The 230,686-nt window shown below is 71.2% G+C and carries 182 protein-coding genes, 1 tRNA gene, 29 pseudogenes and 1 riboswitch (2 of these 213 only partly in view); of the genes and pseudogenes, 131 read left to right on the forward strand and 81 right to left on the reverse strand.

What is annotated here, in order from left to right:
• Both WJ438_RS29735 and WJ438_RS29740 read left to right on the forward strand, forming a co-directional pair.
• Window positions 1-283: the final stretch of a response regulator gene (locus WJ438_RS29735; protein ID WP_406727954.1), read on the forward strand. 404 nt of this gene lie to the left of the window's left edge; 283 of the gene's 687 nt are visible here — the last part of the coding sequence; its start codon lies beyond the left edge, outside the window; the stop codon is at window positions 281-283.
• A 247-nt stretch (window positions 284-530) separates the two neighbouring features.
• Window positions 531-3,662 carry an efflux RND transporter permease subunit gene (locus WJ438_RS29740; protein WP_406727955.1) on the forward strand — a complete coding sequence of 1,044 codons (3,132 nt, stop codon included), beginning with the start codon at window positions 531-533 and terminating at the stop codon, window positions 3,660-3,662.
• 63 nt (window positions 3,663-3,725) lie between these two features.
• On the opposite strand, the gene WJ438_RS29745 is transcribed toward WJ438_RS29740, so the two are convergent.
• Complete coding sequence (locus WJ438_RS29745) at window positions 3,726-3,923, reverse strand: DUF397 domain-containing protein (RefSeq protein ID WP_406727956.1); 198 nt, start codon at window positions 3,921-3,923, stop codon at window positions 3,726-3,728.
• On the reverse strand, window positions 3,902-4,747 hold the full coding sequence (locus tag WJ438_RS29750) for a Scr1 family TA system antitoxin-like transcriptional regulator (protein ID WP_406727957.1): 846 nt from the start codon (window positions 4,745-4,747) through the stop codon (window positions 3,902-3,904). The genes WJ438_RS29745 and WJ438_RS29750 overlap by 22 nt, the downstream gene beginning before the upstream one ends.
• 157 nt (window positions 4,748-4,904) lie before the next feature.
• Between WJ438_RS29750 and WJ438_RS29755 the strand changes: the two genes are divergently transcribed.
• Window positions 4,905-5,204, forward strand: coding sequence for a hypothetical protein (locus WJ438_RS29755; RefSeq protein ID WP_406727958.1), 300 nt, complete (start codon window positions 4,905-4,907; stop codon window positions 5,202-5,204).
• A 151-nt stretch (window positions 5,205-5,355) separates the two neighbouring features.
• Complete coding sequence (locus WJ438_RS29760; protein WP_406727959.1) at window positions 5,356-5,763, forward strand: hypothetical protein; 408 nt, start codon at window positions 5,356-5,358, stop codon at window positions 5,761-5,763.
• Between the two features lie 190 nt (window positions 5,764-5,953).
• Here the strand turns inward: WJ438_RS29760 and nadA are convergent, their stop codons facing one another.
• Window positions 5,954-7,138, reverse strand: a complete 1,185-nt coding sequence (gene nadA, locus WJ438_RS29765) for a quinolinate synthase NadA (protein WP_406727960.1) — start codon at window positions 7,136-7,138, stop codon at window positions 5,954-5,956.
• 364 nt (window positions 7,139-7,502) lie between these two features.
• Here nadA and WJ438_RS29770 point away from each other — a divergent pair, with 364 nt between their 5' ends.
• Complete coding sequence (locus WJ438_RS29770) at window positions 7,503-7,859, forward strand: iron-sulfur cluster assembly accessory protein (protein WP_109377461.1); 357 nt, start codon at window positions 7,503-7,505, stop codon at window positions 7,857-7,859.
• 116 nt (window positions 7,860-7,975) lie between these two features.
• On the opposite strand, the gene WJ438_RS29775 is transcribed toward WJ438_RS29770, so the two are convergent.
• Window positions 7,976-9,412 (reverse strand): hypothetical protein, encoded by a 1,437-nt coding sequence (locus WJ438_RS29775; RefSeq protein WP_406729849.1) that lies wholly within the window; start codon window positions 9,410-9,412, stop codon window positions 7,976-7,978.
• A gap of 772 nt (window positions 9,413-10,184) precedes the next feature.
• Window positions 10,185-10,394, reverse strand: coding sequence for a hypothetical protein (locus WJ438_RS29780; RefSeq protein ID WP_406727961.1), 210 nt, complete (start codon window positions 10,392-10,394; stop codon window positions 10,185-10,187).
• A gap of 131 nt (window positions 10,395-10,525) precedes the next feature.
• On the opposite strand from WJ438_RS29780, the gene WJ438_RS29785 reads away from it, so the two are divergent.
• Window positions 10,526-11,500 carry a carbohydrate kinase family protein gene (locus WJ438_RS29785; protein WP_406727962.1) on the forward strand — a complete coding sequence of 325 codons (975 nt, stop codon included), beginning with the start codon at window positions 10,526-10,528 and terminating at the stop codon, window positions 11,498-11,500.
• A 34-nt stretch (window positions 11,501-11,534) separates the two neighbouring features.
• Here WJ438_RS29785 and WJ438_RS29790 read toward each other — a convergent pair whose 3' ends face one another.
• Window positions 11,535-12,935 carry a cysteine desulfurase/sulfurtransferase TusA family protein gene (locus tag WJ438_RS29790; protein ID WP_406727963.1) on the reverse strand — a complete coding sequence of 467 codons (1,401 nt, stop codon included), beginning with the start codon at window positions 12,933-12,935 and terminating at the stop codon, window positions 11,535-11,537.
• Between the two features lie 368 nt (window positions 12,936-13,303).
• On the opposite strand from WJ438_RS29790, the gene coxB reads away from it, so the two are divergent.
• From coxB to WJ438_RS29810, 4 genes are all read left to right on the forward strand, one after another.
• Window positions 13,304-14,263: a cytochrome c oxidase subunit II gene (coxB, locus tag WJ438_RS29795; RefSeq protein ID WP_406727964.1), complete on the forward strand. Its 960-nt coding sequence runs from the start codon at window positions 13,304-13,306 to the stop codon at window positions 14,261-14,263.
• Window positions 14,260-15,996, forward strand: a complete 1,737-nt coding sequence (gene ctaD, locus WJ438_RS29800; protein WP_406727965.1) for a cytochrome c oxidase subunit I — start codon at window positions 14,260-14,262, stop codon at window positions 15,994-15,996. Before coxB ends, ctaD begins: the two co-directional genes overlap by 4 nt.
• Window positions 15,993-16,391 (forward strand): cytochrome c oxidase subunit 4, encoded by a 399-nt coding sequence (locus tag WJ438_RS29805; protein WP_406727966.1) that lies wholly within the window; start codon window positions 15,993-15,995, stop codon window positions 16,389-16,391. Before ctaD ends, WJ438_RS29805 begins: the two co-directional genes overlap by 4 nt.
• 129 nt (window positions 16,392-16,520) lie before the next feature.
• Complete coding sequence (locus WJ438_RS29810) at window positions 16,521-17,780, forward strand: Ig-like domain-containing protein (RefSeq protein WP_406727967.1); 1,260 nt, start codon at window positions 16,521-16,523, stop codon at window positions 17,778-17,780.
• Between the two features lie 40 nt (window positions 17,781-17,820).
• Here WJ438_RS29810 and WJ438_RS29815 read toward each other — a convergent pair.
• Window positions 17,821-18,221: pseudogene (locus WJ438_RS29815) on the reverse strand (hypothetical protein).
• A gap of 200 nt (window positions 18,222-18,421) precedes the next feature.
• Here WJ438_RS29815 and WJ438_RS29820 point away from each other — a divergent pair.
• The 6 genes and pseudogenes from WJ438_RS29820 to WJ438_RS29845 all read left to right on the forward strand — a co-directional run.
• Window positions 18,422-19,033 (forward strand): heme-copper oxidase subunit III, encoded by a 612-nt coding sequence (locus WJ438_RS29820; RefSeq protein ID WP_406727968.1) that lies wholly within the window; start codon window positions 18,422-18,424, stop codon window positions 19,031-19,033.
• 78 nt (window positions 19,034-19,111) lie between these two features.
• Window positions 19,112-19,924: a c-type cytochrome gene (locus tag WJ438_RS29825; protein ID WP_406727969.1), complete on the forward strand. Its 813-nt coding sequence runs from the start codon at window positions 19,112-19,114 to the stop codon at window positions 19,922-19,924.
• A complete protein-coding gene (locus tag WJ438_RS29830; RefSeq protein WP_406727970.1) occupies window positions 19,921-20,979 on the forward strand; it encodes a Rieske 2Fe-2S domain-containing protein in 1,059 nt (352 codons plus the stop codon). The genes WJ438_RS29825 and WJ438_RS29830 overlap by 4 nt, the downstream gene beginning before the upstream one ends.
• Window positions 20,976-22,625, forward strand: coding sequence for a cytochrome bc complex cytochrome b subunit (locus WJ438_RS29835; RefSeq protein ID WP_406727971.1), 1,650 nt, complete (start codon window positions 20,976-20,978; stop codon window positions 22,623-22,625). Before WJ438_RS29830 ends, WJ438_RS29835 begins: the two co-directional genes overlap by 4 nt.
• Before the next feature lie 165 nt (window positions 22,626-22,790).
• Entirely contained in the window at window positions 22,791-23,855 is a 1,065-nt protein-coding gene (gene trpD, locus WJ438_RS29840; RefSeq protein WP_406727972.1) for an anthranilate phosphoribosyltransferase, read from the forward strand.
• A gap of 179 nt (window positions 23,856-24,034) precedes the next feature.
• Window positions 24,035-24,453 (forward strand): annotated as a pseudogene (locus tag WJ438_RS29845) (aminotransferase class V-fold PLP-dependent enzyme); the annotation flags it as partial.
• A 22-nt stretch (window positions 24,454-24,475) separates the two neighbouring features.
• Here WJ438_RS29845 and WJ438_RS29850 read toward each other — a convergent pair.
• Window positions 24,476-24,757, reverse strand: coding sequence for an Lrp/AsnC family transcriptional regulator (locus WJ438_RS29850; RefSeq protein ID WP_406727973.1), 282 nt, complete (start codon window positions 24,755-24,757; stop codon window positions 24,476-24,478).
• Window positions 24,754-25,488, reverse strand: a complete 735-nt coding sequence (locus tag WJ438_RS29855; RefSeq protein ID WP_406727974.1) for a rhomboid family intramembrane serine protease — start codon at window positions 25,486-25,488, stop codon at window positions 24,754-24,756. The genes WJ438_RS29850 and WJ438_RS29855 overlap by 4 nt, the downstream gene beginning before the upstream one ends.
• A gap of 157 nt (window positions 25,489-25,645) precedes the next feature.
• Between WJ438_RS29855 and WJ438_RS29860 the strand changes: the two genes are divergently transcribed.
• The 5 genes and pseudogenes from WJ438_RS29860 (at window position 25,646) to WJ438_RS29880 (ending at window position 31,182) form a co-directional block, all read left to right on the forward strand.
• The gene (locus WJ438_RS29860; RefSeq protein WP_055573821.1) at window positions 25,646-25,885 is read left to right on the forward strand and encodes a hypothetical protein; all 240 of its coding nucleotides are present in this window, start codon (window positions 25,646-25,648) and stop codon (window positions 25,883-25,885) included.
• 65 nt (window positions 25,886-25,950) lie between these two features.
• A complete protein-coding gene (locus WJ438_RS29865) occupies window positions 25,951-27,300 on the forward strand; it encodes an NYN domain-containing protein (RefSeq protein WP_406727975.1) in 1,350 nt (449 codons plus the stop codon).
• Window positions 27,301-27,631: 331 nt separating this feature from the next.
• Entirely contained in the window at window positions 27,632-28,699 is a 1,068-nt protein-coding gene (locus tag WJ438_RS29870; RefSeq protein ID WP_406727976.1) for an NlpC/P60 family protein, read from the forward strand.
• 239 nt (window positions 28,700-28,938) lie between these two features.
• Window positions 28,939-29,960, forward strand: a pseudogene (locus WJ438_RS29875) (NlpC/P60 family protein).
• 32 nt (window positions 29,961-29,992) lie between these two features.
• A pseudogene (locus WJ438_RS29880) lies at window positions 29,993-31,182 on the forward strand (hypothetical protein).
• Between the two features lie 43 nt (window positions 31,183-31,225).
• On the opposite strand, the gene WJ438_RS29885 reads toward WJ438_RS29880, so the two are convergent.
• A complete protein-coding gene (locus tag WJ438_RS29885) occupies window positions 31,226-32,503 on the reverse strand; it encodes a glycosyltransferase 87 family protein (RefSeq protein WP_406727977.1) in 1,278 nt (425 codons plus the stop codon).
• A 113-nt stretch (window positions 32,504-32,616) separates the two neighbouring features.
• Between WJ438_RS29885 and WJ438_RS29890 the strand changes: the two genes are divergently transcribed.
• A complete protein-coding gene (locus WJ438_RS29890) occupies window positions 32,617-33,759 on the forward strand; it encodes a glycosyltransferase family 4 protein (RefSeq protein WP_406727978.1) in 1,143 nt (380 codons plus the stop codon).
• Window positions 33,760-33,918: 159 nt separating this feature from the next.
• Here WJ438_RS29890 and WJ438_RS29895 read toward each other — a convergent pair whose 3' ends face one another.
• Window positions 33,919-35,730 carry an AMP-dependent synthetase/ligase gene (locus WJ438_RS29895; RefSeq protein ID WP_406727979.1) on the reverse strand — a complete coding sequence of 604 codons (1,812 nt, stop codon included), beginning with the start codon at window positions 35,728-35,730 and terminating at the stop codon, window positions 33,919-33,921.
• Between the two features lie 298 nt (window positions 35,731-36,028).
• Between WJ438_RS29895 and WJ438_RS29900 the strand changes: the two genes are divergently transcribed.
• The 6 genes from WJ438_RS29900 (at window position 36,029) to WJ438_RS29925 (ending at window position 41,276) form a co-directional block, all read left to right on the forward strand.
• Window positions 36,029-36,826, forward strand: coding sequence for a metallophosphoesterase (locus WJ438_RS29900; RefSeq protein WP_406727980.1), 798 nt, complete (start codon window positions 36,029-36,031; stop codon window positions 36,824-36,826).
• Window positions 36,827-36,964: 138 nt separating this feature from the next.
• Complete coding sequence (locus WJ438_RS29905) at window positions 36,965-37,447, forward strand: SRPBCC family protein (protein ID WP_406727981.1); 483 nt, start codon at window positions 36,965-36,967, stop codon at window positions 37,445-37,447.
• Window positions 37,448-37,512: 65 nt separating this feature from the next.
• Window positions 37,513-38,727, forward strand: coding sequence for an ArsA family ATPase (locus WJ438_RS29910; protein WP_406727982.1), 1,215 nt, complete (start codon window positions 37,513-37,515; stop codon window positions 38,725-38,727).
• Between the two features lie 101 nt (window positions 38,728-38,828).
• Complete coding sequence (locus WJ438_RS29915) at window positions 38,829-39,347, forward strand: DUF5304 domain-containing protein (RefSeq protein ID WP_406727983.1); 519 nt, start codon at window positions 38,829-38,831, stop codon at window positions 39,345-39,347.
• 128 nt (window positions 39,348-39,475) lie between these two features.
• Complete coding sequence (locus tag WJ438_RS29920) at window positions 39,476-40,429, forward strand: ROK family glucokinase (RefSeq protein ID WP_406727984.1); 954 nt, start codon at window positions 39,476-39,478, stop codon at window positions 40,427-40,429.
• A gap of 91 nt (window positions 40,430-40,520) precedes the next feature.
• Window positions 40,521-41,276, forward strand: a complete 756-nt coding sequence (locus tag WJ438_RS29925) for an endonuclease/exonuclease/phosphatase family protein (protein WP_406727985.1) — start codon at window positions 40,521-40,523, stop codon at window positions 41,274-41,276.
• A gap of 33 nt (window positions 41,277-41,309) precedes the next feature.
• Here the strand turns inward: WJ438_RS29925 and WJ438_RS29930 are convergent.
• Both WJ438_RS29930 and WJ438_RS29935 read right to left on the reverse strand, forming a co-directional pair.
• Window positions 41,310-41,941: pseudogene (locus WJ438_RS29930) on the reverse strand (hypothetical protein).
• A complete protein-coding gene (locus tag WJ438_RS29935; protein WP_406727986.1) occupies window positions 41,934-42,731 on the reverse strand; it encodes an alpha/beta hydrolase in 798 nt (265 codons plus the stop codon). The pseudogene WJ438_RS29930 and the gene WJ438_RS29935 overlap by 8 nt, the downstream one beginning before the upstream one ends.
• A 230-nt stretch (window positions 42,732-42,961) precedes the next feature.
• Here WJ438_RS29935 and WJ438_RS29940 point away from each other — a divergent pair, with 230 nt between their 5' ends.
• The 4 genes from WJ438_RS29940 to WJ438_RS29955 all read left to right on the forward strand — a co-directional run bounded on the left by WJ438_RS29940 (window position 42,962) and on the right by WJ438_RS29955 (window position 46,883).
• Window positions 42,962-43,801 carry a lysophospholipid acyltransferase family protein gene (locus WJ438_RS29940; RefSeq protein WP_406727987.1) on the forward strand — a complete coding sequence of 280 codons (840 nt, stop codon included), beginning with the start codon at window positions 42,962-42,964 and terminating at the stop codon, window positions 43,799-43,801.
• 30 nt (window positions 43,802-43,831) lie between these two features.
• Window positions 43,832-45,097: a MacS family sensor histidine kinase gene (gene macS / locus WJ438_RS29945; RefSeq protein ID WP_406727988.1), complete on the forward strand. Its 1,266-nt coding sequence runs from the start codon at window positions 43,832-43,834 to the stop codon at window positions 45,095-45,097.
• Window positions 45,094-45,801: a response regulator gene (locus WJ438_RS29950; RefSeq protein ID WP_406727989.1), complete on the forward strand. Its 708-nt coding sequence runs from the start codon at window positions 45,094-45,096 to the stop codon at window positions 45,799-45,801. The genes macS and WJ438_RS29950 overlap by 4 nt, the downstream gene beginning before the upstream one ends.
• Before the next feature lie 86 nt (window positions 45,802-45,887).
• Window positions 45,888-46,883, forward strand: a complete 996-nt coding sequence (locus WJ438_RS29955) for a 2-hydroxyacid dehydrogenase (protein ID WP_406727990.1) — start codon at window positions 45,888-45,890, stop codon at window positions 46,881-46,883.
• On the opposite strand, the gene WJ438_RS29960 is transcribed toward WJ438_RS29955, so the two are convergent.
• The gene (locus tag WJ438_RS29960; protein ID WP_406727991.1) at window positions 46,835-48,805 is read right to left on the reverse strand and encodes an anthranilate synthase family protein; all 1,971 of its coding nucleotides are present in this window, start codon (window positions 48,803-48,805) and stop codon (window positions 46,835-46,837) included. The two genes, WJ438_RS29955 and WJ438_RS29960, sit on opposite strands and share 49 nt — an antisense overlap.
• 323 nt (window positions 48,806-49,128) lie before the next feature.
• On the opposite strand from WJ438_RS29960, the gene WJ438_RS29965 reads away from it, so the two are divergent.
• On the forward strand, window positions 49,129-50,481 hold the full coding sequence (locus tag WJ438_RS29965) for a class II 3-deoxy-7-phosphoheptulonate synthase (protein ID WP_406727992.1): 1,353 nt from the start codon (window positions 49,129-49,131) through the stop codon (window positions 50,479-50,481).
• 193 nt (window positions 50,482-50,674) lie between these two features.
• Entirely contained in the window at window positions 50,675-50,908 is a 234-nt protein-coding gene (locus WJ438_RS29970) for a bacterioferritin-associated ferredoxin (protein ID WP_406727993.1), read from the forward strand.
• A 70-nt stretch (window positions 50,909-50,978) separates the two neighbouring features.
• Here the strand turns inward: WJ438_RS29970 and bfr are convergent, their stop codons facing one another.
• A complete protein-coding gene (gene bfr, locus WJ438_RS29975) occupies window positions 50,979-51,458 on the reverse strand; it encodes a bacterioferritin (RefSeq protein ID WP_406727994.1) in 480 nt (159 codons plus the stop codon).
• A gap of 184 nt (window positions 51,459-51,642) precedes the next feature.
• Here bfr and WJ438_RS29980 point away from each other — a divergent pair, with 184 nt between their 5' ends.
• Window positions 51,643-52,290: a sulfite oxidase-like oxidoreductase gene (locus tag WJ438_RS29980; RefSeq protein ID WP_406727995.1), complete on the forward strand. Its 648-nt coding sequence runs from the start codon at window positions 51,643-51,645 to the stop codon at window positions 52,288-52,290.
• Between the two features lie 30 nt (window positions 52,291-52,320).
• Here the strand turns inward: WJ438_RS29980 and WJ438_RS29985 are convergent, their stop codons facing one another.
• From WJ438_RS29985 to thiO, 5 genes and pseudogenes are all read right to left on the reverse strand, one after another.
• Window positions 52,321-53,196, reverse strand: a complete 876-nt coding sequence (locus WJ438_RS29985; protein WP_406727996.1) for a deoxyribonuclease IV — start codon at window positions 53,194-53,196, stop codon at window positions 52,321-52,323.
• Window positions 53,197-53,244: 48 nt separating this feature from the next.
• Window positions 53,245-55,212, reverse strand: coding sequence for a Stk1 family PASTA domain-containing Ser/Thr kinase (gene pknB, locus WJ438_RS29990; protein WP_406727997.1), 1,968 nt, complete (start codon window positions 55,210-55,212; stop codon window positions 53,245-53,247).
• A gap of 188 nt (window positions 55,213-55,400) precedes the next feature.
• Window positions 55,401-56,195 carry a thiazole synthase gene (locus WJ438_RS29995; protein WP_406727998.1) on the reverse strand — a complete coding sequence of 265 codons (795 nt, stop codon included), beginning with the start codon at window positions 56,193-56,195 and terminating at the stop codon, window positions 55,401-55,403.
• A 2-nt stretch (window positions 56,196-56,197) separates the two neighbouring features.
• Window positions 56,198-56,445, reverse strand: a pseudogene (gene thiS / locus WJ438_RS30000) (sulfur carrier protein ThiS).
• Window positions 56,442-57,635, reverse strand: a complete 1,194-nt coding sequence (thiO, locus tag WJ438_RS30005) for a glycine oxidase ThiO (RefSeq protein ID WP_406729850.1) — start codon at window positions 57,633-57,635, stop codon at window positions 56,442-56,444. Before thiO ends, thiS begins: the two are co-directional and overlap by 4 nt.
• Window positions 57,623-57,733: riboswitch (TPP riboswitch) on the reverse strand. It overlaps the preceding gene by 13 nt.
• A gap of 49 nt (window positions 57,734-57,782) precedes the next feature.
• Between thiO and WJ438_RS30010 the strand changes: the two genes are divergently transcribed.
• The 6 genes from WJ438_RS30010 to WJ438_RS30035 all read left to right on the forward strand — a co-directional run bounded on the left by WJ438_RS30010 (window position 57,783) and on the right by WJ438_RS30035 (window position 62,888).
• Window positions 57,783-58,133, forward strand: a complete 351-nt coding sequence (locus tag WJ438_RS30010; RefSeq protein ID WP_406727999.1) for a hypothetical protein — start codon at window positions 57,783-57,785, stop codon at window positions 58,131-58,133.
• A 32-nt stretch (window positions 58,134-58,165) separates the two neighbouring features.
• Window positions 58,166-59,407 carry an NAD(P)/FAD-dependent oxidoreductase gene (locus tag WJ438_RS30015; RefSeq protein ID WP_406728000.1) on the forward strand — a complete coding sequence of 414 codons (1,242 nt, stop codon included), beginning with the start codon at window positions 58,166-58,168 and terminating at the stop codon, window positions 59,405-59,407.
• Between the two features lie 107 nt (window positions 59,408-59,514).
• On the forward strand, window positions 59,515-59,880 hold the full coding sequence (locus WJ438_RS30020; RefSeq protein WP_109377886.1) for an Rv2175c family DNA-binding protein: 366 nt from the start codon (window positions 59,515-59,517) through the stop codon (window positions 59,878-59,880).
• 208 nt (window positions 59,881-60,088) lie between these two features.
• Window positions 60,089-60,769 carry a thiamine phosphate synthase gene (gene thiE / locus WJ438_RS30025; protein WP_406728001.1) on the forward strand — a complete coding sequence of 227 codons (681 nt, stop codon included), beginning with the start codon at window positions 60,089-60,091 and terminating at the stop codon, window positions 60,767-60,769.
• 137 nt (window positions 60,770-60,906) lie between these two features.
• Window positions 60,907-61,863 carry a methylenetetrahydrofolate reductase [NAD(P)H] gene (gene metF, locus WJ438_RS30030; RefSeq protein WP_406728002.1) on the forward strand — a complete coding sequence of 319 codons (957 nt, stop codon included), beginning with the start codon at window positions 60,907-60,909 and terminating at the stop codon, window positions 61,861-61,863.
• A 23-nt stretch (window positions 61,864-61,886) separates the two neighbouring features.
• The gene (locus WJ438_RS30035) at window positions 61,887-62,888 is read left to right on the forward strand and encodes a hypothetical protein (protein ID WP_406728003.1); all 1,002 of its coding nucleotides are present in this window, start codon (window positions 61,887-61,889) and stop codon (window positions 62,886-62,888) included.
• A 30-nt stretch (window positions 62,889-62,918) separates the two neighbouring features.
• Here WJ438_RS30035 and WJ438_RS30040 read toward each other — a convergent pair whose 3' ends face one another.
• Entirely contained in the window at window positions 62,919-64,451 is a 1,533-nt protein-coding gene (locus WJ438_RS30040; RefSeq protein WP_406728004.1) for a phytoene desaturase family protein, read from the reverse strand.
• A gap of 442 nt (window positions 64,452-64,893) precedes the next feature.
• Window positions 64,894-65,523 (reverse strand): TetR/AcrR family transcriptional regulator, encoded by a 630-nt coding sequence (locus WJ438_RS30045; protein WP_406728005.1) that lies wholly within the window; start codon window positions 65,521-65,523, stop codon window positions 64,894-64,896.
• A 192-nt stretch (window positions 65,524-65,715) separates the two neighbouring features.
• On the opposite strand from WJ438_RS30045, the gene WJ438_RS30050 reads away from it, so the two are divergent.
• From WJ438_RS30050 to WJ438_RS30060, 3 genes are all read left to right on the forward strand, one after another.
• Window positions 65,716-66,339 carry an SAV_6107 family HEPN domain-containing protein gene (locus WJ438_RS30050; RefSeq protein ID WP_406728006.1) on the forward strand — a complete coding sequence of 208 codons (624 nt, stop codon included), beginning with the start codon at window positions 65,716-65,718 and terminating at the stop codon, window positions 66,337-66,339.
• A 195-nt stretch (window positions 66,340-66,534) separates the two neighbouring features.
• Window positions 66,535-67,305, forward strand: a complete 771-nt coding sequence (locus WJ438_RS30055) for a methyltransferase (RefSeq protein ID WP_406728007.1) — start codon at window positions 66,535-66,537, stop codon at window positions 67,303-67,305.
• 292 nt (window positions 67,306-67,597) lie between these two features.
• Window positions 67,598-68,011, forward strand: coding sequence for a DUF3040 domain-containing protein (locus WJ438_RS30060; RefSeq protein WP_406728008.1), 414 nt, complete (start codon window positions 67,598-67,600; stop codon window positions 68,009-68,011).
• A gap of 254 nt (window positions 68,012-68,265) precedes the next feature.
• Here the strand turns inward: WJ438_RS30060 and WJ438_RS30065 are convergent, their stop codons facing one another.
• The 4 genes and pseudogenes from WJ438_RS30065 to WJ438_RS30080 form a co-directional block, all read right to left on the reverse strand.
• The gene (locus WJ438_RS30065; protein WP_406728009.1) at window positions 68,266-70,668 is read right to left on the reverse strand and encodes a DUF3488 and DUF4129 domain-containing transglutaminase family protein; all 2,403 of its coding nucleotides are present in this window, start codon (window positions 70,666-70,668) and stop codon (window positions 68,266-68,268) included.
• Window positions 70,665-72,028 (reverse strand): annotated as a pseudogene (locus tag WJ438_RS30070) (DUF58 domain-containing protein). The gene WJ438_RS30065 and the pseudogene WJ438_RS30070 overlap by 4 nt, the downstream one beginning before the upstream one ends.
• Window positions 72,028-73,101, reverse strand: a complete 1,074-nt coding sequence (locus tag WJ438_RS30075; protein WP_406728010.1) for an AAA family ATPase — start codon at window positions 73,099-73,101, stop codon at window positions 72,028-72,030. The pseudogene WJ438_RS30070 and the gene WJ438_RS30075 overlap by 1 nt, the downstream one beginning before the upstream one ends.
• Window positions 73,102-73,358: 257 nt before the next feature.
• Window positions 73,359-73,907, reverse strand: coding sequence for a beta-class carbonic anhydrase (locus WJ438_RS30080; RefSeq protein WP_406728011.1), 549 nt, complete (start codon window positions 73,905-73,907; stop codon window positions 73,359-73,361).
• A gap of 431 nt (window positions 73,908-74,338) precedes the next feature.
• On the opposite strand from WJ438_RS30080, the gene rsmH reads away from it, so the two are divergent.
• From rsmH to WJ438_RS30160, 16 genes and pseudogenes are all read left to right on the forward strand, one after another.
• Window positions 74,339-75,322 carry a 16S rRNA (cytosine(1402)-N(4))-methyltransferase RsmH gene (gene rsmH, locus WJ438_RS30085; RefSeq protein ID WP_406728012.1) on the forward strand — a complete coding sequence of 328 codons (984 nt, stop codon included), beginning with the start codon at window positions 74,339-74,341 and terminating at the stop codon, window positions 75,320-75,322.
• A 103-nt stretch (window positions 75,323-75,425) separates the two neighbouring features.
• Window positions 75,426-76,022: pseudogene (locus tag WJ438_RS30090) on the forward strand (septum formation initiator family protein); the annotation flags it as partial.
• The gene (locus WJ438_RS30095; protein WP_406728013.1) at window positions 75,934-77,901 is read left to right on the forward strand and encodes a peptidoglycan D,D-transpeptidase FtsI family protein; all 1,968 of its coding nucleotides are present in this window, start codon (window positions 75,934-75,936) and stop codon (window positions 77,899-77,901) included. The pseudogene WJ438_RS30090 and the gene WJ438_RS30095, both read left to right, overlap by 89 nt.
• A gap of 245 nt (window positions 77,902-78,146) precedes the next feature.
• Window positions 78,147-79,723 (forward strand): annotated as a pseudogene (locus WJ438_RS30100) (UDP-N-acetylmuramoyl-L-alanyl-D-glutamate--2,6-diaminopimelate ligase).
• Window positions 79,724-79,727: 4 nt separating this feature from the next.
• A complete protein-coding gene (gene murF / locus WJ438_RS30105) occupies window positions 79,728-81,158 on the forward strand; it encodes a UDP-N-acetylmuramoyl-tripeptide--D-alanyl-D-alanine ligase (protein WP_406728014.1) in 1,431 nt (476 codons plus the stop codon).
• The gene (gene mraY / locus WJ438_RS30110) at window positions 81,158-82,249 is read left to right on the forward strand and encodes a phospho-N-acetylmuramoyl-pentapeptide-transferase (protein ID WP_406729851.1); all 1,092 of its coding nucleotides are present in this window, start codon (window positions 81,158-81,160) and stop codon (window positions 82,247-82,249) included. Before murF ends, mraY begins: the two co-directional genes overlap by 1 nt.
• A pseudogene (murD, locus tag WJ438_RS30115) lies at window positions 82,231-83,648 on the forward strand (UDP-N-acetylmuramoyl-L-alanine--D-glutamate ligase). The gene mraY and the pseudogene murD overlap by 19 nt, the downstream one beginning before the upstream one ends.
• Window positions 83,649-83,728: 80 nt before the next feature.
• Entirely contained in the window at window positions 83,729-85,081 is a 1,353-nt protein-coding gene (gene ftsW, locus WJ438_RS30120; RefSeq protein ID WP_406728015.1) for a putative lipid II flippase FtsW, read from the forward strand.
• A 6-nt stretch (window positions 85,082-85,087) separates the two neighbouring features.
• The gene (gene murG / locus WJ438_RS30125) at window positions 85,088-86,182 is read left to right on the forward strand and encodes an undecaprenyldiphospho-muramoylpentapeptide beta-N-acetylglucosaminyltransferase (protein WP_406728016.1); all 1,095 of its coding nucleotides are present in this window, start codon (window positions 85,088-85,090) and stop codon (window positions 86,180-86,182) included.
• 49 nt (window positions 86,183-86,231) lie between these two features.
• Window positions 86,232-87,026, forward strand: coding sequence for a cell division protein FtsQ/DivIB (locus WJ438_RS30130; protein WP_406728017.1), 795 nt, complete (start codon window positions 86,232-86,234; stop codon window positions 87,024-87,026).
• A gap of 279 nt (window positions 87,027-87,305) precedes the next feature.
• Window positions 87,306-88,499, forward strand: coding sequence for a cell division protein FtsZ (gene ftsZ / locus WJ438_RS30135; RefSeq protein ID WP_406728018.1), 1,194 nt, complete (start codon window positions 87,306-87,308; stop codon window positions 88,497-88,499).
• Window positions 88,496-89,224, forward strand: coding sequence for a peptidoglycan editing factor PgeF (gene pgeF / locus WJ438_RS30140; protein ID WP_406728019.1), 729 nt, complete (start codon window positions 88,496-88,498; stop codon window positions 89,222-89,224). Before ftsZ ends, pgeF begins: the two co-directional genes overlap by 4 nt.
• Before the next feature lie 6 nt (window positions 89,225-89,230).
• Window positions 89,231-89,962, forward strand: a complete 732-nt coding sequence (locus WJ438_RS30145; RefSeq protein WP_406728020.1) for a YggS family pyridoxal phosphate-dependent enzyme — start codon at window positions 89,231-89,233, stop codon at window positions 89,960-89,962.
• A gap of 129 nt (window positions 89,963-90,091) precedes the next feature.
• Entirely contained in the window at window positions 90,092-90,733 is a 642-nt protein-coding gene (locus tag WJ438_RS30150) for a cell division protein SepF (RefSeq protein WP_406728021.1), read from the forward strand.
• Between the two features lie 50 nt (window positions 90,734-90,783).
• Window positions 90,784-91,074, forward strand: coding sequence for a YggT family protein (locus WJ438_RS30155; protein WP_406728022.1), 291 nt, complete (start codon window positions 90,784-90,786; stop codon window positions 91,072-91,074).
• Window positions 91,075-91,126: 52 nt separating this feature from the next.
• Entirely contained in the window at window positions 91,127-92,377 is a 1,251-nt protein-coding gene (locus WJ438_RS30160) for a DivIVA domain-containing protein (RefSeq protein ID WP_406728023.1), read from the forward strand.
• Window positions 92,378-92,625: 248 nt separating this feature from the next.
• Here WJ438_RS30160 and ileS read toward each other — a convergent pair whose 3' ends face one another.
• Window positions 92,626-95,775, reverse strand: a complete 3,150-nt coding sequence (gene ileS / locus WJ438_RS30165) for an isoleucine--tRNA ligase (RefSeq protein ID WP_406728024.1) — start codon at window positions 95,773-95,775, stop codon at window positions 92,626-92,628.
• 652 nt (window positions 95,776-96,427) lie between these two features.
• On the opposite strand from ileS, the gene WJ438_RS30170 reads away from it, so the two are divergent.
• The 6 genes from WJ438_RS30170 (at window position 96,428) to WJ438_RS30195 (ending at window position 102,022) form a co-directional block, all read left to right on the forward strand.
• Entirely contained in the window at window positions 96,428-97,366 is a 939-nt protein-coding gene (locus WJ438_RS30170; RefSeq protein ID WP_406728025.1) for a TraR/DksA family transcriptional regulator, read from the forward strand.
• A gap of 88 nt (window positions 97,367-97,454) precedes the next feature.
• Window positions 97,455-98,081: a signal peptidase II gene (gene lspA / locus WJ438_RS30175; RefSeq protein WP_406728026.1), complete on the forward strand. Its 627-nt coding sequence runs from the start codon at window positions 97,455-97,457 to the stop codon at window positions 98,079-98,081.
• A 55-nt stretch (window positions 98,082-98,136) separates the two neighbouring features.
• Window positions 98,137-99,081, forward strand: a complete 945-nt coding sequence (locus tag WJ438_RS30180; protein ID WP_406728027.1) for an RluA family pseudouridine synthase — start codon at window positions 98,137-98,139, stop codon at window positions 99,079-99,081.
• Window positions 99,078-99,545 (forward strand): GNAT family N-acetyltransferase, encoded by a 468-nt coding sequence (locus WJ438_RS30185; protein WP_406728028.1) that lies wholly within the window; start codon window positions 99,078-99,080, stop codon window positions 99,543-99,545. Before WJ438_RS30180 ends, WJ438_RS30185 begins: the two co-directional genes overlap by 4 nt.
• 102 nt (window positions 99,546-99,647) lie before the next feature.
• Complete coding sequence (locus WJ438_RS30190; RefSeq protein WP_406728029.1) at window positions 99,648-101,234, forward strand: Na+/H+ antiporter; 1,587 nt, start codon at window positions 99,648-99,650, stop codon at window positions 101,232-101,234.
• 41 nt (window positions 101,235-101,275) lie between these two features.
• The gene (locus WJ438_RS30195) at window positions 101,276-102,022 is read left to right on the forward strand and encodes an SDR family NAD(P)-dependent oxidoreductase (protein ID WP_406728030.1); all 747 of its coding nucleotides are present in this window, start codon (window positions 101,276-101,278) and stop codon (window positions 102,020-102,022) included.
• Window positions 102,023-102,029: 7 nt separating this feature from the next.
• Here WJ438_RS30195 and WJ438_RS30200 read toward each other — a convergent pair whose 3' ends face one another.
• Window positions 102,030-103,187, reverse strand: coding sequence for a mechanosensitive ion channel family protein (locus tag WJ438_RS30200; RefSeq protein WP_406728031.1), 1,158 nt, complete (start codon window positions 103,185-103,187; stop codon window positions 102,030-102,032).
• A 144-nt stretch (window positions 103,188-103,331) separates the two neighbouring features.
• Between WJ438_RS30200 and WJ438_RS30205 the strand changes: the two genes are divergently transcribed.
• Complete coding sequence (locus WJ438_RS30205; protein WP_406728032.1) at window positions 103,332-103,907, forward strand: dienelactone hydrolase family protein; 576 nt, start codon at window positions 103,332-103,334, stop codon at window positions 103,905-103,907.
• A gap of 47 nt (window positions 103,908-103,954) precedes the next feature.
• Here WJ438_RS30205 and WJ438_RS30210 read toward each other — a convergent pair whose 3' ends face one another.
• The 4 genes and pseudogenes from WJ438_RS30210 to WJ438_RS30225 all read right to left on the reverse strand — a co-directional run bounded on the left by WJ438_RS30210 (window position 103,955) and on the right by WJ438_RS30225 (window position 108,761).
• Window positions 103,955-105,640: an alkaline phosphatase D family protein gene (locus tag WJ438_RS30210; RefSeq protein WP_406728033.1), complete on the reverse strand. Its 1,686-nt coding sequence runs from the start codon at window positions 105,638-105,640 to the stop codon at window positions 103,955-103,957.
• Between the two features lie 90 nt (window positions 105,641-105,730).
• A complete protein-coding gene (locus WJ438_RS30215) occupies window positions 105,731-106,543 on the reverse strand; it encodes a thioredoxin domain-containing protein (RefSeq protein WP_406728034.1) in 813 nt (270 codons plus the stop codon).
• A 100-nt stretch (window positions 106,544-106,643) separates the two neighbouring features.
• Window positions 106,644-107,351: a hypothetical protein gene (locus tag WJ438_RS30220; protein ID WP_406728035.1), complete on the reverse strand. Its 708-nt coding sequence runs from the start codon at window positions 107,349-107,351 to the stop codon at window positions 106,644-106,646.
• Between the two features lie 83 nt (window positions 107,352-107,434).
• A pseudogene (locus WJ438_RS30225) lies at window positions 107,435-108,761 on the reverse strand (DUF2252 domain-containing protein).
• A 259-nt stretch (window positions 108,762-109,020) separates the two neighbouring features.
• On the opposite strand from WJ438_RS30225, the gene dnaE reads away from it, so the two are divergent.
• Window positions 109,021-112,560: a DNA polymerase III subunit alpha gene (dnaE, locus tag WJ438_RS30230; protein WP_406728036.1), complete on the forward strand. Its 3,540-nt coding sequence runs from the start codon at window positions 109,021-109,023 to the stop codon at window positions 112,558-112,560.
• A 135-nt stretch (window positions 112,561-112,695) separates the two neighbouring features.
• Here the strand turns inward: dnaE and WJ438_RS30235 are convergent, their stop codons facing one another.
• Entirely contained in the window at window positions 112,696-112,857 is a 162-nt protein-coding gene (locus tag WJ438_RS30235; RefSeq protein WP_406728037.1) for a hypothetical protein, read from the reverse strand.
• Between the two features lie 222 nt (window positions 112,858-113,079).
• Here WJ438_RS30235 and WJ438_RS30240 point away from each other — a divergent pair.
• The 4 genes and pseudogenes from WJ438_RS30240 to WJ438_RS30255 all read left to right on the forward strand — a co-directional run bounded on the left by WJ438_RS30240 (window position 113,080) and on the right by WJ438_RS30255 (window position 117,179).
• Window positions 113,080-114,281: pseudogene (locus tag WJ438_RS30240) on the forward strand (NYN domain-containing protein).
• A 183-nt stretch (window positions 114,282-114,464) separates the two neighbouring features.
• Window positions 114,465-115,439, forward strand: a complete 975-nt coding sequence (locus WJ438_RS30245) for an ABC transporter ATP-binding protein (protein WP_406729852.1) — start codon at window positions 114,465-114,467, stop codon at window positions 115,437-115,439.
• A 116-nt stretch (window positions 115,440-115,555) separates the two neighbouring features.
• Window positions 115,556-116,374, forward strand: a complete 819-nt coding sequence (locus WJ438_RS30250) for an ABC transporter permease (RefSeq protein ID WP_406728038.1) — start codon at window positions 115,556-115,558, stop codon at window positions 116,372-116,374.
• A 58-nt stretch (window positions 116,375-116,432) separates the two neighbouring features.
• Window positions 116,433-117,179, forward strand: a complete 747-nt coding sequence (locus WJ438_RS30255) for an AAA family ATPase (protein ID WP_406728039.1) — start codon at window positions 116,433-116,435, stop codon at window positions 117,177-117,179.
• A gap of 155 nt (window positions 117,180-117,334) precedes the next feature.
• Here the strand turns inward: WJ438_RS30255 and ybaK are convergent, their stop codons facing one another.
• The 4 genes and pseudogenes from ybaK to WJ438_RS30275 form a co-directional block, all read right to left on the reverse strand.
• Window positions 117,335-117,835 (reverse strand): Cys-tRNA(Pro) deacylase, encoded by a 501-nt coding sequence (gene ybaK, locus WJ438_RS30260; protein ID WP_406728040.1) that lies wholly within the window; start codon window positions 117,833-117,835, stop codon window positions 117,335-117,337.
• 87 nt (window positions 117,836-117,922) lie between these two features.
• On the reverse strand, window positions 117,923-118,663 hold the full coding sequence (locus WJ438_RS30265) for an LON peptidase substrate-binding domain-containing protein (RefSeq protein ID WP_406728041.1): 741 nt from the start codon (window positions 118,661-118,663) through the stop codon (window positions 117,923-117,925).
• A gap of 11 nt (window positions 118,664-118,674) precedes the next feature.
• Window positions 118,675-119,747: pseudogene (locus tag WJ438_RS30270) on the reverse strand (hypothetical protein).
• A gap of 444 nt (window positions 119,748-120,191) precedes the next feature.
• On the reverse strand, window positions 120,192-121,769 hold the full coding sequence (locus WJ438_RS30275; RefSeq protein WP_406728042.1) for an oxidoreductase: 1,578 nt from the start codon (window positions 121,767-121,769) through the stop codon (window positions 120,192-120,194).
• A 202-nt stretch (window positions 121,770-121,971) separates the two neighbouring features.
• Here WJ438_RS30275 and hisD point away from each other — a divergent pair, with 202 nt between their 5' ends.
• The 8 genes and pseudogenes from hisD (at window position 121,972) to hisF (ending at window position 127,764) form a co-directional block, all read left to right on the forward strand.
• Window positions 121,972-123,297, forward strand: a complete 1,326-nt coding sequence (gene hisD, locus WJ438_RS30280; protein WP_406728043.1) for a histidinol dehydrogenase — start codon at window positions 121,972-121,974, stop codon at window positions 123,295-123,297.
• Window positions 123,294-124,391: pseudogene (locus WJ438_RS30285) on the forward strand (histidinol-phosphate transaminase); the annotation flags it as partial. The gene hisD and the pseudogene WJ438_RS30285, both read left to right, overlap by 4 nt.
• Before the next feature lie 46 nt (window positions 124,392-124,437).
• Window positions 124,438-125,031: an imidazoleglycerol-phosphate dehydratase HisB gene (gene hisB, locus WJ438_RS30290; RefSeq protein WP_406728044.1), complete on the forward strand. Its 594-nt coding sequence runs from the start codon at window positions 124,438-124,440 to the stop codon at window positions 125,029-125,031.
• Between the two features lie 2 nt (window positions 125,032-125,033).
• Window positions 125,034-125,192: a hypothetical protein gene (locus WJ438_RS30295; RefSeq protein WP_406729985.1), complete on the forward strand. Its 159-nt coding sequence runs from the start codon at window positions 125,034-125,036 to the stop codon at window positions 125,190-125,192.
• Window positions 125,193-125,194: 2 nt separating this feature from the next.
• Complete coding sequence (gene hisH / locus WJ438_RS30300; RefSeq protein ID WP_406728045.1) at window positions 125,195-125,836, forward strand: imidazole glycerol phosphate synthase subunit HisH; 642 nt, start codon at window positions 125,195-125,197, stop codon at window positions 125,834-125,836.
• Window positions 125,837-125,840: 4 nt separating this feature from the next.
• Window positions 125,841-126,563: a bifunctional 1-(5-phosphoribosyl)-5-((5-phosphoribosylamino)methylideneamino)imidazole-4-carboxamide isomerase/phosphoribosylanthranilate isomerase PriA gene (priA, locus tag WJ438_RS30305; RefSeq protein ID WP_406728046.1), complete on the forward strand. Its 723-nt coding sequence runs from the start codon at window positions 125,841-125,843 to the stop codon at window positions 126,561-126,563.
• 16 nt (window positions 126,564-126,579) lie between these two features.
• A complete protein-coding gene (locus WJ438_RS30310) occupies window positions 126,580-127,011 on the forward strand; it encodes a Rid family hydrolase (RefSeq protein WP_406728047.1) in 432 nt (143 codons plus the stop codon).
• Window positions 127,008-127,764: pseudogene (hisF, locus tag WJ438_RS30315) on the forward strand (imidazole glycerol phosphate synthase subunit HisF). Before WJ438_RS30310 ends, hisF begins: the two are co-directional and overlap by 4 nt.
• An 85-nt stretch (window positions 127,765-127,849) precedes the next feature.
• On the opposite strand, the gene WJ438_RS30320 reads toward hisF, so the two are convergent.
• Both WJ438_RS30320 and WJ438_RS30325 read right to left on the reverse strand, forming a co-directional pair.
• The gene (locus WJ438_RS30320) at window positions 127,850-128,248 is read right to left on the reverse strand and encodes a VOC family protein (RefSeq protein ID WP_406728048.1); all 399 of its coding nucleotides are present in this window, start codon (window positions 128,246-128,248) and stop codon (window positions 127,850-127,852) included.
• Window positions 128,249-128,312: 64 nt separating this feature from the next.
• Entirely contained in the window at window positions 128,313-128,948 is a 636-nt protein-coding gene (locus WJ438_RS30325; RefSeq protein WP_406728049.1) for a TIGR03085 family metal-binding protein, read from the reverse strand.
• Window positions 128,949-129,163: 215 nt separating this feature from the next.
• Between WJ438_RS30325 and hisI the strand changes: the two genes are divergently transcribed.
• The 11 genes and pseudogenes from hisI (at window position 129,164) to lgt (ending at window position 138,229) form a co-directional block, all read left to right on the forward strand.
• On the forward strand, window positions 129,164-129,580 hold the full coding sequence (hisI, locus tag WJ438_RS30330; protein WP_406728050.1) for a phosphoribosyl-AMP cyclohydrolase: 417 nt from the start codon (window positions 129,164-129,166) through the stop codon (window positions 129,578-129,580).
• 11 nt (window positions 129,581-129,591) lie between these two features.
• Window positions 129,592-131,115, forward strand: a complete 1,524-nt coding sequence (locus WJ438_RS30335) for an anthranilate synthase component I (protein WP_406728051.1) — start codon at window positions 129,592-129,594, stop codon at window positions 131,113-131,115.
• Window positions 131,116-131,167: 52 nt separating this feature from the next.
• Window positions 131,168-131,805 (forward strand): annotated as a pseudogene (locus WJ438_RS30340) (TIGR02234 family membrane protein).
• Between the two features lie 145 nt (window positions 131,806-131,950).
• A pseudogene (locus WJ438_RS30345) lies at window positions 131,951-132,115 on the forward strand (HGxxPAAW family protein); the annotation flags it as partial.
• A 162-nt stretch (window positions 132,116-132,277) separates the two neighbouring features.
• Window positions 132,278-132,730: a DUF2752 domain-containing protein gene (locus WJ438_RS30350; RefSeq protein WP_406729853.1), complete on the forward strand. Its 453-nt coding sequence runs from the start codon at window positions 132,278-132,280 to the stop codon at window positions 132,728-132,730.
• A 179-nt stretch (window positions 132,731-132,909) separates the two neighbouring features.
• Complete coding sequence (gene trpC / locus WJ438_RS30355) at window positions 132,910-133,719, forward strand: indole-3-glycerol phosphate synthase TrpC (protein ID WP_406728052.1); 810 nt, start codon at window positions 132,910-132,912, stop codon at window positions 133,717-133,719.
• 22 nt (window positions 133,720-133,741) lie between these two features.
• A pseudogene (locus WJ438_RS30360) lies at window positions 133,742-133,840 on the forward strand (hypothetical protein); the annotation flags it as partial.
• A gap of 206 nt (window positions 133,841-134,046) precedes the next feature.
• Window positions 134,047-135,333 carry a tryptophan synthase subunit beta gene (trpB, locus tag WJ438_RS30365; RefSeq protein WP_406728053.1) on the forward strand — a complete coding sequence of 429 codons (1,287 nt, stop codon included), beginning with the start codon at window positions 134,047-134,049 and terminating at the stop codon, window positions 135,331-135,333.
• Window positions 135,330-136,148, forward strand: coding sequence for a tryptophan synthase subunit alpha (gene trpA / locus WJ438_RS30370; protein ID WP_406728054.1), 819 nt, complete (start codon window positions 135,330-135,332; stop codon window positions 136,146-136,148). The genes trpB and trpA overlap by 4 nt, the downstream gene beginning before the upstream one ends.
• A gap of 137 nt (window positions 136,149-136,285) precedes the next feature.
• Window positions 136,286-137,062 carry a DsbA family protein gene (locus WJ438_RS30375; RefSeq protein WP_406728055.1) on the forward strand — a complete coding sequence of 259 codons (777 nt, stop codon included), beginning with the start codon at window positions 136,286-136,288 and terminating at the stop codon, window positions 137,060-137,062.
• Window positions 137,063-137,143: 81 nt separating this feature from the next.
• The gene (lgt, locus tag WJ438_RS30380; protein WP_406728056.1) at window positions 137,144-138,229 is read left to right on the forward strand and encodes a prolipoprotein diacylglyceryl transferase; all 1,086 of its coding nucleotides are present in this window, start codon (window positions 137,144-137,146) and stop codon (window positions 138,227-138,229) included.
• A gap of 76 nt (window positions 138,230-138,305) precedes the next feature.
• On the opposite strand, the gene WJ438_RS30385 is transcribed toward lgt, so the two are convergent.
• Genes WJ438_RS30385 through WJ438_RS30410 form a run of 6 tightly spaced genes read right to left on the reverse strand, consistent with a single transcriptional unit; the run spans window position 138,306 to window position 145,274 of the window.
• Window positions 138,306-139,148, reverse strand: coding sequence for an HpcH/HpaI aldolase/citrate lyase family protein (locus tag WJ438_RS30385; protein ID WP_406728057.1), 843 nt, complete (start codon window positions 139,146-139,148; stop codon window positions 138,306-138,308).
• An 8-nt stretch (window positions 139,149-139,156) separates the two neighbouring features.
• Window positions 139,157-140,365 carry a CaiB/BaiF CoA transferase family protein gene (locus WJ438_RS30390; RefSeq protein WP_406728058.1) on the reverse strand — a complete coding sequence of 403 codons (1,209 nt, stop codon included), beginning with the start codon at window positions 140,363-140,365 and terminating at the stop codon, window positions 139,157-139,159.
• On the reverse strand, window positions 140,362-141,768 hold the full coding sequence (locus tag WJ438_RS30395; RefSeq protein ID WP_406728059.1) for an ADP-ribosylglycohydrolase family protein: 1,407 nt from the start codon (window positions 141,766-141,768) through the stop codon (window positions 140,362-140,364). Before WJ438_RS30395 ends, WJ438_RS30390 begins: the two co-directional genes overlap by 4 nt.
• A complete protein-coding gene (locus tag WJ438_RS30400; protein WP_406728060.1) occupies window positions 141,756-142,937 on the reverse strand; it encodes an ADP-ribosylglycohydrolase family protein in 1,182 nt (393 codons plus the stop codon). Before WJ438_RS30400 ends, WJ438_RS30395 begins: the two co-directional genes overlap by 13 nt.
• Window positions 142,938-142,944: 7 nt before the next feature.
• Window positions 142,945-144,240: an ADP-ribosylglycohydrolase family protein gene (locus tag WJ438_RS30405; RefSeq protein WP_406728061.1), complete on the reverse strand. Its 1,296-nt coding sequence runs from the start codon at window positions 144,238-144,240 to the stop codon at window positions 142,945-142,947.
• Window positions 144,237-145,274, reverse strand: coding sequence for an ADP-ribosylglycohydrolase family protein (locus tag WJ438_RS30410; protein ID WP_406728062.1), 1,038 nt, complete (start codon window positions 145,272-145,274; stop codon window positions 144,237-144,239). The genes WJ438_RS30405 and WJ438_RS30410 overlap by 4 nt, the downstream gene beginning before the upstream one ends.
• 294 nt (window positions 145,275-145,568) lie before the next feature.
• Here WJ438_RS30410 and WJ438_RS30415 point away from each other — a divergent pair, with 294 nt between their 5' ends.
• The 3 genes from WJ438_RS30415 (at window position 145,569) to WJ438_RS30425 (ending at window position 152,862) form a co-directional block, all read left to right on the forward strand.
• The gene (locus tag WJ438_RS30415; RefSeq protein ID WP_406728063.1) at window positions 145,569-146,300 is read left to right on the forward strand and encodes a VIT1/CCC1 transporter family protein; all 732 of its coding nucleotides are present in this window, start codon (window positions 145,569-145,571) and stop codon (window positions 146,298-146,300) included.
• Between the two features lie 474 nt (window positions 146,301-146,774).
• The gene (gltB, locus tag WJ438_RS30420) at window positions 146,775-151,406 is read left to right on the forward strand and encodes a glutamate synthase large subunit (RefSeq protein ID WP_406728064.1); all 4,632 of its coding nucleotides are present in this window, start codon (window positions 146,775-146,777) and stop codon (window positions 151,404-151,406) included.
• A complete protein-coding gene (locus WJ438_RS30425) occupies window positions 151,399-152,862 on the forward strand; it encodes a glutamate synthase subunit beta (RefSeq protein ID WP_406728065.1) in 1,464 nt (487 codons plus the stop codon). The genes gltB and WJ438_RS30425 overlap by 8 nt, the downstream gene beginning before the upstream one ends.
• Before the next feature lie 161 nt (window positions 152,863-153,023).
• Here WJ438_RS30425 and WJ438_RS30430 read toward each other — a convergent pair whose 3' ends face one another.
• Together WJ438_RS30430 and WJ438_RS30435 are read right to left on the reverse strand one after the other, a co-directional pair.
• On the reverse strand, window positions 153,024-153,929 hold the full coding sequence (locus WJ438_RS30430; RefSeq protein ID WP_406728066.1) for a chitosanase: 906 nt from the start codon (window positions 153,927-153,929) through the stop codon (window positions 153,024-153,026).
• Window positions 153,926-154,855 (reverse strand): rhomboid family intramembrane serine protease, encoded by a 930-nt coding sequence (locus tag WJ438_RS30435; RefSeq protein WP_406728067.1) that lies wholly within the window; start codon window positions 154,853-154,855, stop codon window positions 153,926-153,928. Before WJ438_RS30435 ends, WJ438_RS30430 begins: the two co-directional genes overlap by 4 nt.
• 166 nt (window positions 154,856-155,021) lie before the next feature.
• On the opposite strand from WJ438_RS30435, the gene WJ438_RS30440 reads away from it, so the two are divergent.
• A complete protein-coding gene (locus tag WJ438_RS30440) occupies window positions 155,022-155,744 on the forward strand; it encodes a vWA domain-containing protein (protein ID WP_406728068.1) in 723 nt (240 codons plus the stop codon).
• Between the two features lie 10 nt (window positions 155,745-155,754).
• Here WJ438_RS30440 and WJ438_RS30445 read toward each other — a convergent pair whose 3' ends face one another.
• A complete protein-coding gene (locus WJ438_RS30445) occupies window positions 155,755-156,672 on the reverse strand; it encodes a hypothetical protein (protein WP_406728069.1) in 918 nt (305 codons plus the stop codon).
• Window positions 156,673-156,797: 125 nt separating this feature from the next.
• On the opposite strand from WJ438_RS30445, the gene WJ438_RS30450 reads away from it, so the two are divergent.
• From WJ438_RS30450 to WJ438_RS30465, 4 genes are all read left to right on the forward strand, one after another.
• Window positions 156,798-157,160 carry a chorismate mutase gene (locus tag WJ438_RS30450; RefSeq protein WP_406728070.1) on the forward strand — a complete coding sequence of 121 codons (363 nt, stop codon included), beginning with the start codon at window positions 156,798-156,800 and terminating at the stop codon, window positions 157,158-157,160.
• A gap of 102 nt (window positions 157,161-157,262) precedes the next feature.
• A complete protein-coding gene (gene pepN / locus WJ438_RS30455; protein WP_406729854.1) occupies window positions 157,263-159,776 on the forward strand; it encodes an aminopeptidase N in 2,514 nt (837 codons plus the stop codon).
• Window positions 159,777-159,999: 223 nt separating this feature from the next.
• Window positions 160,000-161,436 (forward strand): pyruvate kinase, encoded by a 1,437-nt coding sequence (gene pyk / locus WJ438_RS30460; RefSeq protein ID WP_406728071.1) that lies wholly within the window; start codon window positions 160,000-160,002, stop codon window positions 161,434-161,436.
• A gap of 300 nt (window positions 161,437-161,736) precedes the next feature.
• A complete protein-coding gene (locus WJ438_RS30465) occupies window positions 161,737-163,185 on the forward strand; it encodes an NF041680 family putative transposase (protein ID WP_406729855.1) in 1,449 nt (482 codons plus the stop codon).
• Window positions 163,186-163,194: 9 nt separating this feature from the next.
• Here the strand turns inward: WJ438_RS30465 and WJ438_RS30470 are convergent.
• Window positions 163,195-163,800: pseudogene (locus WJ438_RS30470) on the reverse strand (helix-turn-helix domain-containing protein); the annotation flags it as partial.
• A gap of 105 nt (window positions 163,801-163,905) precedes the next feature.
• Window positions 163,906-163,978: transfer RNA gene (locus WJ438_RS30475), tRNA-Leu, on the reverse strand.
• Window positions 163,979-164,083: 105 nt separating this feature from the next.
• Here WJ438_RS30475 and WJ438_RS30480 point away from each other — a divergent pair.
• The gene (locus WJ438_RS30480) at window positions 164,084-164,737 is read left to right on the forward strand and encodes an ANTAR domain-containing response regulator (protein ID WP_406728072.1); all 654 of its coding nucleotides are present in this window, start codon (window positions 164,084-164,086) and stop codon (window positions 164,735-164,737) included.
• Window positions 164,738-164,811: 74 nt separating this feature from the next.
• Here the strand turns inward: WJ438_RS30480 and WJ438_RS30485 are convergent, their stop codons facing one another.
• From WJ438_RS30485 to WJ438_RS30520, 8 genes and pseudogenes are all read right to left on the reverse strand, one after another.
• Window positions 164,812-165,528, reverse strand: a complete 717-nt coding sequence (locus tag WJ438_RS30485) for an ABC transporter ATP-binding protein (RefSeq protein ID WP_406728073.1) — start codon at window positions 165,526-165,528, stop codon at window positions 164,812-164,814.
• Window positions 165,525-166,423, reverse strand: a pseudogene (locus WJ438_RS30490) (ABC transporter ATP-binding protein). Before WJ438_RS30490 ends, WJ438_RS30485 begins: the two are co-directional and overlap by 4 nt.
• A gap of 5 nt (window positions 166,424-166,428) precedes the next feature.
• Window positions 166,429-168,254 (reverse strand): annotated as a pseudogene (locus tag WJ438_RS30495) (branched-chain amino acid ABC transporter permease).
• A gap of 5 nt (window positions 168,255-168,259) precedes the next feature.
• Window positions 168,260-169,192 carry a branched-chain amino acid ABC transporter permease gene (locus WJ438_RS30500; protein WP_406728074.1) on the reverse strand — a complete coding sequence of 311 codons (933 nt, stop codon included), beginning with the start codon at window positions 169,190-169,192 and terminating at the stop codon, window positions 168,260-168,262.
• A 107-nt stretch (window positions 169,193-169,299) separates the two neighbouring features.
• A pseudogene (locus tag WJ438_RS30505) lies at window positions 169,300-170,534 on the reverse strand (branched-chain amino acid ABC transporter substrate-binding protein).
• A 786-nt stretch (window positions 170,535-171,320) separates the two neighbouring features.
• Complete coding sequence (locus WJ438_RS30510; RefSeq protein WP_406728075.1) at window positions 171,321-171,731, reverse strand: hypothetical protein; 411 nt, start codon at window positions 171,729-171,731, stop codon at window positions 171,321-171,323.
• A 135-nt stretch (window positions 171,732-171,866) separates the two neighbouring features.
• On the reverse strand, window positions 171,867-172,358 hold the full coding sequence (locus tag WJ438_RS30515) for a PaaI family thioesterase (RefSeq protein WP_406728076.1): 492 nt from the start codon (window positions 172,356-172,358) through the stop codon (window positions 171,867-171,869).
• A 92-nt stretch (window positions 172,359-172,450) separates the two neighbouring features.
• Window positions 172,451-174,730 carry an FdhF/YdeP family oxidoreductase gene (locus WJ438_RS30520; RefSeq protein ID WP_406728077.1) on the reverse strand — a complete coding sequence of 760 codons (2,280 nt, stop codon included), beginning with the start codon at window positions 174,728-174,730 and terminating at the stop codon, window positions 172,451-172,453.
• Window positions 174,731-175,056: 326 nt separating this feature from the next.
• Here WJ438_RS30520 and polA point away from each other — a divergent pair.
• Window positions 175,057-177,782, forward strand: a pseudogene (gene polA / locus WJ438_RS30525) (DNA polymerase I).
• Between the two features lie 375 nt (window positions 177,783-178,157).
• Window positions 178,158-178,580, forward strand: coding sequence for a hypothetical protein (locus tag WJ438_RS30530; RefSeq protein ID WP_406728078.1), 423 nt, complete (start codon window positions 178,158-178,160; stop codon window positions 178,578-178,580).
• Here WJ438_RS30530 and WJ438_RS30535 read toward each other — a convergent pair.
• Window positions 178,498-179,358: a DUF4184 family protein gene (locus WJ438_RS30535; RefSeq protein ID WP_406728079.1), complete on the reverse strand. Its 861-nt coding sequence runs from the start codon at window positions 179,356-179,358 to the stop codon at window positions 178,498-178,500. The genes WJ438_RS30530 and WJ438_RS30535 overlap by 83 nt on opposite strands.
• Window positions 179,359-179,634: 276 nt before the next feature.
• Here WJ438_RS30535 and WJ438_RS30540 point away from each other — a divergent pair, with 276 nt between their 5' ends.
• Complete coding sequence (locus WJ438_RS30540; protein WP_406728080.1) at window positions 179,635-181,611, forward strand: lytic transglycosylase domain-containing protein; 1,977 nt, start codon at window positions 179,635-179,637, stop codon at window positions 181,609-181,611.
• Here the strand turns inward: WJ438_RS30540 and hrpB are convergent.
• Both hrpB and WJ438_RS30550 read right to left on the reverse strand, forming a co-directional pair.
• Window positions 181,533-184,066, reverse strand: a pseudogene (hrpB, locus tag WJ438_RS30545) (ATP-dependent helicase HrpB). The gene WJ438_RS30540 and the pseudogene hrpB sit on opposite strands and share 79 nt — an antisense overlap.
• 4 nt (window positions 184,067-184,070) lie before the next feature.
• Window positions 184,071-184,892, reverse strand: coding sequence for a class I SAM-dependent methyltransferase (locus WJ438_RS30550; protein ID WP_406728081.1), 822 nt, complete (start codon window positions 184,890-184,892; stop codon window positions 184,071-184,073).
• Between the two features lie 405 nt (window positions 184,893-185,297).
• Here WJ438_RS30550 and rpsA point away from each other — a divergent pair, with 405 nt between their 5' ends.
• From rpsA to WJ438_RS30570, 4 genes are all read left to right on the forward strand, one after another.
• Entirely contained in the window at window positions 185,298-186,800 is a 1,503-nt protein-coding gene (gene rpsA, locus WJ438_RS30555) for a 30S ribosomal protein S1 (protein WP_406728082.1), read from the forward strand.
• Between the two features lie 272 nt (window positions 186,801-187,072).
• Window positions 187,073-188,011: a PAC2 family protein gene (locus WJ438_RS30560; protein ID WP_406728083.1), complete on the forward strand. Its 939-nt coding sequence runs from the start codon at window positions 187,073-187,075 to the stop codon at window positions 188,009-188,011.
• Window positions 188,012-188,117: 106 nt separating this feature from the next.
• Complete coding sequence (gene coaE / locus WJ438_RS30565; RefSeq protein ID WP_406728084.1) at window positions 188,118-188,738, forward strand: dephospho-CoA kinase; 621 nt, start codon at window positions 188,118-188,120, stop codon at window positions 188,736-188,738.
• Between the two features lie 50 nt (window positions 188,739-188,788).
• Window positions 188,789-189,169, forward strand: a complete 381-nt coding sequence (locus WJ438_RS30570; protein ID WP_406728085.1) for a tetratricopeptide repeat protein — start codon at window positions 188,789-188,791, stop codon at window positions 189,167-189,169.
• A 28-nt stretch (window positions 189,170-189,197) separates the two neighbouring features.
• On the opposite strand, the gene WJ438_RS30575 is transcribed toward WJ438_RS30570, so the two are convergent.
• Window positions 189,198-189,461 carry a DUF6343 family protein gene (locus WJ438_RS30575; RefSeq protein ID WP_406728086.1) on the reverse strand — a complete coding sequence of 88 codons (264 nt, stop codon included), beginning with the start codon at window positions 189,459-189,461 and terminating at the stop codon, window positions 189,198-189,200.
• Window positions 189,462-189,582: 121 nt separating this feature from the next.
• On the opposite strand from WJ438_RS30575, the gene WJ438_RS30580 reads away from it, so the two are divergent.
• The gene (locus tag WJ438_RS30580) at window positions 189,583-190,281 is read left to right on the forward strand and encodes a class I SAM-dependent methyltransferase (RefSeq protein ID WP_406728087.1); all 699 of its coding nucleotides are present in this window, start codon (window positions 189,583-189,585) and stop codon (window positions 190,279-190,281) included.
• 47 nt (window positions 190,282-190,328) lie between these two features.
• On the opposite strand, the gene WJ438_RS30585 is transcribed toward WJ438_RS30580, so the two are convergent.
• Window positions 190,329-190,796: an RNA-binding S4 domain-containing protein gene (locus tag WJ438_RS30585; protein WP_406728088.1), complete on the reverse strand. Its 468-nt coding sequence runs from the start codon at window positions 190,794-190,796 to the stop codon at window positions 190,329-190,331.
• Between the two features lie 122 nt (window positions 190,797-190,918).
• Between WJ438_RS30585 and WJ438_RS30590 the strand changes: the two genes are divergently transcribed.
• From WJ438_RS30590 to pip, 5 genes are all read left to right on the forward strand, one after another.
• Window positions 190,919-191,572 (forward strand): ArsR/SmtB family transcription factor, encoded by a 654-nt coding sequence (locus WJ438_RS30590; RefSeq protein WP_406728089.1) that lies wholly within the window; start codon window positions 190,919-190,921, stop codon window positions 191,570-191,572.
• The gene (locus tag WJ438_RS30595; RefSeq protein ID WP_406728090.1) at window positions 191,569-192,000 is read left to right on the forward strand and encodes a hypothetical protein; all 432 of its coding nucleotides are present in this window, start codon (window positions 191,569-191,571) and stop codon (window positions 191,998-192,000) included. Before WJ438_RS30590 ends, WJ438_RS30595 begins: the two co-directional genes overlap by 4 nt.
• A 115-nt stretch (window positions 192,001-192,115) precedes the next feature.
• The gene (locus tag WJ438_RS30600) at window positions 192,116-192,892 is read left to right on the forward strand and encodes a hypothetical protein (protein WP_406728091.1); all 777 of its coding nucleotides are present in this window, start codon (window positions 192,116-192,118) and stop codon (window positions 192,890-192,892) included.
• A 34-nt stretch (window positions 192,893-192,926) separates the two neighbouring features.
• Entirely contained in the window at window positions 192,927-193,682 is a 756-nt protein-coding gene (locus tag WJ438_RS30605) for a uracil-DNA glycosylase (protein WP_406728092.1), read from the forward strand.
• A 37-nt stretch (window positions 193,683-193,719) separates the two neighbouring features.
• The gene (gene pip / locus WJ438_RS30610) at window positions 193,720-194,787 is read left to right on the forward strand and encodes a prolyl aminopeptidase (RefSeq protein WP_406728093.1); all 1,068 of its coding nucleotides are present in this window, start codon (window positions 193,720-193,722) and stop codon (window positions 194,785-194,787) included.
• Here the strand turns inward: pip and WJ438_RS30615 are convergent.
• From WJ438_RS30615 to WJ438_RS30625, 3 genes are all read right to left on the reverse strand, one after another.
• A complete protein-coding gene (locus WJ438_RS30615; protein WP_406728094.1) occupies window positions 194,694-195,161 on the reverse strand; it encodes a GNAT family N-acetyltransferase in 468 nt (155 codons plus the stop codon). The genes pip and WJ438_RS30615 overlap by 94 nt on opposite strands.
• Window positions 195,158-195,577, reverse strand: coding sequence for a RidA family protein (locus WJ438_RS30620; RefSeq protein WP_406728095.1), 420 nt, complete (start codon window positions 195,575-195,577; stop codon window positions 195,158-195,160). Before WJ438_RS30620 ends, WJ438_RS30615 begins: the two co-directional genes overlap by 4 nt.
• Window positions 195,578-195,773: 196 nt before the next feature.
• Window positions 195,774-199,295: a S8 family serine peptidase gene (locus WJ438_RS30625; RefSeq protein WP_406728096.1), complete on the reverse strand. Its 3,522-nt coding sequence runs from the start codon at window positions 199,293-199,295 to the stop codon at window positions 195,774-195,776.
• A 441-nt stretch (window positions 199,296-199,736) separates the two neighbouring features.
• Between WJ438_RS30625 and WJ438_RS30630 the strand changes: the two genes are divergently transcribed.
• Window positions 199,737-200,516: a nucleotidyltransferase family protein gene (locus tag WJ438_RS30630; RefSeq protein WP_406728097.1), complete on the forward strand. Its 780-nt coding sequence runs from the start codon at window positions 199,737-199,739 to the stop codon at window positions 200,514-200,516.
• On the opposite strand, the pseudogene WJ438_RS30635 reads toward WJ438_RS30630, so the two are convergent.
• The 3 genes and pseudogenes from WJ438_RS30635 to WJ438_RS30645 all read right to left on the reverse strand — a co-directional run.
• Window positions 200,492-200,880: pseudogene (locus WJ438_RS30635) on the reverse strand (DEAD/DEAH box helicase); the annotation flags it as partial. The gene WJ438_RS30630 and the pseudogene WJ438_RS30635 overlap by 25 nt on opposite strands.
• Before the next feature lie 22 nt (window positions 200,881-200,902).
• Window positions 200,903-202,249, reverse strand: coding sequence for a DHA2 family efflux MFS transporter permease subunit (locus tag WJ438_RS30640; protein WP_406729856.1), 1,347 nt, complete (start codon window positions 202,247-202,249; stop codon window positions 200,903-200,905).
• A gap of 52 nt (window positions 202,250-202,301) precedes the next feature.
• On the reverse strand, window positions 202,302-202,553 hold the full coding sequence (locus tag WJ438_RS30645) for an NADPH-dependent FMN reductase (protein ID WP_406728098.1): 252 nt from the start codon (window positions 202,551-202,553) through the stop codon (window positions 202,302-202,304).
• Between WJ438_RS30645 and WJ438_RS30650 the strand changes: the two are divergent.
• Window positions 202,476-202,844 (forward strand): annotated as a pseudogene (locus tag WJ438_RS30650) (DUF899 family protein); the annotation flags it as partial. The gene WJ438_RS30645 and the pseudogene WJ438_RS30650 overlap by 78 nt on opposite strands.
• 142 nt (window positions 202,845-202,986) lie before the next feature.
• Complete coding sequence (locus WJ438_RS30655) at window positions 202,987-203,199, forward strand: hypothetical protein (RefSeq protein WP_406728099.1); 213 nt, start codon at window positions 202,987-202,989, stop codon at window positions 203,197-203,199.
• Here WJ438_RS30655 and WJ438_RS30660 read toward each other — a convergent pair.
• Both WJ438_RS30660 and WJ438_RS30665 read right to left on the reverse strand, forming a co-directional pair.
• Complete coding sequence (locus WJ438_RS30660; RefSeq protein WP_406729857.1) at window positions 203,189-203,563, reverse strand: hypothetical protein; 375 nt, start codon at window positions 203,561-203,563, stop codon at window positions 203,189-203,191. The two genes, WJ438_RS30655 and WJ438_RS30660, sit on opposite strands and share 11 nt — an antisense overlap.
• 50 nt (window positions 203,564-203,613) lie before the next feature.
• Complete coding sequence (locus WJ438_RS30665; protein ID WP_406728100.1) at window positions 203,614-204,351, reverse strand: ATP-binding protein; 738 nt, start codon at window positions 204,349-204,351, stop codon at window positions 203,614-203,616.
• A 188-nt stretch (window positions 204,352-204,539) separates the two neighbouring features.
• Between WJ438_RS30665 and WJ438_RS30670 the strand changes: the two genes are divergently transcribed.
• The 3 genes from WJ438_RS30670 (at window position 204,540) to WJ438_RS30680 (ending at window position 206,644) form a co-directional block, all read left to right on the forward strand.
• Window positions 204,540-205,400: a helix-turn-helix domain-containing protein gene (locus tag WJ438_RS30670; protein WP_406728101.1), complete on the forward strand. Its 861-nt coding sequence runs from the start codon at window positions 204,540-204,542 to the stop codon at window positions 205,398-205,400.
• Window positions 205,401-205,424: 24 nt separating this feature from the next.
• Entirely contained in the window at window positions 205,425-205,706 is a 282-nt protein-coding gene (locus tag WJ438_RS30675) for a DUF397 domain-containing protein (RefSeq protein ID WP_406729858.1), read from the forward strand.
• A 131-nt stretch (window positions 205,707-205,837) separates the two neighbouring features.
• Window positions 205,838-206,644, forward strand: a complete 807-nt coding sequence (locus WJ438_RS30680) for an SAM-dependent methyltransferase (RefSeq protein WP_406728102.1) — start codon at window positions 205,838-205,840, stop codon at window positions 206,642-206,644.
• Between the two features lie 84 nt (window positions 206,645-206,728).
• On the opposite strand, the gene WJ438_RS30685 is transcribed toward WJ438_RS30680, so the two are convergent.
• On the reverse strand, window positions 206,729-208,225 hold the full coding sequence (locus WJ438_RS30685) for a glutamate synthase subunit beta (protein ID WP_406728103.1): 1,497 nt from the start codon (window positions 208,223-208,225) through the stop codon (window positions 206,729-206,731).
• 168 nt (window positions 208,226-208,393) lie between these two features.
• Window positions 208,394-208,873 (reverse strand): DUF1772 domain-containing protein, encoded by a 480-nt coding sequence (locus WJ438_RS30690; protein WP_406728104.1) that lies wholly within the window; start codon window positions 208,871-208,873, stop codon window positions 208,394-208,396.
• A 190-nt stretch (window positions 208,874-209,063) separates the two neighbouring features.
• Between WJ438_RS30690 and WJ438_RS30695 the strand changes: the two genes are divergently transcribed.
• From WJ438_RS30695 to WJ438_RS30705, 3 genes are all read left to right on the forward strand, one after another.
• The gene (locus WJ438_RS30695; protein WP_406728105.1) at window positions 209,064-209,696 is read left to right on the forward strand and encodes a uridine kinase; all 633 of its coding nucleotides are present in this window, start codon (window positions 209,064-209,066) and stop codon (window positions 209,694-209,696) included.
• Window positions 209,697-209,842: 146 nt separating this feature from the next.
• Window positions 209,843-210,271, forward strand: a complete 429-nt coding sequence (locus WJ438_RS30700; protein ID WP_406728106.1) for a CBS domain-containing protein — start codon at window positions 209,843-209,845, stop codon at window positions 210,269-210,271.
• A 104-nt stretch (window positions 210,272-210,375) separates the two neighbouring features.
• The gene (locus tag WJ438_RS30705) at window positions 210,376-211,170 is read left to right on the forward strand and encodes a methyltransferase domain-containing protein (protein WP_406728107.1); all 795 of its coding nucleotides are present in this window, start codon (window positions 210,376-210,378) and stop codon (window positions 211,168-211,170) included.
• Between the two features lie 66 nt (window positions 211,171-211,236).
• On the opposite strand, the gene WJ438_RS30710 is transcribed toward WJ438_RS30705, so the two are convergent.
• Together WJ438_RS30710 and WJ438_RS30715 are read right to left on the reverse strand one after the other, a co-directional pair.
• Complete coding sequence (locus WJ438_RS30710) at window positions 211,237-212,193, reverse strand: carbohydrate kinase family protein (protein WP_406729859.1); 957 nt, start codon at window positions 212,191-212,193, stop codon at window positions 211,237-211,239.
• Window positions 212,194-212,201: 8 nt separating this feature from the next.
• On the reverse strand, window positions 212,202-213,110 hold the full coding sequence (locus WJ438_RS30715; protein ID WP_406728108.1) for a pseudouridine-5'-phosphate glycosidase: 909 nt from the start codon (window positions 213,108-213,110) through the stop codon (window positions 212,202-212,204).
• Window positions 213,111-213,209: 99 nt separating this feature from the next.
• On the opposite strand from WJ438_RS30715, the gene WJ438_RS30720 reads away from it, so the two are divergent.
• The gene (locus tag WJ438_RS30720; protein WP_406728109.1) at window positions 213,210-213,638 is read left to right on the forward strand and encodes a VOC family protein; all 429 of its coding nucleotides are present in this window, start codon (window positions 213,210-213,212) and stop codon (window positions 213,636-213,638) included.
• An 8-nt stretch (window positions 213,639-213,646) separates the two neighbouring features.
• Here the strand turns inward: WJ438_RS30720 and WJ438_RS30725 are convergent, their stop codons facing one another.
• Together WJ438_RS30725 and WJ438_RS30730 are read right to left on the reverse strand one after the other, a co-directional pair.
• Window positions 213,647-214,210, reverse strand: a complete 564-nt coding sequence (locus WJ438_RS30725; protein WP_406728110.1) for a methylated-DNA--[protein]-cysteine S-methyltransferase — start codon at window positions 214,208-214,210, stop codon at window positions 213,647-213,649.
• A gap of 63 nt (window positions 214,211-214,273) precedes the next feature.
• A complete protein-coding gene (locus WJ438_RS30730; protein ID WP_406728111.1) occupies window positions 214,274-215,146 on the reverse strand; it encodes a glycerophosphodiester phosphodiesterase in 873 nt (290 codons plus the stop codon).
• Window positions 215,147-215,436: 290 nt separating this feature from the next.
• Here WJ438_RS30730 and WJ438_RS30735 point away from each other — a divergent pair, with 290 nt between their 5' ends.
• From WJ438_RS30735 to aroQ, 7 genes and pseudogenes are all read left to right on the forward strand, one after another.
• Window positions 215,437-216,300 (forward strand): MHYT domain-containing protein, encoded by an 864-nt coding sequence (locus WJ438_RS30735; RefSeq protein ID WP_406728112.1) that lies wholly within the window; start codon window positions 215,437-215,439, stop codon window positions 216,298-216,300.
• A gap of 62 nt (window positions 216,301-216,362) precedes the next feature.
• Window positions 216,363-218,497 (forward strand): annotated as a pseudogene (uvrB, locus tag WJ438_RS30740) (excinuclease ABC subunit UvrB).
• 171 nt (window positions 218,498-218,668) lie between these two features.
• On the forward strand, window positions 218,669-219,247 hold the full coding sequence (locus tag WJ438_RS30745) for a TerD family protein (RefSeq protein ID WP_055597847.1): 579 nt from the start codon (window positions 218,669-218,671) through the stop codon (window positions 219,245-219,247).
• 52 nt (window positions 219,248-219,299) lie between these two features.
• Window positions 219,300-221,310, forward strand: a pseudogene (locus tag WJ438_RS30750) (TerD family protein).
• A 315-nt stretch (window positions 221,311-221,625) separates the two neighbouring features.
• Window positions 221,626-222,606: a TerC family protein gene (locus WJ438_RS30755; RefSeq protein ID WP_406728113.1), complete on the forward strand. Its 981-nt coding sequence runs from the start codon at window positions 221,626-221,628 to the stop codon at window positions 222,604-222,606.
• 369 nt (window positions 222,607-222,975) lie between these two features.
• Window positions 222,976-224,097, forward strand: a complete 1,122-nt coding sequence (locus tag WJ438_RS30760) for a calcium:proton antiporter (RefSeq protein ID WP_406728114.1) — start codon at window positions 222,976-222,978, stop codon at window positions 224,095-224,097.
• Between the two features lie 218 nt (window positions 224,098-224,315).
• Window positions 224,316-224,789: a type II 3-dehydroquinate dehydratase gene (gene aroQ / locus WJ438_RS30765; RefSeq protein ID WP_406728115.1), complete on the forward strand. Its 474-nt coding sequence runs from the start codon at window positions 224,316-224,318 to the stop codon at window positions 224,787-224,789.
• Between the two features lie 80 nt (window positions 224,790-224,869).
• Here aroQ and WJ438_RS30770 read toward each other — a convergent pair whose 3' ends face one another.
• Together WJ438_RS30770 and WJ438_RS30775 are read right to left on the reverse strand one after the other, a co-directional pair.
• A complete protein-coding gene (locus WJ438_RS30770) occupies window positions 224,870-225,526 on the reverse strand; it encodes an MBL fold metallo-hydrolase (RefSeq protein ID WP_406728116.1) in 657 nt (218 codons plus the stop codon).
• Between the two features lie 10 nt (window positions 225,527-225,536).
• Window positions 225,537-226,226, reverse strand: a complete 690-nt coding sequence (locus WJ438_RS30775) for a maleylpyruvate isomerase family mycothiol-dependent enzyme (protein ID WP_406728117.1) — start codon at window positions 226,224-226,226, stop codon at window positions 225,537-225,539.
• Window positions 226,227-226,449: 223 nt separating this feature from the next.
• Here WJ438_RS30775 and uvrA point away from each other — a divergent pair, with 223 nt between their 5' ends.
• Window positions 226,450-229,401, forward strand: coding sequence for an excinuclease ABC subunit UvrA (gene uvrA, locus WJ438_RS30780; protein ID WP_406728118.1), 2,952 nt, complete (start codon window positions 226,450-226,452; stop codon window positions 229,399-229,401).
• Window positions 229,402-229,536: 135 nt separating this feature from the next.
• On the opposite strand, the pseudogene WJ438_RS30785 reads toward uvrA, so the two are convergent.
• Window positions 229,537-230,444, reverse strand: a pseudogene (locus WJ438_RS30785) (carbohydrate kinase family protein).
• On the reverse strand, window positions 230,441-230,686 hold the end of the coding sequence (locus WJ438_RS30790) for a LacI family DNA-binding transcriptional regulator (protein WP_406728119.1). The gene runs 852 nt beyond the window's last position; only the last 246 of its 1,098 coding nucleotides appear in the window; the start codon falls outside the window, past its right edge — the gene reads right to left on this strand; it ends in the stop codon at window positions 230,441-230,443. The pseudogene WJ438_RS30785 and the gene WJ438_RS30790 overlap by 4 nt, the downstream one beginning before the upstream one ends.

The raw sequence follows: 230,686 nt of genomic DNA on the forward strand, positions 1-230,686 counted from the left end.
CCTGATCGCCCGCTTCCTCGCCCAGGAGGGCACCACCGACGACGCCGACCGCGACCCGGCCCGCGCACAGCGGCTCGACTCGCTGACCGTGCGGGAGCGCGAAGTGCTGATCCAGGTCGCCGGCGGTCACTCGAACGACGAGATAGCCGCACGCCTGGAGGTCAGCCCGCTGACCGTGAAGACGCACGTCAACCGGGCCATGGCCAAGCTGGGCGCCCGCGACCGGGCCCAGCTGGTGGTGACCGCCTACGAATCAGGGCTGGTACGTCCAAGGGTGGAGTGAACGCCACCGCGTGTACTGCGCCGGGAGTAGCCGCCGCCCGAGGAACAGGACCTCGGGCCTACGGATCGGCCCTTGCTGATGCGCGAGTGTGGAGAGCGGGCGTCCGACCGCGTCCTCCCTGCCCCTCCGGGTACGTCCCGTACTCCTGACCGTACCGTCACCGGCGTTCCACAACGCCGGTGACGGTACGTCAGGCCGTGCCGGTGCCCGTACTGCTGACCGCTCACAGAAGAGAGACCCGTCACCCATGTCCTGGCTGGCCAGATTCAGCCTCGCGCAACGGGCGCTGATCGGACTGATGTCGATCATCGCGCTCGTGTTCGGGGCGATCGCGATACCTCAGCTCAAGCAGCAGTTGCTGCCCACCATCGAACTGCCCATGGTCTCCGTGGTGGCCCCGTACCAGGGCGCGTCCCCCGACGTGGTGGAGAAGCAGGTCGTCGAGCCCATCGAGGCCCATCTGGAGGCCGTCGACGGCATCTCCGGTGTCACCTCGAAGGCCAGCGAGGGCAACGCCGTGATCATGGCGTCCTTCGACTTCGGCAACGACACCAAGCAACTCGTCGCCGATGTCCAGCAGGCCGTCAACCGGGCCCGCGCCCAGCTTCCGGACGCCGTGGACCCGCAGGTCGTCGCTGGTTCCACCGACGACATCCCGACCGTGGTCCTCGCCGTCACCTCCGACAAGGACCAGCAGGCCCTCGCCGGCCAGCTCGACCGGACCGTGGTGCCCGCGCTGAAGGACATCGACGGCGTCGGCCAGGTCATGGTGGACGGCGTGCGGGACCTCCAGGTCACCGTCACCCCCGACGACGCGAAGCTGGCCAAGGCCGGTCTCACGCCGCAGGCGCTGACCCAGGCCCTCCAGGCGGGCGGCGCGACCGTCCCGGCCGGTTCCTTCGACGAGGACGGCGCCAACCGCACCGTCCAGGTGGGCGGCGGCTACACCTCGATCCAGCAGATCGAGGACCTGATGGTCACCGGCGAGCCCGGCAAGGGCAAGCCGGTCCGCCTCGGTTCGGTGGCCGACGTGGAGCAGCGGGAGGCCACGGCCGACTCCCTCACCCGCACCAACGGCAGCCCCAGCCTCGCCGTGGTGGTCACCATGGACCACGACGGCAGCGCGGTCACGATCTCGAACGCCGTGGACGACCTGCTGCCCGGCCTGCGCGAGGACCTCGGTTCGGGCGCCGAGCTCACCGTCGTCAGCGATCAGGGCCCGGCGGTGTCCCAGGCCATCGAGGGCCTGACCACCGAGGGCGCGCTCGGCCTGGTCTTCGCGGTCCTGGTGATCCTGGTCTTCCTCGCGTCGATCCGCTCGACGCTGGTCACGGCGGTATCCATCCCGCTCTCCGTGGTCCTCGCCCTGATCGTGCTGTGGACGCGCGACCTGTCGCTGAACATGCTGACCCTGGGCGCGCTGACCATCGCGATCGGCCGGGTCGTGGACGACTCCATTGTTGTTTTGGAGAACATCAAGCGGCACCTCGGCTACGGCGAGGAGCGCCACACGGCGATCATGAAGGGGGTGCGCGAGGTGGCCGGCGCGGTGACCTCCGCGACGCTCACCACCGTCGCCGTCTTCCTGCCGATCGGCCTGGTCGGCGGCATGGTGGGCGAGCTGTTCGGCTCCTTCAGCCTCACCGTCACCGCCGCGCTGCTGGCGTCCCTGCTGGTGTCGCTGACGGTCGTCCCGGTCCTGTCGTACTGGTTCCTGCGGCCCCCGAAGGGCACCCCCGAGGACGCCGAGGAGGCCCGCCGGCTGGCCGAGGAGAAGGAGGCGAAGAGCCGCCTCCAGCGCGGCTACCTCTCCGTGCTGCGCTTCGCCACCCGGCGCAGGCTGGCCAGCGTGGCCATCGCGGTCGTCGTCCTGATCGCCACGTTCGCCATGGCGCCGCTGCTCAAGACCAACTTCTTCGACCAGGGCGAGCAGAAGGTCCTCACACTCCGTCAGGAGCTGAAGCCGGGCACCAGCCTCGCGGCGACCGACGCCCAGGCCGAGAAGGTCGAGAAGCTGCTCGGCGAGACCGAGGGCGTCAAGGACCACCAGGTCACGATCGGCTCGTCCGGCTTCATGGCGGCCTTCGGCGGCGGTACGGACACCAACCAGGCGACGTACCAGGTGATGCTGGAGGACTCCGCCTCCCACGAGGACGTGCGGGACAGCCTCGAGAAGGGTCTCGCCGGCCTCGACGGCATCGGCACCACCACCGTCGCGGCCGGCGACGGCTTCGGCAACCAGGACCTGAGCGTCGTCGTCAAGGCGGCCGACCCGCAGGTGCTGCGCAAGGCGGCCGACCAGGTGCAGGAGGCCGTGGCCTCGCTGGACGACGTCACCGACGTCACCAGCGACCTGGCGCAGAGCGTGCCGCGCGTCTCGGTCGAGGCCGACTCCCGTGCCGCCGCGGCCGGTTTCAACGACCAGACGCTCGGCGCGGCCGTCGCCCAGGCGGTACGGGGCACCCCGGCCGCCAAGGTGGTCCTGGACGACACCGAGCGGGACGTCGTCATCCGGTCGGAGCGGTCGGCCACGACCCTGGCCGAGCTGAAGAAGCTGCCGCTCGGCCCGGTGAAGCTGGGTGACATCGCCACCGTCGAGCTGGTGGACGGCCCGGTGTCCATGACCCGGATCGACGGCCAGCGCTCGGCCACCGTCACCGCCCGACCGACCGGCGACAACACCGGCGCGGTCAGCGCGGAACTCCAGACCGAGATCAACGCGCTCACCCTCCCGGCGGGCGCGACGGCCGAGATCGGCGGTGTGTCCGAGGACCAGGACGAGGCGTTCGCCAGCCTGGGCCTGGCCATGCTGGCCGCGATCGCGATCGTCTTCCTGCTGCTGGTCGGCACCTTCCGGTCGCTCGCCCAGCCGCTGATCCTGCTGGTGTCCATCCCGTTCGCGGCGACGGGCGCGCTCGGCCTGCTGCTCGTCACCGGCACCCCGATGGGCGTCCCGGCGATGATCGGCATGCTGATGCTGATCGGCATCGTGGTGACCAACGCGATCGTGCTGATCGACCTGATCAACCAGTACCGCGACCGCGGCTACGGCGTCGTCGAGGCGGTGATGGAGGGCGGCCGTCACCGGCTGCGCCCGATCCTGATGACGGCCCTGGCGACGATCTTCGCCCTGCTCCCGATGGCGCTCGGTGTCACCGGCGAGGGCGGCTTCATCGCCCAGCCGCTCGCGGTGGTGGTGATCGGCGGCCTGATCACGTCGACGCTGCTGACCCTGCTTCTGGTCCCGACCCTCTACGCGATGCTGGAGCTCCGCAAGGAGCGGCGCGCGAGGAAGCGGCGCGCGAAGAAGCGGGCGGCGAAGAAGGGCGTGACTGCGCAGAAGGAGATTTCGGAAGAACCGGAGCCGGCCCAGGTCTGACTTTCATCAGTACGACGAAGGGGCGCCCCGTGAACTCACGGGGCGCCCCTTCCGCATGCGTGCCTACGACTTGAGCGAGTTGACGAAGACGTCCCAGGCGGCGGCCGGGACGACGATGACGGGGCCGTGGGGGATCTTGCTGTCGCGCACGGGGACGATGCCGGGGAAGTCCCCTGTGATCTCGATGCATTCGCCCCCGTTGGCGTTGCTGTAGCTGCTTCGGCGCCAGCGGGCAGAGATCAGCTCGGGGCTGTGTCGCATGGCTTGTAGTCCTCCATCGCCTGTCGGATCAGCTCCGCCGAGGCGGCCGGCGAGAGGGCCTTGGCGCGGAGCACTTCGTAGTGCCGTCGCCACTTCTTCACCGAGTCCCGGTCCTCGTAGAGGTGACCGACCTCGATGCCCTCTTCGTAGGCCACGGTTGAGCCGTTGGGAAGGGTCAGCAGGGTCAGCGCGCCGCCCATCAGGTAGTGCGCACCAACGCTGAAGGGCATCACCTGGACCTTGCTGTCTGGAGTATCCATCTGTTCGAGCAGCCAGGCCAGTTGCCTGTACATGCTTTCCCGGCTGCCGAAGGTACGCAGGAGCACGGACTCGTCGATGATCGCCCATCGCAGCGGGGGCTTGGCCGAGCGGATCCTCTCCTGCCGGGACATCCGCGCGTTGACACGTTCCTCCACCTGGTCGGGCAGCAACTCCTCCCGCAGGCTGAGCTGGGCGTCGGCGTACTCCCTGGTCTGCAACAGCCCTGGCAAGGCCTGCGCCCCGAAGTTCTCAATGACCTCCGCCTGTGCCTCGAAGTCCATGAACCGGCGGTACTGGTCCGGATGCGCCTCGCGCTTGGCCAGCTCGTACAGCCCGTGGAAGTGCTGGTCCGTGCCGAACGCGGCGTCCAGCCGGTCCGGCAGGTCCGGCGGCGGCATCAGCTCCGCCGTCTCGACGCGGGCCAGTGTGCTCTTGCTGGAGTTGAGGATGTCCGCGAGCTGTAGCAACGACAGCTGGGCGGCCTCGCGGTGACGGCGTTGCTCGGCGCCGAAGTAGTGGCGGGCGGACAGGTAGGGGCTCAAGGTCTGTGGCTTGAAGGTCATCGGCTGCCTCTCTGGCTGATCGTCCCGTTCTCCACGCTGGGACGCGGCGCTCCTGTTGCGGGCGGGTGCCTCAGCGCGACGATGACGGCACAGACAGTAAGGAATGTAGATCCGGCCCGCAGCGAAACGGCCGGATCTCACCGGAGGGAGCGACAGGATGATCCGCGACGGACGGGACGGTACGCCACTGCGGCTGCTGCCGTGGACGACACCGGAGGGTGCCCCCTGCTACCTGAGCACGGACGATCCGTACAGCCGACTGTCCTGCCTGGCCGACGATTTGGAGGCCGACCTGCTCGATTCCGCCGAGACGGTCCTGACCCAGGCCAAGCCGCTGCTCGCCGACGAGCGCGCGGGGGAGCGGGAGTTGCGCTTCGCGGGCACACGCCTCGCCGAAGCACTCGCGGACGCACTGCGGATCGCGGTGAGCCGCGGCGCCCGCTTGCCGGAGCTTTGAACGGGTCAGCCAGCGGTACCGTCCGGTGCCGTGGTGGGGTCGGGCAGCTCGTGCCCTGGCTCCGCTGGTGGAGCCAAGGGCAGTGATCAAGAATTCTCAAGATCCCCGACAGAATCGCCCCTTGTCAGTGCGGTGCGCTTCACTGCCCGCCATGGAGCTCACGCAAGCGACCGTCAACGGCCTGCTGGCCCGACTCGGCCCGGAGGGCGGCTACCTGTACCTGCCCAGTGACCTGGACCCCCAGGAGCTGACCGACCTATGGGCGTTCGGCTACCAGAACCGGGCGAGGGTCGGAGTGAGCCTCGCGGAAGTCCTCACGACTGAGGCCGTGCCGAAGCTGCAGCGCCTGCTGGATCGGGAGAAGCTGTTGCTGGCCATCAAGTCCCCCGAGAGGCCGTCCATTCGGCGCTGGGGCGCTGTGCAGTCGGAGCTGGTGCTCATGGCAGACGTGAATCCCCGGGAGCGGGTCGAGCAGCTGCTCTCGTTGCTCGACCGAGGTGACACGTTCGCCGAGAACTTCGACCGGTGGATCGCACTGCGCCGCGAGCATGCCGCCTGACGGATTCAGGCATCGAGCCCTCATGGCATTCTGCACGGCCCTCGACTGATGACCTGCCGAGGAATCGTGCCAGGCCGGTACCAGGCCGGCCTCCGGCCCGGTACCGGCCGGAGGCCCACGACATGTGGGCGCGGGCATCCCCTCGCCCACCTCATGATGCCGCCCCTCACTCCCGAGGGACGGCTCGCCCTTACGGCAGTGCCAGCATGCGCTCCAGGGCCAGCTTGGCGAACGCCTCGGTCTCCTTGTCGACCTCGATGCGGTTGACCAGGTTGCCCTCGGCGAGGGATTCCAGGGCCCAGACCAGGTGGGGGAGGTCGATGCGGTTCATGGTGGAGCAGAAGCAGACCGTCTTGTCGAGGAAGACGACCTCCTTGCCCTCGGGGGCGAAACGGTTCGCCAGTCGGCGCACCAGGTTCAGCTCCGTGCCGATGGCCCACTTGGAGCCGGCCGGGGCCGCCTCCAGGGCCTTGATGATGTACTCGGTCGACCCGACGTGGTCCGCCGCGGCCACGACCTCGTGCCGGCACTCGGGGTGGACCAGCACGTTCACGCCCGGGACGCGCTCGCGCACGTCGTTGACCGAGTCCAGGCTGAAACGGCCGTGCACCGAGCAGTGGCCCCGCCACAGGATCATCTTCGCGGCCCGCAGCTCGTCCGCCGTCAGCCCGCCGTTCGGCTTGTGCGGGTTGTAGACGACGCAGTCCTCCAGGGACATCCCCATGTCCCGCACCGCCGTGTTGCGGCCGAGGTGCTGGTCGGGGAGGAAGAGGACCTGCTCGCCCTGCTCGAAGGCCCACTCCAGGGCGCGCTTCGCGTTGGAGGAGGTGCAGATGGTGCCGCCGTGCTTGCCGGTGAAGGCCTTGATGTCGGCGGAGGAGTTCATGTACGAGACGGGGACGACCCGCTCGGCTGTCCCGGCCTCGGTCAGCACGTCCCAGCACTCCGCGACCTGCTCGGCGGTGGCCATGTCCGCCATGGAGCAGCCGGCCGCGAGGTCCGGCAGGACGACCTTCTGGTCGTCGCCGGTGAGGATGTCGGCGGACTCGGCCATGAAGTGCACGCCGCAGAACACGATGTACTCGGCCTGCGGGCGCGCGGCGGCCTCCCGCGCCAGCTTGAACGAGTCGCCCGTGACGTCGGCGAACTGGATGACCTCGTCGCGCTGGTAGTGGTGGCCGAGCACGAAGACCTTGTCCCCGAGCTTCTTCTTGGCGGCGCGGGCGCGTTCCACCAGGTCCGGGTCGGACGGCGAGGGCAGGTCGCCGGGGCACTCCACACCCCGCTCGCTCCTCGGGTCGGCCTCTCGGCCGAGGAGCAGCAGGGCGAGGGGCGTCGGCTGTACGTCGAGCTCCTGGGTCTGGGCGGTGGTCACGACACGCACCCTTTCTGTCTGTTCTGCGGCTCGCCGGGCCCGTGAAACACGGCCCGGCGGGACAAGCGGGACACTGGTTCGACGACTTCTCGTCGAATTGACGCTATCTATCATATCCGGTTCACGTCAGTTTGACGACGGCCATAGCGTCCATGTGACGTGAATCCCGGCGCCCCGCCGTTCATTCCCGAAGTCCCGCCGGAACAATTCGAAGGGGCCCACGCGAACCGTTTTCCGCCCGCCGGGGCGTGTGCGAGCATGAAGACGGAGCCGAGAGAACAAGCTCCCGGCCCGGAATGAATCCGCGGCCCCGCCGGTTGCAACCGTCGGCAAGCAGTCTCCGTACAACCCGGGAGAGATGTAGATGTCCGTATCGGACGAGACCACCACCGCCACCGACGGCATCATCGTGACCGACGCCGCCGCGGCGAAGGTCAAGGCGCTGCTCGACCAGGAAGGCCGTGACGACCTCGCCCTGCGCGTCGCCGTCCAGCCCGGCGGCTGCTCCGGCCTGCGCTACCAGCTCTTCTTCGACGAGCGTTCCCTCGACGGCGACGTGGAGAAGGACTTCGACGGGGTGAAGGTCGTCACCGACCGGATGAGCGCCCCGTACCTGGGCGGCGCCACCATCGACTTCGTCGACACCATCGAGAAGCAGGGCTTCACCATCGACAACCCGAACGCCACCGGCTCCTGCGCCTGCGGCGACTCCTTCAGCTGAGCCGGGCCCGTTCCGTGCGGGACCCTTCCCGGAAGGAACGGCACGGCACATGACGAAGGCGGCGGCCCCCTCCGACGGGGCCGCCGCCTTCGTGCTGTCCGGACGTTCTCAGCGCTTCATCGCGTCTTGCCGGACCCGGAGGGTGCCGTGGGCAGCCGCGCGCCGTCCTTGTGCAGCGGCACCGGCTCGCCGTCGGCGTCCACCACCTCACGGGCCGCCAACGGCGCGTCGAGCCGCACCGTCTGCTGGTACTGCTTGGCGATCAGGATGCACACCTTGCCCGGCCAGGGCGTCTCCGTCACGGTGACGGTGACCCGGTCCCCGCGCTCGTTCGCCGTCGTCTCGTAGTCGGCGCAGACCCCGCCCGCGAAGGTCACCGTCAGCTCACTGCCCTCGGCGGTGTAACCCTCGACCCGGACATCGCGCGTGGACGGCGCCGAGGTCGGCTCGTCACCGCCGCCCGGCTTTGTGGACCCGGTGCCGGACTCCCCTGGCCGCGCCCGGGGGGCGAGGTACTCCGGGTCGACCGCCGGATAGGTCACCGTGCCGCCGTCCTGCGCGGCCGTGGGCCGGACCTCGAAGAGCCAGGACGGTACGAGCGTCTGCCGCCCGTCCACCGAGTGCGAGGCCAGCCCGAACACCGCCTTCTCGACGGTGACCGTGTCCTTGGCCGGCAGGGGCGTCGCCGTGACACACGGCTCCGGCTGCTCCTGCTGCTCGCCCTCCAGCGGTACGGGAGTGGCGCAGCCGCCGATCTCCGCACGGTCATCGGCGCCCGGTGCCGTGTTCATCAGTTCCAGCGCCTTCCCGGCGCTCACCACGGGGTACGTGTCCCCCTTCACCGGCGTCGACAGCCGGCCGCTGCCGCCGACGATCTCGCCCCCGGCACCGACGACCACACCGGTCGTCCAGCCGTGCGTCGGCAGCCCGCCGATCTCGGGTTCCGCGTTCACCACCCGCTTGACGCCCATGACCTGGCTCGCGTCGAGCTTCGCGTCGTCCTGGCCCAGCGCCTTCAACACGGGCGCGGCGGCCTTCCTCGCGGCCTCCTCGGTCACCGCCGGGGTGCCGTCGGCCGGGGGCGTCCGGCACGCCTCGCCCTTGCAGTTGTCGGTGCCCGGCGCGTACCGGCTGAACGTCCAGGTGCCAGGGGCGTCCCGGTCCACCCGCAGCGTGGGTCCACTGCCGTCCTTGCCGCCGATCCGCCAGGCACCGCCCTCCGCCACCGGCTTCCCGTCGACGTCGAGCGCCTTCGCCAGCCCGGCCACCTGCGCCTGGGTGATCTGCCCCCGGGCGAGGTACACCGGCGCCGAGTCGGGACCGTCGGGGAGAGCGCCGTCGGCGCGGTAGGTGGCGCCGTACGGGTTGGGCTCCCCGGGCGCGATGCCGTGCGGCCCGCCCTCGGCGTAGGCGTCGAGGGTGAGCGGCGGGGGAGTGGCGTCCCCGTTCGCCCCCGGCGTTGTACCACTGCCCGAGCCGCCGGAGGCACTGGCGGCGAGGTAGGCTCCGCCGCCCCCGACCAGCAGCACGGCCGCGGCCACCGACGCGATCAGCACCGGCGACCGCCGCCACCCGGCTCCGCCGCGACCGTCCCCACCGCCGTCTCCGTCACGACCGGCGTCGCCCCCGGACTCCGTGTCGTCCGCCGATGGCGTTTCGGGCTTGTTTTCCGGGGTCTTCGCGTCCTCGAAATCCGGCGGTTCGGTGGCGCCGGCCTTCACGTCGCCGCTTTCCGGGCCCTTGCCGCCGTCCGCCTCCGGGGCGGCGGCTTCCGGCGCCGGGGTCTGCGGCTCGGCGGTGTCGGCCTTCGCGTCGCCGGAGTCAGGGCCTTCGGACTCCGGTTGCCCGGCCCGGGGCCGGTGGGTCTCCGTGGGACCGCTCTCCGGGCCCTTGCCGCCGTCAGCCTGCGTGGCGCCGGCTTCCCGTGCCGTGGTCGTCTCCGTGTCGTCCGCCGCCGGTTCCGGCGCCTTCCCGGCACCGGCCTCGACGGCGGCCTCGGGCGTGGCGGAGCCGGACGCGGGGGTTCGGTCCGGAGCCTGCTCCGGGGCGTCCTCCGTCGCGCCGTCGGCCGAAGCGCCCCCGGTGTCGCGCGCGCTGCCGGAGGCCCTCGCCCCGGCGTCGTCGTTGTCGGGTCGCTCGGTGTTCACCGCATCGCTCCTTCGGCTGCACAGCTGTCCCTGAAGACCCTTCCCGGTCGCACCGGGACTGCTGGTGGGTCGTATCCCGCATCCCCTTTACGGGGGACAGCGATGGGACGCAGCGGGGGAGCGCACGGTTCCCCTCCGGTTCCCCGGAAGCCGTGATCCTGGCCGACGAAGGCTCGGCTCAGTCGCCGTACTCCGACATCGCGTCCAGCAGCCGCGCCGAGGACGACGGCACGGACACGCCGTGGATCAGGGACGGGGGCACCGGCCGGGCGTCGCCGCGGTCCGGCGCCGTCCAGCGGGGAGCCATCCGGGCGCAGTCGTCGCGCAGTGACTCCAGGTCGCCTTCGAGGTCGGCCTGCGTGGGGGCGTGGACCTTGAGGTTCGTCATAGCCGCACCGTACGCATGTCGAAGGTCACGAAGAAAGGGCTACTATCGGGTAGTTTCGTCGGCTTCAAACGGACGGCTCCCACCCGATAGCGTGAGGTGTCAATCCCCCCTCCCTCAGGAGAGTCCACGCCGTGCGCATCGCAGTCACCGGCTCCATCGCCACCGACCACCTCATGACGTTCCCCGGGCGCTTCTCCGACCAGCTCGTCGCGGACCAGTTGCACACGGTCTCGCTTTCCTTCCTGGTCGACAAGCTCGACGTGCGCCGGGGCGGCGTGGGCGCGAACATCGCCTTCGGCATGGGCCAGCTCGGCACCCGGCCGATCCTCGTCGGCGCCGCGGGCTCCGACTTCGACGAGTACCGGGCCTGGCTGGACCGGCACGGCGTCGACACCGCGTCCGTCCGCATCTCGGAGACGCTGCACACCGCCCGTTTCGTGTGCACCACGGACGCCGACCACAACCAGATCGGCTCCTTCTACACGGGCGCGATGAGCGAGGCCCGGCTGATCGAGCTGAAGACCGTCGCCGATCGGGTGGGCGGCCTCGACCTGGTCTCCATCGGCGCCGACAACCCGGAGGGCATGCTCCGGCACACCGAGGAGTGCCGCACCCGGAACATCCCGTTCGCCGCCGACTTCTCCCAGCAGATCGCCCGGATGAGCGGCGAGGAGATCCGGGTACTGCTGGACGGGGCGACCTACCTCTTCTCCAACGAGTACGAGAAGGGGCTCATCGAGACCAAGACGGGCTGGACCGACGCCGAGATCCTCGCCAGGGTCGGCCACCGCGTCACCACCCTCGGTGCCCGGGGCGTACGCATCGAGCGCGCCGGTGAGGACCCCATCGAGGTCGGCTGCGCCCAGGAGGAGCGCAAGATGGACCCGACCGGCGTGGGCGACGCCTTCCGCGCCGGGTTCCTTTCCGGACTGGCCTGGGGCGTCTCACTGGAGCGCGCCGCGCAGGTCGGCTGCATGCTCGCCACCCTGGTCATCGAGACCGTCGGCACCCAGGAGTACCAGCTGAGCCGCGCCCACTTCATGGAGCGCTTCGCGCAGGCCTACGGCGACGAGCCCGCGGCCGAGGTGCAGAAGCACCTGGCCTGACGCCCCGGGCGGGCGCCCATTTTGTTCGGGGCTCTCAGGAGAGCCGGCGGACCACATAGGCCGAGCCGTGGTCCGCCGGCTCCTCGCCCGCGTACTCCTGCCCGCGCATCTCGCACCACGCCGGGATGTCCAGCCGGGCCGCCTCGTCGTCCGCGAGGACCCGTACCGTGCCGCCCACCGGCACGTCGCCGATCACCCTGGCCAGCTCGATCACCGGGATCGGACAGCGCCGGCCCAGCGCGTCCACCACCAGGGCGCCGCCTCCCCCGTCGGTGCGCTCCGCAGCCCCTGCGGCCCCGGCCGCCACCGGCGCCCCCAGCTTCTCCCGCACCTCCGCCACCACTCGGGGCAGGACGGTCAGGAACCGCTCGACGTCCTCGGACTCCGTCCCCGGCGGCAGCGAGACCCGGACGTTGCCCTCGCTGAGCACCCCCATCGCCCTCAGCACATGGCTCGGGGTGAGCGTGCTGCTCGTGCACGAGGAACCGGACGAGACGGAGAAGCCCGCGCGGTCCAGCTCGTGCAGCACTGTCTCCCCGTCGACAAAGAGACACGAGAAGGTAACGATCCCCGGCAGCCGTCGCTCCGGATCACCGACCACCTCCACGTCCGGCACCAGGGCCGGCACCCGCGTCCGGATCCGCTCCGTCAGATCCCGCAGCCGGGCCGCCTCCTCGGCCGCCTCGGCGCGCACCGCCCGCAGCGCCGCCGCCGCGGCCACCACCGCCGGGATGTTCTCGAACCCTGCGGCCCGCCCCGACTCCCGCTCGTCCAGCGGCCCCTGGGGAGCGAACCGCACCCCCTTGCGCACCACGAGCAGCCCGACGCCCGACGGGCCGCCCCACTTGTGGGCGCTCGCCGTGAGCAGCGACCAGTCGCCCGCCACCGGCCCCCAGCCCAGCGACTGGGCCGCGTCCACCAGCAGCGGTACGCCGGCCGCCCGGCACGCCTCGGCCACCTCGGCCACCGGCTGCACGGTCCCCACCTCGTGATTGGCCGACTGGAGACAGGCCAGCGCGGTGTCCGGCCGCAGAGCCGCCGCGTACGCCGCGGGATCCACGGCCCCCGCACGGTCCACCGCGACCTCGGTGACCGACCCGCCCCCGGCCTCGTGCACTTCCGCCGCATGGAGCACCGACGAGTGTTCGACCGCGGACACGACCAGGTGCGGTCCGACACGTCGCCGTCCGGCCAGCGCCCCCTCGACCCCGACGTGCACCGCCCGCGTGCCGGACGGGGTGAACACCAGCTCGTCCGGGCGGCATTCCACCGCCTCGGCGGCCGCTTCGCGCGCCGCGTCCAGCAGCAACCGGGCCCGCCTGCCCTCCCGGTACAGCCGTGCGGGATCCGCCCACCCCTCGTCCAGTGCGGCCTGCAGGGCCTGACGGCCGACGGGGTGGAGGGGAGCGGCGGACGCGGCGTCAAAGTAGGCCATAAGGCAACGTTAAGTCGTGGCCCGGCCGCTGAACGGCGAGGGGGTCATGCGCCTCCGCGGTTCCGCCACGGGGAAGGACGAACGACCCGCCTCCTCCGTACCCACATCAGCCCCGCCCCACACCCGCCCCGCCTGCCGAGTCTCCCCGTACGAGCGGTACTTTCAGGCGAGAGGGCGCTCCCCTTCCCGTCCCTTCGGGGTGACGGGCGGCGCGTATGCCCCCCTCCCCGCGAGCCTCCGAAAGGCGTCGGCTAGGGTTTGGTCCGCATAAACATCCAAACCCCTGCCCGACGCAGGGCGGCGACCGACCAGCGAGAAGGCCAGGCCGCAGCCGTACAGCGCGGGCGAGACTCTCGGGAAGGCGCTACGTGAGTCCCAACGGCTCCGACCGCTCGCCGCGGCGCCCGACGCGGCGGAAGCTGCTGCAGGCACTGACCGCGGGCCTGGTCCTGGCAACCGCCACCGGTTGCACATGGGAGGACTTCCCCCGCCTTGGTATGCCCACCCCCACGTCAGAGGGGGCCGAGCGAATCCTCTCCCTGTGGCAGGGATCCTGGGCCGCCGCGCTCGCCATCGGCGCGCTGGTGTGGGGCCTGATCCTGTGGAGTGCTTTCTTCCACCGGCGCAGCCGCACCAAGGTCGAGGTACCTCCGCAGACCCGGTACAACATGCCCATCGAGGCGCTGTACACCGTGGTTCCGCTCATCATCGTGTCGGTCTTCTTCTACTTCACGGCCCGGGACGAGTCCGAGCTGATGAAGCTCGAGGCCAAGCCCGACGTCACCGTCAACGTCGTCGGCTTCCAGTGGAGCTGGTGCTTCAACTACGTCGAGAACGTCGACGGTTCCTCCGGCGACGCGAAGACCGCCAAGGAACTCGACGCGATCCCGGACCGCTACAAGGAGGCATTCCCGGCCAACGCCGGCGGTGTCAACGACTGCGGTGTCCCCTCCACGCGGAACCCGCAGACGAACAACCCGGGCCCCACCCTGTGGCTGCCCGAGGGCAAGCGGGTCCGGTTCGTCCTGACCTCGCGCGACGTCATCCACTCCTTCTGGGTGGTGCCGTTCATGATGAAGCAGGACGTCATCCCGGGCCACACCAACGCCTTCGAGGTGACCCCCAACCGTGAGGGCACCTTCCTCGGCAAGTGCGCCGAGCTCTGCGGCGTCGACCACGCCCGGATGCTGTTCAACGTGAAGGTCGTCTCCCCCGAGCGCTACGAGGCGCACCTCAAGGAGCTCGCGGAGAAGGGGCAGACCGGTTACGTTCCCGCCGGCATCGCGCAGACGAGCCACGAGAAGAACCGGGAGACGAACAAGCTGTGAGCATCCTCAACGAACCCCAGGGTGCCGCGGTAGCTGTGGACTCCTATGAGAACGAGCTGCCAGTACGGCGCAAGCAGCCCGGCAACATCGTGGTCAAGTGGCTGACGACCACGGACCACAAGACGATCGGCACCATGTACCTGGTGACGTCGTTCGTGTTCTTCTGCATCGGCGGTATCCTGGCGCTGGTGATGCGCGCCGAACTCGCCCGGCCCGGTCTGCAGATCATGTCGAACGAGCAGTTCAACCAGGCGTTCACGATGCACGGCACGATCATGCTGCTGATGTTCGCGACGCCGCTGTTCGTCGGATTCGCGAACTGGATCATGCCGCTCCAGATCGGCGCGCCCGACGTCGCCTTCCCGCGGCTGAACATGTTCGCCTACTGGCTCTACCTGTTCGGCTCGCTGATCGCGCTCGGCGGCTTCCTCACCCCGGACGGGGCCGCCAGCTTCGGCTGGACCGGCTACGCCCCGCTGTCCGACGCGGTCCGCTCGGTGGGCGCCGGCTCCGACATGTGGATCATGGGTCTGACCCTCCAGGGCTTCGGCACCATCCTCGGCTCGGTCAACTTCATCACCACCATCATCTGCATGCGCGCCCCCGGCATGACGATGTTCCGCCTGCCGATCTTCACCTGGAACGTGCTGCTCACCGGCGTGCTGGTGCTGCTGGCCTTCCCGGTGCTGGCCGCCGCGCTGTTCGCGCTCGAGTACGACCGGAAGTTCGGCGCGCACATCTTCGACGCGACCAACGGCGGGGCGCTGCTGTGGCAGCACCTGTTCTGGTTCTTCGGCCACCCCGAGGTGTACATCATCGCGCTGCCGTTCTTCGGCATCGTCTCCGAGATCGTCCCGGTCTTCTCCCGCAAGCCGATCTTCGGCTACATGGGGCTGGTCGGCGCCACCATCGCGATCGCGGGTCTGTCGGTGACGGTGTGGGCGCACCACATGTACGCCACCGGCGGCGTGCTGCTGCCGTTCTTCTCCTTCATGACCTTCCTGATCGCCATCCCCACCGGGGTGAAGTTCTTCAACTGGATCGGCACCATGTGGAAGGGGTCGCTGAGCTTCGAGACGCCGATGCTGTGGTCCATCGGCTTTTTGGTGACCTTCCTGTTCGGCGGGCTGACCGGCGTCATCCTGGCCTCGCCGCCGCTGGACTTCCACGTGACCGACTCGTACTTCGTCGTGGCGCACTTCCACTACGTGGTGTTCGGCACGGTCGTCTTCGCGATGTTCGCCGGCTTCCACTTCTGGTGGCCGAAGTTCACCGGCAAGATGCTCGACGAGCGGCTCGGCAAGGTCACCTTCTGGACGCTGTTCATCGGCTTCCACGGCACCTTCCTGGTCCAGCACTGGCTGGGCGCCGAGGGCATGCCGCGCCGCTACTCGGACTACCTCGCGGCCGACGGCTTCACCGCGCTGAACACGGTCTCCACGATCGCCTCGTTCCTGCTCGGCATGTCGCTGCTGCCGTTCTTCTACAACATCTGGAAGACCGCCAAGTACGGCAAGAAGATCGAGGTCGACAACCCGTGGGGCTACGGCCGCTCCCTGGAGTGGGCCACCGCGTGCCCGCCGCCGCGGCACAACTTCCTCACCCTGCCGCGGATCCGCTCCGAATCCCCGGCGTTCGACCTGCACCACCCGGAGATCGCCGCCCTCGACCAGCTCGAGAACGCCGGTCCCGGTGAGAAGGTCCTCTCCGGCGGTAAGGAGGCCGGCAAGTGAAGATCCAGGGCAAGATGTTCATGTGGCTGAGCCTCTTCCTGCTCGTCGTGGCGGTCGTCTACGGCGTGTGGTCGAAGGAGCCGGCGGGCACCACGGCCCTCTTCCTGGCCTTCGGCCTGAGCATCATGGTCGGTTTCTACCTGGGCTTCACCGCCCGGCGGGTCGACGTGGGCGCGCAGGACAACAAGGAGGCGGACGTCGCCGACGACGCCGGCGAGGTCGGGTTCTTCAGCCCGCACAGCTGGCAGCCGCTCGGTCTGGGCCTTGGTGGCGCCGTCGCCTTCCTGGCCATCGCCGTCGGCTGGTGGCTGATGTACTTCGCGCTGCCGCTGATCCTGCTCAGCATCTGGGGCTGGGTCTTCGAGTACTACCACGGTGAGAACCGCACCCAGTAGCACATGTTGCGCGCCGCAGGGCCCGGACACTCCGTCAGGAGCGTCCGGGCCCTGCGTCTGCCACATCAAGCGTCACTCGTTCGAGTCGCCCGGCGCGCCGGAGTTGACAAGGCTCCCTAGCGTGAGCTCATGAGACGTGATCCGCGAATTCGCACCGCCGTCGGCTGCACGCTGCTGGTGATCGCCCTCGATGCGGGCGTCGCCGGTTGCTCCGCCGCCGGCGATCCGCTGTCCGCCGAGCCCTATGACGCGGCGGACCAGATCTCCTTCAGCGGCCCCACCGCCGAGAGCGGGACGGCCGACCCGGACAAGCCCCTGGAACTCGTCGCCGAGGACTCCGGCGGACGCATCACCGACGTCACGGCCGTGGACACCAAGGGCCGCCACGTGGCGGGCGAACTCGCCGCCGACGGCAGCCGCTGGCACAGCACCTCCCCGCTCGTCGCCGACGCGAGCTACACGGTCCGGGTGAGCACCGAGGACGAGGGCGGGGCCCCCGGCCGCAAGGTCCTCACCCTCGTCACCGGCAAGCCCACCACCAAGCGCCTCGGGGTCACCTTCGGCCCCGAGGCGGGCACCTACGGCGTCGGCCAGCCGCTCACCGCCGAGCTGACGGCACCGGTCGAGGACCCCGCCCAGCGCGCCGTCGTGGAGCACGGCCTGAAGGTGTCCTCCACGCCCTTGGTGGACGGCTCCTGGCACTGGGTGGACGACAAGAAGCTCCACTTCCGCCCGAAGGACTACTGGCCCGAGAACGCCACCGTCCGGATACGCAGCACCCTGGAGGGCATCAGGATCAACGACCGTCTCCGGGGCGACAGGGCCGAACCACTGACGATCAGGACCGGCGACCGCGTCATAGCCGTCACCGACGTCGCGTCGCACCAGCTGACGGTCTACAAGAGCGATGAGAAGATAAGGACGATCCCCGTCACCGCCGGCAAGCCCGGGTTCGAGACGCGCAACGGCGTCAAGGTGGTCCTCGGCAAGGAACGCACCGTACGGATGCGCAGCAGCTCCATAGGCATAGCCGAGGGCTCGTCCGAGTCGTACGACATGTCCGTCGACTTCGCCACCCGGGTGACCTGGAGCGGCGAGTACGTGCACGCCGCCCCCTGGTCCGTCGGCTCCCAGGGGTACGCCAACGTCAGCCACGGCTGCGTCGGCATGAGCACCGGCGACGGCGAGTGGTTCTTCAACACCGTCCGCAGGGGTGACCTCGTCACGGTCGTGAACTCGGGCGGCGACGAGATGGAGCCGTTCGGCAACGGCTTCGGCGACTGGAACCTCAGCTGGACCGAGTGGCGCGCGGGCAGCGCCCTGACGGGCGGCGCCGCGGCAGGCCACGCCCCCGAGGAGAAGGCGCGACTGCGCCCGCAGCCGGCATGAGGGCCGCACCGCGAGCGCCGCGTCCGTGAGGACCGCGCGTTCAGGCGTTCAGGGCGCTCTTCTGCCGTAGCAGGGAGGCGAGGGCCGAGGCGAACTCCACCGGCTCCACCGGCAGCGTCACAGCCGCCTCCGCACGGCTCCAGGTGGCCAGCCAGGCGTCCTGGGGTCGGCCGATGAGCAGCAGCACCGGCGGGCACGCGAAGATCTCGTCCTTGATCTGCCGGCACACGCCCATGCCGCCCATGGGAGTGGCCTCGCCGTCCAGGACGCAGACGTCGATGCCGCCCCGGTCCAGCTCCTTGAGGACGGCCGGGGCGGTCGCGCACTCCAGGAACTCCACGACGGGCACGTCCGGGCCGGCCGCCGGCCGGTGGCGAGCCGCACCTGCTCCCGGGTGTGGGCGTTGTCGCTGTAGACCAGCACCGTGGCGGTCGCCTGCATTGTTCCTCCACGCTTCTGAGGGGGCTCGGCATCGTCGGGAACCGCGCGTGCCGATGGCGCGGATGCTACCCCTTCCGGCAGCTTGTCAACACTGGTTCGGACGCCGCTTCGGTGGGCCATCCGGGCCCTGCACGAGGGGCGAACGCGCCTAACAGCACCCCCGGGGTGAGGGCGGGATAAGCGACCGACATAATGTCGGCGTGGCGACAGTAACGACAGTAGACACCGGGCACGCGCACCCGTCGGTCAATCGACCGAACCTCACCAGCGTCGGAACCATCATTTGGCTGAGTTCCGAGCTGATGTTCTTCGCGGCCCTCTTCGCGATGTACTTCACCCTGCGATCGGTGACCGGACCCGACTTCTGGTCGGAGAAGGCCGACACCCTGAACTTCCCGTTCTCGGCGACGAACACCACGGTCCTGGTGCTCTCCTCCCTCACCTGCCAGCTCGGCGTGTTCGCAGCCGAGCGCGGTGACGTGAAGAAGCTCCGGGCGTGGTTCATCGTCACGTTCATCATGGGCTCGGTCTTCATCGGCGGTCAGGTACTGGAATACACCGAGCTGGTCAAGCACTACGGCCTGACCATCTCCTCCGACCCGTACGGGTCGGCCTTCTACCTGACCACCGGCTTCCACGGCCTGCACGTTCTGGGCGGCCTGATCGCCTTCCTGTTGGTCCTTGGCCGGACCTACGCGGCTAGGAGGTTCACCCATGACCAGGCGACGGCGGCCATCGTCGTGTCCTACTACTGGCATTTCGTCGATGTCGTCTGGATCGGCCTTTTCGCCACGATCTACATGATCAAGTAGGCGGGCTCGTATCCGCGCGCTCGAAGAGCGCAACCACCAGAAGCATCGACGCAGAAAATCCTGACACCGGGGTAATCCGTGAAAAAGCTCTCCGCACGACGACGCCACCCGTTGGCGGCGCTCGTCGTTCTGCTCCTCGCGCTGGCATGCACCGGGGGGCTGTACGCCGTGTTCGCACCCGCGAGCAAGGCGCAGGCCGACGAAACCGCCCAGTCCCTCGCCATCGAGGAGGGCAAGAAGCTCTACGCCGTCGGCTGCGCCAGCTGCCACGGCACCGGCGGTCAGGGCACGACCGACGGCCCCAGCCTGGTGGGCGTGGGTGCCGCGGCCGTTGACTTCCAGGTGGCCACCGGCCGGATGCCGGCCGCCACCTCGCAGAGCGCGCAACTCCCGCGAAAGAAGGCCGTCTACAACCAGGCCGAGATCGACCAGCTGGCGGCGTACATCGCCTCCCTGGGCGCCGGCCCGGCCATTCCCACCGAGGAGCAGTACAGCCCCGAGGGTGCCGACATCGCCAAGGGCGGTGAGCTGTTCCGCAACAACTGCGCGCAGTGCCACAACTTCACCGGCAAGGGCGGTGCGCTCACGCACGGCAAGTACGCCCCGAGCCTGGACGACGTGGACCCCAAGCACATCTACGAGGCCATGCTGACCGGCCCGCAGAACATGCCCTCCTTCCCCGACGGTTCGCTGTCGGAGCAGAATAAGAAGGACGTCATCGCCTACGTGAACGCGGTCAACGGCAAGGAGACCGCGAGCCCCGGCGGCACGGCGCTCGGCGGGCTCGGCCCGGTCTCCGAGGGTCTGTTCGCGTGGATCTTCGGACTCGGCGCGCTGATCGTGGTCGCCGTCTGGGTCGCCGCTCGGACCGCAAAGGCCAGGAAGTCATGAGTAGCCAAGAGACTCCCGAAGAGAAGCTGCCCGCAGCGCAGGGCCCCGCGCACGGCGCGGTCCGCGTCGCGGACGAGAAGAACCCGTTCGCCGACCCCGGGCTGCCTCCGCACGAGCCCCGGGTCCAGGACATCGACGAGCGGGCCGCCAAGCGGTCCGAGCGCACGGTCGCCCTCCTGTTCACGCTGTCGATGCTGGCCACCGTCGCCTTCATCGTCGCGTTCGTGACGATCCCGATCGACAAGAACGTCTACATCTTCCCGCTCGGTCGGATCGGCGCGCTGAACTTCGCGCTCGGTACGACCCTCGGCGTCGCCCTGTTCGCCATCGGCGCCGGCGCGGTCCACTGGGGCCGCACGCTGATGTCGGACCACGAGCTCACCGACGAGCGGCACCCGATCTCCGCTCCGCCGGAGGTCCGCGAGAAGGTCATGGACGACTTCCGCCAGGGCGCCAAGGAGTCGGTGATCGGACGGCGCAAGCTGATCCGCAACACCATGTTCGGCGCGCTCGCCCTGTTCCCGCTCTCCGGAGTGGTGCTGCTGCGTGACCTCGGGCCGCTGCCCGAGGAAAAGCTGCGCCACACCCTGTGGTCCAAGGGCAAGCTGCTCATCAACATGAACACGAACGAGCCCATGCGGCCGTCCGACATCATCGTGGGCTCGCTGACCTTCGCCAAGCCCGAGGGCCTGCAGGAGCAGGACCACGAGTTCATGACCGAGATCGCCAAGGCCGCCCTGATGATCGTCCGTATCCAGCCGGACGACATCAAGGACAAGCGCGAGCTCGAGTGGTCGCACGAGGGCATCGTCGCGTACTCGAAGATCTGCACCCACGTGGGCTGCCCGATCTCCCTGTACGAGCAGCAGACGCACCACGCGCTGTGCCCCTGCCACCAGTCCACCTTCGACCTCTCCGACGGCGCCCGGGTGATCTTCGGTCCCGCCGGACACGCCCTGCCGCAGCTGCGTATCGGTGTGAACGACGAGGGCTACCTCGAAGCGCTCGGCGACTTCGACGAGCCCGTCGGTCCTGCATTCTGGGAGCGCGGATGAGTACCACGACCAGCAGCACGAACCCGTCGGGCGCGAACCGCTCCCGCGGGAAGGCGCCAGGCGAACGGGTCGCCGACTGGGCGGACAGCCGGCTCGGGATCTACTCCCTGGCCAAGGCCAACATGCGCAAGATCTTCCCCGACCACTGGTCGTTCATGCTGGGTGAGATCTGCCTCTACAGCTTCATCATCATCATCCTCACGGGTGTGTATCTGACGCTGTTCTTCCACCCGTCGATGAACGAGGTGGTGTACCACGGCAGCTACGTCCCGATGCAGGGACAGCTGATGAGTGAGGCCTACAAGTCGACGCTGGACATCAGCTTCGACGTCCGTGGCGGTCTGCTGATCCGGCAGCTCCACCACTGGGCCGCGCTGATCTTCGTGGCCGGCATGTTCGTGCACATGATGCGCGTGTTCTTCACCGGCGCGTTCCGCAAGCCGCGGGAGGTCAACTGGCTGTTCGGCTTCCTGCTGCTCGTCCTGGGCATGTTCACCGGGTTCACCGGCTACTCGCTCCCGGACGACCTGCTCTCCGGCACCGGTATCCGCTTCACGCAGGGCGCGATCCTGTCCGTGCCGATCGTCGGCACGTACATCTCGTTCTTCCTCTTCGGCGGGGAGTTCCCGGGGGACGACTTCATCGCCCGGTTCTACTCGATCCACATCCTGCTGTTGCCGGGCATCATGCTCGGCCTCGTGGTGGCGCACCTGATCCTGGTCTTCTACCACAAGCACACGCAGTTCGCGGGCCCCGGCAAGACCAACAAGAACGTCGTGGGCATGCCGCTGCTGCCGGTGTACATGGCCAAGGCCGGAGGCTTCTTCTTCCTGGTCTTCGGTGTGCTCTGCGTCGTCTCGGCGGTCGCCACGATCAACCCGGTCTGGAACATCGGCCCCTACCGGCCGGACCTGGTCTCCACCGGAGCCCAGCCCGACTGGTACATGGGCTTCTCCGAGGGCCTGGTCCGGGTGATGCCGGGCTGGGAGATCAACTTCTGGGGCCACACGCTCGTCCTGGGTGTGTTCATCCCGTTGATGGTCTTCGGGCTGGTCCTGGTGTCCATCGCCGTCTACCCGTTCATCGAGTCCTGGGTCACCGGGGACAAGCGCGAGCACCACATCCTGGACCGCCCGCGCAACGCCCCGACGCGCACCGCCTTCGGCGTCGCGTGGATCACCTTGTACTTCATCTCCCTCGTCGGCGGTGGCAACGACCTGTGGGCCACCCACTTCAACCTGTCGATCAACGCGATCACCTGGTTCGTCCGCATCGGGTTCTTCGCCGGGCCCGTGGTGGCGTTCATCGTCACCAAGCGGATCTGCCTCGGCCTGCAGCGCCGGGACAAGGACAAGGTGCTGCACGGCCGCGAGTCGGGCATCATCAAGCGCCTGCCGCACGGTGAGTTCATCGAGGTCCACGAGCCGCTCAGCCAGGAGCAGCTGCACACCCTCACGACGCACCACCAGTACTCGCCGGTCGAGATCGGCCCGCTGGTCGACGAGAACGGCGTCGAGCGCAAGGTGAAGCCGACCGAGCGACTGCGCGCCAAGCTCAGCAAGGGGTACTACGGCGAGGAGTCCCAGATTCCGAAGCCGACGGTCGAGGAGTACAAGGAGATCACGAGCGGCCACGGCCACCACTGATCACCTGTTCCGCTGAACACCTGTTCAGTGGGCCACACCCAAGTCGCCACACGACGCCGAAGGGCCCCCGTCCGCAGACCGGACGGGGGCCCTTCGGTGTGCTCCGGGCTGGATAAGGTGGGAGACGAACCCCCTAACCACCTGTCTATGACCCAGGAGCGGCAGATGAGCGCTGTGACCCCCGCAGGAGGCAATACCGCGGCGGGCCGCTCCTGGCCCGCTCTGCTGAACGGACTGCTGGACGGACACGACCTGTCCGCCGACGACACCGCCTGGGCGATGGATCTGATCATGCGCGGTGAGGCCACCGACGCGCAGATCGCCGGGTTCGCCGTGTCCCTGCGGGCCAAGGGCGAGACGGTCGACGAGATCGCCGGCTGCGTCCGGGCGATGTACGACCACGCCATCGCGATCGAGGTGCCGGGGGAGACCGTCGACATCGTCGGCACCGGCGGCGACGGCGCCAAGACGGTGAACATCTCCACGATGTCCTCGATCGTCATCGCGGGCACCGGGGCGAAGGTCGTCAAGCACGGGAACCGGGCCGCCTCCTCCGCGTCCGGCGCCTCGGACGTCCTGGAGAAGCTCGGCGTCAACCTGGAGCTGACCCCGCGGCGGGTCGCCGAGGTCGCCGAGCAGGCGGGGATCACCTTCTGCTTCGCGGTGAAGTTCCATCCGGCGCTGCGCCATGTGGCCGCCGCGCGAGGACAGCTGGGCATCCGGACGGTGTTCAACTTCCTGGGCCCGCTGGCCAACCCGGCCCGGGTGCGGGCCCAGGCCGTCGGGGTCGCCGACCCGAGGATGGCGCCGATCATGGCCGGTGTGTTCGCCGAACGCGGCCACTCCTCGCTGGTGTTCCGCGGTGACGACGGTCTCGACGAGCTGACGACCACCGGCACCTCGCGGGTGTGGGTGGTCCGGGACGGCAAGGTGACCGAGGAGCGCTTCGACCCGCGCGACGTCGGCATCGAGCCCGTGCCGCTGGAGGCGCTGCGCGGCGCCGACGCCTCGTACAACGCGGAGGTCGCCCGGCGGGTGCTGGACGGAGAGCGGGGCCCGGTGCGGGACGCGGTGCTGCTGAACTCGGCGGCGGCGCTGGTGGCGCTGGAGCCGGGCACCGGGACCCTGGTGGAGCAGATCCGGGCCGGGATGGCCAAGGCCGCCGACTCCATCGACTCGGGAGCCGCCAAGCGGGTCCTGGAGCGCTGGGTGGCGGTCAGCAACGCGTGAACCGCCGCCGCGTCCGGCCATTGGCCGGCCGCCCAGCCGCACCTGACGCGACATGGGCGCGGTCCGGAACCGTCCGGGATCCGGACCGCGCCCTGCGCGTGGTGGACCGTGTGGCAGGATGTCGGACCAGGTCATGAGTGACAGCCATCAGGCCCCGGCCGGCTGTCCGGCAACCCTCCGTCCGCGGCGCCTCCAACATCACCGGCGAGCTGTGGCCCGTACGGGAGCTGGCCGCCGCCCACGCGCACGGCGCCCGGATCGTCCTGGACGCCGCCCAACTCGCCCCGCACCGCGCGGTGAGCTGCGTGACCTGGACGTCGACTGGGTCGCCTTCTCCGGGCACAAGCTGTACGCCCCGTTCGGCTCCGGTGTCCTGGCCGGCCGCGCCGACTGGCTGCGGGAGGCCGAGCCCTACCTCGCGGGCGGCGGCGCCAGCCGCACCGTCACCCGGCGCGAGGACGGTTCGCTGGACGTCCTGTGGCACGACGGCGCGGCCCGGCACGAGGCGGGCTCGCCCAACGTCATCGGCGCCCACGCCCTCGCCTCGGCCTGCAAGGCGCTCGGCGAGGCCGGGTTCGACGCGCTGGCCGCCCGCGAGGGGCGCAACCGCCTCAGCCGTCTCAGCTGTCCAGGCCGATCGCGAACGCGGCCTCCAGGTCGTGCTGCGAGTACGCGCGGAACGCCACGTGCGTGTCGGTCCCCTCCACGCCCGGGATCTTGCTGATCCGGCCCGGGATGACCTCCGCCAGGTCCTCGTGCTGCCGGACCCGCACCATGGCGATCAGGTCGTAGGTGCCGGTGACGGAGAAGACCTCGCTGACGCTGTCCAGCGCGGCGATCTGCTCCGCGATCTCGGGGATCCGGTCCACGCTGGTCTTGATGAGGACGATCGCGGTGATCACGGCTGGTTCTCTCCCTCGGGGGCCGGAGCTGGGGCGGCTCTCACTGTAGTCGTCCCTCTGAAACGCGCCCACGCGCAGCAGAAGCCCAGCCCGAAGCCCACCAGGTGCGCCAGATACGCCACCCCGGGACCGTCGGAGGCGGGCATCGCCGCCAGCCACTGCAACACCGCCCAGAACGGCAGCACGACCCAGGCCGGGAAGCGCACCGGCAGGAAGAACAGGAACGGCAGCAGACTGGTCACCCGCGCCCGGGGGAACAGGAAGAGAAACGCGCCGAGGACCCCCGAGATCGCCCCCGAGGCACCGACCAGTGACTGCTCGGAGTCCATGTGGGCGGCGGCGTACCCGAGCAGGGCCAGGTAGCCGCAGCCGGCGTAGAACAGCAGGAACTGCAGGCGGCCCATCCGCGCCTCGGCCATCGTCCCGAAGACATGGAGGAAGAGCATGTTGCCGAGCAGATGCACCCAGCTGCCGTGGACGAACAGGGCCGTGGCGGGGGTGAGGGCGGTGCCGGGGGAGCCTTCGAACAGTTCTGCGGGGATCACGCCCCAGCGACGGAAGTGGCTCCGCTGCGCGGCCAGCAGCTCCTCCCCGGACCCGTACGCCGGATCGAGCCCCGAGGCCGGCCCGATCAGGAAGACCAGGCAGCACAGGACGATGAGGGTGTGGGTCACCGGTGCCGACGGGCGCCTCAACGCCCTGGCGGCCGACGTCCCCCAGTGACGGATCATGGACACAGAGCATGACGTAACGGGACGCAACCGCACAGACCGCCTCGCCGCCGTGGACGGGCGGGCGGCGAAGACCCGCCAGGCCGTAGGGTTACGTGCCACACGCGCCGGGGTGCCCGGCGCGTCACGGACACTGGAAGGAAGGCGAAGAACCACGATGACGGTCCCCCTGCCGACTGCCTCGACGCGGTGGCGCTGCACCCTCTGCGGCAACCTCACCCGATTCGACGTGACCCGCTCGTCCAGGGTCGTCGAGTACGTCCACCTCGACCTGGCGGGGGAGCCGAAGGTCGAGGAGCGCGAGGTCCTCGGTGAGACGATCGAGTCGGTGCGGTGCCGCTGGTGCAACGCCGTGGATCAGGTGGAACTCGTCGACAGGCCGGGTGCCGGCTCTTGAGTGGAGTGGGCCCCGCTCGGAAGACCCCGCGCGCGGGGTCACACAAAGGCATTGGGGTGTGACGGATGGTGGAGACCGCGGGCGGGAGGCCGGAGGACGGCGCCGCTGAGGTGCTCGACCGCCCGTTGCCCGACGGTGTGCGCCGCCGGGTCGTCCAGATCGTCTCCGACGGCTTCGGCGGGCTGACGGTCACCGAGCTGCCCGCCCGGCTCCGGCAGTACGCCCGGTTCACCCCGAACCGCCGCGCCAAGTTCGCCGGCAACGTCATGGCCGCCGCGCTGGAGAGCGAACCACTGTTCCGCCAGCGCATCGCGGAGCGGCTGAGAGAGGCCCAGCCGGAACTCTCCGGCGCCCTCGACTCAGGCTCCCCGCCCCCGGCCGCGGATCCGCTGGACGTGGCGGCCGCGGCCTATGTCATACGGCCGCCCGGCTGGGTCAAGCTGGTGACCGCCGCCGGCGAGGAGGCCCAGCGGGCCGACGCCGAGCGCGCCGACGAGGAGAACCGGGCCGAGGTGGAGCGGCTGCGCGCCGAACTCGCCCGCGCCCGCGAGCACGCCAGGTCCGAGACCGAGCGGCTGCGCGGCGACCTGGACTCGGCCAGGAAAGAAGTGGACTCCCTGCACCGCAAGCTGCGGTCCGCGCTCAGTGACGTCAAGCGCGGCGCGGCCGCGCTGCGCAAACTGCAGGGGGAGCTGGAAGCCGTCCGCGCCGACGGGCAGGCGCAGGTGTCCGCCGCCGAGAGCGAGAGCCGGCGGCTCAAGGCGCGTCTCGGAGAGTCGGAGGCCGCCCTGGAGGCCGTCCGCCGGGCCGCCCGGGAGGACCGCAGCGTCGAGGACATGCGGGTACGGCTGCTCCTGGACACCGTGCTGGAGGCCGCCCAGGGGCTCCGGCGCGAGCTCGCGCTGCCCCCCGTGTCCGTCCGGCCCGCCGAGACCGTGGACGCCGTCGAACCGGGGCGCATGTCCCCCAAAGACATCGCGGCCCGCGCGCTGTCCGAGGGCGACCCGGCCATCCTCGATCAGCTGCTGGCGCTGCCGCAGGCGCATCTCGTCGTCGACGGCTACAACGTCACCAAGACCGGTTATCCCCAGATGCCGCTGGAGAAGCAGCGCCTGCGGGTGCTCGGCCAGCTCGCCCGGCTCGCCGCGCAGACCGGCGCCGAGGTGACCTGCGTCTTCGACGGGGCCGAACTGGCCGCCCCCGTGCTGCTGGCGCCGCCGCGCGGGGTGCGGGTGCTGTTCTCCAAGCCCGGCGTCACCGCCGACGAGCTGATCCGCCAGCTGGTCCGGGCCGAGCCGCCGGGGCGGCCGGTCATCGTCGTCTCCACCGACCGCGAGGTCGCCGACGGAGTCGCCCGCGCGGGTGCCCGCCCGGTTGCGTCGGCGGTCCTGCTGAAGCGCTTCTCCCGGGCGTAGGGCACAGGGCGCGAAGCCCGGCGGTGGCGGCGGCACGGTACGTCCCATCCAGAACGTAAGTCCCAACCGCAACGTACCTGTGGATTGCCCGAATTGATGTGGTATTCGCGCGACGTAGCGTCAATCCCATATCACTGCAGGTGAGTTGAGGGTAAAGAAACGCACTGTGACGTAGATTTTGTGCCCGAGGATTTGAACTGATCACAAGAGAATCACTAGGGTCAGGCCTCGAACCTCCGCTCGGGTGATCGTTCACATGGGGTGGCGACGGCGGAGGCCCCCGCCCACCGGCGTGTCGGTAGGCGGCTGGAGGAAGAAGGAGCTCGCCTCCGTGGCGTCCCACCGTCGTCCCAAGCAGCCGAACCGGGCACGTGTGACCGTGCTCACGACCGCTGCCGCAGCTGCCGTCGTCCTGAGTTCGCAGGCCGCCAACGCGGCCCCCAGCGAGAAGCCGAGCAAGGACGAGGTGAAGGCCAAGGTCGACAAGCTCTACCAGCAGGCGGAGCAGGCCACCGAGAAGTACAACGGTGCCAAGGAGAAGCAGGAGAAGCTCCAGAAGGAGATCTCCACCATCCAGGACAACGTCGCCAAGGGTCAGCAGGAGCTCAACGAGCTGCGTGACGGCCTCGGTTCGATGGCCAGCGCCCAGTACCGCAGCGGCGGCCTGGACCCCTCGCTCCAGCTCTTCCTCTCCGCGGACCCGGACGACTACCTCGACAAGGCGTCCACCCTCGACCAGCTCAGCACCCAGCAGGTCGACGCGCTGAAGAAGATCCAGGAGAAGCAGCGCGAGCTGGCCCAGCAGCGCTCCGAGGCCTCCGGGAAGCTCGAGGACCTCGCCTCCACCCGCACCGAGCTGGGCAACAAGAAGAAGGAAGTCCAGGGCAAGCTGGGCGCCGCGCAGAAGCTGCTCAACACCCTCACCGCCGAGGAGAAGGCGCAGCTCGCCGAGGAGGAGGAGCGCGCCACCCGCGCCAGCGAGCGGCAGGTCCTCAAGGCCACCGACACCGGCACCGGCACCTCCGCCCCGGTCTCGAGCGGCTCCGGCCGCGCCGGCGCCGCCTTCGCCGCGGCCCAGAGCAAGCTCGGCACCCCCTACGTCTACGGCGCCACCGGCCCGTCCTCCTTCGACTGCTCGGGCCTCACCTCCTGGGCGTACGCCCAGGCCGGCGTCGGCATCCCGCGCACCTCCGAGGCGCAGACCGGCGCGGGCACCAGGATCTACTCGGCCAGTCAGCTCCAGGTCGGCGACCTGGTCTTCTTCTTCAACGACCTGCACCACGTGGGTCTCTACGCGGGCAACGGCCAGATCATCCACGCCCCGCGCAGCGGCACCGTCGTCCGCTACGAGTCGATGAACACCATCGGCGGCCCGTTCATGTTCGGTGTCCGCGTCTAGGGCCGGACAAGCCCAGGGTCTGTCGGACCCGCCTCGTACTCCCGCCGGTCGCGGCGGGGCCGCGTGCCTCCGTTCGGGGGAATCGTGGCCCGCCGTCCGGCCCCACGCCCCGCCTGTGACCTGCGGTCAGAGGCGGGGCGTCACCGTGCGTGGCCGTCGAGGTCATTGGTCGGCCGCCCGCCTCGGGGGCTACTGTCTGCCGCGTTTCCCTGTCCGTCAGCGGAAGGAGCGCGGTCCCCGTGGGGTCCCATCGACGCCTTGCACCCTCCCCCGGTCTCGACCGGGGCACCACCGTCGCCGTAGGTCTCCTGTCCGCGGCGGCAGCCGCCCTGGGCACCGTACCGGCGACGGCCACCCCGCACGACGACCTCCGGGCCGACGTGGACCGCCTCTACGAGGAGGCCGAGCGGGCGACCGAGGCGTACAACAAGGCCGCCTCCCGCGCGGACACCCTGCGGGAGCGGGTCAACACCGCCCAGGACGGGATCGCCCGGCAGCAGGAGCGTGTCAACACCCTGCGGGAGTCGCTCGGTTCGCTGGCCGGCGCGCAGTACCGCTCCGGCGGGCTCGACCCCTCCCTCACGCTGCTTTTCTCCGAGGACCCGGAGGACTACCTCGAGCGGGCCTCGGTGCTCGACCGGCTCACCGTCCGCCAGGCCGGCTGAAGGAACTCCAGAAGGCCAAGCACTCCCTGGACCAGGACCGCGCCGAGGCGTCCCGCGAACTGGGCGAGCTGGAGCGGAGCCGCAAGGCGGCCGCCGCCCACAAGAAGACCGTGGAGCGCAAACTCGCCGAGGCCAGGCGGCTGCTCGACGCCCTCTCCGACGGCGAACGCGCCGCCTACGACCGGGCCACCCGCTCCGGCCGCGCCGATGTGCCCGGCCCGGTCGGCCCGCTCGGGGCCGCGGCCGCCTCCGGCCGCGCGGCGGCCGCCGTCGCCGCCGCCCGCTCCGCCCTCGGCTCGCCCTACGTCTGGGGCGCCAACGGGCCCTCCGGCTTCGACTGCTCCGGCCTGATGCAATGGTCGTACGCGCGCGCCGGGGTGGCCCTGCCCCGTACCTCGCAGGCCCAGCGGCACGCCGGCCGGCAGATCCCGCTCTCCCAGGCCCGGCCCGGCGACCTGGTGCTCTACCGGTCCGACGCCAGCCATGTCGGGATGTACGCGGGCAACGGTCAGGTGATCCACGCGCCCCACCCCGGCGCCCCCGTGCGCTACGACCCCGTCGGGATGATGCCGGTCTCTTCGGTCACCAGGGTCTGACCGGAGCGGCCCGCACCCGTACCCTCACGAGGGTGGCTGGTCGAGGGTGGGTGCCGGGTGCGCCGGTGGCGGCGCTGTGTCTGCTGCTCGTCTCCCTGGTCGGATGCGGCAACCGGCCGGCCGTCGACGGCGCCCGCGCCGAGGTGCAGGCACTGCTCGACCGGCGGGCCGGGGCCGTCCTCGGCCACGACGCCGCCGCCTACGCCCGTACCGGCACCCGGGCCGGGTACGACAGCCTGCGTGAGGTGCCGCTGGCCGACTGGACCTACAGCGTGACCGCGATGCGCCGCACGGGCGACACCGCCACCGTCGACGCCGACCTCGGCTACCGCGTCGCGGGCTACGACCGGGCCCCGGTCACCACCGCCCGCACCCTGCGCCTGACCCGGCACGACGACGGCCGGTGGTCCGTCGCCTCCGACCGGCCGGCCGAGAAGGCCGGCCGGCAGCTGTGGGACCAGGGCGCGGTGCGTGCCGTGCACGGGGAACGGAGCCTGGTGCTCGGTGTCGGGCAGCCCGACGGGAAACTGCGCGACTACGCCGAACTGGCCGACCGCGCGGTGCCGTCGGTGGCCAACGCGTGGGGCCCGCGGTGGGAACGGCGCGTCGTCGTCCTGGTCCCGGGCTCCCTGGAGGACATGGCGGGGCTGCTGGACTCGCCCGCCTCCTCCTACCGGGGGATCGCGGCCGTCACCACCGGCGAGACCGGCGCCGACGCGAGGGCACCCGCGGACCGGGTCATCGTCAACCCGGACGCCTTCGGGCTGCTCGGCGACTCGGCCGGCAGGTCGTGGTCACCCACGAGACCACCCATGTCGCCACCCGCGCCCACACCACCGCCTCGACCCCGCTGTGGCTGTCGGAGGGCTTCGCCGACTGGGTCGGCTACCGGGGTGGCGACCGCGTCCCGGCCGAGGTGGCGCCGGAACTCGCCCGTGCGGTGGGATACGGAGAAGTGCCCTCCGGGCTGCCGGCCGACGACGACTTCGGCTTCTCCGGCGACGCCGACGGCCTCGCCCGCGCCTACGAGAGCGGCTGGATGGCCTGCCGCCTCATCGCGGAGCGCTGGGGCGAGGAACGCCTCGGCGCGTTCTACCGCGCCGTGGGCGCGCACGCGGAGCGGGACGGCGCGGTCGCGGACGCGATGCGCCGGACCCTCGGCACCACACCGGAGGCCTTCACCATCGCCTGGCAGGACTACCTGCGCGAGCAACTCGGCTGACCTGGTCCCGGGCGTCCGTCGCACGGGGAACCCAGCCCCGGGATCAGGAGGAAACCGGTGCCCTCGTGGTGCTCCGGGGAGGGGGAGCGGAGGCCGAGGGTGGGAGCCTTCGGGGGACCGTCGCGCGCCACAGGGTGCGGGCGGCGAGGAAGGTGGCGGCCACCAGCAGGCCGTTGCGGAGGAACAGCAGGGCGATGCCGAGCGGATCACTGGCCACGACGTGCGCGAACCACAGCGGGAACTCCAGCACCGTCACGAACGACGCGGCCAGCACCAGGGCCACCGGCAGCCGCATCCGGCTCTCACGGTGGCACAGGCAGACCGCGGCGAGCCCGACCAGCCACACCAGGTACTGCGGGCTGATCACCCGGCTGGTCGTGGTGAACATCAGCACCGCCACGAACGCGGCGTCGGCGAGGGTGTGCGGCTCGAAGCGGGTGGCCAGCAGACGCCACAGCACCAGCCAGGCCAGGGCCGCCCCGGTCAGGACCATGGCGCCCGTGCTCACCCAGGTCACATAGGGGCCGAGGAACTCCACCGAGCCGTAGTTGAGCAACACCCGGCCGTCCCAGCCGTGGTGCCGGGCGACATGGAAGACCAGCGCGCCCAGCGACTCCACCTCCGTGCCCCGGTCGCGCTGAGAACCCAGGAACGCGAACGCGCCCGGCATGAGCACCGTGAAGGCGCCCGCCACCGCGACACCGGTCACCGCGGCCGACACCCACGCGGAACGCCGGCGGACACCGAGCAGCAGCATCACCGGCCACACCTTCAGCAACGCGCCGAAGGCCGCCAGCGCCCCCAGCAGCCGAGGACGCCGGGCACCGGCCAGCAGCGCGGCCACCGCCACCGCGGTCACCATCACGTCGTAGCGGGCGTACACCGTCGGCCCGAGCAGCGGCACACCCGCCACCCACACCCAGGCGCCGCGACGGCTCCGGCCCGGCCGTCGGCCCGCGTACAGCAGCAGTACCAGGGTGGCCAGGTCGGCGAGGAACACCAGGACGAAGAACGCCGTGGCGTACTCCAGGAACGGCAGCAGGCCGGGGGAGAGGATCGCCAGCGCCGCCGCGGGCGGGTACTGCCAGGTCACGTCGTCCAGCGGGAACGTTCCGGTGCGCAGGACGTCGTACCAGCCCCGGTAGATCCCGGACACGTCGCTGGTGACGTCCGGGCCGGGGAAGACGACCACCTTCAGGACCCACAGCAGCAGGACGGTCCTCGTCAGTCCCCAGAGGACCAGCGGCCAAGCCGGGGATCCGCGCGAGCCCCTCGTGTTCACGTGATCCCTGCCCGTCGGTGTGCGGTCCTGAGGGACCATGATGTCCCGGCGGTCTGTGAGCGTGCCACAGCGGCCCGCCGTACCCCCTCGCCGTACTCGTCGTGCTCACCGGTCCGGTGCCGGGTCCCGGCGGTTCGGTAGGGTCGGCGACGATGCACAAGACCCTGATCGTGACCAACGACTTCCCGCCCCGGCCCGGCGGCATCCAGGCATTTCTGCACAACATGGCGCTGCGGCTCGACCCGGAACGGCTCGTCGTCCACGCGTCCACGTGGAAGCGTTCCCGGGAGGGCGTCCGGGCGACCGCCGCCTTCGACGCGGAGCAGCCCTTCACCGTCGTACGCGCCCGTACGCCGATGCTGCTGCCGACCCCGCAGGCGACCCGGCGTGCCGCCGCCCTGCTGCGCGAACACGGGTGCACCTCGGTGTGGTTCGGGGCGGCGGCGCCGCTCGGGCTGATGGCGCCGGCGCTGCGCCGGGCGGGCGCCGAGCGGATCGTGGCCACCACCCACGGCCACGAGGCGGGCTGGGCCCAGCTTCCCGCCGCCCGGCAACTGCTGCGCCGGATCGGCGAGTCCACGGACACGATCACCCATCTCGGCGAGTACACGCGCGCGCGGATCGCGGGGGCGCTCACGCCCGGGGCGGCCTCGCGGATGGTGCGGCTGCCGCCCGGGGTCGACGAGAAGACCTTCCATCCCGGCTCCGGCGGCGACGAGGTCCGGGCCCGGCTCGGCCTGACCGACCGTCCGGTGGTCGTCTGCGTCTCCCGGCTGGTGCCGCGCAAGGGGCAGGACACGCTGATCCGCGCCATGCCCGCGATCCTGGCCGCCGAGCCGGACGCCGTGCTGCTGATCGTCGGCGGCGGGCCCTACGAGAAGGACCTGCGCCGGCTCGCCCAGGACACCGGAGTGGCCGGCTCCGTCCGCTTCACCGGCGCCGTGCCCTGGTCCGAGCTGCCCGCCCACTACGGCGCCGGGGACGTCTTCGCGATGCCCTGCAGGACCCGGCGCGGCGGACTGGACGTGGAGGGGCTCGGCATCGTCTACCTGGAGGCCTCCGCGACCGGCCTGCCCGTCGTCGCCGGTGACTCGGGCGGCGCCCCCGACGCGGTCCTCGACGGCGAGACCGGCTGGGTCGTCCGGGGCGACACCCCCGCCGAGTCCGCCGACCGCATCATCACCCTCCTCGCCGACCCCGAACTCCGCCGCCGCATGGGGGAGCGGGGCAGGGCCTGGATCGAGGAGAAGTGGCGCTGGGACCTACTGGCCGACAAACTGAAAACCCTGCTCTGACCGCACCCCGGCCCCTCCGGCCGAAACCCGGCCCCTCCGGGGGCACCTCCCTGCTCGAAGAGCTCGGGGGAGTTCGAGGAGCGGGGGGCCAGGGGCAGAGCCCCGGGGCTGGAAGGGACGGCGGGGGCGAAAACACCGTCACCAGCCAGAACCGACGGCCTACTTCGCGTAGATCGCCTCGATCTCGTGCGCGTAATCCTTCGCCACCACATTCCGCTTCAGCTTCAACGACGGAGTCAAATGCCCCGACTCCTCCGTGAACTGCACCGGCAGCACCCGGAACTTCCGCACCGCCTCCGCCTTGGAGACCGCCGCGTTCCCGTCGTCGATCGCCGTCTGGATCGCGGCGAGCAGATCGGGGTCCTCGGTCAGCGACGCCGCCGTGGCCCCCTTCGGCTTGCGGTGCTCCGCCGCCCAGCGGACCAGGAACTCCTCGTCGACGGTGACCAGCGCACCCACGAACGGCCGCCCGTCGCCGACCACCATGCACTCCGCGACCAGCGCGTGCGCGCGGATACGGTCCTCGATCACGGCCGGCGCGACGTTCTTGCCGCCCGCGGTCACGAGGATCTCCTTCTTGCGCCCGGTGATCCGCAGATACCCGTCCTCGTCGAGGGTGCCGATGTCGCCGGTGTGGAACCAGCCGTCGGCCAGCGCCTCCTCGGTCGCGCCCGGGTTGTTCCAGTACTCCTTGAACAGGTGCTCGCCGTGCAACAGCACCTCGCCGTCGTCGGCTATGCGGACCACCGAGCCGGGCAGCGGCTGTCCGACCGTGCCGATCTTCTGCCGCTCCCAGGGGTTGAACGTGGTGGCCGCGCAGGACTCGGTGAGGCCGTACCCCTCCAGTACCGTGAAGCCGATGCCGCGGAAGAAGTGGCCGAGGCGCTCGCCCAGCGGCGCGCCGCCGGAGATGGCGGCCTCACCGCGCCCGCCGAGCACCGCGCGCAGCTTGCCGTACACGAGCCTGTCGAAGACCTTGTGCTTGATCCGCAGACCGAGGGACGGGCCCGACGGCGTGTCCAGCGCCTTGCTGTACGCGATGGCGGTGTCCGCCGCCTGGTCGAAGATCCGGCCCTTGCCGTCGGCCTGCGCCTTGGCGCGCGCCGAGTTGTAGACCTTCTCGAAGACCCGCGGCACGCCCAGGATCAGCGTCGGCCGGAACGCGGCCAGTTCGTCGGTGAGCTGCTTGATGTCCGGGACGCAGCCCAGTTTGATCGGCGCCATCATCGGCGCGATCTGCACCAGCCGGCCGAAGACGTGCGCGAGCGGGAGGAAGAGCAGTACCGAGCACTCGCCGGTGCGGAACAGCGGGCGCAGCCGCTCCACGATGTTGCCGCACTCGGCGAAGAAGCTGCGGTGGGTGAGCACGCAGCCCTTGGGACGGCCGGTGGTGCCGGAGGTGTAGACGATGGTCGCCGGGTCGTCGGCCCTGGCGACGGAGCTGCGCTCCTCGACCGTCTCGTCGGTGACGTCCTGACCGAGCCGTCCGAGCTCCTCGAGGGCACCGCCCGCGATCGCGCCGCCCTCGATCTGCCACACGTGCTTCAGCGCGGGCAGCCGGTCGCGCAGCGACTCCACCGCGGCCGCGTGGCCGTCGGTCTCCACCACGCAGGCGGTGGCGCCGGAGTCGCTGAGGATCCAGGCCACCTGCTCCGGTGAACTGGTCTCGTACACCGGCACGGTGACCGCGCCGGCGCTCCAGATCGCGAAGTCCAGCAGTGTCCACTCGTAGCGGGTGCGGGACATCAGGCCCACCCGGTCGCCGGGCTGGACACCGGAGGCGATGAGCCCCTTGGCGGCCGCCCGTACCTCGCCGAGGAAGACGGTGGCCGTCACGTCCTGCCACACGCCGGCGACCTTGCGGGCGATGACGGCGACATCGGGGTGCTGCGCGGCGTTTCTGCGGACGATGTCGGTCAGATTGCCGTCCGCGGGGACCTCGTACAAAGCCGGAAGGCTGAACTCGCGCAAGACTGCTGCTCCTCTTAGGGCGCCGGCGCCACGACGTTGTGCGATGCGACGACGGTGCGGTCCAAGGCTCGGGCGGGTGCTCGAGGGATCAGCTGTCGAAAACCCGAGCATGAGTGGACTGCCCGGACGTTACCCGCCGGTATGGGTCTGCGACAGGGGGCCCCGGCGAGATGTTCGCTGCGTCACACAGCTGGGTGTTCCCTCGCGCACAGTATTCCACCGCCTCCCCGCCGAGCCAGTTACCGCAGGTCCGGCCACCACTGTTCACACAGGACGGACACGCCTACCCTTGATCGGCATGGCTTCCGGACCAGAAGGAGACCGGCGCACACGCGTCCATGTGGTCAGCGATGTGCACGGCAACGCCCGTGACCTGGCCCGCGCCGGTGACGGCGCGGACGCCCTGATCTGCCTGGGCGACCTGGTGCTCTTCCTCGACTACGCCGACCACTCCCGCGGCATCTTCCCCGACCTGTTCGGCGTCGAGAACGCCGACCGCATCGTGGAACTGCGCACCGCCCGTCGCTTCGAGGAGGCGCGCGTGTTCCAGTCCCGGCTGTGGGCGGGCATCGGCACGGACCGCGCCGGGGCGATCGAGAAGGCGGTGCGCAAGCAGTACGCCGAGATGTTCGCCGTCTTTCCCGCGCCCACGTACGCCACCTACGGCAATGTCGACATACCGGCTTTGTGGCAGGAGTACGCGGGACCCGGCACCACCGTCCTCGACGGCGAACGGGTGGAGATCGGCGGCCGGGTGTTCGGCTTCGTCGGCGGTGGGCTGCGTACCCCCATGCGCACGCCCTACGAGATCAGCGACGAGGAGTACACGGCGAAGATCGAGGCCGTCGGCGAGGTCGACGTGCTGTGCACGCACATCCCGCCGGAGGTCCCGGAGCTGGTGTACGACACCGTCGCGCGCCGCTTCGAGCGCGGCAGCCGGGCCCTGCTGGACGCCATCCACCGCACCAGGCCGCGGTACGCGCTGTTCGGGCATGTGCACCAGCCGCTGGTCCGGCGCATGCGGATCGGGGCCACCGAGTGCGTGAACGTGGGGCACTTCGCGGGCAGCGGCCGGCCCTGGGTCCTCGAGTGGTGAGGATGCCCCGGGTCGGATGAGTGGCGGTCGGATCAGCTGCACCCGCCGGGTGCGCGATAGCCTTCCGCTGCACGGGCGTGCGCGTGGGCCGCGCACGGCGATCCGAACCACGGGCCCGCATCTGGAGGAGCCACGGCGATGGCGGAACACACCAGCTCGAGCATCACGATCGAGGCGGCACCGGCCGATGTCATGGGGGTGATCGCCGACTTCGCCCGCTATCCGGACTGGACCGGCGAGGTGAAGGAGGCCGAGGTCCTCAAGTCCGACGACCGGGGCCGGGCCGAGCAGGTGCGCCTCGTCATGGACGCCGGCGCGATCAAGGACGACCAGACCCTCGCGTACACCTGGACGGGTGAGCACGAGGTCTCCTGGACGCTGGTGAAGTCCCAGATGCTGCGCTCCCTGGACGGCTCCTACCTCCTGACGCCGGCCGGCGCGGGCACCACCGAGGTCACCTACCGGCTCACCGTCGACGTCAAGATCCCGATGCTCGGCATGATCAAGCGCAAGGCGGAGAAGGTCATCATCGACCGGGCCCTGGCGGGACTGAAGAAGCGGGTGGAGTCGGGCGGGGAGCCGCCGGCCACCGAGGCCGGCGGGAAGCCGGCGGCGGACTAGGGCCTGTCCGGGAGGGGAGCGGCGCCGGCCGGGCCCGGGCACGGGCCCGGGTACCGTTCACCCTCATGCGTACCCTCCTGATCACGGGCCCCGGCGGCAACGGACGTACCACCGTCGCGGCGGCCACCGCGCTCGCCGCCGCCCGTGCGGGCGCCCGCGTGCTGGTGCTGGGCACCGACCGGGCGGACACGCTGGGCGCGGTACTGGGGACGCCCGTGGGCGCCGAGCCCGTCGAGGTCGAGCAAGGGCTCACCGCCCGGCGGGTCGACGCCGGTGCGGACTTCCGCGCCGACCTGGCCGCCCTGCAGGACCGGGCCGCCACGGTGCTCGACCTGCTCGGCGCGTCCCGGCTCGACCCCGAGGAGCTCAGCCCGCTGCCCGGCGCCGAGGAGCTCTCCGTGCTGCGCGCCCTGCGGGACGCGGCGCTGTCGGAGACGTACGACCTGCTCGTCGTCGATCTCCCGCCCACCCCGCAGGCCCTCGCCCTCCTCGCCCTCCCCGAGGAACTCCGCCGCTGCCTGCGCCGCCTGCTCCCGCCGGAACGCCGGGCCGCCCGCGCCCTGCGTCCCGTACTCGGCCGCCTCGCCGGGGTCCCGATGCCCGCGGAGTGGCTGTACGAGACGGCCGCCCGCTGGGACACCGAGCTGGCCGCGGTCGAGGCCGTCCTCGCCGATCGGGACACCGCCGTACGGCTGGTCGCCGAACCCGGTCCCGCCGGCGCCGACGCGGTACGCGCCGCGGGCCTGGGCCTCGCCCTGCGCGGACTGCGCACCGACGCGCTGGTCGCCGGGCGCCTCCTGCCCGGGGACGTCGAGGACAGCCGGCTCGCCGGCCTGGTCGCCCAGCAGTGCAAGACCCTGGACGAGTGGCGCGAGACGTACGACGTCCACCCGGTCGCCCACCTGGGACGCGACCCGCGAGGCCCGGACGACCTCGCCCAGCTCGCCGTACCCGGCGTGCTGGGCGTCAAGGGGACGCACGCCACGGTCGAGTGGCCCGTCACCGGCCTTCTCCACTCCCGGCCCCCCTCGAGCGGGGAGCCTCCCGCCACCGACGACGGCGTACTGGTCTGGCACATCCCACTGCCCGGCGCCCGGCGCGAGGAACTGGACCTGCTCCGGCGCGGCGACGAACTCACCGTCACCGCCGGGCCGTTCCGGCGGACCGTCCCACTGCCCTCCGCGCTGCGCCGCTGCACCGTCGACGGCGCGGCCCTGCGCGAGGGCGAGCTGCGCATCCGGTTCCGGCCGGATCCGCGGCTGTGGCCGCGGACCCCGTGAAGCCGGTACGGCCGTTCGGGTAACGTCGGAGGGGCCCACCGTAGTCAGGAGTCCCTCATGAGCGATCAGCTCCCCCGTCCGACGCCGCCGGGGACGCGCCCGTGGACGACGAGGTACGCGCCGTGGACGAGGCGTACACCGCCTCCGACGCGGACGCCTGGGCGACGGCGTGCGCCGAGGACCTCGAGGAGGAGAAGGCCCGCCGCCGCGCCCAGTACGGACCGCCCCCCGGCTCGGCGGCCGAGGAACTGCGCAAGCTCGTCGACGCGGTCGCCGAGAAGTTCGGCCAGCTCACCGGCGGCCTCCAGTCCCCCCTGTTCGGCGCGGTCGCCGGACCGGCCGCGCAGCAGGTGGTGCGCCAGGTCGTCCAGCAGGCCAAGGCGGCCGTGGAACCGGTCGTCGAACGTAACCCGGATGTCTTCGACCACCTCGCCGCCGCGGGCAATGAACTCCTCGCCGCCTACCGCTCCGCGGTCCAGGACCAGGAACGCCGCTGGGCGACCCGGGACACCCGTGCCTGGAACCCGGACGAGGCCCGGGACGAGGGTGGGAAGGGTGACGCGGGCCGGGACCGGGGCGACGAGCCGGGGCCCGGCGAAGAACGCATCGACCTGGACTGATCCGGTGGGCGGCCCCGCCGGTGCCGGAGACCCGTACCCGGCGGCAGCCCGTGCCCGTGCCGGAAACCCGACCGCAGGGCCTCGGGTACCGTGGGCGGTAGCGGGGCTCGACCGGAACTGAGGGATTCATGGGACTCACCATCGGCGTCGACATCGGCGGCACCAAGATCGCGGCCGGCGTGGTCGACGAGGAAGGCAACATCCTCTCGACCCACAAGGTGCCGACCCCGGGCACGCCCGACGGCATCGTGGACGCCATCGCCTCCGCGGTGGAGGGAGCACGCGCGGGCCACGACATCGTCGGCGTGGGCATCGGTGCGGCCGGATACGTCAACCGCCAGCGCTCGACGGTGTACTTCGCCCCCAACATCTACTGGCGCAACGAGCCGCTCAAGGAGAAGGTCGAGGCCCGCACGGGTCTTCCCGTCGTCGTGGAGAACGACGCCAACGCCGCGGCCTGGGGCGAGTACAAGTTCGGTGCAGGCAAGGGCCACCGCAACGTCATCTGCATCACGCTCGGCACCGGCCTCGGCGGCGGCGTGATCATCGGCAACAAGCTGCGCCGGGGCCACTTCGGCGTGGCCGCCGAGTTCGGGCACATCCGGATGGTGCCGGACGGGCTGCTGTGCGGCTGCGGCTCGCAGGGCTGCTGGGAGCAGTACGCCTCCGGGCGCGCCCTCGTCCGGTACGCCACCCAGCGCGCCAACGCGACCCCCGAGAACGCGGAGACGCTGCTCTCCCTGGGGGACGGCACCCCCGAGGGCATCGAGGGTAAGCACGTCTCCATGGCCGCCCGCCAGGGCGACCCGGTGGCCGTCGACTCCTACCGCGAACTGGCCCGCTGGGTCGGCGCCGGCCTCGCGGACCTGGCCTCCCTCTTCGACCCGTCCGCCTTCATCGTCGGCGGCGGTCTCTCCGAGGAGGGCGAACTGGTCCTCGGCCCGATCCGCAAGTCCTACAAGCGCTGGCTGGTCGGCGGCAACTGGCGCCCGGTGGCCGAGGTTCGCGCCGCCGAACTCGGCAACAAGGCCGGCCTGGTCGGTGCGGCGGACCTGGCCCGGGAACCCGACCCCATCATGTGACACCCCCTCACCCACCCGGCGGCGCCCGCCTGTTCCCCTTCGGGGACCACGGCGGGCGCCGCCGTAGCGGGTCGGGCGTATCTTGATCCGCATGGCGACGACTCCGCTGCTGCCCGATTCCCGGACCGAGGCCGATGGTTCGGCCGTTGTCCGGGTGCTGAGTTACAACATTCGTTCGATGCGGGATGACACCGACGCGCTGGCCCGGGTGATCGGGGCGTGTGCGCCCGATCTGGTGCTCGTGCAGGAGGCGCCGCGGTTCTTCCGGTGGCGCAAGAAGCTGGCGCGGCTCGCCTCCGCCTCCGGACTGGTCACGCTGTCCGGGGGCGCCACGGCAGCCGGGTCCGCCGTCCTGTGTTCGCTGCGGGCGACCGTCGAGCGCACCGAGGACGTGCTGCTGCCGCTCACCCCGGGGCTACACCGGCGCGGCTTCGCCACCGCCGTCGTACGGTTCGGCGGTGCCCGGCTGGGGGTGCTGAGCTGTCATCTGTCGCTGGCGAAGGACGAGCGGTACGAGCAGGGCGGCATGCTCCTGGACCGGCTCGCCGGGATGGGTGTGGAGCACGCGGTCGCGGGCGGTGACGTCAACGAGCGGCCGGACGGCCGCACCTTCCGGCGGCTGGGCGCCTCCCTCACGGACTGCTGGGCCGCCGCGCCCTGGGGCGGTGAGTACACCTCGACGCCCACCGAGCCGCATCAGCGCATCGACGCCCTGTTCGCCACGAAGGGCGTCGAGATCCTGGGCTGCGGTGTCCCGCTCGACCAGCCGGGGGTGACCGAGGCCGATCTGAGGGCGGCCACCGACCACCTGCCGGTCCTGGCCGCCCTCAGGGTGCCGGCCGGGTAGTCCGCGGAGGCCGCGTGGGCGAGGGGCCCGCTCTCAGACCACCGCGCCGCGGCCGGGATCGTCGTCGTCCTCGTCGCCGGTGCGCATCCGCATCACCAGGGTGGCGAAGCCGCCCAGGAAGCCGCCGATGCAGAGCGTGGTCAGCCACCAGGTCATCTCCCAGCCGAGCAGGATCGCCAGCATGAGCAGCACCGGGCCGCCCAGCACCCCCAGCCAGGCGAACTTGGAGGTGATGTCGGACTCGGGCAGCGGCGGCGGCTCCGGCGGTACGAAGTGGCCCTCGTCGCCGTCGTCGAAGTCGTCGTCCGAGGGCTCGGACACGCTGTAGTCGCGCGGGCCGACGCCCGGCGCGAAGGCGATGGAGCCGCCCAGCGGCTTGGCCGGCTTCTCCCGGTCTTCGTCGGGGCCCCGGCCTGCGCCGCCCCCTCGTCATTGGTGTCGGACTCCAGCAACGCGAGGTCCTCGACCGACTTGAACGGCTTGACGCCCGCCGGGTCCGGCGGCTCGTCCCCGTACCCGGCGACGATCGCCGCCCACGCGGCGTCCTCGTCGAAGGGGACGGCCTGCTCCTCCGGACCTCGGCCGTCACGGCCCTGGCCGGCCTCGCGTGCCTCCCGGTCCTCGCGCCCTTCGCGGTCCTCGCGGTCCGAGTCGTGCTCAGCCACCTGTGGTCGTCCCTTCCTTGCCGAGACCGGGCTCGTTGACGGCGCCGGGTGCGAGCCGGCCGATGAACGCGGTGCTCTCCTGGAAGATCCGCTCCGCGTCGTAGTCCAACGTCGCCACGTGATAGCTCTGTTCCAGCAGGATCTCCGTCACGTCGAGCGACGAGACCCGGCCGAGGATCCGGGCCGAGTCCGCGGGCGGCACCACATGGTCCTGCGGGCTGCGCAGAAGCAGCAGAGGCTGGGTGACCTGGGGCAGTTCGCCGTCGAGCAGACGCAGGAAGGTGCGCAGGGAGTGGGCCGCGTGCAGCGGCACCCGGTCGTACCCCAGCTCCGTGACCGACGGGTTCGCGATGTCGCTCGCGATCCCCTTCGTCGCGGGGATCAGGTGGCGGACCACGGGCAGCGCGTGCGCGGTCAGTCCGTGCACCTTGTTCGCCGGGTTGACGACCATGACGCCGCTCACCGCGTCGCCGTGCCGCGCGGCCAGCCGCAGGGCGAGCGCGCCGCCCATGGACAGGCCGGCCACGAAGACCCGAGCGCACCGGTCCCGCAGCAGCCGCAACTCGCGGTCCACCTCCGCGTACCAGTCCTGCCAGCCGGTCAGCCGCAGGTCCTGCCAGCGGGTGCCGTGCCCGGGGAGCAGGGGCAGCGAGACGGTCAGGCCGTGTTCGGCGAAATGCTCCGCCCAGGGGCGCAGCGACTGCGGTGAACCGGTGAAGCCGTGGCAGAGGAGGACTGCGGTCTCCCCGCCCTCATGGCGATACGGCTCGGCTCCGGTCAGGAGCGGCACCTTGGCCTCCCGGTCTGAAAGTCGTAGGAGTCATAGGAGTCGTGAGAAGGGGCTGTACGGCATGACGGTCATGGCACGGGTGCCATGGGCCGGGCCCGCACACGAGTTGCAGGACCTTCACCGTACGCGACCGCACTGACACCGACCAGGGTCGTCGGAGCCATTGACGGCGCCCCGGGATAAGGTCTGACCCATACGCACAGGAAGGCACTCGGTTGTTGTACGGCGCGATGAAGGTCACCGTCGGAGGGTCGCTGAAGCTCGCCTTCCGGCCCTGGGTGGAGGGCCTGGAGAACGTACCCGCCGGGGGCCCCGCCATTCTGGCCAGCAACCACCTGTCGTTCTCCGACTCCTTCTTCCTGCCGGCCGTGCTCGACCGCAAGGTCACCTTCATCGCCAAGGCCGAGTACTTCACCACGCCCGGGGTGAAGGGACGGCTGACGGCCGCCTTCTTCAAGGGCGTGGGCCAGCTCCCGGTGGACCGCTCCGGCGCGCGTGGCGCCGGTGAGGCGGCGATCAGGAGCGGCATAGAGGTACTCGAACGCGGCGAGTTGTTCGGCATCTACCCCGAGGGCACGCGCTCGCCCGACGGGCGTCTCTACCGGGGCAAGCCGGGCGGCCTCGCGCGCGTGGCGCTCGCCACCGGCGCGCCCGTGCTCCCGGTCGCCATGATCGACACGGAGAAGGTCCAGCCGCCCGGGAAGGTCGTCCCGAAGCTGATCCGGCCGGGCATCCGCATAGGCAGGCCGTTGGACTTCAGCCGCTACCACGGTATGGAGCACGACCGTTTCGTGCTCCGCGCGGTGACCGACGAAGTCATGTACGAGATCATGAAGCTCTCCGGCCAGGAGTACGTCGACATCTACGCGACCGCCATGAAGCGGCAGCTCGCGGAGGCGGCCAAGGCCGGCAAGGAAGCGGAGAAGGCCGAGAAGGCGGCGAGGGCGGAACTCGCCCGCACCGAGAAGGCGGAGAAGGAAGCCGAGCGGCAGGCGAAGGAAGCGGCGGAGAAGGAAGCACCGCGGGACGAGGCCGCCGAGCAGCGGCGGTCCGACCCCTGGAATCCGTAAGCGGGTCCGGGGGCGGGAGTGGGGGAGGGCATGCCCAGGGGCGGGAAAGTCATGAGGATGTCGGTCGAGCAGCCGCTGTGGCGCGCGCTCGCCGGCTACCGGGTCCTCGCCATGGTCTACGCGATCGGCTTGTTCGCCACCGCCTACGAGGAGTTCGAGCGCCCCTGGCTCGCCGTGGCCTACTTCGCTGTGCTGGCCGGATGGACGCTGGCCACCCTGCCCCGGGTCGCGAACGCCGCCCGCTGCACCAAACGCTTCCTCACCGCCGACCTGACCATCGCACTCGCCGGCATCCTGCTCACCCCCGTCGCCGACGCCCACGAGCGGGTCCAGGCGGGCGGCCCGACCATGCCGTCGATCTGGACCGCCGGCTCGGTGCTCGCCTTCGCCATCAAGGGCGGCTGGCGCTGGGCGGCCCTCGCCTCCACCCTGGTGGCCGTCGCCAACCTGGTCGAGCGCGGCGGCCCCGCCCGCGACACCGTGCACAACGTGATCCTCGTCTGGGTCGCCTCCATGGCCATCGGCTACGTCGTCGAGGTCGCCCGTGCCTCCGAGCGCACCCTCGCCCGCGCCCTGGAGATCGAGGCCGCGACGAGGGAACGGGAGCGGCTCGCGCGGGACATCCACGACAGCGTGCTCCAGGTGCTCGCGATGGTGCAGCGGCGCGGCGCGGTGATCGGCGGCGAGGCGGCCGAACTGGGCCGGATGGCCGGCGAGCAGGAGGTGGCGCTGCGCACACTGGTCTCCGGCGGCCTGGTGCCCGTACCCAGGGCCTCGCGGGACAAGGCCGGGGGAGCGGTCGTACGCGCCGTGGAGGACACCACCGAGGAGGCCGGGGACGGCCCGGAGGGCGACACCGGGGACGGCCCCGTCGACCTGCGTGCCCTGCTCGCCCCGTACGCCGGTGCCCTGGTCAGCCTCGCCGAACCCGGGGCGCCGGTGCCGCTCGCGCCGGCCTCCGCGCGGGAGGTCGCCGCCGCCGTCGGGGCCGCCCTGGACAACGTACGCAAGCACGCCGGGCCGGACGCCCGGGCCTGGATCCTGGTCGAGGACGAACCGGACGAGGTGATCGTCACCGTCCGCGACGACGGACCCGGCATCCCCGAGGGCCGGCTCGCCCAGGCCGAGGGCGAGGGGCGGCTCGGGGTGGCCCTGTCGATCCGGGGACGGCTGCGCGACCTCGGCGGCGACGCGGAACTGGTCTCGGTGCCCGGACAGGGCACGGAGGTCGAGTTGAGGGTGCCGAAGGGCAGGAACGACGAGTGGGACGTGCGGGGGAAGGCGGAGCGACGATGACGGACACGGCAACCGGAGGGCACGGCGGGCAGGGCGGCCCGGACCCGGTCAGGGTGATGGTGGTCGACGACCACCCCATGTGGCGCGACGCCGTCGCCCGCGACCTGTCCGAGTCCGGCTTCGAGGTGGTTGCCACCGCCGGTGACGGCGACCAGGCCGTGCGCCGCGCCAGGGCCGCCGCGCCCGACGTCCTCGTCCTCGACCTGAACCTGCCCGGCAAGCCCGGTGTCCAGGTCTGCAAGGAGGTCGTCGCCGCGAACCCCGCCCTGCGCGTGCTGGTGCTCTCGGCGAGCGGCGAGCACGCCGACGTCCTGGAAGCGGTGAAGTCGGGTGCCACCGGCTACCTGCTGAAGTCGGCCTCGACCCAGGACCTGCAGGACGCGGTGCGCCGTACGGCGGTCGGCGACCCGGTGTTCACCCCGGGCCTGGCCGGACTGGTCCTCGGCGAGTACCGCCGGCTGGCCTCCGATCCGGCACCCGCCCCGGAGAGCGGCGGAACCAAGGCGCCCCGGCTGACCGACCGGGAGACCGAGGTGCTGCGCCTGGTCGCCAAGGGCCTCAGCTACAAGCAGATCGCCGAACGGCTCGTCATCTCCCACCGCACGGTGCAGAACCACGTGCAGAACACCCTGGGCAAGCTCCAGCTGCACAACCGTGTGGAACTCGTCCGCTACGCCATAGAACGCGGTCTCGACGACGAGTAGGGCCTGTCCGGCCCCAGCACACCCCTCTCCAGCCCCGTATATTCGCGCAGCGGCAATGATTCCGGCACGACCCCCGGAGGGAACCCGTGGAAATACTCGCGTTCGGTGTGCAGTCGGACGAGAAGCCCATGATCGAGCGGGCCTTCCAAGGCCACCACGAGGTACGTGGCCTGGACGTCTTCCTCAACGAGGACACCGCCCTCATCGCGACCGGCCACGAGGTGATCTCCACCAGCGTCAACTGCGACCTCGGCGCCGAGGTCCTGGAGAACCTGGCGGCCGGCGGCACCCGGATGATCGCCCAGCGGTCCACCGGCTTCAACAACGTCGACCTGAAGACGGCCGAGCGGCTCGGCCTGACGGTCGCCCGGGTGTCGTACTACTCGCCCCACTCGGTCGCCGAGTTCGCCTGGACCCTCGCCATGGCGGTCAACCGCCGGATCGTCCGCGCCTCCACCCGCACCCGCGACTTCGACTTCCGCCTCGACGGACTGATGGGCCGCGACATGCACGGCCGCACCGCCGGCGTCCTCGGCACCGGCAAGATCGGCGAGGCGTTCGCCCGGATCGCACACGGCTTCGGCATGCGGCTGCTCGGCTGGGACGTCGCCGAGAACCCCGCCTGCCGGGAGCTCGGCATGACGTACGTCCCCAAGGAGCGGCTGCTCGCCGAGTCCGACCTGGTCACCCTGCACGTTCCGCTCGTGCCGGAGACCCACCGGCTGATCGACGGGCCCGCCCTGAGGACGATGCGGGACGACGCGATCCTGGTGAACTCCAGCCGCGGCGGACTCGTCGACACCGCCGCCCTCGTCGCCGAACTGCGCGCGGGCCGCTTCACCGGCGTCGGACTGGACGTGTACGAGGCGGAGGCGGGCCTGTTCTTCCTCGACAAGTCCCTGGAGGCCCTCGAGGACGACACCCTGGCCCGCCTCATCACCTTCCCCAACGTCCTGGTGACGTCCCATCAGGCGTACTACACCGTGGACGCCGTCAGCCAGATCATCGAGACCACGGTGCGCAACGTCCTCGACTACACCGAGGGCCGCCGCTCGGAGAACGTCCTCGTACCGCGGAGCTGACCCATCAGCTCCGCGACGAGAGCCGCACCGTTCAGGGTGAGCACCGACTCGGGGTGGAACTGCAGCGACGCGAAGCCGGGGCCGCGCAGGGCGTGCACCTCGCCGTTCGCCGCGCGGCTCACCTCGACGTCGTGCGCGGTCAGTTCCGCCGCCGCCTCGTCGTCGCAATGGGCGACGAAGCTGTTGTAGAAGCCGACCGTCTCCGGCCGCCCGAACAGGTCGATCTCGGTCTGCGCCCCCTGGTACGGCACCTCCTTGCGGACCGTGTCGAGACCCAGCTCGGCCGCGATCAGCTCGTGGCCGAGGCAGACGCCGAGGACGCCGTGCCGGCTGTCCCTGAGCACCGCGGCGGTCAGGCCGCGCAGGAACCGCATCTTCGGGTCGGCCGTGTCGGACGGGTCACCGGGGCCGGGCCCCAGCACCACCGGCCCCTCGTGCCCGAGCGCCGCCTCCCGCAGCCCCGGTTCGTCGTACCGCCGGACGGTGACCGCGAGCCCCGACGAGCGCAGCACGTGCGCGAGCATCGCCGTGAAGGTGTCCTCCCCGTCGACGACCAGGGCGTGTCCCCCCAGCGCGGCCGACGGCTCCCGCATCCGCAGCCAGAACGGGGCCAGCGAGGCCCGCCGCCCGTCCAGCGCCGCCCGCACCCGCGGATCGTCGGCCAGCCGCGGCCGTACGGACTCCTCGCGCGGCCGTGCCGGGCGCACCCCCAGCGCGGTCAGCACCCCGGCCGCCTTCGCATGGGTCTCGGCGACCTCGCCCGCCGGGTCCGAGCCCCGCACCAGCGTGGCGCCGACCGGCACCCGCAGCCGCCCGGCCGCGTCGATGTCGGCGGTGCGGATGAGGATGGGGGAGTCGAGGGTCTGGGCGCCCACGGACCCTTCCCGCCCACCCCCCGCGGACCGTCCGAGCAGCGCCAGCGCGCCCGCGTAGTACCCGCGCCCGGTGCCGTCCCGCCCGAGGGGCTCGTACCGCTCGATCACCCGGCAGGCGTTCTGCACCGGCGACCCGGTGACGGTCGCGGCGAACATGGTCTCCTTCAGCACCTCCCGCACATCCAGCGAGGACCGGCCGCGCAGCTCGTACTCGGTGTGCGCGAGATGCGCCATCTCCTTCAGCCGGGGGCCGACCACGACCCCGCCCATGTCACCGACGGTGCACATCATCTTGAGCTCCTCGTCGACGACCATCGACAGCTCCTCGATCTCCTTGCCGTCGGCGAGGAAGTCCAGCAGGTGCTCGGGGGTCGGTCCCCCGGCCGGGTAGCGGTACGTGCCGCTGATCGGGTTCATCACGACGGTTCCGCCGGACGCCCGCACGTGCACCTCGGGGCTCGCACCGACCAGCGTCCGCCCGCCCGTCTCCCACCCCCGCCCTTCCAGGGATGGCCCTCCGGGCCCTTTCTCGTTTCCGGTGCACACCACGAACGTCCAGTACGCGCCCCGCTCGCCCTCCAGCAGCCGCCGGAACAATGCCAGCGCGTCGGCCCGCCCGAACCCGGGGATCTCACCCTCGTAGGTCCGCCGGATCACGAAGTTGGCGCCCTCGCCCCGCCCGATCTCCTCCCGCAGCACCCGCCCGACGATCTCGGCGTACGCGTCGTCGTCGACGTCGAAGCCGCCGTCCTCCACCCGGACGTCGTGCGCGGGCAGTTGTTCCAGGGCATCGGTGAGCGGGATCTCGTGGCGCTCCTCGGGGGTCAGCACCAGCAGCGGGGTGCCGTCGTCGCGCACGTCGAAACCGCGCTCCCGGATCTGCCGGAAGGGGATGAGCGCCAGCCCCTCGTCGGGCAGGTCGGCCAGCCGGTCACGGGGGGTGACGGGGCCGAGCAGCAGCTCCACCACGGTGTCGTCGTGGCCGGGGGTGCGGCGGCGCAGCAGGGCGAACGGGCGGGGGTCGTCCAGTAGGTCGAGCAGGTTCATCGGTCGTGGTCCCTCGGTGAGGGAGGGCCGGCCCGTCGTACGCGGCCGCAGCGCGGGCCGCGAACGCCGAAGGCCGCCCCTCGGGCGGCCTTCGCGGAGTCTTGCGTACGCGCGATGAGTCAGTGGGCCGCCGGAGAAGCGGTCCACCACCAGTTCAGGACGGAAGGGTTCTGAACCGAACCGTTCCGGGTCGAAAGCGCGAACATGCGACGCACCTTAGCGCATGCCTCTCGCATGGTCCTCACGTGTCCACGGAGGGTATCCCCTGTCTCACTTGCTGGGCATGGCCCGGAAGGCGCCCTCCCACCCCGTAATGTTGAGGCGTGACCGTGAACGCTAAGACCAGCCCGAGCGCTGACAACACCTGGCGAGACCTGCCCGCGGCGCAGCAGCCCGAGTACCCCGACACCGAGGCTCTGCGCGCAGTGATCGCGGACCTCGAGTCGTATCCACCGCTCGTCTTCGCGGGCGAGTGCGACCAGCTGCGCGCCCGGATGGCGGCCGTCGCCAAGGGAGAGGCGTTCCTCCTCCAGGGCGGCGACTGCGCCGAGTCCTTCGACGCGGTGTCCGCCGACCACATCAGGGCCAAGCTCAAGACACTGCTCCAGATGGGCGCCGTACTGACGTACGCCGCGTCCGTGCCCGTCGTGAAGGTGGGCCGGATCGCCGGCCAGTACTCCAAGCCGCGCTCCAAGTCGACCGAGACCCGCGACGGCGTGACCCTGCCCACCTACCGGGGCGACTCCGTCAACGGCTTCGACTTCACCGAAAAGGCCCGCGTCCCGGACCCCGAGCGGCTGAAGCGCATGTACCACGCCTCGGCCTCCACGCTGAACCTGGTGCGCGCCTTCACCACCGGCGGCTACGCCGACCTGCGCCAGGTGCACGCCTGGAACCAGGACTTCGTGAAGTCGTCCCCGTCCGGCCAGCGCTACGAGCAGCTCGCCCGCGAGATCGACAACGCGCTGAACTTCATGCAGGCCTGCGGGGTCGAGCCGGAGGAGTTCAAGACCGTCGAGTTCTTCTCGTCGCACGAGGCGCTGCTGCTGGACTACGAGTCGGCGCTGACCCGCGTGGACTCGCGCACCGGCCGGCTGTACGACGTCTCCGCGCACATGGTGTGGATCGGTGAGCGCACCCGGCAGCTGGACCACGCGCACGTCGAGTTCGCCTCGAAGATCCGCAACCCGATCGGCGTCAAGCTCGGCCCAACCACCACCGCCGAGGACGCGCTGCAGTACATCGAGCGGCTCGATCCCGAGCGGGAGCCGGGCCGGCTGACCTTCATCGTCCGGATGGGTGCGGACAAGATCCGCGACAGGCTTCCCGAGCTGGTCGAGAAGGTCACCGCCTCCGGTGCCACCGTCGCCTGGGTGACCGACCCGATGCACGGCAACACCTTCGAGGCGGCCTCCGGGCACAAGACCCGCCGCTTCGACGACGTGCTCGACGAGGTGAAGGGCTTCTTCGAGGTCCACAAGGAGCTCGGCACCCACCCGGGCGGCATCCACGTGGAACTCACCGGCGACGACGTCACCGAGTGCGTGGGCGGCGGCGACGAGATCTTCGTCGACGATCTGCACCAGCGCTACGAGACCGCCTGCGACCCCCGGCTGAACCGCAGCCAGTCGCTGGACCTGGCGTTCCTCGTCGCCGAGATGTACCGGGACCAGTGACCCGGTAACCCAGCCACCGGCGTCACCGGCCGTTCACCTGCCGCAACGGCGAGCGAGGGGTGGGGCGCGGATCACACGGGATCCGCGCCCCACCCCACTTTCATGCCCTTTGGGCGACAGGTAAGGTTAGGTTAGCCTCACCGACCCGGGGTCGGTGTGGCACGACCCAGCACTACGTCGGGAGGCGAACCGCGTGTATATCTGCAGTTGCTTCGGCGTCACCGAGCAGCAGGTGAGGAAGCACGCGGAGGACGGTGCCTGTACTCCCCGCCAGATAGCGTCCGCCTGCAAGGCGGGCACGGACTGCGGTTCCTGCGTACGCCGTATCCAGGCCCTGCTGGGGCGGGGCGGGTGCCCGCGCCGCGACCTGGTGGGCCAGGGCGAGCCGGCGCTCGCCGAACTCACCGGGCTCGACGAAGCGGCCTGATCCCGCTCGGCCGGTCCCCGGCCGTCGGCGGTCCCGCTGCCCGGCCGTCCCGTTCTCGGCCGTCCCGTTCTCAGCTGTCCGGCTGCTCGATCACCTGGGCGATGTAGAGCGCCTCGCCGAGCTTCTCCACCAGGTCCAGCTGGGTGTCGAGGTAGTCGATGTGGTGCTCCTCGTCCGCGAGGATCGACTCGAAGATGTTCGCGGACGTGATGTCGCCCTTCTCGCGCATCACCTTGATGCCGCGCCGAAGCCGGTCGATCGCCTCGACCTCGATCTGCCGGTCCGCCTCGAACATCTCCTTGACGGTCTGGCCCACCCGCACATGGAAGAGCCGCTGGTAGTTCGGCAGCCCTTCCAGGAACAGGATGCGGTCGGTCAGCAGCTCGGCGTGCTTCATCTCGTCGAACGACTCGGCCCGCGTGTACTTCGCGAGCTTGGTCCAGCCGAAGTTCTCCTGCATCTTGGAGTGCAGGAAGTACTGGTTGATCGCGGTCAGCTCGGCGGTCAGCTGCTCGTTGAGGAATTCGATGACCTCGGGGTCGCCCTGCATCGCAGCGGCTCCTTCCACACGAATGAACGGGCCAGGTGCGCCGAATGATTCCACCGGTGGAGAAGATCGTCCAGTAAGTATCTCCTTACTGAGTAAGGAGATACTTACTGCTCTTTGGTGGAGATTGTCCGAGTTCATGTGGCCCCGGTCCGATGCGTCACGCCGGGTCTGTCAGGATGGAAGCATGGGTCAGCCTGCGGAACGCGAATCGGGGGAGCGCACAGCAGAGGGAGCGGCGCGGTTCGAGCTCCCGCCGGGGCAGCGACTGCAAAAGGGCTGGCCGGTCACGCACTACGGGCCCGTCCCCAGGTTCCGGCCCGAGCGCTGGGAGTTCAGGGTGTTCGGCGCCACCGCAGACGGCGACAAGCACTGCTGGAACCATGGGGAGTTCACGGCCCTGCCGTACCACAGCGTCGTGGCCGATCTGCACTGCGTCACGAAGTTCAGCATGCTCGGCGCCGAATGGGGCGGGATTCCGGCCCGTACCCTCCTGGAACTCGCTCCGCCCGCGCCCGACGTCACCCATGTGATGGTGTGGGCCGAGTACGGATTCAGCTCCAACCTGCGGCTGGCGGACTTCTCGTCCGAGCAGGCCCTCTTCGCCACCCACAAGGACGGCGAACTGCTGACCGCCGAGCACGGGTTTCCGCTCCGTCTGATCGTCCCCCACCTCTACGCCTGGAAGGGACCGAAGTGGGTCCGCGGCGTGGAGTACATGACCGCCGACCGCCGCGGCTTCTGGGAGGAGCGCGGCTATCACAACGTCGGCGACCCCTGGAAGGAACAGCGCTACTCGTACCAGGAGGAGCCCGGGGACGGCCCCGAAATCTGACCGGGGCCGTCCCCGGGCGGCCCCGGGGCCCTAATCCCGGAGTTTCTTCAGACGCTCCACGTCCGCCGCATGCCCCTGCTTGCCGCCGGGGGTCTCGATGACCAGGGGTACGCCCTCGGTCGCCGGATGCGTCATCAGCGTGCGGAACGGGTCCTCGCCTATGTGGCCTCCGCCGATGTTCGCGTGACGGTCCTTGCGCGCGCCGACCACATCCATGGAGTCGTTGGCGTGGATGAGCTTCAGCCGTCCCTCGCCGACCGTGTCCACCAGCAGGTCCAGTGTCTGACGCATCCCGCTCGGCCCGGTCAGATCGTGTCCGGCCGCGAAGACGTGGCAGGTGTCCAGGCAGACACCCAGCTTCGGGTGGGCGTCCAGCGCCTCGAAGTACGGACCGAAGTCCCAGACCCGCGAGCACAGGGAGGCGCCCTGGCCAGCCGTCGACTCCAGCAGCAGGAACGGGTCGTCGTCACGGGTGAGCTCGTCGAGCAGCGGCAGCAGGTACTCCCGTACCTGCCTCAGCGCCACCGACCGCTCCCGTCCGCCGGTCGCGCTGCCGGTGTGCACCACCACACCCCGCGCCCCGATCGCGCGCCCGCGCCGCAGCGAGTGCCGCAGCGACTCGGCGGACCGCTCGGCGGTCGCCTCGGTGTGGGAGCCGAAGTTGATCAGATACGGAGCGTGCACGTACGCCGGGATCGACGCCGCCGCACACGCCTCGCGGAACGCCGCGTCCTGCCGGGGGTCGCCGGTCGGCGTCGCCCAGCCGCGCGGGTTGGCGACGAAGACCTGCACGGCCTCCGCGCGCAGCTCACGGGCGTAGGACAGGCCGACGGAATGCAGACCGCCGGCCACGGGGACATGGCCGCCGACCGGGTTGCGGGCAGGGCCGGACAGGTGGTTCTTCACCCTTCCAGGGTGTCATGCCCCGAGTCGCCGGAGCCCCGGAGCCCCTTGTCAGCGGATCTTGAGGGTGATCGTCGAGCCCTTGGGCGCGGTGTCCCCGCCGGACACGGACTGGGCCTTGACGGTGTCACCGAACAGACCGAGCAGCCCGCGGTCCTCCTTGACCCGGAACCCGGCTCCCTCCAGCTTCCCGGTGGCCTCGTCCACACTGTCGCCGACCACGTCCGGAACCCGGATCATCTCGGGTCCCTTGGACAGCGTCAGCGTCACGGTGTCCCCCTCGGCGGCCTCACTGCCGGCCTCTGGGCTCTGCAGGGCCACCCGGCCCGCGTCGTGCTCGGAGGTGACCCGCTCTGCGGCGGTCCTCACCTCGAGGCCGGCCTCCTCCAGCTCGGCGCGCGCGTCGTCCAGGTCCTGGCCGATCACCTCGGGGATGTCCACCGGGCTGCCCTTGCTCACGGTGAGCGCCACCGCCGAGCCCGCCCGGACCTCCGTGTCCTTGCCCGGCCGGGTGGAGATCACGAAGCCCTTGGACGCGTCCTCGCTGAACTCCTGGGTGACCATGCCGGGTTCCAGACCCGCGTCCTTGAGCACGGACCGTGCCTTGTCCAGCCGGTAGCCGTCGACATCGGGCACCCGCACGGTCTGCGGCCCCTTGGAGAGAGTGAGCGAGACCGAGTCGGTGCCGCGGATACGGGCACCCGCCTCCGGATCCGTGCTGATCACCGTGCCCCGCTTCACGGTGTCGCTGTACGCCTCCCTGACCTGGCCGACGCCCAGTCCGGCGTCCGCCAGCCGCTCCCGGGCCTCCTTCTCGGTCTTCGCCAGCAGCGGCGGGACCTCGGTGAACTGGCCGGAGTTGATGTACCACAGGCCTGCCCCGGCGCCGAGCACCAGCAGCACGGCGACGACGATCGCCATCGGGCCGCGCCGCAGCAGCGGACCCCGCAGCGACGCACCGCGCCGGGGCGGCGGTGGCGCCGGGGACTGGAGCCGGCTGGTGTGGTGGTCCTCGTCGACGGGCAGCGGGCGGGATGGGGGTCCCCCCGCGTGAGCGAAGCCGAGCGTGGGGGACGTCAGCGCGCGCGGGATGACGCTCGTACGGTGCTCTGCGCCCTGGACGTGCTGGTGCTCCGACGTCAGCGCCTGCGGCGGCATCGCGTCCAGCTGCTCGGCGTCGAGCCCGCCGCGCGCCTCGCGGACCTGCGCGAGGAGCGCCACCGCGTCGTACGGGCGGACCTCCGGGTTGCGCGCGGTCGCCGACGCGACCAGCTCGTCCAGCGCGTACGCCATACCGGGTACGGCGACCGACGGGGGCGGCACGTCGTCGTGCAGATGCTTGTAGAGCACGATCGCGGGGGAGTCGCCGTCGTGCGGCTTCTCACCGGTCAGCATCTCGTACAGCAGGATGCCGCACGCGTAGACGTCCACGCGGGGGGCGGCGGTACCGCTCTCGATCTGCTCCGGCGCCAGGTACGAGACCGTACCCAGCACGGTGCCGGTGGTGTTCGTCACCGTGTCCACGGCCCGGACCAGCCCGAAGTCGGCGACTTTGACCCGGCCGTCGTCCCCGATCAGCACGTTCTCCGGCTTCATGTCCCGGTGCACGAACCCGGCCCGGTGCGCGGCGCCGAGCGCGGCCAGCATCGGCTCCAGGATGTCCAGCGCGGCCCGCGGCTGCAGCGCACCGCGCTCGCGCAGCACGTCACGCAGGGTGCAGCCGGCGACGTACTCCATCGCCAGGTAGACGTACGCCCCGTCGGTGCCCTGGTCGAAGACCTGGACCACGTTCGGATGGGCCAACCGGGCGACCGACTTCGCCTCGCGGATGAACCGCTCGACGAAGGAGCCGTCGGCGGCGAGCGCCGGGTGCATCACCTTGAGCGCGAGCACGCGGTCCAGACGGGTGTCCACGGCCCGGTAGACCGTGGCCATCCCGCCGACCGCGATACGCGCCTCGACGCGATACCGGCCGTCGAGCAGCTGCCCGACCAGAGGGTCCTGAAGGGTCGTGTCCACGCAGGGGAGTCTACGAGGAGCCGCCGACGGCGCCGACCGGATCGGTCCGGACCGGGGCGCGACTGCAGCCGACCTGTGACGCAACCCACGGAGGGACGCTCCGCGGCCGCCGACGGTGCTCGGCCCCCATGAGGAGCCCCCGCCTCTCGACCGGCTGGAAACGGATGGTGCGCAGGTGGGAGGACCTCTCAGAACGCCGGCCGCTCCGGATCCAGCACGGCAAGGCCCTCCGCAGGAGAAGACGCCTCGGCGAAGTGCCGTCGTGGAATCCGCCCCGCCCGCCGGGCCAGCCGTCCCGCCTCGACCGCGCTCCGCATGGCGACGGCCATCAGTACCGGCTCCTGCGCCCGGGTCACCGCCGAGGCGAGCATCACACCCGCGCACCCCAGCTCCATCGCCAGCGCCGCGTCCGACGCCGTACCGGCGCCCGCGTCCAGGATCACCGGCACGCGCGCGTGCTGCGTGATCAGCTCGAAGTTGTGCGGGTTGCGGATGCCGAGCCCCGACCCGATCGGCGACCCGAGCGGCATGATCGCCGCACAGCCGGCGTCCTCCAGCTTCCGCGCCAGCACCGGATCGTCGTTGGTGTACGGCAGCACCGTGAACCCGTCGTCGACCAGGGTCTCGGCCGCCTCCAGCAGTTCGATGGGGTCCGGCAGCAGGGTGCGCTCGTCGGCGATGACCTCCAGCTTGACCAGGTCGGTGCCGAGCGCCTCCCGCGCGAGACGGGCGGTGAGCACCGCCTCCCCCGCGGTGAAACAGCCGGCCGTGTTCGGCAGCACCCGGATGTCCAGCCTGTCCAGTACCGAGAGTACGGAGCCGTGCACCGAGGGGTTCACCCGCCGCATCGCGACGGTCGTCAGCTCGGTCCCGGACGCCACCAACGCCCGCTCCAGCACCTCGAGGCTGGGCGCCCCGCCGGTGCCCATGATCAGACGGGACGTGAAGGACGTACCGCCGAGGACGAACGGATCGTCGGCCATGATCAGCCTCCCTGCACGGCGGTCAGGACTTCCACCCGATCCCCCCGGCGAGGGGCGTGAGCGGCCACTGCGCGCGCGGGACGACCGTTTCGTTGAGGGCGGCGGCCACCCCGGAGTGAGCCTCGGTCAGCGTGCCGACCAGCGCGTCGAGCGCCGTGCCGGGAGCCACCTCGCGAGGCTCTCCGTTGACCGAGACCATGACCGGGGCATGCGTAGCGGTGTTCGCCGAAGTGTTCACAGGAGTGTTCATACGGGCTGCTCCGTGAGTGCGGCGGCGGTCGTGGTGAACCGCCGGGGGATGAAGGGGCGGGCCTCCGCCGGGAGTTCACCGGTGGCCAGGAACTCCGCCAGGGCGTCGCCGGTGACCGGAGTGAGCAGCACACCGTTGCGGTAGTGCCCGGTCGCCAGGACCAGCCCCGCCAGCCCGGACGGGCCGAGCAGGGGCGCGTTGTCGGGGGTGCCGGGGCGCAGCCCGGCCCGGGTCTCGGTGAGCGGCAGCTCGGTGATGCCGGGGACCAGTTCGTGGGCGTCGCGCAGCAGCTCGTACACCCCGCCCGCGGTGACGGTCGTGTCCCAGCCCTGCTCCTCACTGGTCGCCCCGATCACCAGCTCCCCGCTCTCACGCGGCACCAGGTACACATGGCTGCCCCGCACCACCGCCCGCACCGTACGGCTCAGGAACGGACCGAACCGGTCGGGCATCGCCAGCCGGACCACCTGCCCCTTCACGGGACGTACGGGAGGCAGCAGGTCCGCGGGGATGCCCGCGAGCCGCCCGCTGAGGCTGCCTCCGGCGAGCACCACCTGCCCGGCGGCCAGCCCGGTGCCGTCGGCGGTGACCACGCCCGTGGCCCGCTCCCCGGAGACGGTGAGCCGGTCGGCCCACGCGCGGTGCAGGACCACGCCCGCCCGCTCGCAGGCGGTCACCAGTGCCGCCGCCAGTCGCCTGGGGTCGATCTGGTGGTCGCCGTCCACCCGCAGCCCGCCGCGCACACCGGGTGCGAGCATCGGCTCGAGGCGTCGGCACTCCCGCCCCGACAGCCACTGCGCGTCGAGCCCCGACTGCTGTTGCAGGGAGTGCAGTTCGCGCAGATGGGCGCGGTCGTCGGCGTCCAGCGCGACCGCGAGCGTGCCGCACCTGCGGTAGCCGAGGTCGTGGCCGGTGGCCTCGGTGAGCTCGGCCGCGAAGTCGGGGTAGCGGAGCGCGGAGGCGAGGTTCAGACCGAGCAGAGCCTGCTCTCCGTAGTGCAGTTCCGTGACGGCGGCCAGCATCCCGGCGGCCACCTGGGCGGCGCCACCGCCCGGCTCGGGGTCCAGCACGGTCGTGGCCAGCCCGCGCTGCGCGGACCGCCAGGCCGTGACCAGACCGATGATGCCGCCCCCGACGACGAGGACATCGGGGGGCGCTGCGAGGTGTGTGTGGGCGGCATGGGCGTCCAGCCCCTCCCTTCGCCGGCATGACCCGGATCAGGTTCATACGGTCGGAGGCCGCAGCCTCCCTCTCAGCCCGGTGCGTCCGGGCTCCCGCGAGTGTCTTACGTTGGCCACCCTAGCCCGCGTATCAACGAACGTGTAGGGAGCCTTCGCATGGCCGGTTCGCTCGACGGTCTCGTCCTCGCCCCCGTCGCCGACCAGGCGCCGGGCCAGGTCGGCACCCGCACCCGGTTCGCCTACCACGAGCAGGACGGCGCGATCCGGGCCGAGTACGCGGGCGGTGACGTCGTACGCGGGTACCTGGTGGGCACCCGCGAGGAAGACCGGCTGGACTTCCGATACGTGCAGCTCAAGCGGGACGGCAGCACGTCCTCGGGGCACTGTGTGTCGACGGTCGTGGAGCTGCCCGACGGGCGGCTGCGGCTGGAGGAGAACTGGGAGTGGGAGTCGCAGCCGGGCAGCGGGACCAGCGTGGTGGAGCAGCTCATGGGCCCCGGGGACTGACTGACCGATGGTCAGGTGTCTATGGTGATCAGGTGAGCGAGCAGACGCAGGAACGGGGACCGTCCGAGCCACGGCGCGTGGTGGTGACGGGGGCCGGAATGGCCGGTGTGCAGACCGCCGTCGCCCTCCGGGAGCAGGGATTCACCGGCACCGTGACGCTGATCGGCGCCGAACCCCACCAGCCGTACGACCGGCCGCCCCTGTCCAAGGCGGTGCTGCTCGGCAAGGCGGAGGACTCCGCCTTCGACGTCGACTTCGAGGCGCTCGGCATCGAGCTGCGGCTCGGCTGCGAGGTGCTTGGGCTGCGCCCCGCCGACCACGAACTGGACACGGAGGCCGGGCCGGTCCCCTACGACGTCCTGGTTGTCGCGACCGGCGCCGAACCGGTCCGGCTGCCGGGTGCGGACGGGGTTCCGGGCGTCCACCTACTGCGCACCCTGGACGACGTCGAACGGTTGCGGCCGGTGCTCGCGCGCCGGCAGGACATCGTGGTCGTCGGCGCCGGCTGGATCGGCGCGGAGTTCGCCACGGCGGCGCGCGAGGCGGGCTGCGCGGTCACCGTCGTGGAGGCCGCCGGCCGGCCGCTGGCCGAGGCACTGCCCGCCGAGGTGGCCGCCCCGATGACCGCCTGGTACGGCGACGCCGGAGTGGCGCTGCGGACGCACGCGCGCGTGGAGCGCGTCGAGCCCGGCGCGGTGGTGCTGGACGACGGCTCGCGACTGCCCGCGGGCGCCGTCGTCGTCGGGATCGGGGCCCGTCCCGCCACCGCCTGGCTGGCCGGCTCCGGAGTCGAGCTCGGCGAGCGCGGTGACGTGGTCGCCGACCCGCACCTGATGACCTCCGTGCCGGACGTGTACGCGGTCGGCGACTGCGCGTCCTTCCCCTCGGGGCGGTACGGCGAACGCCTGCTGGTGCACCACTGGGACAACGCCCTGCAGGGCCCGCGCACGGTCGCGGCGAACATCCTCGGGGCGGCCACCGGCGAACCCCCGGCGGTGTACGACCCGGTGCCGTACTTCTGGTCCGAGCAGTTCGGGCGCTTCGTCCAGTACGCCGGACATCACGCGGACGCCGACCGGACGGTGTGGCGCGGGGACGCCGACGGGCCGGCCTGGACGGTCTGCTGGCTCCGCGACTCCCGGCTGGTCGCGCTGCTGGCGGTGGGCCGCCCCCGCGACCTGGCCCAGGGACGCCGGCTGATCGAGGCGGGCACGGTGATGGACGCGGAACTGCTGGCCGACCCGGCGAGGCCGCTGAAGTCGGCGAAGGGGTGAATCCCGGCCCCTCGGGCCGACACGTCCGTCCAGGGTGATCCGCCGGACGGGCCCCAGGTGGAGGGGCTCGGCTTCCGACTGTCGGTGCCAGATGGCACGCTTGTCCCGTGACCGAGATTGACGCAAAGATCGATGCTCTCGTCCCCGCCTGGCTCACCCTGCCCGACATCGCCGAGATGCTCGGCGTCGAGGTGACGCGCGTCCGGCAGCTGGTCAAGGAGGGCCAGCTCATCGCCGTACGCCGAGGTGAGAACCGCGCACTGCACGTCCCCGCCGCCTTCATCGACGAGGACAAGGTTGTCAAGGGCCTCTCCGGGACCCTGACGCTCCTGCGGGACGACGGCTTCACGGACGAAGAGATGCTGGAATGGCTCTTCACCCCTGACGAGAGCCTGCCGGGCACGCCCGCGCAGGCGCTGAGCGAGAACCGTGGCACGGAGGTGAAGCGCCGCGCCCAGGCGCTCGCCGTCTGACCCCACGACGAGACACCCGGACCCGTACCCGCATCGGGACGGGACCCGCATCCGGTTCTGAACCGTCGCCCGGCGCCGCTGTCCCAGGGTGCCGGGCCCGGACCCGCGACCGTCCGGCACCCCGTGCCGGCGCCGTCGTGGGCCGCGCTCCACCCGGTCCCGGGTCCGCCCCGGTCCGGCCGCCACCGACACACGGGGGGACACCCGCATGTCAGTTACTGCCGCAGGCACCACCGCGCGCGCCCGGCTCTCCGACGCCCTGGTCTATCTCTGCACCGACGCCCGCAAGCGGCAGGGCGATCTCGCGGAGTTCCTGGACGCGGTCCTGGCCGGTGGCGTCGACATCGTGCAGCTGAGGGACAAGGGCATGGAGGCCGGGGAGGAGCTGGAGCACCTGGCGGTCCTCGCGGACGCCTGTGCCCGGCACGGCAAGCTGCTCGCGGTGAACGACCGTGCGGACGTCGCCCACGCCGCCGGCGCCGACGTACTGCACCTCGGCCAGGGCGACCTCCCCGTGCCCGCGGCCCGAGCCGTCCTTGGCGAGGACGTCCTGATCGGCCGCTCCACGCACGCCGAGTCCGAGGCCGCCGCGGCGGCCGTGCAGGAGGGCGTGGACTACTTCTGCACCGGCCCCTGCTGGCCCACCCCCACCAAGCCCGGCCGCCACGCCCCCGGCCTCGGCCTGGTCCGGTACGCCGCCGCCCTCGGCACCGAGCGCCCCTGGTTCGCCATCGGCGGCATCGACCTCGGCAACCTCGACGAGGTACTGGAGGCCGGTGCCCGCCGGGTCGTCGTCGTACGGGCCGTCACCGAGGCGGACGACCCGGGCGCGGCGGCGTCCGAGTTCGCGAAGCGGCTGCGACAGGCGCCCCCGGGCACCCGCCACTGACCGACTCCGGACCCGCCCCGGCGCCCCGGGCCCCCGCTCGGCGCAGTGCGTCCCAAGGGGTGGACAACAAGTCGGCAATTCCGGCAAATCCCCCGCATCCGGTTGGGGGACCGGCGCCCCCTGGCTAACCTGCCCATATGGCCCTTGGAACTGCATCCACCAGGACTGATCACGCGCGCACCGTGCGCGACATGCTCGCCGCCGGAGAGACGACGTACTCCTTCGAGTTCTGGGCCCCGAAAACGGAGAAGGGCGAACGGAACCTGTGGAACGCGCTCCGCAGGGTCGAGGCCGTGGCTCCCAGCTTCGTCTCCGTGACCTACGGCGCCGGCGGGTCCACCCGCGCGGGCACCGTGAAGGCCACCGAACAGATCGCCGGAGACACCACGCTCACCCCGGTCGCCCACCTCACCGCGGTCAACCACTCCGTCGCCGAACTGCGCAACATCATCGGCCAGTACGCCGACGCCGGCATCCGCAACATGCTCGCCGTGCGGGGCGACCCGCCCGGCGACCCGATGGCCGACTGGATCCCGCACCCGAAGGGGCTGACCTACGCCGCCGAACTCGTCCGGCTCATCAAGGAGTCGGGCGACTTCTGTGTCGGCGTCGCCGCCTTCCCGGAGATGCACCCCAGGTCGACCGAGTGGGACACGGACGTCGCGCACTTCGTCGACAAGTGCCGGGCGGGCGCCGACTACGCGATCACCCAGATGTTCTTCCACCCCGAGTCGTACCTGCGCCTGCGTGACCGAGTCGACGCGGCGGGTTGCGAGACACCGGTGATTCCCGAGGTCATGCCGGTGACCAGTGTGAAGATGTTGGAGAGGTTGCCGCAGCTCAGTAACGCGTCGTTCCCGGATGCCCTGAAAGAGCGGATCCTCGCAGCGGCGGACGATCCGGCGGCGGTACGCTCCATCGGTATCGAGTTCGCCACGGAGTTCTGCGCGCGGCTGCTGGCCGAGGGAGTGCCCGGACTGCACTTCATCACGCTCAACAACTCCACGGCGACGCTGGAAATCTACGAGAACCTGGGCCTGCATCACCCACTGCAGGCCCAGACCGGTCGCACCGGTGTACGACACACTGCGTAGCGGCCGCTGGGAGAGGGGCGTACATGGGCTGGACGGTCCTCTACATCGCATTCGGCGTTGTCGCGTTGTGGCTGCTCGGCGAGGTGCTGCTGCAGTACAAGGCACGCCTGCGCTGGCGGCTGCTCGCCTTCGCCGGCTTCCTGGGTGTGGTGCTCGGTGTGCTGCTCCAGGCCGTCCTCGTCATCGGACTGGGCGCCGCGGCCTTCGCGATCGGCCAGACCTACGTCACCCTGTCGTTCCGCCGCGGCTTCGCGGCCGGCTGGGTGGTCAACGCCCCGGTGCTGGCCGCCGTCAAGGGCGGCCGAGGTGACCGCGGGCGGCAGGAACCGACCCTGGAGGTCTCCGACCTGGAGGCCACCGACGACGGCTACGGCCATGGCCACGGGGGCGGCTACGGCGACGAGGCCGCCGACTACCGCACCGACCGGAACGCCTACGCCGCGGACGACTACGACCGCGACGACGTGTTCACGCCGGCGCGCACCGAGCAGCCGACGGCCGCCGAGACCACCGCCGTCTACGAGCCGCAGCCCATGCCCGACGACACCGGCTCGTACGGCGTCTACGGCGAAAACGGGTACGGCACCCCGGGCCAGGACCAGTACGCGGCGACCGCCCAGAGCCACGACCAGGACTACGCCACCGACCAGAACCACGCCTACGACTACTCCGGTTACGGCCAGCAGCAGGCCGCCTACGACACCACGGGCCCGCAGCGGCAGTACGCCGCCTACTCCGACCCGTACATCGGCAACTCGAGCTACGGCGACGCCTCGTACGACACCGGTTACGCCGACCCGCAGCAGTACGGCCAGCAGGGCTACGGCCAGGACCAGTACGCAGGCGGCACCTACGGCGGCGAGACCCCGGCCGCCGGCCTGTGGGTTCCGCAGCAGCGCAGCACCGACGACCTGTACGGCGGTGAACTCCCGCAGGAGCAGCCGTACCCGTACCAGGACGACGGTCAGACGGGCGAGGCACCCGGGAACGGCAACGGGTACGACGAGCAGCAGTACCGTTACTGATCCGCGCGGATCCGAGAGGGTCCCCGCCGTTCACTGGGAGCCGCGGAACTCCGGCCCCTCCACGATCAGTCCGGCGACCAGCGCCCCCGACATCCCGGCGTGCGGCAACCCCCCTCCGGGGTGCGACCAGCCGCCGACCGTGAACAGCCCCGGTACGCGCGTGCGGTTGGACGGGTGAAGCAGCCGTCCGCCCGCCGCGGCGAGCGCCGGTACGGGCACCGCTCCGCCCTCCGCGCCCGTCGCCTCCGCGATGTCGGCCGGGGTGCGCACCTCGTGCCGGACCAGACGGTCGCGCAGGCCGGGTACCGCCCGCTCGGCGGCGGTGATCATGCGCTGCGCGTGCTCGTCCAGGCCCGGCCCGGCGCCCGTGGGCACCACCGAGGTGAGGGTGACCGCCTCATGGGCGTCGTCGGGGACCAGCGCCGGGTCGTCGGGCCGCAGGACCGTGACCGTGGGGCGTGCGGGCAGGCTCGCGGGGGAGCCGGTCAGGGACTCCAACTCGGCTTCCCGGTCCTCCGCGTGCACGACCGTCCGGTGCGGTGTCCCCTCCGGACGCCCCCCGCGCAGTGCCAGCAGCACCGTCAGACGGCTCGCCGCCCCGGTCCTGCCCAAGACCTCGCCGTCACCACGCACCCGTGTCCCCCGGGTCAGCCGGTCAAGCACCGCGGGCGTCACCCCGGCGACCACGTGGTCGGCCTCGGCCACCGCTCCGCCCCCGGGCCCGGCGCCGGAGACCGGAGAGGGGCCCTCGGTGAACTCCACGCCCGCCACCCGGCCGTCCTTCTCCAGCACCCCGGTGACCTCGGCGCCGAAGTGGAACTCCACCCTGCGGGCCACACACCGTTCGTACACCGCGCGGGCCAGCTCCCGCATGCCGCCGCGGACGTACCAGGTGCCGAAGGCGTGCTCCATGTACGGCAGCACCGCCGCGCTCGCCGGGGTGGACCGGGGGTCGAGGCCGTGCTCGAGCGCGTAACTCCCCAGCAGGGAGATCAGCCGGGGATCGCGCAGCTCCCAGGCGCCGATTTCGGCGAGCGTGCCCGCCGTGCGCGTGCGCAGCAGCTTCTTGTGGGGGACGGCCGGGTAGGGCTCGCGGTCGGCGAGCACCCGCCAGTTGGGCCACAGCGGCTCCTCCAGGAGCGGTCTGCGGGTCCTGTCCCAGGCCTCGCGGGCGCGCACCAGGAAGTCGCCCCAGCGCTGTCCGGCGGCGGGACCGAGGGCCTCGTGCAGGGCGGAGACGACGCCCGCGCGGGACGCGTTCGGCAGCGAGACACGCGTACCGTCCGCGAACACGTGGTGGGACGACGGATCGACCTGGACCAGGTCGACGCAGGCCTCCAACGGCTCCTTGCCGGTCTTGACGAACAGATCGCGGTACACCGCGGGCAGCGGGAGCAGCCCGGGGCCGGTGTCGAACGCGAAGCCGTCCCGCTCCAGCCGGCGCAGCGCGCCGCCGTACGTGTCCGTCCGCTCGTACACCGCCACCCGGTGGCCCGCGACGGCCAGCCGGGCAGCGGCCGCCATCGCGCCCATCCCGGCGCCGATCACCGCAATCCGTGCCATGCCAGGGACTTTATCCGCCCCCACTGACACCCCCGGCCCCGAGTACCGTCGCCCCCGCTCCGGTGACCAGCCGGCGACACGGCGTCGTGGGAGCGGGTGCGCAGGACTGAGTATCCGTACCTAATTCCCGAGATGAGTACGCGCGCGGATGGCTGACGACCTGCGGAAACGAGAGAGTGGAGACCACGGAGAGGGGCACGGCTCCGGGACCGGCGACACGGGGCGCCGGAAACGGTCCGGCCCGCGATCCGCTCCTTCCGCCGGCGTCGTCGGCGGGAGCGAGGCCCGGGGGACGACCGCGACGGGGGACGCACGGGGAACCACGGGGGAGCAAGGAAGGCGCCGGTCCGGCGGTGGCTCGCGGGGGACGCAGCCACCGCCGGCCCGGCGCCTTCGTGCGCGCCGGGTCACAGAACCGGGTGGCCCCGCCCGACCGGTCGGCTCAGTGGCGGCCGCCCACGCGCCCCTGCAGCAGCCGGGACAGCGCCGCATGCACCTCGTCCAGGGAGCGCTCCGGCTGGAAGGACTGCCAGTCCAGCGCGGCCACCAGCACCATGCCGACCAGCGCCGCCGCCGTCAGCGGAACGTCGATCTCCGCGCTGAACTCGCCGTTCTCCACGCCCTCGCGCAGCACGTCCTCGACGACCGCCACGGCTTGCCGCCGCACCACCTGCAGCGTGGACTGCCAGGCCCGGTTGGTGCGCCACAGCTCGGCCACGTACAACTGGGTGAAGGCCGGGTAGCGGTCGATGAAGACGAGCCCCGCGCGGATCATCGCGTCCAGGGCGTCGCCCCTGCCGCCGCCCTGGACGGCCGTCCGGGCGGCCGCCTCCCGCAGCGAGGCGGTGAGGAGCCCGACCCCGTGCCGCAGCAGCTCCTCGAAGAGGACCGACTTGCTCGCGAAGTTGTAGTAGACCGTGCCCTTCGCGACCCCTGCCCGCTCGGCGATCTCGTCCACCGTGGTGGCGGAGAAACCCTGTTCGGCGATGAGGGTGACGGCCGCCTCGTAGAGCTTCTGCCGGGTGGCCTCGCGACGGGTGCTGCCGCCCGACGTGGTGCTGCTGCGTTCCATGGCCCTGATTGTCACAGGACCGCCGCCCCGCCCCTCCACAGGCTCGGCCCGGGAGGCAGCCGGTCCGGGCTCGAACTGTCGAACGAGACAGAACCCCAGGTCGGAACGGATTGTCAGTGCCATACCGCACGATGCGCACATACGGCACCCGGTAGCAGGGAATGCCGTCACGAAGACGACAGGAGGTTCGTCATGGCCCACTCCTCCGCAGCAGCCGCCCGTCGGCGCCGCGCAACCGGCCCTGCCCCCTCACTGACCGGCCCGGCGGGCGATGTCCACCCCGTGCTGCGCCGTGCCACCGCCCCGCCCGCCGCCCTCGACCTGCTCGCCCAGGCCCGTGCCGGACTCGACGAGGCCACCGTCCTCGACACACCCAACGAGCGCTATGCGGCGGCCCACCTCGCCGCCCTGCGCACCGCCGCCGCCGTGCTCGCCGCGCGGGGGCGGCCCGAGACCTCGCCCCGGGCCCGGACCAGGATCCGGAGCGCCTGGGAGGTGCTCCCCGAGATCGCGCCCGAACTCACCGAGTGGAGCGCCCTGTTCGCTTCGGGAGCCCGGCGCCGCGCGCGGGCCGAGGCGGGCATCCGGGACGCGGCGAGCGGCCGGGACGCCGACGACCTGATACGGGACGTGGCGATGTTCCTGCGCCTGGTGGAGCGGATGCTCGTCCTCCAGCCGGTCCTCCAGCCGGTCCTCCCGCAGCCCCGCACCGACGCGGACCGCTCGGACCGGCCCTCCCACTCCGTCCGCTCCGACCACCCCGACGGCCACGACCCCGGCGGCGGCGTGGACCGGGACATGCCCGACGCCGGCTGACCCGCGCGCGGGTGCACCGGCGCCCGCCACCGCGGGGCGGCCGGGGAGCCGCCCCGCGGTGGTCGGGGACCGCGGCGTAGGCAATAGGGTGGAAGAAGCCTGAAGCCTCCGCCGTTCCCCGTGTGTCCGGGCCGGGGAGGCAGCCCGATCGCTCCGCCGTGGACGAGGCGGTGCCGCGCCGAGGAGTCAATTGCCGTGTCGGACACCCTGCGCCCCCGCGCCGCTCTCCGTACCGCCGTGGTCTGGGAGATCCTCCAGGACGCCCTGGAACGCCGGGCCGAGGCGACCGGCCGGCCGGGGCTGGACGTCCTCGACACCGGCGGTGGCAGCGGCCACTTCGCGGTGCCCCTGGCCCGTCTCGGTCACCGGGTCACCGTCGTCGACCCCAGTCCCAACGCGCTGTTCGCCCTGGAGCGCCGCGTCGTCGAGGAGGACGTCGCCGACCGGGTCAGGGGCGTCCAGGGCGACGTGCACGGCCTCTTCGACGTGGCCGAGCGCGGCGGCTACGACGCGGTGCTGTGCCACGGCGTCCTGGAGTACGTCGACGACCCGGCCGAGGGCGTGCGCAACACGGTGGCGGCCCTGCGCCCCGGAGGTGTCCTCAGCCTGCTCGCCGCCGGCCTCGGTGGCGCCGTGCTCGCCCGCGCCCTGGCCGGTCACTTCAAGGAGGCCCGGCAGGCGCTCGATGACCCGAACGGCCGATGGGGCACGGGCGATCCCGTGCCGCGCCGCTTCACCGTCGACCGGCTCACCGCTCTGGTCGAGGACGCGGGACTGCGGGTCGGTGCCGTGCACGGGGTGCGGGTCTTCGCCGATCTCGTCCCCGGCGTGCTCGTGGACACCGAGCCCGGAGCCCTGGAAGCGCTGCTGAAGCTGGAGACCGCGGCGGCGGAACTGGACGCCTTCCACGCCGTGGCCACCCAACTCCACGTGCTCGGTGAGGCTCGGGGGAACACCGAGGCCTGAGTAATCGCCCGTGACGCGTCGCTGATCAGCGACGCGTCCGTCGGCCGGCCTGCGCATGGAGTGCGCCACAGGCCCCCCGAATGGCGGCGGGGCACCGTATGATCGAGGGAGACCGTCCGGCATGACGGCTCGGCCAACGGGGAATGAGAAGCCTCGAGTGGACCGGGACGCGCATGGCGGGTCCCGGTCGGCCAATTGGCGCAAAGGGGCGGGTTTCACGGGGTCGATTCCCTGCCTATCCTGAAGGGACCCCCCGGGTCGCCCCGGCGACTTGCACGATGAGGAGGACGCCGTGCCGCTCTCGGAGCACGAGCAGCGCATGCTCGAGCAAATGGAGCGAGCGCTGTACGCCGAAGATCCCAAGTTCGCGTCGGCGCTCGAGGGAAGTGGCCTGCGTACGTACACCCGTCGGCGGGTCTACCAGGCGGTCGCGGGCTTCCTCGTAGGTATTGCGCTCCTCATGGCCGGAATGGTCGCCCAGCAGGTCTGGCTCAGTGTGGTGGGCTTCCTCGTCATGCTGGGCTGCGCGGTTCTCGCCGTGACGGGCTGGCGCAAGGCCCCGAAGCCCGGTGAGCAGGTCGTCGCAGCCGAGGGCTCCACGGGCCCGCCGCAGTCCGGCCGTCAGGGCAGGCAGCGGCGCTCCGTGATGAACCGCATAGAGGAGCGCTGGCAGCGCCGCCGCGACGAGCAGGGCGGCGGGCAGTAGCTCCCGCACCCGGCTCCCGTACATAGCTCCAGGACACACCCGAAGACATACGTCAGGGGTGACCACCGGGCCGGTGGTCACCCCTGACGTATGTTCCGCACCCGGGGCGCGGGTACGCACGCGGGCGCCGGTGGGTACGTACGACCGCACGACGGAGGAGGGGCAGGACGACCGGAATCGTCCTGTCCCTCCCCGCGCCGGGGTTCGGAGCCGGGGGCCTCACGGCCATGCTCGGCGCCTGCTTCACTCCCGCTTCACCCCTGCTGCCGAGAGGGCTCCCGCGGCGGTTTCCGCCACGTGGGCCGCAGCGCGAGGGCGCGTTCCCGGACGCCGGCCCACCGGGCCGACGCCGTCCACACCACCCGCACCGTGGAGCGCGGGGCGAACAGCGCGCGCAGCCGGGTGCCACGGCCGACCGCGGACCGCAGGCCGGCCGTCACCCGGCGCACGTCGTCCCCCGGCCCCACCGCGGGGCGCGGCCGGGGCGCGTAGAGGACCTGCTCCACGGCGTCCGCCACCCGGTGCGCCGAGGCCGCGGCCTCCGGGTCGAGCCGGCCGAGCCGGACGATCCTGGCCGCCGCCTTGCGCGGGGTCAGCGACTCGTCCGGGGAGATGCCGAAGTCCCACGCGGTGTCGGTCAGCTCGTCCCAGACGGCCAGGACGTGCGCGGCCGCACCCGCCTCCGAACGGCCGTGCGCGCCCAGGCGCACCGCCCGGGTCCACAGCCGCCACAGCATCGGCGCCAGCGGCAGCACCAGGACGGCGAGACCCGCCAGCGCCCACGCCGGCACCAAGTACCACTTGGGCCCGTCGCCGTCCGTGGGCAGCGCCGCCAGCGGCGCCTCGCTCCCGCAGTCACGGTCCAGCCTCCTCTGCTCCACCGTGCAGCCCTCGCTCGCCGACGGGGCGGCCGAGGGCTCCGAGGACGCGGCCTCGGAGGGCTGGGCCGGGTCGGGCAGCGCGCTGTCCGAGGTGTCCGGCACGGTGTAGGAGGGCGCCGAACCACGGGTGGGGGTCGGCTCGAAGCGGGTCCATCCCACGCCCTCGAAGTACAGCTCCGGCCAGGCGTGCGCGTCCCGCAGCCCCACCGACACCGAGCCGTCCGCCTGCGGAGTGCCGGGCGCGAAGCCCACCGCGACCCGGGCGGGTATGTCCAGGGACCGGGCCATCGACGCCATGGCGAAGGAGAAGTGGACGCAGAAGCCCTCCTTGTCCCTCAGGAAGCGGGCGACCGCCTGCGAGTCGCTGCCGACGTCGACCTCGGTGTCGTATTGGAAGCCGCCGGTCGAGGCGAAGTACTCCTGGAGCTTGACCGCCCGGTCGTAGGCGTTCGTCGCCCCCTCGGTGACCTGGCGGGCGGTCCGGGACACCACCGCGGGCAGCGAGTCCGGCAGCTCGGTGTAGTCCCGCTCCAGGGCGGCCGGCGGCGCCGACGAGTCGGCCAGTTGCTCCGCCGTGGGCTGCACGTCGAGGCTGCGCACGCTGTAGGTCAGTCCCCGGGTGTTCTGGCCGTGGTCGCCGACCAGCGTCATCCCGACGGGCTCATAGCGCCAGTCGCCCCTGATGTCCACCCCGCTCGGCGGATACGGCATCGGCAGCCAGTCCTGCCCGTACCAGTCGGCGGTCGAGACCGTCGTGGCGATCTCCGCGCGCTCGATGTCCGGGCCGAGGCCGGCCGGAGTCGGGAAGGCGCCATCGGGCACGGTGGTGATGGACCGCTTGGACGGCTTCCAGGTGGTGCCGTCGAAGTCGTCCAGGGACACGATCCGCAGGTACAGGTCCGAGACATCGGCCAGTTCGGTGCGCACCGACATGACCTGGCGGTCCTCGTCCACGTTCAACGAGTCGCGCAGCGACACCAGCGGGTTCACCGCGGAGATCGTGCCGCCCCCGCCGGAGCCCGAACCGACGCCCGAACCCGCCGGGTCCAGCAGGCCGCCGTTCATCGTGGGCAGGGCGAGCGGCGCCACCAGGGCGATGCCCACCGCCAGCAGCCCGATCCGCCGGCCGGTGCGCACCGGGGCGAGGGCTCCGGTCGACTCGGTGGCCGGGCCCCGCGCCGCCCCGCCGAAGACCCGCCCCCACTGGGAGAGCCGCTCACGCCCCTCCGCGAGGAGCAGCATCAGATAGCCGGCCGCCGCCAGCAGGAACCACAGCCAGTCGTTGCCGCCGTCGGACAGCCCCGCGGCGACCGAGTACAGCGCGAGCAGCGGAAGGCCGGCCGGGGCCGCGCTGCGGAAGGTCACCGCCAGGGTGTCCACCAGCAGCCCGATCACCAGGACACCGCCGATCAGCATCAGCCGGATGCCCTCGGACAGCGGCGCCGGTATGGCGTAACGGCCGACGTCGGTACCGCCCTGTTCGAGCAGCTCGGCGAAGAAGCGGAAGGCGCCCGGACCCGGCACCAGACCGGCGAACGCGTGCTCACGCGCGAACACCAGCGTCAGCAGCGCGAGCGCGACCAGCGCCTGCACGGCCACGGTCAGCGGGCGGGCCAGCGGCACCCGCCGGGCCAGCGCGCCCACACCGGACTGCACCGCCAGGAGAAAGGCCGCCTGCACGATCCAGGAGGCCGGCTTGACCAGGGGCAGCAGCGCGCACGCGGCCAGCAGCGTCGCCGCCCACGAGGCCAGCGGCAGCCGTAGTCGCCCGCTCACCCTGCTCCCTCCCCACCGCTCGCCGCCGCCAGGCCCGACCGCTCCCGGTCGGCCAGCCGCCACTGATCCTCCAGGGAGGCGCCCCGCGGCACGCTCACGACCGTCCAGCCCGCTTCGCGCAGCATCCGCAGTCCCTCCCCGCCCCCGGCCAACGGACCGGACACGTCCGCCGGTTCCCGCAGCCAGGTTCCGCTGTCCAGCACGAAGGCGGCGGCGCCCCCGCTGCGCTGCCGCATCCGGGTGAGCACCGCCGCCTGCTCTTCGTCGAGATCGCCGAGGAAGGCCACCAGCAGCCCCTCGTTCCCACCGCGGACCACGTCGTAGGCCCGGGACAGGCCCGCCCCGTCGGAGTGGTCGACCACGGCGAGGGTGTCCATCATCAGCCCGGCCGCGTCCGCCGACTCCTGGCTCGCGCCCGCGAACCCGTCGGAGCCCTCGCCCGGCACCGAGTTGCCGGTGTCGGTCAGCAGCCGCACCGAGAAGCCCCGCTCCAGCATGTGCACCAGTACGGAGGCCGCGCCCGACACCGCCCACTCGAACGCCGAGTCGGGGCCCGCACCGTTGTAGGCGATGGCGCGGGTGTCCAGCAGCACCGTGCAGCGGGCCCGCTGCGGCTGTTCCTCGCGGCGCACCATCAGCTCGCCGTAGCGCGCGGTGGAACGCCAGTGCACCCGGCGCAGATCGTCGCCGTAGCGGTAGCCGCGCGGGATCACGTCGTCCTCGCCGGCCAGCGCCAGCGAACGCTGCCGTCCGTCGCCGTACCCCTTCACCTCACCGCTCAGCCGCACCGGCGGCAGCGGTCGCACGCGCGGGATCACCGTCAGCGTGTCGTACGTCGAGAAGGACCGGGTCAGCTCGCACATCCCGAACGGGTCGGACAGGCGCAGCTGCAGCGGGCCGAGCGGGTAGCGGCCGCGCAGGTCGGACCGGACCCGGTAGGACACCTCGCGGCGCCCGCCCGCCTCCACCCGGTCCAGCACGAACCGGGGGCGCGGGCCGAGCACGTAGGGCACCCGGTCCTGGAGCATCAGCAGGCCCGTGGGCATCCGGGAGACGTTGTCCATCCGCAGATGCACCCGCGCCTCGGAGCCGGCGGGCACCCGCGCGGGGACAGCCGGCGGCTGCCCGCGACCCGGTAGCGGGTGCGGTAGAGCACACCCGCGCACATCAGCGGCAGCACCGCCAGCAGCAGCCCGACCCGCAGCAGATCGCTCTGCCCGAGCACGTAGGCGCAGACCGCGGCGGCCGCACCGGCGGCCAGGAAGGAGCGCCCGCGGGTGGTCAGCCCGGCCAGAGCCGTGCGCAGGCCGCCCTTGTCACCGCGGTCGCCCTCCGCGCGGACCGATCCCGCGGTGGACATCACAGCCTCCGCGGCGGCTGCTGGCCGTGCCCCGGACCGCCCCGGCCCAGGCCGATGCCGGCCTGGGCCGGGGCGGCGGCGGGCACCGGGGTGCGCTGCAGGATCTCCTGGACCACCTGCTCCGCGGTGCGGCGGTTGAGCTGGGCCTGGGCGGTGGGCAGCAGCCGGTGGGCCAGCACGGCCACGGCGAGCGCCTGCACGTCGTCCGGCAGCGCGTACTCCCGGCCGTCCAGCGCCGCGGACGCCTTCGCCGCGCGCAGCAGGTGCAGCGTCGCGCGCGGCGAGGCACCGAGTCTGAGGTCCGGGTGCGCGCGGGTGGCGGCGACCAGCTCCACCGCGTACCGGCGCACCGGCTCGGCGACATGGACGGCGCGCACCGTTTCGACCAGCTTCAGGATCTCGTGCGCGTGGGCCACCGGCTGGAGGTCCTCCAGCGGGGAGACACCGCCGTGCACGTCCAGCATCCGCAGCTCGGCCTCCGCGCTCGGGTAGCCGACCGAGACACGGGCCATGAACCGGTCGCGCTGGGCCTCCGGCAGCGGATAGGTGCCCTCCATCTCGACCGGGTTCTGCGTCGCCACCACCATGAAGGGGCTGGGCAGCTCGTAGGTCTTGCCGTCGATGGTGACCTGGCGCTCCTCCATGGACTCCAGGAGCGCGGACTGCGTCTTCGGCGACGCGCGGTTGATCTCGTCGCCGATCACCACCTGCGCGAAGATGGCGCCCGGTTTGAACTCGAAGTCGCGGCGCTGCTGGTCCCAGATGGACACACCGGTGATGTCCGACGGCAGCAGGTCCGGTGTGAACTGGATGCGCCGCACCGAGCAGTCGATGGACCGCGCCAGTGCCTTGGCCAGCATCGTCTTGCCGACTCCCGGGACGTCCTCGATGAGCAGATGTCCCTCGGCGAGCAGCACGGTCAGCGAAAGCCGTACGACCTCGGGCTTGCCCTCGATCACGCCCTCCACCGAATCCCGCACCCGCTCGACCACGGCGGTCAGATCATTCCCCACGCTCGGCTGCGCTCGCGTGGGGGGACCCCCAAGGCTCGCTCGATCGTCATAGGTCGGCACCCGGCCCTCCTCGGCCTTTCCCCTCGCTCCCAAGGAACAAGGGCCCCAAATGTCCGGGCCGACACTTCGCTGTGCGGCCCGGCTCACCCCGAATCACGGACACCGCGCGGGAAAAGTTCCGCGCGGCACCCCTCCCGCATTCTTGCCGCCGTTACCGATTCGTGTCACTCGCCCGGGGGTAACCGGCGGCGACATGTCGGGTCGTGAGGCCTTTGTGGAACCCGGAGACCGGGCCACCCTTGGGGCGGGGCGGCAGGTCAGGCGGGGTCGATCTCGCGCAGCAGGCCGGTCTTCACGTCGAAGACGAATCCCCGCACGTCGTCGGTGTGCAGCAGGAACGGCGAGGTGCGCACCCGCTGCATCGACTGCCGTACGTCCTGGTCGACGTCGCGGAAGGACTCCACGGCCCAGGCGGGACGCTGGCCGACCTCCATCTCCAGGTCGTGCCGGAACTCCTCGGTGATGGACTCCAGGCCGCAGTTGGTGTGGTGGATGAGCACCACACTGCGGGTGCCGAGCGCGCGCTGGCTGATGGTCAGCGACCGGATCACGTCGTCGGTGACCACACCGCCCGCGTTGCGGACGGTGTGGCAGTCGCCGAGCTCGAGACCGAGCGCGGCGTGCAGGTCGAGCCGGGCGTCCATGCAGGCCACCACGGCGACGCGCAGCACGGGGCGGGCGTCCATCCCGGGATCGCTGAAGGCGCCGGCGTACTGCTCGTTGGCGTTGACCAGGCGGTCGGTGACCGTGCCGTGGCCGACCATCGCACTTCCGGAGCTCGCGGGAACCGATGCAGAAGTCGTCATAGCCATGACGGTACTGGCCACATGCTCTCCGGTCCTGCTGTGAGACAGGACAAAGAACGTCATCAGGCTTTGGAGTGAGATGACCCACAAGGGGGGTGTGAGCCTCCTCGTACGGGTGGTTTCCCCGACGCGGGTTGTCCTCACGCCGAGGGCCGCGCCGCACAGGCCGGTTGATTGACCGGGTGACACCGTGGACTAAAGTGACGCGAAGCGGGAGGCGAGACTCTCCCCGCTGCACTGATTTCCCCGGAGACCCGGGCAGCGTCCCGGAGATCTCCCCGCGTGCGCTGCGCGTACGTACGGCTCGGCCTCCTCCCGTTCCCGGCCGGCTGACGCCTCCGGCGCCGGCAGGCCGCCCCGTCGACACCGGGGAGGGGCGGGGACCCGGCGGTGCGTCACGCCGCGCCGGACCTTGAGAGGGCCCAGATCCAATGGGGCGCGAAGCGTTTGCGAACACGGGCGGGCACAGTCGGCACGTCCCGGTGATGCTCCAGCGGTGCCTGGACCTGCTGGCGCCCGCCCTGGAGCAGCCGGGAGCGGTGGTCGTCGACTGCACCCTCGGCCTCGGCGGCCACAGCGAGGCCCTGCTGACGCGGTTCCCCGAGGCGCGGCTGGTCGCCCTGGACCGGGACAAGGAGGCCCTGCGCCTGTCCGGCGAGCGGCTCGCCCCGTTCGGCGAGCGCGCCACCCTGGTGCACGCCGTCTACGACGAACTCCCCGACGTGCTCGACCGGCTCGGCATCGCCCGCGTGCGGGGCGTCCTGTTCGACCTGGGCGTGTCCTCCATGCAGCTCGACGAGGCCGACCGGGGCTTCGCCTACGCCCAGGACGCCCCGCTCGACATGCGCATGGACCAGACGGCCGGCGTCAGCGCCGCCGACGTCCTCAACACCTACCCGCCCGGCGAACTCGTCCGCATCCTGCGCGCCTATGGCGAGGAGAAGCAGGCCAAGCGGATCGTGGCCGCGGTGGTGCGCGAGCGGGAGAAGCAGCCGTTCACCACCAGCGCACGCCTGGTCGAGCTGATCCGGGACGCGCTCCCGCAGGCCGCCAAGCGCACCGGCGGCAATCCGGCCAAGCGCACCTTCCAGGCCCTGCGCATCGAGGTCAACGGCGAACTCTCCGTACTGGAGCGGGCCGTCCCGGCCGCGGTGAAGGCGCTCGACGTCGGCGGCCGGATCGCCGTGCTGTCGTACCACTCCCTGGAGGACCGGCTGGTCAAGCAGGTGTTCGCGGCGGGCGCCGCCATCACCGCGCCCGCCGGGCTGCCCGTCGTCCCCGAGCGCTACCAGCCCCGGCTCAAGCTGCTCACGCGCGGTGCCGAACTTCCCACCGAGGAGGAGATCGCCGAGAACCGGCGGGCCGCCCCCGCGCGGCTGCGGGGTGCCCAGCGGATCAGGGAGCACCTTGGATGAGACGCGTGAGGCACAGGGGACACGTGAGGCGGTTACGACACGTGGGCCCGGCGCCGTGCGGGGCATGCGGGTGCGGAAGGCAGGCGAACCCAGGGGAGCGTGAGTGAGCAGGAAACCCGAACTGAAGGGGAGGGCGGCCCGTCTCGCGGGGCTCCTCCCCACGGGACGGGCCCAGGCGGCCCGCACCCCCTTCGTGCTGCTCGTCGTCCTCCTCCTCGGCGGTGGGCTGATCGGGCTCCTGGTGCTGAACTCGGCACTCAGCGAGGGTGCGTTCAAACTCGACGACCTCGAGCGGGAGACGAAGAGCCTCACCGAAGAGGAACAGGCCCTGCAACGGGACATCGACGCCTACTCCGCCCCCGACGCCCTGCAGCGCCGCGCACGCGAGCTCGGCATGGTGCCCGGCGGCGACCCCGCCTTTCTGAGCCCCGACGGCACGGTCAAGGGCGTCCCCGGCCCCGCCTCCGCCGTCCGCGCCCCCCTGGTGCTCGCCCCCGAGGCACTGGCCACCGCGACGGCCCCGCCCCCCGACGCGGTACCGAGCACGGCGGCCGCCCCCCGACCCCCGCGGTCACGCCCACGCCCGCATCGACTCCCGGCAGGTGACGGAAGTGGTCGACAACTTCGGCAGGCGACCGCCGCGCCGCCGCGTGCCCGGTCCCGCCAAGCCCGCCCGCCCGAGCGCCCGACAGCGCTCCGGCCCCGGCCACCGCCCGGCCCGCCGCCCCGGCCCGCCCCGCCCGGCGGCCCCGAAGGTCATCCGGCTGGGCAACCCGCGCCCCCGCCTGCGCCTGGTCGGCCTCGCCCTGACCCTGGTCCTGAGCGTCTTCGTCGTACGCCTGCTCCAGGTGCAGGCCGTCGAAGCCGACACCTATGCGGCGAAGGCCGGACAGAACCTCCAGGTCGGCCAGGTGCTGGACGCCGAGCGCGGCGAGATCACCGACCGCAACGGCGTCGCCCTGGCGACCAGCGAGGACGCCTACGACATCACCGCCGACCCCACGATGTTCGCCCCCGACCAACTGGAGATCGCCGACGGTCCCGAACAGGCCGCCGCCCTCCTCTCCCCGATCCTCGGCCAGGACCAGGACAAGCTGGTCGAGAAGCTGCGGCCGGACAACAAGGCCCTGCGCTACGTCAAACTCGCGAGCCGCCAGACCCCGCAGGTCTGGAAGCAGATCAAGGATCTGAAGGCCGCACTGGCGAAGAAGGCGGAGACCGACACGTCCTCCGCCAACGTCCTCGCGGGCGTCCTGTCCGTGCCCACCAGCAAGCGGGTCTACCCGAACAACGAGCTCGCCGCCGGGATACTGGGCTGGGTCAACGCCGAGGGCAAGGGCGGCGGCGGCATCGAACTCCAGCTGGACAAGCGGCTCGCCGGTGAGGACGGCAGCATCCGCTTCGTCCAGTCCGGCGGCCGTCTGGTGCCGACCGCGGGGTCCAGCGAGACACCGGCCGTGCCCGGCAGCGACGTCGAGCTCACCATCGACCGCGACATCCAGTGGGCCGCGCAGCACGCCATCAGCGAGCAGGTCGAGAAGTCCGCGGCCGACCGCGGCTACGTCATCGTCCAGGACACCCGCACCGGCGAGGTCCTCGCCATGGCCAACGCGCCCGGATTCGATCCGGGCGACCTCTCCGAGGCCGATCCGGCGGCGCTCGGCAACGCGGCCCTCCAGGACGCCTTCGAGCCCGGGTCCACCGCCAAGGTCATGTCGATGGCGGCCGTACTGGAGGAGAACGCGGCCACCCCGCAGACGCACGTCGTCGTGCCCAACCGGCTGCACCGCGGCGACCGGCTGTTCAAGGACGACATCGACCACCCGACCTGGTACCTGACGCTCAACGGGGTGCTCGCGAAGTCCAGCAACATCGGCACCATCCTGGCCACCGGCCAGCTCGGCAAGACCCAGGCCGCCGCCAACAAGGTCCTCCACGACTACCTGCGCGCCTTCGGCCTCGGCAGCCACACCGGACTCGGCTTCCCCGGCGAGACCAAGGGCATCCTCGCCCCGCCCGACGCCTGGTCGACCTCGCAGCAGTACACGATTCCTTTCGGCCAGGGCGTGTCCGTCAACGCCATGCAGGCCGCGTCCGTCTACTCGACCATCGCCAACGGCGGCGTACGCATCGAACCCACGCTCGTACGCGGCACCAAGGGACCCGACGGACGCTTCACCCCCGCCCCGAGACCCGAGAAATCACGGGTGGTCAGCGAGAAGACGGCGAAGACCCTCGCCCGGATGCTGGAGTCGGTCGTGGACGACGAGGAGGGCACCGGAACCAAGGCGCGCATCCCCGGCTACCGGGTCGCGGGCAAGACGGGCACGGCCAACCGCGTGGATCCGGCCACCGGCAAGTACCACGGCTACACCTCCTCCTTCGCCGGGTTCGCGCCCGCCGACAAGCCCCGGATCACCGTCTACTGCGCCATCCAGAACGCCACCGAGGGCAGTTACTTCGGCGGCCAGATCTGCGGACCCGTCTACAAGAAGGTCATGGAGTTCGCCCTCAAGACCCTCCAGGTGCCGCCGACCGGTGCCGAACCGGCCAACTTCCCGGTCACCTTCACACCCTGACCGGCCGCGAACCCCTCGCGTCCGGCCGGCATGGAACCACCCAGGAACAGCCCGTGACAACGATCACCCCCGATCCCGGGAACCGGGACACTCCCCGCCGCGTACCGGGCCCCTCGTCCCCGCCGCTCCCCCCGCCGGACGGGACCGCGCGGGGCCCCCGCTTTGGCTCCGCGGCGGGTGTGCCCGGTACGCTCACCGCCGTGCCACACGCTGATCAGTCCCAAACCACTCAGAAGGGTCAACCCGTGACATTTCCCGGGCCACCCCGGCCGGCGCGGGTCTCCGCCACACCCCTCGCGGAACTCGCCGGTCAACTGGGTGCCACCGCGCCGACGCAGACCGCCGACGTCACGGGCATCACCCACGACTCGCGCGCCGTACGCCCCGGCGACCTGTACGCCGCCCTCCCGGGTGCCCGCGCGCACGGCGCCGACTTCGTCACCCAGGCCGCCGGCCTCGGCGCGGTCGCCGTGCTCACCGACCCGAGCGGCGCCGCACGCGTCGCCGCGGCCGGACTGCCCGCGCTGGTGGTCGACGACCCCCGCGGGGAGATGGGCGAACTGGCGGCCACGATCTACGGCCACCCGGGCCGCGATCTGCTCCAGATCGGCATCACCGGCACCTCCGGCAAGACCACCACCGCCTATCTCGTCGAGGGCGGCCTCAGGTCCGTCCACAGCACGGACGAGGAGGGCCGGCGCGAAGCGCCGTCGGGGAGGGCGGTGGTGGGCGACGGGTAGGGCTGATCGGCACCGTCGAGATGCGCATCGGCGACGAGCGCATCAAGTCCGAACGCACCACGCCGGAAGCCACCGACCTCCAGGCCCTGTTCGCCGTCATGCGTGAACGCGGGGTCGACGCGGTCGCCATGGAGGTCTCCAGCCATGCCCTGGTGCTGGGCCGGGTGGACGCCTGTGTCTTCGACATCGCCGTCTTCACCAACCTCAGCCCGGAACACATGGAGTTCCACTCCGACATGGAGGACTACTTCGCGGCCAAGGCGCGGCTCTTCACCCCGCAGCGCAGCCGGCTCGCCGTGGTCAACGCCGATGACGAGTACGGCCGCCGCCTCACCAAGGAGGCCGGCGTCCCCGTCCTCACCTACTCCGCGGAGGGGCACCCCGACGCCGACTGGCGCGCCGAGGACGTCGAGGTCGGCCCGACCGACTCGACGTTCACCGTGATCGGCCCCAAGGGCGAGCGGATCACCGCCCGGTCGCCGCTGCCGGGCCCGTTCAACGTGGCCAACACCCTCGCCGCGATCGCCGCCCTCGCCGCCGCCGGACTCGACCCGCAGGCCGCCGCCGACGGTGTCGCCGCCGTCCCCGGCGTGCCCGGCCGGCTGGAGCGGGTGGACGAGGGCCAGCCGTACCTCGCGGTGGTCGACTACGCACACAAGACCGACGCCGTCGAGTCGGTGCTGCGCGCCCTGCGCAGGGTCACCGAGGGCAAGGTGCACGTGGTGCTCGGCTGCGGCGGCGACCGGGACGTCACCAAGCGCGAGCCGATGGGCGCCGCGGCGGCCCGGCTCGCCGACACCGCCGTACTGACCTCCGACAACCCCCGCTCCGAGGACCCCCTCGCCATCCTCGCCACCATGCTCCGGGGCGCGGCCTCCGTGCCCGCCCACGAGCGCGGCGAGGTGCAGGTCTTCGAGGACCGGGCCGCGGCGATCGCCGCCGCCGTCGCCCGCGCGCAGCCCGGCGACGCCGTGCTGGTCGCGGGCAAGGGCCACGAGCAGGGGCAGGACATCGCCGGGGTGGTGCGTCCCTTCGACGACCGCCAGGTGCTCCGCGAAGCTATCCAGCAGACCCAGGGATGAACTTGTGATCGCCCTCTCCCTCGCCGAGATCGCAGAAGTCGTCGGCGGGCAGACGCACGACATACCGGATCCGTCCGTCCAGGTCACCGGAGGTGTCGTCCGGGACTCGCGGGAAGCGGGTCCGGGCAGCCTCTTCGTCGCCTTCGTCGGCGAACGCGTGGACGGCCACGACTTCGCGGCCGCGGTCGTCGAGGCGGGCGCGGCCGCCGTGCTCGCCTCCCGCCCCGTGGGCGTGCCCGCGATCGTCGTCGACGACGTCCAGACGGCGCTGGGCGCCCTCGCCCGGCACGTCGTACGGCGCCTCGGCGCGACCCTCGTCGCACTGACCGGCTCGTCCGGCAAGACCAGCACCAAGGACCTCATCGCGCAGGTGCTGCGGCGCAAGGCGCCGACCGTCTTCACCCCCGGCTCCCTCAACAACGAGATCGGGCTACCGCTGACCGCGCTCACCGCCACCGAGGAGACGAAGTTCCTCGTGCTGGAGATGGGCGCCCGCGGGCTCGGCCACATCCGCTACCTCGCCGGTCTGACACCCCCGAAGGTCGGCCTGGTGCTCAACGTCGGGACCTCCCACATCGGCGAGTTCGGCGGCCGCGAGCAGATCGCCCAGGCCAAGGGCGAATTGGTGGAGGCCCTGCCGCCGGCCGAGGAGGGCGGCACCGCGATCCTCAACGCGGACGACCCGCTCGTACGCGCCATGGCGCCCCGTACGAAGGCGAAGGTGCTCCTTTTCGGCGAGACCGACGAAGCGGACGTTCGGGCCGAGAACGTGCGACTCATGGACAGCGGACAGCCCTCGTTCAGGCTTCACACACCCTCCGGTGCAAGCGATGTGACCATGCGCCTGTACGGTGAGCATCACGTGTCGAACGCGCTCGCCGCGGCCGCCGTCGCCCACGAGTTGGGCATGTCCGCAGACGAGATCGCACTCGCGCTCTCCGAAGCGGGCTCCCTCTCCCGCTGGCGGATGGAGGTCACCGAGCGCCCGGACGGCGTGACGGTCGTCAACGACGCCTACAACGCGAACCCCGAGTCCATGCGAGCCGCCCTGCGCGCGCTCGCGGCCATGGGCAAAGCCTCACAGGCGAAGGGGGGCCGTACGTGGGCGGTGCTCGGCGAGATGGCCGAGCTCGGGGACGAGGCGCTCGCCGAGCACGACGCGGTCGGACGGCTCGCCGTCCGGCTCAACGTCAGCAAGCTCGTCGCGGTCGGGGGCAGGGAAGCCGCCTGGCTGCAACTGGGCGCATATAACGAGGGTTCGTGGGGTGAGGAGTCGGTGCACGTGTCCGACGCACAGGCGGCTGTCGACCTGTTGCGCAGTGAATTGCGCCAGGGAGACGTCGTTCTCGTGAAGGCGTCCCGTTCGGTCGGTCTCGAGAGCGTGGCGCAGGCGCTGCTCGCGACCGATTCCGAGGGTGAGGTCGTCGCCCGATGATGAAGCAGATCCTGTTCGCAGGAGTCATTGGCCTCTTCCTGACGCTGGTCGGCACCCCGCTGCTGATCAAGCTGCTCGCACGCAAGGGGTACGGGCAGTACATCCGTGACGACGGCCCGCGCGAGCACGCCAGCAAGCGCGGTACGCCGACCATGGGCGGTATCGCCTTCATCCTGGCGACGGTCGCCGCATACTTCCTGGCCAAGGTGATCACGGGCTCCCTGGACCCCGATGTCGACGCGTCGCCGACCTTCTCGGGTCTGCTGGTACTCGGCCTCATGGTGGGCATGGGCATCGTCGGCTTCCTGGACGACTACATCAAGATCGTCAAGCGGCGTTCGCTGGGCCTGCGGGCCAAAGCGAAAATGGCCGGCCAGCTGATCGTCGGTATCGCGTTCGCGGTGCTCTCGCTGCAGTTCGCGGACAACCAGGGCAACACCCCGGCGTCCACGAAGCTGTCGTTCATCACCGACTTCGGCTGGACGATCGGCCCGGTGCTGTTCGTCGTCTGGGCGCTGTTCATGATCCTCGCGATGTCGAACGGCGTGAACCTGACGGACGGCCTGGACGGTCTGGCCACCGGTGCCTCCGTCCTGGTCTTCGGCGCCTACACCTTCATCGGCGTCTGGCAGTTCCAGGAGTCGTGCGTCAACGCGCAGACCCTGACCAACCCGGGTGCCTGTTACGTGGTGAGGGACCCCCTCGACCTCGCGGTGGTCGCCTCCGCGCTGATGGGTTCCTGCCTCGGCTTCCTGTGGTGGAACACCTCACCGGCCAAGATCTTCATGGGTGACACCGGTTCGCTCGCGCTCGGCGGTGTCCTCGCGGGCCTCGCGATCTGCTCCCGCACCGAGCTGCTGCTCGCCATCCTGGGCGGCCTGTTCGTCCTCATCACCATGTCGGTGGTCATCCAGGTCGGCTCCTTCAAGCTCACCGGGAAGCGCGTCTTCCGCATGGCGCCACTCCAGCACCACTTCGAACTCAAGGGGTGGTCCGAAGTCCTTGTGGTGGTCCGCTTCTGGATCATCCAGGGCATCTGTGTGATCGTCGGACTCGGCCTCTTCTACGCGGGATGGGCAGCGGACAAGTGACCAACTGGCAGGGCAAGCACGTCACCGTCGCCGGGCTCGGCGTCTCCGGCGTCCCGGCGGCGAAGGTGCTGCACGGGCTCGGCGCGAGGGTCATCGTCGTCAACGACGGCGACGACGCACGCGCGCGCGAGCAGGCCGCCGAACTGGAGGCGCTCGGCATCGCCGTGCGCCTCGGTGACGGTGCGACCCTGCCCGACGGCACCGAGCTGATCGTCACCGCCCCCGGCTGGAAGCCGGACAAGCCGCTGTTCGCGGCGGCGGACGAGGCCGGGGTGCCGGTGTGGGGCGACGTCGAACTCGCCTGGCGGCTCAGGAAGCCCGACGCGGCACCCTGGCTCGTGGTCACCGGCACCAACGGCAAGACCACGACCGTCCAGATGCTCACGTCGATCCTTCGTGCCGCGGGCCTGCGTACGGCCGCCGTCGGCAACATCGGCGTCTCGCTCCTCGACGCGGTGCTCGGCGAGGAGCAGTACGACGTGCTCGCCGTGGAACTGTCCAGCTACCAGCTCCACTGGGCGTCCTCCCCCGCGCGCACTCGGCGGCGGTGCTGAACCTCGCCCCCGACCACCTCGACTGGCACGGCTCCATGGAGGCGTACGCCGCCGACAAGGGCCGTGCCTACGAGGGCAATCGGGTCGCCTGCGTCTACAACGTCGCCGACAAGGCCACCGAGGACCTGGTCCGCGCTGCCGACGTCGAGGAGGGCTGCCGCGCCGTCGGTTTCACCCTCGGTACCCCCGGCCCCTCCCAACTCGGCGTCGTCGAGGGCATCCTGGTCGATCGCGCCTTCGTCGAGGACCGGCACAAGAACGCCCAGGAGCTCGCCGAGGTCACCGACGTCGACCCGCCCGTCCCGCACAACATCGCCAACGCCCTTGCCGCGGCCGCCCTCGCGCGCGCCTTCGGGGTACCGGCGGCGGCCGTACGGGACGGGCTGCGGGCCTTCACCCCGGACGCGCACCGCATCGCGCGCGTCGCCGACGTGGACGGGGTCTCCTACGTCGACGACTCCAAGGCGACCAACACGCACGCGGCACAGGCGTCGTTGGCGGCCTACGAGTCGATCGTGTGGATCGCCGGCGGACTCGCCAAGGGCGCCACCTTCGACGAACTGGTCGCGGGGTCGGCGAAGCGGCTTCGCGGCGCCGTCCTGATCGGCCGGGACCGCGAGCTGATCCGCGAAGCCCTGGCGCGACACGCCCCGGAGGTACCCGTGGTCGACCTCGGCCGGACCGACACTGGGGCGATGCTCCAGGCTGTCCAGGAGGCGAAGCGGCTCGCACGGCCCGGCGACACGGTGCTGCTGGCCCCGGCCTGCGCCTCGATGGACATGTTCGCCAACTACAACAGGCGCGGTGAGGCGTTCGCACAGGCGGTGCGCGAACTCGGTGCCTGACCCGGCCGCCTGCGCCGGGCGACCTTGGGAGGGACCTGTGGGACCGTCGAGGCACCGTGGGGCGCACGGCGGAGGCCGCCATGCCCAGTAGCCGCACCGGACGGCCGCCCGCGCGGCGGGCACCCCGCCCGCCCGTCGTGCCCCGGCCCGCCCGCGAGAACACCGTCCGTACCCTCTACACGCGGGCGCGCAGGGCCTGGGACCGGCCGCTGACCGCCTACTACGTGATCCTCGGCGGCAGCGCGCTGCTCACCGTGCTCGGCCTGGTGATGGTCTACTCGGCCTCCCAGATCACCGCGCTGCAGAAGTCGCTTCCGGGCTCGTACTTCTTCCGCAAGCAGCTCCTGGCCGCCGGCATCGGGGCCGTGCTGCTGCTCGCGGCCGCCCGGATGCCGGTGAGGCTGCACCGGGCGCTGGCCTACCCGATCCTCGCGGGCGCCGTCTGCCTGATGGTCCTGGTGCAGGTGCCGGGGATAGGGATGGCGGTCAACGGCAACCAGAACTGGATCGACCTCGGCGGCTCCTTCCAGCTCCAGCCCAGTGAGTTCGGCAAGCTCGCCCTGGTGCTGTGGGGCGCCGATCTGCTCGCCCGCAAGCAGGACAAGCGGCTGCTGGCCCAGTGGAAGCACATGCTGGTGCCGCTCGTACCGGCCGCCTTCATGCTGCTCGGACTGATCATGCTGGGCGGCGACATGGGCACGGCGATCATCCTGACGGCGATCCTGTTCGGCCTGCTCTGGCTGGCGGGGGCCCCCACAAGGCTGTTCGCCGGCGTGCTGGCCGTCGCCGCGCTGATCGGCGCGCTCCTCATCAGGACCAGCCCGAACCGCATGGCCCGGCTCGCCTGCCTCGGCGCCACCGAGCCCCAGGCGGGCCCCGTCGACTGCTGGCAGGCCGTGCACGGGATCTACGCTCTCGCGTCCGGCGGGATCTTCGGTTCCGGACTGGGTGCGAGTGTGGAGAAATGGGGCCAACTGCCAGAAGCCCACACTGACTTCATCTTCGCCGTCACCGGTGAGGAACTGGGCCTGGCGGGGACGCTGTCGGTACTCGCCCTGTTCGCGGCCCTAGGCTATGCGGGTATCCGCGTGGCCGGACGCACGGAGGACCCCTTCGTGAGGTATGCCGCGGGAGGCGTGACCACCTGGATCACGGCCCAGGCCGTGATCAACATCGGTGCGGTCCTCGGACTGCTGCCGATCGCCGGTGTCCCGCTCCCGCTGTTCTCCTACGGAGGATCCGCCCTGTTGCCGACCATGTTCGCCATCGGGCTGCTGATCGCCTTCGCGCGTGACGAGCCCGCTGCGCGGGCGGCGCTTGCGATGCGGCAACCTCGCTTTGGTAGAAAGCGGGCCGGGGAATCTCAGCAGTCCCGGAGATGGAACACGATGCGACGGCGCGCCACGGCGGCACGCTCGTCCGGAGAGCGGTGAATTTCGGTGCATGTCGTACTCGCCGGCGGAGGAACCGCGGGCCACATCGAGCCCGCGCTCGCCCTCGCGGATGCCCTGCGCAGGCAGGATCCGACCGTGGGCATCACGGCCCTGGGCACGGAACGCGGCCTCGAGACACGTCTGGTACCCGAGCGCGGGTACGAACTGGCGCTGATCCCCGCCGTACCGCTGCCGCGCAAGCCCACCCCCGAGCTGATCACCGTCCCGGGCCGGCTGCGCGGCACCATCAAGGCGACGGAGCAGATCCTGGAACGCACCAAGGCGGACGCCGTGGTCGGCTTCGGCGGCTATGTCGCGCTGCCGGCCTACCTCGCCGCCAAGCGGCTCGGTGTGCCGATCATCGTCCACGAGGCCAACGCCCGCCCTGGCCTGGCCAACAAGATCGGCTCCCGGTACGCGGCCCAGGTCGCCGTCTCCACCCCGGACAGCAAGCTGCGCGACGCCCGCTACATCGGGATTCCGCTGCGCCGCTCCGTCGCCACCCTGGACCGGGCCGCCGTGCGCCCCGAGGCCCGCGCCGCGTTCGGGCTCGACCCCAACCTGCCCACGCTGCTGGTCTCCGGCGGCTCGCAGGGCGCCCGCCGGCTGAACGAGGTCGTCCAGCAGGTCGCGCCGTGGCTGCAGCAGGCCGGGATCCAGATCCTGCACGCGGTCGGCCCGAAGAACGAACTGCCCCAGGTACAGCAGATGCCGGGAATGCCCCCCTACATCCCGGTAAGTTACCTGGACCGGATGGACCTCGCGTACGCAGCGGCCGACATGATGCTCTGCCGCGCGGGCGCGATGACCGTCGCCGAACTCTCCGCCGTCGGGCTCCCGGCCGCCTACGTCCCGCTGCCCATCGGCAACGGCGAGCAGCGGCTGAACGCCCAGCCGGTGGTCAAGGCCGGCGGCGGCCTGCTGGTCGACGACGCGGAGCTGACGCCGGAGTGGGTGCGGCAGACCGTGCTGCCGGTGCTGTCCGACCCGCACCGGCTGTACGAGATGTCCCGCGCCGCCGCCGAGTTCGGCCGCCGGGACGCCGACGACCTGCTCGTCGGCATGGTGTACGAGGCGATCGCCGCCCGCGCGCGGCACTAGGACAGGCCCTGGACGCGTGGGTGAACGCGGATGACGGGAGGCAGGACTCGTGGCCGGATCGACGACCGCCGAGCGCGGTGAACGTCAGCGGGAGTCATCCGGCCCGCCGCCCGTCAGGCGGTGGGGGCGGCGGCACCTTCGTCTGATCATCCTCCTGGCCGTCGCCCTGGTGTTCCTCGGGAGCGGGACGTTCTGGCTGTTGTACGGCTCCGACCTGGCCAGGGTGGAGCGGGTCTCCGTGTCCGGGGCCCGTGTCCTGACCCCCGGGCAGGTGCGCGAGGCCGCCGAGGTTCCCGTCGGGGACCCGCTGGCCATGGTGGACACCGAGACGATCGCCTCGCGACTCCGCCAGGAATTGCCCCGCATCGGAACAGTTGACGTGGTTCGTTCCTGGCCGCACGGAATCGGGTTGAAAATCACCGAGCGCACCCCGGTTCTCCTGATGGAAAAGGGAGGGGAGTTCATCGAGATCGACGCCGAGGGTGTCCGGTACGCCACGGTTTCGAAGGCCCCGCACGGCGTTCCCCGGCTGGAACTGACCGTCCGCCGAAGCGGCACCACGGCCGCGAGTCTGCGCCGCTTTGACGAGGGGCGGCTGGTGCGGGAGGCGGTGCGGGTCGCCCGCGACGTCCCGGACTCCGTCGCCCGTGCCACCCGGAGCGTCAACGTCCGTACCTACGACGACATCTCGCTGAAGTTGACGGGCGGCAGGGAGGTGGCCTGGGGGAGCGCGGAGGAGGGCGCCGCGAAGGGTCGCACCCTCACCGCTCTGCTGAAGGCGGCGCCGGACGCACGGCACTTCGACGTGAGTGTTCCCACCGCCCCTGCGTCATCAGCGGGTTGACGTACATCAGTGCAGGTCAACCCCCTGGTTGGGCGGTGCCACGGCTGATCACATAGGGTGAAAAGAAAAACGGGAGGTTCGGCGTGTTCGTTGAACGCGCGCCACTTGTCGACTTAGTGTCCTGTTCGGAAGACTCCAGGGAGCAGGCACACTGGTAACCCTAAACTTCAACGTTAGGGTTCGGGTCGGTGATACGGACCGTCCCCATCGGCATCAGTCGTCGGATCACGGCAAGGCCGTGAGACGGCGACACGTAACTCGAGGCGAGAGGCCTTCGACGTGGCAGCACCGCAGAACTACCTCGCAGTCATCAAAGTCATCGGTGTCGGCGGCGGTGGTGTCAATGCCATCAACCGGATGATCGAGGTCGGTCTCAAGGGCGTCGAGTTCATCGCCATCAACACCGACGCGCAAGCCCTGTTGATGAGCGACGCCGACGTCAAGCTCGACGTCGGCCGTGAACTCACCCGCGGACTCGGCGCCGGAGCCAACCCGGCTGTGGGCCGCAAGGCGGCCGAGGACCACCGCGAGGAGATCGAGGAGGTCCTCAAGGGGGCCGACATGGTCTTCGTGACGGCCGGTGAAGGCGGCGGCACCGGCACCGGCGGCGCCCCCGTCGTGGCCAACATCGCCCGCTCGCTCGGCGCTCTCACCATCGGCGTGGTCACCCGACCGTTCACCTTCGAGGGCCGGCGCCGCGCCAACCAGGCGGAGGACGGCATCGCCGAGCTCCGCGAAGAGGTCGACACCCTCATCGTCATCCCCAACGACCGGCTGCTGTCCATCTCGGACCGCCAGGTCTCGGTCCTGGACGCCTTCAAGTCGGCGGACCAGGTCCTGCTCTCCGGCGTCCAGGGCATCACCGACCTCATCACCACGCCCGGTCTGATCAACCTCGACTTCGCCGATGTCAAGTCGGTCATGTCCGAGGCCGGTTCGGCCCTCATGGGCATCGGTTCGGCCCGCGGCGACGACCGCGCGGTGGCGGCGGCCGAGATGGCGATCTCCTCACCGCTGCTGGAAGCCTCCATCGACGGGGCCCGGGGCGTGCTGCTCTCCATCTCCGGCGGCTCCGACCTCGGCCTGTTCGAGATCAACGAGGCCGCCCAGCTGGTCAGCGAGGCCGCCCACCCGGAGGCCAACATCATCTTCGGCGCGGTCATCGACGACGCCCTGGGCGACGAGGTCCGGGTCACCGTGATCGCGGCCGGCTTCGACGGCGGCCAGCCGCCGTCCAAGCGGGACAACGTCCTGGGCTCGTCCTCGGCCAAGCGCGAGGAGCCCGCCCCCGCGCGGCAGCCCGAGAGCAGGCCGTCCTTCGGCTCGCTCGGCAGCGTCACGCCCAGGGAGGAGCCGGAGTCGGCCCCCGAGCCGGTCAGTGACATCCCGGTGGCCCAGCCGCCGGTCCCGCCGACGAGGGCCTACTCGGACAGCGCGGCCGAGGAACTGGACGTCCCGGACTTCCTCAAGTGAGAGGACTGCGCGAGAGCGTGCGCGGCGCGCACTTCGCCTTCACCAACCGGTGGGGCGGGGTGAGCGCCGCTCCGTATGCGGAGCTCAACCTCGGCGGAGCGGTCGGCGACGACCCCGACGCCGTACGCGTCAACCGCGAACTGGCCGCGAAGTCCCTGGGTCTCGACCCGGCCCGGGTGGTGTGGATGAACCAGGTGCACGGCGCCGACACGGAGGTGGTCGACGCGCCGTGGGGCGACCGTCCGGTTCCCGAGACCGACGCGGTCGTCACCGCGCGACGGGGCCTCGCCCTGGCCGTGCTCACCGCCGACTGCGTGCCGGTGCTGCTCGCCGACCCCGTCGCGGGTGTCGCCGCGGCGGCCCACGCGGGACGGCCCGGACTGGTCGCGGGAGTGGTCCCCGCCGCCGTGCGGGCCATGACCGGACTCGGCGCCGATCCGGCCCGGATCGTCGCCCGCACCGGGCCCGCCGTCTGCGGCCGGTGCTACGAGGTGCCGGAGGAGATGCGGGCCGACGTGGCCGCCGTCGAACCGGCGGCGCACGCCGAGACGAGCTGGGGTACGCCGGCGGTCGATGTGGCCGGGGGCGTGCACGCCCAGCTCGAACGGCTCGGGGTGCGCGACCGCGAGCGGTCGCAGGTGTGCACTCTGGAGTCGGACGATCACTTCTCGTACCGGCGCGACCGCTCCACCGGGCGGCTCGCAGGCTATGTGTGGCTGGACTGATGGGGTATGACGGACCGTAAGGAAGAACTCGCCGCGAACCTCGCGGATGTGGAGCGACGAATCGCCGCCGCGTGCGCGGCCGCCGGGCGCGGGCGCGACGAGGTGACCCTGATCGTGGTCACCAAGACCTTCCCCGCCCGCGATGTGCGGATTCTGTCGGAACTCGGTGTGCGTCATGTCGCCGAGAACCGTGACCAGGACGCCGCCCCCAAGGCGGCCGAATGCTCTGATCTGCCCCTTTCTTGGCACTTTGTCGGACAACTCCAGACCAACAAGGTGCGATCCGTGGTCGGTTACGCGGATTTCGTGCAATCCGTCGACCGTGCCCGCCTTGTCACGGCTCTCGCCAAGGAGGCCGTGCGGACCGGACGCGAACTCGGCTGTCTGGTCCAGGTCGCGCTCGACGCCGATGAGCCTGCGGCGGGAAGGGGCCGGGGTGAGCGCGGCGGTGTCGCGCCGGGCGACGTCGCGGAGTTGGCCGATCTGATCGCCGGGGCCGAAGGGCTGCGGCTGGACGGGCTGATGACCGTCGCCCCGCTCACCGGGGAGTACGCCGGGCGGCAACAGGCGGCGTTCGAGCGCTTGATGGATTTGTCGACCGACCTGCGCAGGGCTCATCCGGCTGCGAAAATGGTCTCCGCGGGGATGAGTGCGGATCTCGAACAGGCTGTTGCGGCCGGAGCGACACATGTGCGCGTCGGCAGTGCGGTACTCGGAGTCCGCCCCAGGCTCGGGTAACGTCGCCAGGAAGTCGGACCACAGTAGAAAATATGGTCATTGCCGCTGATTGGCGGACTTGAGGACCTTGTGGATCGCGGGCACTCGGCGGTCGTCAGCGGATCCACCACAGAGCGGAGGGCACGGAGCATGGCCGGCGCGATGCGCAAGATGGCGGTCTACCTCGGCCTCGTGGAGGACGATGGGTACGACGGCCGCGGATTTGACCCAGACGACGACTTCGAACCCGAACTCGACCCGGAGCCCGAGCGGGATCGCCGGCGGCACGAACCGTCACACCAGTTGCACGGAGCGCATCAACTTCAAAGGGACGAAGAGGTGCGAGTCGCGCAACCGCCCCCGCCCCGCGAACCGGTTGCCCGGTCCGCTTCGCTTCCCGCTGAATCGGCACGCCCGGCGCGCATCGCGCCCGTGGCATCCATCACACAAGAACGCGCGAACCTGGAGAAGAACGCACCGGTGATCATGCCCAAGGTCGTGTCGGAGCGAGAGCCTTACCGGATCACCACACTGCACCCGCGGACCTACAACGAGGCCCGTACCATCGGGGAACACTTCCGTGAGGGCACTCCGGTGATCATGAATCTTACCGAGATGGATGACACGGACGCGAAGCGACTTGTCGACTTTGCGGCCGGTTTGGTGTTTGGTCTTCACGGCAGCATCGAGCGGGTGACGCAGAAGGTGTTCCTGTTGTCGCCTGCTAACGTCGATGTCACGGCGGAGGACAAGGCCCGTATCGCAGAGGGCGGGTTCTTCAACCAGAGCTGAGACGCAGGACCGGACAGAAGTACGGCACAGGGGAGAGGGATCAACAGACCATGAGCGTGTTCGCGCAGGTGATCTACATCGCGCTGATGGTGTTCCTCATCGTGCTCATCTTCCGCCTGGTCATGGACTATGTCTTCCAGTTCGCCCGCTCGTGGCAACCCGGCAAGGCGATGGTGGTCGTCCTGGAGGCCACCTACACTGTCACCGATCCACCGCTGAAGCTTCTGCGGCGGTTCATCCCGCCGCTGCGTCTCGGGGGCGTGGCGCTCGACCTGTCCTTCTTCGTGCTGATGATCATTGTCTACATCCTGATCTACCTCGTGGGCAGTGCGCTGAGGTGACTGTGGACGACATGGGCCTGCCGACTGCCGATGACTACGTTGAGGTGAAGAGATGCCGTTGACCCCCGAGGACGTGCGGAACAAGCAGTTCACGACCGTCCGCCTCCGAGAAGGCTATGACGAGGACGAGGTCGATGCCTTCCTCGACGAGGTCGAAGCCGAGCTGACGCGCCTGCTCCGAGAGAACGAGGACCTGCGCGCCAAACTGGCCGCGGCCACGCGCGCCGCTGCCCAGAACCAGCAGAACATGCGCAAGCCTCCTGAACCACAGGACCAGCAGCAACAGCAGGGGCAGCAGGGGCAGCCACCTCAGGGCATGCCCCAGCAGGGCATGCGAGGTCCCGGCGGACCGGTGCCCGCCGGCATATCGGGCCCGCCGCAGCAGCAGATGGGTGGCCCCATGGGTGGTCCGCCCCAGCTGCCGAGCGGTGCGCCGCAGCTGCCTGCCGGCCCCGGCGGTCAGGGTGGCCCGCAGGGTCCCGGCCCGATGGGTCAGGGTGGCCCGATGCAGGGGCAGATGGGGCAGGGCGGCCCGATGGGTCAGGGTGGCCCGATGCAGGGGCAGATGGGGCAGGGCGGCCCGATGGGTCAGGGCGGCCCGATGCAGGGGCAGATGGGTCACGGTCCCGGTGGCCCGATGGGCGGCCACGGCGGCCCCATGGGCGGCCCTCCCGGCCTCCCCGGCCAGCAGGGCGGCCCCGGTGGCGACAGCGCGGCCCGCGTGCTCTCGCTGGCCCAGCAGACCGCCGACCAGGCGATCGCCGAGGCCCGTTCCGAGGCCAACAAGATCGTCGGCGAGGCGCGTTCGCGTGCCGAGGGTCTCGAACGTGACGCCCGTGCCAAGGCGGACGCCCTGGAGCGGGACGCGCAGGAGAAGCACCGCGTCGCGATGGGTTCCCTGGAGTCCGCCCGCGCCACGCTGGAGCGCAAGGTCGAGGACCTGCGCGGCTTCGAGCGCGAGTACCGCACGCGGCTGAAGTCCTACCTGGAGTCGCAGCTGCGTCAGCTGGAGACCCAGGCGGACGACTCGCTCGCCCCGCCGCGTCAGCCGGCCGCCGCGTCGCTGCCGCCGTCCCCGGCGCCCTCGATGGCTCCGGCCGGTGCCGGTGCGCCGTCCTATGGCGGCAACCAGCCGATGGGCGGCGGTCCGGGCGCCCAGCCCGGTCCGTCCTACGGCAGCCAGCAGCAGATGCAGCCGGCGATGACCCAGCCCATGGCGCCGGTGCGCCCGCAGGGGCCGTCGCCGATGGGCCAGGCCCCCTCGCCGATGCGCGGGTTCCTGATCGACGAGGACGACAACTGACGGCCTCACGGCCATGAGTACGGCCTGGCGGCCGGCAGCGTTCAGGGCGGGGCCCCGGGGTTCGACAACCCGGGGCCCCGCCCTTGTGCTACGCGCGTTCGGGTTCTTTGCGGCGGTTGTTCGAGGCCCGGGGCAGCTGCCCGGCGGACACCACGCCGAGGGCCCGGGTCCGCCGAGAAAATTCGGCGGACCCGGGCCCTCGGGTGTGCTGGGCGACGCGGGACGCGCCGGGCGGGTGCCCGGTGTGCTTACGCCTTGCGCAGCCGGAACCTCAGGGACAGGCCCTCGTCCGTGAACGCCTGCCCGTAGGAGTCGTCCGCCTCGCCCTGGGCGAAGTCCGTCGCCAGGACCTCTTCGGCGATCAGAGCGGAGTGCTCGGTCAGGGCCGCGACGGTGGCGGCCTCCGTGGCCGTCCAGCGCAGGGCGATCCGGTCGGCCACGTCGAGGCCGCTGTTCTTGCGGGCCTCCTGGATCAGCCGGATCGCGTCCCGGGCCAGGCCCGCGCGGCGCAGCTCCTCGGTGATCTCCAGGTCCAGGGCGACCGTGGCACCCGCGTCGGACGCCACCGACCAGCCCTCGCGCGGGGTCTCCGTGATGATCACCTCGTCCGGGGCGAGGGTGATCGTCTCACCGTCGACCTCCACCGAGGCGGAGCCCTCGCGCAGCGCCAGGGACAGCGCGGCGGCGTCCGCGTCCGCGACGGCCCTGGCCACGTCCTGGACCCGCTTGCCGAACCGCTTGCCCAGCGCGCGGAAGTTGGCCTTCGCCGTCGTGTCCACCAGCGAACCGCCCACCTCGGAGAGGGACGCCAGGGACTCGACGTTCAGCTCCTCCGTGATCTGCGTGTGCAGCTCGGGATGGAGGGCGCCGAAGCCGCCCGCCGCGATCAGGGCGCGCTTCAGCGGCTGGCGGGTCTTGACCCCCGACTCCGCGCGGGTGGCCCGTCCCAGCTCCACCAGGCGGCGCACCAGCACCATCTGTGTGGACAGCTCCGGGTCGATCGCGGTCAGGTCCGCCTCGGGCCAGGAGGACAGATGGACCGACTCCGGGGCGCCCGGGGTGACCGGCACGACCAGGTCCTGCCAGACCCGCTCGGTGATGAACGGGGTCAGCGGGGCCATCAGCTTGGTGACCGTCTCCACGACCTCGTGCAGGGTGCGCAGCGCGGCCTTGTCACCCTGCCAGAAGCGGCGCCGGGAACGGCGGACGTACCAGTTGGACAGGTCGTCGACGAACGCGGACAGCAGCTTGCCGGCGCGCTGGGTGTCGAAGCCCTCCAGCGCCCGGGTCACCTGGTCGGTGAGCGCGTGCAGTTCGGAGAGCAGCCAGCGGTCCAGCAGCGGACGGTCGGCAGGCGCCGGGTCGGCCTCGGACGGGGCCCAGCCGGAGGTGCGCGCGTACAGCGCCTGGAAGGCGACCGTGTTCCAGTACGTCAGGAGTGTCTTGCGGACGACCTCCTGGATGGTGCCGTGCCCCACCCGGCGAGCAGCCCACGGGGAACCGCCGGCCGCCATGAACCAGCGGACCGCGTCCGCGCCGTGCCGGTCCATCAGCGGGATCGGCTGCAGGATGTTGCCCAGGTGCTTGGACATCTTGCGGCCGTCCTCGGCGAGGATGTGGCCGAGGCAGACGACGTTCTCGTACGACGACTCGTCGAAGACCAGCGTGCCGACCGCCATCAGTGTGTAGAACCAGCCGCGGGTCTGGTCGATGGCCTCGCAGATGAACTGCGCCGGGTAGCGGGCTTCGAACAGCTCCTTGTTCTTGTACGGATAGCCCCACTGCGCGAACGGCATCGACCCCGAGTCGTACCAGGCGTCGATGACCTCCGGCACGCGCGTGGCCGTCTTCGCGCAGCCGTCCTGCGGGCAGGCGAAGGTGATCTCGTCGATGAACGGACGGTGCGGGTCGAGGCCCGACTGGTCGGTGCCGGTCAGCTCGGTCAGCTCGGTGAGCGAGCCGACGCAGGTGAGGTGGTCGTCCTCGCAGCGCCAGATCGGCAGCGGGGTGCCCCAGTAGCGGTTGCGGGACAGCGCCCAGTCGATGTTGTTGTTCAGCCAGTCGCCGTACCGGCCGTGCTTGACCGAGTCCGGGAACCAGTTGGTCTTCTCGTTCTCCTGGAGCAGCCGGTCCTTGATGGCCGTGGTCCGGATGTACCAGGACGGCTGCGCGTAGTACAGCAGCGCGGTGTGGCAGCGCCAGCAGTGCGGGTAGCTGTGCTCGTACGGGGTGTGCCGGAAGAGCAGGCCCCGGCTGTCCAGGTCCTCCGTCAGCTTCTCGTCGGCCTTCTTGAAGAAGACGCCGCCGACCATCGGGACGTTCTCCTCGAAGGTGCCGTCCGGGCGGACCGGGTTCACCACCGGCAGACCGTAGGCGCGGCAGACCCTGAGGTCGTCCTCACCGAAGGCGGGGGACTGGTGGACCAGACCCGTACCGTCCTCGGTGGTGACGTAGTCGGCGTTGACGACGTAGTGGGCCGGGGAGTCTGCGGAGAACTCCACCAGCTCGAACGGCCGCTGGTACGTCCAGCGCTCCATCTCGGCACCGGTGAAGGTCTCACCGGTGGCCTCCCAGTCCTCGCCGAGGGTCTTGGCGACCAGCGGCTCGGCGACGACGAGCTTCTCCGTGCCGTTGGTGGCGACGACGTAGGTGACCTCGGGGTGCGCGGCGACCGCGGTGTTGGAGACCAGGGTCCAGGGCGTGGTCGTCCACACCAGGAGCGCGGCCTCGCCGGCCAGCGGGCCGGAGGTGAGCGGGAAGCGGACGTAGACGGACGGGTCGACGACCGTCTCGTAGCCCTGCGCCAGCTCGTGGTCGGACAGGCCGGTGCCGCAGCGCGGGCACCAGGGGGCGACACGGTGGTCCTGGACCAGCAGGCCCTTGCCGAAGATCTCCTTCAGCGACCACCAGACGGACTCGATGTACTCCGGGTCCATGGTGCGGTAGGGGTCGTTGAGGTCGGCCCAGTAGCCCATACGGGTGGTGAGCTCTTCGAAGGCGTCGGTGTGGCGGGTCACCGACTCGCGGCACTTGGCGTTGAACTCGGCGATGCCGTACGCCTCGATGTCCTGCTTGCCGGAGAAGCCGAGTTCCTTCTCCACCGCCAGCTCCACCGGGAGACCGTGGCAGTCCCAGCCGGCCTTGCGGCCCACGTGGTAGCCCTGCATGGTGCGGAAGCGGGGGAAGACGTCCTTGAAGACGCGTGCCTCGATGTGGTGGGCGCCCGGCATGCCGTTGGCGGTGGGCGGTCCCTCGTAGAACACCCACTCGGGGCGGCCCTCGGACTGCTCAAGGCTCTTGGCGAAGATCTTCTGTTCCCGCCAGAAGTCGAGCACGGCGTGCTCGAGGGCGGGCAGGTCGACCTGGGCTGGCACCTGTCGGTACGTCGGCGTTGTCATCAGCGGGCTTCCTCCGGCGGACTTGCTGCCTTCCGTCCGGAGGGACGAGAGCTGTGTCGATCCCTGCGCCGCCGTCGGCGCGCTCCCGCGGTACCACCCTCCTTGGCTCCCCGGTGCGTCGTGTGCTCCGGTGAGCCCCCTCATTGGGGTCGCGATGCCGGTTCTACTCGCCCGGTGGGCCGTGGGCCGAGCCCACTGTCCAGGACTTTCCTCCGGCGGCTCCGGGGTGATCTTCACGTCGGGCTCGCCCCCGGGCTCACACCGTCCCCGGGTCGCTCTGGGCTGCGTACGCCGCTACTCGTCCCCATCCACGCTTCTCGCTCCGCCCAGTGTACGGCGCGGAGGCGACAGCGGCCGACCGGTTGTCGGGCGGGCGGCAGGCGGGGGCCGTACGCCCGCCGCCCGGGTGCCGCGGAGACTCCCTATGGGGCGACATGCACCTGAATAGCGCGGTACGTGTGTTCGGATTCTCGGAGGTCTGGTGTGATGGCATACCCGGCGGGGAGCTGGGCACAACGCATGCAAGTCCGCCGCGCGGCGTCGGCGGGGCGGGCGGATCGGGCGGTGTGCCCCGTTGCCGCGGGGCTCGAGTCGATTTATCGTCCCAACACGATTCGCGCGCAAGATCACAGTATGTGAAGGGGCCGCGGCCATGGTGGCGAAGAAGACCGCCGATGAGAAGTCGGCGTCCAGCAGGGCCGCGCCCGCTTCCGGCGGCGGAGCCGAGGGGGCGGGCAGGAGGAAGAACACCCAGGGGGGCGGGAAGGCGACGGCGGAGAAGGCGGCCGTGAAGAAAACGGCCGCGAAGGAGGCGGCCGCGAAGAAGACGGCGGGAAAGGCCGCGAAGGGAACGGCGGGGAAGAAGGCGGCCGCGAAGAAGGCGGTCTCCGCAGCGGCGGCGGTCGGCAGCGCGGGCAGGAAAGCGGCCGGTGAGGGCGCGAGGGCCGGTGCCGGGCGGACCGGTGCCTCGGAGGGCACCGGGGAGCGGACCGACCGGGGCGCCGCACGTAAGGGCACCACCAGGACCGGCGGGGGCACACAGGACATGGCCGGGCGCGGCACGGCCACTGACGCGGGCGCGGCCCAGACCGCGACGCAGACGGGAGCGACCACGGTGGGTGCTAAGAAGACTCCTGGTACGGCGACGGCGGCGAAGACCGCCGTGCCCAAGGCACGGATCGAGGCGGTGGAGCCCGGCGATCTCGCGGTACGTCCGGGCGAGGAACCCTGGACACCGGAGGAGGTCGAGGCCGCGCGGGCCGAACTGGGGACCGAGGTGCTGCGGCTGCGCGAGGAGATCAGCTCGTCCGAGCGGTCGCTGGCCGGCCTGATGCGGGACTCCGGTGACGGCGCGGGCGACGACCAGGCCGACACCGGTACGAAGAACATCACGCGGGAGCACGAACTGGCGCTCGCCGCCAACGCGCGCGAGATGCTCACCCAGTACGAGCACGCCATGCAGCGCCTGGACGCCGGCACCTACGGCCTGTGTGAGAACTGCGGCAATCCCATCGGGAAGGCGCGTATGCAGGCCTTCCCCCGGGCCACGCTGTGCGTCGAGTGCAAGCAGAAGCAGGAGCGCCGCTACTGATCACCTCCTTATGCCTCCTGAGCACGAGGGCCGTGCGGGGTGTGTCGTACCCTCGTCCTCAGTCAGGCACCTAGGTTGAGGGACTCACGTGGCAGAGGCGGAGCGCATCATCGGTACGCCGGAGACCCCGGACGCGGACCGGGACGGGCAGGACCGTGCCGAGCACGACCGGGCCGAGGAGGTCCGGGCCGATGCCCAGGACGCGGAGGCGGCGGCCGGGACCCCCCGCGGCAAGCGGCGGGTGGCCGTGCTGTTCGCCGTCGCCGTCGTCGCCTACGCCCTCGATCTGATCAGCAAGATGATCGTGGTCGCCAAGCTGGAGCACCACGAGCCCATCGAGATCATCGGGGACTGGCTGAGGTTCGAGGCCATCCGCAACGCGGGCGCGGCCTTCGGTTTCGGTGAGGCCTTCACCGTGCTCTTCACGGTGATCGCGGCGGCGGTGATCGTGGTGATCGTCCGGCTCGCCCGCAAGCTGTACAGCCTGCCCTGGGCGATCGCGCTGGGGCTGCTGCTCGGCGGTGCCCTCGGCAACCTCACGGACAGGGTCTTCCGCTCCCCCGGCGTCTTCCAGGGCGCGGTCGTGGACTTCATCGCGCCCAAGCACTTCGCCGTCTTCAACCTGGCGGATTCGGCGATCGTCTGCGGCGGCATCCTGATCGTCCTGCTGTCCTTCCGGGGCCTCGACCCGGACGGGACCGTCCACAAGGACTGACCGACCGACTGAACGCGCGTACGGGGTTGTCGTACCGGTCCGGCATACTCGACGGGTGAGCACCATTCCCGAGATCCGTACCCTGCCCGTGCCCGACGGCCTGGAGGGCGAGCGCGTCGACGCCGCCATCTCCCGCATGCTCGGCTTCTCCCGGACCAAGGCGGCCGAGCTCGCCGCCGCGGGAAAGGTCACGGTCGACGGATCGGTGGTCGGCAAGTCGGAGCGGGTGCATGGCGGCGCCTGGCTCGAAGTGGAGATGCCGCAGGCGCCCGCGCCGGTCCAGGTGGTCGCCGAGCCCGTCGAGGGCATGGAGATCGTGCACGACGACGACGACGTGGTCGTCATCGTCAAGCCGGTCGGGGTCGCCGCCCACCCCTCGCCCGGCTGGACCGGACCGACCGTGATCGGCGGTCTCGCCGCCGCCGGGTACCGCATCTCGACCTCCGGCGCCGCCGAGCGCCAGGGCATCGTGCACCGCCTGGACGTCGGCACCTCCGGTCTCATGGTGGTCGCCAAGTCCGAGTACGCCTACACGTCGCTGAAGCGCCAGTTCAAGGAACGCACGGTCGACAAGCGCTACCACACGCTGGTCCAGGGCCACCCCGACCCGACCAGCGGCACCATCGACGCGCCCATCGGCCGTCATCCGAACCACGACTACAAGTGGGGTGTCATCGCCGAGGGCAAGCCCTCCGTCACGCACTACGACCTCGTCGAGGCATTTCGCGCCGCCTCCCTCCTCGACGTCAAACTGGAGACCGGCCGCACCCACCAGATCCGCGTCCACATGGCAGCCCACCGGCACCCCTGCGTGGGCGACCTGACGTACGGCGCCGATCCCACGCTCGCCAAGCGGCTCCGCCTGACCCGTCAGTGGCTGCACGCCGTCCGGCTCGGCTTCGAGCATCCCGGGGACGGCCTGTGGGCGGAGTTCACCAGCGACTACCCCGAGGACCTGCAGCAGGCGCTGGACCAGGTCCGGGAGGAGACGTACGCGTGAGCACCCCGTACGTGGTCCGTGAGGCGGTGGAACCCGGCGACCGGGAGGCGTGCTTCGCGGTGCGCAAGGAGGTCTTCGTCGCCGAGCAGGGCGTGCCGGAGAACCTCGAGTACGACGCGCACGACTCCGGCGCCGTGCATGTGCTGGCGCTCGGCGAGGACGGCACGGCGCTCGGCACCGGGCGTCTGCTGCACGGCGAGGCCGCCGCCGCGAAGAACGGCGGTGACGCGTCGGCCGGTGCCCTGGGCCGGCTCGCGGTGATGCGCCGGGCGCGGGGGCTCGGCATCGGGGCGGCGCTGGTGCGGGGCGTCGAGGAGGCGGCCCGCGCGCGCGGACTCACCGCCGTCGACCTGCACGCGCAGACCCATGCCCTGGGGTTCTACGGGCGGCTGGGGTACGAGGCGTACGGGCCGGAATTCTTGGACGCGGGCATGCCGCACCGGGCGATGCGGCGCGTTCTGTAACCGGGGCGTCGAAAACCGGGGCATCGAACGGCCTGGTGAGGGCATGGGCGTGGCAGGCTGGAAGCCCGCTGTCCGACCGTCGACCCGCCCGGAGCACTGACCGTGGATCAGTTGGCCTTGCTGTTCACCGTGTTGCTCGGGGCCGTGGTGAGCGTCCCGGTCGGGGACAGGCTGGGGTTGCCGGCGCCGGTGCTGATGACGGTCTTCGGGATCGCCCTGGCGCTGCTGCCGTTCGTCCCGAACGTCGACATTCCGCCGGACCTGATCCTGCCGTTGCTGTTGCCACCCCTGCTCTACGCCGCCGTCCGCCGGACGTCCTGGCGCCAGTTCGCCGCGAACGTCAGACCGATTCTCCTGCTGGCCGTGGCGCTGGTGTTCGTCACCACGCTGTGTGTGGCCGTCGTGGCACACGCGATCGTGCCGGGTCTGCCGCTGGCCGCCGCCGTGGCCCTCGGCGCGCTGGTCGCGCCACCCGACCCGATCGCGGCGACCGCCGTCGCCGGGAAGCTGGGGCTGCCGCGCCGGCTGGTGTCGATCCTGGAGGGCGAGGGCCTGTTCAACGACGTGACGGCGATCGTCCTCTACCACGTGGCGATCGCCGCCGCCGTGAGCGGCACCTTCTCGCCCTGGAAGGCGGGGCTGGAACTGGTGCTGTCCGCCGTGGTGGCGGTCGCGGTCGGTCTCGCGCTGGGGTGGGGGGCAAACAAACTGATGGGCCTGCTCGGCGACACGACCCTGCAGATCGCGATGAGCCTGCTGGTGCCGTTCGCCGCCTACGCCCTGGCCGAGGAACTGCACGGCTCGGGGGTGCTCGCCGTGCTCACCACCGCGCTGTTCCTGGTGGAGTACGCCACCGACGCCGACGACGTCATGACCCGGCTCGCCGGGCACGCCTTCTGGGACATCGTCGACACGCTCGTCACCGGCGTCGCGTTCGGGCTGGTCGGCCTCGAACTGCACAACGCGCTCAGGACCGCGGCCGGCCACTGGGGCGAGCTGATCCGCTGGGCGACGGCGATCGTGGGCGTGGTCGTCCTCGTCCGGCTGCTGTGGCTGCTTCCGGCGACCTGGCTGACAAAGCGGCTGCACTCCGCCCGGGACATCGAAGAGGAGATTCCGGTCGGCTGGCGCGAGGCCGTGGTGATGTGGTGGTCCGGGATGCGCGGGGTGGCCTCTGTGGCGTTGGCGCTGGCGATTCCGCTGGAGACCGATGCCGGGGACGCCTTTCCCGTCCGGAGCGAGATCATCTTCATCGCGTTCGGTGTGATCATGACGACGCTGTTGCTCCAGGGGGTGACCCTGCCGTGGATGGTGAAGCGGCTGGGGGTGGAGGCCGACACCGGGCGGGAGAAGGCGTACGAGCGGGATCTCGCGGTACGGGCGGCGAGGGCGGCCAAGCGGCGGCTGCGGGAGATCGAGGAGGTCGAGGAGCTGCCGGAGGAGCTGTCCGAGCAGATGCTGCGGAGCGCCTTCGACATCGGGATGCGGATCAATCCGGACATGGCGGGTGACGAGCGGCGGGAGTCCCACCGGCAGCGGGCCCGGCGGGCGAAGCGGGTGCGGCGGATCCAGGGCGAGATGCTGAGCGCCGCCCGGCACGAGGTGCTGGCGGCGCGGAGCGAGGCGGGGGCCGATCCCGGAGTGGTGGACCGGGTGCTGCGGCATCTGGATGTGCGGAGTATGCGGTGAGTTCGTCGCCTGACGCGGCCTTCTGTTCGTAGGGTCTGGGTATGAGGAGAAATGTGGTGATCAGTGGGGGCGGTACGGGGATCGGGCTGGCGGCGGCACAGATGTTCGCCGCGGACGGGGACCAGGTGCTGCTGCTCGGACGGCGCCGGGGCGTGCTGGAGCGGGCCGGGGCCGGGGTGCCGGGGGCGTCGGTGTATGCCGCCGACCTCGCCGACCCGGTGGCCGTGCGCGGTGTCAGCGGCTTCGTGGGCCGGGAGTTCGGGGCCGTCGACGTGCTGATCCACAGCGCCGGGGGCAACGGGCTCCTCGAATCCCCGGCCCGGGGCGACGACCCGCTCGACGCCGTCGCCCACCACTGGACGGTCAACTTCCGGCTCAACCTGCTGACCGCCGTACTGCTCACGGAGGCCCTGAAGGACCGGCTCGCCGAGCCCGGCGGGCGGGTGCTGTTCCTGAGCTCCATCGCCGCCTACCGGGGGTCCGGGCAGCTCGCGTACGCGGCGGCCAAGGCCGGGCTGCACCCGTACGCCCACGACCTCGCCCGGAAGCTGGGGCCGCACGGCATCACGGTCAACGTGGTCGCGCCCGGCTACATCGAGGACACCGCGTTCTTCGGCGACGGCATCGACGAGGAGCGGCGGGCGCGGCTGGTCGCCGAGACGTCCGACGGCCGGGCCGGGACGCCCGGGGACGTGGCCGCCACCCTGCACTGGCTGGCCTCCCCGGGCGCCGCACACATCACCTCGCAGATCATCCAGGTCAACGGCGGCGCGGAACGCGGCCACTGAGACCCCGTCAGCGCTTGTCGGCGCTTGCCGGTGTTTCCCGCTTCCTGGTGGTGTCGTGCGGGCCGCGGGCCGCCGGTACGGTGCCGGGGAAGCGGCGGTGGCCGTCGAGGTCCGGTGCCAGGTCCGGCGGCAGTTCCGCGGCGGCCGTGCTGACCCGGGGCAGGGCGTACGGGTGCTCCTCGGTCAGCCAGCGGATCATCTGCTCGCGGACCGTGACCCGTACCGTCCATATGTCGTCCGCGTCCCTGGCCGTCACCAGGGCCCGCACCTGCATGGTGCTGGGCGTGGTGTCCGTGACGGTCAGGTTGTAGGCGCGGCCGTCCCAGGCCGGGCACTCACGCAGGATGTCGCGGAGCCGGTCGCGCATCGCGTCCAGCGGGGCGCTGTGGTCGAGGTGCCAGTAGACGATGCCGGTCATCTGGGGTGTGCCGCGCGACCAGTTCTCGAACGGCTTCGACGTGAAGTACGACACCGGCATGGTGATCCGGCGCTCGTCCCAGGTGCGCACGGTCAGGAAGGTCAGGGTGATCTCCTCGACCGTGCCCCACTCGCCGTCCACCACGACCGTGTCGCCGATGCGCACCATGTCGCCGAAGGCGATCTGCAGTCCGGCGAACAGGTTGCCGAGCGTGGACTGGGCGGCGACACCGGCGACGATACCGAGGACGCCGGCCGAGGCCAGCAGCGAGGCGCCGGCCGCGCGCATCGCGGGGAAGGTCAGCAGCATCGCGGCCACCGCCACCACCCCGACGAGCGCCGAGACCACCCGCCTGATCAGCGTCACCTGGGTGCGCACCCGGCGGACCCTGGCCGGGTCGCGCTCGCGGTGCACGTTGGCGTACCGGGTGTACGAGGTCTCGACGACGGCCGCCGCGATCCGGATCGCCATCCAGGCGACCGATCCGATCAGCACCAGTGTCAGGATCCGCCCGACGCCTTCCCGGTGGCCCTCGAACAGCTGGGCCTGGTCGTACGAACCTCTCAGCAGGGCTGCGCAGATCAGCAGCTGGTAGGGGATGCGGGCGCGGCGGAGCAGCCCCCACAGCGGGGTCTCGTGATGCCGTTCGTCGGCCTTGCGCAGCAGTCGGTCGGTGGCCCAGCCGAGCACCAGGGTGAGCACGACCGAGCCGCCGACCACGATCAATGGGCGGAGCACGTCTTCCATGTCCTCGAACCTAACCGGCCTCGCGTGGAGTGAACATGTGAGGTGCGCACCGTCGTGGGGTACGGTCCCGGACCGGCGGCGGCACACCCGGTAGGCCGACCGGGCCGGCACCGGTCGTCACACCCGGCTGGCACCATGGGCGTCATGAACATCATGCTGTTTCACTCGACCTATGGTCGGCGGCCCGCGGTTTCCCGGGCCGCGGACCGGCTGCGTGCCGCCGGACACGAGGTGTGGACGCCCGACCTCTTCGAGGGCCGTACGTTCGACACGGTCGAGGAGGGCATGGCCCACCAGGAGTCGATCGGCAGGGACGAGGTGCTGAGACGGGCCGTCCTCGCCGCCGCGCCCTATTCGGAGCGGGGGCTGGTGTACGCCGGGTTCTCCTTCGGTGCCTCCGTCGCCCAGACGCTGGCCCTCGGCGACGGCAAGGCGCGCGGGCTGCTGCTTCTGCACGGCACCTCGGACATCGCGGCGAACGCCGAGGTGGACGACCTGCCGGTGCAGTTGCACGTCGCCGAGCCGGACCCGTTCGAGACCGACGACTGGCTGAGCGCCTGGTATCTGCAGATGGGCCGCGCCGGAGCCGACGTCGAGGTGTACCGGTACGCCGGGGCCGGCCACCTCTACACCGACCCCGAGCTGCCGGACCACGACGAGGAGGCCGCCGAGGCCACCTGGCGGGTGGCGCTCGGCTTCCTCGACTCGCTGGAGGACTGATCCGGCCGAGGACCGGCCCGGCAGGGGTCGGACCGGACGGCAGGGGGTCAGACCGGGTGGTAGGCGCGCTCGACCTGCTGCGTGCCGCTGCGGGTCCGGTACGAGCGGGCCCACGCGGACGTGGCGGCCGGGTCGGTGCGGCCGGACAGCACGTAGTAGTCCATCTGCGCCCGCTCGGCGGTGATGTCCAGTACGCCGTAGCCGTGGCGGTCGGTGTCGACCCAGTGGACATGCCGGTTGGTGGCCTTGATCAGCGGTGAGGCGACCGCGGAGACGGTGCCCTCGGAAACCCCGACGATGTCGTCGAGGTTGTCGGAGGTGACCGAGGTGACGACGAACTCGGTGGCCGCCGACGGGGACAGCGGATAGGTGCCCGCGTTCACCGGTACGTCGTTGGCCCACGCCATGTGGATGTCGCCGGTGAGGAAGACCGTGTTGCCGATCGCGTTCGTCCGCAGGTGGGCGAGGAGTTCGCGGCGGTCGTCGGTGTAGCCGTCCCACTGGTCGGTGTTGAGGGCGAGGCCCTCCTGCGGCAGGTCCAGCAGCTTGGCGAGCGGCTTCAGCAAACTGGCGGGGAGCGCGCCGAGGGCGAGCGGTGAGATCATCACCGAGGTGCCGACCAGCCGCCAGGTGGTGTCGGAGGCCGACAGTCCCGCCTTCAGCCAGTCGAGCTGGGCACGGCCGGTGAGCGTACGCTCCGGGTCGTCGACCTCGCCGTCGCCGAGCGAGACCTGCTGGGAGCGGAAGGAACGCAGGTCCAGCAGCGAGAGGTCGGCGAGCCTGCCGAAGCGCAGCCGGCGGTAGGTGGTGCCGGCCAGCGCGGGACGCACCGGCATCCACTCGAAGTAGGCCTGCTTGGCGGCGGACTGACGCGCGGCCCAGGTGCCCTCCGCGCCCTCGGTGTGGTTCTCGGCGCCGCCCGACCAGGTGTCGTTGGCGAACTCGTGGTCGTCCCAGATCGCGACGACCGGCGCCTTGGCGTGCAGCGCCTGGAGGTCGGGATCGGTCTTGTACTTCGCGTGCCGGACGCGGTAGTCGGCGAGAGTGACGATCTCGTGGGCGGGCGCGTGCGGGCGGACGGTCCGGCCGCGCGTGCCGTACTCGCCGATGCCGTACTCGTAGATGTAGTCACCGAGGTGCAGCCAGGCGTCCAGGTCGCCGCGGGCCGCGAGATGGCGGTACGCCGAGAAGTGCCCGGCCTCCCAGTTGGAGCAGGAGACCACGCCGAAGCGCAGACCGGTCACGGCGGCGTCGGCGGCCGGGGCGGTGCGGGTGCGGGCGACGGGGGATTCGGTGCCGCCGGCGGAGAAGCGGAACCAGTAGTCGGTGGCCGGCTGGAGGCCGCGGATGTCGGCCTTGACGGTGTGGTCGGAGGCAGCGGTGGCGCGGGTCGAGCCCCTCGCGACGACGGCGGTGAACGCCTTGTCCCGGGCGACGGTCCAGCCGACCTCGGTGTCCGGGCCGAGTCCGGAGCCGGGTATCGCCTCCGGTGTCGGTGTCACCCGCGTCCACAGCAGGACGCCGTCCGGCAGTGGATCGCCGGAGGCCAACCCGTGCAGGAAGGCGGGGGCCTGGGCGGTGGCGGCGCGGGCGGGCGGCGCGGTGGTGAGCGGTCCGGCCAGGACCGCGGTCGCGGCGGCTGCCTTGACGACCGTACGGCGGCGCGGAGTAAGGGAGTCGGCGTCCGTGGAGGCGAAGACGGTGCTCTCGGATGATCTGTGTCGACTGGTCACAGCCGATCAGGTTACTGACAGGTACATGGAAAAGCGGGCGAACTCGCGAAAGTTCGCCCGCTCTTCGGCGCGGGGACCGCCTGCCGAAAGTCAGGCCTTGAGGGCCTTGTCGAGCGCCGCGGTGAACTCGGGGACCGTCATGGGCGCGTTCTGCCCGTCGGAGCCGGTGAGCTTCTCACCGTCCATCTTCAGCGTCGGGGTGCCCTGGACATCGCTGTCGTCGAACTTGGCGGACATCTCCAGCGCCCACTTGTCGTAGGTGCCGTCCTCCACGGCCGTCTGGAACTCCTTGTTGCCCTTCAGCTCCTCGACGGAGTTCGCCACCTCGATCAGGTAGGAGTCGTCCTTGAACTTGTCCTGGCTCTCCTCGGGGTGGAACTCGGCCGAGTAGAGCGCGGACTTGTAGGCGAGGAACGCCTCGGGGCTGACGTTCAGCGCGGCGCCCAGGGCGCTCAGCGCGTTCTTGGAGCCCTCGCCGGTCAGGTTGCGGTCCAGGAACGAGGCGCCGATGAACTGGACCTTGTACTTGCCGTCCTCGACGTCCTTCTCGATCGCCTTGCCGACGCCCTGCTCGAACGTGGCGCAGATCGGGCAGCGCGGGTCCTCGTACAGCTCCAGGGTCTTCTTCGCGTCGGCCTTGCCGATGACGACGGTCGTGCCGTTCTCGCCGCTGCTGTTGGCCGGCTTGACGAGCTTGGCGTCCGCCGCGGCTTCCCACGCGCCGGGCTTGTTGGCCTGGACGACGGCGTAGCCGATGCCGCCGGCTATGGCCAGGACGCCGACGATCGAACCGGCGACGACGAGCTGGCGCTTGACCTTGGCCTTCTTGGCCTCGCGCTCGCGCTCGATGCGCAGGCGCTCACGGGCCGCCGTCTTCGCCGCCTGGCTGTTCCGCTTGCTCATGGTGATGCTCTCCACAGGGGACGCGCACAGTGTGTGCGGGAAATGTATGGGGGACTACGGGTGCTCGGACATGTCGCCGACGCCGGGGGCGGAGGCCGCCTCAGCCTCGGGCGAGGGCGGCGGAGCACGGTGGGCCGCGTCGTCCCAGGGAGCGCACGAGGAACCGGTCCACGGCCGCGGTGGTCCGGAGGGCCGGGCGGTGCGGCCGTCGGGCCTCCGGGGCCCGGCGCACGGTCACCGCGGTGACCGCCAGCAGCAGCGGCCGGAACGTGCTCGCCGCCATCGCGCCCAGCAGTTGGGCCAGCGCCCGCTCGCCGCGGTGCAGCCAGGCGGCGGCGAACAGGCCGACGCCGATGTGCGCGCCGAGCAGCAGCCAGGCGGTGGCAGGGGCGGCCTGGGCGAGCAGGCCGGCGAACCGGTCACCGCCGTCGGCCGCGGTGCCGGCCACCCGGGCCAGGGGGGTGCCCACGCTGCCGCCGTCGCCGCACAGCAGGTCGAAGCCGACCGAGCGCAGCGGGCCGGCGACCGGGCCGCCCATCCGGCCGTAACAGATGTGCTGCCCGGTGGTGAAGACGGTGTCGGCGGCCAGCTCCAGCGGGATCAGCAGGGCGGCGATCCGCCCGAAGGAGCCTTCCCGGCCCGCGAGGGCGTAGGCCAGGAGGAACACGGCGGCGGCGACCGTCGTCACCGTGTTCAGCGGCAGCGGAGCCCCGGACAGCAGCACGTGCGACGCGGTGCTGAGGGTCACGACCATGGTCGTGAACAGCGCCGCGCGCACGGCTCTGAGCGGGGCTCCGGGTATGTCCATGATGGGAACGAGTGTGTCACGTGCTCCGGTAAGGGATCCCTAAAGGGCTCCTGTGGGCTGTGTCTCCCCAGGCGGGAGGAAGGTCACAGTCCCTGGATCCTGCCGTTGCGGAACAGGTCCAGGAAGATCTGGTGGTCACGACGCGCGCGTGCGCCGTAGCCGTGCGCGAAGTCGACCAGCAGGGGCTCCAGCCCGTCCTCGTCGGCCGCGATCGCCGCGTCGATGGCGCGCTCGGTGGAGAACGGCACCAGGGACTCGCCCGGAGGTGTCGTCCGCCGCCGCGTGCATCGTGGCCGTGGCCCGGCCGAGATCGGCGACGACCTGGGCGATCTCCTCCGGCTCGTCGATGTCGCCCCAGTCCAGGTCCACGGCGTACGGCGAGACCTCGGCGACCAGCTGCCCCGCGCCGTCCAGCTCGGTCCAGCCAAGCCACGGGTCGGCGTGCGCCTGCAGGGCGCGCTGGGAGATCACCGTGCGGTGGCCCTCGTGCCGGAAGTAGTCCTGGATCGCCCGGTCGGTGATGTGCCGGGAGACGGCCGGGGTCTGGGCCTGCTTGATGTAGATCACGACGTCGTTCTCCAGGGCGTCGCTGTGCCCTTCCAGCAGGATGTTGTACGACGGCAGTCCGGCCGAGCCGATGCCGATGCCGCGGCGGCCCACGACGTCCTTCACACGGTAGGAGTCCGGGCGGGCCAGCGAGGCGTCCGGCAGCGTCTCCAGGTAGCCGTCGAAGGCGGCGAGGACCTTGTAGCGCGTGGCGGCGTCGAGCTCGACCGCGCCGCCGCCGGAGGCGAAGCGGCGCTCGAAGTCACGGATGGCGGTCATCGAGTCCAGCAGTCCGAACCGGGTCAGCGAGCGGGCGTCGCGCAGCGCGTCGAGCAGCGGACCCTGCGCGGTGTCCAGCGTGAACGGCGGCACCTCCTCGCTCTTCGCGTCGGTCGCCAGCGCGTGGATGCGCTCCCGGTACGCGGCCGTGTAGACCCGCACCAGCTCGGTGATCTGCTCGTCGCTGAGCGCCTTCGCGTAGCCGATCAGCGCCATGGAGGCGGCGAAGCGCTTGAGGTCCCAGGTGAAGGGGCCGACGTAGGCCTCGTCGAAGTCGTTGACGTTGAAGACCAGACGGCCGTTGGAGTCCATGTACGTGCCGAAGTTCTCCGCGTGCAGATCGCCGTGGATCCACACCCGGGACGTCCGGTCGTCCAGGTACGGTCCGCCCCGATTCTCCGCGTCCAGGTCGTGGTAGAAGAGGCACGCCGTACCCCGGTAGAACGCGAACGCCGTGGCCGCCATCTTCCGGAACTTCACGCGGAACGCGGCCGGGTCGGCGGCCAGGAGCTCGCCGAAGGCGGTGTCGAGAACGGCGAGGATCTCCTCGCCGCGGTGCTCGTCGTTGAGCTGCGGGACCGACATCGCTGAGTGCCTCCTGGTGCGGGACGTTTCGGGGACGGCTGATCCGCCCCCCGGTCAACGTGCGGCACGTCACCCGAGTGCCCGCGCCGCCCGCCCGAAGGTACGTCCGGGGGCCCTCGGGTGTCAGTGCCGGGGCATAGACTTCGACGTTGACCACCGGACTGTCCACCGGCCGGTCGCCGAGTGTCCATCCGACGCCCGGCCACCGCCCCTCGACGAGGCGCTTCGCGCCACAGCATTCATCCTTGGAGGCCGCACCGTGTCGAAGCCGCCCTTCACGCACCTGCACGTCCACACCCAGTACTCGCTGCTGGACGGTGCCGCGCGGCTGAAGGACATGTTCAACGCCTGCAACGAGATGGGCATGAGCCACATCGCCATGTCCGACCACGGCAACCTGCACGGCGCGTACGACTTCTTCCACAGTGCGCAGAATGCCGGAGTCACCCCGATCATCGGGATCGAGGCGTATGTCGCGCCCGAGTCGCGGCGCACCAAGCGCAAGATCCAGTGGGGCCAGCCGCACCAGAAGCGGGACGACGTCTCCGGTTCCGGCGGTTACACCCACAAGACCATCTGGGCGGTCGACAGCACGGGCCTGCACAACCTCTTCCGGCTCTCCTCCGACGCGTACGCCGAGGGCTGGCTGCAGAAGTGGCCCCGGATGGACAAGGAGAGCATCGCCCAGTGGTCCACCGGGCTCGTCGCCTCCACCGGCTGCCCCTCCGGCGAGGTCCAGACCCGGCTGCGCCTCGGCCACTTCGACGAGGCGCTCAAGGCGGCCGCCGACTACCAGGACATCTTCGGCAAGGACCGGTACTTCCTGGAGCTGATGGACCACGGCATCGACATCGAGCACCGGGTCCGCGACGGCCTCCTGGAGATCGGGAAGAAGCTCGGCATCCCGCCCCTGGTCACCAACGACTCGCACTACACGTACGCGCACGAGGCGACCGCGCACGACGCGCTGCTGTGCATCCAGACCGGCAAGAACCTCTCCGACCCCGACCGCTTCAGGTTCGACGGCACCGGCTACTACCTCAAGTCCACCGACGAGATGTACGCCATCGACTCCTCCGACGCCTGGCAGCAGGGCTGCGACAACACCAGGCTGATCGCCGAGATGGTCGACACCACGGGCATGTTCGAGAAGCGCGACCTGATGCCCAAGTTCGACATCCCGGAGGGGTACACCGAGGTCAGCTGGTTCCGCGAGGAGACCCTGCGCGGCATGGAGCGCCGCTTCCCGGGCGGCATCCCGGACGACCGCATGAAGCAGGTCGAGTACGAGATGGACACCATCATCTCGATGGGCTTCCCCGGATACTTCCTCGTCGTCGCCGACTTCATCATGTGGGCCAAGAAGCAGGGCATCGCGGTCGGCCCCGGCCGTGGCTCCGCCGCCGGCTCGATCGTCGCCTACGCCCTCGGCATCACCGACCTCGACCCGATCCCGCACGGCCTGATCTTCGAGCGGTTCCTCAACCCCGAGCGCGTCTCCATGCCCGACGTCGACATCGACTTCGACGAGCGCAGGCGCGTCGAGGTGATCCGGTACGTGACGGAGAAGTACGGCGCCGACAAGGTCGCCATGATCGGCACCTACGGCAAGATCAAGGCGAAGAACGCCATCAAGGACTCCGCGCGCGTGCTGGGCTACCCGTACGCCATGGGCGACCGGCTCACCAAGGCCATGCCCGCCGACGTCCTCGGCAAGGGCATCGACCTCGACGGCATCACCAATCCCTCGCACCCGCGCTACAACGAGGCCGGCGAGATCCGCGCGATGTACGAGAACGAGCCGGACGTGAAGAAGGTCATCGACACCGCCAAGGGCGTCGAGGGCCTGGTCCGGCAGATGGGCGTGCACGCGGCCGGCGTGATCATGTCCAGCGAACCCATCGTCGACCACGCCCCGATCTGGGTGCGGCACACCGACGGCGTGACCATCACACAGTGGGACTACCCCCAGTGTGAGTCGCTCGGCCTCCTGAAGATGGACTTCCTGGGCCTGCGCAACCTCACGATCATGGACGACGCCATCAAGATGGTGAAGGCCAACAAGGGCATCGACCTGGAGATGCTCGCCCTGCCGCTGGACGACCCCAAGACCTTCGAACTGCTCTGCCGCGGTGACACCCTCGGTGTCTTCCAGTTCGACGGCGGCCCGATGCGCTCGCTGCTCCGCCAGATGCAGCCCGACAACTTCGAGGACATCTCCGCCGTCTCGGCCCTCTACCGGCCGGGCCCGATGGGCATGAACTCACACATCAACTACGCGGAGCGCAAGAACGGCCGCCAGGAGATCACGCCGATCCACAAGGAACTGGAGGAGCCCCTCCAGGAGGTGCTGTCGGTCACCTACGGCCTGATCGTCTATCAGGAGCAGGTGCAGAAGGCCGCCCAGATCATCGCGGGCTACTCGCTCGGCGAGGCCGACATCCTCCGTCGCGTGATGGGCAAGAAGAAGCCCGACGAACTGGCGAAGAACTTCGTCCTCTTCCAGGAGGGCGCCCGGAAGAACGGCTACAGCGACGAGGCGATCCAGGCGCTGTGGGACGTGCTGGTCCCCTTCGCCGGCTACGCGTTCAACAAGGCCCACTCCGCCGCGTACGGGCTGGTGTCGTACTGGACCGGGTATCTCAAGGCGAACTACCCGGCCGAGTACATGGCCGCGCTGCTCACCTCGGTCAAGGACGACAAGGACAAGTCGGCCGTCTACCTCAACGAGTGCCGCCGCATGGGCATCAAGGTGCTCCCGCCGAACGTCAACGAGTCCGAGTCGAACTTCGCCGCGCAGGGCGACGACGTGATCCTCTTCGGCCTGTCCGCGGTCCGCAACGTCGGCACCAACGTCGTCGATTCGATCATCAAGTGCCGCAAGGCCAAGGGGAAGTACGCCTCGTTCCCGGACTACCTCGACAAGGTCGAGGCGGTCGTCTGCAACAAGCGGACCACGGAGTCACTGATCAAGGCGGGTGCCTTCGACTCCATGGGGCACACCCGCAAGGGCCTCACCGCCCAGTACGAACCGATGATCGACAACGTGGTCGCGGTCAAGCGCAAGGAGGCCGAGGGGCAGTTCGACCTCTTCGGCGGCATGGGCGAGCAGGAGACCAGCGAGCCCGGCTTCGGCCTCGACGTCACCTTCACCGACGACGAGTGGGACAAGACCTACCTGCTCGCGCAGGAGCGGGAGATGCTCGGCCTGTACGTCTCCGACCACCCGCTGTTCGGGCTGGAGCACGTCCTGTCCGACAAGGCCGACGCGGGCATCTCCCAGCTCACCGGCGGCGATTTCGGCGACGGCGCGGTGGTCACCATCGGCGGCATCATCTCGGGCCTCCAGCGCAAGATGACCAAGCAGGGCAACGCCTGGGCGATCGCCACCGTGGAGGACCTCGCCGGGTCCCTCGAGTGCATGTTCTTCCCTGCGACCTACCAGCTCGTCTCGACCCAACTCGTCGAGGATGCCGTGGTGTTCGTCAAGGGCAGGCTCGACAAGCGCGAGGACGTGCCGCGCCTGGTCGCCATGGAACTCCAGGTGCCCGACCTGTCCAACGCGGGCACCAACGCGCCCGTCGTGCTCACCATCCCGGCCACCAGGGTCACTCCGCCGATGGTCAGCCGCCTCGGCGAGATCCTCGGCCACCACAAGGGCGACAGCGAGGTCCGCATCAGGCTCCAGGGGCCGACGAAGACGACGGTGCTGCGTCTGGACCGGCACCGGGTCAAGCCGGACCCCGCCCTGTTCGGCGACCTCAAGGTCCTTCTCGGCCCGTCCTGCCTGGCGGGCTAGGACCAGGGGCCCGGTGCGCGCCGGGCCGGTCGGCCGACGGGGAGGAGGAGAGGTGTAAGAGGGGTGCGCCCGTCACCGGGCGCACCCCTCTGCATGTGCCATGCGCGGGGTGCTCAACGGCCCCTCACGCAGGCGTCAGTTGTGGCCGAAGCGCTTCTGCCGGCCCTTGCGGTCGGCGTCGCCGGGAGTGATCTGCGGGCCGTACTGCTCGGTCTGCGGCTCCGCCGCGGCCGGTTGTGTCGCCTGCGGGGAGCGCCCGATCGGCTGCTTCCGCTCACGGTTCTTGTTCTTGGCCATGGTGATGCCTCCTGTGGGGGATCTAGGGGCCAGGGCCGGGACCAGACTCACATAGCGGAATGACGGTCGCATGTCGGACAATTACCCTGTGTGACAGGGTGGATAGGCGAAGGAAGTGTGGAAACGCCACGCCGAAGATCGAGTTCGGACCGTTAACCCCGGCGTGGTCGGGCAGACTCGAAGCAAGCCCGAAGCAAACCTCCCGGAAAGAGGGTGGATCGCGTGGACCGCTGCATCGTCCTGGTGGACGCCGGGTATCTGCTGGGGGCCGCCGCCAGTCTCCTTGCCGGGGAGCCCTCGCGGTCCCGCATCACCGTCGATCACGCGGCCCTCATCCAGGGGCTGCGCGACCGTGCCGAGTCCGATACGAGTCAGCCCCTGCTGCGGATTTACTGGTTCGACGGCGCCCCCGACCGCGTGCCGCAGCCCGAGCACCGTCGGCTGCGGGTGATGTCCAGGGTAACCGTGCGGCTCGGGGCTCTCACGCGTAGTGACGGCCGTTGGGCGCAGAAGGGCGTGGACGCCGCCATGCACGCCGAGTTGACCGAGCTGGCCCGCAACGGGGCCTGTTCCGACATCGTCCTGGTCACCGGCGACGGCGACCTGCTGCCCGGCATGATGGCGGCCAAGGAGCACGGCGTCGCCGTCCACCTGTGGGCCGTGCAGGCCGCCGACGGCGACTACAACCAGTCCGAGGACCTGGTCGCCGAGGCCGACGAACGCCGGGTGCTGGACCGCGCGTGGATCACCAAGGCGGTGCGGGCCAAGGACCACTCCGGGGTGTGCGCTCCGCCGCCCCCCGCCCGTCCCGACATCGCCGCGATCCTCTCCGCCCCGCTGCCGGAGTCCGCGCCGACCACCGAGCAGGCCGAGCAGGAACCACCGCACCCGGTCGGCGCCGGGCGCAACGGCACCGGCGAGCGGTCGCCCGTCACCAAGGGCGTGCCCACCCCCAAGGATCTGGCGGCCCTCCGCGGCCCCAGTGCCCCGTCCCCCACCAGCCGCAGTCCGCCACCCTGCGCTGGTCCTCCGACAAGGGCTGGGTCGACCGGCCCGTCACCGAGCCCCCCGAGGCCGCCTCGATGCCGACACTCGCCCAGCTGACCACCGCGGAGCAGCGGTGGGCCGACCGCGAGGAGGACATCACCACGGTCGGCGGGGACCCCTTCGAGGTGGGGCAGGTCTTCGCCCGCCGCTGGGTGGACCGGCTCGGGGACCAGAACGGCATCCAGAGACTGTCCGCCATGTACCCCCGCATCCCGCACCGCATCGACGGCGAGCTGCTGCGCTACGCCGCCCGCTTCGGCCTGCTCGCCCACAAGGACGACCAGATCGACGAGCGCGACCGGTACGCCATCCGCGCGGGCTTCTGGCGCGAACTGGACGTGCGCACGGGGACGGAGCGCGCCGCGGCCGGGGAGTGATCGAGGGCCGCGCCCCGGTGTCCGCGCCGCCGTGCCGGTGGTCTCCTTGCGGCGGGTTCGTCGTTCTACCGGTGGATTTGGGGCGGTCGGCCGACCCGGAAGCGGACTCGGGTCGCGGACCCCGTAGTCTCGTGCCCTGTGAGCACGCGCGCGGTACACGCATTCCGGCACGATGGCGACATCGTGTGCGCGGTGCGCGGGCTGACCAAGACGTATCCGGCGGCCCGCGGACGCCGCGGAGTGCCGGCGACCCCCGAGGTCCGGGCCACCGACGACGTGACGCTCGACGTCCGGCGCGGTGAGATCTTCGGTCTGCTCGGGCCGAACGGGGCCGGCAAGTCCACCCTCGTACGACAGCTCACCGGTCTGATGCGGCCCGACCACGGCAGCGTGCGGATCCTCGGCCACGACGTCGTGCGCCACCCCGAGCGCGCCGCGCGGATCCTCGCCTACCTCGGACAGGAGTCCACCGCGCTCGACGAGCTGACGGTGTCACTCGCCGTCGAGACCACCGCGCGGCTGCGCGGCCTCGACGCGAAGCGGGCGCGTACGGACCGGGACGACGTCCTCGACGAACTGGGGCTCACCCCGATCGCCGGGCGCCCCCTGAAGAAGCTGTCCGGCGGTCAGCGCCGGCTGGCCTGCTTCGCCACCGCGCTGGTGGGGGAGCGGCCGCTGCTCGTGCTCGACGAACCCACCTCCGGGATGGATCCGGTGGCGCGGCGCGCCGTGTGGTCCGCCGTCGACCGGCGCCGGGGCGAGCACGGCACCACCGTGCTGCTGGTCACCCACAACGTCATCGAGGCCGAGACCGTCCTCGACCGGGTCGCCGTCCTCGACCGGGGCCGGGTGATCGCCTGTGACAGCCCGGCCGGGCTGAAGGAGCAGGTCGCGGGCGAGGTGCGGGTCGACCTGGTGTGGCGCGAGGCGGCCCCGCTGCACGTGCCCGAGGTGGCCGCGCTCGTGGACCGCGCCGTCGGGTCGGGCCGCCGCTGGACGCTGCGGCTCGCACCCGAGGAGGCCCGTACGGTCGTCGCCACCGTCACCGGCGGTGCCGCCTTCGCCGCGCTGGACGACTTCACGCTCGCCACGCCCAGCCTGGAGGACGTGTACCTGGCGCTGGGCGGTGCCGTGCGGCAGGGACTGGTGAAGGCGTGAGCGACGGCGGGGCACTGAGCACACCGGGCGGCGTATCCGTACGGAAGAGGACGACTGCCGGAGTGGATCCGGGTGAACCTCCGAGGGAACCTCCGTTGGAAGGGGAGCAGCGCGACGTGAGCGTACCCGCCGATGTCCTGCCGGGCGGCGCCCTGGCCGTGGAGGAGGCCGCGCCGGAGCCGGCCGTACTCGGGCCGCGGGCGCGGCTGTGGCCCTCGCTGGCGGCCGTGTACCGGGCGCAGCTGTCCCGGGCGCGGGTGGCGCGGATCCCGCTGCTGTTCGTGGCGACCTTCCAGTCCATCGGGATCATGATCCTGATGCGCGGGGTCGTGGACGGCGGCGGTGAGGCGCGGGCGGTGGTCGCCGGATCGTCCGTCCTGGTCGTCGCCTTCGTCGCGCTCAACCTGCTCGCGCAGTACTTCGGGCAGTTGCGGGCCGGCGGCGGCCTCGACCACTACGCGACGCTGCCCGTCCCGCCGACGGCGGTGGTGCTGGGGACCGCCGGCGCCTACGCCTCGTTCACCGTGCCGGGGGCCGTGGTGACCGCGGCCTTCGGATGTGTGCTGTTCGGGCTGCCGCTGGCGCATCTGTGGGTGCTGGCCGCGGTGATCCCGCTCTCGGGAGCCGCGCTCGCCGGGCTGGGTGCCGCGCTGGGGTTGCTCGCGCCGCGGGCCGAGTTCGCCACGCTCCTCGGCCAGCTGGGCATGTCGGCGGCACTGCTGCTGGGCGTGCTGCCGGCGGAGCGGATGCCGGAGGCGGTGCGCCTGGCCCGGGACCTGCTGCCGTCGACGTACGGCGTCGAGGCCCTCGCGCGGACCTTCGCGCCGCATCCCGACTGGGCCCTGGTCCTGGGCGACCTCGCCGTGTGCGGGGTGGTCGGTGTGCTCTCGCTGGCCGTGGCGACCTGGGCGTACCGCAGGGCCGCCGTCCGGTGACGCCTTCGGTGACACGTCCGGTGCCGCGGCGCACAGCCGGGCCTGGCACGATGTCAGGGTGAGCGCACCTCTGACACCCCCGCCGCCTCCGCATGGACATTCCCCGCACGGCGCGTGGCAGCCGCCGTCCGCCGGCCAGGTGGCCGCCGCGTCCACCGGCGGGTCCACCGGCCCCGGCCCCGCCGGGTCCACCGGTCACGGTGGCCACACCGGCTACGGCTGGTACGAACAGGACGGCCCCGGGATGAGGACGGAACTGCGCGAGGCCGCCGTGACCGCGGTGGCGGTGGCGCTCGGCGGGGTGCTGCTCGGCGTGCTGTGGTGGTGGCTGGCGCCGCGCGTGCCGCTGATGGGCGACGTCGTGGGCGACAACTGGGTCGTCTACCTCAAGGACACCGAGGGCGAGCAGGCCATCGGCGTGGACGGGACGTTCACGCTGCTCGCCCTGGGGCTCGGCGCGGTGAGCGCGCTCGCCGTGTTCCTCGTGCGGCGGCGCGGGGGCGTGCCGCTGGTGGTGGCGCTCGGGGTCGGCGGGCTGCTCGGGGCGCTGCTGGCGTGGCGGCTCGGGGTGTGGCTCGGGCCCGCGCAGGACGTCGTCGCCCACGCGAAGGACGTGGGCAAAGGGACGACGTTCGACGCGCCGCTGAAGCTGAGCGCCAAAGGAGCGCTGCTGGCCTGGCCGCTCGCCGGGCTGGTCGTCCACCTGGGCCTGACCGCGCTCTTCGGCCCCCGCGACCCCGATCCCTGTCCGCCGGCGGCCCCCCACGTTCCACGGTGGCCGGACGGCGGAGCCCCGGGAGCGTAGCTCCCCGGCGGGCCGGGGCGGGGCGTGCGGGGCCGGGTTCAGGCGGGGCGCCTGCCGTGGTTCGCGCGGCTCTTCCTGGTGCGCCACTTGCGTGTGCGGGTTCTCTTCGACATGCCTCTTCTGGTTGACCGAAGAAGCGGGGGCTCGTCGAGGACTCAGGCACGCCCGATCGGGGCGAGTACCGCCGAGGTCAGCTCGGCCAGGTCGCCGGGGGCGAGTTCGACCTCCAGACCGCGGCGGCCGGCCGAGACGCAGATCGTCTCGTGCAGGCCGGCCGAGTCGTCCAGGACTGTACGGAGCCTCTTGCGCTGGCCCAGGGGCGAGATGCCGCCGCGGACGTAACCCGTGGTGCGTTCCGCGAGGGCGGGGTCGGCCATCGCGGCCCGCTTGCCGCCGACCGCCGCCGCCAGGCCCTTCAGGTCCAGCTGCCCCGCCACCGGGACCACCGCCACCGTCAGCGCGCCGTCGACGTCCGCCACCAGCGTCTTGAAGACGCGGTCCGGGGAGACCCCCATCGCCTCGGCCGCCTCCTCGCCGTAGGACGGGTGCGCGGGGTCGTGGTCGTAGGAGTGGACCGTGAACGGCACCCCGGCCGCGGTGAGCGCCACCGTCGCGGGCGTACCGCCCGGCTGCTGCTTCTTGGACTTCTTCGCCATCCCCGCCCCTGTCTCTGTCCCTGTCTCTGGCTCCGGCCATGTGCCCTTTGCGGCTGTCCTCGTCCGGGGCGGTGGCACAGTCGTACGTCAGTTGAGATTCGTCGGGCCGCGGGTCAGCTCCGCCGCCGGCAACGACGGCAGGTTGCGGATGATGGCCGTCTCCGTGCGAAGGAGTCTCAGCTCGTCGCGGAGCCGGGACGCCGTGTCCGGTGCCTGCAGCAGACGCTGCTTCGTCGGCGTGTCGAGCATCATCGCGGCGGCGACCAGATACGACACCACCCCTGGCTCGTCCGGCAGTTCCGCGCCGGTCGCCAGCGACCGCTCCCGCGCCCCCGCCAGTCGCTTCTGGTACTGGCGGAACGCCCGCAGGACCCCCTCCGCGAGCGCCCCCGCCTCCTCGCCGGGTTCCTCGGCCACCGGTTCCAGCTCGGCCGTCAGGAACGGCCCGGAGGCGTCGACCGACAGCAGCCGCATCCGGGTCGTCCCCGTCGCCAGCACCTCGAAGGTGCCGTCGGGCCGCTCCCGGATCGTTGCCGTGTCGGCCACACAGCCCACCTTGTGGAAGGCCCGCAGCGGGTCCGGGCCGAAGCCCGCCGCCGGGCCCCGCTCGGGTACGGCCGTCGGGTCGGGCATGCCGGGGGCGCTCGGGGCGACCTCGTGGCCGTCGCGGATCGTCACGACGGCGAACCGGCGCGGCTCGTCCTCCGGGGTCTTCAGAAGCTCGCGCACCATGGCGCGATAGCGCTCCTCGAAGATGTTGAGCGGAAGCACGAGCCCCGGGAACAGCACCGAGTTCAGGGGGAAGAGCGGAAGCCGGACGGTGGTCACGACGCAAAAGCCTAATGGTCGCCGAAGCGGACCCGGCCGCCACGTTCACTCCGTGGATGCCCGGAGCCCGTGGCGAAGGCGGCGGAGGGGGCGGCGGCGGGGCCGACGGCCACCGCCGCGCACACACCCCGGCGCACCTCCAGGAACCGGCCGAGGGGATCGTCCGCGTCCCGGTCCCAGGGCGAGGAGGTGGCGTACGGGCCGGTGAGGCGCAGTTGCTCCAGGGCGTCCGGCCACCGTTCCAGGCGCAGGAGGACGTAGGCCAGCAGGTTGCGCAGCTCGGCCGGCCGGGGTGGGCCGCCGGAAGCCGGGCGGACAGGGACGCGGCGCGGTCGGCCGCCGCTTCGAGCCGAGCGCGCGGTACTTCGGGACCGCGGCCGTCGGTGAGGTAACCGAAGGCCGCCCGCAGCGGCAGCGCCTGCGTGAGCGAGCCGTCCGGTGCGTCCTGCGCGGCCTGGTCGGCGAAGTCGAAGCACTCGCGGTGCGCGCCGTGCCAGGACGACGCCAGGTAGTGCAGGGCCGCCACATGGCAGCCGTAGTGGTGCGGGGCGCGGCGGACCGCCGCCTCCCACAGTTCCTGGAAGTACCGGTGTCCGGCGCGTGCGCCGCGGGCGTGGTCCAGGGCGAGCCGCCACGGCACGGGGTCGCGGTGGTCGGCCCGGGCGGCGGCCGTGATCAGCGGGCTCACCTCGCGCAGCGCTTCGGCGCGGGCCGGCGAGTCCCAGGCGCGGTGCACCGCCCGCTGGGCGTCCACGAGCAGCCCGTCGGGGTCCTGCGGGTCGAGGGCACGCCAGGTGTCCAGCCACTCGGGACGCGAGCGCGCGAAGGCCGCGAGCTTGCGCACATACCGGTCGCGGTGCTCCCAGGCCCCGCCGCGCCGGGTGGCGGCGAGCAGTCCGGCGGCGGGCGCGGGGTCGCCGGCGGCGGCCCCGACCATTGCCGGACCCAGCGCCTCGTCGGGCGCGTCGAGGAGCACCTCGTCGTCGGCGGGCAGCACGGGGGCGAGGGGCGAGGCGGTGCCTGTCTTTCCTCGCACCCGGGACGCACGGGTGAACGCATGCAGCAGAGCCATGGTGTCGACCATTGAAAGACCGCAGGTCACAGCAGCGCCAGACCCTTCACGGAAGTCACAGAAGGTTGTACGCCACCCGGTCAAGGCCGGGCAAAAAGGCTCTGGGGCCAGCGGGGCCAGCGGGGCCAGCGGGGTCGCCAGGATTGCCGGGGTCGCCAGGAGCGCGGGGGTTGCCGGGCCCGCTGGGAGCAGTCGGGGGCAGTCGGGGATTGTCGGGACCGCTGGGGCAGCCAGGGCTGCCGGGGCCGGCCTGGGGCTGCCGGGCGGCTTCGCGTCGCGTCCGGGACCGGTCCGGGCCGAAGCGGCCGGGATCGCAGAGCCGCCGAGTGTCGCAGGAGCAGCCACAGGGTTGCCGGGCCGGCCTGGGGCTGCCGGGGGCTGCTCCGGGGCCGCTCCAGAGCGTGTCCGGGTGGGGTCCGGTCCGTTCCGGAGCGGATCGGTCCGGGCAGAGGGCGGTCAGAAGCGCCGCAGGGTTCGGGTGGCCCCCGCTGCCACCGTTGTGGCGAGGACCCAGCCCAGCAGGATGAACGCCGCCGCGAGCCACTGCCAGCCGCCGCGCAGCTGCCAGAACCCCACCTGGCCCAGGTCGATCACCGGCAGCAGCAGGTCCAGGGCGAAAAGGGCGGGATTCCACGCCGGATGCTCGCCGTCCTTGAGGGGCGGATGGTACGCGTGCGCGAACGCCAGCGAGCCGCCCGCCCACAACACCGCCATCCACACCGCGGCCCGCCCCGGCCGGTAGCCGTAGGCGACCGTCCAGTCCTGCGCGTAGCCCCACAGCTTGGCCGCCGGCGGCAGGCTCTCGCGGCGCCTCCGCTGCTTGGCGAGCAGCACCTCGCGGGCGTCCTCGTCCTCGCCGCCCGCCCGCAGCACGGCGGCCAGCCGCTCGTACGGCTCCGGGGTGTACTCGGCGCTCGCCGCGGCCACCCACTCCAGCCGCTCCACCAGCGGGAACGGTCCGCGCGGCACGAGGGTCTCGTAGGCGAAGCCGCCCATGTGCAGCCGGCCGGGCCCCGGCCAGCTGTCCGCCCGGTCCACCAGATTGACCACCCGCGCTCCCGACAGCGTCACCCGCCCACGGGCCGGCCGCTCCCCGAGGAACCGCAGCTCCGGCGTCTGCACCCGGCGCAGCGACAGCTCCTGGTCGTCGGTCAGGGTGAACCGGGCCCGCTCGAAGTCGACCGCGTCACCGAACCGCCCGTCGTCCAGCCGTACCCCGCCCCGGCACTCGAACCGCTGTATCCGCGTCCCGCGCGCCGGTGTCATCCCGCTCCTCGCCTGGGAACCGACCCCGGCGGGCGTCAGATACAGCGACCGCTCGACGGTCAGCTGGGGCGCGTTCAGTGCGAGCCGGGCGGACGGGTTGTCCAGCAGGGCCCCACGCAGACTCAGCGAGACACCTATCTGCGCGCTGCGCAGGCTCAGTTCGCCGTGCGACTCCAGCAGCTCGGCCTGGAGGTCCTGACCGACGGTCATGCCGTCGGCGGCGATCGAGCGGCCGCTGCGGTCGCGGTGCACGACCGCCTGGTTGAGCAGCAGATCCGTACCGATCTGGGCGTCGGTCAGCCGTATGCCGCCCAGGAACCGGCAGCGCGGCAGATGCAGATCGCCCTCCGTGTGCAGCCGGGCCGCCTCCAGACGCGGCACCGAGCAGCCCACCAGTCGCATCGTCGTGAACCGGGCCTCCGGCAGCAGCACGTCCCGCTCGAAGCGGCAGTCGCGCATCTCGACGTACGGCGCCACCGTGCCGCCCGCGAGGTCCAGCACCCCGCTGATCCGCACTCCGACCAGCTTCAGCGAGGAGACCCGGCCGGCCAGCGCGGGCGGTCCGTCCAGCAGGAGCCAGCACACGACGCGGGCCCGCACGGTCCGCTCGGGCCCCCACGGGTGCCCTCCGTGCGGATCGTCGACGACGCTGTCCCCGCTGCTCAGGTCGTACACACCGCCGTTGCGGAAGGCCTGCCACATGCCTGCCTCCACGGCGGTGAGGCCGTCCGGCGGCTCCCCGGCGCGCGGGCCCTCCCCCTCGGTCACGTCCTTCCCCTCCTGCCTCGCATACTGGTGAGTTCGTCTCTTCGTACAACTCGTACAACAGTTCATGCCCACTGGGTGACCCCTCGAACACAGAAAGTGAGAAGGATCTTCTCGATGTTCACGAAGCGTCACCGCGGGGAATCCGTATCAGCCACTGGAACGCCCGCACGGCGTCCGGCGCGGGTCTGAGAGAATTGAGCACGTGATCTCCCGAATCGATCTGCGCGGCGACGCCCTCCCCGAGGGCCCCGCCCTGCGTGCCCTGCTGCCCCGAGCCGACTTCGACGTCGCGGCCGCCCTGGAGAAGGTGCGGCCCCTCTGCGAGGACGTGCATCATCGGGGCGACGCGGCGCTGATCGACTCCGCCGAACGGTTCGACGGCGTGCGGCTGGAATCCGTCCGGGTACCGGCGCGGGCCCTCACCGACGCGCTGGAACAGCTGGACCCGGCCGTGCGCGCGGCCCTCGAGGAGTCCATCCGCCGCGCCCGCCTCGTCCACCGCGCACAGCGCCGCACCAGCCACACCACTCAGGTCGTGCCCGGCGGCACGGTCACCGAGAAGTGGGTGCCCGTCAACCGCGTGGGCCTGTACGCGCCCGGCGGTCGGTCCGTCTACCCGTCCTCCGTGATCATGAACGCCGTCCCGGCCCAGGAGGCCGGCGTCGAGTCGATCGCGCTGGCCTCGCCACCCCAGAAGGAGTTCGGCGGCCTGCCGCACCCGACGATCCTCGCCGCGTGCGCGCTGCTCGGCGTCGACGAGGTGTACGCCGCGGGCGGTGCCACCGCCGTCGCGATGTTCGCCTACGGCACCGAGTCCTGCCCACCCGCCACCATGGTCACCGGCCCCGGCAACATCTGGGTCGCCGCCGCCAAGCGCTACTTCACCGGCCGCATCGGCATCGACGCCGAGGCCGGCCCGACCGAGATCGCGATCCTCGCCGACGCCACGGCCGACCCGGTGCACGTCGCCTCCGACCTGATCAGCCAGGCCGAGCACGACCCGCTGGCCGCCGCCGTCCTCGTCACCGACTCCGCGGACCTCGCGGACGCCGTGGAGAAGGAACTGGCGCCCCAGGTCGCGGCCACCAGGCACGTCGAGGACCGGATCGCCCCCGCGCTCGCCGGCAGGCAGTCCGCGATCGTGCTGGTCGAGGGCCTCGACGAGGGCCTGCGCGTGGTCGACGCCTACGGCGCCGAGCACCTGGAGATCCAGACCGCCGACGCCGCCGCGCTCGCCGACCGGGTGCGCAACGCCGGCGCGATCTTCGTCGGCCCCTGGTCCCCCGTCTCCCTGGGCGACTACGCGGCCGGCTCCAACCACGTCCTGCCCACCGGCGGCTGTGCCTGTCACTCGTCGGGCCTGTCCGTCCAGTCCTTCCTGCGCGGCATCCACATCGTCGACTACACCGAGGACGCGCTGGCCGACGTCGCGCACCACGTGGTCACGCTGGCCGAGGCGGAGGACCTGCCCGCGCACGGCGCGGCGATCAAGGCGAGGTTCGGCTGGAAGGTGCCCGAGAGCAAGTGAACGACACGAACGTCACCCTCGACGATCTCCCCGTACGGGACGAGCTGCGCGGCAAGTCCCCCTACGGCGCGCCCCAGCTGGACGTCCCCGTACGGCTGAACACCAACGAGAACCCCTACCCGCTGCCCGAACCGCTCGTCGAGCGGATCGCCGAGCGGGTCCGTGTGGCCGCCCGGCACCTCAACCGCTATCCCGACCGGGACGCGGTCGAGCTGCGCACCAGGCTGGCCGAGTACCTCACGAAGACCGGCTCGCACCCCGTCGGCGCCCGGAACGTCTGGGCGGCCAACGGCTCCAACGAGGTCATCCAGCAACTGCTGCAGACCTTCGGCGGACCGGGCCGCAGTGCGATCGGCTTCGAGCCGTCGTACTCGATGCACGGACTCATCGCGCGCGGCACCGGCACCGGCTGGATCTCCGGTCCCCGGGGCGAGGACTTCACCATCGACGTGCCCGCCGCCGAGAAGGCGATCGCCGAGCACCGCCCGGACGTCGTCTTCGTCACCACCCCCAACAACCCCACCGGCAACGCGGTCCCGGCCGAGACGGTCCTCGCGCTGTACGAGGCCGCCCAGGCGGCCAAGCCGTCGATGGTGGTCGTGGACGAGGCGTACATCGAGTTCAGCCACGGCGACTCCCTGCTGCCGTTGCTCGCGGGACGCCCGAACCTCGTCGTCTCCCGCACCATGTCGAAGGCGTTCGGCGCGGCCGGCCTGCGTCTCGGCTACCTCGCCGCGCATCCTGCGGTCGTGGACGCCGTGCAGCTCGTCCGGCTGCCCTACCACCTGTCGGCGGTCACCCAGGCGACCGCGCTGGCCGCCCTGGAGCACACCGATACGCTGCTGAAGTACGTCGAGCAGCTGAAGCGGGAGCGGGACCGGCTGGTCACCGAACTGCGTGACCTCGGCTACGACGTGACCGCGTCCGACGCGAACTTCGTCCAGTTCGGCACGTTCGCGGACGCCCACGTGGTCTGGCAGAAGATCCTCGACCGGGGCGTCCTGGTCCGGGACAACGGCGTACCGGGATGGCTGCGGGTCACCGCGGGCACCCCGGCCGAGAACGACGCGTTCCTCGACGCGGTCCGTGAACTGGTCAGTTACGTGGGGGCCACCCCCACACCCCGAAGGAGCAGAGCGCATGAGCCGCGTAGGACGCGTGCAGCGGACGACGAAGGAGACGTCGGTCCTCGTCGAGATCGACCTCGACGGCACCGGAAAGACGGAGATCTCCACCGGGGTCGGTTTCTACGACCACATGCTCGACCAAATCGGCCGGCACGGTCTGTTCGACCTGACCGTGAAGACCGAGGGCGACCTGCACATCGACTCCCACCACACCATCGAGGACACCGCCCTCGCCCTCGGAGCCGCTTTCAAGCAGGCGCTCGGCGACAAGGTGGGCATCTACCGCTTCGGCAACTGCACGGTCCCCCTGGACGAGTCCCTCGCCCAGGTCACCGTCGACCTGTCCGGCCGCCCCTACCTCGTGCACACCGAGCCCGAGAAGATGGCGCCGATGATCGGCGAGTACGACACCACGATGACCCGGCACATCCTGGAGTCCTTCGTCGCCCAGGCCCAGGTCGCCCTGCACGTGCACGTGCCGTACGGGCGCAACGCGCACCACATCGTGGAGTGCCAGTTCAAGGCGCTGGCCCGAGCCCTGCGGTACGCGTCCGAACGCGACCCCCGCGCGGCGGGCATCGTGCCCTCCACGAAGGGCGCCCTGTAGGCATGAACGGCCTGTCCACCGCCCTGATCGTCGTCGGCCTGTTCTTCGTCGGCGGGGTCGTCTCGTTCGTCAAGCAGAAGATGCCCAAGGGTGTCGTCGTGGTGCTCGCGATCGGCGCCGCGATGTGCCTCACCGCCGGCATCCTCCGGCTGGAGGTGTGACCGTGAGCGCCACCAAGAGGGTCGTGGTCTTCGACTACGGCTTCGGCAACGTCCGCTCCGCGGAACGCGCCCTCGCGCGCGCGGGCGCCGACGTGGAGATCACCCGCGACTTCGACACGGCCATGGACGCCGACGGCCTGCTCGTCCCGGGCGTCGGCGCCTTCGCCGCCTGCATGAAGGGCCTCAGGGAGGCCAGAGGCGACTGGATCATCGACCGCCGGCTGTCCGGCGGCCGGCCCGTGATGGGCATCTGCGTCGGCATGCAGATCCTGTTCGCGCGGGGCATCGAGCACGGCGTCGAGACCGAGGGCATGGACGAGTGGCCCGGCTCGGTCGAGCCGCTGCGGGCCGACATCGTGCCCCACATGGGGTGGAACACCGTGGACGTGGCGGCCGGCTCCGAGTTGTTCGCAGGCCTGGACACGGACGCCCGCTTCTACTTCGTGCACTCCTACGCCGTCCACGACTGGACCCTCCACGTGGACAACCCGGTGATGCGGGCGCCCAAGGTCACCTGGTCCACGCACGGCAAGCCGTTCGTCGCCGCGGTGGAGAACGGTGCCCTGTGGGCGACGCAGTTCCACCCCGAGAAGTCCGGCGACGCCGGAGCCCAGCTCCTCACCAACTGGATCGGAACCCTGTAGCGACATGGCCAAGCTCGAACTCCTCCCCGCCGTCGACGTCCGCGACGGCCAGGCCGTCCGCCTCGTGCACGGCGAGTCCGGCACCGAGACCTCCTACGGATCCCCCCTGGAGGCAGCGCTCGCCTGGCAGCGCTCGGGCGCCGAGTGGCTGCACCTGGTCGACCTGGACGCCGCGTTCGGTACCGGCGACAACCGCGAGCTGATCGCCGAGGTCGCCCGCGCGATGGACATCAAGGTGGAACTGTCCGGCGGCATCCGCGACGACGCCTCCCTGGCCGCCGCCCTGGCCACCGGCTGCACGCGCGTGAACCTCGGCACCGCCGCCCTGGAGAGCCCCGAGTGGGTCGCCAAGGTCATCGCCGAATACGGCGACAAGATCGCCGTCGGTCTCGACGTACGCGGCACCACCCTCCGCGGACGCGGCTGGACCCGGGACGGCGGCGACCTCTACGAGACGCTGGAGCGCCTCGACAAGGAGGGCTGCGCGCGGTACGTCGTCACCGACATCGCCAAGGACGGCACCCTCCAGGGCCCGAACCTGGAGCTGCTGAAGAACGTCTGCGCCGTCACCGACCGCCCCGTGGTGGCCTCCGGCGGTGTGTCGTCGCTGGACGACCTGCGGGCCATCGCCGAGCTCGTCCCGCTCGGCGTCGAGGGCTCCATCGTGGGCAAGGCCCTGTACGCGAAGGCGTTCACCCTGGAAGAGGCCCTGGAGGCCACATCTTGAAAAAGGGCACAGTGCGATGACAGCCGAAGCCGTACGGCGCGTGCGGGGCGAGAGCCCCTGGGAGGACTCCTTCGGCTGCGCACGCGCCGTCGCGGCGGGCGACCGCGTCCTGGTGGGCGGCACCACCGCGTTCAAGGGCGACGTGCTGTACGGGGAGGGCGACCCGTACGAGCAGGCCAGGATCGCCTTCGGCGCCGCTCTGGAGGCGATCGCCGAGTTCGGACTCGGCGTCGACTCCGTGATCCGCACGCGCGTGCACCTCACGCACTCGCGGGACATCGACGCGGTGGGCCGCGCCCACAAAGAGCTGTTCGACCCGGTGCGCCCGGTGACCAGCCTCCTGGTGGTGGAGGGCTTCATGGACTCGCGCGTACTGGTGTCGATCGAAATCGAAGCATTCCGAGGACACCAGAGGCACTCGGCGGACATAGAGGAGCACGATTCATGACCCTGGCGGTCCGAGTCATCCCCTGCCTGGACGTGGACGGCGGCCGGGTCGTCAAGGGCGTCAACTTCCAGAACCTGCGCGACGCGGGCGACCCCGTCGAGATGGCCAAGGTGTACGACACCGAGGGCGCCGACGAACTGACGTTCCTGGACATCACCGCCTCGTCGGGCAACCGCGAGACGACCTACGACGTGGTGCGCCGCACCGCCGAGCAGGTGTTCATCCCGCTGACCGTGGGCGGCGGCGTCCGCACCACCGAGGACGTGGACAAGCTGCTGCGGGCGGGCGCCGACAAGGTCGGCGTCAACACCGCGGCGATCGCCCGCCCGGACCTCATCCGGGAGATCGCCGAACGCTTCGGCCGCCAGGTCCTCGTCCTGTCGGTCGACGCCCGCCGCACCGAGTCCGGCGGTTCCTTCGAGGTCACCACGCACGGCGGCCGCCGGGGCACCGGCATCGACGCCGTGGAGTGGGCCCACCGGGCCGCGGAGCTGGGCGCGGGCGAGATCCTGCTCAACTCCATGGACGCGGACGGCACCAAGGACGGCTACGACCTGGAGATGATCGCCGCCGTCCGCAAGCACGTCACCGTCCCGGTGATCGCCTCGGGCGGCGCCTGGCCTCGCCGACTTCCCGCCCGCGGTCGCCGCAGGCGCCGACGCGGTCCTCGCCGCCTCGGTGTTCCACTTCGGCGACCTGCGCATCGGCCAGGTGAAGCAGACCCTCCGGGAAGCGGGCCACCCGGTACGGTGACGCCCCACCCGGCAGGCAGTGGCCCCGGCCGTCTCGAGACGGCCGGGGCCACTGCCTGCCGGGCGACGCATGCGCCGCCCGGCGCTCAGTCCTTGGGCTGGGAGAGCTGGACCAGGTTGCCCACCGTGTCGTCCAGGAGGGCGGTGACGACCGGGCCCTGCTCCTGCGGCTCCTGAACGAAGATCACGCCCTCGCCGCGCAGCCGCTCGTACTCCGCGCGGAGGTCCGCCACGGAGAACACCATGGCGGGCAGGCCCGCCTCACGCACCGCCCTGCGGTACGGCTCCGCGATGGGCCCCTGGCCGGGCTCCAGCAACAGCTCCAGGTCCCGCTGGGCCCCCTCGGGAGCCCCGACCGTGATGAACAGTGTGCCGCCGCCCAGGTCCATCCGGGTACGGGTCTCGAAGCCGAGGACATCGGTGTAGAACGCGTGCGCCTTCGCGACGTCGTCGACATACACGCTGGTCATGGCGACCTTGATCATGGGACTTCTTCTTCCGATCTCTCAGGTGCCTCAGATCTACCAGATCTCCCAGGTGAACGAGGTCTCAGATATCGAGCTGCTTGGACTCGCTCAGCTTCGCGATCGCGTCCGCGTCGCCCTCCACGTCGACCTTGGCGGCGCCGTGCCGCCCGTAGGCGAACAGCACCAGCTCCGACGGCTCGCCGGTCACCGTGACCACGGGCGTGCCGCGGCGGGCCACCACGGTCTGGCCGTCCGGGCGGCGCAGCACCAGGCCCGTGGGGACGCCGCGGCCCATCAGCCGGGCGCTGCGCTCCAGCCGGGACCACAGAGCGTCCTGGAACACCGGGTCCAGCTCACGCGGCGTCCAGTCGGGCTGGGCACGGCGCAGGTCCTCCGTATGGACGTAGAACTCGACGATGTTCGACAGCTCGTCGACCTGCTTGAGGTTGAAGGGGGAGAAGCGCGGCGGGCCGGTACGGAGCAGCTGGATCAGCTCCTCGTACGGCTTGGCGGTGAACTCCGCCATCACCCGCTCCAGACGCGGCGCGAGCTGCTTGACCAGCATCCCGCCGGCGGCGTCGGGGCGGCGCTCGCGCACCACCACGTGCGCGGCGAGGTCACGGGCGCGCCAGCCCTCGCAGAGAGTGGGGGCCTCCGGGCCCACCGTCTCCAGCAGATCGGCCAGGAGAAGTCGTTCACGCTTGGCATGGGTCGACATGTAGTCAGCCTACGGTGATGCGCCCGGTCCGCCCACCCGTCACCCGGCCCCCGCCCCTCATCGAGGCGCGTCGCGCCGTTCCTTCGCCCACCCGTCACCCGGCCCCCGCCCCTCATCGAGGCGCGTCGCGCCGTTCCTTCGCCCACCCGTCACCCGACCAGCCCGCCTTCCCAGTCGGTGGACGGGACCCGGGCGCACCCGTCCCGCGCGGCACAATGGTTCCCATGACCAGCACGTCCCGGACCAGCCGCCTCGACCCGCAGATCGCCGCACGGCTCAAGCGCAGCCCCGACGGCCTCCTGCCCGCCATCGCCCAGCAGTACGACACCCAGGAGGTGCTGATGCTGGGCTGGATGGACGACGAGGCGCTGCATCGCACGCTGACCACCGGCCGCTGCACCTACTGGTCGCGCAGCCGCCAGGAGTACTGGGTCAAAGGGGACACCTCCGGACACGTCCAGCGCGTGAAGTCCGTCGCCCTGGACTGCGACGCCGACACCCTCCTGGTCAAGGTCGACCAGGTCGGTGCCGCCTGTCACACCGGCGCCCGCACCTGCTTCGACGCCGACGTGCTGCTCACGGACATCCGCTCGGACGGCGCCGGTGCCGGCGTGCCCGTCTCGGATCAGTAAGGTCGGCCGGCATGGACCTCGAGACGTTCCGCAAGCTCGCCACCGACCGCCGGGTCATCCCGGTCACCCGCAAGCTCCTCGCCGACGGCGACACCCCTGTCGGCCTCTACCGCAAGCTCGCCGCCGAGCGCCCCGGAACCTTCCTGCTCGAGTCCGCGGACGGGGGCACCGCCCACGCGTTCAGCAGTGGGGGAGGAGGTTCCTGGTCCCGGTACTCCTTCGTCGGCGTCCGTAGCGCCGCCACCCTCACCGAGCGCGCCGGGCAGGCGTACTGGGAGGGCACCCCACCCGTCGGAGTGCCGACCGAGGGCGACCCGCTCACCGCGCTGCGCGCCACGCTCGAGACCCTGCACACCCCGCGCGACCTCGCCCACGACCTCGGTCTGCCGCCCTTCACCGGCGGCATGGTCGGCTACCTCGGCTACGACGTCGTACGCAGGCTGGAGAAGATCGGCCCCGGCGAACGGGACGATCTGCGACTGCCCGAACTGACCATGCTGCTCACCAGCGACCTCGCCGTCATGGACCACTGGGAGGGCTCCGTCTGGCTGATCGCCAACGCGATCAACCACAACGACCTGGACACCGGAGTCGACGAGGCCCACGCCGACGCCGTGGCCCGCCTGGACGCCATGGAGGCCGACCTCACCCGCGCGGTGGCCCAGCCCCCGACCGTCCTCCCGCCCTCCGAACTCCCCGAGCACACCGCGCTGTGGGGCGGCCCCGACTTCCGCGCGGCCGTCGAGGACATCAAGGAACGCATCCGCGCGGGAGAGGCCTTCCAGGTCGTCCCCTCCCAGCGGTTCGAGACCCCGTGCACGGCGAGTGCCCTGGACGTCTACCGGGTGCTGCGGGCCACCAACCCGTCGCCCTACATGTATCTGTTCCGGTTCGACGACTTCGACGTCGTCGGATCGTCCCCCGAAGCACTCGTGAAGGTCGACGACGGGCAGGCGATGGTCCACCCCATCGCCGGCACCCGGCCCCGCGGCGCCACCCCGCAGGAGGACCAGGCCCTCGCGGAGGAACTGCTCGCCGACCCCAAGGAGCGCGCCGAGCACCTCATGCTCGTCGACCTGGGCCGCAACGACCTCGGACGGGTCTGCGAGCCCGGTTCCGTCGAGGTCGTCGACTTCATGTCCGTCGAGCGGTACTCGCACGTCATGCACATCGTCTCGACGGTCACCGGCCGGGTCGCGGCCGGCCGTTCCGCCTTCGACGTGCTCACCGCCTGCTTCCCGGCCGGCACCCTCTCCGGGGCACCCAAGCCCCGAGCCATGCAGATCATCGACGAACTCGAGCCGTCCCGGCGCGGGCTGTACGGCGGCTGCGTCGGCTACCTGGACTTCGCGGGCGACTCCGACACCGCCATCGCCATCCGCACCGCGCTGCTGCGCGGGGGCACCGCGTACGTCCAGGCGGGCGCCGGAATCGTCGCCGACTCCGACCCGGTGGCCGAGGACATCGAGTGCCGCAACAAGGCGGCCGCGGTGCTGCGAGCCGTGCACACGGCGAACCGACTGGGCACGGTGTGAGAGGGACCCGAGAGGAGCCCCGGGTGACGGTTCGCGCACGGGTCACGCGATAGTGGAGTACGTGACTGCTGTACCTCCCCCCGTCCCGAGACCGCCGGTCCCGCCCGTGCCGGCCGCCTCAGTCTCGCCGTCGCCCTGCTGTGCGGGGCCCTGGGCGCGGCCGTGGCCCTGCTCGCCACCCGGCAGCAGTGGTCCCAGGGCACCGCTACGGTGGCCGGCAGCGCCTTTCCCCTGACCGCCAACGGCAGCGACGTCACCGGCGTCCCCGCCGCCCTCGCCGTGGTGGGCCTGGCCGCGCTCGTCGCCGTCTTCGCCGTCCGCCGGGCCGGCCGCCTCGCCGTCGCCGCGCTGCTCGCCCTGTCCGGGGCGGGTACCGTCACGGCCGCCCTGCTCGGCGCCTCCGACAGCTCCGCGCTCGACGACAAGGCCGCCGAGGTCTCCGGCGACACCTCCGCCACGGTGGAGGCCCTCAGCCACACGGCCTGGCCCTACGTCGCGGCCGCGGGCGGCCTGCTGCTCCTGCTGGCCGGCGCGCTCGCCCTGCGCTACGGCCGGCTGTGGCCCGCGATGTCCGGCCGCTACGAGCGCGGCGGCGCCCCCCGGCCGCGCCGCGCGGCCGCCGCCGACCCCGACCGGCCCGAGGAACTGTGGAAGGCCCTCGACCGCGGTGAGGACCCGACCGGGACCTGAACCGGGCCGCACCGTGGCCCGGCCGAGCGCCGGGAAGCGTGTTCGCCGCGCGGGGGAGCACCCCCGCTGACGGCGCGCACGCGGGTGCGGGACAATGAGCCTGAGCGTCCTGCTCAGACAAGTACACAGCAACGAGGAGCAAGCAATGGCGGGCAGCAGCCACGGTCACACCCCGGCCGCCTGGACCGGTGTCATCATCGCCTTCATCGGTTTCTGCGTCGCGAGCATGTTCATGGTGATGAACTCGCCGGTCGGCTTCTGGGCCGGCATGGGCGTCGTGCTGCTCGGCGGTGCCATCGGCGGGATCATGAGCAAGATGGGCATGGGCAAGCCGGAGCACGTCCACCCCCTGAACCAGGCCACCGGCGACCGCGACCGGCCCGCGCCGAGAGCTGAACGCCGGGAGCACTCCGGACGGGGCGGCCGGCACACGGGTGCCGCAACCGCCCCTGACGCGTGCGCGCGGGGCACAATGCACCCTGTGAACGCCGTCAGCCCCCGTACGCCCCGTGCGTCCTGTGCGCCCCGCGGCAGGGCCGCACGACTGGCCCTCCCCGCCGGGGCGATCGCCGCTGTCGCCGGAGCCTTCGCCTACGTCGGGGCGGTGGACCCCAACGAACCCGGCCACTACCCCGCCTGCCCGCTGCTGCGCTTCACCGGCCTGTACTGCCCCGGCTGCGGCGGGCTGCGCAGCGCGCACGCCGTCGTCCACGGCGACCTCCTGGCGGCCCTCCAGGCCAACGCGCCCGCCGTCCTCGGCTATGCGGCCCTCGCCGTGCTCTGGACCGCATGGGTGGTCTGCGCGGCGCGCGGCAAGCCCCTGCGCATCGACCCCCCACCCGTACTCCTGTGGTCCCTGGGGGCGCTGGTGCTGGTCTTCACGGTTGTCCGGAACCTGCCGTTCGGTGGCTGGCTACACCCTTGATCAACTGGTGAACGTCCAGCTAGTGGGACCGCCGTCCACCGGATGCGAGGGGTACGCCCCGCTGCGGATACCATCGCAGTGACCACCGGTTTCGTCCGGCGACCCGACCATGAGGGCGGGGCGCCCCGGGACGGAAACGAACGCACTGAAGACGGACCGTCTGGAAGGGGGCCTCTCGCGTGAGTGTGCTCGACGAGATCATCGACGGAGTCCGTGCCGACCTCGCGGAGCGGCAGGCGCGCGTGAGCCTCGACGAGCTCAAGGAGCGCGTGGCCAAGGCCCCCGCGGCCAAGGACGGCGTGGCCGCCCTGCGGGGCGAGGGCGTCAAGGTGATCTGCGAGGTCAAGCGCTCCAGCCCGTCCAAGGGCGCGCTCGCCGCGATCGCCGACCCGGCCGGACTCGCCGCCGACTACGAGGCGGGTGGCGCGGCCGTCATCTCCGTCCTCACCGAGACGCGCCGCTTCGGCGGTTCCCTCGCCGACCTGGAGGCCGTCCGCGCGCGCGTGGACATCCCCATCCTGCGCAAGGACTTCATCGTCACCTCGTACCAGCTCTGGGAGGCGCGGGCGCACGGCGCCGACCTCGCGCTGCTCATCGTCGCCGCCCTCGACCAGCCGGCCCTGGAGTCGCTGATCGAGCGCGCCGAGTCCATCGGGCTCACCCCGCTCGTCGAGGCGCACGACGAGGAGGAGGCCGAGCGCGCGATCGACGCGGGCGCCAAGGTCATCGGCATCAACGCGCGCAACCTCAAGACCCTCGAGGTCGACCGCGGCACCTTCGAGCGGATCGCCCCCGAGCTCCCGGACCACCTCGTCAAGGTCGCCGAGTCCGGCGTCCGCGGCCCGCACGACCTGATCGCCTACGCCAACGCCGGCGCCGACGCCGTCCTGGTCGGCGAGTCCCTGGTCACCGGCCGCGACCCGAAGACGGCGGTCGCCGACCTGGTGGCGGCGGGCGAGCACCCGGCGCTGCGGCCCGGCCGCGGCTGACACCCCGGTAGGCTCGGCCCCGATGACACCGCCGATCACCCCAGCCAGGGACCCGTACGCGCGCCTCGCCCGCGGCTGCCGCCCGCGCGGCTGCCGCGCGCCCGCGCGCCGGGTCCACGGACGTCGGGTCCGGTACGTCATCGGCGACGAGCCGGGGCAGGTCAACGGCATGCGATGGCAGCGCCCCTTCCAGGGGTGCGGGACTGTGCCCGAATACGCGGCTCCGCCGCGCGGGCGTGACAAGCCACACGCGGCCCGCAGTGGCCCGACAACCCCGCCCCCACGGCGATCAGTGCCCAAAAACGACGCTCACCGTGAGGTTTCCGCATGCCCAGCCAGTTCTTCATCCCCGACCCGGAGGGTCAGACTCCGAGCGCCGAAGGCTACTTCGGCGCGTTCGGCGGCAAGTTCATCCCGGAGGCGCTCGTCGCCGCGGTGGACGAGGTCGCCGTCGAGTACGACAAGGCCAAGGCCGACCCCGAGTTCGCCCGCGAACTCGACGACCTGCTGGTGAACTACACCGGCCGCCCGAGCGCCCTCACCGAGGTGCCGCGCTTCGCCGAACACGCCGGTGGCGCCCGGGTCTTCCTCAAGCGTGAGGACCTCAACCACACCGGCTCCCACAAGATCAACAACGTGCTCGGCCAGGCGCTGCTCACCCAGCGCATGGGCAAGACCCGTGTCATCGCCGAGACCGGCGCCGGCCAGCACGGCGTCGCCACCGCCACCGCCTGCGCCCTGTTCGGCCTCGACTGCACCGTCTACATGGGTGAGATCGACACCCAGCGCCAGGCCCTCAACGTGGCCCGGATGCGCATGCTCGGCGCCGAGGTCATCGCCGTGAAGTCCGGCAGCCGCACCCTCAAGGACGCCATCAACGAGGCGTTCCGCGACTGGGTCGCCAACGTCGACAGCACGCACTACCTCTTCGGCACCGTCGCCGGACCCCACCCCTTCCCCGGCCTGGTGCGCGACTTCCACCGCGTCATCGGCGTCGAGACCCGCCGCCAGCTCCTGGAGCGCGCCGGACGACTGCCCGACGCCGCCATCGCCTGCGTCGGCGGCGGCTCCAACGCCATCGGACTCTTCCACGCCTTCATCCCGGACGCCTCGGTACGCCTCATCGGCTGCGAACCCGCGGGCCACGGCATCGAGAGCGGCGAGCACGCGGCCACCCTCACCGCGGGCGAGCCCGGCATCCTGCACGGCTCGCGCTCCTACGTCCTCCAGGACGACGAGGGCCAGATCACCGAGCCGTACTCCATCTCGGCCGGGCTCGACTACCCGGGCATCGGACCCGAGCACGCCCACCTCAAGGACTCCGGCCGCGGCGAGTACCGCGCGGTCACCGACGACGCCGCCATGCAGGCGCTGCGGCTGCTGTCGCGGACCGAGGGCATCATCCCGGCCATTGAGAGTGCCCACGCGCTGGCCGGTGCCCTGGAGGTCGGCAAGGAACTCGGCAAGGATGGGCTGATCGTGATCAACCTGTCCGGCCGGGGCGACAAGGACATGGACACCGCCGCCCGCTACTTCGGGCTGTACGACACCGACGCGGAGGTCGCCGCCGACGCGGACACCGACACCGCCGAGATCGAGGGGGACGCCAAGTGAGCGGGAACGTACAGCTGCTGAGCGACACCCTCGCCGCGGCGAAGGCCGAGGGCCGGGCCGCCCTCATCGCCTACCTCCCGGCCGGATTCCCGACCGTCGACGGCGGCATCGACGCCGTCAAGGCAGTCATCGACGGCGGTGCCGACGTCGTGGAGGTGGGCCTGCCGCACAGCGACCCCGTCCTCGACGGGCCCGTCATCCAGACCGCCGACGACATCGCCCTGCGCGGCGGCGTACGGATCGCCGACGTGCTGCGCACGGTCCGGGAGGCGCACCGGGCCACCGGGAAGCCGATCCTCGTCATGACGTACTGGAACCCCGTCGACCGCTATGGCGTCGAGCGGTTCGCCGCCGAACTCGCCGAGGCGGGCGGCGCCGGATGCATCCTGCCCGACCTGCCCGTCCAGGAGTCGGCGCTGTGGCGGGAACACGCCGACAAGCACGGGCTCGCCACCGTCTTCGTCGTCGCGCCCAGCAGCAAGGACGAGCGGCTCGCCGAGATCACCGCGGTGGGCAGCGGCTTCGTCTACGCCGCGTCCCTCATGGGGGTCACCGGCACCCGCGAGTCGGTCGGCGCGCAGGCCGAGGACCTCGTGGCGCGCACCCGGGCGAGCCGCGCCGACCTGCCGGTGTGCGTCGGGATCGGCGTCTCCGACGCCACCCAGGCCGCCGAGGTCGCCCGCTTCGCCGACGGCGTGATCGTCGGCTCCGCCTTCGTCAAGCGGATGCTGGACGCCCCCGACCCGGCCGCCGGAGTCCAGGCCGTCCGGGCGCTCGCGGGCGAACTCGCCAAGGGTGTGCGCGGACAGGCGTGACCACGCCGTTTCCGGGCCGGACACCGCGGGTGGCCGGTCAGCCACAGGCCGTCAGCGGATAGTCATACGGGTCCCTCGTACGGGTGGACCTGGGGCCGGGGAGGCGCGGTGCGCCTCCCCGGTTCGTTCTGCGGGGTGTGAGCGAGAAGAATCATGAGGGAAAGCGCACCGCCCGGGAGCGGCTGGCGGTCGAGCGCGAGAAGCAGAAGACGGCGGACAGTCGACGCCGCACCCTGATCGTGGGTGCGAGCGTGGTCTGTGTCCTGGCGCTCGCGGCGGTGATCGGAGTCGTCGCCGCCAACGCCGGCAAGGATGGCGGCAGTGAAGAGGCCGGCCCGGTGGTGGCGCCCTCGGGGGCGCTCGGCAAGGACGGCCTCGCCATCCCGGTCGGCAAGGAGAGCGCCAAGTCCACGCTCACCGTGTGGGAGGACTTCCGCTGCCCCGCCTGCAAATCCTTCGAGCTGGCGTACCGCCCGACCCTGCACGAGCTGACCGAGTCCGGCCAGTTGAAGATCGAATACCACCTGGTCACGCTCATCGACGGCAACATGGGCGGCACCGGCTCCCGCACCTCCGCCAACGCGGCGGCCTGCGCCCAGGACGCCGGCAAGTTCGCCGAGTACCACGACGTGCTGTTCGACAACCAGCCCCAGGAGGCGGACGACGCCTTCGCCGACAACGACAAGCTCATCGAGCTGGCAGGCAAGGTCGACGGCCTCGACACGCCCGCCTTCCGCGGCTGTGTGGAGGACGGCACGCACAACAGCTGGGTCGGAAAGTCCCAGGAGGCATTCCAGAAGGGCGGCTTCTCGGGCACACCGACCGTCCTGCTCGGTGACAAGAACATTTACCAGGACCAGACGATGACGCCGGCGAAACTGAAGGAGATGGTGCGGAAGGCCGATCAGCAGTAGGCGCGAACGCCCTCCCGTTATGGACCCGTAGCCGGGCCGCCCACCGTGTGACCGGTCCGGCACGGTAGCGTCGACCCTGCCATGGAACTTGCCTACATTCCCAGCCCGTCGAGCGGGGTGCTGCACCTGGGCCCCATCCCGCTGCGCGGCTATGCCTTCAGTATCCTCGCCGGTCTCTTCGTCGCCCTCTGGATCGTCGACCGCCGGTGGGTGGCGCGCGGTGGCCAGAAGGGCACCGCCTGGGACATCGCGTTCTGGGCCATCCCGTTCGGCCTGGTCGGTGGTCGTCTCTACCACGTCCTCACCGATTACCAGCTCTACTTCGGCGAGGGCCGCGACTGGGTCGACGCCTTCAAGATCTGGGAGGGCGGTCTGGGCATCTGGGGAGCCGTCGCCCTGGGCGCCCTGGGTGCCTGGATCGGCTGCCGGCGCCGGGGCATCGCCCTGCCGCCGTACGCCGACGCCGTGGCCCCCGGTCTGGCGCTGGCGCAGGCGCTCGGACGCTGGGGCAACTGGTTCAACCAGGAGTTGTACGGGCGGGAGACGGATCTTCCCTGGGCCCTGCACATCACGTCCACGGAGGGCGGCCGGGTACCGGGGTACTACCACCCGACGTTCCTGTACGAGTCGCTGTGGTGCGTCGGTGTCGCCCTGCTGGTCATCTGGGCGGACCGTCGCTTCAAGCTCGGGCACGGGCGGACGTTCGCGCTGTACGTCGCGGCGTACTGCGCGGGCCGGTTCTGGATCGAGTACATGCGCGTCGACGAGGCCCACGACATCCTGGGCCTGCGGTTGAACAACTGGACCGCGATGATCGTGTTCGTGCTCGCGGTGGTCTACATCGTGGTATCGGCGAAGAAGCGGCCGGGCCGCGAGGACGTGGTGGAGCCGGGCGCGGCTGCTGCCTCCGGCGGTGCGGCCGACGCCTCCGGTGGGACCGAGACCGGCGAGAAGGGCGAGGCGGACTCCCCGGAGGCGAAGGACGACGCCGAGCCGACGGAGGACACCGAGGCGGGAGAAGACACCAAGACCAAGAAGGACGCCAAGACCGGGAAGGACGCCGAGCCGGAGGACGGCACGGCGGATGCGGCCGAGGCGGATGCCGCGGGCGCGGATCCCGGGGACGTCCGCTCCAAGGACGGGGCCGGGTCGGCGAAGAAGAGCTGACGGCCTGCTGACCTCCTGCGACAACGACGCCGTGGGGCGCCCGGAACCTCCGGGCGCCCCACGGCGTGTGTGGCCCTCAGGCCCGGCGGGTCAGGGACAGGACGCGCTGGGCGGCCGTCACCACCGCCGCGTCGATGAAGCAGCCGTCGGAGAGGGCCTGGGCGCCCCGTTCGTCGCCCGCCGCCTCGACGATCCTCTCCGCCCGTTCGATCTCTTGCTCCGTCGGCAGATAGGCGCGCTCGATGACCGGCAGCTGCCGGGGGTGGATGGCGGCGCGGCCCAGGAAGCCCAGGGCGCGGCCCCGGGTGCAGGAGGCGAGAAGGCCGTCCAGGTCGCGGGTGTCCGGATGGACGGACTGGGTGGGCGGGGCCAGACCGGCCGCCCGCGCGGCGACGACCACGCGGGAGCGGGACCAGTCGAGGCCCGCGTCGTCCCCCACGCCCAGGTCGGCCCGTAGATCCGCCTCGCCGATCGAGATGCCGCGCAGGGACGGGTGGGCGGTGGCCACGGCGTGGGCCCGTTCGATGCCGAGGGCCGTCTCCAGCATCGCGTACAGGGGGAGCGCTGCGCCGTGGGCGGACACGGCCCGCTTCGCGGCCCGTACGACGTCGGTGGGTGAGGACACCTTGGGCAGTCGGAGGCCGGCCAGGCCCCGGGCCGGGGCGACGGCGGCGAGGTCGGCCTCGCCCCAGGGACCGGTCAGGGCGTTGACACGGACGTGGACCGGGACCGGCTGTGGGTCGCGCAGCAACTCGGCGGTGGCGGCACGGGCGTACGCCTTGCGGTCGGGGGCGACCGCGTCCTCCAGGTCGATCACCACCACGTCGGCCCCGGAGACGAGGGCCTTCGCCACCACCCGCGGCCGGTCGCCGGGGGCGTAGAGCCAGGTCAGTGGGGCCTTCGCCCTCGTCCGTGGCACAGCCCCCGTCACAGTGCGCCCTCCGCGCGCAGCGCCGCCAGTTCGGCCGGGGTGAGGCCCAGTTCGGTCAGGACCTCGTCGGTGTCCGCGCCGTGCGGGCGGCCCGCCCAGCGGATCGCGCCGGGGGTGCGGGAGAGCCGGAAGAGGACGTTCTGCATGCGCAGCGGGCCCAGCTCCGGGTCGTCGACCGTGGTGATGGTGTTCAGGGCCTGGTACTGCGGGTCGGTCATCACGTCCCGTACGTCCTGGACGGGGGCCACCGCGGCCTCGGCCTTCTCGAAGGCCGCGAGCACGTCGGTGCGGGTGCGGCGGGAGATCCATCCGCCCACGGCCTCGTCCAACGTGTCCGCGTGCCGGGCCCGGTCGGCGCCGGTGGCGAACCACGGTTCGTCGATCAGTTCGGGCCGTCCCACCAGCCGCATCACCCGCTCGGCGACCGACTGGGCAGAGGTGGAGACGGCGACCCAGGTGCCGTCGGCGGTCAGGTAGGTGCCGCGCGGGGCGTTGTTCTGGGAGCGGTTGCCGGTGCGGGGCTGGACATGGCCCAGCTGGTCGTACCAGGTCGGCTGCGGGCCGAGCACGGTGAGGATCGGTTCGATGAGGGCCATGTCGACGACCTGGCCCTCGCCGGTGTGCTCCCGCCCGGCGAGCGCGGTGAGCACCGCGTACGCCGTGGTCAGACCCGCGATGGAGTCGGCCAGCCCGAACGGCGGCAGCGTCGGAGGCGCGTCCGGTTCACCGGTGATCGCGGCGAAGCCGCTCATCGCCTCGGCGAGGGTGCCGAAGCCGGGGCGAGGGGCGTACGGGCCGAACTGGCCGAAGCCGGTGACCCGGACCAGGACCAGCCGGGGGTTGGCGGCGGACAGTTCGGGCCAGCCCAGGTCCCACTTCTCCAGGGTGCCCGGCCGGAAGTTCTCGATGATCACGTCGGCGGTCCGGGCGAGGCGCAGCAGGGTCGCCCGGCCGCCGGGCGTGGACAGGTCGAGGGTGATGGTCCGTTTGTTGCGGCCGAGCATCTTCCACCACAGCCCCACGCCGTCCTTCGACGGCCCGTGGCCGCGGGAGGGGTCCGGTTTCCTCGGGTGCTCGACCTTGACGACCTCCGCGCCGAAGTCGCCGAGCAGGGTCGCGGCGAGGGGCCCGGCGAAGAGGGTGGCGAGGTCCAGGACGCGCAGGCCGGTCAGCGGGGGACCGGCGGGGGCGGGGGGCCGGGTCATGGGCGGCAGGCCTCCAGGTGGGTCAGACGGGCCAGGGTGTCGAAGCCGATGCCGTTGAAATCGCCGACGGAGGTGGCCAGCCGGTTCTTCAGCGGGCCCGTCCAGCGTTCGGGGAGCGCGGTGGGGGAGCCGGCGAGGAGAGCGGCGATGCCGCCGGCGGTCGCGCCGCCCGAGTCCGTGTCCAGGCCACCGGACACGGCGCGGCAGATCGCGCCGGTGAAGTCGCCGTCCGCGTGGGTGAGGGCGGCGGCGATCAGCGCGGTGTTGGGCACGGCGTGCACCCAGTGGACGTCCGCGTGCCGGGCATGGATCTCGTCGATGACGGTGGCGAAGTCGGCGTGCTCGTGCGCCAGTCGCACGGCGTGGCGCACGGCGCGGGCGAGCCGGGAGCGGGGCGGTACGACGGCGAGACCGGCCCGCAGACAGGCATGGACGTCCTGGTTGCCGTTGCCGTTGCCGCTGTCCGCGGCGGCGGTGGCGATGACGGCCGCGGCGAACATCGCGGCGTAGACGCCGTTGGCGGTGTGGGTGAGGGTCGCGTCGCGATGGGCCTGCTCCGCCGCGCCCGCCGGGTCCCCCGGATTGGTCCAGCCGTGCACGTCGGCGCGGATCAGCGCGCCGATCCACTCGCGGAACGGATTGCGGTGCCGGGCGGTGCGCGGGGGTTCCAGGCCGCTCAGGAGGTTGCGGTAGGCGATGCGTTCGGCGGTGAAGGCGCGGCCCGCCGGGAGTTCGTCCAGCCAGAGCCGGGCCACGTCCGCGGTGGTGAAGTCCCTGCCGTACCGCTGGAGCAACAGCAGGTTGAGGAGCGGGTAGTTGAGATCGTCGTCCTCGGGCATGCCGTCGATGTTCTCGGCGAGGGACGTGGCCGCGGAGCGACGGTTCCAGGGGTACCGGGCGGCCAGTTCCCCGGGAACTCCGCGGGCGGTGAAGTAGCCGTTCAGAGGCCAGTTTCCGGTTGCCCGGGCGAGCCGGCGGATGCCGTCGAGGGGGAGCTTCTCCACGGGCTTGCCGAGCAGGCAGCCGACGGCCCGGCCGAGCCAGGCGGCTTCGAGGCGGTCGGTACGGCGGTGACCCGCGTCGAAGTGATCGGGAGCCGGCGGACCGGTGCCGAGGGGGGAGGGCCAGTGGGGGCACAGGGACTTGATCGCGGCGAGGTCCGTCGGCTCGTCGTCCGCCAGGCTGCTGGGCAGGTCGGCGAGTTCGTCCAGGAGGTCCCCGGCCAGCAGCCGGAGGTAGCGGGAGGCCGGCCGCGGGGAGGCGCCGGCGCGGAGCGGGGCCTCGGGGCCGCCCGCCGCGCGCCAGCGGGCCGCGACGGCCGAGGGCGCCCTGCCGTCCTGGGTCGCCTGGCGCAGCTCATGGCCGATCAGGTCCTCCGGCTGGACCCAGGTCAGTCGGAGCATGCCGGGCCTCCCAACTCGACGAACGCCCGTTCGTGCGCTCGGCGTCGGGACACGTCGCGCGCGAAGATCTCGCACGTCACCGCGGTCAGCGCGGCCGCGGGTTCCCAGAGGTCGAGACGGCTGGCGTCCGCCACGGTCTTCGCCCAGCCCTCGGGGACCGGCGAGCCGAGGGCGCCCGTCACCGCCCCGGCCATCGTGGCGATGGAGTCGCAGTCCCGGCCGTAGTTCACCGCGCCCAGCACCGCGTGCCGGAAGTCGCCGCGGGCCACCACCACCATGCCCAGCGCGACCGGGAGTTCCTCGACGGCGTGCAGCCGGGACGGCCGGCGGGCGCCCAGCGAGGGGGAGCGGTAGTCGGGGCCCACGGTGTCGTACGGGGCCACGGCCTCCCGCAGCGGGCGCAGTGCGGACTCGAAGTCCGGGTGTCGGGACGCCTCTTCGCAGACCCGTTCGATCGCCTCCCGTGTGCCGTCCTTCGCCAGCGACAGGCAGGCGTCGACGACCGAGCCCGGACTCGCCCCCGGCGCGCACGCCGCTGCCACGGCCGCGGCGAGGACCCCCGCCGCCTCCCGGCCGTACGACGACTGGTGGGCCCCCGCGACGTCCAGCGCCTCGGCGTACGCGCCCACCGGGTTGGCGGAGTTGACCAGGCCGACGGGGGCCATGTACATCGCGGCACCGCAGTTGACGATGTTGCCGACGCCCGCCTCGCGCGGGTCGACATGACCGTAGTGGATCCGGGCCACCAGCCACTTCTCCGCGAGGAAGATCCGCTGGAGCGGGAGCGCCTCCGCCTCCAGTTCCGGGATCCAGCGCGGGTTGCTCATCAGGTCCGGCACCAGGTGGTCGGCGACGGCATGGGCGTCCAGATGGTCCCGGACCCGCGCGTACACCCGGACCAGGGCATGCGTCATGAGCGTGTCGTCGGTGACGTGTCCGTCGCCCTTGTGGTAAGGGGCGATGGGCCGGGCGGTGCGCCAGGCGTCGCCGTTCCAGGGGCCGACGACACCGTGGACGCGGCCACCGTGGCGTTCGGCGATCTGCTCGGGGGAGTACCCCTCGACGGGGCCGCCGAGCGCGTCGCCGACGGCGGCTCCCACCAGCGCGCCGGCGATCCGCTCGTCCAGGGGCGCACCCCGGCCCCGCTTCTCATCCTCTTTGAGCGTCATGCCCGAATCATCCTCCTGGTGGGGGCGGTTGCGCGGCTTCCAGGAGTCCGGCGAGTTCCACCAGGTCGGTGCCGGTGAGCCGGGGGAGCGCGCAGCCGGAGAGGGTGCGGCAGCTCTCCCGCCAGGATCCGGGGATCGCCGCGCCGCCGCCCAGCGCGCCGGTCAGGGCGCCGGCGAGGGCGGGGGCGGAGTCCGCGACCCGGGACAGGCAGGCCGCGGCGGGGACCGCCTCCGCGATCCGGCCGTGGGCGGCGGTGGCCAGGGCGAGAGCGACGGGGACGGTTTCGGCGGCGGCGACACCGTAGCTGTAGACGTGGTCGACGATCTGGTGTTCCAGGAGCGGTACGAGGGCGAAGGCGCCGTCGGTGTCCGCGGCGAGCCGCAGGGCGTGCCGGGCGTTGCGGCCGATCTCCGTCTCCTCGGGCAACTCGGCGACCGCGGCGGTCACGCACGCCTCCACGTCGGCTCCGGCCAGCGCGAGGGCGACGGCGGCGGCCATCGCGCGGGCGCCGTGGACACCGTCGCCGTCCTGGGTGTAGCGGGCGTCGAACTCGGCGAGCGCCGCGGCGCGTTCGGGGTCTCCGGCGTGGGTGACGGCCAGGACGCAGGCCCGTACGCAGGCCGCGTCGTCGAAGTAGTGCGGGTTGTCGTGGCCGGTGGCGGGCGGCCGCAGCCCCGTGGCGAGGTTGCCGAGCCCGGCCCGTACGGAGATACGGGCGCGCAGGGGGAGCACGGCCGACTCGATCTCGGGGGCGCGCGCGGCCGCCGCGGCGACCTCGTCGGCCACGACGTTCCAGGTCAGGTCGATGGCGGCCCGGGTACGGCGTTCCCGGCTCAGGTCCCTCAGGGCGCTGTCGTGGCCGGCCAGCAGGACCGCCTCGGCCGCGAACGCCGCCCACTCGGCGTCGTCTGAGGGGCCGAGCCGCAAGGGCTCCGGGGGCTGGTTGAGGGCGATCGGCACGGGGAGGGTGGTGGTCGCGTTCTGCTCGGCGAAGACGTCCAGTTCCCGGGTGAGCCGCCGGGTCCACTCGGGCATCCGGGCAGCCCGGTGCCGTGCGGCGGGCCAGCCGGCGGCGTCACCGGCGGCGAGGCCGAGGAGCAGGCCCTCGATGCGCGTCCGCGGTGGTGGGGCGGGGGATGCGGACTCGGCCGAGTCCTCGGGCCGGTGGTTCCCAACCGCGCCACGCGTGCGGGTCCCGTGGCCGGGCACGGGCGGCACTTGCGGGGCGCTCTCGCCGTCGACGGCGGACGAGGGTGCTGTGGCTGTGGGCGGAGACGGGGGCGGGGCGGGGGGCGGGGTCATGTCGGGGCCTCCGTTTCGTTGTCCGCTGCCAGGACGAAAGTGCCTGGTGTGAGCAGGTCCGCGATGTCCAGGACGTGGTGGCCGGCCATCGCGGGGAGGCAGCTGCCGAGGGCCGGTCCGATGGCGGCGGCCCAGGCCTCCGGGATCGCGCGGGCGCCTCGGGTCGCCCCCGCGAGGGCACCCGCCACGGCCGCCGTGGTGTCGGCGTCGCGGCCCATGTTGACGGCCGTCAGCACCGCCTGTTCGAAGTCGCCGTCCGCCGCCGCATACGCGCCGAAGGCGAGGGCGACGGCTTCGGGGGCCAGGTCGGTCCAGGGGTAGCCACCGATCACGACCGCGGAGCGCACCGCGCGTTCGCCCAGGTGGGCGGCGGTGACGGCGCGGCGCAGGGAACGGGCGGTCCAGGAGTCCTCCGGCACCAGAGCCAGCGCGGAGGCGACGACGGTGACCACCGGTGCTCCCGCCATCGCCGCCGCCACGCCCGCCGCGACCGCCTGGCCGCCGTAGATGCCTTCGCCGTCGTGACTGATCGAGCCGTCGACGGCCGCCAGCCGGGCGGCCTCGGCGGGACGGCCGGCCGCGAAGACGCCGTGCGGTGTCGCCCGCATCGCCAGCCCGTCGCTCCAGGCATGGCGGTGCTGGGCGGAGACGGGGGCGGCCAGTCCCCGGCGGAGGTTCTCCAGGGTGCCGCGTTCGCTGAAGCCGGCGCCGCGGAAGGACCCCTCGGCGCGGTCCGAGATCCACTCGTGCCAGGCCGCCCCGACCTGCTCCGGGGTGAGCGCGGAGCCGTGCCGGGCCAGCAGCAGGCCGGTGAGGATCGCGTACTCGGTGTCGTCCGTGCCCGCGGGGTGCTCCGCGACGTACCCGGTGATACGGCCCCACCGGGCGCGGATCTCGGAGGGCCGCATGTTCTCGGCCGGGGCGCCCAGCGCGTCGCCGACGGCCAGGCCGAGCAGCGCGCCGCGTGCCCGCTCGCGGAGTCCGACGGAGCCCCCGGGCGCCGGGGCGGAGGGGATGCGGGCGATCGATGCCATACGCGGCTCTCCTCTCAGGGGCGCCCCGAGAGGCGCGAAGCCCTTTGCGGAACTGTCCCCGGTGAGGTGTCCGGCGCAGCCTCACCCGCCTCAACGTCACCCGGTCGACATCTGCGTGCCCCTTCACACAGACGTGCAGAATCCGCAAAACCGCAGGTTAGCCCAGCCTTTCCTTGCTGGCGGGGGGAATCAGTGGGGGTACCTTGAGTGTTGTAAAAAACTAGAACGTGTCTAAAAACTGTCCAAAGGGGCGTCCGGTCTCCAGGCGCTCCCGCGAATTCCCTGGGGGGCTGTATGGCGCTCATCGAGACCGAGGCGACGCTGCACGAGGCGCACCGCGACAACCACACGCACCGTGACGTGAACGGCGGCTGGCTGCGCCCCGCCGTGTTCGGCGCGATGGACGGACTGGTCTCCAACCTCGCGCTGATCACCGGCGTCGCCGGTGGCTCGGTCGGTCAGCAGACCATCGTCCTCACCGGCCTCGCGGGCCTCGCGGCCGGCGCCTTCTCCATGGCCGCCGGCGAGTACACCTCTGTCGCCTCCCAGCGTGAGCTCGTCGAGGCCGAACTGGCCGTCGAGCGGCGCGAACTGCGTAAGCACCCCAAGGACGAGGAGGCCGAGCTCGCCGCCCTCTACGAGTCCCGCGGTGTCGAGCCGGAGCTCGCCAGTGAGGTGGCCCGGCAGCTGTCGAAGGACCCCGAGCAGGCGCTGGAGATCCACGCCCGCGAGGAACTGGGGATCGACCCCGGCGACCTGCCCTCGCCCACCGTGGCCGCCGTCTCCAGCTTCGGCGCCTTCGCGCTGGGCGCGCTGCTCCCCGTACTGCCCTATCTGCTCGGCGCGAGCAGCCTGTGGCCCGCCGTGCTGCTGGCCCTTCTGGGACTCTTCCTGTGTGGCGCGCTGGTGGCCAAGGTGACCGCGCGGACCTGGTGGTTCAGCGGGCTGCGGCAGCTCGCCCTCGGTGGCGCGGCGGCCGGCGTGACCTATGCCCTGGGCGCGCTGTTCGGAACGGCCATCGGATGACCCGGCTCCACACCCGACCCGGACGGGCGATCCGGTTCGGACGGCCCGGCCGGGTGACGCGGCTCGCGTCACCCGGCTCGGACGCCCCCGGGTGGGCCGGCTCCGCTTTCGTGCGACGGACCGCGCAAGTACACGTTATTCATCGGTTTCGACCGTGTGACGACGGGGCATGAGCCGAAAGCGCTACGGGCAATGAGGCCTGTGACGCACCCGCGCGGGGGGCGAAGACGCCCCCTCCGCCTTCGGACCGGCGGACATCGATCTGTTCGCCTCCGGCACCCACAGCCTCCACCGTCAGGTGCGGAACCCCGCCGTGACCTGCAAGGTGTCCGCATGAGGGAACGGAAAATCCCGCTATCCGGGAACCGATCCCTCGTGTGATCTGCACGAAATTTCGCAGCCACACAGAGGGCCAACGTCGTTCCTCGGCACTTGCCACATGCCACATGCCACACGACGACGACGGGAGAGCCGATGCGTATGCCGCGCCGGCCGTGCCAGCATTCCGCGCAAGGTCAGAACTGGTCCTCCATGGACGCCCGCCCAGCGCCCCAGGGTCTGTACGACCCCCGCGACGAGCACGACGCCTGCGGCGTGGGCTTCGTCGCCACCCTCACCGGCGAGGCGTCCCACACCCTGGTGGAGCAGGCGCTCACCGTCCTGCGCAACCTGGAGCACCGCGGCGCCACCGGCTCCGAGCCCGACTCCGGCGACGGCGCGGGCATCCTCTCCCAGGTCCCGGACGCCTTCTTCCGCGAGGTGGCCGGGTTCGAACTGCCCGAGGCCGGCGCCTACGCCGTCGGCACCGCCTTCCTCCCGGTCGACACGGCCGACGAGACCGCCGCCCGCATCGAGGAGATCGCCCGCGCCGAGGGCCTGACCGTCCTCGGCTGGCGCGACGTGCCCGTCGCACCCGAACTGCTGGGCGCCGCCGCCCGTTCCACGATGCCCGCCTTCCGCCAGATCTTCGTCACGGACCACGTGTCGACGGGCATCGACCTCGACCGCACGGCCTTCGCGCTGCGCAAGCGCGCCGAGCGCGAGGCCGGTGTCTACTTCCCGTCGCTGTCCGCGCGGACCCTCGTCTACAAGGGCATGCTCACCACCGGCCAGCTGGAGCCCTTCTTCCCGGACCTGTCGGACCGCCGCTTCGGCTCCGCGATCGCGCTCGTGCACTCCCGGTTCTCCACGAACACCTTCCCGTCGTGGCCGCTCGCGCACCCCTACCGCTTCGTCGCCCACAACGGCGAGATCAACACCGTCAAGGGCAACCGCAACTGGATGCGCGCCCGCGAGTCCCAGCTGGCCTCCGACCTGTTCGGCTCCGCCGACCATGGGCACAGCGGCTCCGCCGACAAGGGCATCGAGCGCATCTTCCCGGTGTGCACGCCCGACGCCTCCGACTCCGCCTCCTTCGACGAGGTACTCGAACTGCTGCACCTCGGCGGGCGCTCGCTGCCGCACTCAGTGCTCATGATGATCCCGGAGGCATGGGAGAACCACGCCTCGATGGACACGGCCCGCCGCGCCTTCTACCAGTACCACTCCACGATGATGGAGCCCTGGGACGGCCCCGCCTGCGTCACCTTCACCGACGGCACCCAGGTCGGCGCCGTACTCGACCGCAACGGCCTGCGCCCCGGCCGCTACTGGGTCACCGACGACGGCCTGGTCGTCCTCGGCTCCGAGGTCGGCGTGCTCGACATCGACCCGGCGAAGGTCGTCCGCAAGGGCCGCCTGCAGCCCGGCCGCATGTTCCTGGTGGACACCGCCGAGCACCGCATCATCGAGGACGACGAGATCAAGGCCCGGCTCGCCGCCGAGCACCCCTACGCGGAGTGGCTGGAAGCCGGCGAGATCGAACTGTCCGACCTGCCCGAGCGTGAGCACATCGTGCACACCCACGCCTCGGTCACCCGCCGCCAGCAGACCTTCGGCTACACCGAGGAGGAACTGCGCCTCCTGCTCGCCCCGATGGCCAAGGCCGGCGCCGAACCGATCGGCTCCATGGGCACCGACTCCCCGATCGCCGCGCTGTCCGACCGCCCCCGACTGCTCTTCGACTACTTCACCCAGCTGTTCGCGCAGGTCACCAACCCGCCGCTGGACGCGATCCGCGAAGAACTGGTCACCTCCCTGCGCAGCTCCCTGGGCCCCCAGGGCAACCTGCTCGAGCCGACGGCCGCGTCCTGTCGCTCCGTCGTCCTGCCCTTCCCGGTCATCGACAACGACGAGTTGGCCAAGCTCATCCACGTCAACGCCGACGGCGACCTGCCCGGCTTCAAGGCCGCCACCCTCTCCGGCCTCTACCGGGTCTCCGGCGACGGCGACGCCCTCGCCGCCCGTATCGAGGAGATCTGCGCCGAGGTCGACGCCGCCTTCGGCAACGGCGCCCGGCTGATCGTCCTGTCCGACCGGCACTCCGACGCCGAACACGCGCCGATCCCGTCGCTGCTGCTCACCGCGGCCGTCCACCACCACCTCATCCGCACCAAGCAGCGCACCCAGGTGGGCCTCCTCGTCGAGGCCGGAGACGTCCGCGAGGTCCACCACGTGGCCCTCCTCATCGGCTTCGGCGCCGCCGCCGTCAACCCGTACCTGGCGATGGAGTCCGTCGAGGACCTCGTCCGCGCGGGCACCTTCCTGTCCGACATCGAGCCCGAGAAGGCCATCCGCAACCTCATCCACGCTCTCGGCAAGGGCGTTCTGAAGGTCATGTCCAAGATGGGCATCTCCACCGTCGCCTCCTACCGCGGCGCCCAGGTCTTCGAAGCCGTCGGCCTCGACGAGCGGTTCGTCGAGAAGTACTTCCACGGCACCGCCAGCAAGATCGGCGGCATCGGCATCGACGTCGTCGCCCAGGAGGTCGCCGCCCGCCACGCCAAGGCGTACCCCGCCTCCGGCATCGCCCCCGCCCACCGTGCGCTCGACATCGGCGGCGAATACCAGTGGCGCCGCGAGGGCGAACCGCACCTGTTCGACCCGGAGACCGTCTTCCGCCTCCAGCACTCCACGCGCTCCGGCCGCTACGACGTCTTCAAGCAGTACACCGACCGCGTCAACGAGCAGTCCGAACGCCTGATGACGCTCCGCGGCCTGTTCGGCTTCACCTCCGACCGTGACCCCCTCCCCGTCGACGAGGTCGAGCCGGTCTCCGCGATCGTCAAGCGGTTCTCCACCGGCGCCATGTCGTACGGCTCCATCTCCCAGGAGGCGCACGAGACCCTCGCCGTCGCCATGAACCAGCTCGGCGGCAAGTCCAACACCGGCGAGGGCGGCGAGGACCCCGAGCGCCTGTACGACCCGGCCCGCCGCTCATCCATCAAGCAGGTCGCCTCCGGACGCTTCGGCGTGACCTCCGAATACCTGGTCAACTCCGACGACATCCAGATCAAGATGGCCCAGGGCGCCAAGCCCGGCGAGGGCGGCCAGCTGCCCGGCCCCAAGGTCTACCCGTGGATCGCCAAGACGCGTCACTCGACGCCCGGTGTCGGCCTCATCTCCCCGCCGCCGCACCACGACATCTACTCCATCGAGGACCTCGCCCAGCTGATCCACGACCTGAAGAACGCCAACCCCGAAGCGCGCATCCACGTCAAGCTGGTCTCCGAGGTCGGCGTCGGCACAGTCGCCGCCGGCGTCTCCAAGGCCCACGCCGACGTCGTCCTCATCTCCGGCCACGACGGCGGCACCGGCGCCTCCCCGCTGACCTCGCTCAAGCACGCCGGCGGCCCCTGGGAGCTCGGCCTCGCCGAGACCCAGCAGACACTGCTGCTCAACGGCCTGCGCGACCGGATCGTCGTCCAGACCGACGGCCAGCTCAAGACCGGCCGCGACGTCGTCATCGCCGCCCTCCTCGGCGCCGAGGAGTTCGGCTTCGCGACCGCCCCGCTGGTCGTCTCCGGCTGCGTCATGATGCGCGTCTGCCACCTGGACACCTGCCCGGTCGGCATCGCCACGCAGAACCCGGTGCTGCGCGACCGGTTCACCGGCAAGGCCGAGCACGTCGTGAACTTCTTCCGGTTCATCGCCGAAGAGGTCCGCGAACTCCTCGCCGAACTCGGCTTCCGCTCCCTCGAGGAGGCCGTCGGCCACGCCGAGGTCCTCGACGTGACCCGCGCCGTCGACCACTGGAAGGCGCAGGGCCTGGAACTGGCCCCGCTGCTCCACGTCCCGGATCTGCCCGACGGCGCCGTCCGCCACCGGATCGTCCCCCAGGACCACGGACTGGCGAAGGCCCTCGACAACGAGCTGATCAAGCTCGCCGCCGACGCGCTCGCCGCCGACGGCGCCCCGGACGCCCAGCCGGTCCGCGCCCAGGTCGCCATCCGCAACATCAACCGCACCGTCGGCACCATGCTCGGCCACGAGGTGACGAAGAAGTTCGGCGGCGCCGGCCTGCCCGACGACACCATCGACCTCACCTTCACCGGCTCCGCCGGCCAGTCCTTCGGCGCCTTCGTCCCCCGCGGCATCACACTGCGCCTGGAGGGCGACGCCAACGACTACGTCGGCAAGGGCCTCTCCGGCGGCCGCATCGTCGTCCGCCCCGACCGGGGCGCCGACCACCTCGCCGAGTACAGCGTCATCGCCGGCAACACCCTCGCCTACGGCGCCACCGGCGGCGAGATGCTCCTGCGCGGCAAGGTCGGCGAACGGTTCTGTGTCCGCAACTCCGGCGCGCTGGTCGTCTCCGAGGGCGTGGGCGACCACGGCTGCGAATACATGACCGGCGGCCACGCGGTCGTCCTCGGCGAGACCGGCCGCAACTTCGCGGCCGGCATGTCCGGCGGCGTCGCCTACGTCATCGACCTCGACCGGGACAACGTCAACGCCGGCAACCTGGACGCCGTCCACGAGCTCGACGACACCGACCGCGCCTGGCTGCACGACGTGGTGCGCCGGCACCAGGAGGAGACGGGCTCCACCGTCGCCGAGAAGCTGCTGGCCGAGTGGGACAGCCCCGACGGAGGCGCCGCCCGCTTCAGCAAGATCACCCCCAGTACGTACCAGGCAGTGCTCGCCGCCAAGGACGCCGCCGAGCGAACCGGACTCTCCGAGTCCGACACCCACCGGAAGATGATGGAGGCGGCGACCCATGGCTGACCCGAAGGGATTCCTGAACCACGGGCGCGAGGTCGCCACCTCCCGCCCGGTCACCGAACGCGTCAAGGACTGGAACGAGATCCACGTCCCCGGCTCCCTGCTGCCGATCATCAGCAAGCAGGCCGGCCGCTGCATGGACTGCGGCATCCCGTTCTGCCACAACGGCTGCCCGCTGGGGAACCTGATCCCCGAGTGGAACGACTACGCCTACCGCGAGGACTGGTCGGCGGCCTCCGAGCGACTGCACGCCACCAACAACTTCCCGGAGTTCACCGGCCGCCTGTGCCCCGCCCCCTGCGAGTCGGCGTGCGTCCTCGGCATCAACCAGCCGCCCGTCACCATCAAGAACGTCGAGGTCTCGATCATCGACAAGGCGTGGGAGACCGGCGACGTCGCCCCGCGGGTCCCCGGACGCCTGTCAGGCAAGACCGTCGCGGTCGTCGGCTCCGGCCCCGCCGGCCTGGCCGCCGCCCAGCAGCTGACCCGGGCCGGCCACACCGTCGCCGTGTACGAGCGGGCGGACCGCATCGGCGGCCTCCTGCGCTACGGCATCCCCGAGTTCAAGATGGAGAAGCGGCACATCAACCGCCGTATCGAGCAGATGCGCGCGGAAGGCACCAAGTTCCGCACGGGCATCGAGATCGGCCGTGACATGCCGGCCACCGCACTGCGCAAGCGGTACGACGCCGTCGTCCTCGCCGTCGGCGCGACGACGGCGCGCGACCTGCCGGTGCCGGGCCGCGAACTGGGCGGCATCCACCAGGCCATGGAATACCTGCCGCTGGCCAACAAGGTGCAGGAGGGCGACTACGTCGCCCCGCCGATCTCCGCCGAGGGCAAGCACGTCGTCGTCATCGGCGGCGGCGACACCGGCGCCGACTGCGTGGGCACCGCCCACCGCCAGGGCGCCGCCTCCGTCACCCAGCTGGAGATCATGTCCCGCCCGGACGAGGAGCGGAACCCGGCGACCCAGCCGTGGCCGACCTTCCCGATGCTCTACAAGGTCACCTCCGCGCACGAGGAGGGCGGCGAGCGGGTCTACTCCGTCTCCACCACCCACTTCGAGGGCGACGTGGACGGCAACGTGCAGCGGCTGCACCTGGCCGAGGTCGAGTTCGTCGACGGCAAGCCCACCCGGAAGTCCGGCACCGAGCGGACGATCCCGGCCCAGTTGGTCACCCTCGCCATGGGGTTCACCGGCACCGACCGGGACAACGGCCTCGTCGAGCAGTTCGGCCTGGATCTCGACGAGCGCGGTAGCATCGCCCGCGACGCCGACTTCCAGACCAGCGTGCCGGGCGTCTTCGTCGCCGGTGACGCCGGCCGCGGCCAGTCCCTCATCGTGTGGGCGATCGCCGAGGGACGCTCCGCCGCACACGGCTGCGACCGCCACCTCACCGGCGCGAGCGACCTGCCCGCACCGATCCGCCCCACCGACCGCTCACTGATGGTGTGACGGCTCGCCCCGCCCACCACCACGCGGGCGCGGACCGCATCGCACAAGGGACCTGACGGCCCCCCACAGAGGTCCCGTACAACGGCGTACGGAACACCAGGTGGCGCCTGCCCGCCCGTCCCCGACCGGACGAAACCGGGCAGGCGCCGCCGCATCTCCGTTCAGGGAATCCGGAAGGTGCTCCCGTTCACCTGCCACGTCAGCGGCGTCGCCAGCTCCAGGTTCCCCTCCCGCAGGAACCGGCGCTGGGCGGTGTCGATCCGGGACGTGTCGGCACCCGGCTTCCTCGCGAGCACGGCCGCGCGGCGCACGTCGAGGAACACCTCCAGGAACGCCTTCTCGCCGCCGCCCTGGCCCGGCGTCCTCGCCTTGCGCATGGCCTGCTCCCGCATGCCGTAGAAGCCGTCGGGGCCGGTGTCGGGGCCACGCCGGACCATCGCGTCGTAGTACACGAACTGGCCGAGCGTGCCGAGACCGTCGAGCTTGGCCATGCGCACCGCCGGGTCGAAGTAGACCCGGTCGCGCTCGGCCTCCTGGGCCGCGCGGAACGCGGGCTTCTCCGACTCCGCCCGCCAGGCCTCCGGGAAGCCCGGGTCCAGACCCTCGTGCGAGTCCGTACCGTCAACCTCACGCAGCGCGGGCAGGAACTCCGCCAGCCCGTTGTCCGGGTGCTCCTTGGTGTAGCCCTCGACGAGAGCGAGCAGATCGTGGGTGCCGGTGGTGAAGCCGACGATGCCGGCCGTGTAGCCGACGCCGTCCCCGACGTCCTCGATGGAGCCGTAGGTCTCGCGCCAGCGCAGCGTCGAGTTCTCGGCGCTCGCCACGATCTGCTGGGCGAGTTCCTTCTTCGCCGGATCGGCCAGGCCCGGCGGCCGGCTCGCCACCAGCGCGTCGTCCTTGGCCGCCTCCGACTCGGCGCGCTCCTTGGCCTGCTCGCGCGCGTTCGGTGAGGCGGACACGGCCGGGCCGTTGCCGGCGGTCCCGCCGTCGGACCCTCCGGGCATCAACATGTACACGGCCGTCGCCACCACGGGCACGGCCGCGATCAGCAGGGCTGGACGCTTCACTGGGAAACACCTCCACCGGTCAGAACCGACACCTTGACCACCGCCAGGACGACGAGCAGCGCGAGCAGCACCAGACACGCTCCCGCCTGCAACAGCGCACGGTGCCTGCCCCTGGGCACGTACGCGAAGGCCACCGCCACCGCACCGCCCGCCAGCAGCCCGCCGAGGTGCCCCTCCCAGGACGTGACCACCGCGGAGACCACCAGCCACAGCAGCAGCCCGGCCATGAACCGGTTGACCGCGCTCATCTCGGCACCGACCCGACGCGCCATGACGTAGTACGCGGCCCCCACCCCGAAGATCGCCCCGGACGCCCCGACCACGACCTCCTGCGGCGCGAGCAGCAGCACCAGCACCGAACCGCCCAGCGCCGACAGCAGATACAGGGCGAGATAGTGGACGCGGCCCAGCATCGACTCGACGGCCCGGCCCAGGTTCCACAACGCCACCATGTTCATCACGATGTGCAGAATGCCGAACGTCCCCCCGGTGAGCGGCAGATGCAGGAACGCGCCGGTCAGCAGCCGGTACCACTCCCCGCCCACCACACCTTCCGGACGGAAGTCCTCGAAGTACGCGCCCTCGACCCACACGTAGTGCCCGCCGTCCGGCCCGAGCAGCCTCGCGCCCAGCATCGCGAACCGGTCCACGACCTCCGGCAGCGCCAGCTCCGTCAGATAGGCCAGCACATTGACGACGATCAGTACGTACGTCACCACCGGCACCGCCGAGACCCGGCCGCCCACCACGGTGCGGGCCTGCCGCATCGACCGCACGCCCTCCTTCACGCACTCGGGGCACTGGTGGCCCACGGCCGCCTCCCGCATGCAGTCCGGGCAGATGTACCGCTCGCAGCGCACACAGCTGACGCGGCACTCCACCTTGGGATGGCGGTAACAGGTGGTGACGGTGGACTCGGAATCCACGAGCCGGCTCCTTGTGAGGGACGGGACGGACGAGCCGGTGGGGGCGGCGGCGAACAAAAGTATCGAACACCGGTGCAGTGACGCGGAAGCGGGGTCGGGGCGCATACCCTCGGGACCAGTCCCGGGGACCGAGCAGCAGGTCCCGGCGACCGGAGGGGGAGACCACATGGCCGCGATCAGCCTGAACAAGATCGAGGAGACCGCGCCCGCGCTGGTCAGCCTGTACAAGACCGCGGGGCACGCACTGACCGAACACGGGCTGGACGGGCTGCGTGCCGCGGTCTACCTCGTGGTCGACCACTCCGGCTCGATGAAGCCGTACTACAGGGACGGCAGCGTACAAGCGCTCGCCGACCGGGTGCTGGGCCTGTCCGCGCACCTCGACGACGACGGCATCGTGCCGGTGCTGTTCTTCTCCACCGACGTCGACGCCGTCACCGACCTCTCCCTCGCCGACCACCAAGGGCGCGTCGAGCGGATCGTCGCCGGGCTCGGGCACATGGGCAGGACCAACTACCACCTGGTGATGGACGCCGTCATCGACCACTACCTCGACAGCGGGTCGACCGAGCCCGCGCTCGTCGTCTTCCAGACCGACGGCGGCCCCACCAACCGGCCGGCCGCCGAACGGTACCTGTGCAAGGCGGCCAGGCTGCCGCTGTTCTGGCAGTTCATCGGCTTCGGCGACCCGACCAGCCGGCAGTTCGACTACCTGCGCAAGCTGGACGACCTGGCCGTACCGGACAAGCGGATCGTCGACAACGCCGGGTTCTTCCACGCGGGCACCGATCCCCGCGAGGTGTCGGACGCCGAGCTGTACGACCGGCTGCTGGGCGAGTTCCCCAAGTGGCTGGCGGACGCCCGGGCCCGGGCAATCGTGAAGCCGTAGCCACTCACCCCTACGTGTCGCACTCCAGCACAGTCCGGCACAACCCGCACCGCACCCGCACCCGCCCCCGCACCGGAACCCTGATCCGCTGAAGGCAGGTCGGACACGGAAACGACACCCGCAGCACCCCCTGGCCGTCACCGCCGGACGTGAAGCTGTACGGCACATCCTCCGGGGCCGACGACGCCGGGACGCCCGCGGCCCGCTGCTCCCGAGCATGCCGGCGGTCCCGCGCGTACCGCCGGCGCCCCACCCGGCCGGCGGCCGTCAGCGGGGGCTGCTGCCCGTCCCACCGCGCCAACGCCATCCCCTTCACATACGCCGTATAAGCCTGCGCACTGGTGAACCACACCGACGGATCCTCACCGAACACCAGCGACCGCTTCGCCAGCACATACCCGAACTCCTCCGGCGTGAGATACCCCAGTTTCTGCGACGACACCCCGTCCTCCCGGAACGCGTCCAGCAGCAGCCACCCCGCCCCCAGATACGTCGCCGCCGTGTCCGTCAGGATCTCGTTATCCCGCGTACCGGGAAACGACAGCCCCAGACGGTGCAGATACACATGCATCACCTCATGCGCCAGCGCCGCCCCGATATCCCGCCGATGCGTCCGGAACCGATCATTCAGCTCCACGAAATACTCCGGACCAGCCGCAAGCTCGACATTCGCCGCATGCCGCATCTCACGAAAACCGACGATCAACCGCGCATCCGGCAATCGGTAGTGCCGCACCAGTTCCCGCGCCACCCGCTGCGCCCCCAGATGAAGATCATCTATGTCGCCGAACGCCACATCCACCGGAGCCACACTGGTCGAAAACGACCGCACCGTGTCATACGACAAACGCCGGTACACCGCCGTAACGGCCGACCGCACCGTCTCCAGATGCGGAAAGCCGTGCTCCACCGGTCCGCCGTTCGCCACGCCTCACCCCCAAGACGCCCAGAAACCGATTCCACCTTACGACCCCGCCCCGACAACCGCCCTCGACCGTCCACACCCCGAACACCACACCCCGCACCCACCACCGCCCCGTAGGCTGACCCCCCATGACCACCAGCAACACCGGTACCGGAGACGTCGACCCCGCAGTCCGCGAGGAACTCGCCCGGTTGCGCGACAGCATCGACAACATCGACGCCGCCGTCGTCCACATGCTCGCCGAACGCTTCAAATGCACCCAGCAGGTCGGCCGCCTCAAGGCCCGGCACCAGCTGCCACCCGCCGACCCCGCCCGCGAAGGCCGACAGATCACCCGGCTGCGCACCCTCGCCGAGAACGCCAAACTCGACCCGGCCTTCGCCGAGAAACTCCTCAACTTCATCATCGCCGAGGTCATCCGCCACCACGAGCGCATCGCCGACGACACCACCAGGAACACCACCGGCCACTCCACGCCCACCACGGACTGACTCCCCCGAAACCCGCAGAGGTGCACGTCGGGGAGCTCAACAACACCGGACATAAGCCGCGTGCCGATCCGCCTCTGTGTCATGCAGACGGCATCGGGCAGCATGGCCTGCATGTCCGTACTGACGCGCGACGAAGCGCACAACCGAGCACAGCTCCTCGATGTCCACCGCTACACGATCGAACTCGATCTCACCACCGGTGACGACACCTTCGACTCCCACACCCTGATCCGGTTCACCGTCCTCGCAGACCAGGACAACACGGACACCTTCGTCGAAGTCAAGCCCGCCGAGCTGCGCTCCGTCACCCTCGACGGACACCCCCTGAACCCCGAAACCCTCGACGGCAACCGACTGCCGCTCAAGAACCTCACCCCCGGCGAACACGAACTACGCGTCGACGCCACCATGCACTACTCCCGCACCGGCGAAGGCATGCACCGCTTCACCGACCCCGCCGACGGCGAGACCTACACCTACACCCAACTCTTCATGGACGACGTCCAGCGCGTCTTCGCCGCCTTCGACCAACCCGACCTCAAAGCCGTCTTCGAAGTGACCGTCACCGCCCCCCACAACTGGACGGTCCTCGCCAACGGCATCACCGAACACCTCGGCCAGGGCCGCTGGAAAGCAGCCCCCACCCCCCTCATCTCCACCTACCTCGTCGCCGTCGCCGCAGGCCCCTGGCACTCCGTACGCACCGAACACCGCGGCCTGCCCTTCGCCCTCCACTGCCGCCGCTCCCTCGCACCCCACCTCGACACCGACGCCGACGAACTCCTCGACATCACCCGCGCCTGCTTCAACCGCTACCACGAGAAATTCCAGGAGCCCTACCCCTTCGACTCCTACGACCAGGCGTTCGTCCCCGAATTCAACGCCGGCGCCATGGAGAACCCCGGACTCGTCACCTTCCGCGACGAATTCGTCTTCCGGTCCGCCGTCACCGACACCCAACGCCAGACCCGCGCCATGGTCATCGCCCACGAAATGGCCCACATGTGGTTCGGCGACCTCGTCACCCTCACCTGGTGGGACGACATCTGGCTCAACGAGTCCTTCGCCGAATACATGGGCTACCAGACCACCGCCGAAGCCACCCGCTTCACCCACACCTGGACCGACTTCGGCGTCACCCGCAAACCCTGGGGCTACGACGCCGACCAACGCCCCTCCACCCACCCCGTCGCCCCAGAAAACGTCCAGGACACCGCCTCCGCCCTCCTCAACTTCGACGGCATCTCCTACGCCAAGGGCGCCTCCGCACTACGCCAGCTCGTCGCCTGGCTCGGCGAAAAGGACTTCCTCGCCGGCATCAACACCCACATCGCCCGGCACAAATTCGCCAACGCCACCCTCGCCGACTTCATCGACTCCCTCGCCTCCGCCACCGACCGCGACGTCCACGCCTGGGCCAACGCCTGGCTGCGCACCACCGGCGTCGACACCCTCACCCCCCAACTCCACACCGACAACGGACACTGGCACCTCACCATCCGGCACGCAGACGGCGACAGCCGCCCCCACCGCATCACCCTCGGCCTCTACGACCACGACCTCGACGACACACGCGGCCTGACCCTCCGCACCCGCCTGGAAGCCGACCTCGCCCCCCACGGCGACACCACCCTCAGCGCCGCAGGCCCACGCCCCGCCCTCCTCGTCCTCAACGACGGCGACCTCACCTACGCCAAGATCCGCTTCGACGACGAGTCCTCCCAGACCCTCCGGACCCGCCTGTCCGGCCTGCCCGACCCCCTCACCCGCGCCGTCATCTGGAACGCCCTCCGCGACGCCGTCCGCGACGGCGAACTCCCCGCCACCACCTACCTCGACATCGCCCGCACCCACCTCCCGCACGAAACCGACCTCGCCCTCGTCCAAGGCGCCCTCGCCTTCGCCACCACCCACATCGCCGACCGCTACGTCACCCCCGAACAGCGGCCCGCCGCCCTCGCCACCCTCACCGACCTGTGCCGCGACCTCATCCGCCGCACCGAGGACGGCGACAACCCCGGCCTGCGCCTCATCGCCGTACGCCACCGCATCGACACCGCCGCCCACCCCGACACCATCGCCGCCTGGCTCGCCGACGGCACCGTCCCCGGCGGCCCCGAACTCGACCCCGAACTGCGCTGGCGCATCCTCACCCGCCTCGCCGTACTCGACGCCACCGACGAAACCACCATCGCCGCCGAACTCGCCCACGACCCCAGCGCCACCGGCCAGGAAGGCGCCGCCCGCTGCCGCGCCGCCCTGCCCCACGAAGACGCCAAGGCCCGCGCCTGGGACGCCATGTTCCGCACCGACGACCTGTCCAACTACCTGTTCACCGCCACCGCCCAGGGCTTCTGGCAGCCCGAACAAGCCGACCTCGTACGCCCCTACGTGGCCCGCTACTACAAGGACGCCGTCGCCCTCGCCGCCCGCCGCGGCCCCGCCCTCGCCGACGCCGCCGGCCGCTGGGCCTTCCCCGCCCACGCCGTTGACCCCGAAACCCTCCGCCTCGGCGAGAAATGCCTCCGCAAGGCCGACCCGACCCCCGCCCTCCGCCGCAAACTCGTCGACCAGCTCGACGACCTGGCCCGAGCACTGCGCGTACGCCAGGAATAACCCGCGGACGCTCCGCTGTCGGGGGCGCCACACCCCACGGACCACACCCCACGGCGCCCCCGACAATACGAACTTGTGACCGACATATGGAAGACGGCCATCAATGCTCATACGAGCAACCGGCCGCGCAATTCAGTACTTGCCAATAACCATTCATACACAGTCCGCCGAACGGTCACATGTGACCTCATCACTACCCACCGGTAAGCCCTAGGCTCACACCATGCGCCGAGCAAAAATCGTCTGCACACTAGGGCCCGCCACCGACACATACGACCAGATCAAAGACCTGGTCGACGCCGGAATGGACGTCGCCCGACTCAACCTCAGCCACGGCAGCCACGCCGAGCACGAGGAGCGCTACCACCGCGTACGAAAAGCCGCCGACGAAACCGGCCGCAGCGTCGGCCTCCTCGCCGACCTCCAAGGCCCGAAAATCAGACTCGGCCACTTCACCGAAGGCCCCGTACTCCTCGAACACGGCGACACCTTCACCATCACCGTCGAAGACGGCACCCAAGGCGACCGCCACACCAGCGGCACCACCCACGCCGGCCTCGCAGACGACGTCACCCCCGGCGAACGCATCCTCATCGACGACGGCAAAGTCACCCTCGAAGTCACCGACATCGACGGCCCCCGCGTCCACACCACCGTCATCGAAGGCGGCATGGTCTCCGACCACAAAGGCCTCAATCTCCCCGGCGTCGCCGTCTCCGTCCCCGCCCTCTCCAAAAAAGACGAAGACGACCTCCGCTGGGCCCTGCGCACCGGCTTCGACACCATCGCCCTCTCCTTCGTACGCAGCGGACGCGACATCAAAGAAGTCCACCGCATCATGGAAGAAGAAGGCCGCCACCTTCCCGTCATCGCCAAAATCGAAAAACCCCAAGCCGTCGAGAACATCGACGACATCGTCGCCGCCTTCGACGCCATCATGATCGCCCGCGGAGACCTCGGCGTCGAAATGCCCCTCGAACAAGTCCCCATCGTTCAAAAACGCGCCATCAAACTCGCCAAACGCAACGCCAAACCGGTCATCGTCGCCACCCAAATGCTCGACTCGATGATCGACAACGCCCGCCCCACCCGCGCCGAAGCCTCCGACGTCGCCAACGCCGTCCTCGACGGCACCGACGCCGTCATGCTCTCCGGCGAAACCAGCGTCGGCAAACACGCCATCAACACCGTCCGCACCATGGCACGCATCGTCGAAGCGGCCGAAGAAGACCTCCTCGCCAAAGGCCTCCCACCCCTCACCGAACGCAACAAACCCCGCACCCAAGGCGGCGCCGTGGCCCGCGCGGCAGCGGAAATCGGCGACTTCCTCGGCGCCAGGTTCCTCGTCGCCTTCACCCAGTCCGGCGACACCGCCCGCCGCCTCTCCCGCTACCGCTCACCCATCCCCCTCCTCGCCTTCACCACCGACCCCGCCACCCGCTCCCAGCTCAGCCTCACCTGGGGCGTGGAGACCTTCCTCGGCCCCCACGTCGAATCCACCGACGCCATGGTCGACCAGGTCGACGAGCTCCTGCTGCGGTACGCGCGCTGCGAGAAGGGCGACACGGTCGTCATCACGGCCGGCTCCCCACCGGGAGTCCCCGGCTCGACGAACCTCGTCCGAGTCCACCACGTCGGCGAGGACGACAGCCCCAAGTAGCCTTGCCAGGTCCCCGGTTCAGTACTTGGGGCCCACATGACGGTCCATGAGGGCGACGGAGGCCTTCTTCGCAATGGAGACGTTGCGAGAGTTCGGCTGCCGCCATTCGACACCCACTTGGTCCAGGGACCCGGTGAAGAGGCCGATGATGTCGGCTGAGCTTGTTCTTTATGGTCCGGGCTCGAACACCGGGTAGGACACTGTCACTCACCTGGGCATTCGCCGGACAGGCGGACGGCCTCCGCATGAGCATGCGTTCTGTCACCGAACCACACTCATACGAAGGCCGCAGGGGTGAGTCTGCTGCATCACGATGCCCGGCACGAGGCGTTCGACTTCACATCACACTTCCGGGAGGACCTCTACGCCTGCCTGACCCGGCGCGGTGACACCCTGTTCGAGCTCTGCGACGCGATGCTCTGCGAGAACGGGCCGGTGACCTCGCCGGTGGACCTGACACTGCTGGCCGAACACCGTCGCGGACACGGCGCGCTCTACGACGCGCTGAACTGTGGCCGCATCGACGCCGCACGGCTGCGCCGCGCGCTGGCCGTGCTCCCGCAGCCCAAGGCCGCCGACAACCGGCTCGTCCTGGCCGTCGACGTCAGCCACTGGCTGCGACCCGACGCCCCGTGCAGCCCGGACCGCCTGTTCTGCCACGTCTACGGACGCAGCGGACGCTCCAGTGACCAGCTGATCCCGGGCTGGCCGTACTCGTTCGTCGCCGCTCTGGAGAAAGGACGCACCTCGTGGTGCCAGATCCTGGACGCGCTCCGTCTCGGTCCCGACGACGACGTCGCCGAGGTCACTGCCCGCCAGGTGAGCCGGGTGGTGGCCGACCTGATCGACGGCGGCCAGTGGGAGGACGGCGACCCGGACATCCTGGTCGTCTGCGATGCCGGCTACGACGCCCCACGCATGGCCTACCTCCTCAAGGGCCTGCCGGTGGAGGTGCTGGGGCGCATGCGCGCGGACCGGGTGATGCGCAGGCCCGTCCCTGCCACCTGGACACAGCCGAGGCAGGGAGGCCTGCTGCTGAAGCACGGTGCGGAGTTCCGCTTCGCCAAGCCCAACACCTGGGGCGAGCCGGACCAGGCGACGGTGCAGGTCACCGACCGGTACGGCACCGCCCGGGCGATGGCCTTCGACCGCCTCCACCCGAAGCTGACCACCCGCAGCGCATGGATCGACCACACCGGTGAACTCCCCCTCATCGAGGGCACTGTGATCCGACTCGAAGTCGACCACCTGCCCGGCGGCCAGGACCCGCTGCCCGTCTGGCTGTGGTCCTCGAAGACCGGCATGACCAGCGAGGATGTCGACCTGCGCTGGCAGGCGTTCTTGCGCAGATTCGATCTGGAGCACACCTTCAGAATGATCAAGCAGACGCTCGGCTGGACCCGGCCGAAACTCCGCAGCCCCGAGGCGGCCGACCACTGGACCTGGCTGGTCATCGCCGCCCACACCCAGCTCCGCCTCACCCGTGATGCCGCCGCCGACCTCCGCCATCCCTGGGAGAAACCGGCCGAGCCCGGCCGGCTCACCCCCGCCCGCGTCCGGCGGGGGTTCCGGAACATCCGCCCGCACCTTCATTGCCCGGCCCGCGCACCGAAACCCTCAACACCCGGGCCGGGCAGGCCACGTGGATCGAAGAACCGCCACCCGGCAACCCGCCATGACGTCGGCAAAACGACCAGACGTCCCGAGAGCATCACTGAACGGAATCAGCACAAAGACCGCAAAGGTTAAATTTCAAGCTGAGAGATTGGTGAAGAAGTACCGTGGGTACTCGGACCGCTTCCGCTCCCCGCCGACCGTCCGAGTCGCCCAGTTGGTGATCCGGCACCCATCGGAGTGGATGAGACCGCAGACGAATTCCCACGGGTGAGCGTCGACGACGGCCCGCTGCCAGGGATCGAGGACGATCGGCCGCTCATGCTTCTTGCCTGGGCCGTGCTGGGGGAAGAGTCGTGGCCAGTAGGGGGAGTAGCTGGTGACCGCCACACATCCCTGCTTCGGCTGTACGTGGAGGCCGATGCCGGGGCGGACTCGGGAAATGGCTTCACGGCACTGCTCGATCAACCCTGGCCACGCGTCCGCGCAGACGATACGCAGGTAATAGCCGGAACGCGGGTGCGCGCTGATGCAGCCATCGCCGAGGTAGAGGCCGAGAAGATAAGAGTACGCGTACTCATCGGCAGGTGGTCCAGGATCGGGAGACGCCATTCGAGGCAAGGGCTCCAAGCGGTGCTGCCAGGACCTGATCGCGGCGCGTGAGATGCCTGTCTCGCGGCTCACCGAGTTGAGGCTGCGACCCTGATCCACCAGGGCGAGTGCTCGCTTGCGAGTGTTGAGGTCGTACATACGCACACGATGCGCAAATGATCGTCGCGACACGCGACAAAAAGCGGATGTTCACGAGAACGGGGACATCCGCTTTCGATGACAACCTTGGATTCGGAGGAAAAGTGCCCCGGGTCGGATTCGAACCGACGCTGTATGGTGTTTGAGACCATCGCCTCTGCCTCTGGGCTACCGGGGCGCCCTTTGAAATGAAGGCTGGCGGTCACCCGCCGTGCCCCCACCTTACCGCAGCTGGGTACGCTCTTGTCAGCAGTACCGGTCTGCCCCGCACCAAGGAGCCCACGTGAGTGCCCCCGAGTCGCCCCAGCCAGTAGACGTGCCCGATGACGACAAGGCGCACGTGCCTCCGATGACGACGCGTGTCGTGATCGCCGAGGACGAGGCGCTGATCCGGCTCGATCTCAAGGAGATGCTGGAGGAGGAGGGGTACACGGTCGTCGGTGAGGCCGGTGACGGTGAGCGGGCGATCGAGCTGGCGCGGGAGCACCGGCCGGATCTGGTGATCCTCGATGTGAAGATGCCGAAGCTGGACGGTATCTCGGCGGCGGAGAAGATCGCCGAGGAGGGTATCGCGCCGGTGTTGATGCTGACGGCGTTCTCGCAGCGTGATCTGGTGGAGCGGGCGCGGGATGCGGGGGCGATGGCGTATCTGGTGAAACCGTTCTCGAAGAGTGATGTGGTGCCGGCGATCGAGATGGCGGTGTCGCGGTTCACGGAGTTGCGGGAGCTGGAGCGTGAGGTCGCGGATCTGAGTCTGCGGTTGGAGACGCGGAAGTTGGTGGATCGGGCGAAGTCGGTGTTGCAGACGGTATACGGGTTGTCGGAGCCGGCGGCGTTCCGTTGGATTCAGAAGACGTCGATGGATCGGCGGATGTCGATGCAGCAGGTGGCGCAGGCGGTTATTGATGATGCGGCGGAGAAGGCGTCGAAGGGTTAGTGGTTGGTGGGAGTGGTGAGGCCCGCGTCCCGTTGGTTGGGGGCGCGGGCCTCAGGTTTTTGTGGTGGGTGGGGTCAGTCGACGCCGAGGTAGGCCTTGCGGACGGATTCGTCGTGGAGGAGGTTCTGTCCGGTTCCGGAGAGGACGATGTTGCCGACTTCCATGACGTGGCCGTGGTCGGCGAGGGAGAGGGCGGCTTGGGCGTTCTGTTCGACGAGCAGGATGGTGGTGCCCTGGGCCTTGAGTTCGGCGATGGTCGCCATGATTTTCTGCATCATGATCGGTGAGAGGCCCATCGAGGGTTCGTCGAGCATGAGGAGTTTGGGCTGGGACATGAGTGCTCTGCCCATGGCGAGCATTTGTTGTTCTCCGCCGGAGAGGGTGCCTGCGGCTTGTTTGCGTCGTTCTCCGAGGATGGGGAAGAGGTCGTAGGAGCGTTGGATGTCCTTTTCGATGCCTGTTTTGTCGTTGCGGAGGAAGGCGCCGAGGCGGAGGTTGTCCTCGATGGTCATGCGGGGGAAGATGTGCCGGCCTTCGGGGGAGTGGGCGAGGCCGTGGGCGACGATGTCGTGGGCGGGGATCTTCTTGAGTGATTTGCCGTTGAATTTGATCTGGCCGCCGACTGGTTTGAGGAGGCCGGAGAGGGTGCGGAGGGTGGTGGTTTTGCCTGCGCCGTTGGTGCCGATGAGGGTGACGACTTCGCCGGCTTCGACCTTGAAGGAGATTCCCTTGACGGCTTGGATCTTGCCGTAGGCGACTTTGAGGTCTTCGACTTCGAGGAGTGCGGTCATCGGTCGTTCTCCTTGCCGGGCGCGGCGTCCGTGGTGGGCTCGGCGGCTGCTTCCGCGGCTTCGACTTCGGCTGCTTCTTCGGCGCCGGGGTCGTTCGCGATGGGTTCTCCGATGTAGGCGGCGATGACGCGTTCGTCGGCCTGGACGGTGGCGGCGTCGCCTTCGACGAGTTTCTGTCCTTGGACGAGGACGGCGACGCGGTCGCAGAGGTTGAAGATGAAGCGCATGTCGTGCTCGATGACGAGGACGGCGATGCCCTTGTCGCGGATGGCGAAGACGAGTTCTTCGGTGTCGCGGGTTTCTTGGGGGTTCATGCCGGCGGTGGGCTCGTCGAGGAGGAGGAGTCCGGGTTCGCTGGCGAGGGCGCGGGCGATTTCGAGTCGGCGTTGTTCGCCGTAGGGGAGGTTGCGGGAGAGGTGTTCGGCCTTGTCGGCGAGGCCGACGAACTCGAGGAGTTCCATGGCGCGTTCGCGGGAGGCGGCTTCGGCCTTGTGGAAGCCGGGGCCGCGCAGGAGGGCGGACCAGAGGCCTTCTTTGGTGCGGGTGTGGCGGCCGACGAGGACGTTTTCGAGGACCGTCATGTTGCCGAAGAGGCGGATGTTCTGGAAGGTGCGGGCGATGCCGGCGGCGGTGACTTTGAAGGACTTGGGGGAAGGACTTTGTCCTTGTAGCGGACTTCGCCTTCGGTGGGGATGTAGAGGCCGGTGAGGCAGTTGAAGAAGGTGGTCTTGCCGGCGCCGTTGGGTCCGATGAGGCCGACGATTTCGCCGCTGCTGACGGTGAGGTCGACGTCGCGGACGGCGGTGAGGCCGCCGAAGCGCATGGTGACGCCTCGGGCGTCGAGGATGGTCTCGCCGGTGGGGGCGGTCTTGGTGGTGGTGTCGGTGGTGGTCATCGTGGTCAGGCCCCTGCCTTGCTGAGGACTGTGGGTGCTTCGGCCTCTGCGTGGAATTCGAGCTGGCGACGCCGGTTGGGGATGAGGCCTTCGGGCCGGAAGCGCATGAGGAGGACGAGTGCGAGGCCGAAGGCGATGAGCTGGTAGTCGCCGAGGAACTGGAGTTTGGCGGGGATGAGGTAGAGCAGGGCCGCGCCGACGAGGGGTCCGCTGATGGTGCCCATGCCGCCGAGGACGACTGCGGCGAGGAGGAAGGCGCTGTTGGGGGGACGACGTGGGCGAACATGTACTGCTCGGGGGTGACCGTGTAGGTGACGTGGGCCTGGACGGTGCCGGCGAGGCCGGCGAGTGTGGCGCCGAGGGCGAAGGCGATGAGTTTGACGCGGAAGCCGTTGATGCCCATGGCGCGGGCGGCGGTTTCGTCTTCGCGGATGGCGACCCAGGCGCGGCCGATGCGGGAGTCGCTGCTGCGTCGGAAGACGACGACGACGACCAGCGTGATGAGGAGCATCAGCAGGAAGTAGTTGGCGAATCGGGCGATGGTGAAGCCGGCGATGGTGTGTTCCTGGCCGAAGTCGAAGCCGAGGATGTTGATGTTGGGGATGGAGGAGATGCCGTTGGAGCCGTTGGTGATGTCGGGTCCGGAGGTGCCGTCGGTGTTGAGGACGGCGAGGCGGAAGATTTCGCCGAAGCCGAGGGTGACGATGGCGAGGTAGTCGCCGCGGAGGCGGAGGGTGGGGGCTCCGATGAGGACGCCGAAGATCATGGCGACGGCTGCGCCGAGGAGGGCGCTGGCCCAGAAGGGGAGTTGGATGTCGAAGGGGCTGGAGGGGCTTCCGGAGACCATGGCGGCGGTGTAGGCGCCGACGCCGAGGAAGGCGACGTATCCGAGGTCGAGGAGGCCGGCGAGGCCGACGACGATGTTGAGGCCCAGGGCGACGGTGGCGAAGATGAGGATGTAGACGCCGATGGTGGCGTACTGGTCGTCGGACTGGGTGAAGGGGAAGGCGGCGGCCGCGACGAAGGCGCCGATCAGGGTGACGTTGCGGTGTTTGGCGGTGATCGCGGAGACGCGGTCGATCAGCCCTGCTTTGGCGAGGGCGGCGAAGCCGAAGCCGGCGGTGATGAGGAAGCCGACGAAGAGTTCGTCGTATGAGGTGCCGATGCCGTAGGTGAAGACGGTCAGGCCGGTGGTGAGGGCGCCGACGATGATGAGGATTTCGGCGTAGGCGGGGAGTTCGCGTGCGGTCCTGGTGTGGCCGGTGGCGATGGCTGCGCGCAGGGTGGTGAAGGCGTGCCGCGTGTGGTGGCGGAACTGGTCCCAGCCGGTGTCGTCGGGGTCGTGGAAGTCGGGTTCGGGCCGTTCGAAGGGCAGGGCGAGGGCGCCGGCGAGAGCCGCGAGGGTGGCGATGGCCGCGATCCAGGCGCCGGGTTCGAGGTGGACGACGCCGCCGAGGGTGGCACTGATGGCGATGATCGTGTACCAGGCGGTGGCGAAGGTGCCGGTGGCGGCGAGTTTGATGGCGCTGTCGGCTCCTGCGGGGGTGAGCCAGCGCAGGCCCTTGGTGCCGTAGGAGGCGAGGCCGAAGAGGGTGGTGAGGGCGCCGCCGACGAGGACGAGGACCTGGAGGCCGCCGGGGTAGCCGTAGACGGTGAGGTCGCCGGGGAAGGCGGAGGTCCAGGTCCAGGCGAGGAAGGTGGAGATGACGGCGAGGGCGCCGCCGGCGGTGGCGAGGGCGCGGCCGATGTGCTCCGGGATGCCGATGAGGCCCTTGGTGGGCTCGGCGGTGGGGGAGTCGGGGGTCTTTGCTGTGGTGGTTTGTGTGGTCATCGGTGTCACGCCCTGTCCGCGACGCGCTCGCCGAGGAGGCCTTGGGGCCTGAAGAGGAGCACGAGGATGAGGAGTACGAACGCCCAGACGTTTGCCCAGGACTGGCTGCCGAACTGCTGCATGCCGGGGATGTCGGAGATGTAGGCGGTGGACAGGGCTTCGGCGATGCCGAGGACGAGGCCGCCGAGCATGGCTCCGTAGATGTTGCCGATTCCGCCGAGGACGGCGGCGGTGAAGGCCTTGAGTCCGAGGATGAAGCCCATGCGGAAGTCGATCTGGCCGTACTTGAGGCCGTAGGCGACTCCGCCGACGGCGGCGAAGATGGCGCCGAGGGCGAAGGCGACCACGATGATGCGGTCGGTGTTGACGCCCATGAGCTTGGCCGTGTCGGGGTCCTGAGCGGTGGCCTGCATGCCGCGCCCGGTGCGGGTGCGCATGACGAAGTAGCCGAGGATGGCCATGCTCAGGGGGGCGGCGCAGAGGACGAAGACGTCGCCGGTCTGGATGGTGATGGTGCCGATTTCGAAGGGTCCGCCGGGGATGCTGGGGAAGGTGCGGGCGGACTTCGCTTCGGGGTACCAGGCCCATACCGCCTGCTGGAGGGCGAGGGAGAGGCCGATGGCGGTGATGAGGGGGGCGAGGCGGGGGCCGCCGCGCAGGGGCCGGTAGGCGAACCGTTCCGCTCCTACGGCCACGGTGGTGGAGACGATCATGGCGCCGATGAGCATGAGCGGCAGGGCGATCAGCATGGAGGTGCCGTCGGGCAGGATGTAGACGTAGACCGTGAGTGCGCCGAAGGCGCCGGTCATGAAGATCTCGCCGTGGGCGAAGTTGATGAGCTGGACAATGCCGTAGACCATTGTGTAGCCGAGGGCGACCAGCCCGTACATGGATCCCAGTAGCAGGCCGTTGACCAGCTGCTGCGGCAGTTCGTTCACCGCATGTCCTCCGAGACGTTCGGAAAGTTCGAACGGATGGGGCCGGATGTGAGTGCGCGGGGCGCCTGTGGTGCGGCGCCCCGCGCGGCTCGGTTGGTGCGGCTGGATCAGCCGGTGTAGGTGCCGGACTTGACGTCGTTCCAGTCGCCGTTCTCGACGGCGTAGACGGTGAGCTGCTTGTTGGTGGCGTCACCGAACTCGTCGAAGGAGACCTTGCCGGTGACTCCGTCGAAGGAGACGTTCTGCATGGCGGCGGTGACCTTTTCGCGGGCGTCGTCGGGCAGCTTGCCGTCGTTGTCCTCGACGACCTTCTTGACGGCTTCGATGATGGCCCAGCCGGAGTCGTAGCTGTAGCCGCCGTAGGCCTCGTAGGCCTCCTTGTAGCCCTCGGTCTTGTAGTTGGCGACGAACTCCTTGGCGGAGGGGAGTTCTTCGACGGGGGCGCCGACGGAGGTGGCGAGGTCGCCGGTGCCGCTGGCACCGGCGAGCTTGATGAAGTCGGCGCTGTAGATGCCGTCGCCGCCGACGAGCGGGATCTTGGCGCCGGCGGCCTTGATCTGCTTGCTGAGCGGCAGGCCTGCGGGTATTCGCCGCCGAAGTAGACGACGTCGGCGCCGGAGGACTTGACCTTGGTGGCGACCGCGGAGAAGTCCTTGGTCTCGGGGTCGATGTGCTCGGTGCCGACGACCTTGCCGCCGAGCTTCTTGAACTCGGCGGTGAAGGTGGCGGCGAGGCCGGCGCCGTAGGTCTTCTTGTCGTCGATGACGAAGACCTTGCGCTTCTTGGAGTCGTTGTACAGGTACTGGGCGGCGAACGGGCCCTGGATGGCGTCCGTGGTCGCGGTACGGAAGTACGACTTGTACGGGCGGGTCTGGGTCTTCTGCCAGTCGGTGCCCTGGGAGAGGGCGGGGTTGGTGTTGGCGGGTGAGACCTGGACGAGCTTGGCGTCGTCGAAGACCTTCTGCATGGATTCGGCGACGGAGGAGTTCAGCGGGCCGACGACGCCGAGGACTTCGTCGTTGGCGACGAACTTGGTGGCGTTCTGCTGGCCGGAGGAGGGCTGTGCCTGGTCGTCGAGGGCTTCGACCTTGAAGGTGATGCCGTCGACGACCTTCTCCTTGTTGGCGATCCTGGCGGCGAGGTCCACGGAGTTCTTGATTCCGAGGCCCAGCGCGGACAGGTCGCCGGTCAGCGGCGCGTCGACGCCGATGACCACGGTGGTGCCACCGTTGCCGGAGTCCGAGCTGCCACCGCCGTCGTCGTCGCGTGAGCCGCAGGCGGTGAGGGTGAGTGCTCCCGCCGCCAGAGCGGCGGTGATGGCGATGAGCGAACGTTGACGCACGATCCAGTCCTTTCCCCTGACGGCCGTTTCCCGGTGGAAACGGCCGAGTCGAGCGCTGGGCCGAAGTGACAATCAGGCGGCGCGGTGACTGGCCGTGACTCTAAGCGGGTGTGGGGAATGTGGAGGAGGGTCTGGCCAAGGCTGTGACTCTCTTGTTATGACACGACGTATTGCAGAGCGGTACTGAGTGGGGGGTACGGCGGAATTCCCGCCGTTTTGCGCTGTCGGGATCATGAGAAACCGCAGGACCGGGCGGGGGGTGTTCAGGCGCATCAGGGGTTTTGGTGATTACTCGAATTGGTTGCTGCAGGTGACCTGTAAGGTCTGGGAGAAGTCCCGCGCGGGGCGCGATCCGGAGGCGAAGCGGAATAGCTGTATTGCACACGTAATACGTAGAGTTACAGCCAGGGAGGAGGGTTCGACGTTCCGTGAAACGTTTCCGCGCTCCGTGACGCGCAAGCCTGGTAGTGCTCTTGCGGGGGGAGGGCCTGTTCTTTGTCCGAAAAGAGGTGCATGGGTCAAAGGCCGGGCAAGACCTGGGTATGGCTGAAAATATGCGGGTGTCGGTGACCGGATGGTCGGATTCCAGATGGAGTTCGACGATGAACCCGAAATTCCGTTTATCTTCTCTCAGGCGTGTGACCTGCGGTTTCAGATAGGTGATAGTGGTCACTTGGGAGGGGGTGGCGGGGCCGCCCAGGATGTGTGGTGCGGGCCGGGGGAACTGCGGGGGAGGGGCGGTCAAGTCACCGGTTCCGTCGCCGGGCTCCACGGGGCCGATGCCGCTCATCGCCAAGGCCCTTCCGCCGGACCGCCCGCGCGGTGCCGCTCGGCGCAGGCCTCGCGTACCTGACGGTCGATCATCTCATGCGCGGTCTGGGCGCCTTGGTGTTCCCTGACGGGACGTGCGACGTCCACCGCTTCGCGCAGGATGTCGTACTGGCCGTTGGACAGGCCCATCGACTGGTAGTCACCGTAGGCGGTGCCGTTCAGCACCTCGTGGGCCCAGTGGGCGACGAGCCGCACGCACACGTCCTCGGCGGAGGTTGCCGACGGTGAGGGTGGGGGCGGGGTGCCGGTGTGACCGGCTCCGGACGGACCGCAGCCGGTCGCCAGGACGACCGTCAGGAGCGGTACCGCGGTGAGCAGGGGGCCGAGTGCCCGCACGGCGGGCCGAGAGGCGCCTCCCCGCTTCATGCCCAGAACGGTAGAGCGCCCACCGCCTGTGGGCAATGGCGGTGCGGGGCCGCGAGGTGAGGCCGGGTCGTGGCGGCGCCGGGAAACGGGTGGGCGGGAGCGGCTCACGGCCGCCCCCGCACACCCACGCGCCGGTCAGTTCGTGGCGCCGGCCGCCCGCTCCGCGTCGCCCGGGTTCACGTCCCGCAGCAGACAGGTCAGCCGCGCGGTGCACACCCGCTTGTCCGCCTCGTCGCTGATGACGATCTCGTACGTCGCCGTGGACCGCCCCCGGTGCACCGGGGTGGCGACCCCGGTGACCAGGCCGGAGCGGGCGCCCCGGTGGTGGGTGCAGTTGAGGTCGACGCCCACGGCGATCTTGGAGCTGCCGCCGTGCAGCATCGACCCCACCGATCCCAGGGTCTCGGCCAGTACGGCGGAGGCGCCGCCGTGCAGCAGCCCGTAGGGCTGGGTGTTGCCCTCCACCGGCATCGTCCCGACGACCCGGTCGGCCGAGGCCTCCAGGACCTGCACGCCCATGCGCGTGCCGAGATGGCCCGCGGAGAAGAACGCTTGCAGGTCCATGCCGAGCGCGGCGTACTCGTCGATGACCTCTTGCGGGAACTTCACGTGCTGCTGCTCTCCCATGGGGCCCTGCTCCGTTCGTCGTTCGTCGTGATCACTACGGCATGCGGCACTGCGGCACCGCCGTACTGCGGCAGTGGCCACTGAGCAAACGCTCAGTCGGTCGCCGATTGTTCCAGACGGACCACGACCGACTTGCTGGCCGGGGTGTTGCTGGTGTCCGCGGTCGCGTCCAGCGGCACCAGAACGTTGGTCTCCGGGTAGTACGCGGCGGCGCAGCCGCGGGCCGTCGGGTAGTGCACGACGCGGAAACCCGGCGCCCTGCGCTCCACGTCGTCCTTCCACTCGCTGACCAGGTCGACGTACGAGCCGTCCACGAGCCGCAGCTCCCGCGCGTCCTCCGGGTTGACGAGCACCACGCGGCGGCCGTTCCTGATGCCCCGGTAGCGGTCGTCGAGGCCGTAGATCGTGGTGTTGTACTGGTCGTGCGAGCGCAGCGTCTGCAGCAGCAGCCGTCCCTCGGGCAGTTCGGGGTACTCCACCGGCGCGGCGGTGAAATTGGCCTTGCCGGTGGCCGTGGGGAAGCGCCGTTCGTCGCGTGGGGCGTGGGGGAGGGCGAACCCTCCGGGGTGCGCCACGCGCGCGTTGAAGTCCTCGAAACCGGGGATCACGCGCGCGATGCGGTCACGGATCGTCGCGTAGTCCTTCTCGAACTCCTCCCACGGGATCCTGCTGTCTGCGCCGAGGACCCGGCGGGCCAGCCGGCACACGATGGCCGGTTCGGACAGCAGCTGCCCGCTCGCCGGTTCGAGGCGGCCGCGGGATGCGTGCACCATGCCCATGGAGTCCTCGACCGTCACGAACTGCTCGCCGCTGCTCTGCAGATCGCGTTCGGTCCGGCCCAGGGTCGGCAGGATCAGGGCACGCGCGCCCGTGACGGCGTGCGAGCGGTTCAGCTTGGTCGACACGTGCACGGTCAGCCGAGCCCGGCGCATCGCGGCCTCGGTGACCTCCGTGTCGGGGGACGCGGAGACGAAGTTGCCGCCCATGGCGAAGAACACCTTCGCCTGCCCGTCGCGCAGCGCGCGGATGGCCCGTACGACGTCGTAGCCGTGCTCGCGCGGGGGTGCGAAGCCGAACTCCTTCTCCAGGGCGTCCAGGAACTCCGGTGCGGGCCTCTCGAAGATGCCCATGGTGCGGTCGCCCTGCACGTTGGAGTGGCCGCGTACCGGGCACACGCCCGCGCCGGGACGGCCGATGTTGCCGCGCAGCAGCAGGAAGTTGACGATTTCGCGGATCATGGACACGGAGTGCTTGTGCTGGGTGAGGCCCATCGCCCAGCACACGATGACGCGCTTCGATTCGAGGACCATGCGCAGGCACTGCTCGATGTCGCCGCGCGTGAGGCCGGTCGCGGCGAGCGTCGCGTCCCAGTCGGCGGCACGGGCGGCCTCGGCGAACTCCTCGTAGCCGTGCGTGTGTTCGCGGACGAAGTCCTCGTCGACGGCGCCGGGCGTGTCGACGATCAGCTTGTTGAGGATGCGGAAGAGGGCATGGTCGCCGCCGAGGCGGATCTGCAGGAACAGGTCGGTCAGCGCGGCGCCGGTGGTGAGGCCCTTGGGGGTCTGCGGGTTCTTGAAGCGCTCCAGGCCCGCCTCGGGCAGCGGGTTGACGGTGATGATCCGCGCGCCGTTCGCCTTGGCCTTCTCCAAGGCGGACAGCATGCGCGGGTGGTTGGTGCCGGGGTTCTGTCCGGCGACGATGATCAGGTCGGACTTGTAGAGGTCCTCCAGCAGGACGCTGCCCTTGCCGACACCGATCGTCTCGGACAGGGCGGAGCCGGAGGACTCGTGGCACATGTTCGAGCAGTCGGGCAGGTTGTTGGTGCCGAGCTCACGCGCGAAGAGCTGGTAGAGGAAGGCGGCCTCGTTGCTGGTACGTCCGGAGGTGTAGAAGAGCGCCTCGTCGGGGGAGTCGAGGGCGGCGATCTCCTCGGCGACGATGTCGAAGGCACGCTCCCAGGTGACCGGCTCATAGCGGTCGCCGCCCTCGGGGAGGTACACGGGGTGGGTCAGGCGGCCCTGCTGGCCCAGCCAGTAGCCGCTGCGGCCGGCCAGGTCGGCGACGGGGTGCCCGACGAAGAACTCGGGGGTGACCCGGCGCAGGGTGGCCTCCTCGGCCACGGCCTTCGCGCCGTTCTCGCAGAACTCCGCGGTGTGCCGGTGCTCCGGCTCCGGCCACGCGCAGCCCGGACAGTCGAAACCGTCCTTCTGGTTGACGTTGAGCAGGGTCAGCGCCGTCCGTTTCACGCCCATCTGCTGGTGCGCCGTACGCAGGCTGTGGCCGATCGCCGTGAGGCCCGCTGCCGCGTGTCTCGGCTCGGTGACCCGCGGCGCGTCCTGGACCGGATCACCCTTGGGCGGCTTTGTGGCCATCGCGCACTCCTCTTCGCGTACACGTGTGACGTACACCTCCGATCTTCGCACGCGACGGTGACGTCGACGGGGCCGGCGGACACCGGAGGGAAGGGGGACGAGGACATTCGCCGTGAACGGTTGCGGATGGTTTCGGATGGTTGCGGACGGGCGTCGACGGTCGTCGGCGGAGTGGAAGGGCGGTCGGGGCCGCGGGCGCCGGCGCGGTCGGCGTGCGCACGCCGGCCGGGCGGCTCGGGGCCGGTGAGGGCGGTCCCGGTGCTGCGGGGCGTCCCGTGGCGCGGGGGCGGGGCCGAGTGTCAGTGGCGCGTGGCAGGATCGGGGGCGTGGCAGAGACAGCAGCGAAGAAGACCGACCAGACCTCCGGCGAGGCCCGTCCGCGACTGATGCTCATGGACGGGCACTCGCTGGCCTACCGCGCGTTCTTCGCGCTGCCCGCGGAGAACTTCACGACCGCGACGGGCCAGCCGACGAACGCGATCTACGGTTTCGCGTCGATGCTGGCGAACACGCTGCGCGACGAGGCGCCCACCCACTTCGCGGTGGCCTTCGACGTCTCCCGCAAGACCTGGCGGTCGGCGGAGTTCGCCGAGTACAAGGCGAACCGCTCCAAGACGCCGGACGAGTTCAAGGGACAGGTCGAGCTGATCGGGGAGCTGCTCGACGCGATGCACGCCCAGCGCTTCGCCGTCGAGGGCTTCGAGGCGGACGACGTCATCGCCACGCTCGCCACCCGCGCCGAGGCCGAGGGCTTCGACGTGCTGATCGTCACCGGCGACCGGGACTCCTTCCAACTGGTCTCCGAACACACCACGGTGCTGTACCCGACCAAGGGCGTCTCCGAGCTGACCCGGTTCACCCCGGAGAAGGTGTTCGAGAAGTACGGGCTGACCCCCGCGCAGTACCCCGACTTCGCGGCGCTGCGCGGCGACCCGTCCGACAACCTGCCCGGCATTCCCGGCGTCGGCGAGAAGACGGCCGCGAAGTGGATCAACCAGTTCGGTTCCTTCGCGGACCTCGTCGAGCGGGTGGACGAGGTCAAGGGCAAGGCCGGGCAGAACCTGCGCGACCACCTGGAGTCGGTCAAGCTCAACCGCCGCCTCACCGAACTGGAGCGCCAGGTCGAGCTGGGCAGGGGCGTCGCCGACCTGGAGCGGATCGCCTACGACCGCAAGGCCGTCGCGATGATCCTGGACACCCTGGAGATCAGGAACCCGTCGCTGCGTGAGCGGCTCTTCGCCGTCGATCCCGGCGCGGAGAAGGCCGAGGTCGCCCCGGTCGTCGCGGACGGGGCGGAGCTGGACGGCACCGTCCTGGGCGCGGGCGAGCTGGCCGGCTGGCTCGCCGAGCACGGCACCGCGCCCCTCGGCGTCGCCACGGTCGACACCTGGGCGCTGGGGACCGGCTCGGTCGCCGAGATCGCCCTGGCCACGGCCGCGGGGCCGGCCGCCTGGTTCGACCCGGCCGAGCTGGACGAGGGTGACGAGCAGGCGTTCGCCGCATGGCTCGCCGACGCGGACCGGCCCAAGGTGTTCCACAACGCGAAGGGTGCGATGCGGGTCTTCGCCGAGCACGGCTGGAGCATCCAGGGCGTCTCCATGGACACCGCGCTCGCCGCCTACCTGGTCAAGCCGGGCCGCCGCTCCTTCGACCTGGACGCGCTGTCCCTGGAGTACCTGCACCGCGAGCTGGCGCCCGCCGCCGCGGCAGACGGCCAGCTGGCCTTCGGCGCGGACGACACCGCCGAGGCCGAGGCGCTGATGGTGCAGGCCCGCGCGGTCCTCGACCTGGGCGAGGCCTTCGAGGGCCGCCTCCAGGACGTGGGCGCCGCGGATCTGCTGCGGGACGTGGAGCTGCCGACGTCCATCCTGCTGGCCCGTATGGAGCGGCACGGCATCGCGGCGGACCGGGCCCACCTCGAGGCCATGGAGCAGATGTTCGCGGGCGCTGTGCAGCAGGCCGTGAAGGAAGCGCACGCGGCGGCGGGACACGAGTTCAACCTGGGCTCGCCCAAGCAGCTCCAGGAGGTCCTCTTCGGTGAACTCGGCCTGCCGAAGACGAAGAAGACCAAGACCGGGTACACCACCGATGCCGACGCCCTGGCCTGGCTGGCCGGCCAGACCGACAACGAGCTGCCGGTGATCATGCTCCGGCACCGTGAGCAGGCGAAGCTGCGCGTCACCGTCGAGGGCCTGATCAAGGCGGTCGCCGCGGACGGCCGCATCCACACCACGTTCAACCAGACGGTCGCCGCCACCGGCCGCCTGTCGTCGACCGACCCGAACCTGCAGAACATCCCGGTCCGCACCGACGAGGGCCGCGCGATCCGCCGCGGCTTCGTCGTCGGCGAGGGCTACGAATCCCTCCTCACCGCCGACTACAGCCAGATCGAACTGCGGGTGATGGCCCACCTCTCCGAGGACGCCGGCCTCATCGAGGCGTTCACCTCCGGCGAGGATCTGCACACCACCGCCGCCTCGCAGGTGTTCGCGGTCGAGCAGTCCGCGGTCGACGCGGAGATGCGCCGCAAGATCAAGGCGATGTCGTACGGCCTCGCGTACGGACTGTCCGCCTTCGGCCTCTCCCAGCAGCTGAACATCGAGGCGGCCGAGGCCCGCGCCCTGATGGACGCGTACTTCGAGCGGTTCGGCGGGGTACGGGACTATCTGCGCCGAGTGGTCGACGAGGCCCGGGCGACGGGCTACACGGCGACGCTCTTCGGCCGTCGGCGCTACCTCCCCGACCTCAGCAGCGACAACCGCCAGCGCCGCGAGGCGGCCGAGCGGATGGCTCTGAACGCGCCGATCCAGGGCACGGCGGCGGACATCGTCAAGATCGCCATGCTGAACGTGGACCGAGCACTGCGCGAGGCGGACCTCAAGTCCCGCCTGCTTCTCCAGGTCCACGACGAAATCGTCCTGGAGATCGCCCCCGGCGAGCGCCCGGCCGCGGAAGAGCTGATCCGTCGGGAGATGGCCGACGCGGTCCAGCTCCGTGTCCCCTGGGCGTCTCGGTCGGCGCGGGCCCGGACTGGGAGTCGGCGGCGCACTAGCCCTGCCGGGCGGAGTGGAGAGGTTGTTGCAGAGGGTGCTTGACGGCACCCTCCGTCGTGACCTGGTGATGCCTCACGCGGCGGCAGGCCGCCCGAGGTGCCGGCCCGGTCCAGTGCGCGGCCACGGCATCAGCCCGCCGGGCGTAGACCGCCGCAGGCACCAGGGCCCCGCCGTCGACGGCACCCGAGGTGGGTCCACCCGTCCGCCGCGCCGCGTGGCGGGGTTTGTCGGGGGCGCCCCTCGCCGTGTCTTTCGCGGTCCGGGGCCGGCGCACCGTGTGCCGGCCACGCCCATGCTCCGCCCCCGTAAGGGGGTTCACCCGCGTGGACCTCGCGGGCAGGCCGTTGCGGGGTCCGGGCGCCAGGATGCGGGGCATGGGTATACGCATGCCTCACCGCAGAGCGGCACCCCCGCCGACCGACGCCGACGGACCCACCCTCGAGGCGTTTCCGCCGGTTCCGGTCTTCGCGGCCGCCGCAAGTACCGCCCGTACTCCCGCCCCCCTCACGACCGCGTTGCGCCGCGCCGGCCGATGGTGCACCGGCCGTGCCGCCACCGCCGCACTCCCCGCCCCGTTCCCCGGTGCCGGCGAGCCGCCCCCGTGGCGGCTGTGGGCCGAGCTGACCCGCAGCTACCTGGCGCTCGTCCTCACCCTGCTGCCCCGGCCCCGCCCCGTCCGCACCGTCACCGTGTTCGTGGCGGCCGGAGAGACCCTCAGCGTGCGGCCGTACGGCTCGGCCGCCCCGTACCGACGTCATCGGGGTCCCCGGTGGCCGGGACCGGACGCAGCGCCCTGACCGCCACGGCGTACAGCGGCAGTGCGACCACGAGCCCGGCGCCCGCACCGAAGCACACCGTGGGGATCAACTCCCAGGGCTTCGCGGTCGCACCCCAGTAGTCCCACCACCGCGAGGCCCGCTGCACGGCCCCCGCCAGCGCACAGCCGCCCAGCAACGCGGCAGCCCCCCACCGGTCGGCCGCGGACAGCGACGGCACCCCCACCGGCCCGGGCCGGGGCGTCGCCCGGTTCAGCGCCCGCGCCAGGAACACGACGGTCACCACCGCGGCCACCGCCGAACCGCCGTACTGCAGGTACCAGTACAGCGGCGAGCCCGCGATCTCCCGTCCCAGGACGGGGAAGACCCGCATCCCCCACCGGTCGAGGTGCGTGAACGCGTCCCACACCACATGCGTCAGCGCACCGAGCACGGCCGAGACGTACCAGCGTGCCACCAGAGAAGCCCGCACGCGCGCGTGCGGCGTGCCGCAGCGCGACAGGGCGGCCGTCCGCCCCTGCCGGGACCGCGGCAGCAGCGCCACGAGCGGTTCGCGTATCAGGAGCCACAGACCCACCAGCACCCAGGCGATGCACACATCCACGGTGAGAACGCCCGGGAACGAGTGGGTGAAGTCTCCGAACTCCATCGCTCCGGACAGGACACTGGCCGCGTAGTAGGTCAGGTCCGGAGCGAAACTGCCGGCCACGAGAACGGCCGGCACCAGCGGTCCCCGGCCGGTCCCGTCGGTTCGTACGGCGGGCAGGATCGCCGCCGCATGGCTCAGCGTGAAGGGCAACTCGGCTCCTCGGGTGCGTTGTTTACCGGGCTGGTCGGTCCCGGTGCTCGGCGGGCCCCAGTATGCGCGCCACGCCGTCCGTGCCCCGTGAGGGCACGACTGTGGCCAACCGGTGAATACCGGGCATGAACGGGTGTGCGGGCAAAGGATGTTGTCGTAGGGTCGCGGGAGTCGCCGTGTCAGGTGCAACCGGCGGGGCGGGCTGAATCGTCACAACTGGGCGAGCGTGACAGACGTTGACGGATGCTCCGGCGTCCACGGGGAGGGGTTCACTCTATGGCGGCGCATTTCGGCAGGAGGCTGCGCAAGGGAGCGGCAACCACCGCCGTGGCGGCGGCCGCTGTGGCGGCCCTGTCCGCGTCCCAGGCTCCGGGTGCGACGATCGACGACCCGGGCGGACGGGCCTCCTCGGACGCCGCCACGGCACCCGAGGAGAGCGCCGACGGTCCCGGCGCGACCGGCAACTCGCCCTACTACACGGACCTGCCGCCGCTCAACAGCCCCAACCCCTCCCCGTCCGCGAGCACCGACCCGCTCACTCCGGGCGCTTCCGAGGCGGGCATACCCGCGACCGTCCTCGACGCCTACAAGAAGGCCGAGGCGGCGCTGCGCGAGTCCAAGCCCGGCTGCCACCTGCCCTGGCAACTGCTCGCCGCCATCGGCAAGGTGGAGTCCGGCCAGGCCCGCGGCGGGCGCGTCGACGCCGAAGGCACCACGACCTCCCCGATCATCGGCCCGCAGCTCGACGGCAACGGCTTCGCACTCATCCGGGACACCGACAACGGCGCGTACGACGGCAACAGCGCCTACGACAACGCCGTCGGCCCCATGCAGTTCATTCCGTCCACCTGGGAATGGGCGGGCCGCGACGGCAACGGCGACGGCCGCAAGGACCCCAACAACATCTACGACGCCGCCCTGGCGGCCGGCCACTACCTGTGCCGCTTCGGCTGGGACCTGTCCGACCAGGCGGACCTCAACAAGGCGATCCTCAGCTACAACCAGTCGACGGACTACCTGAACACCGTCCTGTCGTGGCTGGAGTACTACCGCAAGGGCACGCACGAGATTCCGGACGGCACCGGAACCCTTCCCGACGACCGCAGCGACGACCACGTCACGCGCCCCGCCCCGTCAACGCCGACGCAGCCGGGCACCACCCCGTCGGCCCCGGACACCTCGCCGAAGCCCAGTCCCAGGCCCGACAAGCCGGGCGGCGGCAGCAGCCCGAGCCCCAAGCCGTCGGCCTCGTCCCCGGGCACGCCGAGTACGCCGCCGAGCACGACACCGCCCACGACGCCACCACGGCCCAGCACGCCCCCCACGCCCACCGACACGGTGGACCACCTGGAGAACGCCGGCACGGGGAAGCTCACCGCGATGGCGGGCGACGCGTTCACCGAGAGGATCAGCACCCGCGCGGAGACGGGCGAAGGCAGGGCCGTCGCGAAGGTGCGGATCCGCTTCACCGTCCTCGGCGACACCGACACCACCTTCACCGGCGGTGAGAGCGTGGCCACCGTCGTCACCAACGGTTCCGGCGTCGCCGTGGCGCCCGCGCTCCGGGCGGGCGAGAAGACGGGCGACGTCACCGTCCGCGCCACCGTCGTCGGCCGCGTCGTCCCGGGTCTCGACTACGGGGCCACCGTCACCGAGCGCGCCGCCGACACCGTCGTGCGCACCGGTGACGAGGCACTGACCTGCACGCCGGGCGGCGAGTTCGCCCACCGGGTCGAGGTACGGGCCACCCACGACGGCGCCGCGGCCGACAAGGTCGCGGCCACCGCCACGCTGATCACGTCGGCCGACGACCCGACCGTCAACGACAAGGGCCCCTACTTCCAGGACGCCGACGGGAAGGCCGTCCGCACCCTGAGCGGCCTGGAGACGGACGCGGACGGTCTCCTGACGCTGCCGCGGCTCTACGCGGACGACACCACCGGCACCTTCCTGCTCCGCGTCACCACTGCGGGCGGCGCGACCCTCACGGTCGAACTGACCGTGGTCGCGGCCGAGATGGCGTCCCCCAGCCCCACCACCGGCGCATCGCCGGCCCGTACCCGTACCTGTACCGGCACGGTCAGAGGGCGCCACTCCACGGAGTGGCGCCCCGGAGGCCCGCGGTCGCCGCCCCGCGCGACCCAGGGCCGCGTCGGAGGCGGAGCAGGAGCAGGTCACCGCCTGAGCCGCGCGTTGGTGTGCCGGGTCGGCTCGGCCGCAGCCGGGTCCTCGGGCCACGGATGCCGGGGATAGCGACCGCGCAGCTCGGCCCGTACACCCTTGTACCCGCCCTTCCAGAAGGAGGCGAGGTCGGAGGTGACGGCGGCGGGCCGCCCGGCAGGGGAGAGCAGATGCACCAGCAGAGGCACCCCGGCCACTTGCGGCGACTCCTGGAGCCCGAACATCTCCTGGAGTTTCACCGCGAGCACCGGCCGCCCGGGGTCGGAGTAGTCGATCCGGATCGCGGACCCACTGGGTACGGTGATCCGCTCGGGGGCCAGCTCGTCCAGCCGGGCGGCCTCCCCGGACGCCCACGGCAGCAGCCGGCCGAGGGCCTGGCCGGCGTCGATCCGCGCCAGGTCGGCCCGGCGCCGGGCGCGGCTCAGCTCGGGCTCCAGCCACTCCTCCACGCGCGCGTGGAGCGCCTCGTCGGACACATCGGGCCAGGGATCGCCGAGCCGGCCGTGCAGGAAGGCCAGCCGCTGTCGCAGCACGGCCGCTCCCGTCGGCCACCGCAGCAGCCCGAACCCCTCCCGCCGCAGCCCGTCCAGCAGCGCGGCCCGCACGAGGGCGGGCCCCGCGTCGAGGCGGGGCCGTACCGCCAGCTCCACCGCCCCCAGCCGCTCGACACGGCGGGCGACGACATCGCCGTCGGCCCAGTGCACCTCCTCGCGTGTCTCCAGCAGGGCCCCGGCCGCCCACCGCGCGGTCTCCTCGTCGACGACCGCGCCGAGCTGCACGCGCGCGTGCCCCCGTCCCACCGGCCGGTCGGCGGCGGCGACCGCGATCCAGGGAGCGCCCCGCAGCCCGGTGCCCTCGCCGGCCTCGGCACGCGTCCCGGACACCATCAGATACGAACCGCCCTCCGCGCGGGCGATCCGCTCGGGAAACGCGAGCGCGGCCACCAGCCCGACACGGGCGCCCTCCCCGCCCTCCGTTCCCCCGTCGGCACAGGCGGCGTGGCGTGGACGCCTTCCGGGGAGATCTCCGAGGCGAGGGACCGCAGTCGGCGCACCTCCGTCCGCCACCGCTGTGCGTAGGCGTCTCCCCTGCGCCGCGCGGCGCGCAGCACCTCGGCGAGGTCGTCCCCGTAGCTCCGCGGTGCCTCCTCGCCGATCAGCGCGACCACTTCGGCGGCGAGTGCGCGGCCCACGGCCGGTGTCGCGTCCAGCAGCGCCCGCCCCAGCCGGGGATGCAGACCCAGCCGGGCGAGCCGGGTGCCCCGCTCGGTGGCCCGCCCGTCGGCGCCGACGGCCCCGATCGCCGTCAGGACGGCCCCGGCCGCCGCCATCGCCCCGCGCGGCGGCGGATCGAGCAGCGCGAGCCCGGAGGCGTCCGGATCGCCCCAGCAGGCCGCCTGCAGCGCGAACGCCGTCAGGTCGGCCACCTTGATCTCGGGGGAGGGGAACCGGGGCAGCCGCGCGTCCTCGGCCTCCGCCCAGCACCGGTACACCGCACCCGGCGCCTCACGCCCGGCCCGCCCCGCCCGCTGCCTGCCCGTCGCCTGCGAGGCCCGTACCGTCGTCAGCGCGCTCAGCCCGCGTGCGTGGTCGACGCGGGGCTCACGCGCGAGTCCCGCGTCCACGACCACCCGGACCCCTGGCACCGTCAGCGACGACTCCGCCACCGAGGTCGCCAGCACCACCCGGCGCCGCTGCCCGGGTGCCAGCACCGCGTCCTGCACCGCCGCCGGCGCCCGCCCGTGGACCTGGAGCACCTCGACCTCTCCGAGCTGGCCCAGCTGCCCGGCGACCCGGGCGATCTCGCCCACCCCGGGCAGGAACGCCAGGACGTCGCCTTCCCGTTCGGCCAGCGCACGCCGGACCACCGACGCCACATGCGCCAGCAGCACCGGGTCGACCCGCATGCCGTGCGGCGGCCGTACCGGCCGGGCGGGAGGGGCCCACACCACCTCCACCGGATGGGCCGTGCCGTGCGCCTCGACCACAGGCGCGTCGCCCAGCAGCCGCGCCCAGCCCGCCGCGTTGGTCGTCGCCGACGCGGCCACCAGACGCAGCTCCGGCCGCAGGGTCTCGCGCACGTCCCACAGGAACGCCGCCGCCGTGTCCGCGTCCAGATGCCGCTCGTGGCACTCGTCGAGCACCACCGCGTCCACCCCGGTCAGTTCCTGGTCCCGCTGCAGCCGCTGCAGGAGCACGCCGGTCGTGACGACCTCCACGCGCGTGTGCCGCCCGACCGCCCGCTCCCCGCGCACCGTGAAACCCACGGACTCGCCGGCCTTCTCGCCCAGCAGCCAGGCCATCCGCCGGGCCGCCGCCCGCGCCGCGATCCGCCGGGGCTCGGCGACCACCACCCGCCGCGCGGGCCCGCCGCCGACCAGCCCGGCCAGCACCAGCGGCACGAGGGTCGTCTTGCCGGTGCCGGGCGGTGCGACGAGGACGGCGGTGCCGTGCGCCTCCAGAGCGCCGGTCAGCGAGGGAAGGGCCTCGCGCACCGGGAGGGCGCCGAGAGCGTCGTAACGGATCACACACTCAGTCTCGTACGCACACGAAGATCGCCGTGCCCGGGATCAGGCGGCCGCGCAGCGGGGACCAGCCGCCCCACTCGGAGGTGTTCCACTCCGGCCACTCCGGCTCCACCAGGTCCACCAGGCGAAAGCCCGAGGCGGTGATGTCGCGGACACGGTCGCCCAGCGTCCTGTGGTGCTCGACGTACACGGCGCGGCCCCGCTCGTCCTGCTCGACGTAGGGCGTGCGGTCGAAGTAGGACCCGGAGACGCTCAGTCCCTCCGGGCCGGGTTCGTCCGGGAACGCCCAGCGGACCGGGTGCGTGACGGAGAAGACGAACCGGCCTCCGGGCCGCAGCACCCGGCGCACCTCGCGCAGTACCACCCGCGGGTCGGCGACGAAGGGCAGCGCCCCGTACGCCGAGCAGGCCAGGTCGAAGGAGCCGTCCGCGAACGGCAGGGCGCCCGCGTCGGCGCACACCAGCGGAAACGGGCCCCCGATGCGCAGCGCGTGCTGCAACTGCCGGTGCGAGATGTCCAGGGCCACCGGGCGCGCGCCCTGCGCGGCCAGCCAGCGCGAACACTGGGCCGCGCCGGCGCCGAGCTCCAGGACGTCGCGGTCCTTCAGGTCCTCCGGCGGGCCGAGCAGTTCGGCCTCCACCTCGTCCAGCCCCTCGGGGCACCACACGAAGCGGTCGTCGCCGAGGAACGTGCCGTGCTCGACCTGGTACTCGTCCGCGTTGCGGTCCCACCAGCCCCGGTTGGCGCGGGAGCTCTCGGTGACGCCGGCGTCCCGTCGGGTCGCCTCGGGTTCGGTCGCTTCGGGCTCTTGGATGATCGGCTCCATCGTCGTACTCTTCCGTCCAGTTGCCCCGGCTGTCGCCACAGGGGGCGCGCGGGGTCCCGTGTGGCGCGGGGTCCCGCGTGGCCTCGAGGCGGCATCTGACATGCGGCTCTACCCCCAGGAGGGGGAATTGTGCCGGTTATGCGACGATCCGCCCCGGGTGGGGGCTTCGCGCATTGACCCTGCCCGGCTGCCCCCGTATGCTACAAGTTGCGCTGCGGGCCTGCGCGCCTCAGACGTAGCAGGCTGCGCTCGCATCTGTTGTATGTCCCCTCGGTTCTCGAGGCGCCGCCGGGTCACCCGGTGTCTGGAACGGCGCTTCTTTTGCTGTCCGGCTTCTGCAGAGCGAAACGGGCTCCGGCGTAGCAGTACCTACGATTCACTGTCCGTACCGGAGCCCTTTCCCACATGACGAGCAGCACCGAGACCACCGCCACCACCCCGCAGGTTGCGGTCAACGACATCGGTAACGAGGAAGCCTTCCTCGCCGCGATCGACGAGACGATCAAGTACTTCAACGACGGCGACATCGTCGACGGCGTCATCGTGAAGGTCGACCGGGACGAGGTCCTGCTCGACATCGGGTACAAGACCGAAGGTGTCATCCCGAGCCGCGAACTCTCGATCAAGCACGACGTCGACCCCAACGAGGTCGTCGCCGTCGGTGACGAGATCGAAGCCCTTGTTCTCCAGAAGGAGGACAAGGAAGGCCGCCTGATCCTCTCGAAGAAGCGCGCCCAGTACGAGCGCGCCTGGGGCACCATCGAGAAGATCAAGGAAGAGGACGGCATCGTCACCGGTACCGTCATCGAGGTCGTCAAGGGTGGTCTCATCCTCGACATCGGCCTCCGCGGCTTCCTCCCGGCCTCCCTGGTCGAGATGCGCCGTGTCCGCGACCTCCAGCCCTACGTGGGCAAGGAGCTCGAGGCGAAGATCATCGAGCTGGACAAGAACCGCAACAACGTGGTCCTGTCCCGCCGTGCCTGGCTGGAGCAGACCCAGTCCGAGGTCCGCCAGACGTTCCTCACCACCCTCCAGAAGGGTCAGGTCCGTTCCGGCGTCGTCTCCTCGATCGTCAACTTCGGTGCCTTCGTGGACCTGGGTGGCGTCGACGGCCTGGTGCACGTCTCCGAGCTGTCCTGGAAGCACATCGACCACCCCTCCGAGGTCGTCGAGGTCGGTCAGGAAGTCACCGTCGAGGTTCTCGACGTCGACATGGACCGCGAGCGTGTCTCCCTGTCGCTGAAGGCGACCCAGGAAGACCCGTGGCAGCAGTTCGCCCGCACCCACCAGATCGGCCAGGTCGTGCCCGGCAAGGTCACGAAGCTGGTTCCGTTCGGTGCGTTCGTCCGCGTGGACGAGGGCATCGAGGGTCTGGTCCACATCTCCGAGCTGGCCGAGCGCCACGTGGAGATCCCGGAGCAGGTCGTCCAGGTCAACGACGAGATCTTCGTCAAGGTCATCGACATCGACCTCGAGCGCCGTCGCATCAGCCTCTCGCTGAAGCAGGCCAACGAGGCCTTCGGTGCCGACCCGTCGGCGGTCGAGTTCGACCCGACCCTGTACGGCATGGCCGCGTCCTACGACGACCAGGGCAACTACATCTACCCCGAGGGCTTCGACCCCGAGACCAACGACTGGCTCGAGGGCTACGAGGCTCAGCGCGAGGCGTGGGAGACCCAGTACGCCGAGGCGCAGTCCCGCTTCGAGCAGCACCAGGCGCAGGTCATCAAGTCCCGCGAGGCGGACGAGAAGGCCGCTGCCGAGGGTGGCGACACCGCGGGTGCGGCTCCGGCCGCGTCCGGTGGTGGCGGCTCGTACTCCTCCGAGGGCGGCGACAACTCCGGCGCCCTGGCTTCGGACGAGGCGCTGGCCGCGCTGCGCGAGAAGCTGGCCGGCGGCCAGAGCTGAACGGCAGCAGGTGAGCGGTAACCATTGAGCGCACGCTCTTGGGCCGAGGGCCCGCACCCCACCGGGGTGCGGGCCCTCGGCGTGTCACCCGGCCGGTCCCGGCCCGCCCGGCCCCGGCCCTCCGGCCCGCCCGGTCCCGCCTTCCCGGCGCTGCCCGGGAGGGCGGTGGTAGGTGAAACCCCGGTAGGGCGAGGCCGATCGGAGAGGCGATCCGGGAATGCCGGTGCCGCGCGTCACGTTGTCCACTAGGAACACGAGGAGGAGCGGTCACGGTGCTTGATCCGCAGGGTTTGTACGCATGGGAGCCGAAGGGGCTGGCCGTCGTCGACATGGCGCTCGCCCAGGAATCGGCCGGACTTGTCATGCTCTACCACTTCGACGGGTACATCGACGCGGGCGAGACCGGCGACCAGATCGCCGAGCGGCTGCTCGACTCGCTGCCCCATCAGGTGGTCGCCCGATTCGACCACGACCGGCTCATCGACTACCGGGCCCGGCGCCCGCTGCTGACCTTCACCCGCGACCGCTGGACCGACTACGAGGTGCCCGCCCTCGAGGTGCGGCTGGTCCAGGACGCCACCGGGGCACCGTTCCTGCTGCTGTCCGGGCCCGAACCGGACGTCGAGTGGGAGCGGTTCGCCGCCGCGGTGCAGCAGATCGTGGAGCGGCTCGGTGTCCGGCTGTCGGTGAACTTCCACGGCATCCCCATGGGCGTCCCGCACACACGCCCGGTGGGCATCACCCCGCACGGCAACCGCACCGACCTCGTCCCGGGCCACGCCAGCCCCTTCGAGGAGGCGCAGGTGCCCGGCAGCGCTGAGGGACTCGTCGAGTACCGGCTCATGCAGGCCGGACACGACGTGCTGGGTGTCGCCGCTCACGTGCCGCACTACATCGCCCGTTCCGCGTATCCGGACGCGGCGCTGACCGCCCTGGAGGCCGTCACCGCCGCGACCGGCCTGGTCCTGCCCGGCGTGGCGCACTCCCTGCGCACCGACGCCCACCGCACGCAGACCGAGATCGACCGCCAGGTCCAGGAGGGCGACGACGAGCTCACCGCCCTCATCCAGGGCCTCGAGCACCAGTACGATGCCGCCGCGGGCGCCGAGACCAGGGGCAACATGCTCGCCGAGCCGGTGGAGATCCCGTCGGCGGACGAGATCGGGCTCGAGTTCGAGCGGTTCCTCGCGGAGCGCGAAGGCGACGGCTGAGGCAGGGCCGCCGCCGTCCGCCGCGGGCGGAGAACAGGGCTCTCGGTCCGCCCGGCCCCGGGTCCCGCCCACGTCGCTGCCGGTGGCAGGCCCTAAGCTTCGGGTCATGCTGACGGTGGGCCTGACCGGCGGGATCGGAGCCGGCAAGAGCGAGGTGTCGCGGCTGCTCGTCGAGTGCGGGGCCGTACTGATCGACGCGGACCGCATCGCGCGCGAGGTCGTCGCACCGGGGACGCCCGGACTCACGGCGGTCGTGGGGTCCTTCGGCGAGGGCATCCTCGCCGAGGACGGCAGCCTGGACCGGCCGAGACTGGGATCGATCGTCTTCGCCGACGCGGAGAAGCTCGCCGTCCTCAACTCGATCGTCCACCCCCTGGTGGGTGCCCGGTCCCGTGAGCTGGAGGAAGCCGCCGCCGAGGACGCCGTCGTCGTCCACGACGTACCCCTCCTCACGGAGAACGGCCTCGCTTCCCTCTACGACCTCGTGATCGTGGTCGACGCGAGCGCCGAGACCCAGCTCGACCGTCTCGTGGGCCGCCGCGGCATGAGCGAGGAGGACGCACGCGCGCGGATGGCCGCCCAGGCGACGCGCGAGCAGCGCCGGGAGATCGCGGACATCGTCATCGACAACGACGTCCCCCTCGAGACGCTGGAGCGGCGGGTGAAGGACGTATGGGCCGAACTCGTCCACCGGGAGCGGGCAGCCCGGCGGCCCGCGCAGGAATAGGCATCACCGTCCGGGGCGTTGAACCGGTTCGACGAGGGAAGGATGCAGCTGTGCCCGAGTTCAGTGGTCCGACCGGACGTACGCCGGAGACGCATGTCATCGACTTTCGTGCCGCCGAGCAACTGCTCGCTTCGCGGGACCCGCGGGGTGCGGTGAAGCTGCTCGACGGTGTCATAGACGCGTATCCGGAGAACACCGCGGCGCGGTTGCTGCGCGCGCGTGCTTTCTTCGCCGCGGCCCAGCTACGGCCGGCCGAGCTCGAGTTCTCCCTCGTCCTGGAGCGCGAGCCGGACAACGCCTTCGCACACTTCGCGCTCGCCCGTACCTACCAGCGGCAGAGCCGGCCCGACCCGGCCAGGCGCCATTTCCGGCTGGCCGCCGCGCTGGACCCGAACCCGGAGTACCTGAAGGCCGCGAGCTTCGACAGCTGAACGGCCCGCGCCGCCCCTGGACACACGGTCACCGCGTGTTTCTGGGTGGTTCATACGGGGGCACCTCGCGGCCCGGCTGATAGTGCGGTCCCTGACGGAGGCGCCGGACGACCACGATCAGATCGATCGTGACGATCAGCCACAGCACCCCGCACAGGAGAGCCCAGCCCGGGTGGCCGACGCGCACGAACGCCACCGTCCCGGCGATCGTCCACACCTCGCCCCACACACTCAGCCAGAACCGCATGCGCAGCGCACTGCGCGCGGTCCTGGGCTCACTGCCCGTACGCATCTCGTCACCACCACTCCTGACTTCACCGTACCGCCCGGCCGACGAGGACGGCGCCTTCACTCGGTCGAGTGAACCGGAGGAGAAGGGGAACGGGCTTGCGGATCCGGTCCGTTGGACGGGCATGGAGCTGAAGACGCGTGAGGGATACGAGGGGACGGGCCCCGGGGCGATCACCCCGGACGGCTGCGCGGTGGAGCTGTACTCGCGACTGCCCGTCGGTGACGAGCCGGACATCATCGCCGCCGCGGTTCCGGCGGGGGCGCGCATCCTGGAACTGGGCAGTGGTGTGGGGCGGATGACCCACGCACTGCTGGAGCGCGGATTCGAGGTCACCGCGGTGGACGAGTCCGCCGAGATGCTGGAACGCGTCCGTGGGGCCCGGACCGTATGCGGCCCCATAGAGAAGCTGCGACTGGACGAGGCGTTCGACGTGGTGCTCCTCGCGTCGTTCCTGGTGCACGCGGGCGACCCGGAGGTGCGGCGGGGACTGCTGCGTACCTGCGTGCGGCATCTGGCGAAGGGAGGATGCGTACTGATCCAGCGGGAGGGCGAGGACTACCACACGAATCTGCCGCGCGAGCGGGTGGACCCGGCCGGTTTCACCGTGCGGATCGTGTCGGCGGAGCCGGTCGGCGACGGGGTCGACTCGGTGCACGCGGAGTACGTGTTCCCGGACGCGGTATGGACACAGACGTTCCGGTCGCGGCGGTTGACGAAGGAGCAGTTCGAGGAGGCGCTGGGGGAGGCCGGCCTGGAAGTGGACCGGTATCTCACGGAGGACCGGATGTGGGTGAGGGCGGTGGTGCCGGAGACGCGGTGACACCGCTCATCCTGATCGTGGGCCCGCCCTGGACCGGCGCCGTTCGTTCAGGGGCGCGGCGCCGTGCCGCCGGGTACGCCCGAACCGCCCAGGCCGCGCAGGCGTTCCAGCTCGCGGCGGTCGCGCTTGGTCGGGCGGCCCGCGCCGCGGTCCCGGACACCGGCGGGGGCGACGGCGTCGCGGGGCGGGGGCGGCGGGGAGTTGTCGACATAGCACTGGACGGCCACCGGGGCGCCCACCCGCTTGCGGATCAGCCGCTTGACGACGACGACCCGCTCCCGGCCCTCGTGCCGCAGCCGCACCTCGTCACCGACGCGCAGGGAATGTGCGGGCTTCACCCGTTCGCCGTTCACCCGCACATGGCCGCCCCGGCAGGCGGTGGCAGCGAGGGAACGCGTCTTGAGCAGGCGCACGGACCAGATCCAGCTGTCGGTACGAACGGTCTCGCCGGCCTGCGGCCCAGCAGCCTCGGCAGCGGCCACAACGGCGGCGGTCTTCGGGTCCTCAGAAGCCATGGTCCCGACCTTAGCCCTCCGGGGCGGCCGAGCGAGAAGGGATTTCGCCGGAACCCAAGATTCCAAAAAAAGTTTTGCAAAAAAACTTTTGGAATATTGGGGGTCCGGCCTACGCTCGCCGCATGATGAGTGACGAGCAGAGGCGGGTACTGGACCCCGAGCGGGACACCGCCGCGCTGAAGGCGCTCACGCATCCGTTGCGGATCCGGCTGCTCGGGCTGCTGCGGCAGGACGGGCCGGCCACCGCCAGCGAGCTGGCCGAGCGGACGGGGGAGTCGTCGGCGTCGACCAGCTACCACCTGCGGGTGCTGGCGAAGTACGAGTTCATCGCCGAGGCCGAACACCGCGACGGGCGGGAACGGCGCTGGCGGGCCGTGCACACTCTCACCTCCTGGAGCAACGAGGCGATGGAGTCCTCGGCGGCGGGCCGCGCCTACGTCGGCATGGCGCGGCGGCGGCAGATCGAGTACCTGGAGGTGTCCCTCGTCCGGCACGAGGCCGACCTCGCCGCCGGGCGACTGGGGCAGGAGTGGGTCGAGCCGTCCGGGATCGGCGACCTGATGCCCCGGCTCACCCCCGAGTCGCTCGCCGAACTGTGGGACGTCGTCGACGGCAAGCTGGCCGAACTCACCGCACGCGACGCCGACGACCCCCGCGCCGCACGAGTCGTGCTCGTCACCGCCGGACTGCCCCTCGCACCCCTTGCCGATGCGCCCGCCGACCCGACAGTCTCAGCGTCCGCCGATGCGCCCGCCGACCCCGAGGGAACGTCGTGAGTGACGAGTCGCCGGAGATCCGGACGGCCCGGCGCCGCTACGTCACCGTCTGCGCGCTGTTCTGGCTGCCCCCGGGCCTGGCGATGGCCCCGCTGGTGCTGCTGTTCACCGAGCGGGGCATGGCCCTCGCCGCGATCGCGGGGTTCTACGCCACTCACTCCCTCACCGTGGCCGCGTTGGAACTGCCCACCGGAGGACTCTCCGACGTCCTCGGGCGGCGCCCCGTCCTGGCCGTGGCGGGCGGGCTCAACGCGATCGCGCTGCTGATCCATGCCCTCGGCACCACCGCCTGGGCCCTCGCCCTCGGCATGGTCTTGATGGGCACCGCCCGCGCACTGGCAGCGGTCCGGCGGAAGCCTGGTACGTGGACACCGTCCAGGCGTCCGCCGGCCCGACGCCGACCTGCGCACCGGCCTCGCGCGCGGTAGTTCCGCGACCTCCGCGGCGCTCGCCGCCGGCCTCCTGCTCGGCGGGGCCCTGCCCTGGCTGCTGGGCCGGGGCCCCGACCTCGGCGCACGCCTGGCCGAGGCGACGTCCCGGGCGGTGCTGCCCCTGTCCGTCCCCGTACTACTGGGTGCGGCGGTCGAGATCGTCCTCGCCTGCTACGTCCTGACCGCCCTGCGCGAGCCACCCCGGCCGCCGGCCACCGCGCGCTCGGTGCTGCGCGGCATCCCGGGCGCCGCCCTGGACGGAGTGCGCCTGGGCGGCAGAGATGCCCTGGTCCGCCGGATCCTGCTCAGCGCCGCCGCGGCGGGCGGCGCCCTGGCCGCGATCGAACTGCTCATGCCGGGGCGGGCCGTGACGCTGACCGGCGCCTCCGAGTCCGGAGCCATGCTGTTCGCCGCGCTCGCCTTCGGAGGGTTCGTCTGCGCGGGCGTCGGCAGCCACCTCGCACCCTTCACGGCCCGGGTCACCGGCAGCGGAGCGCGGGCGGTACTGGCCGGCCTCGGCACGAGTGCGACGGGGCTGGTGCTGCTCGGTGTGACCGCCGCCTTCCCCCATCCCCTCGCCACCGGCTTCGTCGTGGTCGGCTTCGGACTGGTCTACCTCGGGTTCGGCGTGGCGGGCCCGAACGAGAACGACCTGCTGCACCAGCGCGTCTCCAGCACCGGCCGGGCCACCGCGCTGTCCGTCCAGTCCCTCGCCCAGCAGTCGGTCGGCGCGCTCACCGGCGTGGCCGTGGGAGCCATGAGCCCCGGACCGCTGCCCTGGCTGCTGACGGCGGCCATGCTGCTCTCGGGAACTCTCCTGTGGCTGCGCGAGCCCGACCGGCCCGCCGTGACGACGGCGGCGCGCGGCACCACCCAGCCGGTGCCGTGAGCCCGCGGGCGGCGGTCCGTCCTACCGTGGAACCGTGGACCCCAGCGGCCTGCCCGGCCCACCCGACAGCCACGCCCTCGCGGACCTTTCCGACCTCGACCGGCGCATCGCCGGCTGCCGTGCCTGCCCGCGGTTGGTGGACTGGCGGGAGGAGGTCGCCCGTACCAAGCGCGCCGCGTTCGCCGACTGGACGTACTGGGGCCGGCCGGTGCCGGGATTCGGGCCGCCGGACGCCCGGCTGCTGATCGTCGGGCTGGCGCCCGCCGCGCACGGCGGCAACCGCACCGGCCGGATGTTCACCGGGGACCGCTCCGGCGACGTGCTGTACGAGGCGTTGTACGACATCGGGCTCGCTTCACAGCCGACAGCCACGCACGCCCGGGACGGTCTGGAACTGTACGGCGTACGCATCACCTCACCCGTGCACTGCGCCCCGCCCGCCAACAAGCCGACCCCCGGGGAACGGGACACCTGCCGGCCCTGGCTGGTCCGGGAACTGCGTCTGCTGCGGCCGACGCTGCGGGCCGCGCTCATCCTCGGTGCCTTCGGCTGGCAGGCCGCGCTCCCCGCGTTCACCGAGGCGGGCTGGACCGTGCCCCGACCCCGCCCGGCCTTCGCCCACGGCACCCACGTCACCCTGAACCCCCAGGACGCTCCCGCCGCCCTGCACCTCTTCGGCTGCTTCCACGTCAGCCAGCGCAACACCTTCACCGGTAAACTCACCCCCGAAATGCTCCGGGAGGTACTCCGCGCGGCGGCCGAGACGGCGGGGCTGCCCACGCGGAAATGAGAGGAGCCCGCGCGGCACGGTCCGCTACGGTGCCGCGATGGGGCTGTATCCGGAGATCGAACCGTACGACCACGGCATGCTCGACGTCGGTGACGGCAACCGCGTGTACTGGGAGACCTGCGGGAACCCGCACGGCAAACCCGCGCTGGTCCTGCACGGCGGCCCGGGAAGCGGTACGAGCCCCGGCCTCCGGCGCTACTTCGATCCCGCCGCATACCGCATCGTGCTGCTCGACCAGCGCGGCGCCGGACGCTCGACACCCCGCGCCGCCGACCCCGCCACCGACATGAGCGTCAACACGACCGCCCACCTCATGTCCGACCTGGAGCGGCTGCGCGCCCACCTCGGGATCGAGCGGTGGCTGGTGTGGGGCGCGTCGTGGGGATCGGTCCTGGGACTGCGGTACGCGCAGACGCACCCCAGGGCGGTGTCCGAGCTGGTGCTGACGGGAGTGGCCACCGGTTCCCACCCCGAAGTGGCCCTGCTGACCCGAGGACTGGGAAAACTCTTCCCGGAGGCCTTCGCACGCTTCGTCGGCGGACTGCCCGCCGACGAGCGCGACGGCAACCTGGCCGCCGCCTACAGCAGACTGCTGGAGTCCCCCGAGCCGGAAGTGAGAGAACGGGCCGCGCGGGCCTGGACCGACTGGGAGACGGCGACGATCCCCGCGCCGCCCGGCTCGGTCGGGCGGTTCGAGGACCCGGAGTTCCGCATGGGCTTCGCCCGCACCGTCACCCACTACTGGGGCCACGACCACTTCCTGGGCGAGGGAAACGACGAGGGTGTGGTCCTCCGCGACGCGCACCTGCTGAAGGGCATCCCCGGCACCCTGGTCCAGGGCAGTCTCGACTTCGGCAACCTCCTCGGCCTCGTCTGGCGCCTCCACCACGCCTGGCCGGACAGCGAACTGGTGGTGGTGAACGAGGCCGGGCACGACGCCGGAGCGACCGGGGACGACGTACTGGTGGCAGCGACCGACCAGTACGCGCGCCCCAGGACTGACGATCCGCCCTACGGCCGCCACACGTACCGCACGTCCGGCTCCCGCTCCTCGTTCCCGCTGCCGTCCGTCCACTCCACGGCCTTGAAGCCGTGCCGCTCGTAGAAGCGGTGCGCGGGCGCGTTGATCTGGAAGGTCGACAGGGAAAGGCCCTGCGGGCCGCGTTCCTTGGCCAGCGCGACGAAACGGTCACCGATCCCGCGCCCGCGCCATTCGGGGGCGAGGTACAACTGCTCCACCTCCTCACCCTCCAGCACCATCACACCGACGACACCGCCGCCCTCCGCCTCCGCCACCCATGTCTCGTGCAGCGGCACGAGGACGTGACGGAAGTAGCCGTACACCTCGTCGTCGGACCGCGGCCGGACCACGCTCGGCAGCGCGGCGGTGAAGGACCGCAGCCAGACGTCGGCCGCGGCGTCGGCATCGTCGGGCGAAACGGCCCGGCGCAGCGTCACGGCCCGGTCGTCGGCCCTCACGAGACCACCGCCGTCGTGTCCGGGACGACGGCCGTCGCGGTGATCTCGACGAGCTGCCCGGTGTAGCCGAGACAGGCCACACCGATCAGGGTCGACGAGTGGGGCCCGGCGCTCAGCCCGGACGCTTCCACCACGTCCCACACGGCGGAGAGCACCGCGGGCTCACTGCTCACGACGTACACGTCCGTCACCACGACATGTTGCAAGTCGCTGCCCACCGCGCGCAGTTGTTCCTCGAGGTTGGCCACCACCCGCTCGGCCTGCCGCACCGGATCGCCCTCCCCGACGAGTTTCCCGCCGGCGTCGAGCGGAACGGACCCGGCGAGGAACGCCAGCCGGGTGCCGGCCTCGACGACGGAGGCGTGGGAGTGGGCGGGCGGCGGGAAGAGACTCGGGACGGTGACGCGCTGGATCACAGGAGCTCCGGTCTTCGAGAGGGACGGGGCAGACGACCCACCGAGCATGGGGGCACACGACGCGCCACCGCATCCGTATTTCGCTCCGTCGCGCCTGTACCGAACCCTGAGGGTTCGGTACAGGCGCCGTCGCAGGGCAAGAGGAGGAGCAGGAACGGGGCCCGTCCCGCGACGGGCGCGGGACGGGCCGTGGTGCTCAGTGCCGCGTACGGCTCACGAAAGGTCGGGCCGTTCGGTGACGCGGATGGCGTTCACCAGTGTCTTGCCCGAGTTCGCGACGAAGCGGACGTTCAGCACTCCGTCGGTGACCGTCACCGTGTAGGTGCGCTGCAGAGCCGGTGTAGGTGCCGGCCTCAAGGGCGATGTCCAGACTCGGCTCGACCTCCTTGCCCTCCGCGACCACGTCGAAGACCCGGGCGGTCGGCTTCGTCGACGACAGCTCCGCGAAGTCCAGCTCCACGGTGTATACGCCGTTCGGAACGTTGCCGAAGCGGTACTCGTGCATGCCCTCACGGGCCGTCGTGAACCGCTGGGGGTCCTGAGTACCGGCGATCGCCTCCTTCGTCGACTTCGTCTTCGTGGTGCCGAGGTACCCGAAGGGCCCGTTGCCGTACGCCCGGTCCGGCTGCCAGCTGTCGCCGCGGGCGTCCGTCGACGAGGAGCCGGTGCCGCTGTCGAGCGCCTGCTGGTAGCCGGGAACGACCAGCTTCACCGGGACCTTGAGCTCCGGGGCACGCCCGCTGTCGGAACGCACCAGCAGGTCCGCCGAGAGCACGTCGCCGGGCTTGTGGCCCGTGGTGTCGAAGCCGAGCTTCGACGTCTGCTCGGCGCCCTTCGCCAGGTCGCCCCGGGCGGGCGAGACCGTGAGCCACGGCACGTCCCGCGCCGCGCCGTCGACGGCTTCGACGATCGTGTACGGGGTCGCGGAACCGGTGTTGGACAGGGTCACCGTCCGTTCCCGCGTCTGGTCGGCGGGGGCGATGACCGTGACCTGCTTCTGGTCGAGCGCGACCCGGCCGGTGGCCAGGGAGGCACTCGCGTCGGCGGCGCGGCCCGGCTCCACGGTGACGGCCTTCTCCTCGCCGGTGTATCCCGTGGCCGAGAACGCCAGCGTGTGCGCGCCCGTGTCCAGCTGCAGCGCGTACCTGCCGTCGGAGTCCGTCGTGGTGTTCGTCGAGCCCGTGGCCACCTCGACGCCGGACACCGGCCCGTTGTCGTTGTCGTCCGTGACCGTGCCGAGCACGACACCGGACTTCGTCGTGCGGAAGGCGACGCTGAGGCCGTCGGAGATCGCCTCGGAGTTGTAGGAGTATTCGAAGGCGTCCGTACCGGTGGCGTTCTCGACGCCGACGGTGGCGCTCCTGCCGGTGGAGTAGCCGCCGGTGGTGTCGGCGATGTCCTTGTACCGGTAGGTGACGGAGCCGTCCTCGCCGATCTCGGCGGAGAAGGAGAACGGGACGCCCTGGTCGTACCAGTTCACGATGTCCCGCCACTCGACGACGAGCGTCCGGTTCGGGTACTCGCCTCTGACCGTGGTGTAGACGCCGCCGGCGTCGGCGCGGACCAGCAGGTCGTCCCAGAACGGGTAGAGAGCCGCGTTCGGGGTGGTGGTGCGGGGCAGAGTGGTGTTGGCGTTGCTGGAGTTGGCCGCGAGGAAGTTCAGGTATCCGTTGGTGCTGACCCAGGCCGACTGGTAGGTCTTGCCGTAGAACGGAACCGGGAACGGCAGATCGATCTTGACGTTGGCGGAGTCACCGCTCAGGTTCAGCTTCTCGGTGCCCGCCACCCAGGGCTCGGCGCCGGTGGCGCACGCCGTGCCGAAGGTGTCGAGACGGTCGGGCAGGCGCACATCGGCAACCGTGTCACCGGTCACCGACACCTCCGCGCTCCCCGGCGTCACACAGCGCGAGTCGTGCGTGGCGTTCAGCGTGTACGTGCCGTGCGGCAGGGTCGCCTCGTAGCGGCCCCGGGCGTCCGCGGTGGCGGTCACCGGCGTGCCGGCGAAGGACAGCTCGGCGCCGCCCGCGGGGCCCGTCGAGGAGGTGACGGTGCCGGACACCTTGGCGGACGGAGCGGCGGTGAGGGTGAAGTCCCGCACCGTGTTCTGACCGTCGCTGACGGCTGCCGTGCCGGTCGCGTCGGTGTGACCGAACTTCTTGACCGTCAGGTCGTACTCGCCCACCGAGAGGGCGGGGAAGGTGTAGTCGCCCTCGGCGTCGGTGACGACCGTACGGTCGATCGGTCCGTCGGCGACGACCTGGGCGCCCGCGACGGCGTCGCCCGCGACGGTGACGGTGCCGGTCAGGGAACCGGTCGCGCCGCGCGGGGCGTCGCTCACCGCGGCGTAGGCGTCGAGCCGGCCCTCACCGAAGACGTTGTTGTCCTCCGCGGTACCACCACAGGTCAGGGCGGACACGTCGATCGCGGTGCCGTCGAGGAGCGCCTCAGTGGCCGACACGTCGCCGTGCAGGGAGGCCGACGCGGACCAGACCAGAGCGACGGCACCGGCGGTGTGCGGGGACGCCATCGACGTACCGCTCAGCGAGCTGTAGCCACCGCCCGTGTAGGCGGAGCGGACATTGACGCCGGGCGCGGCCAGGTTCGGCTTGATGGTGCCGTTCTCGCCCGTGCCGCGTGAGGAGAAGCTCGCGATGGCGTTACCGCTGTCGAACGCGCCGCTCGCGTAGCTGCTGACGTAGGAACCGGGGGAGCCCGCCGTGTTGCAGCCGGGGCCGCTGTTGCCGTTGGAGAAGGCGGGGAAGATGCCCGCCGTCCGCCAGGAGGTCACCACGTCCTGGTACCAGGGATCCTGAACGCTCGATCCCCACGAGTTGTTCACGATGTCCGGGGCCAGATCGGGCCGGGGGTTGGCGCCGTCGGCGTCGGTCGGCGCGACCACCCACTGCCCGGAGGCGAGCAGGGACGCGCGGGAGCAGCTGCTGCTCTCGCAGCCCTTGGCGGCGATCCAGGTGGCGCCGGGGGCGACACCGATCTGGTTGCCGCTGCCGTCGTCGCCGACCATGGTGCCCATGGTGTGGGTGCCGTGGCCGTTGTTGTCGCAGGGGCTGTCGCCCGCGCACACGTTGGCCGGGTCGAACCAGTTGTAGTCATGGGAGAAGGAGCCGTCGGCGTTGCGGCCCCGGTACTGGTCCGTGAGCGCCGGGTGGTCGTACTGGACGCCGCTGTCGATGTTGGCGATGACGACGCCCTCACCGCGCACGCCGTACGTGCTCCACACCTGCGGGGCGTTGATCCGGTCGACACCCCACTCGACGCCGTCGACGGTCGGCTCACTGCTGCCCTCGGCCGGTGTGTCGAGCTTGATCGTCTGGTCGGCCTCGATCGCCTGCACCTCGGGCAGCTCGGCGATCTTCGCGGCGAGCTCCATGTCGCCGACGACCTTGACGGAGTTGTCGATCCAGTACGGGACGGCGTCCGATCCGGCCGCCCCGGCCGCCTTGAGGACACCTGACTGGGTGTCCTGCGCGACCTTCTTCTTGGCCGTGAGCACGGCCTTGGCCTTGGCCGTCTTGCCCTCGGCGCGCTCGGCGACGGAAAGGTCGGCTTCCTTCTTCATGACGACCCAGAAGGTCGTCTTGTCCTTCTCGTCCAACTGCTTGAGCAGTTTCTGCTCGGCCTTGGCGCTCAGCAACTCCTGCGCCGTGGGGGCGACTGGCTCGGCGGCTGCCGCGACTCCGGCGCCCCAGGGCAATAACACCAGGGCTGCCAGAGAAGCCAGAGCGGTCCGACGTGGAGATCTTCGAGAGGATGCCACGGGTCTCCTTGATCTGGGAGGGCGGGGTTTGCCCACCGGTGAAGGAAGGATGACGTGGGGGGTTGCGCCGCCTGATGTGAAACATCTCCTGTGGGTGAGGAGTTGTGCGCACAACGTGACGACGCATCATGATGACCATGATGTGCCGGGCATGACAAGAGTGCGGTGTTTCCCGCTGTGCCGGATGTGCGAAGGCGCCCGGCGCGTCAGACGATGCGTGGCGGCACGGCCGGGGCGACCGATCCGGTGCCTGACGGGCCCGCGCACCACCGCGACGTCTCGCCGCCAGGTATGTCGTTCGACCGTGCGCGGGCGTCCCCGTACCCTGCTCGTCGGCCGACCGCACTGCCCGATGACCGTTGTCGACTGCCAGGAGCCGCCACCGTGTCGCCCTCTCCGTCCGACCGGGCCTTCCTCGACGCGACCGCCGACCGGCTCGCCGCCCTTCCCGGCGTCCGGGCCGTCACCCTCGGCGGCTCACGCGCCCAGGGCACCGAACGGCCCGACAGCGACTGGGACTTGGCGGTCTACTACCGGGGAGCCTTCGACCCGGACGACCTGCGCGCGATCGGCTGGAAGGGAGAGGTCTCCGAGATCGGCGGCTGGGGTGGCGGCATCTTCAACGGCGGCGCCTGGCTGAGCGTCGACGGGCGCCGCGTCGACGTCCACTACCGTGACCTCGACGTCGTCGAGCACGAGCTGACCGAGGCGGAACACGGCCGCTTCCGGGTGGAACCGCTGATGTTCCACCTTGCCGGCATCCCGACGTACCTGCTCGTCGCGGAGCTCGCGATCAACAGAACGTTGCGCGGCGACCTCCCCCGCCCCGCCGCCTACCCGCAGGCCCTGCGCGAGACCGCCCCGCCCCGCTGGTACGGCACGGCCACCGCCACCCTCGCCTACGCCAAGGCCGGCCACGCCCCCAAGGGTGCCCTCACCCAGGTCGCGGGAGCCATCGCCGTCGCCGCGACCCACACCGCGCACGCGGTGATGGCGGCGCGGGGGGAGTGGGTGACGAATGAGAAGGGGCTGGTCGAGCGGGCGGGGCTGACCGACGTGGACGCGCTGACGGAAGGCCTGACGCGGAGCCCGGACGATCTCGTCCGGGCGGTCGTCGACGCCGAAGCGCTGCTGCGCCAGTCCGTGTCCTGCGCTCCTTCGTAGGTGTGGAACTCGTCCAGCACCACATACGCGATCTCCGTGTCCTGCCACAACGGCCGGTTCCCGCCGCGCTGGAGCAGCAGGTCGAGCACCTCGTAGTCGGTGATCAGCACGTCCGGCGGCGAGACGCGCATCTCCTCGCGCCGGGTCAGCACCCGCCGGAAGTCGGTGTCCGGCCGGTCGCCGATGTACAGCCCCGCCGTGACCTGGGCGAGGTCCGGCTCCGCGAGGTACTCGCCGATCCGCCCGCCTGGTCGGTGGCGAGCGCGTTCACCGGATACAGCAGCACGGCCTTGACCCCGCGTCGGCCGCGCGCCTTCTCCCGCCGGCAGTGGTCCGGCACCGGAACCAGGAACGACTCGGTCTTCCTGACGGCCCGGCGTTCGTGTTCACGGCCGGTGCTTCGGCAGGCGCACGGCCATCGGCAGCGCCAGCGCCATCAGGCCCGCCCCGCACAGCAGTGTCGTACGGAATCCGTCCGTCGCCGTCAGCAGCGAAGCCGTCAGTGCCGTGCCGACGGACGCGGCCACCTGGGAGACGATGTTCAGCGCCGTGCTGCCGGCGGCGACCTCGGTGTCCGCGAGACCGCGCGTGGCGGAGGCGATGACGGGCATGTTCGTCATGCCGACCCCGGTGCCCATGACGGCGAGGGAGGCGACCAGGCGCCAGTACGGGACGTCGGAGCCGGCCTGGACGGCGAAGGCAAGGAAGCCCGTGACGGCGACCAGGACGCCCGGTACGACGATCGTGCGCGGCGCCATACGGTCCGAGATCCGGCTGGAGATCTGCATCACCGTGCCGCTGCACAGGAACTGGGGCACCATCAGCAGTCCGGCCTGCGTGGCGGACAGACCGCGCTCCTGCTGCCAGTACAGCGGCACCAGGATCATCGAACCGAAGTACGCGGCCGAGAACGGCACCATGGTCGCCACCGCACGGCCGACCGACGCCCTCCGCAGCAGCCGCAGGTCGAGCAGGGGGTGGGCCGCCCGCAGCGCCCGCACCGCGAAGGCGGCCACCAGCACCGCACCGGCGACGACCGGGACGACGGCCCCGGGGGCGCCGAAACCGCCGCGCTCACCGCCCAGGGTCAGCCCGTACAGCAGGAGGGCCAGGCCCGGGGGGAGCGTCAGCAGTCCGGCCAGGTCCAGCGGGCGGCCGGTCCGCTCGCCGTCGCCGCACATGACCCGGGCTCCGAGCAGCAGGGCGAGGGCGCCGACCGGGACGTTGACGAAGAAGATCCAGCGCCAGGACAGCGCGTCGGTGAGGACGCCGCCGAGGACCGGACCCGCCATCGGGCCGACGAGGACGGGGATGCCGAGGACGCCCATCATCGTGCCCGTGCGTTCCGGCGGAGCGGCGCGCAGGACGACCGTCATGGCGACGGGCACGATCATGCCGCCGCCGAGTCCCTGCACCACGCGGAACGCGATCAGCGAACCGACGTTCCAGGCGAGGCCGGTGAGCCCCGAGCCGACGGTGAAGAGCGCGACGGCGGTGAGGAAGACCCGCTTGGCGCCGTACCGGCCCACCGCCCACGCGGTGACCGGGATGACGGTCGCCAGCGCCAGCGAGTAGCCGGTCACCGTCCACTGGACGACGGACAGGGGCGCGTCGAAGGCGCGTGAGAGGTGGCCCAGGGCGACATTGACGATGGTCATGTCGAGCACCGTCATGAACGAGCCGAGCACCACGACGCCCGCGAGGGCCAGGGCGTGCCGGGGGACGGCGGGCAGGGGCGGCCCCCCGCTCCCGCCTCTTCCCCGGTCCGCGCCGGGAGGGCGGTGCTCATCGCGCTCCGTACGCGGCGTGGGCGCGCCCGGCTCGCAGCGTCCGCCCCCACCAGGTCAGCTGGTCCAGCATCGCCTTGCCCGCTCCCTCGGGGATCTCGGGCCGCAGCAGTGAGCCGTCCTCGGCGAAGTTCTCCCACGCGTTGTGGAAGCTCACCGTGTCCCGCATCGTGACGCTGTGCAGTTCGGCGAAGACCAGTCGCAGATGCTCGACCGCGCGCAGGCCGCCGGCCAGGCCCCCGTAGGACACGAAGCCGACAGGTTTGGCCTGCCACTGGTCGAACGGCCCGGCCTCAGCTGCTTCCTGTGGGAGGGGGACCGGGTCTTCCACACCTACTCGACCTACGAACGCGGCCTCAACGGACTCGGCTCGACCACCCTGCTGGACCTCACGGCACTCGGACGGCAGGAGGAGTGGGAGGAGCCCAGGGGGCGCGCGTCGGCTTTCGGAGCGCCTGCGGGCAGCGAGCGCATCCGCTATCACGACGAGGAAGACGAGGAAGACGAGTACGAGGGGTACGACATCTCGTACGGACGGTGACCGCATGTCCGGGAGAAGGGAGAGCTCGCTCACTCCTGGCGGTGAACGGATTTCAACTACGTCTCAGTAGCGTCACTGGGCGAGGCGTTCCCCCGTCGTTGGCGTTTAACTCTACGAGTACACGCCGGATGGGAGGCAGCAGGTGAACGGGCGAACGGTGCTTGAACGCTTTCCCGCGGGTGGGCCGCGGGGGTCCTGGCCGGCGGAGGAGTTCGCGCGGGCGCGGCGTCTGGAGGGCCTGCCCGCCGAGGTCGTCATGGACCTCGCGACCGACATGTTCCTGGTGATCGTCCGCAGAGGCGACGGCGGCGCCCACGCGGCCGCGTGGGCTGATCCACACGGCACTAGGCCGTGACCGGGCGGGACCAGCTCGGGGTGGTGCCCGTCAGGCGGCACACCGCCAGGTAGAGCGGTATAGGCGGGGTGTACGGGAGCGTGCAGTCGGGGCGGTGGATCAGGTGGGGGAGGTCCGGGGCATCGGGCACGACGGCACCGGTGTCGTAGCGCGCGGGGGCGGGCCACTCCAGGGCGTAGTCGGAATCGGACGGAACCAGCCACCACCAGTGCGCCTCATCGGCGTAGACGCACCCCACCCGGGGCAGCCGGGGCATGACCAGCGGTCCGAAACGGGCCGGTACCGCCACCGCGTCGCAGCCCATCGGCGCCGTCATCCCGTCGGGGACGGGCAGTCGCCGGGGCAGTGCGACCGGGGCGTGCAGCCCGCGCTGGAGGTGGACCAGCGTGTTCAGACTCAGTATTCGAGCGCCCGTCACGCCCGCCCTCCGTCCCGGCTGTGACGGCGCGTGGATATGCGCTCGCGCTGATGTGCGTTCGGGGCCCTCGCGGATGTCGCGGGCTTTGGGGCCGCCGCGGCGCGGTGCCGCTGCTGGGCTTTCTCGCCGTCGTCCGAGCCGTCGGAGGGGCCCGGCTTGGGCCGCTCGCCCCAGCCGAGGTCGTTGTGCGGCTCGTCGGGAGGGCGCGGCGTGTCCGCCTTGCGGGGCAGCTCGGCCCAGACCAGCAGTCCGGGACCGTGCTCGTGGGCGCCCCAGGCGTGGCACATGGCGTCGACGAGAAGCAGACCCCTTCCGTGCTCCTCCTCCGGCTGCTGCCGGGTGTTCGCCCGGGGCCGGCCGGGGGCGCAGCCCTCGTCCCGTACGGCTATGCGCACCAGGCCGTCGCCGTCGTGCAGCTCGCAGACGATGTGGCTGCTCGCGGTGTGCACGATGGCGTTGGTGACGAGCTCGGAGACGACCAGGGCCGCCGTGTCGCAGGTGTCCTCGCAGACCGACCAGCCGGTCAGCCGGGCCCTCGTCAGGCGTCTGGCCTGCGCGGGGGAACCCGGATGGGCGGCCAGTTCGAAACGGAACCGGCGTTGGGCGGCAGCCCCTGCGGGGTCGGTGGCTCCCGGGGCGGGGCCGAGACCGAAGAGGCTCGCAGCGGCGTCTGTTCCTAAGGGCACGGACGGAATCACGCCTGCCACTATCGCCCCGCCCTGCACACTTGGCAAGTGTCACTCTGAAAAATCCAGAGTGCTGTGTGACGGTTTGGATGGCCGTGGCACACTGCTCGCAACAGCACCCCGCGCGGCGCCAGTTGAGGCTGCCGAAGAAATGTTCGAATGGGTGAATGGTTCTTCGAACAGCTCCCGGATTGGCGCCGCCGGGCTGTCAGGAACCCTTTTCGTGGAGGTGGAGCGTGAGTGAACCGCGGTCCGCGCCGACGGTCGGCCAGGTCGTCCTCGGCCGGCGTCTGCTGGATCTGCGGGAAAGCGCCGGCCTCAAGCGTGAGGAGGCCGCTCGCGTCCTTCGCGTCGCTCCCGCCACGGTCCGCCGCATGGAGATGGCCGAGGTCGCGCTCAAGATCCCGTACCTCCAGATGCTGCTGAAGGCGTACGGCGTCTCCGACGAGGAGGCCGAGGCCTTCGTGCAACTGGCCGAGGACGCCAACCGGCCCGGCTGGTGGCAGCGCTTCCACGAGATCCTGCCCGGCTGGTTCTCGATGTACGTCAGCCTGGAGGGCGCGGCTACCCTCATCCGCAGCTACGAGCCCCACTTCGTCCCCGGACTGCTGCAGACCGAGGACTACGCGCGTGGCGTGCTGCGCTCGGGTGCCATCGGGCAGACCCGTCCCGAGGACATCGAGGGTCACGTCGCCCTGCGCATGCAACGGCAGGAGCTGCTCACCCGTGACGACGCGCCCCGGCTGTGGGTCGTCATGGACGAGACGGTGCTGCGCCGCCCGGTCGGCGGCCCGGAGGTGATGCGTGCCCAGATCGACAGACTTCTCGACGTCACGAAGATGCCCAACGTGACGCTGCAGGTCGCCCCGTTCGCCGGCGGGCCGCACCCCGGTACGTACGGGCCGTTCGTGCTGTTCCGATTCGGCATGCCCGAACTGCCGGACATGGTCTACAGCGAGTACCTGACCGGCGCCGTCTACCTGGACGCGCGTGCCGAGGTGGCGACCCACCTCGAGGTCATGGACCGCATGGCGGCGCAGGCCGCCACAGCACATCGCACGAAGGTGATCCTCAGGGATCTCCGCAAGGAGCTGTGAATGAACCACCTCAAGTCCCTGTCCATGGCGCTGGGCTCCCCCCTCCCGCTGCCCAAGCCGCGGGTCCGCACCGGGCGGATCTACAACGGCATGCCCGCGCGGGAGCTGGGCAGCGAGGGCTGGCACAAGCCGTGGAGCGGCGGCAACGGCGGCAACTGCCTGGAGGCGATGAAGCTCGACGACGGCCGGATCGCCGTACGGCAGTCCACCGACCCGGACGGACCGGCGCTGATCTACACCTCGGCCGAGATGACGGCCTTCATCGAGGGAGCGAAGGCGGGAGAGGCGGATTTCCTGCTGTCCTGACGCTTGCTGACCGTCCTACCTCTGCCTTCCGACCTTGCTTTCCCCGTTGGCCTGTTCCCCCTCTTCCGCACGTCCCGCCGGCTTGGCACTGAATTGATCACTAACAGTTGCAGACACTTACGGAGTTCGTCATGACCGGGCAGAAGCACCCCGTCGAGATCGACACGAGCAAGCCGCACACCGCGCGGATGTACGACTGGTACCTCGGCGGGAAGGACAACTACCCGGTCGACGAGGCCATGGGCAGGCAGATGCTCGCCCTCGACCCGAGAGTGCCGGTGATGGCCCGGGTGAACCGCGCCTTCATGCAGCGCGCCACGCGCTGGCTGGCCGGCCAGGGGATACGCCAGTTCCTCGACATCGGCACCGGCATCCCCACCGAGCCCAACCTCCACCAGATCGCCCAGCAGACCGCACCCGACGCCCGCGTCGTCTACTGCGACAACGACCCCATCGTGCTGGCCCACGCCGGGGCGCTGCTGCGCGGCACGGACGAGGGGGTGACCGAGTACCTCCAGGCCGACGTGCGCGAGCCGGAAACCATCCTGGAGGGCGCGCGGAAGATCCTCGACTTCGACCAGCCGATCGCACTGTCGCTCATCGCGCTGCTGCACTTCGTCTCCGACGAGGACGGCGCCCACGAGTTGGTCGGACGGCTCCTGGCCGACCTGCCCTCCGGCAGCCACCTGGTGATCTCCCACGCGACCTCCGACTTCACCCCCGAGGAATCGAAGGCGGCCACCGAGAAGCTCAAGGCCGCGGGCGTCACCCTGGCCCTGCGCTCCCGCGAGGAGTTCACCCGTCTCTTCGACGGCCTCGAACTGGTCGAACCCGGTGTCCAGGTGCCCCACAGGTGGCATCCCGAGCTGGGCGAGCCCGTGCCCGGCCAGGACGACGGGGTGATCCCGGGATACGGGGCGGTGGGGCGCAAGGCGTAGGTCGTAGCCCGCGGGTCGTAGCTCGCGCGGATCGCGGATCGCGTGGGCCGTGCGGGTCGTCCGCGGGTGGCTCCCGTCGGCGCGTCATACCGTCATCGGGCGGTCGTACGGGCCGATGGGAGCCGGGAGCCGGGTGGTGCCGTCGGTCAGGTGACGGTCGACGGCCGCCGCCACCGCCCGGCCCTCGGCGATCGCCCACACGATCAGCGACTGCCCACGGGCGGCGTCCCCCGCGGCGAACACGCCCGGCACATTCGTGGCGAAGCCGGCGTCGCGCGCGATCGTTCCGCGCGGCTCCAGCTCCAGACCGAGCCCGCTGACGAGCCCGTCCCCCCGGTCCGGTCCGGAGAAGCCGAGCGCGAGGAGGACGAGGTCGGCCGGGAGAACACGTTCGGTGCCCGGTACGGGGCGGCGCTCCGCGTCCACCTCGACCAGGTGCAGCGCCCGGACCCGCCGGTTCGCGTCGCCGGTGAGGCGTAGCGTGGACGCCGCGAACAGCCGCGCGTCCGAGTCCTCGGCGGCCGCCGGTGCCGTCCGCAGGGCGCGGGCCTCCTCGTGCGCGGCGGACAGCCGGTAGAGCTTCGGGTACGTCGGCCAGGGCTCGGTGTCCTCGTCGCGAGCGGTGCCCGGCCGGTCGTAGATGTCCAGCTGGGTCACGGACGCCGCTCCCTCCCGCACGGCCGTACCCAGACAGTCGGCGCCCGTGTCGCCGCCGCCGACGATGACGACATCCCTGCCCGCGGCGGACAGCGGGGACGTCTCCAGATCCCCCGCACAGACCCGGTTGGCGAGCGGCAGGTATTCCATGGCCTGGTGAACACCGGTCAGTTCCCGTCCCGGTACGGTCAGTTCACGCCACGCGGTCGCTCCGGTGGCGATCACCACGGCGTCGTAACGCGCCCGCAGCTCGGCGGCGTCGACATCGCGCCCGACCGTCGTGGACGTACGGAACTTCGTCCCCTCGGCCCGCATCTGCTCGACGCGCCGCTCCAGATGACGCTTCTCCATCTTGAACTCGGGGATGCCGTACCGCATCAGCCCGCCGATCCGGTCGTCCCGCTCGTACACGGCGACCGTGTGACCGGCCCGGGTCAGCTGCTGGGCCGCGGCCAGACCGGTGGGGCCCGAGCCGATCACCGCCACCGTCCGGCCGGAGAGCCGGTCCGGCGGGGCCGGTGCGGCGAAGCCCTCCTCCCAGGCGCGGTCGGCGATGGCGCACTCGACGTTCTTGATGGTGACGGCGGGCTGGTTGATGGCCAGCACACATCCCGCCTCGCAGGGCGCCGGGCAGAGTCTGCCGGTGAACTCGGGGAAGTTGTTCGTGGCGTGCAGCCGCTCCGCCGCGGCCCGCCAGTCCTCGCGCGAGACCAGGTCGTTCCAGTCGGGGATCAGATTGCCCAGCGGGCACGCCTCGTGGCAGAAGGGGACGCCACAGTCCATGCAGCGGTCGGCCTGCCGGCTGACGAGGGGCAGCAGCGCGCCGGGGACGTAGACCTCGTTCCAGTCACGGACCCGCTCCTCGACGGGCCTGCGCGGCCAGTCCTGGCGCGGCGTGGTCAGGAAACCCTTGGGATCGGCCATGGCCGTCTTCCTTGCGTGCGCGGGTGACGGGCCAGGCGTCGTGGGGCGGCGCTCCTCGGCCGTGGGGCGGCATCCCTCGGATGCGCTCTCCCCGGCGCTCTGCTCCTTGGCCACGATACGGCTGCTCCAGTGTGCCCGCAGGACTGCGGACAGCGCTTTCCGCCTCCGTCAGGTGAGGGCCAGTACGTAGACCACCGCGGCACCCGCCGAGGCGACCGTGCGCACGTGGTTCCACAGCGTCCACTCGCGCACATAGGCGGTCCAGTACGCGGAGGCGTCCGCGGTGCCCGGGGCGAGCCCGGCCAGCACGTTGTTGCGCGGCACGTTCGCGACCAGGGTGACCCCGAACCCGCCGAACAGATACAGCGCGCTGCCGGCCAGCAGTCCGACCGCGCCCTCGTCCGGCCACCTCACCCACGTCACCACGGCGATCGTCACGCACAGCAGTGCCGAGCCGAGGAACACCAGCATGAAGGGCGCCCGCACCGCGGCCACGTTGATCGACTGCATCGCGGCCACGCCCCGCGCGGGCGGCAACGCCGCGAGCCCTCTCATCACGAACGTCGAGAAGCAGCAGAACGCTCCCGCCACCAGCCCGGTTCCGAGCACCCCCAGCACCGTCAGCACGAAGTACGGTCCCTCGATCACGTCGTCCACTCCCGCCCGTCCGGCGGCCGGGACCCTTCCCCGCCGCCCACCGTCATCACCAGCGAAGCCGGAGACGGGCCCGGTGCCCATGGCCGAGCGTCGCGAGACCATACGCGGACGTCCAGCGCACCTCCGGCGGAGATCCCGGTGCGGGAGGCGTCGTCGTCGGCGGCCGGCGCATCATGGCCGTGTGCGATTCGAAGCGATCACCTGGGACCGGCTCGGCGACCTCCTCGCCGAGCGCCTGACGACGCTGAGGACGGCCGACGGCGGCCCCTGGCCGCGCGTCGCCCTCGACGGCGCCCCGGCCGGCCGCCCCGGAGACCTCGCCGAACGCGTCGCAGAGTCCCTGCGCGTCCGCGGGCGCCCCTCCCTCGTGGTGAGCACGGACGGTTTCCTGCGTCCCGCCTCGGTCCGGCTGGAGTACGGCCACCGGGACCTGGAGTCCTACTACGACGGCTGGTACGACACCGGCGCCCTCTGGCGCGAGGTGTTCGGACCCCTCGAACCCGGCGGGAGCGGACGCGTCCTGCCCGACCTGTGGGACCCGGTCACCGACCGCGCCACCCGCAGCCCCCGTGTCCCGCTGCCACCCGGCGGCGTACTGCTGCTGCACGGCCCGCTCCTCCTGCGGCACTGGTTCCCCTTCGACCTGAGCGTCCACGTCTCGCTCTCCCCGGGCGCCCTGCGCCGCCGCACCCCCGAGTCCGGGCACTGGACCCTGCCCGCCTTCGAGCGCTACGAGCAGGAGACCGACCCGGCCGGCACCGCCGACGTCCTGGTGCGCGCCGACGACCCCCAGCGCCCGGCCTGGCACGGCTGAGACCGGGTACGGCTGAGACCTCACGCGCACATGCGCGGGGGACCGGGCGGAAGTCCGGGGCCCGGGTGACGCGGTGGACAATGGAGAGCGCCGGTACTCGCGGTGCGCCCCGCGCCGCGCCGGCCATCCGGTAGGGGAGGCACCTCATGACCACCGCCGGAGACATCATGCACCGCGGCGCCCAGTGGATCCCCGCCCACGAGACACTCGACCGCGCCGCCCAGCTGATGCGCGACCTGAATGTCGGCGCGCTGCCCATCAGCGACGAGAACGAGCGGCTCTGCGGCATCCTCACCGACCGCGACATCGTCGTCGGCTGTGTCGCCATGGGCCACGACCCGGCCAAGACCACCGCGGGTGAGATGGCCAAGGGGACACCGCGCTGGATCGAGGCGGACGCCGACGTCAGCGAAGTCCTCCAGGAGATGCAGACGCACCGGATCCGCCGGCTTCCCGTCGTCGACGACAAGCGTCTGGTCGGCATGATCAGCGAAGCCGATCTCGCCCGGCACCTGACGGACGACCAGCTCGCCACCTGGGCCGAGAACGTCTACGCCAGGACCACGACCGGCTGACCCCCCGTCCCTCGATCCCGTCCGCCTGGCTCCCGGCTGTGGACACGCACGGGGCCGGAGCGTCACCTGTGCCGGGCAAACCAGGCAAATGGGATGATCGCGGCATGACGCGAACCGACGGGTACCCGCTCGACCACCGGCAGGCCGAGGCGGCGGAGCACCTCGACGCCTTCGCCGACCTGTTCGATCCCACCACGTTCCGGTATCTCGAAGCGGTCGGCGTCGGACCCGGCTGGCGCTGCTGGGAGGTCGGCGCCGGCAGTGGCTCCGTGGTGTCCTGGCTCGCCAAGAAGGTCGGACCGACCGGACGGGTGCTGGCCACCGGCACCGACATCGCCCGGCTCGCCCCGGCCGCCCGGCCGCCGGTGGAGGTACGCATCCACGACATCGGCACGGAGGAGCCGCCGGCGGGCGGTTTCGACCTGGTGCACGTGCGGCTCCCGCTCATCGGCGTGGCGGACTGCGAGCGTGCGGTGCGGTCGATGGTCGGGGCCCTGCGTCCCCGCGGGCGTCTTCTGGTCGAGGACACCGACCCCGCCCTGCAGCCCCTGGTCTGCCCGGACGAGTACGGTCCCGCACAGCGGCTCGCGAACCGGCTCCGGCAGGGCCTGCGCAAGCTCCTCAGTGACCGGGGAACCGACCTCGCCCATGGCCGCAGACTCCCGCGCCTGCTGCGGGAGACCGGACTGACCGAGGTACGGGCCGACGCGTACTTCCCGGTCGCGGCACCGGCCTGTGAGGCATTGGAATCCGCCACCATCCGCCTCGTCCGCGACCAACTCGTCACCGCGGGCATCGCCACGGCCCAGGACATCGACCGCCACCTCGCCAACGTCGCCTCCGGCACCCTGGACCTGGCGACGGCCCCGATGATCTCGGCCTGGGGACGCAAGGCGTAGACCCGGGGACCGTCGGGTGTCCGGACGCTCACCCGGTCGAGTGGTCGGCCGGGCGGTCGTGGTGCGTCACGTGGGTGAGGGCGGACGGCCGCCCACCTGCCGCACCGCCAGCGCACCCGCCCTGCATCCCTCCGCCGCCGCGTGCTGCGGACCGGCGCCCGCCATGAGGGTGGTGAGGAACGCGCCGGTGAAGGCGTCGCCGGCGCCCGTGCTGTCCCGGGGCGTCGTGGCCACGGCGGATACGCGGGCGCACACCCGGCCGGACCGGGCCAGCAGCGCCCCCTCGGCGCCCTGCTTGGTCACGACCAGTGGGACCCGCCGGCTCAATCGGGCCGCCGCGTCCGCCGCCTCGGGCACCCCGGTGAGCAGGCATGCCTCGTCACGGCTCGGCAGCAGGACGTCCACACCCTCGACCAGGGCCAGGAAACGGTCCGTACCCAGCTCCGCGAGGAAACCTGCCGACGCCGGATCCAGGCTCACCGGCACTCCACGTGCGCGTGCCGACCTCATGGCCACCGCCACGAACGCCCTGCTCGGTTCGGCGAACAGCAGATACCCCGACAGATGCAGCCGGGCCACCCCGTCCAGCAACGCGTCCGACCAGTCACCGGGTTCGAGCCGCAGCGAGGCGCCACTGTCGGTGAGGAAGGTCCGCTCGGCCGCCGCGCCTTCGTCGACCAGGCAGATCACCGTCCCGGTCGGTGCCCGCGGATCGATCACCAGCGAGGGGCGCACCCCGCGGGCGATCAGCTCCCGGGTGTGCCACGTCGCCGAGTCCTCGCCCACCCGCCCGAGCAGCCGCACCTCCGTGGTGCCCCAGCACGCCGCCCAGCAGGCCACGTTGGCTCCCGCGCCACCGGGGACCGTCCGTATCGCCGCCGCCGTGTCCGTACCGGGGGCGAGCGGCCCCCGGTGCCGGGCCACCACGTCGGTGAGGACGTCACCGACGACCAGCAGCGCACCGGAACGTCCGCCGGCCGCCCCCGCCGTCCGGCCCGCGGCACCGGTCCCGTCACCCGGCAAGGGTTCTGTCACGCCCCGGCCCAGGCCGCCGCGACGCGTGCCGCCAGTCGTACGTTGCCCCGGACCGCCGCCAGATTGGCGGCGAGGGAGGCACCGTCGGTGTGGCGCACCAAGTGGTCGAGCAGGAACGGAGTGACGGCCTGACCGGTGACGCCCTCCGCCTCGCACGCGCGCAGCGCCTCGCCCAGCACGCGCGCGTGCAGCCCGGGATCCAACTGCTCCTCCTCAGGCACAGGGTTGGCCACGATCAGCGCCGACTCGGGCCCGCCGAGCGCGTCCTGCGCCCGCATGACCCCGGCCACCTGTTCCGGGGTGTCCAGCCGCCAGTCCACGGGGTGCCCCGAGTCCGACAGATAGAAGCCGGGGAAGCGGTCCGTGCCGTACCCGGCGATCGCGACCCCCAGGGTCTCCAGCCGCTGCAGCGTCGCCGGTACGTCCAGGATCGACTTCACCCCCGCGCACACCACGGTGATCCGGGTCCGCGCGAGAAGCCCCAGGTCGGCCGACTCGTCCTGCGTCACGGTCCACTCGCGGTGCACCCCGCCGAGCCCGCCGGTCGCGAAGACCCGTACGCCCGCCAGCGCCGCGAGCAGGGCGGTGGCCGACACCGTGGTGGCGCCGCTCGCCCCGGAGGCCACCGCGAGCGGCAGATCACGATGGCCGAGCTTGCGGATGCCGTCCTCGCCCGCGACCCGCTCCAACTGCTCCTTGTCCAGGCCGACCCGGGGCCGCCCGTCCAGCACCGCGATCGTGGCGGGTACGGCACCCTCCTGCCGCACCGCCGCCTCCAGCTCCGTCGCCACCCGAAGGTTGCGTGGCCGGGGCAGCCCGTGCGCGATGATCGTGGACTCCAGGGCCACCACGGGCCGACGCGCGGCGATGGCCTCCTGCACCTCTTCGGACACCGTCAGGATCACGCGCCGTCTCCCGTCTGTTGCTCCTCCCTCATCTCTGGCGGGCCGGATGCCGGCCCAAACCCCTTGCGCCCCGTCACGGACGTCACGGAGCCTGTACCCATGACGGACAGCACGGCACGTCTCGACCACGTCGTCCTCTGGGTGCGGGACCCGATCGCCGCCACCGGCTTCTACGAGGAGGCGGTAGGCCTGGAACCGGTCAGACTCACCGACTTCTCCGTGGGTGAGGCGCCCTTCCCCTCGGTGCGGGTCAACGAGGAGACTCTCCTCGACCTCATGCCGCTCACCATGGCGGAACGTATGACGATGCTCCCCGGCGCGGCCGACAGCTCCGGCCACCCCGTCAACCACGTCTGTCTGTCCCTGCCCGCCGACGACTTCGAGGCACTGCGCGGCCGCCTCGAGGAACGCTCCGTACCGGTGACGGACTTCTCGCACGACTCCTTCGGAGCGCGCGGTCCGGCCAGGCGCAGCTTCTACTTCCGCGACCCCGACGGCAACGTGCTCGAAGCACGGCACTACGACTGACGCGCCCGTCAGAAGAGTGGTTCGGGCAGCACACCCTCCAGCGCGAGCAGCCGGCGCTTGGTCTCCACCCCGCCCCCGAACCCGCCGATGCCGCCGCCGCTCTCCACCACCCGGTGGCAGGGCACGACCACCGGCAGCGGATTCGCGCCCATCGCCATGCCGACGGCCTGGGCGCCGCCGGGCTGACCGACCCGCCCGGCCAGATCGCCGTACCCGACGACCGTGCCGTAGGGAACACCGGTGGCCAGCTCCCGCAGGACCTTGCGGTTGAAACCCGAGATCCCCGAGATCAACGACCAGTCCAGCGGCAGGTCGAAGTCGTGGAGCTCGCCCGCGAAGTACGCCTCGACCTGGCGTATCGCCTCGGCCAGCAGCGGGGAGCCGGGCTCCTCGACGGGCTCGGTGCCGAGCCGGGACGCCAGCCGCTCCAGTGCGCCGTCGCGCACCTCGGCGGTGGCGTGGAACATGACGCTGACCAGGCCCTCACGGGTCGCGGCCAGCAGCAGCGGGCCGACGCCGGTGCCGACGACGGCCCACACGACCCGCTGTTCGTACCGCCCATGGCTGTCCATGCGCCCCACCGTACGACCCGCCACTGACAACGCCGGGCGCGAAGGGCGTGGTGCGGTGGACGGTCAGCCGTCCACCGCGTCCCGCACCACGTCGGGTGTGTTGCTGATGATCCCGTCGACCCCGAATCCCGCGACCCGCCGGGCCGCCGCCGCGTCGTTCACGGTCCAGGTGAGGACCTCCAGCGGTTTGCCGTGCGGTCCGCGGAAGGCCTGGACCGCGGCGACGTAACCGCTGGACAGGGAAGTGTGCGGGGGATTGATCTGGTCGGCGAAGCCCGCGTACGCGGGCAGGTCGCCCACAGGGGGCGTACCGATGAAGCCGGTCTTCACCCCGGGCTTCAGCTCATGGATGGTCCGCACACTGTCCGCGCTGAAGCTCTGCACGACCAGCCGGTCCCTCAGATGCGCGCGGTCGAGCCACCCTTCGTTGCTCAGGACCTTCAGGGTCTCCCGCTCGATGCCGGGGTACAGCTCCGGGTTCTTGAGCTCCAGCAGCAGCTTCTGGTCGTGCCGCTCGACACGGTGCACGAACTGCTCCAGCGTCGGCACGCGCGCGCCCGCGTACGCGGGGTCGAACCAGCTGCCCGCGTCGAGACGGGCGATCTCCGCGGCGGTGAAGTCCTTCACCTTCCACGGTGACCGGCCGGGGAAGACCGCCTCGACGTCCGTGGTGCGCGCCAGGCTGTCGTCGTGCAGGACGACGAGTTCGCCGTCCTTGGTGCGCTGGACGTCGTTCTCCACCCAGTCGATGCCGAGTGCGGCGGCCTTGTCGACGGCTGGCAGTGTGTTCTCGGGCGCGTATCCGGAGGCGCCCCGGTGGGCGATCACCACGGGCGGCGTGCCACTGTCGGCGGCACGCGCGGGGGAGAGGGGAAGCAGGAGGGCGGTGGTTCCCAGGAGCGCGGTGGTCGAGGCGACAACGGCGCGCGTGTACATGCGAACTCCTCGCGTCGAGCGGTCAGGACATCACGGACAGCTCAACTGTGACAGCAGACGGTCAACGCGGGACGGGTGCAGGATGACCACGGATTGAACAGCCTTGCCCCAACTCCGCACACGGGGGCCGCACAAGTGCGGCAAGGACGTGTTTCTTTGCCGGATAGTCGTTCGACCATTCCGGTAGCAGTCATACTCTCTGCGTCAACCCTGACCGCCGACGCGGTCCTGGGAGGGGGTCACGACACACACGATTCCGGGACGCAAACGGCGGGAAAGGGCAGCCGCGCATGCAGAGCACGGTCGACGGATTCAACTACGGCCTGGTCACACCGGTGGTGGCCTTCCTCATGGCCTGCCTCGGCGGTGCCCTGGGCCTGCGGTGCGCCACCAGACCCCTCGTCGTGGCCCGGTCCTGGCGCCCGGGCTGGCTCGCCCTGGGCGCGGCGGCCATCGCCTCCGGCATATGGACGATGCACTTCATCGCGATGATGGGCTTCACGATCGAGAAAACGCCCATCCACTACGACCGCGTGATGACGCTCGCCAGCCTGGGCGTCGCCCTCGTCATGGTGGGTCTCGGGATCTTCGTCGTCGGCTACCGGGGCGCGACCGGGACGCCGCTGTTCACCGGGGGCACCATCACCGGCCTCGGTATCGCATCCATGCACTACCTGGGCATGGCCAGCATGAGCCTCGACGGAACGCTGGAGTACGACACCCTCACCGTCGCCGCGTCCGTCGCCATCGCCATGGTCGCCGCCACCGCCGCCCTGTGGGCGGCCGGACAGGCCAGAGGCTTCCTGGGGAGCGTGGGCGCGAGTCTCGTCATGGGCCTCGCGGTCACCGGCATGCATTACACCGGCATGGCCGCCCTGGAGGTCCACATCCACGGAACGGCCGACCCCACCGCGGGAGAGTCCGCGGCCTCCCTGCTCGCGCCCATGATGCTCGGCCCGCTCGCCCTCCTCGTCCTGGCCGGCATCGTGGTGATCTTCGACCCGCTGGTAATCATGGGGCGGCGCAGCCCGGCCCCCGCCGAGCACAAGCCCGGCGTCCCCGCCCACCACCGGCACCACTCCTCCCCGGCACACCGCCGGCTGCGCGCCCGCGGCCCCGTCGAGCACCGCTCCCGCACCCCGCAGAAGCGCTGACCGCAGCCTTCCACCGGACTGATCGGGTCCCGTTGTCAGTGGCGAGTCGTACGGTGGGTGACATGCGGCCCGTTTCCCAGATCGAACGCACGGTGGCGCCCTTCGAGGTCGTCAGCCCCTACCAGCCCAGCGGCGACCAGCCGGCGGCCATCGCCGACCTCGCCCGGCGCATCGAAGCCGGTGAGAAGGACGTCGTTCTCCTGGGCGCGACCGGCACCGGCAAGTCCGCCACCACCGCGTGGATGATCGAGAAGCTCCAGCGCCCCACCCTGGTGATGGCGCCGAACAAGACGCTGGCCGCCCAGCTGGCCAACGAGTTCCGCGAGCTGCTGCCGAACAACGCGGTCGAATACTTCGTCTCGTACTACGACTACTACCAGCCCGAGGCGTACGTTCCGCAGTCGGACACCTACATCGAGAAGGACTCCTCGATCAACGAGGAGGTCGAGCGGCTGCGCCACTCCGCGACCAACTCCCTGCTCACCCGCCGCGACGTCGTCGTGGTCGCCTCCGTCTCCTGCATCTACGGCCTCGGCACCCCGCAGGAGTACGTCGACCGCATGGTGCCGCTCCGCGTCGGCGAGGAGTTCGACCGGGACGAGCTGCTGCGCCGCTTCGTGGACATCCAGTACACGCGCAACGACCTGGCTTTCACCCGCGGCACCTTCCGCGTCCGCGGCGACACCATCGAGATCTTCCCCGTCTACGAGGAGCTCGCCGTCCGCATCGAGATGTTCGGCGACGAGATCGAGGCGCTCTCCACGCTCCACCCGGTCACCGGCGAGATCATCAGCGACGACCAGCAGCTGTACGTCTTCCCGGCCTCCCACTACGTCGCCGGCCCGAGCGCATGGAGCGGGCCGTGGGCGACATCGAGAAGGAGCTCACCGAGCGCCTGGCCGAGCTGGAGAAGCAGGGCAAGCTCCTGGAGGCCCAGCGTTTGCGGATGCGCACCACCTACGACCTCGAGATGCTCCGCCAGATCGGCAGCTGTTCCGGCGTCGAGAACTACTCGATGCACTTCGACGGCCGCCTGCCCGGCTCCCCGCCGAACACCCTGATGGACTACTTCCCGGAGGACTTCCTCCTGGTCATCGACGAGTCGCATGTCACCGTGCCGCAGATCGGCGCCATGTACGAGGGTGACGCCTCCCGCAAGCGCACCCTCGTCGACCACGGCTTCCGGCTCCCCTCCGCCCTGGACAACCGCCCGCTGAAGTGGGAGGAGTTCCAGGAGCGCATCGGTCAGGCCGTGTACCTGTCGGCCACCCCCGGCCAGTACGAGCTCTCCCGCTCGGACGGCGTCGTCGAGCAGATCATCCGCCCCACCGGCCTGGTCGACCCGGAGGTCGTTGTCAAGCCCACCGAGGGCCAGATCGACGACCTGGTGCACGAGATCCGCACGCGCGTGGAGAAGGACGAACGTGTCCTGGTCACCACGCTCACCAAGAAGATGGCCGAGGACCTCACCGACTACTTCCTCGAACTCGGCATCCAGGTGCGCTATCTCCACAGCGACGTCGACACCCTGCGCCGGGTCGAGCTGCTGCGGGAGCTGCGCAGCGGCGAGTACGACGTCCTCGTCGGCATCAACCTGCTGCGTGAGGGCCTCGACCTGCCCGAGGTGTCCCTGGTGGCGATCCTCGACGCCGACAAGGAGGGCTTCCTGCGCTCCGGCACCTCCCTGATCCAGACCATCGGCCGGGCCGCGCGCAATGTCTCCGGCCAGGTCCACATGTACGCCGACAAGATCACCCCGGCGATGGAGAAGGCCATCGACGAGACCAACCGCCGCCGGGAGAAGCAGGTCGCCTACAACCAGGCCAACGGCATCGACCCCCAGCCGCTCCGCAAGAAGATCAACGACATCGTCGCGCAGATCGCCCGCGAGGACATCGACACCGAGCAGCTGCTCGACTCCGGCTACCGCAAGACCAAGAAGGACGGCGGCGCGGCCAAGGCACCGGTGCCCGCGCTCGGCAAGGCGGCCAAGGGCACGAAGGGCAGGGCCAAGGGCGCCGAGCCGGTGCCCACCGACCGCCCGGCGGCCGAACTCGCCGAGCAGATCGAGGAGCTGACCTCGCGAATGCGGGCAGCCGCCGCCGACCTCCAGTTCGAGATCGCGGCCCGGCTGCGCGACGAGGTCTCCGAGATGAAGAAGGAACTGCGCCAGATGCGCGAGGCCGGCCTGTCCTGACGGCGCCGCGCGCCGGCGCCGGGCTTCCGCGGCTCTCCGTCCCGCACGGGATGTGTTGCAAGACCGACACAAAGTGCGGACCGGGGTACGTCGCTGTCAGTGCCCCTGCGTAGGGTTCTGGTCAACCGCGGTTCCGCGGCAACAGGGGAAGTCCGAGAGGGGAATCAGCGCGTGACCGTCAACATGACCAAGGGTCAGGCCATCAGTCTGCAGAAGAACGACGGCGGCAGCCTGACCGCGGTCCGTATGGGTCTCGGCTGGCAGGCGGCTCCCCGCCGCGGCCTGTTCGGCTCGCGTACCCGGGAGATCGACCTGGACGCCTCCGCCGTCCTGTTCGCCGACAAGCAGCCGGTCGACGTCGTCTTCTTCCGCCACCTGGTGAGCGACGACGGCTCCGTGCGCCACACCGGCGACAACCTCGTCGGTGGCGTCGGCCAGGGCGGCGACGACGAGGCCATCCTCGTCGACCTGTCCCGTGTCCCGGTCCACATCGACCAGATCGTCTTCACCGTGAACTCCTTCACGGGCCAGACCTTCCAGGAGGTGCAGAACGCGTTCTGCCGGCTCGTCGACGAGACCAACGGCCAGGAGCTGGCCCGCTACACGCTGGCCGGCGGCGGCGCCTACACGGCCCAGCTCATGGCGAAGGTGCACCGCTCGGGCACGGGCTGGACGATGACGGCCCTCGGCAACCCGGCCAACGGCCGCACCTTCCAGGACCTGATGCCGTCGATCCTGCCGGTGCTCTGAGCAGCACCGCACGCGACAGCCGCACCACACGCGACACAGGGGGACGAAGGCGATGACGGCTGAACTGGTGCGGGGGCAGAACCACCCGCTCTCCCAGTCCCGTCTCGAGATCCGGGTCTCGGCCGGTACACCGATCGTGACCGCGGCCGCGCTCGGCGACGAGAACGGCCGGATCCACGGGGTGGAGTGGGTGGCCCACCCGGGCGCGCCCACCCAGCCCGGCCTGGAGGTGTCCCGGCAGGCCGCGGCCGACCACCGGCTCGCGGTGGACCTGGACGCGCTGGCGGACGCGGTCCACCGGGTCAGCGTGCTGCTCGCCCTGCCCGCCTCGGCCGACGGCCAGGGCCCCGCCCGCTTCGGTGCCGTCGCCGCCCCCTTTGTTGCGGTCACCGGGCTGGACGGCACCGAAGTGGCCAGCTACACCGTCACCGGCCTGGGCGCCGAGTCGGCCGTCGTCGCCCTGGAGCTCTACCGGCGTCAGGGCGCCTGGAAGGTCCGTGCGGTCGGCCAGGGATACGCCGGTGGCCTGACCGAACTCTTCACCGACCAGAGCCTGCCCCAGGCGCAGCGGCTCGCGGGCAGCATCGACGAAGCGGTCGCGCGGGGTCTCGCCCGCTCCGTGCAGGCGCCCCCGTCCCGTCCGTCCGACGGCGACCGTTCCCGGCAGACGGCCATCCCGGCCCGCCGCCCCGACCAGGGCGCCGGCACCGCACCGCAGGGCGCCCCCGGCCCCGTGCCGCCCGCGTACGGCGGTCAGCCGGCCGGCCTGCCGGGACAGGGCGGACCGCAGCAGGCGTACCCCGGGGGAGCCGCCGACCCGTCCGCGGCGACCACCAGTGGCCCGATCGACTACAGCCACCCCCGCCGGCAGAAGGCCGCTCCGCCGCCGCCCCCGTCGATCGCGCCCCCGGCCCAGACCGGGCAGCACGCCCAGCCCGTCGCCGGTGACGCGACCGGCTGGTCCATGGACGAGCGCCTCTACAACCAGGTGTGGGGCATGTTCGAGGACCTGGCCCGCACCACCGCCGCCTACCGCAGCGCCGTCGACTTCGCCGAGTCACGTATGGACAAGGAGCTGGAACAGGTCCTGTCCGACCCGCGCAGCCGGATCGGGGGCCAGGGCGACGCCGCGCGCGAGGCGGCCAGGGCACGGCAGGCCCAGCTCGTCGACCAGGCGAGGGAGGCCCTCGACCGGGACCTCGCCCAGCTCGTCGCCGAGGCCGACGTCGTCGAGCCCGCCCTCCCGCCGGCCTACGCGCGCTGGGACAACCCCGTCTGGCACGCCTACCGGGTGCCGATGGAGATTCCCATGGCGCTGCGCTTGGGCGACCTCCGGCTGCCCGAGGCCGACCGCATCCGCATCCCGATGCTGCTCCGGCTACCGCTGGAGCGCGGTCTGTGGATCGACAGCGGACGCGCCGACGCGCTGGACGAGTCGTTCACCGACCCCCACGACATGCGACGCCTCGCCGTGGAGACGGCCGTGTCCCACGCGGCCCGGCTGCTCGCCGTCTATCCGGCGGGCGAGTTCACCGTGCACGTCATCGACCCGGCCGGATCGGGCGCGCAGCCGCTGGCACCGCTGACGCGGACGGGTGTGCTGGCGGCCCCGCCCGCCCAGGGCGCCGCGGGTGTCGCGGATGTCCTGGGCCAGGCTCACCCAGCGGGTCGACCTGGTGCAGATGGCGCTGCGCGGCGGAGCGGCCGACTCGCTGCCGCCCGGCTTCGACACCTCCCAGCAACTGCTGATCGTCAACGACTTCCCGCACGGCTTCGACGACCGTGCCGTGAACCAGCTGCGGTACCTCGCCGACGAGGGCCCGTCCGTCGGCGTCCACCTGATGATGGTCGCCGACCGTGAGGAGTCCGCCGGCTACGGCCCGCTGCTCGATCCGCTGTGGCGTGCGCTGCTGCGGCTGACGCCGGTGGCCGACAGTCATCTGGCCGACCCCTGGGTCGGGCACGCGTGGACGTACGAGCCCCCGCTGGTGCCGCCCGGCAGCCAGGTCCTCCAGCAGGTGCTCACCCGGGTCGCCGAGGCCCGCCGCGCCTGGCGGCCCTGACCGCGTCTCGGTTCGGCTGACTGGGTGTGTCCCACCCCTTGGACCAAGTTCCCATGGCACCACCTCTCATCTGCCACTTTGGCCTTTCTTTTACCTATCTCTTTACCAATCCTTGGGCATGGGGGTAAGGTTTTCCGCACGGAGGGGAGTACTCCCTGTCTGTGCGGCGACCCCGTCAATACGGATCAGGCCAGATCCCGGGGCGTCGGCCCGAGTAGCTGTCCGGCGCTGTGGAGTGCCGGCAACCCGGGTGGAAGAGACCTCCGGCAGCGACGACGCTGACTTTTGCCGTGAGACGTATCTGCCGGAGGCGTAGTGGATGTTTCCCTGACCCTGTGGGTCCTGACAATCATGGGCCTTGTCGCCCTCATCTCGATCGACTTCTTCATCGGCCGCAAGCCGCACGACGTATCGATCAAAGAAGCTGGGATCTGGTCCATTGTCTGGATCACCCTGGCCGCGCTCTTCGGAGTCGGCCTGTGGGTCTTCGCCGGAAGCCGGCCCGCCGGTGAGTTCTTCGCCGGCTTCATCACCGAGAAGTCGTTGAGCGTCGACAACCTCTTCGTCTTCGTCCTGATCATGGCGAAGTTCGCGGTGCCGTCTCAGTACCAGCAGCGGGTGCTCGGCGTCGGTATCGTCATAGCCTTGGTGCTGCGGACCATCTTCATCGCCGCGGGCGCGGCGATCATCGCCAACTTCTCGTGGGTCTTCTACCTCTTCGGTGCCTTCCTCATCTGGACCGCCTGGAAGCTCATCAAGGAGGCCAGGGCCGACGAGGAGGACGAGGAGTTCGAGGAGAACAAGCTCCTCAAGGCCGCCGAGCGCCGGTTCGGCGTGGCCGACCGGTACCACGGCACCAAGCTGTGGATCGAGCAGAACGGCAAGCGGGTCATGACCCCGATGCTGGTCGTGATGCTCGCCATCGGCACCACCGACGTGCTCTTCGCGCTCGACTCGATCCCCGCGATCTTCGGCCTGACCCAGGACCCGTACATCGTGTTCACCGCGAACGCGTTCGCCCTGATGGGCCTGAGGCAGCTGTACTTCCTCCTCGGCGGCCTGCTGAGGAAGCTGGTCCACCTGTCCTACGGACTGTCGATCATCCTCGGTTTCATCGGCGTGAAGCTGGTGCTGCACGCACTGCACGAGTCCGGGGTACACGTTCCCGTGATCAGCATCCCGGTGTCGCTGGGCGTGATCTGCTCCGTCCTGGTCGTCACCACGATCACCAGCCTGCGGGCCTCCAAGAAGCAGGCCCAGACCGAGGGTTCCGACAAGAACAGCGTCAACGTCTGACCCCGTCCGTCACCGGACAGGACATCTCCGGGAGCGGGGCGCGGCCCACAGCCGAGCACCGCTCCCGGTATCTGCCTGTCTCCCGCCGGATCACGACAGAAACCTCAGCGGAAGGAATCGCGGCCACGCTCGCTGCCGCCCGTCACTGACCGTTCCTCCAGCAGTAGAGGAGATCATGCGCGACAACGACTACCCCAGAACGACAAGGAACGTGGGAGCGAGGGAGCTCGCCGAACACCGGCGAGACCAACCGTACTGCCCGAGACCCCCCGGCAGCGCGGACGTTGAAGTGGGCGGTGCGACGAGCGGGCCGTCAGGGCACAGAGAGACCGGAGTGCGGCGCTCATTCCCCTCCGAGGGCCTCGCTTCATGAGCAGGTGGATCAAAGGGCTGACGAACCGGTGGACGACCGTGGTGCCGGTGCTCGCCGCGGTGCTCCTGGTGTTCACCTGGGGACGCGAACTGCCCGGAGTGGTCATCGCCGTGGCGATCGTCGTGCTGGCGGCAGCGGTGCTGGCCGCCGTGCACCATGCGGAGGTGGTGGCCCACCGGGTCGGTGAACCCTTCGGTTCACTGGTCCTCGCGGTCGCCGTCACGATCATCGAAGTCGCGCTGATCGTCACCTTGATGATCGACGGCGGGCCCGAGACCGCGTCCCTGGCCAGGGACACCGTCTTCGCAGCCGTGATGATCACCGTCAACGGCATTCTCGGTCTGAGTCTTCTGGTCGGCTCACTGCGTCACGGCACGGCCGTCTTCAATCCGGAAGGCGCCGGCGCGGCGCTCGCCACGGTGGCGACGCTGGCGGGGCTCACCCTCGTGCTGCCGACGTTCACCACCAGCAAGCCGGGGCCGGAATTCTCCGCGGTGCAGCTCACCTTCGCCGCGGTCACCTCACTGATTCTCTACGGCTTGTTCGTCGCCACCCAGACCGTTCGACATCGTGACTACTTCCTGCCCGTACAGAAGCTGGGCAAGCAGGGCATGCCGGTCACGAAGGTCGAGGACGACGACGAGCACGCCGAAGCGCCCTCCAACCGCACCGCTCTGATCAGCCTCGGCCTGCTCGGCCTGGCCCTGGTCGGGGTGGTCGGCCTTGCCAAAGGAGTCTCGCCCACCATCGAGTCCGGTGTATCGGCTGCAGGGCTGCCCCACGCCGTCGTCGGTGTGATCATCGCGCTGCTGGTCCTGCTTCCCGAGACCATCGCGGCCGTGCGTGCCGCGCAGCGCAATCGTGTGCAGACCAGTGTCAATCTCGCACTCGGTTCGGCGATGGCCAGTATCGGACTGAGTATCCCCGCGGTCGCGCTCGCGTCCTTCTGGCTCTCCGGTCCGCTCGTCCTGGGCCTCGGCAACACCCATATGGTGCTGCTCACCCTGACCGTGGTGGTCGGCGCCCTGACCGTACGCCCCGGCCGGGCCACACCGCTCCAGGGCGGGGTGCACCTGGTGATCCTCGGCGCCTATCTCGAACTGGCTCTCAACCCGTAGCACCGACCCCGAACCGCCTCCGGGCGGGCGCGCACCCCGCAGCACACGCGCGGGCGCACCCCCACCCGGAGACGGTTCCGTCGGCACCCTCGGGGGCCCGGCATGCGCCCGGGGCACCGTGATAGACCGGTCTCCGAGCAGCGTTCCGGTGACGACCGGCCGTTGCGACCGGCTTCATGCCGCTTCATCGCGAACCTTCCGAAAGGACCGGACGAACTGTGCGCCGCAACCTGGCCGATGCCCCGATCATGATTCTCAATGGCCCCAATCTGAACCTGCTCGGGCAGCGTCAGCCGGAGATCTACGGCTCCGAGACGCTCACCGATGTCGAGGCGCTGTGCGTCGAGGCGGCGGGCGCGCACGGCGGCACGGTGGATCTGCGGCAGTCCAATCACGAGGGCCAGTTGGTGGACTGGATCCACGAGGCGCGGCTGAACCACTGCGGCATCGTGATCAACCCCGGTGCCTACTCGCACACCTCCGTCGCGATCCTCGACGCCCTCAACACCTGTGACGGCCTGCCCGTGGTGGAGGTCCACATCTCCAACATCCACCGGCGCGAGTCTTTCCGGCACCACTCCTACGTCTCGCTGCGGGCCGACGGGGTCATCGCGGGGTGCGGGGTGCAGGGCTATGTGTTCGCCGTGGAGCGCATCGCGGCGCTGGCCGGCCCGGGCAGGGCACAGGCGTAAGTCCCGATCGCCCGGAGGGCGTTCCTCACCTGTGCCGGCCCCACACCCGTGCCGGCGTCCGCCGCGTCACCCGGTGGCGCTCACCAGCCCCGTGCGCGCCACTCCGGCAGATGCGGACGTTCCGCCCCCAGCGTGGTGTCGTCGCCGTGTCCGGGGTAGACCCAGGTCTCGTCCGGGAGCACGTCGAAGATCTTTGTCTCCACGTCGTGGATCAGGCTGGCGAACGCCTTCGGGTCCTTGTGGGTATTGCCCACACCGCCCGGGAACAGGCAGTCCCCGGTGAACACATGGGGATGCCCGTGCGGATCGTCGTAGACGAGGGCGATCGAGCCGGGCGTGTGGCCGACGAGATGGCGCGCGGTGAGTTCCACCCGCCCCACCCGGATCGTGTCGCCGTCGTCGACCAGGACGTCCGTCGGCACCGGGATGCCCTCGGCGTCGTCCCGGCCCGCGTGGGTGCGCGCGCCGGTGGCCGCCACGACCTGGGCGAGTGCCTGCCAGTGGTCGCCGTGCCGGTGGGTGGTGACGACGGACGCGATGCCGTCGTCGCCGATCGTGCCCAGCAGGGTGTCCGCGTCGTCGGCCGCGTCGATCAGCAACTGCTCGTCGGTGGCCCGGCAACGCAGGAGATAGGCGTTGTTGTTCATGGGCCCGACCGCGACCTTGGTGATCATCAGGTCCTTGAGTTCGTGCACGTCGGCCGGTCCGCCGACCGTCACCTGCCCGTTGTAGGTCATGGCGGCCAGCCTATAGCGGAGGAAGGGCGGGCGGCGTGCCGGTCTTCACCGTCAGTCCGGAGTCACCGCGGCGTCCGGCGAGCCAGCCGAGCAGGTCGGCGGCCGGACCCTCGACCTCGACCGGGTCGCCCGGTGCCCCGCCGCCGGTGGTCCAGGTCCGGCCGTCACTCGTGGTCAGCCGCGTCGTGGGCATGTCCTCGTGGCCATTGAACCGCGCCACCAGGAAGCGGATCTCCCGTTCGGTGAACTCCGTCGACAGATCCTCCAGCTCGTAGCCGATGCCGAGGTCCACGTGGTGCAGTTCCACCTCGACCCAGCGCCGGAACGGAACCCGGTCCGCCCGGTCCGTGACGCCGTTGCGCAGTGCCACGGTGCGTGACCAGTCCGCAGGTGCCGCGCCCACCTCCTGGAAGCGGGCCCCGGTCTCCCGCAGATCCGCGAGCTGGACGTCGAGGGGGCGCGGGGCGCCCCGCTCGATGTCGGCCTCCCGGGCTTCGGCGGAGGGATACATCGGACGCCCCTCCAGGACGTTCACCAAGGCGTCCGCGTTGCGGGCCAGGTGGGCCAGCACATGTCCACGCGTCCAGCCGGGAAGCCGTGACGATTGGGTCACAGCGGCGTTGTCCAGTGCGCCGACCGCACTGAGCAGCCGCTCGGTCGCTTCATGTACAGCTGCCAGGTCATGAGCGTGATCAGTCATGGGGCCGACCCTAGTCCCGTCACACCTTTGGGCGAAGGTGGCGAAGGAGGGCCGTAAATCGAATACACGTGCCATAAGCTCGGGTGCGGCGTCGGGCATGCTGGAGAGCCGGGGATTGTTGTCAACCCGTGAATCCGACCGGCGTTGTCAGTGGCTCGCCCTAGTGTGGGAAAACACGGGGGGCCCGCCCCTGTCACTTCTCTCAAGAAAGGTGCGGACCGGCGTGGCCGACCGTCTCATCGTCCGTGGAGCACGCGAGCACAACCTCAAGAACGTCTCGCTCGACCTCCCGCGCGACTCGCTCATCGTCTTCACGGGCCTGTCGGGGTCGGGCAAGTCCTCGCTGGCCTTCGACACGATCTTCGCCGAGGGCCAGCGGCGCTATGTGGAGTCGCTCTCCTCGTACGCCCGGCAGTTCCTCGGCCAGATGGACAAGCCGGACGTCGACTTCATCGAGGGCCTGTCCCCGGCGGTCTCCATCGACCAGAAGTCGACCTCGCGCAACCCGCGCTCCACGGTCGGCACCATCACCGAGGTCTACGACTACCTGCGGCTGCTCTTCGCGCGCATCGGCAAGCCGCACTGCCCCGAGTGCGCCCGGCCCATCACGCGCCAGTCGCCGCAGGCCATCGTCGACCGGGTGCTGGAGCTGCCGGAGGGCAGCCGCTTCCAGGTGCTGTCGCCGCTGGTGCGCGAGCGCAAGGGCGAGTTCGTCGACCTCTTCGCCGACCTCCAGACCAAGGGCTACTCCCGCGCGCGGGTGGACGGCGAGACCGTCCAGCTCTCCCACCCGCCCACGCTGAAGAAGCAGGAGAAGCACACCATCGAGGTGGTCGTCGACCGCCTCACCGTGAAGGACAGCGCCAAGCGCCGCCTCACCGACTCCGTCGAGACCGCGCTCGGCCTGGCCGGGGGCATGGTCGTGCTCGACTTCGTCGACCTCCCGGAGGACGACCCCGAGCGCGAGCGCATGTTCTCCGAGCACCTGTACTGCCCGTACGACGACCTGTCCTTCGAGGAGCTGGAGCCCCGCTCCTTCTCCTTCAACTCGCCCTTCGGCGCCTGCCCCGAGTGCACCGGCATCGGCACGCGCATGGAGGTCGACCCGGAGCTGATCGTCCCCGACGAGGAGAAGAGCCTCGACGAGGGCGCCATCCACCCCTGGTCGCACGGCCACACCAAGGACTACTTCGCCCGTCTGGTCGGCGCCCTCGCCAACGCGCTGGGCTTCCGTACGGACATCCCCTTCGCGGGTCTGCCGCAGCGCGCGAAGAAGGCCCTGCTCCACGGCCACAAGACCCAGGTCGAGGTCCGCTACCGCAACCGGTACGGGAGGGAGCGCCGGTACACGACGTCCTTCGAAGGCGCCGTTCCCTTCGTCAAGCGCCGGCACAGCGAGGCCGAGAGCGACGCCAGCCGCGAGCGCTTCGAGGGCTACATGCGCGAGGTGGCCTGCCCCTCCTGTGTGGGCACCCGCCTCAAACCCATCGTTCTCGCCGTCACCGTCATGGGGAAGTCGATCGCCGACGTCTCGGCCATGTCGATCAGCGAGTGCGCGAACTTCCTGGGCGGCCTGAAGCTGACCGCCCGCGACAAGAAGATCGCCGAGCGCGTGCTGAAGGAGGTCAACGAGCGGCTGCGCTTCCTGGTCGACGTCGGCCTCGACTACCTCTCGCTGAACCGCGCCGCGGGCACGCTCTCCGGTGGTGAGGCCCAGCGCATCCGCCTGGCCACCCAGATCGGCTCCGGCCTGGTGGGCGTCCTGTACGTCCTCGACGAGCCGTCCATCGGCCTGCACCAGCGCGACAACCACCGGCTGATCGAGACCCTGGTCAGGCTGCGCGACATGGGCAACACGCTCATCGTCGTCGAGCACGACGAGGACACCATCAAGGTCGCCGACTGGATCGTCGACATCGGGCCGGGCGCCGGTGAGCACGGCGGCAAGGTCGTGCACAGCGGCTCACTGAAGGAGCTGCTGGACAACGCGGAGTCGCAGACCGGCCAGTACCTGTCCGGCAAGAAGGCCATCCCGCTGCCGGACATCCGCCGCTCGCACGACCCGGCACGCCGGCTCACGGTCCACGGCGCCCGCGAGAACAACCTGCAGGACATCGACGTGTCCTTCCCCCTGGGTGTGTTCACCGCGGTCACCGGAGTCTCCGGCTCCGGCAAGTCCACCCTGGTCAACGACATCCTGTACACCCATCTGGCCCGTGAGCTGAACGGCGCCCGCAGCGTCCCCGGCAGGCACACGCGTGTGGACGGCGACGACCTCGTCGACAAGGTCGTGCACGTCGACCAGTCGCCCATCGGCCGCACCCCGCGTTCCAACCCGGCGACGTACACCGGTGTCTTCGACCACGTCCGCAAGCTGTTCGCCGAGACGACCGAGGCGAAGGTCCGCGGCTACATGCCCGGCCGCTTCTCCTTCAACGTCAAGGGCGGACGCTGCGAGAACTGCGCGGGCGACGGCACGATCAAGATCGAGATGAACTTCCTCCCGGACGTGTACGTCCCGTGCGAGGTCTGCCACGGCGCCCGCTACAACCGGGAGACCCTGGAGGTCCACTACAAGGGCAAGTCCATCGCCGACGTCCTGAACATGCCGATCGAAGAGGCCATGCACTTCTTCGAGGCCGTCCCGGCGATCTCCCGCCACATGAAGACGCTCCACGACGTCGGTCTCGGGTACGTCCGGCTAGGCCAGGCCGCCACCACCCTGTCCGGCGGTGAGGCGCAGCGGGTGAAGCTCGCGAGTGAACTGCAGAAGCGCTCCACCGGCCGCACGGTCTACGTCCTGGACGAGCCGACCACGGGCCTGCACTTCGAGGACATCAGCAAGTTGCTGGCGGTCCTCTCCGGCCTGGTCGACAAGGGCAACACGGTCATTGTCATCGAGCACAACCTCGACGTGATCAAGACCGCCGACTGGGTCGTCGACATGGGCCCCGAGGGCGGGGCCGGCGGCGGCCTGGTCGTCGCGGAGGGCACGCCCGAGCAGGTCGCGGCCGTCTCGACCAGCCACACCGGCAAGTTCCTCCGTGACGCCCTGGGACCGGAGAGGATCAGCGACGCCGCCTCGGTGCGGGCCCCCCGCAAGACGGCGGCGAAGAAGACCGCGGCGAAGAAGACGGTCGCCGCCAAGGGGACGACCCGGGCGGCCAAGGCCTGACCCGCGCCGGGCCGCGGGTCCGGCCCCGGTCGGGTCCGACCGGCCGGGCGACCGGCTCGCGTGGACGCGCGGGGCCCGCGGGAACATCCCGCGGGCCCCGCGCGAGAACTCGGCCCGACGGCTCGGACGGTGCGCTCAGCCCTCCAGCTCGTGGGCGTACGGAGGTTCCGCGCCCGCGCGTGAGCAGGTGATCGCCGCCGCGCGGGCCGCGAAACCGAGCAGATCCCCCAGCCGTCCCCGCCCAGAGCGGACGCCCCCCGCTCACTGAGCGCGTCTCGGGTCGCCAGGCTGTGCAGCAGCGCCGCGTTGACCGTGTCGCCCGCGCCGATCGTGTCCACCACCTCGACCCGCTCACCCGGCACGGAGTACTCGCCGCCGTCCCGTGTGAAGACGGTCAGCCCGTCACCGCCCCGGGTGACCACGACCGCCGCCGGACCGGCCGCCAGCCACTGTTCGGGGGTGCCGCCGAGCCACCGGGCGTCCTCCTCCGACAGCTTCAGCAGCGACACCGACGGCAGCCACCTCCTGAACCGGGCCCGGTAGGCGTCGGCGTCCGGAATCAGCCCCGGCCGGATGTTGGGGTCCAGCGTCGTGAACACGCCGCGTGTGTGAGCGGCGCGCATCAGTTCCTCGTACGCGCTCGCCCCCGGCTCCAGCACGAGCGAGCAGGTGCCGAAGGACACCGCGCGGGTACCGGGCGGCAACGCCTGGGGCGCCGTGAACAGCCGGTCCGCGGTCCCCTCCACGTAGAACGAGTAGGCCGCGGAGCCGTCCGTGCCGACCGTGGCGACGGCGAGCGTCGTCGGTTCGTCGCCCCGCTGCACCGTCGACACCGCCACGCCGGTCCCGCGCAGCCGGTCCAGCAGCGCCTCACCGAAGGCGTCGCGGGACACCCGGGAGCAGAACGCGGCGGGGGAGCCGAGACGGCCCAGCGCCACCGCCGTGTTGAAGGGGCCGCCGCCGAGCGCCGGCGTCAGTGCCGCGAGCGCGCCCGCACCCCGCGGTACCAGGTCGATCAGTGCCTCACCGGCTACGACGATCACGAGGGGTTCCCTTTCTCGGGCTGCTGGGTCTTCTGTTCGGGCCGCCGCGTCCGCGGGGGCCGTGCGCACTGTTCCGGTCGGTCCGGGCAGCCGCAGGACGTGCGGTGCACGAAGGTGCAGGGGAGCCGTACCGTCCGCGCCGGCCGGTCCGGTACGGCGAGACGCTCCAGGAGCACCTGGATGGCACGGGCGCCGATTCCCCTGCTGGGCTGGGCGATCGCGGTGAGCCGGGGCGAGAACAG

This window comes from Streptomyces sp. GD-15H (assembly GCF_045291515.1).
Taxonomy (GTDB): Bacteria; Actinomycetota; Actinomycetes; order Streptomycetales; family Streptomycetaceae; genus Streptomyces.

Coding starts and splice junctions, on each gene's coding strand:
- WJ438_RS29770 (WP_109377461.1), top strand. CDS start 7,503: ATGTCCGTATCGGACGAGACCACCACCGCCACCGACGGCATCATCGTG.
- WJ438_RS29925 (WP_406727985.1), top strand. CDS start 40,521: ATGGCGACGACTCCGCTGCTGCCCGATTCCCGGACCGAGGCCGATGGT.
- WJ438_RS30150 (WP_406728021.1), top strand. CDS start 90,092: ATGGCCGGCGCGATGCGCAAGATGGCGGTCTACCTCGGCCTCGTGGAG.
- WJ438_RS30450 (WP_406728070.1), top strand. CDS start 156,798: ATGACCACCAGCAACACCGGTACCGGAGACGTCGACCCCGCAGTCCGC.
- ftsW (WP_406728015.1), top strand. CDS start 83,729: ATGCCCAGTAGCCGCACCGGACGGCCGCCCGCGCGGCGGGCACCCCGC.
- hisI (WP_406728050.1), top strand. CDS start 129,164: ATGGTTCCCATGACCAGCACGTCCCGGACCAGCCGCCTCGACCCGCAG.
- WJ438_RS29790 (WP_406727963.1), bottom strand. CDS start 12,935: ATGGCCTACTTTGACGCCGCGTCCGCCGCTCCCCTCCACCCCGTCGGC.
- WJ438_RS30040 (WP_406728004.1), bottom strand. CDS start 64,451: ATGGCACGGATTGCGGTGATCGGCGCCGGGATGGGCGCGATGGCGGCC.
- WJ438_RS30170 (WP_406728025.1), top strand. CDS start 96,428: ATGGTGGCGAAGAAGACCGCCGATGAGAAGTCGGCGTCCAGCAGGGCC.
- WJ438_RS30195 (WP_406728030.1), top strand. CDS start 101,276: ATGAGGAGAAATGTGGTGATCAGTGGGGGCGGTACGGGGATCGGGCTG.
- WJ438_RS30160 (WP_406728023.1), top strand. CDS start 91,127: ATGCCGTTGACCCCCGAGGACGTGCGGAACAAGCAGTTCACGACCGTC.
- WJ438_RS30705 (WP_406728107.1), top strand. CDS start 210,376: ATGACGCGAACCGACGGGTACCCGCTCGACCACCGGCAGGCCGAGGCG.
- WJ438_RS29950 (WP_406727989.1), top strand. CDS start 45,094: ATGACGGACACGGCAACCGGAGGGCACGGCGGGCAGGGCGGCCCGGAC.
- WJ438_RS30145 (WP_406728020.1), top strand. CDS start 89,231: ATGACGGACCGTAAGGAAGAACTCGCCGCGAACCTCGCGGATGTGGAG.
- pip (WP_406728093.1), top strand. CDS start 193,720: ATGGGGCTGTATCCGGAGATCGAACCGTACGACCACGGCATGCTCGAC.
- rsmH (WP_406728012.1), top strand. CDS start 74,339: ATGGGGCGCGAAGCGTTTGCGAACACGGGCGGGCACAGTCGGCACGTC.
- WJ438_RS30575 (WP_406728086.1), bottom strand. CDS start 189,461: ATGCGTACGGGCAGTGAGCCCAGGACCGCGCGCAGTGCGCTGCGCATG.
- ybaK (WP_406728040.1), bottom strand. CDS start 117,835: ATGGCGAAGAAGTCCAAGAAGCAGCAGCCGGGCGGTACGCCCGCGACG.
- WJ438_RS29920 (WP_406727984.1), top strand. CDS start 39,476: ATGGGACTCACCATCGGCGTCGACATCGGCGGCACCAAGATCGCGGCC.
- trpD (WP_406727972.1), top strand. CDS start 22,791: ATGAGCGCTGTGACCCCCGCAGGAGGCAATACCGCGGCGGGCCGCTCC.
- WJ438_RS30725 (WP_406728110.1), bottom strand. CDS start 214,210: ATGGACAGCCATGGGCGGTACGAACAGCGGGTCGTGTGGGCCGTCGTC.
- WJ438_RS30400 (WP_406728060.1), bottom strand. CDS start 142,937: ATGACGCTCAAAGAGGATGAGAAGCGGGGCCGGGGTGCGCCCCTGGAC.
- WJ438_RS29780 (WP_406727961.1), bottom strand. CDS start 10,394: ATGACGAACCTCAAGGTCCACGCCCCCACGCAGGCCGACCTCGAAGGC.
- WJ438_RS30425 (WP_406728065.1), top strand. CDS start 151,399: ATGGCTGACCCGAAGGGATTCCTGAACCACGGGCGCGAGGTCGCCACC.
- WJ438_RS29960 (WP_406727991.1), bottom strand. CDS start 48,805: ATGAACCTGCTCGACCTACTGGACGACCCCCGCCCGTTCGCCCTGCTG.
- WJ438_RS29750 (WP_406727957.1), bottom strand. CDS start 4,747: ATGACCTTCAAGCCACAGACCTTGAGCCCCTACCTGTCCGCCCGCCAC.
- WJ438_RS29745 (WP_406727956.1), bottom strand. CDS start 3,923: ATGCGACACAGCCCCGAGCTGATCTCTGCCCGCTGGCGCCGAAGCAGC.
- gltB (WP_406728064.1), top strand. CDS start 146,775: ATGCGTATGCCGCGCCGGCCGTGCCAGCATTCCGCGCAAGGTCAGAAC.
- WJ438_RS29760 (WP_406727959.1), top strand. CDS start 5,356: ATGGAGCTCACGCAAGCGACCGTCAACGGCCTGCTGGCCCGACTCGGC.
- WJ438_RS30155 (WP_406728022.1), top strand. CDS start 90,784: ATGAGCGTGTTCGCGCAGGTGATCTACATCGCGCTGATGGTGTTCCTC.
- WJ438_RS29810 (WP_406727967.1), top strand. CDS start 16,521: ATGAGACGTGATCCGCGAATTCGCACCGCCGTCGGCTGCACGCTGCTG.
- WJ438_RS30415 (WP_406728063.1), top strand. CDS start 145,569: ATGGCGCTCATCGAGACCGAGGCGACGCTGCACGAGGCGCACCGCGAC.
- WJ438_RS30220 (WP_406728035.1), bottom strand. CDS start 107,351: ATGGACATACCCGGAGCCCCGCTCAGAGCCGTGCGCGCGGCGCTGTTC.
- bfr (WP_406727994.1), bottom strand. CDS start 51,458: ATGCAGGGCGACCCCGAGGTCATCGAATTCCTCAACGAGCAGCTGACC.
- WJ438_RS29940 (WP_406727987.1), top strand. CDS start 42,962: ATGAAGGTCACCGTCGGAGGGTCGCTGAAGCTCGCCTTCCGGCCCTGG.
- WJ438_RS29830 (WP_406727970.1), top strand. CDS start 19,921: ATGAGTAGCCAAGAGACTCCCGAAGAGAAGCTGCCCGCAGCGCAGGGC.
- WJ438_RS30045 (WP_406728005.1), bottom strand. CDS start 65,523: ATGGAACGCAGCAGCACCACGTCGGGCGGCAGCACCCGTCGCGAGGCC.
- WJ438_RS30550 (WP_406728081.1), bottom strand. CDS start 184,892: ATGGAGCCGATCATCCAAGAGCCCGAAGCGACCGAACCCGAGGCGACC.
- WJ438_RS30405 (WP_406728061.1), bottom strand. CDS start 144,240: ATGACCCCGCCCCCCGCCCCGCCCCCGTCTCCGCCCACAGCCACAGCA.
- WJ438_RS29755 (WP_406727958.1), top strand. CDS start 4,905: ATGATCCGCGACGGACGGGACGGTACGCCACTGCGGCTGCTGCCGTGG.
- WJ438_RS30010 (WP_406727999.1), top strand. CDS start 57,783: ATGGCCGGTTCGCTCGACGGTCTCGTCCTCGCCCCCGTCGCCGACCAG.
- WJ438_RS30325 (WP_406728049.1), bottom strand. CDS start 128,948: ATGTCGACCCATGCCAAGCGTGAACGACTTCTCCTGGCCGATCTGCTG.
- WJ438_RS30395 (WP_406728059.1), bottom strand. CDS start 141,768: ATGCTCCGACTGACCTGGGTCCAGCCGGAGGACCTGATCGGCCATGAG.
- WJ438_RS30680 (WP_406728102.1), top strand. CDS start 205,838: ATGACCGGGCAGAAGCACCCCGTCGAGATCGACACGAGCAAGCCGCAC.
- WJ438_RS30735 (WP_406728112.1), top strand. CDS start 215,437: ATGCAGAGCACGGTCGACGGATTCAACTACGGCCTGGTCACACCGGTG.
- metF (WP_406728002.1), top strand. CDS start 60,907: ATGGCCCTTGGAACTGCATCCACCAGGACTGATCACGCGCGCACCGTG.
- WJ438_RS30540 (WP_406728080.1), top strand. CDS start 179,635: ATGGCGGCGCATTTCGGCAGGAGGCTGCGCAAGGGAGCGGCAACCACC.
- WJ438_RS30775 (WP_406728117.1), bottom strand. CDS start 226,226: ATGACTGATCACGCTCATGACCTGGCAGCTGTACATGAAGCGACCGAG.
- WJ438_RS30720 (WP_406728109.1), top strand. CDS start 213,210: ATGACGGACAGCACGGCACGTCTCGACCACGTCGTCCTCTGGGTGCGG.
- WJ438_RS30390 (WP_406728058.1), bottom strand. CDS start 140,365: ATGACCCGGCCCCCCGCCCCCGCCGGTCCCCCGCTGACCGGCCTGCGC.
- WJ438_RS30770 (WP_406728116.1), bottom strand. CDS start 225,526: ATGACCTACAACGGGCAGGTGACGGTCGGCGGACCGGCCGACGTGCAC.
- WJ438_RS29855 (WP_406727974.1), bottom strand. CDS start 25,488: ATGATCCGTCACTGGGGGACGTCGGCCGCCAGGGCGTTGAGGCGCCCG.
- WJ438_RS30585 (WP_406728088.1), bottom strand. CDS start 190,796: ATGGCTTCTGAGGACCCGAAGACCGCCGCCGTTGTGGCCGCTGCCGAG.
- WJ438_RS29980 (WP_406727995.1), top strand. CDS start 51,643: ATGGGTCAGCCTGCGGAACGCGAATCGGGGGAGCGCACAGCAGAGGGA.
- WJ438_RS29905 (WP_406727981.1), top strand. CDS start 36,965: ATGGCGGAACACACCAGCTCGAGCATCACGATCGAGGCGGCACCGGCC.
- WJ438_RS29865 (WP_406727975.1), top strand. CDS start 25,951: ATGGTGGAGACCGCGGGCGGGAGGCCGGAGGACGGCGCCGCTGAGGTG.
- WJ438_RS30235 (WP_406728037.1), bottom strand. CDS start 112,857: ATGGCCAAGAACAAGAACCGTGAGCGGAAGCAGCCGATCGGGCGCTCC.
- WJ438_RS29835 (WP_406727971.1), top strand. CDS start 20,976: ATGAGTACCACGACCAGCAGCACGAACCCGTCGGGCGCGAACCGCTCC.
- WJ438_RS29890 (WP_406727978.1), top strand. CDS start 32,617: ATGCACAAGACCCTGATCGTGACCAACGACTTCCCGCCCCGGCCCGGC.
- WJ438_RS29910 (WP_406727982.1), top strand. CDS start 37,513: ATGCGTACCCTCCTGATCACGGGCCCCGGCGGCAACGGACGTACCACC.
- WJ438_RS30530 (WP_406728078.1), top strand. CDS start 178,158: ATGGGTATACGCATGCCTCACCGCAGAGCGGCACCCCCGCCGACCGAC.
- WJ438_RS30205 (WP_406728032.1), top strand. CDS start 103,332: ATGAACATCATGCTGTTTCACTCGACCTATGGTCGGCGGCCCGCGGTT.
- WJ438_RS30510 (WP_406728075.1), bottom strand. CDS start 171,731: ATGAAGCGGGGAGGCGCCTCTCGGCCCGCCGTGCGGGCACTCGGCCCC.
- WJ438_RS30730 (WP_406728111.1), bottom strand. CDS start 215,146: ATGTACACGCGCGCCGTTGTCGCCTCGACCACCGCGCTCCTGGGAACC.
- hisB (WP_406728044.1), top strand. CDS start 124,438: ATGAGCCGCGTAGGACGCGTGCAGCGGACGACGAAGGAGACGTCGGTC.
- pyk (WP_406728071.1), top strand. CDS start 160,000: ATGCGCCGAGCAAAAATCGTCTGCACACTAGGGCCCGCCACCGACACA.
- WJ438_RS29860 (WP_055573821.1), top strand. CDS start 25,646: ATGACGGTCCCCCTGCCGACTGCCTCGACGCGGTGGCGCTGCACCCTC.
- lgt (WP_406728056.1), top strand. CDS start 137,144: ATGGAACTTGCCTACATTCCCAGCCCGTCGAGCGGGGTGCTGCACCTG.
- priA (WP_406728046.1), top strand. CDS start 125,841: ATGGCCAAGCTCGAACTCCTCCCCGCCGTCGACGTCCGCGACGGCCAG.
- WJ438_RS30440 (WP_406728068.1), top strand. CDS start 155,022: ATGGCCGCGATCAGCCTGAACAAGATCGAGGAGACCGCGCCCGCGCTG.
- WJ438_RS30050 (WP_406728006.1), top strand. CDS start 65,716: ATGGCCCACTCCTCCGCAGCAGCCGCCCGTCGGCGCCGCGCAACCGGC.
- WJ438_RS30700 (WP_406728106.1), top strand. CDS start 209,843: ATGACCACCGCCGGAGACATCATGCACCGCGGCGCCCAGTGGATCCCC.
- WJ438_RS30520 (WP_406728077.1), bottom strand. CDS start 174,730: ATGGCCACAAAGCCGCCCAAGGGTGATCCGGTCCAGGACGCGCCGCGG.
- WJ438_RS30590 (WP_406728089.1), top strand. CDS start 190,919: ATGATGAGTGACGAGCAGAGGCGGGTACTGGACCCCGAGCGGGACACC.
- WJ438_RS30580 (WP_406728087.1), top strand. CDS start 189,583: ATGGAGCTGAAGACGCGTGAGGGATACGAGGGGACGGGCCCCGGGGCG.
- WJ438_RS30760 (WP_406728114.1), top strand. CDS start 222,976: ATGAGCAGGTGGATCAAAGGGCTGACGAACCGGTGGACGACCGTGGTG.
- rpsA (WP_406728082.1), top strand. CDS start 185,298: ATGACGAGCAGCACCGAGACCACCGCCACCACCCCGCAGGTTGCGGTC.
- macS (WP_406727988.1), top strand. CDS start 43,832: ATGCCCAGGGGCGGGAAAGTCATGAGGATGTCGGTCGAGCAGCCGCTG.
- WJ438_RS30215 (WP_406728034.1), bottom strand. CDS start 106,543: ATGAGCAAGCGGAACAGCCAGGCGGCGAAGACGGCGGCCCGTGAGCGC.
- pepN (WP_406729854.1), top strand. CDS start 157,263: ATGGCCTGCATGTCCGTACTGACGCGCGACGAAGCGCACAACCGAGCA.
- WJ438_RS30515 (WP_406728076.1), bottom strand. CDS start 172,358: ATGGGAGAGCAGCAGCACGTGAAGTTCCCGCAAGAGGTCATCGACGAG.
- WJ438_RS30485 (WP_406728073.1), bottom strand. CDS start 165,528: ATGACCGCACTCCTCGAAGTCGAAGACCTCAAAGTCGCCTACGGCAAG.
- WJ438_RS30200 (WP_406728031.1), bottom strand. CDS start 103,187: ATGGAAGACGTGCTCCGCCCATTGATCGTGGTCGGCGGCTCGGTCGTG.
- WJ438_RS30320 (WP_406728048.1), bottom strand. CDS start 128,248: ATGATCAAGGTCGCCATGACCAGCGTGTATGTCGACGACGTCGCGAAG.
- WJ438_RS29900 (WP_406727980.1), top strand. CDS start 36,029: ATGGCTTCCGGACCAGAAGGAGACCGGCGCACACGCGTCCATGTGGTC.
- ileS (WP_406728024.1), bottom strand. CDS start 95,775: ATGACAACGCCGACGTACCGACAGGTGCCAGCCCAGGTCGACCTGCCC.
- WJ438_RS30080 (WP_406728011.1), bottom strand. CDS start 73,907: ATGACGACTTCTGCATCGGTTCCCGCGAGCTCCGGAAGTGCGATGGTC.
- WJ438_RS30310 (WP_406728047.1), top strand. CDS start 126,580: ATGACAGCCGAAGCCGTACGGCGCGTGCGGGGCGAGAGCCCCTGGGAG.
- WJ438_RS30410 (WP_406728062.1), bottom strand. CDS start 145,274: ATGGCATCGATCGCCCGCATCCCCTCCGCCCCGGCGCCCGGGGGCTCC.
- WJ438_RS30335 (WP_406728051.1), top strand. CDS start 129,592: ATGGACCTCGAGACGTTCCGCAAGCTCGCCACCGACCGCCGGGTCATC.
- trpB (WP_406728053.1), top strand. CDS start 134,047: ATGCCCAGCCAGTTCTTCATCCCCGACCCGGAGGGTCAGACTCCGAGC.
- WJ438_RS30035 (WP_406728003.1), top strand. CDS start 61,887: ATGGGCTGGACGGTCCTCTACATCGCATTCGGCGTTGTCGCGTTGTGG.
- WJ438_RS29885 (WP_406727977.1), bottom strand. CDS start 32,503: ATGGTCCCTCAGGACCGCACACCGACGGGCAGGGATCACGTGAACACG.
- WJ438_RS29995 (WP_406727998.1), bottom strand. CDS start 56,195: ATGGCCGACGATCCGTTCGTCCTCGGCGGTACGTCCTTCACGTCCCGT.
- coaE (WP_406728084.1), top strand. CDS start 188,118: ATGCTGACGGTGGGCCTGACCGGCGGGATCGGAGCCGGCAAGAGCGAG.
- WJ438_RS30675 (WP_406729858.1), top strand. CDS start 205,425: ATGGCGCTGGGCTCCCCCCTCCCGCTGCCCAAGCCGCGGGTCCGCACC.
- WJ438_RS29740 (WP_406727955.1), top strand. CDS start 531: ATGTCCTGGCTGGCCAGATTCAGCCTCGCGCAACGGGCGCTGATCGGA.
- mraY (WP_406729851.1), top strand. CDS start 81,158: ATGAAGCAGATCCTGTTCGCAGGAGTCATTGGCCTCTTCCTGACGCTG.
- WJ438_RS30350 (WP_406729853.1), top strand. CDS start 132,278: ATGCACCCTGTGAACGCCGTCAGCCCCCGTACGCCCCGTGCGTCCTGT.
- thiE (WP_406728001.1), top strand. CDS start 60,089: ATGTCAGTTACTGCCGCAGGCACCACCGCGCGCGCCCGGCTCTCCGAC.
- WJ438_RS30295 (WP_406729985.1), top strand. CDS start 125,034: ATGAACGGCCTGTCCACCGCCCTGATCGTCGTCGGCCTGTTCTTCGTC.
- WJ438_RS30685 (WP_406728103.1), bottom strand. CDS start 208,225: ATGGCCGATCCCAAGGGTTTCCTGACCACGCCGCGCCAGGACTGGCCG.